Here is a 219,403-nt window from a genome sequence, read left to right as displayed (position 1 = left end):
CGAATCGATCCACTTGCTGTCGTGAATGATCTTCAGTGTGCGCGTCAGGGTGGTGCTGTCCATCACAAGCGCCTCGGCCATCTCGCCGGTCGTGAGGCCGGGAAAGCGCGAGAGCAGGCGCAGGATGCTGAACTGCGTGATCTTCACGCCGGACGGCTTGAGTGCCTTGTCATACATCTGCGTCACGACACGGGAGGCCTGACGGATGGAAGCGCAGTAACACGGAAGCTTGAGGGGTTTCACGGCATCTTGGTGAAATGGGGGAGGATTAAATATATATGCATATACATTTAGGTGTCAAATGCAGCGATATCGCTGGCATCAACATTGAACTTCCCGCGGATCATGTGCTTCCAACAACTCCACTCAATAGCAGGAGGAATAAAACATGGACTATGCGACCAGAGAAGAAATCCGATATGACACGAGGCAATCCGCAGTGCGCGCCCGCGCCAGGCCTCGCCGCAACACAACCCTGCTGGCTGTCGGCGCCGCCCTTGCCGCCGCTGCTTACGTCGTCCGCCAGCGCACGCGCGAAGTCGAGAGTGACAATCCGCCGGCCGGAAAGTTTGTGGAAGTCGATGGCATTCGCCTGCACTATGTCGAGCGCGGTTCGGGGCAACCCGTCGTGCTGCTGCATGGCGACGGCAGCATGATCCAGGATTTCGAGATCAGCGGCCTGATCGACCTGGCGGCGAAAAATTATCGTGTGATCGCCTTCGACCGGCCCGGCTATGGCTACAGTGACCGTCCGCGCACCACGATCTGGACGCCGCAGGCGCAGGCCACGCTCCTGCATCATGCGCTGGACCAGATCGGTGTATCGCAACCCATCGTCGTGGGACACTCCTGGGGAGCGCAGGTGGCAGTCGCACTGGGGCTGGATTATCCCGATGATGTGAAGAGCCTGGTCCTTCTATCGGGCTACTACTATCCGACGCCGCGGCTCGACGTGCCGCTGCTGTCGCCGCCGGCAATACCGGTGATCGGCGACCTGCTGCGTTACACCGTCTCGCCGCTGATCGGACGCATGATCTGGCCGATGATGAAGAAGCGTCTCTTCGCGCCTGCAGAGGTGCCGTACAAGTTCGACGCACGCTTCCCCGTATGGATGACACTGCGTCCTTCATCGCTGCGCGCTACAGCGGCAGAAACCGCGCTGTTGATTCCAGCCGCCTTCGCCCTGCGGCACCGCTACCACGAACTGACCATGCCGGTCGTGATCATGGCCGGCGACGGCGATACCCACCTGGACAGCCGGGTCCATTCCGAACAGCTGCATCGGGAGCTGCCCCATAGTACTTACCATGTCACGCACGGCGCAGGCCACATGCTGCATCACTTCGCGCCGGATGAAGTCATGAGCGCGATCGACCAGGCCGCCACCGCGCTCGGCGCAGAGCAGCGCGGCGAGCACAGGCATATCTTCCCGGCGCCGGCGCAGGCGATTTAATGGGAAATGATCTGGCGGTACTGGCGCGGAGAAACGCCGACAGCTGCGCGGAAGCGATGGCTGAAGTGACTGAGGTCGGCATAGCCGCAGGCATCGGCGACTTGCTGCAGCGGCAGTCCGGTTGACTTCAGCAGCTGCCGCGCGCGTTCAAGACGGCGTTCGGCGATCCAGGCATGCGGCGGCATGCCGAAGGAAATGCGGAACATGCGCGCGAAGTGGTATTCGGACAGTCCTGCCGTGTCGGCCAGCATCCCGAGCGTGATGTTGCGGCCGAGGTGGGCGTCGATGTATTCCGCCAGCCGCCGCCTCACTCCGGGAGCGACACCGCCTTTCATAGGCATGTTGTGCAGCGGCCTCGATTGCGAGCGGAGCAGGTGGCTGAGCGTTTCGTGCACCGTTTCGTTCGCGCGCAGCAGGTCGTCCGGTCCGTTCCACGGCATCTGTTCAAGCGTGGCGCACAGGTGCGCAATCTGTGCGTGCTCGAAGTAGGTGCGATCGGCGAGCGTCAGCTCGCGCGGTTCACGATCGAGTTCCTGTATCGCGCGCCGCGTGAAATGCTCAGGAAGGAAATACACATGCAGGAAGCGGAGGCGGTCGCGTACGACCCAGCGTGATTCATGGTCGTCGGGCAGCGTGCAGAGACGCCCGGGACTGCCGTACATGCCGGGCAATTCATTGCGTTCGGTCCGGTAGCCGCCGCCGAGGTAATACGAGAGGGTATGGTGACCGGGGCGGATGTAGGCCGTCTCTTCTTCATCCGTCTGGCGGTGCCAGATGGCGACCGCAAGATCGTCGCCCAGCCAGGCAAAACGCTCCAGCTCCGCGTTCGTTCCGCGCAGCGTGTTGAACACCGCGTGCGTGATGCGCGTGGGCGGCGTTTCAGGGGCGTAAAGTCGGGGGCGGTCGGGCATGACTGCGCAAGGGCTGGTTCCAGGATTGCACTTTATCACTTCCCGTCAAACGCTGCGGACAGCCGCTTGCCGCTGCCGGAAAATGCGCAAGATCAGACAAGTTCAGGGGGCGAACCGGGAGGATTCCGCAATTCCGGACAAGTCATCCCGGTCCGCAAGCGTGATGATGATGGCATCAAAACCGCAGGCCCCCCGCATGAACACTTTCCTTTACACCTTGACCGTCCTCATCTGGGGATCCACCTGGATTGCCATCAAATGGCAGCTCGGCGTCGTCCCGGCGCCGGTATCCATCGCTTACCGTTTCTGGATCGCGGCAGTCGTCCTGCTGTTCGTGCTGGCGGCCATGCGCAAGCCGGTCATGCCGCCGGCGCGCGCGTGGCGTTACCTGCTGGCGCAAGGCGTGGCACTGTTCTGCTGCAATTTCCTCTGTTTCTATTACGCCAGCCAGTGGGTGCCGAGCGGTCTTGTGGCTGTGGTGTTTTCGACAGCGCCCCTGTGGAATGCGATCAACGGACGGATATTCCTGGGCAGGCCCATGCAGCCGCAGGTGGTCGTCGGCGCCTTGCTCGGACTGGCAGGGATTGCAATGTTGTTCCTGCCGCAGATGCGCGGACACTGGGGGGATGGCGCGATGCTGCAGGGTCTCGGCCTTGCTCTCCTGGGGACGCTGTTCTTCTCCACCGGTAACCTGCTGTCCAGCCGCATGCAGGCGATCGGCCTGACGCCGTGGCTGACCAATACCTGGGCGATGTTCATCGGCGCCAGCGTGCTGACGCTCGTCGGGATCATGCTCGGCATGCCGTTCGATATTGAACCGACTGCACGCTACATCGGCTCGCTGCTCTACCTGGCGATTCCGGGATCGGTGATCGGCTTTACGGCCTACCTGCTGCTGGTCGGACGGATGGGACCGGACAAGGCGGCGTACTGCACGGTATTGTTTCCGGTGGTGGCGCTGACGATCTCGACCGTGTTCGAAGGCTACCAGTGGAACGCGCTGGCCTTCGCCGGGCTCGCCTGCGTCCTGGCGGGGAACCTGCTGGCATTCCTGCCGATGCGTCCCCGGCTGCGGGTGGCGGCCTAAGATACTGAACAGGCTCTAATAGCCTCGGCGGTAGCGATAGCCCTTGTAGTTGAGGACCATCCCCGACGGCGTCATTTTTTCCAGCACGAGGCCGGGGGCGGCTTCGTCGCCCTCGCGCAGCAGCCGGTTGTTGACCAGCACCGAGCGGTCCGCCTTGTTTCCTGAATAGATGTAGCCGCCCACGGCCAGGGCCGGGATTTCACGCTGGATCTGGGCGGGCAAGTCCTGCAGCGAGCCGACTGCAGGTTCAGGTGCAGGGGCCTTGGCCGCCTTGGGCTCCTCGGGCGGCGGGCTGCGTTTCTTTTCGGCGGCTTTTTTCGGTGCAGGCTTTTCTTTCGGCCTTTCCGGTTCGGCAACCGTCGTGTCGGGTATGACAGGCGGAGCCGCCAGGGCGACAGGCGCCGGCGGCACCGGTTGTACCGGTTCGTCGCGGCTCACCGAGAACCATGCGGTGCTCGCAAGCGTGACGGCCAGTGCCGCCAGCGCTGCCCAGGGCAGGGGGCGTCGCCAGGGGGGCGGGGTCTTTGACGCCGCAGCAAGCGGCGGAAGGAACGAAGCCGCCTTGTGGACGACGCCATTGCGTTCGGCTTCAGCTTTCTTCAGCGCTTCGAGGATATAGGACATGCGTCACTCCCCCGACGTGCGTTCAACCAGGCGCGGCTCGTCGACGCCGGCTGCACGGTTGATATGCATGGCCGTGACCGGACCGATGACGCCGTCCACGAACAGGCCGTGCGCTTGCTGGAAGTGCCTCACCTGCTTCAGCGTTTTCGGGGTGAAGGGCTGGTTCGGCCCGGGCGCGCTGCTTCCGCTGAGTTTCGCCAGTTCGGTGGCGAACCAGTCGACCGCCGGGCCGCGGTCGCCGGTCTCCACCGTATTCTCGAATCCGTCCGGTGCACGCCAGAACGTGATGAACTCGCCGCGAAAGAAGCGGGCAAGCGAAACCAGTCCCAGCTCCTGCCGCGCATCTCCCGCGCGCAGGCGAACGGCGTTGTCGGAGAGCGCGGTCAGCATCGCATAGAACGGGCGATTGGCCTGGTCATACAGTTTGAGGATCGCCGGCCGGTCGAGCTGGCGCAACTCGGCGATGCCGCCGTTGCTCCTGTGGCAAAGGACGTGGCGTGCACGCGCGGCGTCGCAGGGATTTTCTTCCGTCAGCGTCAAGCCCCAGAACCGGCCGAGCTGGCGGATTGCTTCCGCTTCGTCACGCAGTCCTGTCCGGGAAGCGCCGGTTTTTTCCACAAGCATGCCCTGGGCGGGTTCTTGTGCGGACTTGCCGGCGACGGGCTCCGGTGTCCGGTCTTCGCTCGCGCGGATTGCGGGCGCCGTGTCAATGGCAACAGGTTCGGCGGACGGAGATGCTGTGGCAGTCCATTTGGCATGACCCGACTTCAGCCAGCCGCCGTCATTCAGGAACCATGCGGTTGCGACGAGGGCCATGCCTGTGACGAGCGACAGGATCGAAGGCCATGTGCGGACTGCCTTGCGCTCCGCCTGCTGGTGGATGAACAGTTCGCCGGCCGCTTCCTCGACGGTCGTGCGATCGACCTCATGCGTTCCCTTCGCATAGGCGCCGAGCAGCGCGCGGTCGCAGAGCAGGTTGATCCTGCGCGGAATGCCAGCGCTCAAGCGGTGGATATGCTTCATCAGCGGCTGCTGGAAAGGCGAGGCCGTGGTCAGGCCGGCCGTGGCCATGCGGTGCTGGACGTAGCTCGCCGTTTCGTCTTCGGACAAGGCCGTCAGGTGGTAATGCGCGATGACCCGCTGTGCGAGCTGCTCCAGTTCGGGGCGTGCGAGCATGGCGCGCAATTCCGGCTGGCCGATCAGGATGATCTGCAGCAGCTTGCGTTCATTCGTTTCCAGGTTGGTCAGCAGGCGCAACTGCTCCAGCACATCGGCCGACAGGTTCTGCGCCTCGTCAATGACGAGGACACTGTTCCGGCCATCCGCATGCGCGGCGAGCAGGAAGCGGTTGAGCGCATCGATGTAATCCTTCACGCCCGCGGCAGGCTTGTCGAGCGGGATGTGGAATTCCTCGCACACCGATTGCAGCAGTTCGACGACGGTCAGCTTGGGGTTGAAGATGTAGGCGACATTGCAGTTGGCCGGCACCTGTTCGAGGAAGCAGCGGCAAATGGTGGTCTTGCCGGTGCCGATGTCTCCGGTCAGCAGCACGATGCCGCCGCCCGCATCCACGCCGTACAGCAGGTGCGCCAGCGCCTCGCGGTGACGCTCGCTCATGAACAGGTAACGCGGGTCGGGCGAGATCGAAAACGGGGCCTGTGCCAGCCGGAAGAATTTGGTGTACATGGCGACGCATTATGAATCGTGGCCCAAGGCTACCACAAGTGCCCGCACGGCAATCTGAGCGGCAACAAGCCCGCTTCCGGTCCCTGCTAGAATGGCTCGTCGCACTCCCTCAACCCGCATTGCACAGGAGACTCCATGCGCAAGACCGCCATTCCGCTGCTGCTGTTTTCGATGCTGTCCGCTTCCGCATTCGCCGCGAACCAGATGAAGCCCGGCCTGTGGGAAATGACGATGAAATCGGACGCGATGAAGAACATGCCGAAGATTCCTCCCGAGCAAATGGAGCAGATGCGCAAGATGGGCATGAACGTGCCGCAGATCCAGGACGGCGCCATGGTCCACAAGGTCTGCATCACGAAGCAGATGACGGACGGCAAGCTGCCGCCCGGTATGGAAAAGAACGAGATGGGCTGCCAGACGAAGAACATGCAGCAGAGCGGGAACAGCTACAGTGCCGATGTCGTGTGCAATAGCGCGCAGATGAAGGGCGAAGGCAAGGTCAAGGGCATGTTCTCCGGCGACACCGCGTTCAGCTCTACCTACGACTTCAAGGGCACGATGCACGGCCAGCTTGTGAACCAGCATCACGAGAACAGCGGCAAGTGGCTCGCCGCCGACTGCGGTAACGTCCCGCCGGCCGGCGGCATGATGCCGAAGAAGTGATTTCCCATGGCGCGCCGCTGGCACTACAGCGTCTATGTGGTCGAGCTGTCGAAGGACGTGTTGTACGAGGCGCGCTTCAGGAAGGCCAATCCGGATTACGTGACGGGCAAGCCGTGCGTGTATGTGGGCATGACGGGCGTTGACCCGGATGTGCGCTTCGACAAGCACAAGGCCGGCATCCAGTCCAACCGCTTCGTGAAGGAGTTCGGATTGCGCCTGCTGCCCGAACTCTATGCCATGTACAACCCCATGCCGTACGACGGCGCGCGCGACATGGAGGTGGAACTGGCGATCGGACTGCGGGAGGCCGGCTACGGCGTGTGGCAGGCGTAGGCTAGTAGGCGAGCCCGGCGGTATTGCCTGAACCGGAGGTCATGCCTGTCCCTGTCGTACCCGTACCCGTCAATCCGGAGCCGGTCGCCCCGGTCCCCGTCGTGCTGCCTGCCGGCGTACTTGTCGACGTGCCGGTCGCTCCCGTACGGCCCGCCGCACCGGTGATGAATTCAAGCGAAATGGTTTGCGGCAGGATCTGTCCGCGGATTTCCCCATTGGGGAATGTGGCGCTATGCACGTTGAAGTAAAGGTTCCCGGCCTGCAATGTGTTGAATTGCGCTTCGGTAAGGATGGCACTTGCGGTCCAGATACCGCTTCCTGTCCCCGATTCGGTGAGCGGAATCACGATGGGGCCATTGACTCCCGGTGGAGCTTCATGGATGTGGGCAGCCGTGCCCGCGATGCCGGAGGTGGTCACGCCTGCAGTCAACTGGCGGTTGACGGGGTTGACCAGGACAGTGCCGGAGCCTAGCGCGGCGCTCGCCGTCGGCGGCACTTCCTGCGATCCGCGCAGTGCCGTGAGGAAGGTCGCCGTCGAAGTGACGAAGGGATTCAGTCCAGCGCCCACACTGGTCGTACCCGTACTTGCATTGACGCTCGTTGCAGTCGCCGGCGTGGTGCCCGGCTGTTGGGACAGGATTTGTCCGCGGATTTCGCCTTCCGCAAAGTTGGTGCTGCGTACGTTGAAATAGAAATCGCCGGCACGGAAGGCGTTGTATTGCGCTTCGGTCAGCACGGCGCGCGTCGCCCAGATACCGCTTCCGCGCGTGGTTTCGGTCATTGGAAAAACGATCGGTCCATTCAGGCCCGCCGGTGCCTGCTGGATATGCGCGTCCGTGCCGGCAATTCCGGTTGTCGTCAGTGTGGCGGTCATCAGTCGCGTGGCGGGCTGGATGACCACCGCGCCGGAGGCGGTAGCACTGCTGGCGCGCTGCGGCACTTCCTGTGCTCCCGTCAGCGTTGCGGCGAAGGCGTCGGTCAGCTCCGACACGGCAGCTTGCGTCGACGCGGGCGTCAGGCTGTTGGCAGCGGATGTCGTGGCACCGCTGTCGCCGCCGCCTCCACCGCAGGATGCGAGGACAAGCCCGCCAAGAACGGCGAGCCACATGCGAACGTTCAATCCGGTGAGAATGGATTTCATGGCCGAATCTCCTGTCTGGTTGGGGGCGGCAGGACACGCTTGCGATGCGTTCGCGGGGAAAAACACGAGGCACCGGCCAGCAGGGATGCAGCGTTCATGCCAGCAGGGGCATGCCGCCGTCAGGGGAGAAAAGCCGCTGCGCGCGTAAGAACTGCGCAGGCGATGGAAAAAACTACCGTTTCTGCTTCTGCAGTTCGCCGCGCAGCGTGTCGAGCGCCACCGATTGATGCCCGGCACGCCAGACGAGGAAGGTCTTCGCCTTCGCGACACGTTCGGGCAGGGGATAGGCGGCGACTTCGTTTTCCGCATGCACGACGGCAAGCACGGAGCGCGGCACGATCGCAATGCCGGACCCGGCGGCGACGCAGGCCACGATGGCGTGGTAGGACCCCAGCTCCAGCACGCGGTCCGGCACGACCGAGGACATGCCCAGCCATTCCTCCAGGATGCGCCGGTAGGAGCAGCCGGTGGTGAAAGCGATCAGCGTGTGCTTGCGCAAGTCCTTCGGCGTCTTGACCGGTGGCGCATTGCGGGGCGTGATCAGCACCAGTTCTTCGCGGAAGGCCTCCTGCATTTCAAGGTCGGTCGCCGTAAAGGGTTCGGCGACGAAGGCGGCCTCGACCTCGAAGCGGTGCACCCGGGCGATCAGCGCGCCGGACGTGCCCGTCACCAGTTCGATCTGCACTTCGGGATAATGCTGGTGATAACGCGACAGCAGCGGCGGCAGGCGCGCGGCGGCGGTGCTCTCCATGGTGCCGATGCGCAAGGTGCCGCGCGGCGTTCCCTTGCGCAGGGAGGCTTCGGCCTCGGAAGCCAGGCGCAGCAGCCTGTCCGCGTACGACAGGAGCTGGGTTCCCTCCGGCGACAGCACCAGCTTGCCGCCCTGGCGCTGGAACAGCTTCACCCCGAGGCGGTCTTCCAGGTTCTTGACGCGCGTCGTGATGTTGGATTGGACGCGGTTCAGCTGGGTAGCGGCCTTGGTGATGCCGCCGTAGTCCACGACCGCCTTGAAGATGTGCAGGGAATCCAGGTCGATGTTTCTCATTTTGAGAACCTCCTTTCTCCATTATTCATTTTTCAGAATGGGTTGGTCAAGGTAGACTGCTTTCATGATCGAACAACCTTCCACCACCTCCGCTGCCGTCCGCGCTGAAGCCGGTCCCATTTCCAAGGCGCTCGCCGGACTGGCGACGCTGGCAGTGGCGATGGGCATCGGACGCTTCGCATTCACGCCTATCCTGCCCATGATGCTGCAGGATGCCGGCCTGTCGATTGCGTCCGGCGGCCTGCTCGCGTCGGCCAACTATGTCGGCTACCTGCTCGGGGCGCTGAGCGCGATGGTGGTGAAGATCCGGCCAGAGCACGCAATCCGCAGCGGCCTGCTTGCCATTGCCGTCGTGACATTGGCCATGGGCTGGCCGCTGCCCTTTGCAGCCTGGCTCGTATTGCGGCTGCTTGCCGGCATCGCCAGTGCCTGGGTACTGATCTCGGTGTCGGCCTGGTGCATGGAATCGCTGGTGCGTTACCGGCGGCCGTTCCTCAACAGCCTCGTGTTTGCCGGCGTCGGGACCGGCATCGCGATTGCCGGACTGATGTGCCTCACGCTGATCAGCGTCGATGCGCATTCACCGCAGGCCTGGGTGTCCATGGGCCTGCTGTCGCTGGCGGTCACGCTGGTCGTGTGGCGCTTCTTCCGGCCCACGTCCGCCATCGCTGCCGCGAAGGCGGGGCAAGGACACTACCGGTGGACCGCCGATGCCCTGCGCCTCGTGCTCTGTTACGGCGTGTTCGGCTTCGGCTACATCATTCCCGCGACCTTCCTGCCGGTCATGGCGAAGAATGCACTGCAAGGCTCTACTCTCTTCGGATGGTCCTGGCCGGTGTTCGGCATTGCTGCCGCGCTGTCCACGCTGTGGGTCGCATTCCTGGTGGCACGCATGGGCAACCGCCGCGTGTGGCAGGTCAGCCATTTCGTGATGGCTGCCGGCGTGGTGCTGCCGGTCATCCTTCCCGGCTTGCTGTCCGTCTTTGTGGCAGCCCTGTGCGTCGGCGGCACCTTCATGGTCATTACCCTGGCGGCGCTGCAGGAGGGCAAGCGCATTGCGGGCAGCAGCGCGACCGTGCTGATTGCCGCCATGACCTCGGCGTTTGCCGCAGGGCAGATCATCGGACCGCTCACGGTATCCGCGGGGACCGGCAACGGCAGCTTTTCCACCGCGCTCGTGACTGCCGCCGTGCTGCTGGCGGGCAGCGCCTTGCTGCTGGGGCGGGGACAACAGAAATGACTGGAAAGAAAGGAAGCGAAATGAGTGACGCAACGACAAAACTTGGTCCCACCAACTGCATGCCCGGTCCGGAGCGCATGCCCCCGCTTGCCATGGACGCCATGGACGACGCGCAGAAAGCCGCAGCGCAGGAACTCATCAACGGACCGCGCGGCGCGGTGTTCGGCCCCTTCATCCCGTTGATGCGCAGCCCCGAGCTGATGAACCGCCTGCAGAAGGTCGGCGAATACATCCGTTACCACAGCGCGCTGGAAACGCGGATCAATGAATGGGTGATGCTGATCGTGTCGCGCCAGTGGACGCAGCAGTTCGAGTGGTGCATGCATTATCCGCTGGCGCTCAAGGCCGGCATGAAGCAGGAGATTCTCGATGCGCTGGCGGAAGGCCGCCGCCCCAGGGGCATGGCGGACGACGAGGAAATCGCGTACGACCTGTGCGACGAACTGACGCGCACGCACGGCGTCTCGGACGACACTTACCGCCGCGCAGTGGAACGCTTCGGCGAGCGCGGCGTGGTGGACATGGTCGGCCTGGCCGGCTACTTCACCACCGTGTCGATGGTGATGAACGTGGCGCGCACGCCGCCGCAGAAGGAAACAACGGTCACGCCGCTGTCGCCGTTCCCGCGTTGACGCTGGCGCGCCTGCTCGCCCACCATGCGCCCGCGGTCAGGGCGAGATAGGCGGCGAGCAGTTGCAGCGCCACGGCGGACGGCTCCGCCGGCTGTTTCAAGAGGCTGTAGACCTGGAGACAGGTCATGGCGGCCGCCAGCACGAGGTAACGGCGGCGGTTTTCGCCCGCCACCCCGAGGCAGGCGAGCACGCTTGCCCACAGCAGGCCCAGCTCCAGCAGGAGCGCAAACGTCCGGTAATTCCACCATCCCAGGCCCACCTTCATGCTGTCGAACCACAGCGGCAGGTCCGGCACGTGCACCAGCAGGTCCAGCATCCAGTGCGCCGCCACGGTCACCCCGATGGCCAGCGCGCAGCGCGTTCTCTGTGCGATCCCGGGGGTGCATGCCCAGAACAGCAGCGCCGCGCTAACCGACCAGAGCACCGCCGAGGAAAGACTGTGTGTGTAAGGCATGAAATACAGGTCCAGTCCGTTGGAGCGGGTGAAATCCGGAATCACGCGCAGCTTCTCGATGCCGAGCAGCACCAGTCCGCCCCAGAACAGGTCGATCAGCTGGCAGGTCACGAAAAACACCGGTAGCGGTACGGCGGGGGCGACGCGTTTGGCGAGGAAGGCTGCGGAGTAATGGCCGACGAACATGGTTATTATCCTGAAATTGCTATTTCGCAATATTACGCAGGACCGGCTCCAGAGGCGAGGAAAAACCGGATGTGCGGGAAAATTGAGAAATGGAAACTGTTCAGCCGGGGAATATTTATGGCATATTGCAAGGCATAAAGCATGGCCCGGCAAGCACCGGGCCCACTGCAACAAGAGCGGAAGAGGGGTTTATGTTATTTCTCAAAAGTACGTCGGCACCGATCGCACCCGGTGTCTTTGCAGTCGATGTGGCGGCCAAGCCGCCGGGCAAGACCTTCATGGTGTATGTCGCCGTGGATGCTGTGGACACACCGGCCGGTTTCATCCAGGCAGTGGAAGGCATCGGCTTCAAGCAGGTGTTCACCAAGCCCTACACCCATCACGACGGCAAGAAGATCGTCGACATCCATTTCCAGAAGGCAGGCACCGACATCTTTGAAGGCTGGACCTCGGCCGAAAAGGAATCCAACCTGCAGCGGCTGGACGAAGTCCTCGCCGGCTTCAACATCAAGATCACCCCGCGCGTCATGTCGCTGGCGGAAGCCTTCCGCTGATACGTGTTGTCCGCAATACCGTCCCGGTATCCGCCGGATTATGCTAGTCTTACGCCTCCCTGCGGCAGGGCCTGAAATCCACGGCATCGCTGCAGGGTGACGTGTTTGCTCCTTCCCCCCTATCAGCGGGGGAAACAGGGAAGCGCCGCGCGCGTCGCCGCGGCATGAACCCGCCCACGGAACGCAACTGGCTTAAGCAGTCATGCGCGTGCCGCACACGACGGAGAGAACACCTGCACGAGAGACCCCTGTGCATCGTCCGGAAGCCGGACAGTTCTTCCCCGCCCGACGCCTGGAGGCGTTCGACCGATCACGACGAAACAGCCATTGCTGCGCCCGATGAACGGCGCTGCAGGCATTTGCCATAGAGTCCGCCCGACAACCAGAGTGCGCCTGACAAGCCGCGCCGGGCCGCTGCATTCCGCAGCCGGTTGTCGAACGGACTCTTCCGGATCAACCAAAAACAGAAAGCTTTACGACGATGACCACGCTGGAACAACAAGCACTCGAATACCATGCCGCCGGACAACGCGGCAAGATCGCCATCTCGGTGACCAAGCCGGTCGCGAGCCAGACCGACCTTTCGCTCGCGTACTCGCCGGGCGTCGCCGTGCCCTGCGTCGAAATCAACAAGGATCCCGCCAAGGCGTACGAATACACCGCCAAGGGCAACCTGGTGGGCGTCATCACCAACGGCACCGCGGTGCTTGGCCTCGGTGACATCGGCGCGCTGGCCGGCAAGCCGGTGATGGAAGGCAAGGCGGTGCTCTTCAAGAAATTCGCCGGCATCGATGCCTTCGACATCGAGATCGACGAGACCGACCCGGACAAGCTGGTCGAGATCATCGCGGCCCTGCACCCGACTTTCGGCGGCATCAACCTCGAGGACATCAAGGCGCCCGAGTGCTTCACCGTCGAACGCAGGCTGCGCGAGCGGCTGGCGATTCCGGTGTTCCACGACGACCAGCACGGCACCGCCATCGTCGTCGGCTCCGGCTTCCTCAATGCGCTCCACCTGACCGGGCGCGACATTTCCCTCGTCAAGGTGGTGTGTTCCGGCGCAGGCGCGGCGGCGCTGGCCTGCCTCGACATGCTGGTCGACCTTGGCGTGCGCCGCGAGAACGTCTACGTGTGCGACAGCCGCGGTGTGCTCACGACGCAGCGCGACCTGACCGAGGAAAAGCGCGCCTGGGCGCAGAATACGGATGCGAAGACCCTGTCTGACGTGATCGGCATGGCGGACGTCTTCCTCGGCCTGTCCGGTCCCGGCCTGCTCAAGCAGGAAGACGTGAAGAAGATGGCGGCCAAGCCGATCGTGTTCGCACTGGCCAATCCCGAGCCGGAGCTGCGTCCGGAACTGGTGCTCGAAGCGGCGCCGGATGCGATCGTCGCCACCGGCCGCTCCGACTATCCGAACCAGATCAACAATGCCCTGTGCTTCCCCTACCTGTTCCGCGCCGCCCTCGACAGCGCGGCGACGACCATCAACCAGGCGATGAAACGCGCCTGTGTCGTCGCCCTTGCGGCCATGGCGCGCACCGATGACCGCTTCAGCGCGAAGTACATCGTGCCGACGCTGCTCGACGAGCGCCTGCTGACGGGAGTGACGCCGAAGATTGCCGCTGCTGCCTACGAAAGCGGCGTGGCGCGCAAGGAACTCGATTCCGCGGCGTATACCGCGCAGCTCGAGGCGCTGGCGCGTACCCTGCTGTAACTCAACAGGCGACGGCCCGGCGCTCCATCCCGCGGGAGAGGCGCTGGACGTCGTCCTCGTATTTTTCAAACGCCTCGTTGATGATGGCGCAGAGTTCGTTGGCGTCCCAGGGCTTGTTGAGGAACTTGTAGACCGCGCCGATATTGATGGCGTTGGTGACCGCATCGACGTCGGCGTAGCCCGAGAGGATCATCCTTACCGTCGACGGATACATGTTGCGGATACGCCCGAAGAACTCGACGCCGGTCATCTCGGGCATCCGCTGGTCGCTCAGGATCACGCCGACCTCGTGCATGGCCATCATGTCGAAGGCTTCGAGCGCACTGTCGGCCGTCAGTATCCGGCAGCCTGTGCGGCGCAGGATGCGTTCCAGCGCGGACAGCACGTGCGGCTCGTCGTCGATGAGCAGGATGGTGCGATTGACCTGGCGCCGGCCCAGTTTTTCCATCGGCAGTACGCGGTTCTCCCGCAGCAGTGCCGTGCAATGATCCACCGGCAGCGGCGCGCTGAAGTAATAGCCCTGCATTTCGTCGCAGCCGTGGTCCGCCAGCAGCGCCAGCTGCGTCACGCTCTCCACGCCTTCCGCCGTCACCTTCAGGTGCAGGCTGTGCGCCATTGAAATCACCGCGTTGGAAATCGCCAGGTCTTCCGGATTGCGCACGATGTCCTGCACGAAGCTCTGGTCGAGCTTGATGGTATCGACAGGGAACTGCTTCATGTAGTGGAGGTTGGAGTAGCCGGTCCCGAAGTCGTCGATCGTCACCCGCACGCCCATGCTTCTCAATTCGCGCAGCACGCGAATGCTTGCTTCCGGATCCTGCATGGACAGGGATTCCGTGATTTCCAGTTCGAGGCGGGAGGCATCCAGCGGTGTCTCGAGCAGGACGCGGGTAAGCAGTTTCGTGAAATCCTTCTGCAGGAACTGGGGCGACGAAATGTTGACTGAGATCGGCAGGTCGGCCACGCCGGCTTTCTGCCATGCCGCCTGCTGCCGGCAACTTTCGCGCAGCACCCAATCGCCGATGCGATGAATCAGGCCGAGTTCCTCGGCCAGCGGCACGAAACGGCGCGGTTCGATCTGGCCGAGTTCCGGATGGTTCCAGCGGATCAGCGCCTCCAGCGCCGTCACCTTTCCGCTCGAGAGATCGACGCGAGGCTGGTAATGCAGCTCGAACTCGTCGTGTTCCAGTGCGCGGCGCAATCCCGTTTCCATCGCCAGCCGTTCGTTGATGCGGGAATGCAGCTCTTCCGTGTAGAACTGGAAGTTGTCGCGGCCGAGTTCCTTGGCGCGGTACATCGCGGTATCCGCATTCTTGATCAGCGTTTCCGCATCCTGCCCGTCCTGCGGATACACGGCGAATCCGATGCTGCAGGTAACGGTCATTTCGCGGCCTGCAATGACCATCGGTTCCGAAATGCTGCTCAGCACGCGCTGTGTTGCGTGGTAGGTGATATCTTCGTTGGCCTGGTCGTACAGCACGAGCACGAACTCGTCTCCGCCCAGTCGCGCCACGGTATCGGAATCGCGCACGCAGGCAGACAGGCGTTCCGCGACGATCTTCAGCAGCTGGTCGCCGGTGTCGTGGCCCAGGGTATCGTTGATGTGCTTGAACTTGTCGAGGTCGAGGAAGGCGACGGCGACCATGCGCTGATAGCGCTGCGCATAGCTGATCGCCTGGCGCAAGCGATCGGTCAGCAGGTTCCTGTTGGGCAGCCCGGTGAGCGCGTCGTGCGTCGCCTGGTGCTGCAACTGTTCCTGCTCCTGGCGGCGTACCGTCACGTCCACGATCTCGCCCACGAAATGCGTGACCCGGCCGCGGACATCGCGCACCGGAGAAATCGACAGCTCGTTCCAGAATGCCGTGCCGTCCTTGCGATAGTTGCGCAGCACGACGTGCACTTTGTGCTCTTCCTTCAACGCGGCGCGCAGCAGTTCCAGTTCCGGCTGGTCGTGTTCATCTCCTTGCAGGAAACGGCAGTTGAGGCCGATCGCCTCTTCGGCGGTATAGCCGGTCACGCGCACGAAGGCAGGGTTCACATAGCGGATCGCGTAGCCGTCCTGCGCGGTCCCGGTGACCATGATCGGATTCTCGTTCGATTCGATGGCGCGGCTTGCCAGATGCAGCGCCGCAAGCCGGGGCGCCACCGCATAAATTCCGCCCGATGCCTGCCATTCCGCCCATACATTGCGGAGTCCGGCAAGCCATTTGAAGGACGGGGGCATGGGAGCCTGTCAGGCTGATGGTCAGTAGAAGCGCGCGCCGGTGCGGTTTGGAGCCGATCCGGGCAGGCGGAAACGATCGAGTAATGCGCGCATGATTCCCGGCATGGCTGTCTCCTGGTAGTCCTGCCAGTGGCGCCGGTCTGCCGGTCAAGCGGCCATTGGCACTTGGTTGCGTGATTCAGCGGCAGCGATATTGATATGCATCAATTCACTTCATCATATATGCTGAAAGGCAATTCTGCGAGGGAAGAGTGACAACGTCAGCCGCAATCTTCGTTGCCTTTTTTTTAACGTATCAGTCGTCGCCGCTGACAACGCGATTGCGGCCGGCCTGCTTGGCGTGATACATGCGCTGGTCGGCGAGGTCGACCAGCTTCTTCCATTCCTCCGCGGTATCCGCATTCCGCTCTGCGATACCGATGCTTGCCGTGACCGGCGTGCCATCGGGACGGCGGCCCAGCCCCACATTGCGCAAGCGCTGGACAGCCGCTTCCGCCTGCTGCAGGTCGGTATTGGGCATGATGAGGATGAACTCTTCGCCGCCCCAGCGCGCAAGCGTATCGCCGCGGCGGAGATTGGCGCCGACGGTGGTAGTCATGTCCATCAGTACCTTGTCGCCGGCCTCATGGCCGAACTTGTCGTTGATTGCCTTGAAGTGGTCGATGTCGAAGAAGGCCACCGCCATCGGCGCTTCGTGGCGGGTCGCATTATTGAACTGGAGTTCCATCACTTCCTCGCCGCTGCGGCGCGAGAACACGCCGGTCAGCGGATCGCGGATCGCCTGTCGTACCAGCACCAGCATGAAGGCCAGCTGGCTCGTGCCAGCCAGCGTGGACACGCCGGTGATCAGGACCAGCAGCCAGAACGCACCGGCGAATGACGGCCAGTCCATGGCCGACCAGCGCAGGTAACCGGATATGCCCTGGGCCAGCAGGATCGGGCTGGAAATCATCAGGCTTTCCAGCAGCGTCAACGGGAAAATCGACAGGCCGGCCAGCAGCACGAAGGGCAGGAAGGCGTAGCCCGCGCCGATCGCGGCCGACATCCCCGTGAGCTGGTAGTTCGCCAGCATGGTGTGCGATGCGACATAGAAGACGGTCGGGATCAGGAACAGCAGCGCCATCGCCCGATAGGCGTCGAACAGGTTGCCTGTCGGCCGGTAATACAGCAGCAGGCTGGCGAAGGCGGCCGTGGCGGCAAAGCGCATCAGCGCCAGGTTCATCCACAGGGGAAAGGGGAAGACGACGAAGTCGACCGCGCTCCATAGCGGCGTGAGGACGGCGAACAGGAAAGCGAACAGGCGAACCCGGTTGACGATGACCGTGGCGCGGCGGCGCGTGACGAGGGGAAGGTGGCGGCGCGGCCAGACCAGCCACGCCATTTCTGATTCCTTCAGTTCTCCCGGCATGAGGCCGGTAAGGCGGCGCCAGATCGTGTGACTGAGACGGTTCATTGATGGGATCGTCGAGATGGGATGGCGCGCATTATCCCATGGCGCGACCCCTTCCCTAGTTCATAACACCCTCTCGCCGACTCAGCTTGTCTTGGCCAGGCCGAGGCTTTCGATCGTTTCCTTCTCTTCGCGGTAGGTGTCCTGCGCGAACTTGGTGTACGCCGCGCTATCCATCCAGATTACCGGCTGGTCGAACTTGTCCAGGGTGGCCTGCACCGCCGGGTCGTCGAGCGTCTTGCGCAATGCGTCCTGGATGCGCGTGACGAGCGCGGGCTCCATGCCTTTCGGGCCGCCGATGCCGAAGGGCGAATCGGACACGGTCTGGTAACCGAGCTCGAGCAGTGTCGGCACGTTGGGCCAGCGCTTGGTGCGCTTGCTGCCGTAGGTGGCCAGCAGGCGCGCGCGGCCGGCTTCAACAGCGGATGCCCAGCCGGTCGCGTCGCTGTGCGCCATCACATGGCCGCCCAGCAGTGCCTGCATGCCGTCCGCATTGCCCTTGAAGGGCACGTGCAGGAGCTTGATGCCGGCGCGCTTCGCGAACTGTTCCACCACGAGGTGGGGCGTAGTGCCGGTCCCGGTGGAACCGTAGGAGAAGCCTTCGGGATTCGCCTTGGCGTAGTCGACGAGGTCCTTGATGCTCTTGATCGGCGAATCGGATCGCACCACCATGCCGAACGTGTAACCGGTCAGGCAGGCAATGTAGGTCAGGTCCTTCATCGGGTCGAAGGCGACCTTCTGCATGTGCGGGATACGAAAGATGCCAAGCGGCAGTTGCGACAGGGTATAGCCGTCGGGCTGCGCGCGAGCCAGTTCGACCGCGCCCAATATGCCGCCTGCGCCGGGCTTGTTGTCGAGCACGATGGTGCCGCCGAGGTTCTTGGACAGGCTCTCCGCGAAGGCACGCATGACGATGTCCGTCGAGCCGCCGGCAGGCCAGGGGCAGACCAGGCGAATCGGGCGCGAGGGATAGGACTGTTGGGCGAAGGCGGGGAAGGCGATGGTGGCGGATGCGGCCGCAGTGGATTTCAGGAAATCACGGCGGGTAAAACGAGGATGTCTCATGGTAGGTCTCCTTTATCGTTATGTTGCCGGCTTGCCGAATCAATGGTGCGTACGGCTGCCTCTCCATATGCTACTGGAAAACGAACAGCCGTGCGGAAATTTCAGGCGGTGGAAGAGGGGATGATGACTCAGGTATTGCGGATTGTCACCAGCCGGGACAGGCCGAAGAGATTCACCTTTTTTACCGAAAGGATTTCCCAGTCGTATTTCAGGATCTGTTCGTCATAGCAGAAGTCGGAACGGAATCCGATGCGCTTGGACAGCGGGCGGACCGCGCTTTCCAGGAACCACCAGAAGCGGCTGCCGCTGAAGTGGTTGAGGACCAGGATCGTGCCGTTCTTTCGGCATACGCGGCGGATTTCGCTCACCAGGCGATCGGGGTTCGGCGTGACCGACAGCACGTACGGAATGGCGACGCAATCGAAACAGCCGTCGGGAAAATCCATGGTTTCGGCATTCATCGCTACCAGGTGGATGCTGCGCCCGGGCAGGTTCTCTGCGCGTTCCCGTGCGATCTCGAGCATCTCCTTGGAAATATCGATGCCCACGACGGAGGCGCTGTCCGGATATCTCTCCAGCGTCAACCCGGTGCCGACGCCGACTTCCAGTATCGAGGTGGGACGGATGGCGCAAACCGCATCTGTCAGCGCGCGCCGCCCCGGTTCGAGGACGGCGCCGAAGAGACGATCATAGAGCGGGGCATAGAAGCGGTATGTATCGACTACGTTATCAACGGAGATTGGGTTCATACATGCGGGGCGGAAAGTGGGGTTGTCAAATTCATATGTAAGACATTTGGGCCGCAGAAAGTTCATTGCGTGCCACGGTTCCGCTTCCTCGCAACAACCATTTACGGCAGCCCTGCGCCTCCGGATGCGACCTGCAGTGCAAGAATGCGGCCGTTGCGCTCGGCGAGCGCACGCGGCGCCTTCGCTACTTTTCCCGTGACCATGTACAGCGTGCGCCGTCCTGGTCCACCCAGCGCGCAGGCGATTGCCTGTCCGTCGACGGCGATCCGTTCCGACACGCGTCCGCCTTCATGGACCCGAAGGAATTCGGCGGTTGGCGGTGAAGCGACCCATACTGCGCCATCTTCGTCGAGGCAGATGCCGTCCGGCGACGCTTCGCCCAAGTCCGCCCATATCCGGCGTCCGCCGAGCGTTCCATCGGGCGCGATATCGAAGGCCGTCAGGCGCTTGCCGAATGTTTCCGCGACGATCAGCGTACTGCCATCGGGCGTGATTGCGCAGCCGTTGGGGAAGAGCAGGCCGTCCGCAACCGCACGCGCGCGTCCGTCCGGTTCCACCATGACGAGGACGGTCGGGCGCGGCGCTTCCCTGTTGAGCATGTCGAACCCGAAGTTGCCGACATACGCGCGGCCCCGCGCATCCACCACCATATCGTTGCAGAGGGCGGACGTGAAGGTGTCGAGCGCAGCGTGCGTCACGAGCCGGTCATCCTCCATCCGCAGCACGCGGCGGTCCTGCATCGAGACGACAAGCAGGCGCCCGTCAGGCAGCCAGCCCAGCCCGGATGGCTGGCCCGGCACCTCGGCGACCGTCTCCAGCGTGCCGTCATCGCCGATGCGATGCACCTTGTGCGTATAGAAATCGGAAAACCAGAGTGCGCCGTCATGCCAGCGCGGCGCTTCAGGGAATGCGAGTCCCTCTGCAATGATGACTGTACCGTTATCGTTTTTCATGAAAGCCTCCCGGGCCAATTGTAGACGGCAGCGCAATTGCCTGCTTGGGGGAATGCAGACTCCGCACCCGTGCTGGCGCAACATTTGTCCGCGTGTGGCACGACGATGAATCAGTTGCTTTCATCATGGAATGTTCATAGTGCATGGGCCTTTGCTTTGCAAGCCTCGTTCCCGCCTCATTGCGCAGGCTCAAGATATCTTCGCAGTAATGGGGCCATCCTCCTCTGGAGAACGTGCAGCGCACAGGGAGAACAGGTGATCAACTTTATCGTCACAGGCAATTGCAGGCGCGTGGTCTCGGCCGTGCTGCTTGCCATCCGCAGTTTTACCGATGCCAAGTGCATCGTCGTCGGAGGATCGTCAACACGCAGCTTGCGGTGGTCGGGCCTGTGCAAGCGGCAGGTGAGCGTCGATATCGATGGCGGCGGCGACTCGGCCTATGCCGACATCGTGAACCGCATCGCCGATGCCAATCCCCACGTCATCCTGATCCCCGCCGACTGCGATGCGATCCGCCTCGCCAATCGCGTGCGTGACAGGCTGAAGGTCAAGACCACGCCCATTCCGGCACTGCCGACGCTCGATATGTTCGACAACAAGTGGACCTTCCACCAGTTCTGTTCCGGGCTGGGACTGCCGGTACCGGAGACCATGTATTTTGCCGCGAAGGACACGATGGATTTTCATGCGATCGCATCCGTGATCGGATTGCCCTTCGTCGTCAAGCCGCTCGACCGCGCCGGTTCCACCGGTGTGTGCGTGGTGCGCAGCGTGGAAGACTTCGATGCGTCGATCCTGGACAATGCGGCGTACGATTACGGCCCTCTGATCGCGCAGCGTTTCATCCGCGGCGACGATGTCGATGTGAGCTTTCTCGCCCTGGGCGGAAGGATGTCCGCCCTCGCGGTGCAGCGCGCAAGCGGTTCGCGCATCGTGTTCCAGCACAATCCCTCGCTCGAGGCCATGGCATCGGCGCTCTCCGGCGCGAGCGGCTACCACGGCGTCATGCATGTGGATGCACGCGTGGAGGAAGGAACAGGCAAGGTGTGGCTGATCGAATCGAATCCCCGCTTCTGGGCGTCGCTGACGGCGTCGGTGTGGTGCGGCCTCAATTTTGTCGCCGAAAGTCTCGTACCTGCGCCGAAGGAGGCCGGCGTGCGCGCGCTGGTGGCGGGCAGTGCCAGCATCCGCCATCCCCTCATGCAGCCATCGGCATGGCAGGGGATGCTGGCCGACCGGGGCAGGCGCGGGCGGCTGCTGCGCGCCATGGCCTTCGATCCACCGGCGCTCGGCGACTTCGCACGCGAACTGCCGGCGACCGCCCTGCGTTTTGCCCGCGCCCGGACACCGTTGAAAGCATGGCCGGGCAAAGCATCCGGCGCGAAGCTGCCTGGATTTAGAGGAAATGCTCTATAAACGCCCGTATTCCTCATCTTTATGCGCCGATTGTTGTTCATCGTCTTCGAATCTGGATACACTGCCCCAAAAAAATGCGCCGGCCTTGCCGTCGCTACATAACCGGAGGGGCAGGGATGGAGCAGAGACGCATCACCATGTCGGACATCGTGGTAGGGAAACCCTTGCCATGGGATGTCTACGATTCCAACAACAAGCTGCTGCTGCGCAAGGGACATGTCGTCCAGCGCGAGCAGCAGGTCGAGACGCTCGTCGTGCGCGGATTGTTCGTGACGGCGAAGCGGGACGGCGCGGCATCCAACCAGGCGGCCTTTGCTGCCGCCCGGCATACCGAAAGGCCGTCCACGCTGCGGCTGATCAACCTTGCGACCAAGCGGCTGGAGCGGCTGCTGTTCAATCTCCATAGCGAATCCGAGCTGCATCCCAAGATCGTCGAAGTCGTCACGGCCATCAAGTTTGCCGTCGACATCAATACCGACGTTGCGCTCGCCTGCATCCTGCTGAACCAGGAATCGGGAAGCTACCCCGTACGGCACAGCGTCGACTGCGCCATCGTCTCCCTGGTGGTGGCGCGCGCCATGAACAAGCCGGCGCAGGAGGTGCAGGACATCATGGCCGCGGCGCTGATGATGAACGTCGGCATGCTGCGCGACCATGAGCAGCTCCATCATCGCGAGGAGCCGCTGTCGGATGAAGAGCAGGGCCTGATCCGGAACCATCCGGAAGAAAGCGTCAACCTGCTGCGCAGTGCGGGCGTCGTCGACGAGAATGTGCTGAACTATGTGCTGCTGCACCACGAGAACGAAGACGGCAGCGGCTATCCCTTCGGCAAAGGCAGCGCAGATATTCCCGAGAATGCGAAGATCATCGCGATGGCCGACCGCTATTGCGCACGCGTATCGTCGCGCCTCTATCGCAAATCCATGCTGCCGAATGCGGCGCTGCGCGACATCCTGCTGACGGAAAAGAAAAACATCCAGCCCATGCTCGCCGCCTGCTTCATCCGCGAGTTGGGCACCTATCCCACCGGCACCTTCGTGCGCCTGGTCAACGGCGAAGTAGGGGTGGTGACGGGACGAGGCAGCAGCACGACGACGCCGATCGTGCATGCGCTGATCGGACCGCGCGGGGCGCCGCTGTCCTTCCCTATCCGCCGCGAGACGCACAAGGAACTGCATGCCATCCGGGAAGTGCTGCACGAGTCACAGGCGGGCGTGCGTGTCAGCATGCAGCAGCTTTGGGGAGCGGAAGCAAGCCTGTAGGTTCTTGATCTCGCGCAATCGCCGGAGCGGTCGCTATCCTATGGTGAATGCCAAGGGAGCACTTGCGAACGCGAAGGAGCAGACCATGAACGAACAGGAAAACACACGGGTGGTGATGCAGGCTTACGACCGGTTCAAGACCGGCGACATCCCTGGATTGATGAACCTCTTTTCCGACGACATCGAATGGATACTGGATCGTTCGGAATACGTGCCGTTCAGCGGCGCGCGTCACGGCAAGACCGAGGTCGGCCAGTTTTTCTCCTCGCTTGACGAGTCCCAGCATCCGCTGCAATTCGAGCCGCAGGAATTCATTGCGCAGGGAGACAAGGTGGTGGCGCTGGGGCACTACGCCTGGACGGTGAAGCAGACCGACCGCGTGTTCGAGAGCGACTGGGCGGAAGTGTTTACCGTGCGCGACGGCAAGATCACGCGCTTCCGCGAGTATGCCGATACCGCTGCGGCCGACCGTGCCTACAAGTCTTGATGAGAGGAAGGGATTTTTCCACACAGCGGCATGTCTACTGTCCCCGTGGTTTTATTTGCAATAGCGAGGTAACAAATGGACAACGCCCCCCGGCCAAGCGCCTGGACAATACGGAAGCCGATGTGAGGTAGGTGGATGGCCGCTCGGGCCGGAGCAGCAAGAGCAGCCATGACGCGAAGAGCCACATCAAGGCAAGGCCGGTTCCAATACCGGCGCAGGCGGCGGCAAGAAGCAGGAAAGGCATCAAGGGCATTGAAGGATGGGCGGGGAAGACCCGCCCGCCTGTCCGCCCGCTACTTCTTCAGCTGGCGTATCAGCTCCTCCGTCACTTCCACGATCGACATCTCGCGCGTATCCGGTCGTATGACCTTGCGGCCCTCGACCTCCGGCATCGACACTTGCTTGCCTGTCAGCCTTTTCATCAGTCTCACGAACGCGACTTCCTCGTCCGGGAGTTTGCCCTCTAGTGCATCCATACCGCCTCCAAAGAGAGCTTAGTTTCGCACAATCAATATTGGTTCCCATAGGGAAATTCGATTTCGATTCCAGCGATCGAACTTGCATCATATGCCACATCGGTGCCGTACTTCTACGGTAGTGCGAATGTCCCGAAGTTGACAGAAAATACCTTGCCAGCCGCGTAAGATCGCGTGGGGAATCGATAATTTACCAACCAAGGAAAAGAGAGATGGCAAATACAAGAGACGTGGTCATCGTCGGTGCAGCGCGCACCGCAATCGGCACCTTCGGCGGCACGCTGAAGGATTTCACCGCCTGTGACCTGGGCGCGATCGCTGTCAAGGAAGCCTTTGCGCGCGCCAAGGTCGATCCGGCGCAAGCCGGCCAGATCGTCATGGGTAACGTCATCCACTGCGAACCGCGCGACATGTATGTGTCCCGCGTGGTCGGCCTCAATGCCGGCATGGCCAAGGAATCCGCCGCGCTCACGCTCAATCGTCTGTGCGGCTCCGGCCTGCAGGCCATCGTCACCGCGGCGAATGCGATTCAGCTGGGCGACACCGACATCGCCGTCGGCGGCGGCGTCGAAACCATGAGCCGCGCACCCTACACCGCGCAGGCGGCGCGCTGGGGCCAGCGCATGGGCGACTTCAAGATGATCGACATGATGGTCGGCGCACTGTCCGATCCGTTCGGCGCGGGCCACATGGGCATCACCGCCGAGAACGTCGCTGCCCAGTACGGCATCACCCGCGAGCAGCAGGACGAGTTCGCGCTGAACAGCCAGAAGAAGGCTGTGGCAGCAATCGCCGCCGGCTATTTCAAGTCGCAGATCGTGCCGGTCGAAATTCAGGGCCGCAAGGGCACGGTGGTGTTTGACACCGACGAGCATCCGAAGGCGGACACGACGCTGGAAACCCTTGCCAAGCTCAAGCCCGCGTTCAAGAAGGAAGCGGGCACTGTCACCGCCGGCAACGCCTCCGGCCTGAACGATGGCGCTGCTGCCTGCGTGCTGATGGAGGCCGGCGCCGCCGCGCGTGCCGGACTGCAGCCGATGGCGCGCCTGGTGTCCTATGCCGTGGCCGGCGTCGATCCGTCCATCATGGGCACGGGGCCGATCCCGGCCGTGCAGCTCGCGCTCAAGCGTGCCGGCCTGAGCCTGAATGACATGGACGTGATCGAATCGAACGAAGCCTTCGCCGCGCAGTCCCTGGGCGTATGCCGCGGCCTCGACCTCGACCCGGCGCGCACCAATCCGAACGGCGGCGCCATCGCCCTCGGCCACCCGCTCGGCGCAAGCGGTGCGATTATCACGATCAAGTGCCTGTACGAACTGATCCGCACCGGCAAGCGCTATGGCCTGATCACCATGTGCATCGGCGGCGGACAAGGTATCGCGGCAGTGATCGAGCGCGTGTAATTTCTTCGCTTGAGTAATACGAAAAGGCCTGCATGTTTGTGCAGGCCTTTTTTCATGTGCGTCCGGCCAGCGGCGCAGGTGTCGGCGAGACGCCTTGCGCTTCGGCTGCATGCGCCTGCGCTTGAAGGGCGTGCCGGAAGCCGTCGCGCTGCCTGAGCCTTTCCCAGTAGTCGCGCACCGCAGGAGGAAACTGCTCCTGCAGGCCGAGATATTCTCCCAGCATCAGCGCATAGCCGACGGAAATGTCGGCTGCGGTGAACCGTCCGGCACACAGGAATTCCACACCCGGCAATGCGGCATCAACCGCACGCAGGCGCGCAAGGAACCAGCGCTGGTAATCGTCGGCCGCCTGCGGCAGGCGGCGTTCTTCCGGCTCCATGTGGCGATAGCGAAGCACGAGGGTCTGCGGGAAGGTCAGCGTCGCTTCGCCGTAATGCATCCAGTTGAGCCATGCGCCGTAAGCCGCCTCGTCGGGCGTCACCTCCAGCGGGGATGGGCCGTATTTCGCCACCAGGTACTGGCAGATTGCGGCCGATTCCGTCATCTTCACGTCGCCGTCGAAGAAGGCCGGCACCGTGCCGAGCGGATTGACGGACAGGTACTCGCGCATGTGCACGCGGGGAGGGAAGGGCAGCATCTTCAGTTCGTAATGCGTGCCCTGGCGCATGCCCAGCTCCTCCATGGTCCAGAGGGGGCGGAAGGAGCGTGCGCTGACGCAGTGGAAAAGGGTGATCATCGGTAGTCAACTCGCTGCAAAAAAATAGCCACCGGGCGGTGGCTATTCGTGAATTCAATGCGCATCAGATGCCGAGCATTTTCTTGGCTTCCCCGAGCGCCTTCATCGACTCGGCATGCTTCCCTTCCTTGTGGAATTTTTCGCCGTCGGCGCGCAACGCCTTGATCTTCGCCATGTTCTCGGCGCTGATGCCGCTGGCGGAGCTCATCTTGGCGTCGATGGCCTTCATCTCGTTCGGGCAATTGTTCGCGCCTGCCATGGCGGATACGGACAACAACAGGACAGCCAGAATCGTCTTCATCGCAGTCTCCTTGTTGGGATGGGATTGATAAGTTAGCAGCATTTGCCGTCTTTTGCACTGCTGCTGCGCATCAACGGGAAGCGCGTCAATACGCCTGGCCGCAGCGCCGCTATACTCGATGGCCTTGATAGTGAAAGGGCAATCGATGGCACGCAATGGAAAGATGATCTCGATGACGATGGGCGACGGCGCGGCAATCGGCGTCTATCACGTCGAACCCTCCGGCCCGCGACGCGGCGGCCTCGTCCTCATCCAGGAAATTTTCGGCGTCACCGACCATATCCGCGACCAGTGCGACCGCTACGCCGCGGACGGCTATGAAGTGCTGGCGCCGGCACTCTTCGACCGCGAGGCCCCCGGCTTGCAGGCAAGCTACGCGCCGGAGGACGTGCAGGCGGCGCTGCGCGTGGCGCGCGAACAGCATCCTTTCGAGCAATCGATCACCGATGTGCAGACCTGCATCGACCGCCTGAAAGACAAGGGGCCGGTCTTCATCACCGGGTACTGCTATGGCGGTTCGGTCACCTGGGCTGCGGCATGCCGGTGTATGGGGCTGGCGGCGGCGTCCGGTTATTACGGCAGCCTGATTCCGAAAATGGCGGACGAAATGCCGCGCTGCCCGACCATCCTGCACTTCGGCAAACTGGACAAGGGCATTCCGCTGGAGGGTGTCGAGGCGGTCAGGACGAAACACCCTGGAGTCGAGGTCCACCTGTACGAGGCGGGCCATGGTTTCAATTCCGATCGCCGTGCCGATTTCGATGACGAATGTGCAACATTGGCGCGAGCCCGCACGCTTGCGCTGTTCCGTTCCAATGGAGGCTGACCCGCCTGCCGGAATGGTTGGCCCAAAAGTGCAGGAAAATTGAGGAATTCCTTGAATTCCTGCATTGTCGCGCCCGGAACGACCTGTTACCCTCGGGGAATTCTTGAAGACCAGCAGGGGCGACAATAATGGATGCAGTACAGAAGGATATCGACGAGCGCAGCAACCTCACCAGCTCCAACAAGTTCGAAATGCTGCTGTTCCGCCTGGGCGGCGACGCCAACGGCGAGCGCTCCGAACTGTTCGGCATCAACGTGTTCAAGATCCGCGAGATCGTCGCCATGCCGGAGATTACCGGCATCGCCGGATCGCGTCCGCACATGCTGGGCGTGGTCAACCTGCGCGGCCAGATCATTCCCGTTCTGGACCTGCCGGCCATCGTAGGCTGCGTTCCCAAGACCGGCCTCAACATCCTGCTGGTCACTGAATTTGCGCGCACCACCCAGGGCTTCGCTGTGGAAGCGGTGGAAGACATCGTGCGTCTCGACTGGAGCCAGGTGCTCTCCGCGGAGAACACGGCTGCCGGTCACACGGTGACCAGCATCGCGCGCCTCGACGGCAATGTCGAAGGCTCCCGCCTGGCGCAGGTGCTCGACGTGGAAACCATCCTGCGCGACATGGGCGCGCCCGGCGAACAGGACGTGGATCCGGAAGACGTCGGCGACAAGGTCGTCCTCAAGCCGGGCACGGTTGTACTCGCCGCCGACGACTCCGTCGTTGCGCGCTCGCTGATCGAGCAGGGGCTGGAAGCGATGGGCGTGCCCTTCATCATGACGAAGACCGGCAAGGAAGCCTGGGAGCGCCTGCAGGCGATCGCTGCCTCGGCGGAAGCGGAAGGCAAGACCGTGCAGGACAGGATCGCACTGGTACTGTCCGACCTGGAAATGCCCGAGATGGACGGTTTCACCCTGACCCGCAACATCAAGCAGAGCCAGAAGTTCGCGTCGATCCCGGTGGTCATCCATTCCTCGCTGTCCGGCACGACCAACGAAGAGCATGTGCGCAGTGTGGGCGCGAACGCCTATGTCGCCAAGTTCAATGCGGAAGACCTGGCGACCACGCTGCGCAAGGCATTGGCAAGCAAGTAATCACCTCTTCTCTCGGGCCAGCGCAAGAAACTCGCTGCGCAGCCCGAGATTGGTCCGCATTTCACCCAGCAAGGCGGACGTCACCGTTTCCTCTCCCGGTGTCTGTATGCCGCGGCTTTCCATGCACATGTGACGGCAGCGGACCACGACGCCGACCGACAGTGGCTGCACATGTTCCATCAGTGCTTCGGCGACCTGTATCGTCAGTCTCTCCTGCACCTGCAGCCGCTTGGCGAAACAATCGACCAGGCGCGTGAGTTTCGACAGGCCCACGATCTTTCCATTCGGCGTATAGCCGATCGTCGCCGTCCCGAAAAAGGGCGCGAGGTGGTGTTCGCAGTGGCTGTAGACAGGAATCCCGCGCACCAGGATCAATTCATTGACCTGCTCGGCGCCATCCTCGAAGACCTTGAGGATATCGGCAGGGTTGGATGCGTAGCCGGACGTCCAGTGTGCCCAGGCTTTTTCTACCCGTTGCGGCGTATCGAGCAGCCCCTGGCGGGACGGGTCTTCGCCGAGATGCTTCAGCAGGCGGCGCCAGTCGCTTTCCGTGAATTGGTCGTCTTCAATCTCGCGCAGCAAGTTGGTCCTGGCATGCATGATTATTTGTCTCCCTTTTGATTGTCCTGCGGCGGCACCTGTCCGCAGGATGCAATACGCTCCAGTGTACCGGCAACGATGCGATCGCATCTCGCACCATCGAATCCGAAGGCGCCTTCCAGCGCATGGTCGAATTCCCGCGACAAGGATTCACGCAGCATGCTGCGCGCGCGGAAGAAGCGGCTGCGCACGGTGGCTTCCGGAATGCCGAGACAGGCCGCTGTTTCCTCCACCGTCAGCTCCTCCACGCCGCGCAGCATGAACACGGTGCGGAAAGCCTCCGGCAGCTCGTCGATTTTCTGTTCCAGCAGTCGGCGGGCGTCGGCACGCATCGCTGCACTCTCGGGCTGTTCCGTACGGTGGGTGTCCATGTCTTGCTCCGGCGTTTCTGGAAAATCGTCATCGCCCACGAGCTGGATGACCTCTGCCCGGCGATTGCTCTTGCGCGATCGAGCAATCGCTTCGTTGACGACGATGCGCGTGAGCCAGGTGGACAGGCTCGACTCGCCGCGGTATTTGCCGATGTTCCGATAGGCGAGGAGATACGCATCCTGAAGCGCGTCCTCTGCCTCGGCGTCGTCCTTGAGGATGCTGCGGGCGGTGCGGTAGAGGGCGCGGTTGTGGCGGCGCATGAGCAGTTCGAAGGCATCGGCATCGCCGGTGGATACGAGACGGGCGAGCTCGATGTCGGTCAACGCGGCGGCGGGGGTGGGGGCTGGCTGGGGCATGGCATGCAATGTTGTCGGTTGGTCTTGCCAGATTAGATGAATCCCGAGTCTGCCACGTTCCGTGAGGAGACGTGGCCGCCAGGCAATGGAGGCGTGCCTGGTTGTCCTTGCCTGTTTTGCAATTACACTGTCTGATGCATCTGCCGTCCGTTCAGCGAAATGTCTTATGGGGCACACCATGAATCCGCACATCACCGTATTGACCCTCGGCGTCGACGACCTGGAGCGCGCGGTAGCGTTCTATCGCGACGGCCTCGGCTTTCCCACGAAAGGCATCATCGGCACGGAGTTCGAGAACGGCGCCGTGGCCTTCTTCGATCTTCAGCACGGACTCAAGCTCGCGCTATGGCCGCGCAAGAGCCTGTCTTCGGACAGCGGCGTTCCGCTGCAGCCGTGCAGTGCGACGGAAGTGTCGCTTGGCCACAATGTGTCCTCCCCCGAGGAGGTCGACGCCATCATGGCGCGTGCCGCACATGCGGGTGCGACGGTCGCGAAACCGGCGCAGAAGACGTTCTACGGCGGATATGCCGGTTATTTCCAGGACCCGGACGGCCACCTGTGGGAAATCGCGTTCAACCCGGGCCTGGCCTCCTTGTAAGCCCGATCCTTTTCTTTCTGGCAGAATCGTCAAGGTCAAAGAGACAACACACAAGGGAGAGTCAACAATGAAGAACCCCATGCGCGTCGCAGTAACACTTTGCGCAGCGGCCGTCGCCGCTGCCGCCCATTCCCAAACCCGCGGCCCGGCCGCCCAATACTGGGTCGACCTCTCGACCAGCAACTTCTCGATGCCCGGCATGCCGGAAGAGGGCGGTGCGGCCGGCCTCCTTGGCGGCCTCATGGGCGGCAACAGCTTTGGCGGTTCGATGGGCATGGGATCCCGGGGCAAGGTCATGGATACCGAGCTCTATGTGCGTGCGCATCCTTCCGGCATCGAAGGCACCCACACGATTCCTTCCGCAATGAACATGGGCCCGTCCCTGCTGCTGGTCCCGCACCGGCCGCAGCCAGCGGAGCGCGGCACGCCGACGCGCGACGAGACGCCTGAGCGCGCCGAAAAACCCAAGGGCCGCATCCTGCTCTACTGGGGCTGCGGCGACACCATTCGCCCGGGCCAGCCCAAGGTGCTGGATTTCGCCAAGCAGGACTACGCGGAATTTTCCCAGTTCTTCTCCAGCCACGGTGGCGCAAGCAAGGGCGTGCAGGGGCGACCGGGCCACTCGCTGTGGCCGAACGAACGCGACAGCAAGCGCGTGCCCGACAACGCTTCGCTGGAAGGGGAGCATGCGGTGAGCGGAAACGGCGTGCCGCCTACCCTCAAGTTCGCGGTCAGCCCCGCCTACGATTTCCTGCCGAAGGCGCAGCTGAAGACGCGCGGTGCGCCGAAGGATGGCGTGCAGGTCGAATGGAACGGGATGCAGAACGCCAGGGGATACTTCCTGCATGCACAGGGTGCGGCCGACGGACCGGGCGGTGCGAAGGACATGATTTTCTGGAGCTCGAGCGAAAAGCCCGACAATGGCTGGTCGCTGATGACCTACCAGTCGCCGGCACAGATCACGAAGCTGCTGCAGCAGAAGGTCATCCTGCCGCCGACGATCGTGAACTGCATCGTGCCGAAGGGCATCTTCGACAAGGCCGAGGGCGCGATGCTCAACATGATCGCCTACGGCAACGAGCTCAACGTCTCGCATCCGCCGCGTCCCGAAAAGGCGCCGGCGAACTGGCAGCCGGAGTGGACGGCGCGCGTGCGGATCAAGTCGACGGGGATGACGATGCTGGGGATGGAGGAGTCGCGCGAGGCGCAGCGGGGCGGACGCAATGCTCCCGCAAGCGAATCTGCCGACAATGCGGCTCCGGCGTCGATTCAGGACGTGGTGCCGAACCCGGTCAAGCTGCTGAAGGGCTTGTTCGGCAATTGAAGCGGGAAATGTAAAAAGGGCAGGGCCGCCAGGCACCTGCCCTTTGTTTCGTCATGCTCCCGGCCGCGGTTGACCCTGCTGCACATTCCTGCGCCATGCGCCGGTCGACTGCCCGCGCGATTCCAGGAATTCCTTGAACCGTTCCAGATTGCCTTTCACGCGATGCGAGAACACGCCGATGGCATCGCCCACGTTCTCGATTTTTCTACGGTGGGCATGTTTTCCTCTTGCAAATTTCTGTCACGAATTGATGAAAGGCCGTCAAGGCCGCATGTGACCAATTAGACATGCCGCAAACAGAAAATTCCGACGGTGATGGCAAGGCTTCCACGGAGCAATGAATATTCGCGATCACGCACCACACCCGCCGCTATAATCGCCGTGCAATCTTCTTTTACGCCTTACCCATGCTTCCTCACGAAAAAGACAACAACCTTGCGCTGCTGCTCGCGTCGCTCGGCATCTCCGATACGCTGCTCGCGCGCAAGGCCTTGCCCTTCCATCCCGATGCCCATGAGCTTGCATTGGCTGAAACCGCCCGCGACGGACGCCGGCATCGCATGATTCCTGCCGCCGCCGAGGCGTGGCAGGCAATGAAGGCGGAAGCGCACAAGGACGGTATCGTGCTCGAGATCGTGTCGGCCTTTCGGGATCTCGAAGAGCAGGCGCAGATCATCCGCGACAAGCAGGCGCGCGGCATGGCAATGGAAACCATCCTGACGCTGAGCGCGCCGCCCGGCTACAGCGAGCACCATACGGGACGCGCCGTGGACATCAACACGCCCGGCTGCGAGGAAAGGGAAGAGCCGTTCGAGCATACGGACGCCTTTCGCTGGCTGAATGCGCATGCATCCCGCTTCGGATTCGCGCTGTCCTACCCGCGCGGCAATGCGCTCGGGTTCATCTACGAACCGTGGCACTGGTTCTATCTCCCGGGAGCACAGGCATGAAGCTGAAGATGTCGGAAAATTCATTGTTCGCGATCCTGCTGCGCAAGCCGTGGTGGATCAGCATCCTGATCGCGTCCGTGGTGTCGCTGGCGACGAGCATGCTGTTTCCGCGCGAGTATGCCGTGTATGGCGCTTCCGCCGGTTTCCCATTCTTCGTCATCGGCATCATTGCCGCGGTGAAGCAGTGGCGGGCGCCCGGCGCCGCACTGGTTGCGCAAACGCTCGAGTCGGTGTCTTCCATGTCGTGGCGCGACTTCGCCGACGCGATCGAGGCGGCCTATCGCCGCGACGGTTACGAGGTGAAACGCCGCGAGGGTGGTGCCGACTTCGAGATCGCGAAGGATGGCCGCAAGGCGGTCGTCAGCGGCAAGCGCTGGAAGGCGGCGAACACGGGCGTGGAACCCCTGCGCGAACTGGCCGCTGCCGCCGAGTCCTGCGGCGCGCACGACAGGCTCTACATCACCGTCGGCCAACTGAGCGAGAATGCCCGCCGCTATGCGGACGAGCAGCGTATCCGCGTACTGCGCGAGACTGAGCTGGCGGCCATGCTCAGGGGCATGGTGCGGGCGAAGGGCTGAGGCTCGTCAGCGTCCGTTTCGCAAAGCGTCGCGTTCGGCAATCGATTTCTTCAGCACGTTTTCCGCCACCGCGACTTCCTCGGCCAGCCTTTTCTGGCGGGCGTGATAGTCATCGCTTAGGCGCGAGCCGCCCGAGGCCGTGCCGATGCGTTCTCCCGGCAAGGGTTCGGCGCCGGCTGCCATGCGCTTGCGCGCATCGTCCAGCAGCATTTCGGCGCGGATCACATCTGCCTGGGCGTCATCCGCCGTCCTCGGTTTGCCGGGCGGAGGAATGACGCTGACCCGGTCGACCGGCGTCGGGACTGTTCCCAAGGGCGGTTCGGGCGGCTTGCCGGACACCGTACCGGACGGATTTCCCTTGGGCGGCGGATCGACGTCGATCGTTTCGCTCACCTTCGCGCCTTTGACCGGCTTGTCGGAATAGATGACGCGCCCGTCGGGCGTCACCTGGCGGAGCACTTTGGTGGCGGGCTTGCCGATGGGTTCGGGGCGGGGGATCTCCTCGGCCGTGGCGGCTGCCGGGGCCAAGGCCAGGGCAAATGCGAGGATGCATGGGCGGGACAGGATCATGGCTTCGCTCCTTTCGCATACATTAGCAGGCAAGCGGGACCGGGCGCATGAGAATGAGCAAGGCGGCAACGTGCGGCGAAAGTGCTACAGATTCCTGTCCCAAGTCATTGTTTTCACGGGAAATACTTCATTTCCATCCGGAAATGCCGATAATGGGATTATCGAAGCGGGCATGCAAGCAAATGCTGCCCGAACCGCGAACCCACGGTGACTGAATCGCCATGCCGAGTACGCTATCCGCCGTCATCCTTGTCGTCGCATCGACTGCCGCTGCCCTTGCGGCGATGCCGTGCCGCGCGGTTGAGTCCGGCAGCGCGGCGAAGGCGGCTGCATTGAAGCGCGGCGACATGCGGGATGCCGGTAAAGCGCAGAGCAAGGCCCGCCGGAACGACAAGGAAGCACCGCGCCGGATCGTCACCTACAACCTGTTCCAGGATCCTGTTTTCAAGCTCAATGGCGCACTGGCGGACAAGCGCCAGCTTGGCGCGCCGCCCGTATTCGACCGGCACGGCCACAGTCATCCCGGCCTTTCCACCAAGGCGTCAGGAACACCGGCCAATGTCACCGCGCTCAAGCTGCCCGAGCCGGAAAGCGCGGGCATCGACTTCGGCTGCAACGACAAACCTTTCCGCAGCAGCGCAAAGACGCGTGAACTGACGGCGTGCTACAAGCACAACGTGGACAGGTCCTGGAAGACGCAGACCTACCTCTCGCGCGAGTACAGCGCCGAAGGCTCCCAGAAATGGGGCGGCGGATTGGCCGTGCGTTATGCCTACTAAGGCATCGCACATGTTATTCCTGCGCGACGCCTAAGTCTGCCGCGCCTCCTGCACGATCCACTCACTGAACACCTTCACTTCTTCCCGTGGCGACTCCGTTGCCTGCACCAGCCAATAGGCATGATCGTCGACGCCGACTTTCGCATTGCGCTGCGCGACGAGCCGTCCGTCGTTCAGCATCGGCTGCACCAGTGCCATCCTTCCCAACGCCACACCGTGGCCTTCGATGGCGGCCTGGATCACCTGGTCGTACTGGTTGAAGTGCAGGTAAGCCTTCGGCTTGGCATGGGCGAATCCCTTTGCGCTCAGCCAGTCGGACCAGTGCAGCCAGGGGACGTCGCCCTCTGACAATTCCAGCAGGACCTGCCGGAGCAGGGCGTCCGGGGTCTTGAATGCCTTTGCCGCCACCGCCTTGCTGGCCACCGGCACCACGGCTTCGCCGAACAGGCGGATCGCTCCTCTCGGCGCGCTGGACTCCTTGCAGTAGCGGATGGCGACGTCGATGTTTTCCTGCACCAGGTCCACCACGCGGTTGTTGGCGGCGACACGGACGTCGATGTGGGGATGCGCGGCCTGGAACCCGCCCAGCCGCGAAAGCAGCCATAGGGAGGTCACGCCGATGCTGGCCGTGATCGTGACCGGCCGCACGCGGCCATCTTCCTGCAGCGATGCGACGTATTCGGCAAGGCGGCCCAGCCAGGGGGACGCGAGATCGAACAGGCGCTTGCCGGCGTCGGTGAGGGCGATCGCGCGATGCCTGCGGACGAGGAGCGGGATGCCGAGATGTTCTTCCAGTGCCTGTACCTGCCGGCTCACCGCGGACTGGGTCAGGCAGAGGTCTTGCGCGGCGAGCGTGATGCTCATGCGCCGCGCCACGGCCACGAAACCGCGCAATGCATCAAGCGGAGGCAGGGACAATAGTTCGTTTTGCATGCGTTTTTCTCATGTTAATCATGCGGAAATAGCGCTTGAGGCGAAAATTCTTCTCTATAAACTGTGGATCATGAACCGCCGGTAAAAAGGATGCATGAGAAACAGTCATGGATCAAGTATGCGCCCCAACGGGCTTGCATGCAAAAGGCGGGGGCATCCGTTGAAACGCTACGAGGAGAAACGACATGGACATCGCCGCAAGGATTGGCTTCACTGGTTTGACGGCAGGCGTTCCTGCAAGGGAAGGGGGGTACGCCGATCACTGCGACGCGGTGCAGAAGACCGCCACGCCGGAGCGGGTGGTCATGAAGCTCGAACCCCACCGCGTCGCATCGCTGCACGCACGCGGTCCGGTGGCGGTCACCAGCCTGTCCGGGCAGCTATGGATCACGGTTCCGGGCGAGCTGGAAGACATCGTCCTCCAGGCAGGACAAAGCCGCGTGCTGCAGGCGCCCGTGCGGGATATCGTGCTTTCGACGGTCGGCGCCCGTTGCCCGGCGACGTTCGGCATCAGGTCAGTGGCGGGCACGCCGCCCCGTGGCCTGTTCGGCGGCAGGCCGGCATCGCCTTTCCAGGTGGAGTTTGCGTAGTCGACGGCGGGACAATACCGTGCTTAAATCACGGCATGTACGCGCTGAAGCGCGCTCGTCCACTCGCCCCCATCGTCATGCTCAACTGGTTGCTCCGTCTTTTCTCCACCGAACCGCAAGCCAAACCTGCCGCAGCGCCCGTGCCGGCAACTGCAACGCCGGCACCCGCACCTGCACCCAAGGTGCAGAACATCGCCACGCACATCGCCTTGTCCACGCAGCGCGACCAGGTGGACTTCGTGTTCTCCAGCTGGCTGTTCCAGTCGGAAGAGAATCCGGATGTCTTCACCAACAAGAACGAGGACGGCATCCTCGCCGCACTCGACGCGACGGTGAAGTCCGAGGAGTCGGGCGCGCACATGGTGCGCCGCATGCCGGGCGTCATCCCGCAACTGCTGCAAAGCCTGCGCAACAGCGACTTCTCCGGCGCGGAGCTGTCGCGCACGATCTCGCATGATGTGGTGCTGGTGGCGGAAGTCCTGCGCCTGGTGAACAGCGCCGCCTACAATCCCGGCGCGCCGATCACCAGCATCGATCACGCGATCCTGATCCTGGGACAGAACGGCCTGCGCCAGCTGATCACGGGCGTGGCGTTCAAGCCCATCATCAACCTCAATTCCGGCAGCTTCACCCGCATGGTGGCGCCACGCCTGTGGGCGCAGTCAGAGCGTTGCGCGGCGGCCTGCGCGCACCTGGCGCGCAACGAGCCGGTCGATCCGCTTGAAGCCTTCCTTGTCGGCCTGATCCATAACGTCGGGCTGACGGTGTCGCTGCGCGTGATCGACAAGATTTCCGATGGACGCCAGCCGGTCGGGTCGCCCACCTTCTGCAATGCGCTCGCCGCCTATGGACGCACGCTGACGGCGAACATTGCGCGGGAATGGCATTTCCCCGATGCGGTCGTCACCGCCATCGGCGAACAGGACGACAAGAATATCGGACGCAATCTCTCGCCACTGGGCCGCGTCCTCATGATGGCCGACCATCTTTCCAAGATCGACACGCTGTCGCGGCAAAAGCGTTTCGACGCCGCCGACCCACGCATGCTCGAAGACCTGACCGACAAGGAAATCGAGTGCCTGCAACGCCTCTCCGCCGATGAGGAGCGCGACTGGACGGCGATCACCATGTCACGCCAGTAAAATTTCATTCCACCATTGATCCACATCTAGCCGGCGTCGATGCGGCTGAACTGTCCTGCTGATTCGTGGACACACTTGGTCGTAATCAACTGACCAAGGAGGTCGCCAATGAATCAAGGCCAGGTGTGGAAGAAAATTTCCGATGTATACCTGCAATGGGACCAGGACAGGAGCGCGCTGATGGCGATTGACGACCTGTCCGAGCGTCTCCCGGACATCGACCACGATGTACTTGTCCGCACACTTGAGGATGCCGCAAGTGAGGGAAGAGTGGATACCTCGGATGAAGGGTCGTCGTTCCGACTGGTTCCCAATCACTGAGGCATGCCGGTCAGGGGCATGGGCGCCGGCTCGTAGGCAGCCAGCCGCCCCTGTTCTTCGGCGGTGAACAGCCTGTCTTTCAAGGCCTGCAGCGCGACGGGGTCTGCCGCACTTGCCTGCCGCTGGGCGAGATAGGCGGCGACGCGCTGTTGCCAGAGGGCTTCTTCCTGATCCAGGCGCGCCAGGGTGGCCGCGGCTTCCGCGCCCATCGCGGTTGCGCGCGCCCGGTATACCTCGTCCTCGCTTGCACCTTGCGCGCGCATCCTGCGCACGGCTTCTTCTGTCTGGAATGCGTTCCCCGCCTGCACGGCGGCAGGTTCCGCCGCCGCAACAGGCCGGACGGTTTCGTTCACCGGCTTGTCGCCGGAATCCGCGGGGAGCGCGCGTACGAAGGAGAACATGTCGGGCCCGGCCGCCCGCTCCACCGGCTCATCCTCCCTGTCGTGCAGGAAGACGGCAACGCCAAGGGCTGCCGTTACGCCAATCCAGAGCAAGGGCTGTCGAATCTGCATTGTCTCCCCTCCGTACGGTCAGTCACGTGCCGTCAAAGGCCGTAAATGATTCCCGACAGGTAGTTGAATACCGGATAGACCGTTGCCGCCGGCAGCAGCCATCCGATCACGTCGAAATGGTCCCACTGGTTATAGTACCCGAGATAGTTCCAGGTGCCGCGCACCGGCGCGCCGGTCGTGTGGTTGCGCACCGGTTGCCCTGCCGGGGAACGCATGCTCACGGTATTGACCACGCCGTCGTTCGGGAACCAGCGGCTGTCGATCAGCACGCGGCTCGGATCGGTCTGCGTGTACGAACCCATGCCGCGCACGAGGATGGAGGGCACGACCCATTCGCCCGCCGTCGGCTTGAGGAAGAAGATCATGTCGTCGCGCGCATACTGGTAGCTGCTGCTCTGGAAGGGCGCGATGATGCGGTCGGTGCCGTTGCAGCAGAAACTGCCGGTTTCCGTCGCCTTGCTGCCGACCGAGAAGTAGTACACGTTGGGCGAAGTCTTCACCCAGCCGTTGAGCTGCTTCGCGCCGTCCGGGCTGAGGTCCCATTGCGCGGAATCCTTGTTGGCGATCGACCAGAAGAGGGCGCCCTTGGTGCGCTCGATGAATTCGGAGAAGCGCTCCGACGGTCCCTGCGCCAGGCCGTATTGCTCCAGCTTGAAGTTGTAGACCGGATTGCTGCTGCCCCCGAGACCGGCGACCTCGACGATCTTGCCGGCCCATTCGGCGACGTTGGGCACGTAGTTGAGCACGACATTGCGCAGCGTGGTGCCGTCGTGCGGCGTGGCGATCGTCGTGGCGCTCTTCACCCAGCCGGTCTTGCCGCCGGTGTACAGTGCACCGCCGCCTTCATTGCCGTTCGGCGAACCGTTCTCCAGCAGCTGGATCAGGGTGCGCACCGTCTGCCCGCCCTGGCTGTGGGCAACGAAATGCACCGGATGCCCCGCGTCCCAGGCCGGGTACAGCGCCAGCGGATAGTTGTTCGGATTGTTGTTCGGATCGGCGGCCCAGCATTTTCCGGCCGGTTTCTGGATCTTGCCGAAGGCGGCGAACTGCGCGGTGCGCGCAGCGCCATAATCCACGCAGCCGCCCTTGATCTGGTAATACAGCTCCACCGCGCGATCCCAGTTGGAGCTGACCGGGCCCACCACGGCCGTCATTACCTTGTGCGTGCCGTTGTAGGTTTTCATGTGGGCTTCGATGTCGTTGAAGCCGCCCCAGTACTTGAACCCGGTTCCCTGCATTTCCTGCGGCCCGAAGCCGAGGAAGCCATGCACCAGGATGACCGGATCGTTGTTGGCGGCCAGTGCGTGGCCGCTTCCCGCCAGTGTCGAGAGCGCCACTGTCGCGCTCGCAAGCAGTCTTCCCAATCGTCGTACAGCCGTACCGAAAATTGCCATGATGTCTCCTATTTCTGCGTGAATTGGCTTGAGTCAGTCCGGACCCTTATGTCTGGGCCTTGTTCGGAAATGTGCAGGCAGGCGAGGGGATGCCTCGCCCTTTCTCCGGAAATGCGGTGTTGCGCCTAACGGCGCATGCGGAAGATGCGAGTGATGATGGTCATGGTGTCTCCTGCAGTGTCGTTTTATTTGCCGGCATATAGTGAAGCACGGCTGCCGGTGCATATAGTGTGTCGTACATGGACACGGCAGGGCGTAGAACGATCTGTCCATGCATTAACTTTGCAGGCCAAGCAGTTGACTTTGCAGGCCATGCATGACGAACGGCAATGCATGTGGCTGTACTTGCATTCACAGGGGGGGCTTCTACACTTCAGAAGCAGCAAAGGCGATGAAAAGAACCAAGGGGGATCGCCGCTTGCCTGCCACCAAGAAGAATGAAAGGAAGCATGATGCGCACCCCCTTCACAATGCTTGCCGTCGCGGCTTCCCTTGCCGCCTGCGGCACCCCGGAGCAAGTGGCCTACAATGCCGATCCCGTCCTGGCCATGTCGGAAGAATACGGTCCGTCCTGTGAAAAGATCGGCCATGCCAGAGGCAGCGAAGCATGGCGCGGCTGCATCGTGCAAACCAGCCGCCGGGACGACCTGACCCGGCAAAGCTTGTTCCACGACCGCTACATGCAGTGGTACTGGACCCGCTGAACCGGTTTCAACCGCGCCGGGAAGGCGAATGATGGTTCCTTGTCCTGATTGTCGTTTCGGTCATGTCTTGCGCCTGCGTTATTCATCAATCGAATAACTGGATATCGGCAACGGAAATTGGATTCCGTGAATTTGACCGGCAATAATCAAGCATCAAAGCTCGTGTCGCGTTGCACAAGAGCGCGACATATCTCTAAGGAAACATCATGTTGAATAAAGCAGAACAAGAGCTCTCCCTGCCCAATCGGCAGGTGCGTCACGCCTTGGCGGCCCGTATCGCGATGATATTGCTGGTCTTTTTCAGCGCCGCCTGGTGCCTGCTGCAATGGACGTTGTCCACCGAGATGCGTTTCACCGTCGAAGGCTTTACCCGCCAGTTCGTGATGATGGAATCATTTGCCTGCGCGGGCGCGGCTGTCATCGCCTTCGTGTTCATGATGGTGAACGCGATAGGATGGCTGGCAACCACCATCAGGCTTCGCCGTGAGCGAAGCGGTAAAGCCCGCACGCTCGCCGTCAAGCGCTCCGTGCAGCGTGTCGGCGCCTACGTTTGACGCCGCTTCAGCCGGATTGCGCCGCGCTTCCGCTCCGGAGTGACGGGCACGATCCGGAACAGATCGCTTCCCCGAAGAGCGCCATCAGCGCAGGCCCACCGTGGTCGAAGCTGAACAGGTAGCGCTGCTCCCACACCTGCTCACGCACACCCGCATCGACTCCCCATCCTTCCGTTTTGCCGCCAGGTCCGCCTGTCCCCAGTTTCCTCGCCAGCATCTGCATCGCCACGATCGGTACGCGATTGATTCCGCTCAATGGAATATCCACCGCGTTTCCGTGTCTATCTCTTGAAACGGGCATTGACCCTTGCCAACTGCGCAGACGAGAGGAATCCGAGTGAGCCAGCCATGGATTAGCGGAAACAGATTTTCCTTGCTCGAAAACGGAGAGCAGTTCTACCCGCACGTCTTCGACGCGATTGCGGGAGCGCAGCGAGAAGTGCTGCTGGAAACCTTCATCCTGTATGAAGACAAGGTAGGAAAGGCTTTGCACGCTGCGCTGCTGGAAGCCGCGCGCCGCGGCGCACAGATCGATGTCACGGTCGATGCCTTCGGTTCCCCGGACCTGTCGACGGAATTCATCTCGTCGTTGACCTCGGCCGGCGTACGCATGCATGTGTTCGACCCAGCGCCACGCATGTTTGCACGCGTCAATTATTTCCGCCGCATGCACCGCAAGCTGGTGGTCGTGGACGGCAAGCGCGCCTTCGTCGGCGGCATCAACTATTCCGCCGACCATCTTGCCGACTTCGGACCGGAAGCCAAGCAAGACTACGCGGTCGAGGCAGAGGGACCGATCGTGGCGCATATCCGCAGCTTCATGCTGTCGGCCATTGCGGAAGGCCGGACCGGAAGGCGGTGGTTCGCCTGGCGGCGCGCACATCCTTCGGTGGAAACGCTGCCGCCGGCGGGCACTGCGGATGCCCTGTTCGTGTGGCGCGACAACCGCGACCACACGAACGACATCGAACGCCAGTACCGTCTTGCCATCCGCCTCGCGCGCAAGCGTGTCGTGATCGCCAATGCGTACTTCTTCCCGGGCTATGCCTTTCTGCGCGAGCTGCGCAAGGCTGCGCGTCGCGGCGTGGAAGTCTCCCTCATCCTGCAGGGCAATCCCGACATGCCGATCGTGCAGACGGCGGCCGCCATGCTGTACCACCATCTGCTGAACGGCGGCGTGCAGATCCACGAATATTGCGAACGTCCGTTGCACGGGAAGGTTGCCGTGGTGGATGACGAATGGGCGACGGTGGGATCGAGCAACCTCGACCCGCTCAGCCTTTCGCTCAACCTGGAAGCCAACCTGATGATCCGCGACCCCGAGTTCGCGCGCACGGTCGGCGACAGCCTGCAGCGGCTCATGCGGCATAGCTGCACACAGGTGGAAGCGGCCGACCTCGACGAATCGACGACCTGGCGCAAACTGCGCAGCTTTTTCCTGTTCCATGTCCTGCGGCGCTATCCCTACTGGGCCGGGTGGTTGCCTGCACACGCTCCCCGGCTGGCACCCTTGCAGTCGGCGGAGACCGCTGCGACGGACACAATCGACAAGCAGGCCTTCCCATGAGTATCCGCCAGCATGCGGATGTCGCGGGACGGCGTACGGGAAAGGCGCAGGGGGCGACGCGTCGTGCCTGGTGGCCATGGGCCAAGCGCGTGCTGACGCTGCTGTTCTTCGCGGCGGTCGGCTACCTGCTTTATACGCAGGCACGCGAGGTCGAATGGGATGAAGTGTGGACGAGTATCCGGCGCAGGCCAGCGGACAGCATGCTGACCGCGCTGGCGTTTGCAGCAGCAAGCTATGCGACATACAGCTGCTTCGACCTCCTTGGGCGCCATGTCACCCGGCACGGACTTCCCGTACCGAAGGTCATGACCGTCAATTTCGTGAGCTACGCATTCAACCTCAACATGGGGGCACTGGTGGGAGGCGTCGCCTTCCGCTACCGGCTGTATTCCCGCCTGGGCCTCGACACGGCGACTACCACGCGCGTCGTCGCGATGAGCATGCTGACCAACTGGCTGGGCTACCTGCTCCTCGCGGGACTCGCATTCCTGTGGGCGCCGCCGGAGCCGCCTCCGGACTGGATGCTGGACGTGGGAGGACTGCGCCTGCTCGGTGCCGTGCTGCTCGCGGCAACGCTTGCCTACCTCTTCCTGTGTACATTCTCACGACGGCGGACGTGGACCATCCGCGGACATGAGATCGAACTGCCATCGTTGCGGCTCGCCTTGCTGCAACTCGGCATCTCAACCTTCAACTGGCTTTTGATTGCGGCGTCGGTCTACACGCTGCTCGAACACAAGATTGCGTTCCCGACGGTGCTGGCAGTCATGCTGGTGGCGGCGGTTGCGGGCGTGATCACGCACGTCCCGGCTGGGCTCGGGGTACTCGAGACGGTGTTCGTCGTGTTGCTTTCTCACCAGGTTCCACGCAGCGAACTGCTTGCCGCGCTGCTGGCCTATCGCGGCATCTACTACCTGCTGCCGCTGGCGCTGGCGACCGTCATTTATCTGGTGCTGGAAGTGCATGCCAGAAAGTTGAAATGAAGGCCATGCTCCTTGTGCCTCAGTATTTTCGAGGGATGGTTTCCGTACACCACTGAACTTTCGCGCCCTGAAAACATCGCAATTGAACGGCACGCCGGTGCCGCAGTGATTCATAGGAGAAACGTCATGTCGAACCTGAAGAGAAGTTCCGAAGAGGACGAAAAGAAAGCGCCGAAGGAACGTTCGTCGCATGGTATCAATTCCGGATCGCAGACCCCCAAGGATGTCGGTCCGCAGGATGCCTCATCGAAGGATGTCACGGACCGCAAGGTCCGCTCGGACGATCCGGAAGAAAAGGAGCAGGAATTGCTCGATGACGCTGTCGAGCTGACCTTCCCCGCGAGCGATCCGGTATCCGTTGCCGGCGGCGGCATTACGCGTGTCGAGGTGCCGAAACAGCCTTGATGCCGGTTTTGCGCGGCGGTGCGGCAACGTAAAATTGCACCGCCGCTTGTAACTCCGGGATGGCTGCATGGCCGATACATGCCCATTGCGGAAGCCGCGTCCCATCCCATTGGCCGCCCCTGACTCGGACTCAGCCGGCGCGCTTTTCCGGTGTGCTGCGCGCGGTGTTTTTCATGTGCCCTGCGGCTTCCTCTTCCGGTGACGACATGTGGCGGATGAACCAGCCGGCCGCAAGCGAGGCGACCTTGGCCAGCCTGCCCGGTTCTTCGAACAGGTGCCCGGCATCGGGCACAATTTCGATGCGCTTTTCGCAGTCCAGCGCGGCCAGCGCAACCTGGTTCAGGTCGATGACGGTCACATCCAGGCCGCCCACGATCAGCAGCGTCGGCGTGATCACTTTCTTCAATGCCGGTTCTCCCGCCATATCCGGCCTGCCGCCGCGCGACACGACGGCGGCGATGTCGTCAGGCCGTTTCGCCGCAAGCTGCAATGCGGCCGCCGCGCCGGTGCTCGCGCCGAACAACCCGAGCGGGAGCGCCCCCGCACTGCCGGCCTGCTGCAGCCAGTCCAGCGCCGCATCCAGCCGGCGGGTCAGAAGAGGGATATCGAAACGCAGGCGTTCGTCGTCCTCTTCCTGCTGCGTGAGAAGGTCCATGAGCAGGGTGCCTATGCGTGACTGCCGCAGCGCGGCGGCGACGTAATTATTGCGCGGGCTGAAGCGGCTGCTGCCGCTGCCGTGCGCGAACAGGGCGATGCCGATGGGATCGGGCGGCAGTTCGAGCATGCCTTCCACCTGGACCTGGCCGCACGGGATCCGCACGAGTTCCGTATGCATTGACGATGCCATGGCGCTCTCCTTTGCATTGCCGTGGTTGTCACGGGTCATTTCAGCAATAGCAGGGTTTCGCCCGGTTGGAATGCGTGTTTGATAACGGAACGCAGGGATGGAGCATCCTTTGACGGGCGTCAAAGGAAGGCTAAGACTTCAGGAAGGGCGTGCCTGGTTCAATACGGCCGGCCGCCACTCTTCGATCTCGTCGAACGGGCAGACGATGGGCGTGCCGGCGCTGGTGTAATAGAAGCACCAGCTGGCGATGCTCCATCGCATTTCGCGTTCTCCGAATTTCGTCGTCACGATGCAGAGCTCCCCGTCCTTGAGTAGGGACAGTGCGTTGCAAGTCCTCATGTCCTGTCCTTTGTCCTTGAATTCCCCGTTACCTGATTATACTGTATGAATGTACAGTATCAATGGGAATTGCCATGGACACGGACATCGCCAAACTCGATGCGGTGGAAGCGCGCCTGCGGGAGGTGATCAGGAACATCGTGCGGCGGCATGCATCTTCCGGCAGGGCGCTCAGCTGGTCGTTGATGTTCGACATCGAGGAAGAAGCACTGGCGCAACTGGGCGCCGATTCCGGACTGGATGTCCGCTTTGTCCGGATGATGGTCGCGCCGCCCGCGGCCTCAGCCCGCCGACCGGACGGGCCGGTGAACATGGCGCACGTCGATGCCATGCGCACCGCCCTGTGGATGATCCAGGAGGCGTACTACCATGGGTGTTGAGCTTCTTCGCTTCTTGCGTTTGCTCAAGCGGTGCGTTGGCATGAGGCCTATGGTGGTTCGTGACGGGGCACATCATGCGTCCCGTCCGTCCCAGCAAGGAGGCCGCCATGCCCAAGTACGTGATCGAACGAGAACTCCCTGACGCCGGAAAACTGTCCGAGGAGGAACTGCGCAGCATCGCCGCGAAATCCTGTGACGTCCTGCACAATATGGGGCCGTCCATCCAGTGGCAGGAGAGCTTTGTGACCGACAACAAGATCTACTGCGTGTATATCGCCGAGTCGGAAGACCTCGTGCGGGAACATGCGAAGCGGGGTGGCTTCCCGGTCAACAGCATCGCGGCAGTGCGTAACGTGATCGACCCGACGACGTCCGAGATGCCTGCTTAGGGTCGTTTGGCCGTCAGCGGCATGCTGTCGAACTTCACGCCGTCCCAGCCGTACTTCATGAAGTTGCGGATGTTCTGGTGGTCCGTGCCCAGCGGGTTCTTCAGCACGTCGTCGCGATAGTAGGCGCCGAAGCAGGCCAGCGTCTGCTCCTTGGACAGCTTGTTAAGCATCGCAAAGGCGAACAGCTTGCAGGAGCCGGAGTTCTGGCCGGCTTCGTTGCGCGTGTCGCCGTTGGTGAATGCCGCGGGCGTGAAATCGTATTCCTCGCCGATGACGGACATGGTGTCGTCGAAGGCGATCGATGCGGAACTGTCGTTCAGTTTCTTCAAAAATGCGTCCAGGTTCATTGGTGCGGTCAATGGAAGTTGATCGGGGGGCGTCAATGATAATGCATCGCGATTCCCGGCAGGCAGGTGCCCAAGGGAGTACACTGTTGACATTGATGTCACAGGGGAGATGCCATGGCGCAACTGATGAAGATCGACTTTGTCTCCGACGTGTCGTGCCCTTGGTGCGCGATCGGATTGCATGCGCTGGAAAAGGCGCTGGAGCGCGTCGGCGACGACGTGGTCGCCGGTCTCACTTTCCAACCCTTCGAACTCAATCCACAGATGGTGCCCGAAGGCCAGGACATCAACGAGCACCTGGCTGAAAAATACGGCGCCACGCCCGAGCAGTCGCAGCAGACGCGTGACATGATCCGCGCGCGCGGCGAAGACGTCGGCTTCACCTTCAACATGGACAAGCGAGGCCGCATCTACAACACCTTCGATGCGCACCGCCTGCTGCTGTGGGCGGCGGAAGAAGGGCGACAGCGCGAACTCAAGCATGCCCTGTTCAAGGCGTATTTCACCAATGGCGAGAATCCGGGATCGCACGATGTTCTGATCCGCCTCGCCGGCGAGGTCGGACTTGATGCGGCACGCGCGAAGCAAATCCTCGCCTCCGACGACTACGCAGCGGAAACCCGCGAACAGGAGAATTTTTTCCTCGAGCAGGGCATCCACTCGGTGCCGGCTGTCATCCTCAACGACCGCTATCTGATCTCGGGAGGTCAGCCCGTGGATGTGTTCGAGCAGGCGCTGAGGCAAGTCCTGGCTGAGGGCTGAACATGGACAAGGATGCGTTCATCGCTGCGCTGGCGCAGGAGGGGTTCAGCGAACTGGTGACCGTGGAGCGCGAAGCCAACGGCGGGCTGGACATGCATACGCATCCTTTCGAGGCGAAGGCACTGATCCTCGATGGCGAGATCAGCATCGTCACGGACGGCACCGAAAGTATTTACCGGCCCGGCGCGATTTTCCATCTGCAAGCAGGAGAACCACATACCGAACGCTATGGTCCGGACGGCGTACGGTATCTCGTTGGCCGCAGGCAAACCTGACGGCCGGCTTTTCCGGCGGCATCAAGAAGTCTCTTGCATTCCTGATTGATCAAACCATTCCGGGCCAGGATGGGCGATAATTCGCCCCCTGCCTCGTGCAATCGGGGCAAGAGTCTGTATCCCGGCAACTTTATTTGAAGGCAATACATTGGCAACCAGAAGCAAGCGCTGGAACGGCAACGTCGATTCCCTTTCAGTCGAATTCCTCAAGGACGTGATAGCAAAGATGGCCGACTATGGCGACCGCGTCCAGTTTTCACTCGTCACCGGCGGCCCCACGCCCGGTTACCAGGTCACGAATACACTTGGCAAGTCGATGGCGTTCGACGGCAACCACCATTTGCTCAAGCCGGAAGGCCATGAATTCGCCGGCGCCAATGCCACCTCGACCTACACCATCGAACAGGTCAAGGCCGCCGTTTCCGGCATCGGCCTCGGCGGGCGCAGTACTGCGTCGCGTTCGCCGCGCGTCGTACGCGCCGGCAGCGGCACAGGCACGCGCACCAGCGCCGCCAAGCTGGAAGAACAGTTCGCCGCGCAACGGTACGAGTATTACCGCAACAACCGTCAATCGCTGCCGGCCACCATTTCGCAGCACACCGAAGAAATCACCCAGCTCATGAAGCAGGGCAGGTCTGTCGAAGACGCCTTTGGCGAAGTCCTGAAGAAGTATTTCTGAAGCGGAAAGGCCTCCGCATGCGGAGGCCTTTGAAATTGGTGCTGGTACTACTTCCCTCCCGCCAGCTCCGGTGGATGCAACCTGTTCTTCTGAAAACCTGGGTCTCACTCCGAGGGTTGCATGGGACCGCATGATACATGGAAAATTCAGCCGTGGTGTGACATTGGGTAACAGCGTTGCTCAAATTTGCTCATGCATCACGTGCGTCATCGTCGCCCGCCTTTTTCAGGCCAAGCCGCACCTGTAGCGTTTCCTCATCAATGTTCATGAACGTCGCGATGGCATGGAAATCGTCCGGCAGCGCAGGGTCATCCCAGCCGTGCGCCGTGTGGCGGGCCAGGTCGACTGCCAGCTTCACATTCTTCACGCGCGGCTTTTCGCAGGTGTCGTCGTCCATCAGGGTCAGCAGCAGCTCCGGCAGTTCCCAGTTGCGGCAGACGAGCGTCTGCAGGTCACGCTGCGGGAAACCGAGCACGGCGGACTGGGCATTCGCGCTGCGCATGGCGGGATCCGCTTTCTGCAGCGCCTGTATCTTCAGCGCCTCGTCCGGCGCGTGGCACCACACCAGCATTTCGGCGAGGTCATGCAGCAGTGCCGCGATCGCCACTTCCTCGCAGTTCAGGTCGCAACGCCAGGTGGCCCAATCGAGCGCGTAGTGCGCGGCACGCTGGGCGCGCCGGATCACCTGCAACAGGCCGAGCAGCGCCTGTGGCTTCAGGTGGTCTTCTATGATATCGAACTGCGCGAAGTGGTGGAAGAATGGTTCGACGCCGAGCATCATCACTGCATGCTCGACAGTGGAGAGGTCCTGCAGCTGCCGGCGTCCGCGATGGGCGGCGGAAAAACGCAGCACACGCGCGGTCATCATCGGATCCTGGAGCACGATGCCGGCAATCTCGCGCACGTTGATGCGCTCGATGCGTTCGCGCGCGGCTGCGATTGCTTGCGCCGTGTGGCGAAGGACCGGCGGGTCCTTGTCGGACAGGAACGCCGTCCAGGAATCGATGCCCGATAACAGTGTCATGATGGCTGGACCCGAAAGTTGCCTGTTGTCAGCTTATTGCACATCCGGCATCGAAGCAAGCCGTTACTTCCTGTCGTCGCGCTCGAACTGTCCGCGCGCCGAGCCGACGATCAACGGGTCGGGAATGCCGACTGCTTCCACGTCCTTGTTCGTGTAGTTCAGGTTCTGCAGCACGCAGCGCATCGCGTTCAGGCGCGCGCGCTTCTTGCAGTTCGACTTGATCACCGTCCATGGCGCATCGGCGGTGTCGGTGTAGAAGAACATCGCTTCCTTCGCCTTGGTGTACTCGTCCCACTTGTCGAGCGAAGCCATGTCGATCGGGCTCAGCTTCCAGTGCTTGAGCGGGTCGGTCATGCGCTGCTCGAAACGCAGGCGCTGTTCCTTCTGCGTGACCGAGAACCACAGCTTGAACAGGTGGATGCCCGAACGCGCCAGCATGCGTTCGAACTCCGGCGTCTGGCGCATGAATTCCAGGTACTCGTTGTCGGAGCAGAATCCCATCACGCGCTCGACGCCTGCGCGGTTGTACCACGAACGGTCGAACAGCACGATCTCGCCGGCGGTGGGCAGATGCTGGTTATAGCGTTGGAAGTACCATTGGCCGCGCTCGGCCTCGGACGGTTTTTCCAGCGCGACGACGCGCGCGCCGCGCGGATTCAGGTGTTCCATGAAGCGTTTGATGGCGCCGCCCTTGCCGGCCGCGTCGCGGCCTTCGAACAGGATGACCACGCGCTGCCCGGTCTCCTTGACCCAGGCCTGGAGCTTCAGCAGCTCGACCTGCAGCGTGCGTTTCTGTGCCTCGTAGGCCTTGGTCGACAGGCGGTACTTGTACGGATACTGCTCGCGCTCGGGGCCGTCATTCAGTTCGACGTCGGTACGCGGTTCGCGCTTCTTGCGGCCGGTCTTCCCGGCATCCTCGGCCATCTTCTTCAGGTCGCGGATTTCCTTGAGGTCGGCCGTGCGCGCAATGGCCGGATTGGTCGGATGGAGCGGCTCGGCCTTGAGCTTCGCAGCAGTCTTCAGGGGCGCCTTGCGCGCCACGCTGATCTTTGCCGAGGGCAGGGCGACGACACTGGCGGAGACAGCCTGTGTGCGCTGGCGCACAGGCTTTTTTCCGGTAACCGTTTTTGCATTTGCTGTCGACCTTGTCATTGCGCCACCCTTGAAGAAATGATGAAAACTGCAGGAAAGGCCATTGTTCGCAGGCGCGTCGAAGGCGGGCAATGATCTGGATCAAACGTGGCCGATGTGCAAGTGCAGCATGAGGGGAGTGCGGCCGGATCGGCTATGATCCTGTTGCCCGATTTGCAACCGCCCCTGCCACATGCCCAGCTACGCCACCCTCGATGCCATCGCCGATGCCTATACACCGCTGCTGGCGTTGGCCTGTCTTGTTCTCTTGTTGCGTCCGTTGCATGGGCTGCAATGGAGGGTGCTTGGGCTGCGGGGAGCAAGCCTGGCCGCCGGTGCGTTCGTCGCGTATGGCCTCATGTTCCTGGACAATCGGCTGGCGATCTGGCCCATGGCGCAGCTGGATTACAGCACCCACACGGCGGTGGCCCTGGTGCTTGCGATCTTCCTTTCCATGTATTGGCCTGCGTCGCGCTTGTTGTGCTGGGTGTCGCTGTGTGCTTACGGGCTGTTGATGCTGTACCAGCGATATCACAGCCTCGCGGACATCCTCACTACTGCGGCGGTGGTTGCGGTGTTGTATCTGCGGGCCGATCTGCTGATCCGTCGCCTTGCGCGTAGCGCTTAGTCGGTGAGTTAATCCAGCCTACTGAGCTGCGCTCGCTGGATTTCATGAAGTCGCATCATCACCAGGCGCCTTGAAAAGATCCTCGAGCGCTTTCGATGCCCCCTTGGGCTGGGCCCTGCCCCGCCGGCCCGCAAACTCTTCCTCGATGTTGTCGCGGTAGTAGCTCCACGCCGACCCGGTGGTTGAAAACTTGCGCCAGACCTCGAGCCCGACACCCGAGTAATCAATTGCGGTTCCGTCGTCGAATTCGACCCTCAGGACGCGCTCGCGCTGGTCGTATCCGATCGCGCGCAATTTCCCGGCATTGATCTTTTTCATTTCCATGATTCACTCCATCATTACGCAATCAAGGAGAGATGCGCTTGAGCCGCTGTCCGTAGATTCCCCACATGGTCTCGACACCGTCGACGTTGCCGACCAATGCCCAGCCAGTGCCAATCTTGCGTGCCTCGACCGCGATCCCCAACTCGTTCCCGACCTGCTGCGCCCATTGATTTGCCGCGCCTTGTCCCTTGAACAGCTCCTTGTCTTCAAATATCACGGTGCCCTCGAACACCGGCTTGATGAATACACTCATGGTGTGCTCCTTCGTCAATCAATTTTCAGCCGGGCCGGCCGCGGCGAGCAGGAGCCGCAGCAATTCTCCCGGCGCACTGATCATCGGATCGTGGCCGGTGGGGATTTCGCGTACCTCCCAGCCGGGTTCCTTCCTCACGCGCTCGCGCATGACGGCAATGGTGGCGAGGGCCGGCGAGGTGCAATCGATGAAGGTGCGGGGCAGGGCGGCCACGCGCATCGCGTCGAATTGCAGCCGGTCGTCATAGACACCACCGGGTTGCGGCGTCTGCCGGCGCGCGACCCAATCCGCGTCCTCGCCGGACAGCCCGAACAAGGCCGGATCGGCCGGCGGGATGCTGCCCGTTGCCGCAATCGACTGGCGGCGCTGTTCCTGCGTCTGCGGCGGATGCCCGCTCGACCAGCTTTCGCCGGGAAGCGGCACCACGGCATCGAGGTAGACGAGGCGCGCGATGCGCTCCGGCATGCGGTCGGCCAGTCCGGTGATGACGATGCCACCGTAACTGTGGCCGACCACGATGGCTTGCTGCAATTCCTCCGCATCCATCACCGCGGCAACATCGTCGATATGCGTTTTCAGGGAAATGCCCGGTGACAGCTGGTGGGCGCGCTCACCCGTGCCGGTCAGCGTCACCGCAAATGCACGATGGTCTGCCCGCCAGAGGCCGGGCAAGATTGTTTTCCAGCACCAGGCACCGTGCCAGGCGCCATGTACAAGGACGAAATCCGCCATGGTTTTTCCTTCATTCAGTTCATGATCTGACCGGCGCACGCGCCCTGCGGTTCATCGCGCCAGGGCCTGTTCCACCTGCACAAGAAGGGTCTTGTAATCGATGGGCTTGGCGATGTAGCCGTCGCAACCGGCGGCGCGGATGTGCTCCTCGTCTCCCCGCATGGCCATGGCCGTCAGCGCGATCACCGGAATGTGGCTGGTGCCGGGATCCGATTTCAATAGTCCGGTGGCTTCCAGGCCGTCCATGCCCGGCAGTTGCACATCCATCAGAATCAGCTCGGGCCGCTGCTCGCGCGCCGCGCGCAAGCCGGTTTCCGCATCGACCGCCTGGATGGCCTCGTGACCGCCTTTCTGCAGGATGAAGACCACCAGCTTCATGTTGGCGGGATTGTCTTCCACAACTAGGATGCGCGCCACCTTACGCCTCCTTCACAGGCAGCGCCCGTCGTACTTCACCGATGAAACGGCCGTGGTTGAATTCGGCCTTCTGCATGATTTCTTCCACGCGGCCGTTGAGCCGCAGGCGGTCTTCGGGTGCGATCTGCTTTGCCGTCACGATCACGACCGGGATCGTGCGTGTGACGGGATCGTCCTTCAGCGCCTCCACCACATCGAAGCCGTTCACGTCCGGCATCATCAGGTCGAGCACGATAAGGTCGGGCCGGCGGCTGCGCGCGAGGTCGATGCCTTCCTGTCCGCCGTAAGCCGGCAGCACCTTGTAGCCGGCGGCATCCAGGTGCGTGCGGGTCAGTTCCACCGCCTTGCGGTCGTCGTCCACCACCAGCACGGTACGCTGCGGCTTGTTCGCCATCATGCGGAAGCCGAGGCCGTCGAGCGTCTGGATCAGGTCTGCGCGGCTTACTGGTTTTTGCAGGACGCGCGCGGCGCCCAGCGACAGGCCGCGGTTGCCGTCGGCGACCACGGAGAAGATGACAACCGGAACGGAGCACAGCAGCGGATCGCGCTTGAGCCGCTCCAGCATTTCCCAGCCATCCATGCCAGGCAGCAGGATGTCGAGGACGATGACATCAGGCCGTTCGCGCGCCGCCACTTCCAGCCCGACTTCCGCCGTGCTGGTGCGGGCGAAGCGGAATCCGCCGTCCTCCAGCTGCACGCGTAGCAGGTTGGCGGCCATCTCGTCATCTTCGATGACGAGCGCAAGAGGTGCGGCCCCGCGCTGCACAGGCTGTGTCGTACTGGTCGCAATCACCCTCTGCGGTGCGGGAGCACTGCCCCCGGTATTCCACGGCAGCCAGACGGTGAAGGTGGAACCCTTGCCCGGTTCGCTCTGGAGCGTTACGTCGCCGCCATGCAGTTCGGCCATCCGCTTCAGCAGCGCCAGCCCAAGGCCGGTTCCCTCATGGCGGCGCGAAAGCACGCTTTCGATCTGCGAGAAGGGCTGGAACAGGCGGGCCTGGTCCTCTGCGGATATCCCGATGCCGCTGTCGGCCACTGACAGTTCCAGGTAATGCGGGAAGCTGCTGTGCGGAAAACGCTCGCGCCCGACTTTGCGCGCCTTCACACGGATACTGCCGCCCTCGGGTGTGAACTTCACCGCGTTCGACAGCAGGTTGTAGAGAATTTGCCGTGTCTTGCGGCCGTCGATCCAGATCTGGTCCATGCCTTGCTCGATATCGGCCGTCATGTGCAGGCGTTGCGACAAGGAGCGTTCCCGCATCACATGCAGGCAATCGCGCACCAGCGCATCGATGGAGGCAGGTTCCAGCTCCAGTGTCATCTTGCCTGCCTCGACCTTCGACAGGTCGAGGATGTCATTGATCAGCGCGAGCAGGTGCCTGCCGCTGCCGTGGATGTCGGCGATGTATTCGGTCTGTTGCGGCTCCAGGGGGCCTGCCAGCCCGTCCTTCAGCACTTCGGAGAAACCGATGATGGCATTGAGCGGGGTGCGCAGCTCGTGCGACATGTTGGCGAGGAAATCGGACTTCATGCGGCTGGCTTCCTGCAGCTGGCGGTTCCTTTCTTCCAGCATGCTGTTCGCGGCCTCCAGGCTGGCGCCCATGCGCTCCAGTTCGGCGGCACGCATCCGCTCGCGCTCGCTCGATTCCACCAGGCGCGTGTACAGCACGCTGTTCTCCAGCAGCAGCATCACCAGCACGAAGGTGGATGCAAGCAATCCATAGATCCGGCCGGCATAGAAGCCCAGGTCGAAGCGGCCCTGGTTCAGCATCGCCGACAGCGCGATGTCGAACAGCCAGGCGCCCATCACGACCAGCAGCCAGAGATCGATCACCGAGCGCGTGCGCCGGCGCCACAGGAAGAACAGGGCGATCAGGCTGAACGCCCAGGTGCTGGATACCACGACGATCATCGACGGCGTATACCGGTTGCCTGCCATGATGGCCGGGAGCAGGGACTGCCCGGCGGTGACAAGCTGCACAGCGGCGACAACCAGCAGCAGGGCGACGATGACGCCGACGGCAATGATGTTGCGTGTCCGCGTATTTTCGGAGAGGGCGCTGTTGCCTGCCAGCGTGTAGGCAATCACGAACAGCGGGAAGCCGGCGTGCCAGACCATGTAGAGCCACGCAGTGCTCTGCGGCCCGGCGCCGAGCAGTCCCGCCGGCGCAAACAGGCCGGGGAAGGTTAGCGCATGGGCAGTCGCGATGAACGCGGTAAACAGGTAACCCGATGCGAGGATGGCAAGGCTCTTCGAGCGGAGGATGCGGAACTGTCCGTAGAGAAGGATTGCCGTGATCAGGTCGCTGACCACCAGTGCGGACTGGTAGACAGGGATGAAAGCGGAAACGGGCGCGAGCTGGACTTTTGCGAAAGGCGTCGCGGCAAGGAAGAAGGCAAGCGAGATCGCGAAGGCGGCAAGTGCGAGACGGCGCTGAAAGCGGTCTGGCTCCATCGTCGCGAGGAAGGCAGGTGTGTCCTGGAAATATGCTTGCATCGTGAATGAAAAAACGATTGTATGACGCGCTGGCACGGTATTGCAGTTTCATCATATATCGAATTCCCGGCCAGTTGATACTTGAACATGCAATGGCTGCTAAAGTAAAGCTGATCCCCCGTAAAGAGAACTCACATGCACGACCTGCTGCTGACGCCCATCGTCTTTCTCCTGACCGCCGTCCTGCTTGTGCCGCTGGCCCAGCGGCTCGGCCTCGGCTCTGTGCTCGGCTACCTGATCGGCGGCTGCATCATCGGCCCCTGGGGATTGGGGCTGGTGAAGAACATCGAGATCACCAGCCATGTGGCGGAAATCGGCGTCGTGCTCATGCTGTTCCTGATCGGACTCGAACTGCAGCCGAAGAAGCTGCTGGAAATGCGCACCATCGTCTTCGGCGGCGGGACGCTGCAGATGGCAGTGTGCGGCATCGTGCTGGCGGCGGGCATCCATTTCGCCGGGCTGCCGCTGGTCGCCGCGCTCGTCGCCGGCCTCGCGCTGTCGCTGTCGTCCACCGCCATTGCCGTGCAGAGCATGCAGGAAAGGCATCTCGACAACACGCCGGCCGGCAAGATTGCCTTCGCCATCCTGCTTTTCCAGGACATGGCCGCCATTCCCCTGCTGGTGATCGTGCCGCTGCTTGGAACGAAGAGTGGCGGGGAGGGATTCAACTGGATGGTGGCGATCGCAGCGGTGGCCGCGGTGTACCTGCTCAACCGCTACGCGATGCGCCCGATGCTGCGGCTGATCGCCCGCACCCGGCTGCGCGAGATATTCACTGCGTTCGCGCTGCTGCTGGTGCTTGGCATCGCGCAACTGATGACACTGGCAAACCTGTCCATGGGCTTGGGGGCCTTCCTCGCCGGCGTCCTCCTCGCGCGCTCCGAATACCGCAAGGCGCTCGAGACCGACCTCGAGCCGTTCAAGGGGCTGCTGCTCGGCCTGTTCTTCACCTCGGTCGGCATGTCGATGAATCTCGGCCTGCTGGCATCCGCGCCGCTCACCATCGCAGCCCTCACCGCCGGCTATGTTGTGCTGAAGATGGCCGCGCTCGGCCTGCTCGCGCGCCTGCTGCCGGTGGCGCCGGTGCAGCGCTGGCCGTTCGCCGCGCTGCTCGCGCAGGGCAGCGAATTCGCCTTCGTTGTCTTTGCCACCGCGCGCGACGCTCAGGTGCTGCCTGCGCCGTGGGACGACATGCTGCCGCTGGCCGTCGCGCTCTCGATGGCGCTGACCCCGCTTGCCCTTGCCGCCGGCAACTGGCTTGGCAAGACCTTGCATGGCGTTCCGCAGCGCGAGGCCGACGTCATCGAACCGGATGGTGCGCGCGTGATCATTGCCGGCTTCGGCCGTGTCGGCCAGATCGTCGGCCGCATGCTGAACGCGTCGGGCATCAAGATCACCGTGCTCGACAACGACCCCGACCTGCTGGAAACCGTGCGCCGTTTCGGCTTCAAGGTGTACTACGGGGATGCGACGCGGCTCGATCTGCTCAAGGCGGCGGAAGCAGACAAGGCCATCCTGCTGGTCAATGCCATCGACGACGTGGACAGCAACCTGAAGCTGACCGATCTCGTCCGCTCGCATTTCCCCCACCTGCGGATGCTGTGCCGGGCGCGCGACGTCACCCATGTGTTCGAGCTGAAGAGCAGGGGCGTCGACATGATCGAGCGGGAAACCTTCGAATCCGCCTTGCTGATCGCAGAAAAAGCCTTGCAGCAGATGGGCATGGACGCGCAGACGGCAAGCCTGGCGAAGGACAAGTTCCGCGAGCACAACTACGAAACGCTGGAGGCGTTATTCCCTCACTTCCGCGATGAAACGAAGCGGCTATCCATTGCGCAGGCCGCGCGTGAAGCGCTGGCGCAGTCATTCCAGCAGGACGGGATCAAGGTCAAGGATGACACGCCCTAGTCACCCAGCACGGTGACGACCACGCGCCGGTGCTGCGGTTCTGTGCGGTGCTCCCACAGGAAAATCCCCTGCCACGTACCGAGCAGCATGCGCCCGCCGCCGACCGGAACGCTCAAGGCGGTATCCGTCAGCACGCTGCGCGCATGCGCTGCCATGTCGTCCGGCCCTTCGAGGTCATGCCGGTAAGCGGGATCGCCGTCAGGTGCGAGCCGCCCGAGGATGGTCTCGAGGTCGCGCCGCACATCCGGGTCGGCATTCTCGGTGATGGTGAGCGAACAGCTAGTGTGCTGCACAAAGATTTGCGCGATGCCGGTCTTTACGCGGGAATCGGTGACGACGCGTGCGACGGCATCCGTAATGTTGCGGGTGCCGCGTCCCGTGGTGGAAAAATCGAGAATGGACTGGTGCGTCGTCATGCCGGTATCAAGCGAGGGGTTTGCGGCCCATCGCTTCACCCATGCGGATGGCGCGTTCGGCCAGCCACTGGGGATTGAATTCGATCTCGCCCTTGGGGAAGAGCATCACGACGGTCGAACCGAGCAGGAAACGTCCCATCTCGGCGCCTTTCTTCAGCACGATGTCCTTGTCGCGGTACTGCCATTCGCGCACCGTGCCGCTGCGCGGCGGATTGACCACGCCGTGCCACACGGTCGCCATGCTGCCTACGATGGTCGCGCCGACCAGCACCAGCACGAAGGGGCCGTGCGGTCCTTCGAACACGCACACCACGCGCTCGTTGCGGGCGAACAGGCCCGGCACGCCGCGTGCCGTCGTCGGGTTCACGGAGAACAGCGCGCCCGGCACATAGATCATGCGCAACAGCTTGCCGTCGCAGGGCATGTGGATGCGGTGGTAGTCGCGCGGGCTGAGGTAGAGCGTGGCGAAGCTGCCGTGGTCGAACTGCGCCGCCAGCGCGGCGTCGCCGCCCACCAGCGCGGTGGTCGAATAGCGGTGGCGCTTGGCCTGGAAGATCTGGTCGTGTTCGATGGCGCCGAACTGGCTGATCGCACCGTCGACCGGGCAGATGAAGTCGGCGTCCGCCAGCGGGCGCGCGCCTTCGCGCAGGGCCCGCGTGAAGAATTCATTGAAGCTCGGATAGCTCGCCAGGTCGGGGTTGAGCGCTTCTTCCATATTCACGCCATACTTTTTGGCGAACCACCGGATCACATGGGGCGTCAGTCCGCCGGACGAGGATGCAAAACGTCCGGCGAGCGCGGTGAGGACCTGCTTCGGCAGGAGATATTGGTGCAATACGGAAAAACGCATGGAAGCGGGCGGCCTTGTAGGAAAGAGTTGGCCCGATTATAGCTTCACCAGGGCGGTTTTCCGGCAGGAGGTGATATGCGGCATGCGGGGATCGGGTTCATTCTCTGGGCGTTCTGCCTGGTGGCTTCGGCGGACGAGTCAGTCTGGAAACAGTTGCAGGCAGGCGGCTACGTCCTGTTGATGCGCCATGCGCAAACCGAACCGGGCACCGGTGATCCGCCCGGTTTCACCCTCGGCGACTGCCGGACGCAGCGTAACCTGTCACCGGAAGGCAGGGCGCAGGCGCGGCGCACCGGCGAAGCCTTCCGCACGCGCGGCATTGCATTGAGCGAGGTGCGCACGAGCGCGTGGTGCCGCTGCGTCGACACGGCGGCACTTGCGTTCGACAACGCCACCGTCTGGCCCGCGCTCAATTCCTTCTTCGATGCGCCCGGCCGCAAGGACGCGCAGACAGGGCAGGTGAAGGAAATCGTGCGCACGGTGCAGCCGCCGCGCAACCTGATGCTGGTGACGCACCAGGTCAATATCACGGCGCTGACCGGCGAGCCGGTCGGGTCCGGCGAAATTATCGTCGTCCGGGCCGGCCCAGAAGGGAAATTGCAGGTCGCCGGCCGACTGACGGTTCCCTGAACGGCGACGGCGTCAAACAGGAAAGCCGCCTACCTGCGCAGGCTCAGTTCCTTCTGCATCGCCAATGCCTCCGGCGGCCACGAACTCTTGATGTAGGCGAGCACCGCGGCAATGTCGGCATCGGACAGCACCTGCGCGTAGGCTGGCATATCGCTCTGGTAGCCGTCCGGGGCAGTGCGTCCCGGCACGAGACTGTTTTTCACGATATCGACGAGCACTGCGTCGGGGTGATGCCAGGTGTGTCCCGATCCGTCGTGCGGCGGCGCGGGAAGGCGGCCGTTGGGAAGGCGCTTGCGCCATTCGGGCTGGCCTTCCAGGTGTGCGCCATGGCAGGCGGCGCAGTGGGTGGCATAGATGTTCTTGCCCTGCGCCACCAGTGCCGTGTCCGAGGGATCGATGAATCCAGCCTCCGGTTTGCCGAAGAAATACAGCGCGGCTGCGCCTGCCGCCGCAACGCATGCCGCCCCGATGGCAATATCTTTGCGGTTCATCTTGCGCTAGCGCGGCGAATACGGGCGCACATTGGCCGCGACGCCGTCGGTGTCGAACTGCCGGGTGATGTACAGCGCGCCGATCCCGATGCCCGCCAGCGCATCGCCCAGGTCGGCGACCGCGCCTTCCATCGTTTCGATGCGGCCGAGCGGCTTGTCGATGGCGCCGATTTCCGCATCGCCTTGCTTCGACTGCACACTGATGCGCACAATCGCGCCGTCATCCGCTTCGGTGGGACCGATGACGGCCCTCACGCTGTCCGGCGCGGCGCCGTGTTCGTCGAGGACATGTTGCACTTCCGAGAGCACCCGCAGCATTTCCAGTTCGGCCACCGCCGTCTCCTTTCCTCCGTGGAAGAGGTCCTGGTACAGGCAGTCGACCTGCACCTCGCGTCCATCCGTCACCAGGCAGCGTTGCAGCAAGGGCTGCACCTGTTTCGACCAGGTGCGGAAACGTTCGGCGCGCGTCTCGAAATATCGGTCGGCCGCCGCTTCCTTCGCCGGCACATGATAGAAGGCATCGTCCATCGGCTTCAGCGCAAAACCGAGCAGGAAACGCAGTTCCATCGCGCTGTCCTGCGGACCGAACTGCGACGGCGGCCAGCCGCGCATGCTGCGGCCGATGGCATCGGCGGCGGTGCCCTTCCTGCGCGTCATCGCCTCATAGGCTTCCTGCACCATCTCGTTGAGCTGGCAGTAGCCGATGTGCTCGATCTCGTCGAGGTGGTAGGCATGGCTGACCAGGACGACATGCGACTTGCGGCTTTCGAGGCCGCCTTCCTGGAAGCTGTCGCGCAAGGCCGCGAAGGCCTGTTCGTCCTGGAAATCCTGGTCGCTCTGCAATCCGCCGGTCGTATGCACGAAGAGCGGCACCACGAAGGCATTGATCTCCTGGTCCGGTCCGTTGTCGTGGCGGAACAGGATGGTGCCCGACAGTTCCTCGACTTCCGTGCGCAGCACGCGGTAGGCGTCGGCGTCCTCATCCCAGGTGCGCTCCAGCGCTTCGTCCAGCGCCTGCTCGCGCTGTTGCTGCAGGCACTTGCGGATCGTCCTGCGCAGCTCGGACTGGGCCTTCTGCAATGCATCGGGCAGCACCGCGTACACGTTCGACTCACGCAGGTCGAGCGCGAGCGTGACGAGGCGGTCGGAGAGGATTTCATCCCGCTCTTCGGCAGGGGCGGCTTTCGGGCCGGGAGTGTGTTTTGTCTTTTTCATGCTTGTATTGGAGCCTGGTGACGGCGTATCAGGACGTCTTGATGCATGTCAAATCATGCGTGGAGTGCGCTTCTATGCTGAACGAGCACCTGCGCCCCTGAAGGAGGTCGCATTGTGACATGCAGCAAGTGCTTTGCAAACCGGCGCGCACAATCTGTCGCCGCGCCCCCATTCCACGATTATCGAAGGAGCGACCATGTCTTTACGCATCAATGATATCGCGCCCGACTTCAGCGCCATGACCACCCAGGGAGCCATCAAGTTTCACGACTGGATCGGCGATGGATGGGCAATCCTGTTCTCCCATCCGAAGGATTTCACGCCGGTCTGCACGACGGAACTGGGCTACATGGCCAAGATCGAGCCGGAATTCACCAAACGCAACACGAAGCTGATCGGCCTGAGCGTCGACCCGGTCGACAGCCACCAGAAATGGCTCAAGGATATCGAGGAAACGCAGGGCGCGCTGCCTAAGTATCCGATCATCGCCGACAGCGACCTTGCCGTCTCCAAGACATACAACATGTTGCCGGCCGACGAGCCTGGCACTTCCGAAGGACGCACGCCCGCGACGAATGCGACCGTGCGCTCGGTCTTCATGATCGGTCCCGACAAGCGCATCAAGCTGATGCTGACCTACCCGATGAGCACCGGCCGCAACTTCGACGAGATCCTGCGCGTGCTCGATTCCATCCAGCTGACCGCCACGACCAAGGTGGCGACACCGGTCAACTGGAAGCCGGGCGAGGATGTGATCATTCCGCCGTCGGTCAGCGACGAGGAGGCGAAGTCGCTGTTCCCGGAGGGGTGGAACACGATCAAGCCCTACTTGCGCACCGTCAAGCAGCCGTCGCGCGTCGGAGGGCAGCAATAGCGGCATTCATTCCAGTGTCACGGACAGCGTGCCCAGCGGCGCGCTGAAGCGCGCTGTCCATGTCTCGCCGGGCTGGACGGCCCAGGCATCCGTCCACGTCCCGGTGGTCACCACATCGCCTGCCTGCAGGTCGGCGGCGCCGGGGCACTGCCGCAACTCGACGAGGAAATGAAGCAGCGCGCGCAGCGGACTGTCCAGCACGTTTGCGCCATTGCCTCGTTCGACCACGTTGTCCTCCTTGAGCAATTCCACTGTGGCTTGCGCCAGGATGCGGTCGAGTTCAGCTGCGTTTGAGGCAAGCTCGCGCACAGGCAGGCGCCTGCCGACAAGCAGTCGGGCATGCAGCGAATTGTCGGCTACGGCATCACCCGGCACGAATTTCCATCCGGGCAAGTGCGATTGCACGACTTCCAGACCCGGCGCCACCCATTCAATCGCATCGAACAGGTCGTCCAGGTCCGCGCCGGCTTTCGGCGTCGCCTTCATCCCGAAGACGGCTTCCGGCTCCACGCGCGGCTGGCAGGTATGCGCAATCGACAGCGTGCCGTGGCCCTCGCACAGGCGCAGCGTGGTGTCCCAGACCGTTCCCCAGATCGGCGCGTAGACGTTGTAGCGTTCCCATATCGTGCGGTTGGTGAAACCGACCTTGTAGCCCACGGGACGTTCGCCGCGCGCGATGCGCATGCGGCGCACTTCCAGCGCCTGTGCGTAGGCGTGCGCGAGGCCGGCGCTGCCGATTTCGCCCGGGGCATGAGGCCACAGGTGTCCATGGTCGATGTGATCGAGCAGCGATTCCGGCGTCATCTCGGTTCTCCCTTCCGAAAAAGGAATTGTAACTTTTTCAATTCGGTGTGAACGCGTAGTGGATGAGAATCGCGCGCGTACCGTAGATGACAGCAGTGGTCCGCTCGGTGCCTTCGCCGGAATGGACGATGCTCACCTCCAGGCAATCCGGCATGCCCGGCGGCAGGGCGACACAGGCCTTTACCTGGCCAAAGCGCGGGACGGCGGTCGGCATTACCCATTCGCGCACCGGCCCGGCGTCATCCTGCGCCGGAGAGAAGCGCGGCGCGCTGGGAAAAATGGACATGGGAGACCTCGAAAAATGCGCCCGCCTGCAATCCGAGCATTCCGCTTTGGCATCACCCGTCCACCTTCGTTCCGCTATTCCGGCGGGCAACAACGGTAAAATACTTCCCCTGCAGCAAGCACGACATCGTTGCGCGCCAGAATACAGGAACCGCCTTGGAAGCAGAGAACACGCCGCGCACACGCCTGTCGCGGATCATTTCCCGCATCGCCGGATATTTCACGTCTGTCATCGACACCTCGCTCGGCTGGCCCGCCCGGCTCAGGGCGCTGGCGAAGGCCGGCATGGCCGGCGCGGCCATCGGCTTCGTGCTGCTGGCCGCCTACACGATCATCCTGATCCCGTTCACCCCCAGCATCGCCGACCTGCGCAAGGCCAAGGCGGAAACGCCGAGCGTCCTCCTGTCCGCCGACGGCAAGGAACTTGCCGTCTTCAAGCGCATGAACCGCGAGTGGGTGGAACTGGACCGGATCTCCCCGCATGTCGTCAGTGCACTGATTGCGACCGAAGACCATCGTTTCTACCAGCACTTCGGCGTCGACCTCAAGCGTACCGCCGGCGCTTTCCTGCGTACACTGCAGGGCGACCCGGAAGGCGGCTCCACGCTCACGCAGCAGCTCGCGCGCAACCTCTACCCGGAAGAGATCGGCCGCAAGCGCAGCATCAACCGCAAGCTCAAGGAACTGGTCACCGCACTCAAGATCGAGGCCGTGTATTCGAAGAAGGAGATCCTGCTCACCTATCTCAACACGATGCCCTTCCTGTACAACGCGTTCGGCATCGAGATGGGCGCGCGCACCTACTTCGACAAGTCCGCCGCCGATCTCAACGTGCTGGAAAGCGCGACACTGGTCGGCATGCTCAAGGGCACCAGCTACTACAACCCGGTGCTGCGTCCGGAGCGCGCGCTGGAGCGGCGCAATGTCGTGCTCTCGCAGATGGCCAGGCGCGGCGTACTGGGCAAGGCCGAATTCGAACGCCTGAAAACGCGGCCGATCCGCCTCGACTTCGAACGCCAGCCGGAGCCGGTCGGCATGGCGCCGCACCTTGCGGTGCAGGTGCGCAAATGGCTGATCGACTGGGCCGACCGCAACGACTACAACCTGTACTCCGACGGCCTGAAGGTCGTCTCGACCATCGATTCGCGCATGCAGTCTTACGCGGAGCAGGCGGTGGAGCGGCAGTTGCGCAGGCTGCAGGGCGTGGCGGACGGCGAATGGGGCACGGGTGCGATGCGCCAGATGGCGGCGAGCGCCGCGGTGAACCCGGCCACGCGCCCCTTCGGCTATCTCTGGAAGACACGTACCGACCTGCTCGACGCCTTCGTGCGCGAATCCGCCCCTTACCGCAAGGCCATCGATGCAGGCACGCCGCCGGAGCAGGCGCTGAAGCAGATCAAGTCCAACGCCGCTTTCGTGGTGCCGCTGCTTGCGGACAAGACGCGCCTGGAAACCGGCTTCCTCGCCATCGATCCATCCAATGGCCATGTGAAGGCATGGGTCGGCAGCCGCGATTTCAGCATCGACCAGTACGACCACGTCGCGACTGCGCGCCGCCAGCCGGGGTCCACCTTCAAGCCCTTCGTCTACGGCGCGGCGCTGGAAAAGGGCATGTCGCCGGACAAGCGTTTCACCGACAACGAGGTGGAGATCAAGATGCCCGATGGCACGGTGTGGAAACCGACCGACATGTCAGGCCCGAGCGGACGCGAGATGAGCTTGCGCGAAGGCCTTGCGCAGTCGAAGAACACCATCACCGCGCAGGTCATGCAGGAAGTCGGTCCGCGCCGCGTCGCCGACTTCGCGCGCAGGATGGGCGTGAACCAGAGTCCGCTCGAGCAGGTCCCCGCGCTTGCGCTCGGCACCAGCCCGGTCACCCTGCTGGAAATGGTCTCGGCCTACGGCACATTCGCCACCGGCGGCGAGGCGCGCAAGCCCATCATGGTCAGCCGCATCCTCGACAAGGACGGCAAGGTGCTCGATACCTTCAGCAGCGACGGCAGGCGCGTGCTCGACGAGGAAACCGCCCACGATCTGACCGGCATGCTGCGCGCGGTGATCGACCAGGGCACCGGCCGCGCGATCCGCTGGCAGGTCGGCAGCCGCGCCGATGTCGCCGGCAAGACCGGCACCACGCAGAACAACACCGACGGCTGGTTCATCCTGATGCATCCCCGCCTGGTGGCCGGCGCATGGGTCGGCTTCAACGATGCGCGCGTGACGATGCGCAGCAGCTACTGGGGGCAGGGCGCGCATACGGCATTGCCGGTAGTCGGCGATTTCACGCGGCGCTCGATGCAGGCAAAACTCATCGATGCCAACGCGCGCTTCCCGAAGCCGCCGGAATCCTTCTTCGCGTCGCTGGTGAACAAGGTGACCGGCTTCTTCGGCTGGAACGAGGAAGAACCGCCGGCACGTCCTGCGCCGCGCAGGACGACGCCAGCGCCGCAACCGCGTGTGCCGGATGACGTTCCCGATATCAGGCCGGACGAGATGGAGCGCATCACGACCGAGGCGCTGGAAGCCGCGCAATCGATCATTCTCCAGGAGGAGATCGGCCAGGGAACGGCGGCACGGCCGCTGGCGCCGGTCGAGGAGCGCAGCTTCGGCGAAGGAAATGCCGGCGTGCAATCGAAGTGACACATCGCGGGAAAAAGCTGCTACAATCCGCCCCCTTGCGGCTGTAGCTCAGCTGGATAGAGTACTTGGCTACGAACCAAGGGGTCGTGGGTTCGATTCCTGCCAGCCGCACCATTATTTGTAGTAAGAAGAAGGGCCTTGAGAGCAATCTCCAGGCCCTTCTTCTTTTCATTGCTCGATTCCCTTTGCAAGCCGATGAAAATTGCGAGCACGTCGGCCTGCCCGAAGTACCGTCACCCTTCCAAGTTCCGCACGGATACTTGATCCGTGTCAGTCCGGATGCATGCTGACAATTTGTTACGAGATGGATAGAACCGCACTCTGCATCGCGGACTCCATTGAGCACATCCCGAGCGTGCACTTTCTCCCCAGGGAAAGAGTTGCCACGCCGGGCAGTGTGTTCAACAGAACAGGAGAAATTGCATGCGAAGAAATCACACCGGACTATCCATCCTCGCCGCCGCGCTCTTGGCGGCCGCTTCCATCACAGTCCACGCTCAATCCAGCACGACCCTCGGCACGGGCGGCAGCAGCGCGGGCAACGGCACCGCCAGTTCGACCCTGGGAACGGGAGGAAGCGCTGCGGGCACGGACAAGTCTTCCGGCAGCTCTAGCACGCTCGGTACAGGCGGCAGCTCCGCGGGCAGCGGTTCGACAGGATCGACGGTAGGGACCGGCGGCAGCGCGGCAGGAACGGGCGACTCATCGGGCAGCTCCAGCACCCTGGGTACGGGCGGTAGTGCCGCAGGCAGTGGCTCGACCGGATCGACGGTCGGCACGGGCGGCAGCTCCGCAGGTACGGGCGACTCCTCCGGCAGCTCCAGCACGCTCGGTACCGGCGGTAGTGCCGCAGGCAGCGGTTCCAGTGGATCGACCGTAGGCACCGGCGGCAGCTCGGCGGGCACGGGCGATTCCTCGGGCAGCTCCAGCACCTTGGGTACGGGTGGCAGCGCAGCGGGCAACGGCTCCAGCGGATCGACCACCGGCACCGGCGGCAGCGCGGCAGGAACGAGCGGCGTGTCCAGCGGTTCAGGTGCGGCAACTGGCGCAAGCGCGTCGGGCGCTTCCGATATGGACGGCTCTCCCGCCAAGAAACAGCGCAAGGATAAAAACAAGAACAAGGACTGCCCTCCGGGACTGGAGAAGCAGGGTCGCTGCTAAATCCTCCGGACACTTCCAGTCATGCAGGCCCAATGCCCTTCCCGATCGGGAAGGGCACGGCCGTCAGGAAAAAAGCGTACAAGGAGAACCGACCATGAAACACACACTCAGGATGAGCCTGATCGCCGGCATGGCGGCAGTCGCTGCAGCAATGAGTGCCCAGGCGCAGACCGCAGGCACGGATGGCACGAGCATCACCGAGAGCAGGGGCTTTGCCGCTGGCCGCCATGCCGACGGCGGCACCGGCGTGCGCAAGGCGGAGAGCAGCACCACCACAAGTACGAGCGGTAGCACATCCGGTTCCACTGGCAGCAGCGCCAGCAGCTCCAGCACCATTGGCAGCGGCGGCAGTGCGACCGCGGGTAGCGGGGTGGGTGCGTCCAGCGTGGGCACCGGCGGTACCTCGGCCGGCACGCAGGACAGCAGCGGCGGCACCGCCACCAGTTCCAGCGGCCCGGGCGCCAGTGCCAGCGCGAGCGGTCCGAGCGGCAGCAGCGCATCCGGTCCGTCGGGCAGCACGGCTGATCCGGCAAAGGGCGCCTCGGGCTATGCGCGAGACAATGCGGGAACCGGAACGAAGGCGCACGGCAAGACCGGTGCGCCGGGACAAAAGAAGAAGCAGGAAGAATAACAACGCAGCACGCAGCGGGAACGCCGGGGACTTCCCCGGCTTCCTGCCATCATCACCTCTCCGGCAACACCTCCGCCTTTCCTTTACGCTGCCGGCAACAATCCGCAGAATTCCTCCAGGCATTTCTCGTTTCCAATTCCGTATGCGTTGTTCTGCCGGCATGGTTTCGCGCGCGACGAAATACCATCCATATGGATGGGAACTGGATGGTGTTCGGCTGGTCTGACCATGCAGGAGGATAAAACATGGCACGCGAACCAGTCGTACAAGACAGCCGGATAAAAGTTGGCGATACGGAAAAGATCACCATCAACCTCGGCCCCGTCGACCTCGGGCAGATCGACCTGCTGGTGCAGGAAGGCTTCTATTCCAACCGCACCGACCTGATCCGCACTGCGATACGCAACCAGTTGCAGTTGCACGGCGATGTCATCCGGCAAACCGTGGCGCGAAAAAGCCTCGTGCTCGGCCTGCAGCATTATTCCCGCGCCGACCTGGAGGCGGTGCGCGATGCAGGGCAGACCTTGCAGATACAGGTGCTGGGATTGGCCAGCATTGCCCCGGACGTCACGCCCGACCTGGCGCTCGCTGCCATCGACTCCATCACCGTGCTGGGTGCCCTGCACGCCAGCCCTGCCGTCAAGGCCGCATTGGCCGGACGGATTCACTAATCATTCTGAAAGATTTCCATGAAAATCAATGAAGGCTTCCTCGCGCAGATGCGCGAAGCGACCCAACTGCTGCAGACCGAAGGCCCGATGGCCGCGACTGCCGCGATACAGCGCGCGCTGCACGGCGCATCGGCGGATCAGGCGCCGGCACAGCACACCGACTGGACTGCGTACCTGCCTCAGGCGCCGGAAATGCCCGACCTCAATCCGCGGCAGAGCGGTGCGGATGTGCTCGCGCGATTCGGCAAGCTCGCGCATGGCGCATGGGCTGGCGCCGCAGCGCGCCAGCAGGTCGAAGACGTCGAAGTCCATGACGTTCCGGCTTCCGGCGAAGAGCATTCGTCCAGGGGACGCTTCATTGCCGGCACTTGTACCAACAGCGCCGGGAAACGCGCCTACAAGCTCTACATCCCGAGCGGATACAAGGACGAGCCGCTGCCGCTGGTCGTCATGCTGCACGGCTGCACGCAAAACCCCGACGACTTCGCGGCGGGCACCGGCATGAACAACGCCGCCGAAGAGAACAATTGCTTCGTCGTCTATCCGGAACAGACGAAGAACGCCAACGGATCGCAATGCTGGAACTGGTTCCTGCCGGGCGACCAGCGGCGCGACCAGGGCGAGCCATCCATCCTCGCCGACATCACGCGTGAGATCGCCCGCAATTACAAGGTCGACACCGGCCGCGTCTATGTCGCCGGCCTGTCGGCAGGCGGCGCGATGGCAGTCGTGCTGGCTGCCACCTATCCGGACGTATTTACCGCTGTCGGCGTTCACTCCGGCCTGCCGTATGCGGTCGCGCACGATGTTCCTTCAGCCTTCGCCGTGATGAAGCGTCGCAAGCTGAAGTCAGGAGCGCGTCACGACCATCCGTCGCCGCTAGGGAAGATGGTGCCGGCCATCGTCTTCCACGGCGATCGCGACACGACCGTGGCGCCGCTCAACAGTGAACAGGCACTGGCGCAATGCGTCCCCGCCGCTAGCGACACGAAGGCGCGCGCCGATGTACAGCAAGGAACGGCGCCTGGAGGGCGGCGCTATACGAAAACGGTCATCCATGACGCACAAGGAAAAGCCGTCGCGGAAAAATGGATCGTGCATGGCGCGGGTCACGCATGGTCAGGAGGCAGCCGCAAGGGTTCATATACGGATTCGACAGGTCCGGACGCTTCGCGTGAAATGCTGCGCTTCTTCCTCGCGCAGCGGCGGGCCGATTAATTGAACAGGACCGTCGCCGCAAACGGCGGCGGTTTTTGTTGAACACTGACAGGCGACTTCGTGTACGCTAGGGCATGGACAACGATAACGTCATTCCGCTGAGCGGCCCGTTCCGCATCCATGACTCCATGGGGCGGACCTGGAAGGTGCAGGCCATCCGTATCTACGATGAAGGCTACGGCATCATCGATGTCTACGTCGACATGGAAGCATCCATGGAAGACGATCCTCTCCACGAAGACCCGCTTGTCATCCGGCAGATCCTGTCGCGGCTGCGCAAGCTCGGCTACGATGGCCCCGACTTCGGTCCCGGCGATCCCGGCCTGCAGGACGACAGGCTGATCGTCCTCGAAGCGCCTGAAGAATTCGCGCAGTTTGCCGCAAGCAAGGGATGGAAAAACCTTGCCGAAGAGTATGCGGACGCTGACCACCAAACCACTATCACCGCCGACGCCTTGAGCGATCCCCTTGCCCTGGCAACATTCGATGCATTGATGCGACGGCTCGCCGTCAAGTAAGGCAAGCAACGTTGTGCCACCGGACAGTTCCTGTCCGGCATTCGCACCGCCTCCCAAAAATTCCCTCTTGCTGGAGGCGGATCAAGCATGCGGCGGAAAAAGCTGTGCTCCTGCCGACGACTGTCTACTATCGAAGCGTTCCGGCAAATTCACAGGGAGCCAAATTTCAAGCAGTGGCCTTGCCAGGCGGCGACGCGCAAAGCCCACGCTTGTACAAGGAGACGCTATGAGCGAGCACACTGTCCAGCAACACAACCTGAGGCCGGCCGCGATCTGGAACAGCGGCGGCATGCAATATGAACGGATCAGCCAAACCATTGCCGATGCCATCGAGCACTGCGTGATACGGCTGAACCCGAAATCGGGCGAGCGCATCCTCGACCTGGCAACGGGTACCGGTTGGGCCGCCCGCAGGGTCGCGGCGCGCGGCGCGCAAGTGACCGGGGTCGACCTCGGCGCCGACCTCATCGAGGCAGCCAAGTCACGCGCCACCGTCGAACAGCTGGATATCGATTTCCATGTAGGCGATGCGGAAGCACTGCCCTTTGAAAACAAGACTTTCGATGGCGTGATCTCGACCTTCGGCGTCATGTTCGTCAGCAAGCCCGAAGCCGCCGCGGTCGAACTGTCGCGCATCTGCAAGCCCGGCGGGCGCATTGTCCTGGCTACGTGGCCGGCGGACGGGACTCTCGCGGGCCTGTTCAAGGTCATGAAAGCCTACATGCCCACGCCTGCGACGCCGGCGCCACCGTCCCCCTTCGAATGGGGAGGCCGGGAGCGCGTGCAGCAACTCCTGGGCCAGAGCTTCGACCTGCGCTTTGAAACAGGCACCACGGTCCTGCGGGAGTCGAGCGGCGAGGCGGTGTGGGATATCTTCGTCTCCGGCTACGGGCCCACCAAGGCTCTTGCCCAAGGACTAGACGCGCAACGCCTGGAAGGCTTGAAGCAGGACTTCATTGCCTACCATGAAGGATTCAAGTCGGAACTGGGCGTGGCGATGCCACGCGATTACCTCGTGACATTCGGCATTCGCAAATCATGACGCCGTGCCAATGACCAGGTTGATCAGGCGTAGGGCGCGAGGAGCGCGCCCTACGCCTTTTCATGCCTTCGTGACACGTCCTCTTCATTGCCCGCTCCCCTGGCCTCGCTCCAGGATCGGTCCCGACAGCGTGCCGAGGAAGGCCACCAGGTCTCGCGCCTCCTGGTCCGACAGATCGATGCGCTTCAGCTCGCTATGTCCGACCGTTGACGCAGGGGCCTTCCTGTAGTGTTCGACCACCTCGGCCAGCGTCTGCTTCTGCCCGGCATGCATGTACGGCGCACGCAGCGCGACGTTCCTCAGGCCCGGGGTCTTGAATGCTGCGTCGAGCGAATGGTCCTCCTGCGCGATGAAGCGCAGCTCGCCGCAGTCGTCCTTGCCTGCGTCGCTGAACGGCCCCATGCAATTGAATTCGTCCCTGGTGACCTTCGCGATCGCGGCGCGCCGTCCTGAATCCGGCTTCGCGGCATTGCGCTGGGGAATGCCCGTGTTATGGAAGTGCTGGTCGCTCAACAAGGGACCGGTGTGGCAGGTCACGCATTGGCCCTTTCCGATAAAGACGCGCAGGCCGTTTTTCTCCTGCTGGGTGAGGACGTCGTAAGCTGCCGAGTCGCGTACAGCCACGCCTTCCAGATACCGGTCCAGCCGCGATGCGCCATACTGCAGCGTCTTCTCGTACGCAGCGATTGCCTTGCCCATATTCGCGAACACGCGCGACACCGACTGGCGGGTCCGCTCGTCCAGTTCCTTCCACGCCGCGCGCTGCCTGTCATCGCCAAGGGGGCCGGCATCGCGGGGCAGGTGGGCAAGGCCGGGCATCGGCCCGAACACCGCTTCATAGTCCTTCTGGTAGTTGGCCTGCAGGACGCGGGCATAGGCGACGCGATTGCCGCCGTGCTCGGCAGGATCTTCGAGCGGGCCCAGTGCCTGCGACCACGCGCTGTCCTTCCTGCCATCCCAGAACAGGAACGGGCTGTACGCCAGTCCGACCACCGGCATCGTCCGCCGCGCGCCCGTCCCGACGCCACGCCCCAACTCTCGGCCATCCTGGAATTGCTGCTTCGGATCGTGGCAACTGGCGCAGGACACCTCACCATTGCTGCTGAAGCGCTGGTCGAAGAAAATACGCTTGCCCAGCTCTGCCGCTGCGGGCATGCCTTCGTAGCGGTTCGAGCGATCCTCGGGCGCGGGCCCAAGCTGGCTCAGGCGCAGCGAGGACAGGACAGAAATTTCCTGCCCGTTCCAGCCATCCGCGCCACCCCATGTGAATGCCGACGCCACGCCGGCAAGCGATGCGACGGCAACAATCGCCATCGTGAATGTGATCCTGATTTTCGAGTGCATGACGAATCTCCGCCTGACAGTATTGGATGAACCGGCAGCGGCCATTACCGCGCGATCACCGTGTTGAACGTGACGTCGTCGACGCCTGCGGAAGAGTCGATGTTCAGCTTGAGTTCCCACCAGCCCGGCATGCTGAATTTCATGCCTTCGATCAGGTAGCGTCCGCCGCCGAGTTCCTTCGTCACCCGCGGCTGGGTCGGATAACCGTGGCCATGCTGCGGCATGCCGCCGCCTACCGTGATGCGAGCGTCCGATACCGGCTCGCCGGCGGGCAGTTTCACCGTCGCTTCCCACGCATGCATCTTGTTGATGTCGATCGGATTGGCGAGCGATTGCACTTCCACAAGGTAGAGGTTGCGCTCGGATGGACGCTTCTGCGAAAGATCGAGGCCGGTAGGCGGCGACATGCAGGAGGCAAGGAAGACCGGCGCGATCAAGGCGGGCACGGCGAAAAACTGTCGACGGATCATGGTGGATTCCTTCAGGTGAGGTTGGTCATCGCGCGGCGCCCGGTCACCGGTCGGCCACGTTCGAGACGCCTACTCTCAACTATCCAGCCATGGCAAGGTCAAGCGGGTGTGAAGGAAAAATTAGTGGAGGCTTTCTAGAATTGGCACTTTGCCAAATGTGGCGGCGGTCCGGATGGAAGGTGTATTGCACGCCTTCCGGAGAGCAAATTTCAGGCCGCCAGCCGTTGCCTGAAGAAGGCAAGGATCTCGTCCCGAGCAGCAATCGTCGGCTGGCCGGCCTCATCGATCAGGTGGGCAGTGACCACGCTGTGCGGCGAGCCTACCACTTGCGCAAAGAACGGCGGTGTCTCGCGATTGGCCGCGCTGTCGGGAAGCTCGCGTGCGATGAAGCGGTCTCCCAATGCCTCCTGGTAGGCAGCAAAACGCTGCGCCGTGCAGAAACGGTCGCCCTTGAACCGGTAGGCCATCACGGTCAGGTTCTCGCGATCGAGGCGCTGCCGTACGGCCACGAGTTCCTCCGGCGTCATCTCGATGCCCGCCGGATTGTTGAGCGGCAGCGTGGGCTGCGCCAGCACCGGCGCGAGCATCGCCGGCTCCAGCATCATCGTGAGCGCAAAATTCCCCGTGAAGCACATGCCGATCGCGCCCACACCAGGCCCTCCGCATTCCTCATGCGCCAGCTTCGCCAGCGCCCGCAACCATACCGTCACCGGACTGGACTCGTTGGCGGCGAAGGCACGGAACTCCGCGCTCACGCAGGCACGCTTGAAGACGGCCACGCCTTCCCCCGCATCCGGCACGGCACCGTCGCGCCCGAACAGCGACGGCATGTACACCGTGAACCCGGCATCCCGCACCCATCGCGCGAAGCGGGCGACATGCGGGCTGATCCCCGGCATTTCGGTCATCACGATCACTGCCGGGCCGCAGCCGGCGACATGGACCTTCTTCGTCACATCGTTGAGCGTAATCTGGCGTCCAGCAAAGTCATCGAGGGGATCGTCCTCATGCATGTTCCGCTTCGTCATCAACCGGGCTCCTTGTATGAAATGGATCGAGCACAGTCTCGCTAAAGTGCAGGAATCGGGAAATGGCCGGTTTTGACATTTTTCATGTCAAAACGGACAAGATGCTTTCGGAGTGCGGATCGAGGGCGGTTGTCAGCGCCGCCATCCGCCAAAGCGGTGGGGACGGAAGCCGTGGCGATGCCACGGATGTCCTCCGCGGCCTTTCCAGAACTGGAGGCTGAAGCGGAAGCGGACCGGCGGCCACACGTAGGACGGCGCGCGATAGGCCGGCGCCGGCGTTACGTATGCTGGCGCCGTCGCATAGGGGGAGTCGTGGGCGGAAGCCAAGGGATAGCCGTCGTAAGGCCGTTCATACGGAGCAACAACGGCACATCCGGAGAGTGCCGCAGCGAGAACAAGCGGGACGAACAGGCGCTTCATGCTGGCCTCGATGCATGACATGCATTGGACAAGCCTGTTGCCCGGCCGTTCGATCCTATTCCGCTTCAGGCGCGCCGCTGATGGCATGCCCGCCATTGAACAATGCCGGCGGCCACCACCCGATCCCGGCCGTCACCTGCGCGTCGAACTGCAATCGCGCCTGCGACGGCGGATAGGTCTTGTTGTTGTAGGAGAATCCGGCGACTTCCAGCTTGCCGCCGTTCAAGGCCTCGCACTCTTTGTTGAACGTGAAGGTGGCTTCCACCGTGCCTTCATTGCCGACAGGCCGGCTTGACTGCCGGGCTTCGGCGAGCGGCATCGACGTTCCCTGCCGTGTGACGACGCGCGATTGGGCAAGCGCGTTATCCATGCCTTCCGGCATCCGGATGCGAAGGTAAGAAACCTTGCTGTGTGCAAATCCCACTGGAAAAACGGGCGGCAAGGGCACGACATACGAGGGCGACAGCGTGGCGACTTTCGACGGGCATTTGAATTCCATCGACACCGGAAGGTCGTTGTACGGCTTCAATACCACCTGCGCATGTTCGGCAGGCGTTTCTTCCTCGCCGGTAAAAAGAACGGCTTCCCTGGTGCCGGATGTGGTCATCGCGACACATCCTGTCAGCAAAAGAGATAAGACTGGAACGATACGTGTACGCATGGTTGCACCTCCTGCAGGAACCGGCACGACGCGCGCAGGCAATCCCGCGGACCGCATCCGCACCACCATGAAAAGCTTGCAGAAGTCATGCCAGCGCGGCTACGGTTTCTTTCCTGTCAGTGCAATCGCCACACCGCCAAGGACAGCGGTCGACGCCAGCACCAGCCGCATGTCGAGCGGTTCATCAAGGAGAATGATGCCCCCGGCGGCCGCGATTACCGGAACCGTCAGCTGCACCGTCGCCGCGCTCGTAACGGTCAAGCCGCGCAGGGCCTTGTACCAGATCACATAGCCCAAGCCCGAAGTGATGCCGCCCGACACCATGGCAAGCATGACGCCCCGCATGTCGATCGATGCCATGGAAAGCGCGGCCATGCTCAGGACTGCCGTAAAGGGAACAGTCCGCACAAAGCTCCCGGCGGTCACGAGGGTGGGGGATCCCGCGCCCTTGCCCCTGATCGAGAACAGGCCCCATGCCATGCCGGACACGATCATCAGGACGGCACCTGCCAGTGGCGGCGCAGACAGTCCTGGCAGCATCAACCCGATCAGTCCGCCAACTGCGCAGGCATACCCTGTGCCGCGTCGCCACGTCAGGCGTTCGCCGTGCCACAAGCCCATGCCGACCATCGTCACCTGCACTGCGCCGAAGAGCAGCAATGCTCCGGTTCCTGCGGACAGGCTCGTATACGCGAATGAAAACGAAGCGGCATAGGCAAACAACCAGAACCCTGTCCCCCAGTCGCCCTGCATTTCGCGCAGCTTGCCCTGCATGGAGATGACCAGCGCCAGCACCAGCGCGCCGGATACAAGGCGGATCGAGGTAAAGTTCGCGGCATCGATGTCCGTCTCCCTCAGCGCGACGCGGCACAGCAGCGAATTGCCGGCGAAGGCGAGCATGGCAAGCGTGGTCAGGAAGAAGGTCTGCACCCGGGACATCGGTCAGGACCCTGGCGCCGCCAGCAACAGGCGGCGACGCTTCAATCCGAATACGTTGTCCATCAAATCCCCCTTGCCGGTTGTCATCTAGAGCAAGGGTAGGTGAGAGATGGATAAATGGCAAATCAGGCCATGGCGAGCGACACCAGCTGGTAGCCTGCGAACCCCGCCAGCAGCACCGCCGACCCCCGGCGTATCCAGCGCAGGTGCGCCGCCTGCAACCGCTGCCGCAAGCGCCCGACCATCCCCACCAGTACGAACCACCACACCGCCGACCCGGCAAACACGCCGGCAATCATCCACGCCGGCGAAGCCGTCGCCATGCTGCCGGCCAGGGATGAAAACACCGCGACGAAGGACAGGATGGTCATGGGATTGGACATCGTCAGCAGGAAGGTGCCGCCGAAGGCATGCCAGCCCTTCACGCCACCCCCAGCCGCCGCGGCCTGCACCGGTTCCGCACCGTGCCAGGCGCTCCACGCCAGCCACAGCAGGAACACCGCGCCGCCCAGCGCAAGCACCGGACGCGCATCGGTCAGCAGCGTGATGAGCGCCGTCACGCCGAAGGCGCCGATGGCGCCGTACATCGCGTCCGCCACCGCGGCGCCCAGTCCGGTCGCCAGCCCGACGCGCGGACCGTGGTCCAGCGTGCGCTGGATGCACAGCAGGCCGATCGGCCCGACCGGCGCGGCGATCGACAGGCCGATCAGCGCCGACTTGAGAAAGAGGGGAATGAGCGAGGTATCCATGGCTGGAAGTCTATCCAGCCGGCTGCTGGCATGGAATGTTCTTTTTCAGGCAAAATGGCCGAATCGCCTGAAAAACGGAAGGAGATCCGGCAATGTACCCTGTGGACGAGAAATCCTGGCGCATCCTCGCCGCTCTGCAGGAAGACGCCCGCGCCTCGCTGAAAACGCTGGCCGAACTGGCCGGACTCTCGGTGCCTGCCACCGCCGAGCGCATCAAGAAAATGGAAGACGCCGGCATCATCCGCGGCTACCACGCCGACATCGCGCCGGAAGCGCTGGGCTATATCATCAAGGCGGTGGTTGCCATCACCACCCAGCATCCGTACAAGCAGAAATTCATCGAGGTGTTGCGGGACAAGCCGCAGGTGCTGGAATGCCTGCATGTGACGGGCGCGGATTCCTGCCTGTTCACCGTGGTGGCGAAGGACATGGCCGACCTGGAACAGTTCCTTGCCGGCATCAACCAGTATGGCGAGACGCGGACATCGATCGTGATGTCGTCGCAGATTCCGCGCAGGGGTGTGCAGCGGTTCTAGCCTTGACGATTTCGGAATGCAGTACTGCAATCAGATAGATTGAAGCATCCATTTCATCTCGCCCGGAGGTCGAATTGAAAGCAACGTTCAAACGGCATGAGATCGACCACCATGTCCTGAAGCTGATCGTCGGGGTCATTGCACTCTTCCTTGCCAGCCTGACAGAACTCCTGTCCGCAAACACCATCGATTCCATCAGCGCCTCCTACCACGAAGGTGGATTGGCGCGCGACTTCTTCGTTGGCCTCCTGTTCGCGATAAGCGCATTTTTCCTCGCCTACAACGGCGAGACCGCCACCGAAATGGTCCTGGCCAAGGTCGGCGGCGTTTCAGCAATCGTCGTCGCTATCGTTCCCTGCGGCTGTGGTATTGAAGAAGAGGCGCTCCCGTTTGTACATTATTCCTTCGCGGCGATCATGTTCGCCGTGCTTGCCTGCTACTGCGTGATCTTCTTCAGGCGGGCGCGGGAAAAAGGCAATCGGCAAGCGGCCTGGCGTGCCCGCATTTATGCACTCTGCGGATTCGCCATCGTTCTGTCCATGGCGGTTCTCGCACTCGACTTCGTCGCGGGCGGATTGATCAGTTCCAGGGTACAAAGACTGGTGTTCTATGGTGAGCGGACGGCACTGGTTGCCTTCGGCATTTCCTGGCTCGTCGCGAGCAGGGCGATTCCGTTCATCACTGCGGAGTACGAACGTGTGCGGGTATTGCCGGTGAAGAAGTCCTAGCGCGCGCCAGCATGCTTCCCCACGGCGTCATAGAATGACCGCAAGACTACCTGGAGCAGCACGATGAAAAAACTCGCCATCCTCGCCATGCTTGTCGCCGCGCCCGTCCTCGCCCATCACGGCTGGAGCGAATATGACGACAGCCGTCCCCTGAAGCTGGAAGGTACGATCCAAGAGTCAGGCTATGTCCATCCGCATGGTTTCGTCCACCTGAAAACCGCTGACCGCAACTGGACCGTCGTGCTCGCGCCGCCGACCCGCATGCAGAACCGCGGCCTGGAAAAAGAGATGCTTGCGCCGGGCAACCGCGTTGCAGTGTACGGCTACCCCAACCGAAACAAGCCCGAAGAAATGCGTGCCGAGCGCATTACTGTCGGCGACAAGACCACGGAACTCCGCTGATGAGCGGTGCCACCGGCTTCCTCGGCTGGCTGGAAGCGACGCCGCTGTCGCTCGCGATGCGCCACAGCCTGTGGATGTACCCGATCGTGGAAATCGTCCACATCGTCGGCTTCATCACGCTGGTCGGATCGGTCGCCATGTTCGACCTGCGGGTACTCGGCTTTTCCCGGTCATTGTCCGTGCAGGCGTTGGGACGGCACCTGTTGCGGTGGACGGTGGCCAGCCTGGTGCTGGTAGTGCCTGCGGGGGTGATGATGTTTTCCGCGCATCCGCAGGACTTCATCGAGAACAGCGTCTTCCAGGTCAAGCTCACGTTGATTGCCGCTGCCGGAGTGAATGCCATCCTGTTTCACACCGGCGTCTATCGTTCGGTCGACGCGTGGAACAAGGATGTCGACGCACCCGCGCTTGCCAAAGGCCAGGCCGTCCTCTCGCTCGCGATCTGGATAGGCGTGATTTCCTGCGGCCGGCTCCTGGCTTATACCTGAGAGCGCAGCAATCGCTTATGCCGATTTATTCTCCCGCGAATCGATATCCGCCAGCGACTCGCGACCGCGCTCGGTAATGTCGAATCCATCTCCCACCGTTCGCGGCGCGATCAACCCTTTCCTGCTCAGGAAGGTCGCGACATCCGCCTCGATGGCTCCCGGCGCTGCGTAGGCCACTGCGCGCAGCCCGTCGATGCAGCGCTGCAGAAACAAGGTCTGCTGTCCCTTCTCGGTGAGCACATGCACGCCGCCCCTGGAAGTAATGTATTTCAGCCCGACGAGACGCTTGGCGTTCCGCGCCACGCACGCGCTCTCGCGTTCGCCTTTTTTCAGCCGGCGGATCTGCGCGAGCGCCTCGTACTCATCTTTCGTCAATTTGTCGTCCATGGTCCTTGTCCGTTCTTCGAATGCATTCGCATGCCATGCAGGTGGCGCAGTGTATCAGGGGAGGGCAAGCTACTTCTTGCGCTTGCCCGGCTGACCGGGTTTGGACGGCGGCTGGGGGCGAGGCGGGCGGATCTGCGCGAACAAGGTCCTCGCATCCTGCACAGCGCGTTCCTGCGTGCGCATTGCCGGAATGTCGTCGTGCAGCGTGAAGAAATCCGCCGCCTGGGCGCGCATCACATGCTTGATCGCAGCCTCGTCGCTCATGTCGAACATTTCGGTCAGGAGCGTGGTGACTTCGTCCAGGTATCGTTCATAGGTCATTGGCATGGCGGGCAGGGCGGGACGCGCAGAGGTGGTGGGAGAGTGCGTAATATATCAGGCCCGCGCGGCGAAAAGGATCCGGCAGCCTTGAGGGCGAGCGGGAATCACGGTGCTTGCGGCTACTGGGTGTGATGAACCAGGGAAGGGACCAGCAGCCGCTCGAACTGCTCCGGCGGCACCGGGCGCGAAAACAGGAAGCCCTGTCCGAAGTCGCAACCCGCGTGCTTCAGCCAATCGCATTGTTCGGGCGTTTCGACACCTTCCGCAATGACCTTCAGGCCGAGCTTGTGCGCCATTACGATGATGGTCTCCGCAATGGTCCTGCTGGTGTTGTTGGGTGTCGTGCCGCGTATGAAGGACTGATCGATCTTGAGGTAGTCGACGTCGAACTTCTTCAGGTAGGCCATGGAGGAATAGCCTGTACCGAAATCGTCGATCGCCACCTGGATTCCCGCATCGCGCATGTTGAGCAATTGCTCCGCGGTCGCCGACGAGGTGTTGAACAGCAGGCCTTCCGTGATCTCCACCGAGATGCTGTTCCATGCCAGACCGAACTCGCTCAGGTGGCGGCCCCAGTTCAGCGCGCCCTTGCGCTGCATGAACTGGATCGGCGATGCGTTGACGCTGACCTGGAACAGCGATCCGGTCATCTCGGTCCACCGTTTCGACCAGGCGGTCGCCTGCATGAATACCCAGTTGCCGATTTCATTGATCAGGCCACTCTCCTCGGCCAGGCCGATGAATTCCGATGGCGGCAGCATGCCTTTATGCGGATGATTCCAGCGCAGCAGCGCTTCGCCCTTCGTGATCCGTCCGTCCGCCAGTTCCACGACCGGCTGGAAGTGCAGCTGCAGCTCGTTGCGCGGCAAGGCATTGCGCAACTCGCCCATCATCGTGATGCGGTGCCACGCCTGTTCCTGCATCGACCGTGTGAAGAAATGGAATTGGTTACGCCCGGCATTCTTCGAGACATACATCGCCTGATCGGCATTGCGCACCAGGCGTTCCGGGTCGTCGCCATCGTCGGGATACACAGTGATGCCGATGCTTCCCGAAATGTGGACACGTTCCTGGCCGAGGTCGAACGGCCGGGCCAGCACGTCCAGGATTTTCTGCGCAATGTCTTCGACGTGGGCCCGGCTTTCGAGATCGATCAGGATGACCGTGAATTCGTCCCCGCCCAGCCGTGCGACCGTATCCACGGCACGCACGCAGGAGCGGATGCGGTTGGCGCATTCGCGCAGCAGCTTGTCGCCGGCATCGTGGCCGAGCAGGTCGTTGACTTCCTTGAAGCGGTCGAGGTCGATGAACAGCAAGGCGACCGGCTTGCCGCTACGCTTGGCGCCCTGCACTTCCTTTTCCAGCCGGTCGCGGAACAGGTTGCGGTTGGGCAGGCTGGTCAGCGAATCGAAGTTGGCGCGCCGCAAGGTCTCCTGTTCGGTCGAGATGTCGATGGTCGTGCCCACCATCCGGGTGGCCCAGCCTTTCTCGTCGCGTTGGACCACGGCGCCTCGCGACAGCAGCCATTTCCAGCTGCCATTCTTGCAGCGCACCCGGTATTCCGCGGAAACAAACGGAATGCGTCCCTGCAGGCAGGCCATGGTGTTCGCCCTGATCCGCTCCTGGTCCTCCGGATGCGTGATCGCCAGCCAGTTGTCCAGGCGGGTGCCGATCTCGTTCTCGTCATAACCCAGCATGGCCCTGCCACGGGCGGAAAACACGAACCTGTTGCCCGGGATATCCCAGTCCCACACGCCGTCTCCGGCGGCTTCCAGCGCGAGGTGAAAGCGCTCCTCGCTGGCACGCAAGGCTTCGCGCGCTTGCACCTCCTTGGTGACGTTGTGGCCGAAGGCAAGAATGCCGGCAACGGAGCCGTCCGCTGCAAATATCGGTTGGTACATGAAATCGACATAAGCCTCCACCAACGGTGCGCCAGGGGAAGGCTGCAGTTTCAGCCTGTACGCTTGCCCCGCATAGGGCTGCCCGGTGGCGTAAACCTGGTCCAGCAGCTGGATCAGTTTGTGTCCGGCGGCATGGGGAAAGGCGTCCAGTACCGGCATGCCGATGATCCGGCGGTGGCACACCACCTTGTAAAAGGGCTTGTTAACGATTTCGAAGATATGCGTCGGCCCGCGCGTGACGCAGATGCCGCCCGGGGCGCGGTCGAACAATTCCTGGATCGGCATCAGCCTGGCCTGGCTGCTTTCGTCGCGCGCATCCTTTCCGGTGGCATTCGGAAAGACTTCGAAAACGGAACGTCCCGCAATATTGTCACGCAAGAGCGACCATGCGGCCAGGAATGCATCCGTTGCACCGACGATCGTCAAATCCTCTGCCAGCATCAGCAGCGATTTCGTGGATGCATTGAACGCCGATAAGTCGTCGCTGGCTCGTGTCATACGCCGCCCCTTCAAAGATGGCAGGGGGTGTCGTCATTGGGCGCTGCTTTGGTTCGTATAGTTCCATATCAAAACCGGCAGCTTGATTTCGGACATTTTTCATTCTGCGCGGTTACACCAACTTCTCATAAAACCCGGTAATCCTGTCCATCGTCTCCAGGATGCGTTCGCTGGTGGTCGCAACATTCGTCGCCAGTTGCCGCTTCATCGCTTCGGCATCCACGCGGGCACCCAGCGCGTTCTCGAAAAACACCCATTGCTGCCGGGCCAGCTCCAGCTCGCTCTTGATCTGCACCGTATTGTTCGGCACGCCGGAAAGCACATCCAGGGCATCGACAAACTCTTTGCGGGCGGTCGCCAGTTTGCCTCTCGCATCCGCAGGCGCGATGTTCCAGTTGATGGCCTGGTAGAACTTCGCCATCCTTTGCGACAGCATGCGCTGCCTTCCCGACAGGTTGACCAGGCGCCCGGCCGCAGTCGGCGATGCCTTCTCCAGTTGCACGGTCGCCGTATGCGCGAGTGTCAGCACGTCGTCGCTGGCCGCCATGACAAAGGCCGCGTCCTTCGGATTCGGCGCGCGCCCGACCAGCACTTCCTTGTAACGCAGCCAGACCTTTTCCAGCTCGCCCAGCGTCGCCTTGTTGTCCGGCGACGGCGCGAAGGCCTTCAGTTCGACCAGCTGCCGGTCGAACAAGGCCAGCGACGTATCCAGTATGTTCCGGGAGCGCTCGAGGTCGATCGACTGGCCGATCTGCAAATAGCTTTTTGCCAGCCGCTGGGACAGCATGCGCTGCCGTCCGGCCTTGTTGATGGCGTCATTCAGATTGACGATCTGTGCCGACGCATGCCGCATCGTCACACTCCCTGCACCGGCGAGCAAAGCGCCGACGACAAACTGCCTTCTGTTCATTTCTTCTCCATGCTGAATACTTGCGGCCGCAGCCGCGTTCTTGGTGGAAGAGCAATATTTATTCCATTGGCGACAGTGAGATCATGCTATCGCTTGCACCAAATTTATTACGCTCATTAAGCTACAGCTGCACCGGGCTGGGGCATTGCCGCTGCTCATGTCGTTACATTTGTTACGGTTGTGTAATTCTTTGTCATGCCGATAAACAATATACTTTCAATAACATTCCCCGCGTCGTCCCTCGCACCCACTTAACAGAAAGGAGTGGCCATGCTTAAAAAACTCAAACAAGTGTTTATCTCTTTCGTGATCATGTCGTTCACCTTCGTCGGCTTCACGCAATCTGTCCACGCCGCGATGATCAGCACCGAGCAAGCGGTCGCTGCCCACACTTCCCAGCAAAACAGGGAAAGACTCGCGGCGGCACTTGAACGTCCCGATGTCGCGGCCGAACTCGAACGGATGGGCGTCGACAAGAGCGAAGCGCAAGCGCGTGTCGCCGCCATGAGCGATGACGAAGTGGCCGCCATGGCAGGCCGCATCGACAGCCTGCCGGCAGGCGGCGACATCATTGGCGCGATTGTGTTTGTTTTCGTGCTGCTGCTGGTGACCGACATCCTGGGCCTGACCAAGGTCTATCCGTTCACCCGCTCGGTCCGTTAAGCGCAAGCTTCAATGCGACCCGGCAAGACAAGCTTCCGGCATCGATGGATGCCGGGAGTTTTCATTCTTCTGGCGGTCTTGTTGACCGGCTGCGCCACGCACACCCGCGCACTGCTGCAGGAAAGCGCCATCCGCTTGCCGCCGCGCGCCGAACTGGCGTCGACGCCGTTCTACCCGCAAGAGCGTTACCAGTGCGGCCCTGCCTCGCTGGCCATGTCGCTGGCCACCGCGGGCGTCGATGTCACGCCCGACGCATTGAAACCGCAGGTCTACGTGCCGCAACGCGAGGGCAGCCTGCAGCCCGAGATGCTGGCCGCCGCACGCCGCAACGGCGCTGTCGCCATGACCATCCCGCCCAGCCTGGATGCCTTGCTGACCGAACTGGCCGCAGGCCATCCTGTGCTCGTCCTGCAAAACCTCAGCCTCTCCTGGATGCCGCTCTGGCACTACGCGGTAGCGATCGGCTATGACCTTGAGCGGGAGGAAATCATCCTGCGCTCCGGCACGACCGAGCGCCTGGCCATGTCGATGTACACCTTCGACAAGACCTGGGAGCGCGGCAATCGCTGGGGCATGGTCACCTTGCCGCCGGGCCGGTTGCCGTCAACGTCCGGGGAAAGCACAGTGGCCGATGCGCTGGTTTCCTTCGAAAAGACAAGCGATCCAGGCCGTGCGCGCAAGGCATACGCATCGGCATTGCAACGCTGGCCGCATAACCTTTCCCTGCAAATGGGACTGGGCAATACGGCCTACGCCGCCGGCGATCGCAGTGCCGCTGCTGCGGCATTTCGCCAGGCCACGCAAACACATCCGGACAATGCACCGGCCTTCATCAACCTGGCGACGGTGCTCCTTGAGCTAGGGGAAGTGAAACAGGCGCGCCACGCAGCCGAAAATGCACTCGCCCTGGGCGGTCCCTGGCGCGAGGCGGCCGCTGCAACCTTGCAGGCCATCAAGAACAGGAAATAGGGGGCAGCCAGAACGTACAATGATGTTTTGAAAGCACATTGATAACAAAGGAAAAAATGCTCTCGGAAACATCGCCCCTCGCGCATAAATGGTCGACCCTGCAGAACAACTATGAGCAGTATGAAAAAAGCAGCCTGCTGATCAAGCTGGGCGCCACTGCCGTGTTTGTCGCCAGCCTGGCATTGGCACTGGACGCGGCGATCACCGTTGCGGTGATGCTGATATTGTGGGTGCAGGAAGGCATTCTCAGGACAGGCCAGTCGCGTCTCGGCGACAGGCTCCTGCGCATCGAGCAGTTGCTGCGACAGGCCACGCCGCAGGTCGCTTACGCCTGCCAGCTGCATACCGAATGGCAGGCGGCACGTCCGGGATTCGGCGGATTGCTGGCGGAGTATGCGAAAAGCATGCTGCGTCCCACCGTGGCATTTCCCTATGCGGTATTGACGCTGCTGGCGATCGCACGGGCCTGAAAACAAAAGGCCCGGCTGCACATGCGCCGGGCCTTTCCTGTATCTGGTTGCGGGGACAGGATTTGAACCTGTGACCTTCGGGTTATGAGCCCGACGAGCTGCCAGACTGCTCCACCCCGCGTCTGAGGGAGCGAAGTCTACCGACAATGATGTCGGAAAGCAAGCAGAAAAGCAGACGACTTTTATTTATCCGAGAGATTTCAGCGAAATGCCTTGCTCCGGCGTCCCCTCCAGGTAGTCATGGCCCGCATTCGTCAGCCGCCAGAAACCGCTTTCCGATTCGGCGACCCAGCCCTTGTCGGAAAGCAGGTGCAGATGATGGCGAACGACCGCCTGGTCCGTGTTCAACCGGTTGGCAATTCCTGTGGCATTGAGCAGCGGTTCCGGCGCCTCCAGCAGCTTTCCAAGAATCGCTTCCATCAGCATTTGATCTCGCTTCATGGCTTTGAAAATGGCAAAAAAGAGTGATCTTAACGGAATTGGCTGGGCATCTAGCCTTGGATACCGCTTTCGCCGCCGGCTTCAAGCAAGATCGCCCGTACTTGCCCGCACCAATATCCAACCGCGTGGAGATAACCCTCCCATACGCAACCATTGCAGCCGCGACCGCAACAGCTTGCCGGCTCTTCCGGCGGAGAGCGAAAGGAGATCTTCCTTTGCGCCAGTTGTGCGCCGAGGTCCGTGACCCATTGCCGGGCTTGTGCTGCGTTGGAGGGCAAGGGGCTGATGGAGTCGTCGCTCATAGGTTTGTGCAGCAGGCGCACGTGGCGCGCCGGCCCGAAGAAAGTCAATCGTGCAGCAGTATATCGGTCTTCGGGACACTCCCGAAATTGCCCCGGTCCAGGCGAAATTTGGCTATAGCCATAAGCAGTTATCATCCCGTAACCACCCCTCTCGTCCCAGCGATGCCAACAGAAATGCATACCCAAAGAAAGATTATCGTCATCACTGCCGCGATTGTCCTCACACTCGCAATCACCAGTATCCTGAGCCCCTGGTGGACGCTCCACCGCATGCGTTCCGCCATTGAAGCCCGCGACTACAACGCATTCTCCTCCCACGTCGATTACCCATCCCTCCACGCAAGTTTCAAGGGCCAGCTGCTCGCAAACGGCAGCACGAAGAAAGACAACGAAAGCATTCTCGGCGCATTAAGCGAAGGCATCATCGGAACGCTGACCGGTACTGCGCTCGACGTCGTGCTCGGTCCACCCGGCGTCATCGAAATGATCAACCGGGGTACGCCCACGATCACGCGCGCGGTGATCTCAAGCTCGATCACAAAGGTACCCTCGGCAGAAGAACCGCCCGCCGACCTGAAGGCGACCTATCGCGGATGGAGCAGGGTGGCCTTTCGCGGGGCAGAAGCACCCGAGGAAGACGGCAGCTTCATTCTCGTGCGCAGCGGCCTGTGGCGCTGGAAGCTGGCGGAGGTCGACCTTCCCGAAAAATGAGCCGGCCCTGCAGGGGGCGCGAATGAACAATAAAATATTCCCCTGCTCAAGCCGATAATCCTTGAACAGCCCCTTCCAACCCAGCAACGAATCCCATGCGCGCCATCACCTCGAAAACATCGTCCTCCGCGAACGAAGGAAGACGCACCCTGATCAAGACCATCCTCGTTTCCGTCGCGCTGTCCTGCAGCGCCGTCGCCGCGCAAGCGCAAACCTGGCCGGCGAATCCCATCAAGCTGATCATTCCGTTCCCGCCCGGCGGCGGCACCGACATCCTGTCCCGCATCGTCTCCAACAAGCTTGCAGAGGCCAACAAGTGGACCATCGTCGCGGACAACCGCGGCGGTGCGGGCGGCACCATCGGTCTCGCCGAAGCGGCCAAGGCCGCACCGAACGGCTATACCCTCGTGATGGGCCAGAAGGACAACATGGCCGTCGCGCCGTGGCTCTACAAGAGCCTGGCCTATGATCCCCTCAAGGATTTCACGCCTGTCGCGCATGTCGCGTACACGCCGGTTGTCATCGTCACTGCCGCCAACTCCAGGTTCAAGACGCTGGCCGATGTGGTGAATGCAGCGCGCAGCGCACCCGGTACGATCACCTATGGTTCACCGGGGAACGGCACGACGATCCACTTGGCCGGTGAAGAGCTCAACGTCGCCGCCAAAATCAAACTGGTGCACGTGCCTTACAAGGGAGCGAGCCCGGCGATGGTCGATGCGATCAGCGGCACGGTGGACCTGGCACTGTCTTCCGTTCCCTCCGCACTCGGCCAGATCAAGGCAGGCAAGCTGCGCGCGCTGGCGGTGACGTCGGCCAAGCGCAGTACGTCGCTGCCGGATGTTCCTACCGTGGCGGAATCGGGATACAAGGGCTTCGACGTCAGCACATGGTATGGTCTTTTCGTGCCGGCGGGGACGCCGAAAGACATCGTGGTGCGGATCAACAGCGATGTGAACAAGCTGCTGGAAACGGCTGAAATGAAGAACGCGATTCACGCGCAGGGGGCGGAACCGCAGGCAATGACGCCGGAGAAGTTCGCGACACTGCTGCAGGCGGATTACCAGAGCATGAAGGAAATCGTGAAGCAGGCGGGGGTGAAGATCGAATAAGCGTGTGCATCAACAAAAAGCCCGGTACCAGACCGAGCCGGTTGGTTAACGTGTTGTTGTGATCCCTAAAGAAAAACCCTCAGATTCGCGTCTGAGGGTCTTTTTTTGTTGCTATTAGGACTTCACTCCAAGTACACGCCACCAGTCCTGCGATGAGTGAAGCACACGCACGATCGATACACCGTCAAGGCCTGGAAGATAGAAAATCAGGAAGTGATGAAAGTCCTTCACACTCCACTTACGCATGCCTGCAAGGGCAGGATGCCGAAGATTCAACGGCGAGCCCATCATGGGTTGTTCGGCTAAGTCCTCAAAACTGCCTTTCGCGTTCACGAGGAAGCAATCAGCAGTTTCTTCGCTCGCCTTTTCAGCCAAATAGACGTAGTGCTCGATCAGATCACGTTTTGCAGTGTGCCTTGTCGTTGCTATAGGCATTAGCGTCGATTCTTTCGTTCTTGGACCTTGGCAAGAGCTTCCTTACGTATTGCCTTCCAATCATCTGCCGTCAGAGCCGTTTCTTCACTGTTCAGACCTTCCAGCAGCAAAGCTTCAAGTTGATCTTCGGCCTTGCGCTTTTCATCAGCTCGAATCAGTTCTCGAACATATTCACTGGCGCTGCTGTAGCGACCTTTTGCGATCTCGCCGTCAACAAAGTGCTTTAAGGGATCGGGAAGCGAAATGTTCATGCTTTGCATAATGGAAATCCTCCTTCACTTCCATAATACTCCTAATGGCAGGAAATGGCAAAGACTGCCATTTCGACGCAGGGCGCTCTGGATCAAATTTTTTCTCCACACGTAAAATTGAAGAAGCCCCGACATGCGGGGCCTCTATGAAATTCAAACACCTGAAAACAACACGTTAACCAACCGGCTCGGGTACCAGACCGGGCTTTTTTTCGCGCGATAGGGCTGGTCTCAGGCGCGGCGACGCAACCCAAAGACGCCCAGCAGCCCGATGCCCAGGAGCGCCATGCTTGCAGGCTCAGGAACTGCTGCTGCAGATGTGGTGATCTGGAAGCTTGCAGTGCCGCCGGAAAAGTAAAAGATGCTCGACGTGTCGTAGCCGATGGACAGGCTGTTCGACGTGAACGACAGCGTCGGCACGATGCCCTCGTCGGTAAGGTTATTGGACAACAACGAAAGCCCGGTAATCACCTCGCCGCCGCTGAAGAGGATATTGGCAACCTTCGCGGTGAAAGTTTGAAAGTCCCAGGTGTCCTGCGACAGCAGGGTCAGGATATTGGTAGTCGGATCGATGTCCACATAAACGACACCGCCGCCCCAGCCGGACGGGTTGGAGAGCGATGCGCTCCCGTTCAGTTCGATGCCACCGCCGACAGCCTGCCCCGACGATTCGAGGACCTTCGGGCCGGCAGCGGCGCAGCAATACGGCAAGTCCGATTCGTTTCTGAAATCGGCCGACAGGATCGTTGCATTTGCGACTGCGCTCAGCATGAGCATTGCCGCAATGAAGAGTTTTTTCATGGAATCTCCTTGATAAAAAGAAATGCCATTTTAGCAATATCCATGTTTGAAAGGGTTTTCTTCTATTTCAATTGTTGCAATTGATGCTTGTTGCCAAGGTCAGAAGCTCCTTTTGCAAATAAGTCGGCAAAAAATTCTAATGTCCCCTTTTTGTTTTCCTGCTAAAGTCATTAAAAATTAATGACTTATGTAGTAAAAATATTGGAAAATAAATCGGCAAAATGCACGACTCTCCTCAGCATTTTGAGCCTCTTCTGCCACTCGTACACCTGGACGAGCTCTACGACCAGGCGACTCGTATCGTGCAGGCTGGACTAAGTCTCACGTCGGCAGCGCACCCCACGGCACGGACCACTATTCGCGAACTTGTCCGGTCAATGAATTCGTATTACAGCAATAGAATCGAGGGGCAGGGCACGCATCCGCTAAACATCGAACGCGCATTACACCAGGACTTTTCGCAAAGGCCTGACGTTGCAAAATTGCAGCGCATTGCACTCGCGCATATCGAAGCCGAGAGAGAACTTGAGGAGCGCGTGAAAGCTGGCGAAACACCTCTTGCTTCGAATTTCCTTATCTCGGCACACACAGCGCTGTACGCTCGACTCTCGGAAGCCGACCGAACCCTTGACGATGGTTACATTGTCGTTCCGGGAAAACTGCGTCACGAGTCCGTAGAGGTTGGTCGACACGTTCCGCCAACTGCGGAGTCGATGCCCAGATTTCTTGCTCGGATGGACGAGGTATATGCGAAACCCAAGGGCTGGGACGCGCGACTGATAGCAATCGCATGTCTCCACCATCGCGCAGCCTGGGTACACCCATTCCGTGACGGCAACGGCCGCGCAACGCGCCTGCAAAGTCACTGCGCACTATGGGCTCTATCCGATGGCCTGTGGTCACCGAGCAGAGGGCTGGCACGCGCTCGCCAGGACTACTACGCCTACGTGCACAATGCCGACGCGCCCAGGCGCGGTGCATTGGATGGACGGGGCAACCTCACTGCAGCCGGTTTGACAGAATGGGTCAAATTTTTCCTTTCAATATGCGAGGACCAGGTCACTTACATGGCTCGCATGCTTGAGCTGGACGGGATGAAGCGGCGAATCGAAGCTCTCGTGAGATTCCGTGCCGCGCATGATAAAAGCATGCGAGTGGAGGCGATTCTTCCCCTCTACCACGTCTTTGCTGCCGGCCCCGTTACACGAGGAGAATTCGCCCAGATGACGGGACTGGGGGAGCGCACTGCACGCTCGCTGCTGTCCAGGCTGCTTGCGGCCAAACTGCTTGCAAGTGACACGCCGCTTGGGCCTGTGCGGTTTGGGTTGCCACTCGATGCGCTTCAGTTTCTCTTTCCTGAGCTGTATCCAGAGGTCGATGTTCGACTGGAGTAAGCAATCGGGTAGAGGGGCAGTCTCCGATTGCAAGGGAGAATGAGTGTGTGAATGCATAGCCAGATTCCATTCTCTCTAGCCATAGGGGAGGTGAATTGAAATACATTGGATTTGTCATGGTCGCGGTCGTTGTCCTTGTATCGTTCCTCCTTTACATGAGTCAGGACAAGCTGCTGCTCTTTCCCATGCCGGAAGATCCCCATCGCACCAACCTCGCCATCCCGGGTGCCGTTCCCTGGCACGAGCAGGGCAGCTACCGCGGCGTGGTGTTCGAGCCGCCAGGGACAGCACGCGGCACGGTGCTCTTCTTCCACGGCAATGCGGGTGCCGCGCAATACCGAGCCATCTACGCGCGCAGCATCACCGCACAAGGTTACCGCGTTGTACTCCATGAATATCCCGGCTATGGCGCTCGCCCCGGTAAGGCGACACTGCGCGCAGCCTTGACGGCGGCGCATGAAGATGCAGCACTGGCACGCGCGTGCTGGACGGGAAGGATGATCTTAATGGGCGAATCCCTCGGTGCCGGATTTGCGGCGCAGGTCGCGGCGGACAATCCGGGAAAGTTCGACGGCATCGCCTTGTTCACACCGTGGACGAGCCTGTCCTCCCTGGTGAACGAGAAATTCTTCGGCATTCCGCTATCCGTGCTCCTGCGGGAACGCCTCGACACCCGCGCGGCGCTTGCCACCTACAAAGGGAAGGTGGCGATCATCGGCGCCGAGAAGGACGATATCATCCCCGTGACGCATGCCCGTTCCCTCGCCGCGATGGACACTGCGCGGCATTACATTGAACTGAAGGGCGTCGGCCACAACGACTGGTTCGACGCGCTGGATGACGGGGACTGGGCGCGGCTGCTCGCCGCGCTGTTGGAGTGAGCGCGCCATCGAGCAGAAAGAGAAAGCGGAGGACTCAATCCTCCGCTTTGGGCTACCGGCTTCTCATTGAACTGCTGACTGAAACGCTGACGTTCAGGTTGTCCAGAACACGTTGTGCTGGCGTGCGTGATCCAGTTCGTGCATCCGGCATTCCAGGTCGGCGAGGTCGGTCGATTCAGCGAGATACGCCTCTTCGCGTTCGCGCTCGCTCTCAACGATGCTGTGGCTCAGCGAATCCCCGAGGTGTTCGAAAAAGTCGTGGGTAGCGTGACCTGCTGCGCGAACTGCATCTGCGATCACATGCGGCATATTGGATACGGCTGACATTTTATTTTCCTCTTGAAGTACTTTGGTTTGCACTCCCAGTGTAGGAAGCGATGCACCAAAATTGCACTTTCGATTGGGAATTTCAGGTATCTGTTTGGTGAATATGAGCCGAATTGGCACGTCGGGAGGCGCTTACCTAACAGGCGCCCCGTACCTGCGTACCGAGCCAGCTTTTACTTCATCCATGTCTTTTTCATAAGCCGGGAAATCCTCACCCCGCCATAGGACAGAAGGAAGCCAATGCCTATCGCCGTGAGGGATTCCAGGTCAGATGCAAGCCCTGGATTGGTCTGGCCGGTCAAATGGAAATAGAACGTCCACAACGCTTCGGAAAACGGAATGGAGATCAGGGCGTTTCCCCACCAATAGATGAAGGTAAAGGTGCCGGCAAGCAGGACAAGCCAAACGAGGATGCGGAGCTTCATAAATCAAGGACGCGACCCAAGTCGTGATGGAAGTACCGGTCAACGCAATGCAAGCAAAGCCGCCTGTTCCGGATTCGCTTTCGCTTCCAGCGCCGTGGCGCGGGTGATCATTTCCTGCCACAGCTTTTCCGGCGCCTTGCTGAATACCGTTTCCGGATCGACCTTGAGCACATGCCACGCGCCGCGACCGATTTCCGCTTTCAACTGACCGGCAGCCCAGCCGGCATAGCCTCTGAAAACACGCAAATCCTGTGTCGGCGCTTCGCGGCGAAGCAGCCCGGCAAGGATCTCGGGGCTCATGCTCATGTAGAGGTCGTCGACCACATGCAGCGCTTCATTCGCCTTCAACGGCGAACGGTAAATGAAGACCAGGGTATGACCGGAAACCGGACCGCCGAAATAGAGCCTGTCCGGCGCATTCTGCAAGCGGGGATTGCCGGGAAACAGAAGATCGAGCCCGGTCGGCATGGGGCGGTTGATAATGACGCCGATCGTGCCGCGACGGCCGTGGTCGGTCAACAGCAGAACCGTCTGCCGGAAGTTGGGATCGCGCATGCCCTTGCTTGCCACGAGCAGGATGCCTTTTTCTGCGGGTTCGGCTGCACGTGTGACCGTGACCGGCAAGAGCAGCGGTAACACGGACAGGAGGAGCAGGTAGCGGGACGTTTTCATTGGAATCGTCGGATGTGGCGGGTTGGCTTTGACGATGATAGCAGTATGGATGCGCGTTCGGCACCGGGTTGGAGAGATTCAGTCGTGCGGAAGAGTGGCGACGGTCGAGGGAGAAAAGGTGCGTGAGACGCACCCTGGGCTTGCTGCATTTCGCAGCACATGGGCCTTAGCGCATTCGTCGCCATTTTCGACAAAGAAGTACGACACATGCGAGGGGCAACATCAGCGTGGTTCCGCTAATCCCCAATCCGACGAATAAACGCCACCCTCCACGAACCTGTGAAAGGTTGAATACGGCCAGTCAGCCGTGCGAGCGACAAGCCCGTGCTTGACCGGATTCCAGTGAATGTAATCGACATGCCGCGCAAAATCGGTGTCGTCACGAATTTGATGTTCCCAGAATCGGCGTTGCCACAAGCCCGATTCATGACGCATGGTGCGTGAAGCAGAAATGTTCTCGACGCCAAACGAATCGCCGCATCGCTGGGAAACGTATCGCTTCATTTTCGACCATCGCATCGAGAAGTCGGCGTCACCTTGCGGCAACGTCCAGATGCAATGCAAATGATCGGGTAAGAGAACCCATGCATCGATGTCGAACGGCGCCGTCAGGCGAGTTTGCTGGATCGCTTCCCGTAATGCTTCCCGCACCGGCGCTTCCGTCAATACAGGAATTCGCTGCAAGGTATTGACGGTAAAGAAGTACGTACCACCAGCGAGATTCGCGCGTCGATAATTTGGCATGCGCCACAAGAAGTAGGGTGCGCCCTGCGCACCGGTTCGGAGAAAGTCATACGTGCGGAAGTATAACGACCTCCGAGGGGGAAATGGTGCGTGGGACGCACCCTACGCTTGCTGGGGGTCGCAGTCAACGAGCAGCACCCGCATCTCAAATTTCGTTGCAAGCAAAGATGCAAGGTTGCAGGTAAGGGTGGTTTTACCGACGCCACCTTTGTTATTGAACATGGATAAGGAAATCACTACAGGCTCCTAGTATTCGGGTTAAACAATTACTTCCCCCAACTATCCTTCAACGTAACCACCCGATTAAACACCGGCCTGGTCGCCGAGTGATCCACCCGATCCGCCACAAAGTACCCATGCCTCTCAAACTGAAACTTCTCATCCCCCACAGCATGCCGTAACCCCTGCTCCAGATAAGCCGTAATCACTTCCTTCGCATTCGGATTCAACGCCTGCTTGAAATCCTTCCCTCCCGCATCCGGATTCGGATCGGTAAACAGCCGGTCATACAAACGCACTTCCGCTTCCAGTGAATGCGTCACGCTGACCCAGTGAATGGTGCCCTTGACCTTGTAATTGTTGGCGCCTTCGGTACCGCTCTTGGAATCAGCAAAGTAGTTGCAATGCACCGCAACCACATTCCCGTTCTCATCCTTGTCGCACCCGGTGCACTCAACAACGTAGCCGTACTTCAGCCGCACCTTGTTCCCCGGGAAGAGGCGGAAGTAGCCCTTGCTCGGGACTTCCATGAAGTCTTCCGCTTCAATCCACACTTCCTTCGTAATCGGGAAGGTGCGATGTCCACGTTCCGGATGATGCGGATGAACCGGGGCGCTGCATTCGTCGGCGAGGTTTTCCGGGAAATTGTCGATGATGAGCTTCAGGGGCTTGAGCACGGCGATGGCGCGGGCGGCTTTGGGGTCGAGGTCGTCGCGCAGGGCGCCTTCCAGGGTGCCCATGTCGATCCAGCTGTCGGACTTGGCGACGCCGGCGCGCTCGCAGAACAACTGGATCGCTTCCGGTGTGTAGCCACGGCGGCGGATGCCGACGATGGTGGGCATGCGCGGGTCGTCCCAGCCGTCGACGATCTTTTCTTCGACCAGTTGCAGCAGCTTGCGCTTGCTGGTGATGGCGTACGTCAGGTTCAGGCGCGCGAATTCGGTTTGTTCCGGCAGCGGGCGCTTGAAGAAGCCGCCTTCGGCCAGGCGCTCCAGCACCCAGTTGTAGAAGGGGCGGTGGTCCTGGAATTCGAGCGTGCAGAAGGAGTGGGTGATGTATTCGATTGCGTCTTCAATGGGGTGCGCGAAGTCGTACATCGGGTACACGCACCACTTGTCGCCGGTGCGGTGGTGGTGCGCGTGGCGGATGCGGTAGATGGCCGGGTCGCGCATGTTCATGTTGGGCGAGGCCATGTCGATCCTGGCGCGGACGATGTGTTGGCCGTCCTTGAATTCGCCGAGCTTCATGCGGCGGAACAGGTCGAGCGATTCTGCCGCCGGGCGGTCGCGGTAGGGCGAGTTCTTGCCGGGCTCGGTGAAGTTGCCGCGGTTCTTGGCCATCTCTTCGGCGCTCTGGCTGTCGACGTAGGCGTGGCCGGCGCTGATGAGGTACTCGGCCATCATGACCATCTGGTCGAAGTAGTCGCTGGCGAAATAGAGGTGGTCGCCGCCGCTGTCCTTCCAGTCGAAGCCGAGCCATTTGACGGCGTCGAGGATGCTGTCGACGTATTCCTGTTCTTCCTTGGTCGGGTTGGTGTCGTCGAAGCGCATCGTGCAGCGGCCGCCGAAGTCGCGCGCCATGCCGAAGTTGAGGCAGATGGATTTGGCGTGGCCGATGTGCAGGTAGCCGTTGGGCTCGGGCGGGAAGCGGGTGACGACCGTGGGCAGCGGGTTGCCGTTGGGATCGGTGCGGTTGGCGTACTTGCCGGCGGCGAGGTCGGATTCGATCAGGCCGCGCAGGAAATTGGACGGCGCCGCGTTTTCGGTGGCTGCTGTTGCGTTTTTGGAATCGTTGCTCATGAAATCGGGGGGAATGCTCGGTAAATGGTGGTTTAACCGGCCATTTTACCGTAGCGGGGGAGGGGCGGGCCTTCTGTCGTTCGCCGCGCAACACCCGGATCGGGTGTTTGAGAAGCCTCAACAGCGTGCACCCACTTATCGCCAAACTGAGTCCCGAACCCGCCCCGACGCGGGGTGACGGCAGGCCTATAGAGTCCTGCCGCGTTTTCGCCTGAGCTGCCGGATGCCCGGTGCAGCACACGCAGGGAGCCCTTCCTTTTGGAGACAGCAAGAATGCCAAGAATTGGAATCGCAGTCGCGGCCATCGCCGCAGTGTTGTTGGCCGCGTGCGGCGGCGGAACACCGGACCTCGGGTTGACTTCCACATCGACCACGCAGTTGCGGCCGACGGTATGGACGTCGGAGGGCCGGGCGTTCAACAGTTGCAGCCTGAGCCCGGAGTGTTCGGGCAATCCTTATGCACCGTTCTTTGCCCGTTCGACCGTGGCGCCGCCGAGCGGTGCGACGCTGAGCGGTATCGTGCGGCTGGAGGTGCGCGGCAACGAGATGGCCAATGTCGAGTTGTTGCCGGGCACCGGGTATTTGCCGCGCTATGGCGTGTTCAATATCACAGGCGACAGGACCGTGGCCTGGATGGACCTGGACACGACGCGCCTGCCGAACGGGCCGATCACCATGCGGGTGAGCGCCTTTGACGTGGCGGCGGGGCAGCCGAACGCGCGCGAGATCGTGGCCATGCCGGCGCGCACCTGGAACATCAACAATGCGGCGCCGCTGCCGCCGGGATTCACGGCGGCAGTCACGTCCGCGCCCGCGGACGGGGCCGTCGTCAGCGGCATCGCGCGGCTGGAGATCCGGGGCAGCGGCATTGCCAATGCCGAACTCCTGCCGGCCACCGGTTATACGCCGCGCCTGGCGACCTTCAATGTGTCGCCGGACCGGACGATGGCCTGGCTGGACCTCGACACGCGGACCTTGCCGGACGGCGTGCGTGACGTGCGGATCAGCGCCTACAACGTGACGGAAGGGCAGGCCGGGGCGAGCGAGGCCATCGCGATGCCGGCGCGGCGGTGGACGGTGAGCAACGGCACGGGCGCGTATACCGCCACTGTGACGATGGCGCCGGCCCATGGCGAAATCATCAGCGGGACGGTGCGGCTCGAAGTGCGCGGCAGCGGGATGAAGAATGTGGAGCTGCTGCCGGCCAGCGGCTATCTGCCGAGGCTGGGCGTGTTTTCCATCCCGGATCCGGCCGGCACCTTTGCCTGGCTGGACGTGGATGCGGCTGCCCTGGCGAACGGGCCGGTGCGGATCAGCGTCTTCGATGTGGCGGCGGGACAGCCGAATGCGCGGGAGATCGTGGCGATGCCGGCGCGGCAGTGGCAGGTGCGATAGGGTAATCAGGAGGAGGGCGTGATCCGGGCGGCTGCGGCCGCCCGTTTTTTAGGCGACGATAATGTTCGGATTCATCGCATGAAAGGACTGTCATGACAGAAGAAAGAAAACCCGTTGCCATCGTCGCCGGAGAGGCGCCGCCGCGGATGAAACCGTCCAACTATCCCGAGCCGTTTGCCTCGATGATGTCGGGCAGGGTGAAGCGGCCGCTCGGCGACCTGTTCGGGCTGGGCAATTTCGGGGTCAACCTGACCACGCTGCATCCGGGCGGGGTGTCCGCCCTGCGTCATGCGCACAGCAGGCAGGACGAGTTCATTTTCATCCTCTCCGGCACGCCCATTCTCTGCACGGACGAGGGCCGTACCCCGTTGCGGCCGGGCATGTGCGCCGGATTCAAGGCGGGGACGGGCAATGCGCACAGGCTGGTCAACGAATCGGCGGAGGAGGTGGTGTACCTCGAGGTCGGCGACCGCACGCCGGGCGACGAAGCCAGCTATCCGGACGACGACATTGCCGCGCAGATGATCGACGGCGCCTGGAAGTTCGTGCACAAGGACGGTTCCGAATACGCGTAGCGCGCGAAGGCGGGAATCCATGCCGGGTTCACGACTTGACCTGCCTGTGGATTCCAGCCTTGGCAGGCAATGACGGGGAGCGGGAGACCGATGTCAGGGCGGGCGCTTCCCGCATTCACGCGGTAGGGCGTCAATGCTTGCGCAACACGACTTCCCACACCGTCTTCGGTTTCTCATACCGGTCGATCGTCATTTCCTCGGTGGACAAACGTGACCATCCCTCCGCGAACAAGGCATCGACATCACTCCCGTCAAAGAATCGCTTGGGATTCCCCTCGACATCGTAGTAATGATGCGCAATCTCCGCATGCCCGACCGCGCCGTGATGCACATCCCGCGTTGAATTCACCCTGCACAGCAATACGCCGTTCGGCACCAGGCACCGACGGATCTCGCGTACGATCTCCAGCGTCTTGTCCCACTCAAAGTAATGCAGGCACAGGCTGGCAATCACGACGTCGAAATGTCCCTCGGCAAACGGCAGCGGCTCGCGCAGGTCATGGCGCACAAGACCGGCCGACGGGACGCCACGCGCGCATTCCGCCAGTGCTTCGGACGACAGGTCCGTCGCCGTGATGCCGGCAAACTTCTCCCGCGCCATCCATCGCGTATCGAGGCCGCCGCCGCATCCCAGTTCAAGGATGGCGGGCGAGGGCGACTGCTGCGTCATCAGGCTTTTCCATCTGCCCAGCCAGTGCTCGTCTAGCATCGTGCTTCCTGTTTGGATTGAAACCGGAACGATATCGCATCTCGATATCGAACACGCATAGTTTTGGTGAGCAAATCATCCCTTACTCCAGCCAATTCCGTGCTTTCGTAAAACATCGATCAAGATCCCGCATTCATGGGATGGTTATAAATGAATGACGATGGGAAACTTTTTTGCAACTGCTGCATTCCGGTACGAGTTGGACGCGTCTAGTAGTAATTCCGAAGTTAAAACAACTAGGAGACACAGCTATGCGAACGAACCTGCCAGTCAGCAATACCGAGTACGAAATGCAGGACGGCCGACCGATCGTGTCGAAAACCGACCTGAAAGGCAAGATCACCTACGTCAATCCGTACTTCATCGAAGTGAGCGGATATTCCGAGGCGGAACTGCTGGGCTCGCCCCACAACATCGTCCGCCACCCCGACATGCCCGAAGCGGCGTTCAAGGATCTCTGGGACAGCCTCAAACAGGGGGAGATCTGGAGCGCGCCGGTCAAGAACCGGCGCAAGAGCGGTGACTTCTATTGGGTGATGGCCAATGTCACGCCGATTACCGAGAACGGTCAGGTTGTCGGCTACATGTCTGTCAGGACAAAGCCGACGCGCGAGCAGATAAAGATGGCCGAGGCCGCCTATGCCGAGATGCGCGATGAAAAGCATTCCCGCCTCGAGGTGGCGCGTGGCCGTATCCAGCGCAAGGGCTTGCCGTCCTTGTTTGCCCGGCTGACCGCGATGCCGCTGCAGTTTCGGTGCGCGTTGACTTCCTGCATCCAGATCGCACTGATGGCGGCGCTGGCCGCAGCGAGTCTCATGCTTGGTGAATCCTCGAAAATGCCGGGCTGGGCGCCGTTTGCATTCGGCTTCTCCGCGCTGCTCAGCCTGCAGCTCTGGATCTATCTCCAGCGCAGCGTTGCCGCGCCGATCTCCAGGGCAACGAAACTGGCGCAATCCCTTGCCGGCGGCGACCTGACCTGCAAGGCGTCGTTCGACGATCGCGGCGACATCGGACGGCTCTTGCAGGCCCTGCAGCAACTGAACGTCAATCTCATCGCGACCATCGGCGACATCCGCGCGAATGTCGAAATCATCGATACGGCAACCGGCGAAATCGTTGCCGGCAACATGGACCTGTCATCGCGCACCGAGGTGCAGGCGTCGAGCCTGGAAGAAACCGCATCGAGCATGGAAGAACTGGCGGCGACGGTATCGCAGAATGCAACGAGCGCGCAGGAGGCGAGCAAGCTGGCCGGATCGGCGTCATCGATTGCGACCGATGCAGGCAAGGCAGTCGCCGAAGTCGGCGCGACGATGGAAGAGATATCCCGCTCGGCGCGCATGGTTGCGGAGATCACCGGACTGATCGACGGCATTGCGTTCCAGACCAATATCCTGGCATTGAATGCCGCGGTGGAAGCAGCGCGCGCGGGCGAATCGGGACGAGGATTTGCCGTGGTGGCGGCGGAAGTCCGCCATCTTGCGCAACGCTCGGCCGAGGCCGCCAAGGACATCAAGAACCTGATCCATGATTCCGTCGAAAAAGTGGATGCCGGCAATGAAATGGTCGCCGGCGCCAAGCGCACCGTGGAGCAGGTGGTGGATGCGGTCGCGCGATTGAATTCCATCGTCGGCGAAATCGCGCTGGCCGGACAGGAGCAGTCGGATGGCATCCAGCAGGTCAACCAGGCGGTATCGCAGATGGACCACGTGACCCAGCAGAATTCCGCCCTGGTGGAAGAGGCGGCCGCAGCGACGGCGAGCCTGAATGAACAGGCAACACGGTTGAGCCATGCGGTGGCCGTATTCAATATGTCGGCCGGCGCAAAGGCGGCGAAGCGGCAGCAGCCGGTGCTGGCCAAGGCGCAGCCCGTATCGATGGCGGCGTCGCGCCAGGCGCGGCTTGCACGCGACAACGGCTACCGGCCGGCTGTCGTGCGAAGGTCGGCATGACGGTCTGACTCTGGGGGCAGCGCCACGGAAGTTGAGGCTTTGCTGAAGATTGCCTGAGAGGCGTCGATTATCGCGCGTCAACTATCGATACCTTCGATTTGACACGGTATAAATATCGTGTCATTCGACTGTAACCGCTTGATCTATCTCTACGACTTCTCGCCGCGAGCCGATTAAATACCGAGGAAGACGCCTGCCGGCGCAGCAGGGCCGGCCGCGTCTCCAGGCATTCCGAAAAACTGCCGTTTCCGCGTTTCGGCCTCTCATTCGGAAAGCTCGCGCGGACGTGCACTGCTGGGGTGCGCTGCACATCCTTTCAGCTCTAAGAAAAATAGCCGAAGGAGCACCGAATGACGATTAGACGCGACGACCTTGTTGCCGCAGCGGCCGCAGGTCTTCTGCAATACCGGCAGGTCGATCCTTTGCTGGTCTTTCTCCTGCAGCGGGATATCACTGCCAAGCGACAGGCGATGCTGATGCAGGCGCGTCCTCGCCAGTACCAGGGCCTCCATGCGGTGCTGTCTTTCTTGCTGGCGGTGCTTGCAGTAGTGACGGCCGTCATGTTCGGCGTGCTGTTTTCCAGCCGGGCCGTCCATGCGATGGGAAGCGGCGCCTGGGCCATCCTGGTCTTCCTGTACCTTGCCGGAGGAATGGCTATCGTGGCCTGGTTTCGCAAGCGCGGCTATGGCGGCCGCATCCGCCTGCTGTTTGCGGTAGTGATGGCGTCGGTGCCGCTGGCGGTGGTCGCGCTGCAACAGGTATCGGCCTGAACCTGCAAGTATCCGGGCCAACCGTGCAAGGTGTGTTGTTCCCCGGCACAAAGCGCCGGGGCGTATCGTGAGTCGGGTAGAATATTTCTTCGGTGAAATCCGAAGCGAGCCCGACCTTACGGTGCGAAAAAGACATGCGACTCCCGACTACCTTACTGGCTTGCGCTGCCATGCTTGCGCAGGCCGCCCTGGCAAAAGAACCTGAAAAGCTGCCCGGCAGCCGCGTGCTCGTCACCAAGGCCGAGCCGCAGAAAGAGCCGGGACGTCCGCTGACGGACGCGGAGGTCGCCGCCATGGTCAAGGTCCGCCTCGAGGCGATGCGCAAGGCGAAGGCGGCGCGTGCCGCCGCCGATGCCAAGGCCGCCGAAAGCAATCCCAAGGTGAAACGCTCCGACCAGTGGAGCTATGAAGGCGAAACCGGTCCGCTCAAGTGGGGCAAGATCAATCCGGCATGGGCCAGATGCGATACCGGCAACCGCCAGACGCCAATCGATATCCGCGATGGCATCAAGGTCGACCTGGAACCCATCGTGTTCGAGTATGGCGCTTCGGGTTTCAACGTGATCAACAACGGACATACGGTGCAGGTCAACCTTGCGCCGGGCAACCGCTTCACGCTGACCGGCCGCACGTATGAACTGCAACAATTCCATTTCCACCGTCCTTCCGAGGAAAAGGTCGACGGCCGCAGCTTTGACATGGTCGCGCACCTTGTACACAAGGATGAGGAGGGGCGGCTGGCCGTGATCGCGGTGCTGATCGAGGGCGGCACGCAGCATCCGGGCATCCAGGCAGTGTGGAACAACCTGCCGCTCGAAAAATACCAGCCGCTGGCGCCAGTCATCCAGTTCGATCCCGCGGCGATGCTGCCGCAGCGGCGCGAGTATTACACCTTCATGGGTTCGCTGACGACGCCGCCTTGCGACGAGGGCGTCCTGTGGATTGTGATGAAGGAACCGATCCAGGCGTCGAAGCAGCAGCTCGATATCTTCGCCCGGCTGTATCCGATGAATGCGCGCCCGGTGCAGGCGCTGTCGGGGCGGCTGATCAAGGAATCCAACTGATACCGGGAAAAGCGGCGGTCTGGTAGCAGCTCAAAAGACTGCCGGGCGGGTATTTCTTCGCGCTACCCGCCCGGCCATTCATCATCCGTTCAATTCACCGGTGCGCCTTTTCGCGTCCCGCCACCGCAAGCGAAACCACATTCGCACTGCGAACCGGCAGCGGCTGCGTTACCGGTATCGGGGCGGCAGCCGGCACCGCCGTCCGAACCGTCATTTCCTCGTTCCCGAGCCGGAAGACGCTGACCGTGTGCGCCAGGTTCTGTGCGAGTTCGCGCAGCGACTCGGCGGCGGCGGCCTCTTGTTCCACGAGCGACGCGTTCTGCTGCGTCACATTGTCCATCTGCATGATGGCCTCGTTCACCTGCTCGATGCCGGACGACTGTTCCTTGCTGGCAGCGGCGATCTCCGCGACGATGTCGGAGACGCGCTTGATGCTGCCCACGACCTCGTTCATCGTGTCCCCGGTCTGGTCGACCAGCTTCGTACCGACCTCGACCTTCTCGACGGAGTTGTTGATCAGTTCCTTGATCTCCTTCGCGGCAGCGGCAGACCGTTGCGCGAGGCTGCGCACCTCGGCGGCAACCACCGCAAAGCCGCGTCCCTGCTCGCCGGCGCGGGCCGCTTCCACCGCGGCGTTAAGCGCCAGGATGTTGGTCTGGAAAGCGATGCCGTCGATGACGCTGATGATGTCGACGATCTTGCGCGAGGACTCGTTGATCGAGTTCATCGTCTCCACCACATGCTGCACCATTTCGCCGCCCTTGCCCGCCACCTCGGAGGCCGACAGTGCAAGCTGGTTCGCCTGGCGCGCATTGTCGGCGTTCTGCCTGACCGTGCTGGTGAGCTCTTCCATCGTCGATGCAGTCTCTTCGAGAGAGCTGGCTTCATGTTCCGTACGGGAGGACAGGTCGAGGTTGCCGGTGGCGATCTCGCCGGTTGCGGTGACGATGGTTTCCGCGCCGTTGCGGACTTCGCTGACGATCTTCGACAGACCGCTGTTCATGTCCTTGAGCGCTTGCAGCAGCATGCCTGTTTCATTGCGGTACCTGACCTCGATGCGCGTGCTCAGGTCGCCCGCGGCGACGCGCTGTGCGATGTCGATCGCTTCATGCAGCGGGCCGCTGATGGAGCGGATGATCCTCATGCCGAGGAACCATCCGAGCAGGACGAGTGCCAGGGTGGCGCCGATGAGCGCGTAACTGGTTTTGGCAAGCTTGGTTTCGCGCGCGACGAGAATCTCTTCCAGCTGCTTCAGTGCGGCTTCCTGGAACTGGACTTGTTCGCTGATGACGGCCGTCACCTTGTTGAAGTAATCGGGAGCGTTGTAGGTGTGCTGTTCCGGCTTGACGATTTCCTCGCGGGCGAGGCGCAGCAGGTCTTCTCCCTTGGACAGCGTGGATTGCAGCGGTCCCGCGAGGCGCGCATTGAGCGCGGCGTTGGCGGCGACCGCCTTGTCCACCGCATTGCGGACTCCGGAGAAGCGGCCGTTGGCTTTTTCGATCAGCGCGACGATGGCGGCGCGGTCTTCAAGGCTGGCGTTCTTCGCGGTCAGGATGCCGGAACCGCGGGCACGCAGCCGGCCGAGCGTCTCGATCAGGTCCGGCGATTGCACCAGGGCGGCTTCGATGAGGTAGTAACTGTCCGCCTGCGGATCGAGGCTGAGTCCGAAATGGTCGATCATCAGCTCGCTGACCTTGAGCATCTGTTCTACCAGCGCGGTATGCGCGGCAAAACTTTCGGGCGCCGTCAGCTGGCGTTCGGCCACTTTCGCAGGAAGGGCCGCCCAGCGGTCCTTTGCCTCTTTCCATTTGGCGACGATCGTGGGGTTGTCGACCTGGGCAATGGCGGCCTCCGCGGAGGCGATCGACTTGTCGACTTCGCCCTGCTTGGCCGCACGCTGGGTCTGTGCTGCTTCGTTGCCGGACAGGGCCATTGCCGACATGCCCCGGTGCTGCTGCACCAGCAGTACGACACCCATCACCGATCGCACCGGCGTCAGGCCGTAGACCTCGGCCTCTGTCGCGACGATGGCCTTGCGCGCTTCGCTGATGTACATGGCGAGCGGGAGGGATACGAGGATGGCGGCGATCGTGCCAAGAAGGCCAAACTTCTGCCACAGGGCGAGTTTGTTGAGTTGCGTGAACATACACACTCCTATATGGGCGACAGGCAGTGCAGTAGTACGCTTCGGGAGAGCGCCTTCGTTGCACGCCTGTTCATGTTATAGGCGTGTGGTTGTGGACGGGCAATACCCGGATCATGGGATGTTGCGAAGTCCTTGATCCAGGTTAGATCCGGGGGAGAGGGAATGGAAAAAAGAACGGCCGCGGACGAGGAGCGTGTCCGGGCCGTTCATCGAGGGTTCGTCATGCGTGTTGCGAACGCTTTGCGGAAAGGCGGGGCGTGCGCGTCGTGATGCGGGTCATGGAGGCCGTCCGCGGGGGCGTCCTTGCCTCGGGCGCGGCCGGCGCCTGGGAGCCGTCCAGGCGGAAGACGCTCACGACCTGCGACAGGTTTTGCGCCTGTTCCTGCAGGGATTCGGCGGCTGCGGCAGCCTGTTCCACCAGCGAGGCATTCTGCTGCGTCACCTCGTCCATCTGCGTGATCGCTTCGTTCACCTGTTCGATGCCCACGCTCTGCTCGCTGCCGGCGGCGGTGATTTCCGCGATGATGTCGGACACGCGCTTGATGCTGGCTACGATCTCGTCCATCGTCGCGCCGGTTTCGTCCACCAGGCGCGCTCCGGCATCGACCTTTTCGACGGAATCGTTGATTAGCTCCTTGATCTCCTTGGCGGCGCCGGCGGAACGCTGTGCAAGATTGCGCACTTCCGAGGCCACGACCGCAAAGCCGCGCCCTTGCTCACCCGCACGGGCTGCTTCCACGGCGGCGTTGAGCGCGAGGATGTTGGTCTGGAAGGCAATGCTGTCGATGACGCTGATGATGTCGACGATCTTCTTCGACGACTCGTTGATCGAGCCCATCGTTTCGACCACATGCGACACCATGGATCCGCCTTTGCTGGCCACTTCCGATGCCGACTGGGCGAGCTGGTTCGCCTGGCGCGCGTTGTCGGCGTTCTGCTTCACCGTGCTGGTGATTTCTTCCATCGACGCTGCCGTTTCTTCCAGCGAACTGGCCTGCTCCTCGGTGCGCGAGGAGAGGTCGAGGTTGCCGGCCGCGATCTGGCTGGAGGCGCTGGCGATGGTTTCCGTGCCGCCGCGCACTTCGGTGACGATATTGACCAGGCTGCTGTTCATGTCCCTGAGCGCATGGAGCAGTTCGCCCGCCTCGCCGCCATGGCGCACTTCGATCTTCGCGGTCAGGTCGCCGGATGCGACGCGCTTGGCGAGCGTGAGCGCTTCCGAGAGCGGGACGGTGACGGAGCGGCTGATGGCGTATCCGATGACCGCAACGCCCAGCGAGAGCAGCAGGACGATGCCGATCAGCATGATCATGGTGGCGGTGAGTTCGGTGCGGCGATCATTCAGTTCCCGCTCCAGCTCGGCGACGGCGGCGTCGAAGAACTTCAGCTGGGCACCGATCGCGTCCGAGGCCTTTGCGAAATAGTCCGGGGCGGCGTGGCTGAGCTGCTCCGGCTTGACGATCTGTTCCTGCGTCAGTTGCAGTACCTGCTTGCCGATGGCGAGCGAGGCTTGCATGGCAGGGGCGAGCTTTTCCCTGAGCGCGGGGGCGGCGGCGACGGCCTTGTCCAGCGCGGCGCCGATGGCGTCGTAGCGGTCGTTCGCCTTGTCCAGCATCGCCATCATCAGCGCGCGCTCCTCGGTGCCGGCTTCTTTCGACGTCAACATGGCGGAACCGCGCGCCCGCATGCGGCCCAGGGTTTCCATCAGGACCGGCGAGTGGACTAGTGCGGCATCGGTCAGGTGGAAGCTGGCGGCTTCCGGGTCGAGGCGCAGGCCGAAGCGTTCGGCGATCATATCGTTCGTTTGCATGAGCTGGCCGATGAGCGCAGTGTGTTCGGCGAAGCTGTCCTTGCCCGCAATCGCCTTTTGCGCCACCTTGCCGGGCAGGGGCGACCAGCGATTCTTGATGTCCTGCCATTCGCGCGCGATACCCGCATGGCCGACCTGCTGCAATACCGGGTCGGCATCGCGTATCGCCTTTTCCACTTCGTCCTGCTTGCCGGCCCGCTGCGCTTGCGCGGACTCGTTGCCGGCCAAAACCATGCCGGACAGGCCGCGGTGCTGCTGCATCAGCATAACGACCTTCAGGACTGCGCGGGACGGCGTGATGCCGCTCACCTTGTCCTCGGCGGCATGGATGGTTCTGTTGGACTCCATCACATACATGACGAGCGGCGTGGCGACCAGCACAAGGCCAAACAGCGCGAGCAATGCAAATTTCTGAGACAGGAGCAGACGATTCAACAGCACGCGCATGGGCTTATCCTTTCTTGTGAGGACAGGTATAACAGTGGCTGGAAACGCAACGGGATGCGAACAACACCCACGGCGTCGTTGCAGCGCAGTGAGGATTTTCCGGGCAGGTCATGACATGCGCACTGCCGGTCATGGATGGGGACGGCAATGCAGGCGGAAGCGCACCGTGCGGCCTTGCGGGCGCGCGGCACGAGTTATTGTTATAGCACGGTCATTCCGGTTTGCAACTATTGCTTTTTGTCACTGTTGTAAGTTGCTTTTTGGTCTTACATCTGCTTGAACAGATGCGCGAAAACCCTGCTCACTGCAAGGCTTTCGCTGCGTCCGCGCAGCTTGAGCGACAGCTTGCCGCTTTCGTCGCGCACGGCGGAGTGGATGCAATTGACGTTGACTACCGTGCCGCGATGCACCTGCCAGAACGCGTTCTGGTCGAGCTGCGGCAGGAGTTCCTTGAGGCTGGTGCGGATCAGCGATTCGCTGTCGGCGGTAACGACGCTGACGTATTTGTCGGTGGCCTCGAAGTACACGACTTCGGACACCGGGATCATGCGCACCTGGTTGCCGACCGCGGCGCGGATGAGGGTGAGGTGCTCGCTTGCCGCGGGAACGTGCGGCACGAGGGAGCGCAGCTGGCCGACGATGCGTTCCAGCTCGGCATTGCGCTCCGTGTGCTGCGCGAGCCTTGTCTTGAGGCGTTCGACGGTCTTGGACAGGCGTGCATCGGTCACGGGCTTGAGCACGTAGTCGGCGGCCGCCTGCTCGAAAGCCTGCAGTGCGTATTCGTCGTACGCGGTGACGAACACCACGAGCGGGAAGGGCACATCCTCGGGCCAGTCTTCGGCGAGTTCCTGTGCGGCTTCGAGCCCGGTCTTGCCCGGCATCTTGATGTCGAGGAACAGCACGTCGGGACGCTGCGCCAGGGCTTCGGTCACGGCGGCGATGCCGTTCTCCACCACGCCGCCGACCTGCAGGTCGGGCCACAGGCGCTGCAGCGTCTGCAGCAGGGCATGGGCAAGGATCGGTTCATCTTCTGCGATGAGGGCGCGGGTCATGTTCATAGCGGAATGGTGAGTTGGGCGATGACGCCGTCGGGCGTGTTCGGGATCAGTGAAAAGCCGGCGCGCGTGCCGTACAGCGCATGCAGGCGTCCGCGGACATTATCCACGCCGATGCCGGTGCCGTCGCTCTGCGGTGCGCCATCGAGCCCGAGGCCGGTGTCGCACACGGTCAGCTTCAGCCTGCCATCCTCGCGCTCCGCGCGTACCGTGACCAGGCCGCCCTCGACCTTGGGTTCGAGGCCGTGCTTGATCGCATTTTCCACCAGCGGCTGCAGCAGCATCGGCGGGACGGACAGGCTGCGCAAGACATCCGGCAGTTCCAGCGTGTACGACAGGCGCTGGCCCATGCGCACCTTCATCAATCCGAGATAGGCGTCGAGCAGCGCGAATTCCTGTCCCAGCGTCGTTTTCTCCGAGCGCGAGGCCGAGAGCGTGGCGCGCAGGTACTGGATCAGCTGGTCGAGCATGTGCTGCGCGCGCGGCGGATCGACCGCGATCAGTCCTTGCAGGTTGGCCAGGGTGTTGAACAGCATGTGCGGCTCGATCTGCGCCTGCAGCATCTGCAGCTGCGCCTGCAATGCCTGCTTTTCGATGGAGGCGGCGCGCGCCTTTTCCGCCTCCGCCTCGGCGCGCAGGAACTCGATGTGCTCCCTGCTCCAGAAGAACCAGATGATGAACATGGAGCATACGGCGCCGCCAATCAGCATCGCCGTCGCATTGCCGGCGCGCATCGCGGAGAGCGCCTGCCGGGGAATGCCGAGCATGGAGGCGGCGAGCACTTTGCCGATGAACTGGGCTGCCGGAAGCGAGAAGAGGATCAGGAGGATGAACTTCCACTTCGGCGGCTTCTGTTCGCCCCACATGAGCAGGCGGCCGCCGTCGATGAAGGTGGTCGCCAGCGTGCCGATGCAAACCGAAAACACGAGGTTGACGAAAAAGCCGCCGTGGCCGCGCACAACATACGTGATGAGCACGGCGATGATCAGGTTGAAGACCTGGGTAATCGCAATGTCGATCGCAAACCGGCGCAGGCGGGAATAGCCGTGGACGTAGGGAGGGTGGTGAATCATGCTTCCTTCTTCTGCTGCTTCTTCATTTCGTTCTCGATCATGCGTTCCTTCCATGCCGCGCCCGGTGTGTGCAGGAAGACGGCAAGGCCGTGGAATAGTAACCCGATTCCCCAGCCCATCAGCGGCAAGAGGTATTGACCGCGAGGCACACGGCGAGATGGCGTTGAAAGCCGATCTTGCGCTCGACATGGCGGCGGGTGTCGCGGTAGGCAGCGGTGTGTTCCATGATTGCCTCCTGTCTTGCTTGATTCGTTGGAGGCATTATTCAGCGGGCGCCGCCGAAGGGATATCGGATTGCGACGAACTGCGCCAAACGGGAGTGAAGCGCGGATTTCCGGAAGCGAACGGGGTCAGAAACCCACAGCCTGCCCGTCGCGGCGGTGGTCGCTGGCGGCAATATAGCCGTCTTCCGTCTTCCAGATGAACTGCCCGGCGCCGAAATCCTGGGTGCTGTCGGTCTTCGTGTTGAGTTCGTGGCCGCGCGCCGCCAGCGCCTCCACCACGTCATGCGCCATGCTGCGCTCGATATCGACATGCAGGCCGGCATTGACCTTCCAGCGTGGCGCATCGCAGGCGGCCTGCGGCTGTTGACCATACGACAAGATGCGCACCAGCGCCTGCAGGTGCCCTTGCGGCTGCATGTGGGCGCCCATCACGCCAAAACTCATCTGCGGCACACCTTCCTTCGTGACAAATCCCGGAATGATGGTGTGGAAGGGGCGCTTGCCCGGCGCCACGCAGTTGGGATGCTTCGGATCGAGCGAGAAGCCGGTACCGCGGCTCTGCATGCTGATGCCGGTTTCCGGCACCACCACACCCGAGCCGAAGCCGAGGAAGTTGGACTGGATGAAACTGACCATCATCCCGTTTTCATCGGCCGCCGTCAGGTACACGGTGCCGCCGCGCGGCGGGGTGCCGTGCTTGTAGTCGCCGGCGTTGCGCAGGTCGATCCGCTTTGCCCGCTCCGCGAGGTACGCGTCGTCGAGCAGGTCTTCGGCGCTGACCTTCTTCATGTGATGGCTGTCGGCGACCCAGTGGTAGGTGTCGGCAAAGGCCAGTTTCATCGCTTCGATCTGCAGATGGATGCTGTCGGCGGAATCGACGGGGAAGCGCGTAATGTCCAGCCCGGACACGATACCCAGCGCCATCAGTGCGGCGATGCCCTGGCCGTTGGGGGGAATCTCATGCACGGTATAACCGGCGTAATCCTTCTGGATCGGCGTCACCCATTCCGGCACGAAGGCGGCGAGGTCGTCCAGCGTGAGCGCGCCGCCGCACTGCTTCGCATGATGCGCCATCGCCTCGGCGATTTCGCCGCGGTAAAAGGCTTCGCCATGCGTTTCCGCGATGCGGGTGAGGGTGTGTCCGGCCTCGGCAAAGACGAACTTCTCGCCGACAGCGGGCGCCCGGTCATCGGGCATGAAGGCGCGGGCGAAACCGGGTTGCCGCTTCAGGACGGGAACGGCGGCAGCCCATTTCTTCTGCACGATGGGCGGCACGAGATAGCCGCGCTCGGCCAGTTCGATGGCCGGATCGAACAGCTCGGCGAACGGAAGGTGGCCGAATTTTTCCGACAGCTCGACCCAGCCGGCCACCATGCCCGGCACCGTGACCGAATCCCAGCCGTGTCCCGGGATCTTTCCGCCGTGCTTCCTGTTGAAGTAATCCACATTCCAGCCTTGCGGCGCAGGCCCCGACGCATTCAGGCCGTGCAACTGCTGCCCGTCCCACAGGATCGCGAACGCATCGCCGCCGAGCCCGTTGGACACCGGTTCGACGATGGTGAGCGCAGCGGCGGCGGCGATGGCCGCGTCCACGGCATTGCCGCCCTTGAGCAGCATGCGCAGGCCGGCTTGGGCGGCGAGCGGGTGGGACGTGGAGACGATATTGCGGGCGAACAGCGGGGAGCGCGTGGAAGGGTAGGGATTGCTCCAGTTGAAGTCGGCCATGACGGTCTCTCAAGGGGATGACCAGATCGATTCTACTGACAACGCATGCACCTGTGCGGGGCGCGTCTTGATCATTTGCAAAGAAAAATATTGTGTCGCGTCATTTTCCGGTGCTGAAGTTTCCTTATGTCATTAATAAATGACGCAAGGAAATGAACGAACCCGGTCTGATAGAGTCTCTGTAATGTTGCTTCCTGATTGCATGAGATCCGCCTTGTCCGATTCCATCCGTTCCCTGTTCCGCAGCATGGCGCCTGCGGTCGACTTCTGTTCGCTGCGCCTCGTCGAGGAAAGCAGCGAGCAGCTGGCTGTGCGCCAGGATGTCCTGCAGCCGCTGTCCACCGGCATCGACCGCGGCGTCATGGTCACCGTCATCCACCGCGGCGGGTGCGGCTATGCCGCCACCAGCGACCTGAGTGCGTCCGGCCTGGCCAATGCGCTCGCCCGCGCGCGCCGCTGGGCGGAAGCCAGTGCCGGCCGTTCGGTCGTCGACTACTCCCGCATTCCCCTGCCACGCCCCGAAGGCCGCTATGCGACGCCGATGCCGCCTGCGCCGCTGCCATCGCGCAAGGAGCTGATCGACCTGCTGATGCGCGAATCCGAAGGCTGCCGCATCGACCCGCGCGTGGTCGACTGGCAGGCGTCGCTGTGGAGCGTGTCGACCTCGCAGCTCTACCTGACGGCGGACGGCGCCGACGTGGAGCAGCAATTCCGCTACCTGGTTCCCAACCTATCCGTCACGGCGAGCGACGGGAGCGATACTCAGACGCGCAGCCTCGGCGGCCAGTACAACGGCTACTGCCGCCAGGGCGGATTCGAGATCCTGGAACAGGCCGGATTCCTCGGCGCAGGCGGGCGCGTGGCGGAGCAGGCGCTGGAACTGCTCGCCGCGCCGAACTGCCCGAGCGGCGTCATGGACCTGCTGCTGATGCCGGAGCAGATGATGCTGCAGATCCACGAGTCCATCGGCCATCCGCTGGAGCTGGACCGCATCCTTGGCGACGAGCGCAATTTCGCAGGCACCAGCTTCGTGACGCTCGACATGTTCGGCAGCTATCGTTACGGCTCCGAGCTGCTCAACGTGACCTACGACCCCGAGCGCCCCGAGCAGTACGCCAGTTACGGCTGGGACGATGAAGGCAGCAAGGCCGAGCGCGCCTGGCTGATCCGCGACGGCATCCTCGAACGGCCGCTCGGCGGCACCGTGTCGCAGGCGCGCAGCGGCATGCAGGGCGTCGCCAATGCGCGCGCCTGCAACTGGAACAGGCCGCCGATCGATCGCATGGCCAATCTCAACATCGAGGCGGGCGACTCGACGCTCGACGCGATGATCGGCTCGGTCGAGCGCGGCGTGCTGATGGACACCAACCTGTCGTGGTCTATCGACGACTCGCGCAACAAGTTCCAGTTCGGCTGCGAGGTCGGCCGGCTGATCGAGAACGGCGAATTGAAAGGCATCGTGAAGAACCCGAACTACCGCGGCATTTCCGCCACCTTCTGGCGCTCGCTGAAGGCCGTGGGCGACCAGTCCACCTTCAGCGTGATGGGCACCCCGTTCTGCGGCAAGGGCGAACCCTCGCAGGTGATCCGCGTCGGCCATGCGTCGCCGGCCTGCCTGTTCGGCAATGTCGATGTGTTTGGAGGGGCATGATGCGCCTGTATTTCCGTGACCTCGCCGCCCGCCTCGATGCCCGCATGCGCGACGGCGAAGACTACCAGTGCTGGCTGGAGGCGGAATCGTCCGACTTCGTGCGCTTCAACCGCAGCGCGATCCGCCAGCCCGGCCATGTGCGCCAGATCTACCTTACGCTCACGCTGTTCGCAGGCCAGCGCCATGCAAGCATGACGATGGCGCTGGCCGGCACCATCGATGCGGACCGTTTTGTCCTCGACCGCATGGTCGCCGCGCTGCGCAGCCAGGTCCAGGACCTGCCCGAAGACCCGCACCTGCTGCGCGCGACCGAGGTGCGCTCCACCGAGCACATCGTCCCCTCGCGCGTGCCGGAAACCGCCGCCGTCGTCGACGAAGTGCTGGCTGCCGCACGCGGCCACGACCTGGTCGGCATCCTCGCCGCCGGCCCGGTCTATCGCGGCTATGCCAATTCTTTCGGCCAGCGCAACTGGCACGAGACGGCCAGCTTCAACCTCGACTGGAGCCTTTACCACCAGCGGGACAAGGCAGTGAAGGCCAGCTACGCCGGATTCGAGTGGGACGGCGCCGCCTTCGAGGCGAAGTTCAGCCATGCGGTGGAACAGCTGGCGTACCTGCAGCGCGACCCGGTCAGTATTTCACCCGGCGCCTACCGTGCCTATCTCACACCGTCGGCATTGAATGAAATCCTCGGCATGCTGAACTGGGGAGGCGTCTCGGAAAAATCCCTGCGCACCCGCCAGAGTCCCTTGTGCCGCATGCGCGACGACGGCGTGCAACTGAACAGCGCCGTGACCTTGTCCGAGCACACGGCGGGCGGTCTTGCACCGGCGTTCCAGGGCGACGGCTTCATCAAGCCGGGCAGGGTGGTCCTGTTCGACGAAGGGCGGCTGGCCGGCAGCCTGGTGTCGCCGCGCACGGCCAAGGAGTACGGCATCGCAACCAACGGCGCCGATGCAGGCGAGAGCATGTCTTCGCTGGAACTGGCAGCCGGTGGCTTGCCTCTGGAGCGCGTGCTGGCCGAACTCGATACCGGCATCTTTATCAGCAATCTCTGGTACCTCAACTTTTCGGACCGCATGAGCGGACGCCTGACCGGCATGACGCGGTTTGCGACCTTCTGGGTCGAGGACGGGGAGATCAGGGCGCCGCTGAATGTGATGCGCTTCGACGATTCGCTGTACCGGCTGCTGGGCGACAAGCTGCTCGGGCTGACGCGGGAACGGGAGATGCTGATCGATACGGATACGTATGGGGCGCGGAGCACCGGGAGTGCATTGCTGCCGGGGGCGCTGGTGAAGGACTTTACGTTCGTCTTGTAATCTCCCCTCTCCCGCAGGCGGAGCGGGGGAGCCCTTTCAAACGATTCCCTTCTCCTTCAACGCCGCAACCCGCTCCTGACTCTCCCCCAGCAATCCGCACAACACCTCCTCCGTATGCTGCCCCAGCAACGGCGGCGGCAAGTCATACTGCGGCGGCGTCGCCGACATTCGCATCGGACTGCCCACCAGCCTGACACTGCCGCCCGTCGGATGCGGCAGATCCATGCGCAGTCCGCGCGCCTGCACCTGCGGATTCTCGAACACTTCGTCGAGGTTGTTGATCGGACCGCAGGGGACGCCCGCCGCTTCCAGCGCATCGATCCACTGCTGCTTGGTCCTGGTCTTCACCATGTCCGCCAGCAGCGGCACCAGCGTGTCGCGATGGCGCACCCGCATTGGGTTGGTCGCAAACCGCTCGTCGGTCGCCAGCTCCGGCCGACCGCCCGCCTCCACGAAGCGCCTGTACTGGCCGTCATTGCCCACCGCGACGATGATGTGTCCGTCCAAGGTGGCAAAGGTCTGGTAAGGCACGATGTTCGGATGCGCATTGCCCCAGCGTTTGGGCGGATTGCCGCTGGCGAGGAAGTTGGTGTTCATGTTGGCCAGCATCGATACCTGCACGTCGAGCAGCGCCATGTCGATGTACTGGCCTTCGCCGGTGCGGTCGCGATGGGCGAGCGCCGCCATGACGGCAATGGTGGAATACATGCCGGTCATCAGGTCCGAAATCGCCACGCCCGCCTTCTGCGGTCCGCCTCCGGGCAGGTCGTCGCGCTCCCCGGTGATCGACATGAAGCCGCCCATGCCCTGGATGATGAAGTCGTAACCGGCGCGCTGCGCATAGGGCCCGGTCTGGCCGAAGCCGGTGATCGAGCAGTAGATGAGATCGGGCTTTTCCTTCTTCAGCGATTCGTAGTCGAGGCCATACTTCTTCAACTGGCCGACCTTGTAGTTTTCCAGTACCACATCGGATTGCCGCGCCAGCCGGCGCACGATCTCCTGGCCTTCGGGCGTGGCGATGTCGAGCGTGACGGATCGCTTGCCGCGGTTTGCGGCGAGGTAGTAGGCCGCTTCGCTGGTGTCCCGCCCGTCCGCATCCTTCAGGTAGGGCGGGCCCCAGTGGCGGGTATCGTCGCCGGCGCCGGGCCGTTCGATCTTGATCACGTCCGCGCCGAGGTCGGCGAAGTTCTGCGCGCACCACGGGCCGGCGAGGACGCGGGTGAGGTCGAGTACGCGAATATGTCCAAGCGCTTTCTTCAGTGTCGAATCACCCATGTTTCGAATTGTTCCGCAGTCAGTGGTTGTGTGAAGAAGTATCCCTGTGCAATGTCGCAGCCGTGATCGCGCAGGAATTCCATCTGCTGCGGTGTTTCCACGCCCTCGGCCACCACTTCCAGTCCCAGCGGCTTGGCCATCGAGATGATGGCTTCCGTGATGGCGCGGTCGTCCTGTTCTCCTGGCAGGCCGTCGACAAAGCTGCCGTCGATTTTAACCTTGCGCACGGGATAGCGCCGGAGGTAGGCCATGCTCGAGTATCCGGTGCCGAAATCGTCGATGCTCAAGCCGATGCGCATGTCGGTGATATGGTCCAGCATCGAGGACGCCATCGTGTGGTGCTGCATTACCGTGCTTTCCTTCACCTCCCATTCGAGCAGGTGCGAAGGAACGCCGGTGCGGTCCAGTGCGTCCTCCAGCTCCTGCACCAGCGACCTGTCCATCAGCTGGCTGACGGACAGGTTGATGGCCAGCGTGAAGTCGTGCAGTCCCTGCATGATCCATTCGTTCAATTGTTCGCACGCCTCGTTCATCACCCAGGCGCTGATGTCGCGGATGAGTCCGGTCTCCTCCGCCAGCGGCAGGAAGACGGCGGGCAGAAGAATGCCCTTGCGTGGGTGCCGCCATCGGAGCAGGGCTTCAACGCAGCGCACTTTCCCCGTGCGCAGGTCGATCTGCGGCTGGTAGTAGTGCACCAGTTCGTGCTCGTCGAGCGCGCGGCGCAGGTCCGCCTCCAGCGTGGAGCGTTGTGTTGCCGTGTCCTTGAGCTGCGGCGCAAACATCTGGTACTGGTCGCGCCCGGCGGATTTCGCGTGGTACATCGCGATGTCGGCTTTCTTCATCAACGTGTCGATGTCGGTGCCGTCGAATGGATAGATCGCGATGCCGACGCTGGCGGAGATCTGCAATTCGCGCCCCTGCAGGGAGAACGCGCCACGCATCGTCTCGACGATCTGCTGGGCGATATCGTCGGCGATACGCATGTTGCTCAGGTTGCGCGCCAGGAGCATGAATTCATCCCCGCCCAGCCGCACCAGGACGTCGTCCTTGCGCACGACATTTTTCAGGCGCAGCGCTGCCGCCTTGAGGAGTTCGTCCCCGACCGCATGGCCGAAGGCGTCATTCACGTTTTTGAACCCGTCGAGGTCGATGAAGAACGCAGCCAGTGTCTTTGCCCCGGCCGTCACCTTGGGAAAGAAATCGGCGGCCTGGTCGAACAGGAAGTGGCGGTTCGGCAACCCGGTCAGGCTGTCGTGGTGCGCGAGATGGCGCAGTTGCGCATCTTCCCGGACGCGCTCCGCCTGGCCGAACATGCCGCCGAGCAGCGCCGCCGCATTGTGTCCGAACTCGGCCTCATCCTTGCGCCAGCGGCGTGCCCGCGACAGGACGGTAAACAGGAGCAGGCCCGCAGGCTGGCTTCCGCGCTGCACGGGGAGCGCCATCAGTGCCTTGATTCCGCGCGCGTGGAAGTATTCGCAATACACCGCCACGCGCGGATCCTGGTCGAAGTCGTCGACAACAAACTGTTGCTCGCTGCGCACGATCTGGTGCAGGAGCGGGTGAAAGGACGTTGCGAAAAGCGTGTCGGGTTCCTCCACGGTCAAGCCTTGCCTCACGTCGTCATACATCGCCACGCAGCGGGAGGCGGATGGTTCCGGAGAGATTTCCCAGAACGCGCATCTGTCTGCGGCGATCGCCTTTGCTGCGGACTTCAGGATTACCTTCAGCGCGGAATCCAGGTTGACGTGCGCCTGCTGCGCGAGGCGCAACAGCCGGTTGAGGTAATGCAGTTGCCGCTTCCTTTCCGCGGCGACGTCCTGTTGCAGTTGCAATTCCTGCGTGACGTCGCGCGCATACACGAGAAGCGTATTGGGTTCGTCGGGAAGGTCAAGGCGGCAGGCCTCGCCGGCGAAGCGGCGCCACGCGCCGTCGTGATGGCGCAGCCGGAAAGACAGCGGAACAGACGCGCCAGTTTCCCCACCTGCTGCCTTGTCGAGGGTGGCAAGCAGCTTGCTGCGGTCTTCGCTGTGCACCAGGGTCGACAGCATGCCGCCGTTGCCGCCCGTCATTTCCTCGAACGACCGGTTGGCGAAGCGCAACGAGGTATCCGTGCCGCAGACCATGACGAGACCGGGCAGATGCCCGATGATCGCCTCGCCCAGTGCAACATCGGCGCGGCCTTCCTCGCTGCGCGATTCCGGACGCAGGATCCAGATGGTGGAGCGGGTGTCGTGCAGCGTGTCGATGCGATTGGCCACGAAATGGAAGCGCAGGACCTTGCCGGACTTGGTGCGAAGCCGGATTGTGGACGGGTCGTCTTCCGCCGAGGCACTGCCTTCGGGGAAAAGGAATTCCGCCGGCTGTCCGATCAGCTCGGCCTCGTCGAAACCGAGCCGGTCCACGAGATGCCGGTTCATATGGGTGATGACACCTTCCGTCAGGAAAATCAAACCGGTATCCGCGCCGCCCAGCAGATCGGAAAACGCGTGCCATTCCGCCGGGAAGAGGAAGGTGGAAGTATCGAATGGGGCAGGGAAGGGACTGTCGGCAGGCATGTCGGGCACGGCGGGGCAGGCCGAAGCCCCGTGGACTGGAGGCCTGACCCGCACCACCTTCTGATTAACGATTGGCATTAGACTGTGAATCCTTGAATATCATTCCAAGAGATCGCTCAAGCCATGTGGATTTATCCGAAAGTCCTTGCGCATCGCGGCGGCGGCACGCTTGCGCCGGAAAATACCCTGGCGGGCCTCCGTTGCGGCCTGGCGCATGGATTCCGCGCGGTGGAGTTCGATGTGATGTTGTCGAAGGACAGCATCCCGGTGCTCATGCACGACCCCGATTTCGGCAGGACGGTACGGGGCACGGGCAAGGTCTGTGAAACGACTGCGGCGGAACTGGTCCGCATGGACGCGGGAGCCTGGTTCGGCAATGCCTTTGCGGGCGAAACCGTAATGACGTATGAGCATGCCATTCATTTCTGCAAGGAAAACGGTATCTGGATGAATGTGGAGATCAAACCTTCGCCAGGCGCCGAGCGGGAAACCGGCAGGGTGGCCGCTGAAGTCACGCGCCGACTCTTCGATGGCGGCGATGCCATGCTGCCGCTGTTTTCCTCGTTTTCGTACGACGCGCTGGACGAGGCGAAGGCGGCGGCACCCGGCATCCCGCGCGGCTTGCTCGCCGACGTCATCCCGCCCGACTGGCGCGAACGGCTGCAGGCACTGGATGCAGTGGCTCTGCACACCAACCACAAGCACCTCCTTCCCGAGCGCGCACGCGCGGTCAAGCAGGCCGGCTACGGATTGTTTTGCTATACCGTCAACACCCCGGAGCGGGCGCGGGAGCTCCTTTGCTGGGGCGTGGACGCCTTCTGCACCGACCGTATCGACCTGATCGGCCCGGATTTCGCCTAAGGCTGATCCGGGCGGCCCGCCCGGTACGGAGACTGGCTCCGCAATCCCTTTCCGCTGCCTCATCGAAGGTATCCAATCACGTATAATCAACGGTTTGCAACGCATTTCCCTCACTTCGCCCAACATGAAATCGTCCGAAATCCGCGAAAAATTCCTGAAGTTCTTCGAATCGAAAGGCCACACCATCGTCGCGTCCAGCCCGGTGGTCCCCGGCGACGACCCGACATTGCTGTTCACCAATGCGGGCATGAACCAGTTCAAGGACGTGTTCCTCGGTTTCGACAAGCGGCCGTACACCCGCGCGACCACTGCGCAGAAGTGCATCCGCGCCGGCGGCAAGCACAACGACCTGGAAAACGTCGGCTACACCGCGCGTCACCACACCTTCTTCGAGATGCTGGGCAACTTCAGCTTCGGCGATTATTTCAAGCGCGACGCGATCACCTACGCATGGGAACTGCTGACCGACGTCTTCAAGCTGCCGAAGGAAAAGCTGTGGGTGACCGTCTACGCGGAAGACGACGAAGCCTATGAAATCTGGAACAAGACAGTAGGCGTGCCGGCCGAACGCATCGTGCGCATCGGCGACAACAAGGGCGCGCGTTATGCATCCGACAACTTCTGGATGATGGGCGACACCGGCCCCTGCGGTCCTTGTACGGAAATCTTCTACGACCACGGCCCGGAAATCGCCGGCGGCCCGCCTGGATCGCCCGACGAAGACGGCGACCGCTACATCGAGATCTGGAACAACGTCTTCATGCAGTTCAACCGCGACGAAGAAGGCGTGATGCACAAGCTGCCCAAGCCTAGTGTCGACACCGGCATGGGCCTGGAGCGCATCACCGCGGTGATGCAGCACGTGCACGGCAATTACGAGATCGACACCTTCGTCAACCTGCTTGCAGCCGCCAAGAAGGCGGTCGATGCCGCTGGCGCGGGCGATTGCGACAAGGATTCCCCGTCGCTGAAGGTCATTGCCGACCACATCCGCGCCTGCACCTTCACCGTCGTCGACGGCGTGATCCCGAGCAACGCCGGCCGCGGCTACGTGCTGCGCCGCATTGCCCGCCGAGCGATCCGCCATGGTTACAAACTGGGCGCGCGCAAACCCTTCTTCCACGCACTGGTCCCGGCGCTCGTCAACGAAATGGGCGACGCCTATCCGGAACTCCGCCAGAACGGCGAACGCGCGATGCAGGTGCTGAAACAGGAAGAAGAGTCCTTCTTCCGCACCATCGCCAACGGCATGGAAATCCTCGACCGCGCACTCGCCTCCGGCGCGACGCAGGTCGACGGCGACACCGCATTCAAGCTGCACGACACCTACGGCTTCCCGGTCGACCTGACCGCGGACGTCTGCCGCGAGCGCGGCGTCACGGTGGACGAGGCGCGCTTCAACGTGCTGCTCGACGAGCAGCGCCAGCGCGCGCGTGAAGCCGGCAAGTTCAAGATGGCGGCAGGCCTGGAGTATGCCGGCAGCCCGACCACCTTCCACGGCTACGAGAAACTGATCCACGACACCGCCAAAGTGACCGCGATCTATGTCGACGGCACCTCCGTCGAACAGGCGAATTCCGGCGACGACGCCGTGATCGTGCTCGACCACACGCCGTTCTACGCAGAGAGCGGCGGCCAGGTGGGCGACACCGGCGAACTGCGCAACGCCGCCGCACGCTTCCTGGTGGAAGACACGCTGAAGATCCAGGCCGACGTGTTCGGCCACCACGGCAGCATCGTGGAGGGCACGATCAAGATCGGCGACACGCTCAACGCCAAGGTCGACGCCGAAAAGCGCGCCAAAACCGTCCGCAACCACAGCGCGACCCACCTGATGCACAAGGCGCTGCGCGAAGTGCTCGGCTCCCATGTCCAGCAGAAAGGCTCGCTGGTCAATGCCGAACGCACCCGTTTCGACTTCGCCCACAACGGCCCGGTGACGCAGGAACAGATCCGCAAGGTCGAAGCGATCGTCAACGCAGAAATCCTCGCCAACCATGCCACGCAGGCACGCGTGATGCCGATCGACGAAGCGCAGAAGGTCGGCGCCATGATGCTGTTCGGCGAGAAGTACGGCGATGAAGTCCGCGTGCTCGACATCGGCTCCAGCCGCGAACTGTGCGGCGGCACACACGTCCAGCGCACCGGCGACATCGGCCTGTTCAAGATCGTCGCCGAAGGCGGCGTGGCCGCAGGCGTGCGCCGTATCGAAGCGGTGACCGGCGACAACGCGCTGGCCTACCTGCAATCGCTGGAATCCACCGTCAACCAGGTCGCAGGCACGCTCAAGGCAACGCCGGCGGAACTGTCCACGCGCGTCGGCAGCGTGCTTGAGCAGGTCCGTTCGCTGGAGAAGGAATTGGCCGCCGTCAAGGGCAAGCTGGCTTCCGCCCAGGGCGATGAACTGCTCGCCAAGGCAGTCGACGTCAACGGCATCAAGGTGCTCGCCGCCACGCTGAACGGTGCCGACGTCCCGGCGCTGCGCGAGACCATGGACAAGCTCAAGGACAAGCTCAAGACCGCGGCGATCGTGCTGGCCGCCGTCAATGAAGGAAAGGTCAGCCTGATCGCCGGCGTTACGTCCGATGCGACAGCCAAGGTCAAGGCGGGCGAGCTGGTCAACTTCGTCGCCCAGCAGGTCGGCGGCAAGGGGGGCGGCCGTCCCGACATGGCGCAAGCCGGCGGTACCGACCCGACGGGCCTGCCCAAGGCGCTCGAAGGCGTCACCGACTGGGTGCGCCAGCGTGCGTAAATGACGCCGCAATTCTGTCCCGTGTGCGCCGCGCCGCTCATCGAGCGCGCGGATGCCGGCGAAGCAGGCAAGGTACGCCTTGCCTGTCCCGACGGCCACTGGACGCACTGGAACAACCCCCTTCCGGTCCTCGCCGCCCTCGTTGAAGTCGAGGGCCGCATCCTCCTCGCGCGCAATGCCGCCTGGCCGGAAAAAATGTTCGCGCTCATCACCGGTTTCATGGAGCGCGGCGAAACGCCGGAGCAGGGCGTCGCCCGCGAACTCAAGGAAGAAACCAACCTCGATGCCAACCAAATCACCCTCATCGGCGTTTACGAATTCATCCGAAAGAACGAAGTCATCATCGCCTATCATGTGAAAGCATCGGGTCATATCCGGTTATCGGAAGAGCTGGTCGATTACCGCATGATTTCGCCCGAAAAGTTGCGCCCCTGGCGTGCGGGAACGGGTTATGCCATGGCAGACTGGATGCGCGCGCGCGGCCTGCCGGTTGAATTCATCGACCTGCCGACACAGTGACCGCTACCAGCGGAATTTCCACTACGTAGTTTTCGTTGCTTGTTGCGCCGCACAAAGACCTTTCATTTGGGGTAGAATTTCCCATCGATTTTTCGTTACAGAGTAATGAATATGGAATTTCATAAAGAGCTTGACGCTCGCGGTCTCAACTGTCCTTTGCCGATTCTGAAGGCAAAAAAAGCGTTGGCCGAAATGACCAGCGGCGAAATCCTCCGGGTGCTGGCGACCGATCCCGGCTCCGTTCGCGATTTCCAGGCATTTGCCCGCCAGACCGGTAACGAACTGGTCGGCCAGAGCGAAGACAACAAGGAATTCACCTTCTTCATGAAGCGTAAATAATCCCTGATCCCGCGCATGTCCCGCTTCCTTTCTTTCTCGTAGTCTTCCCCTTCAACGTCCCCGCAAGTCCAGTTGTTGCTTGGTTCCCGCACGATTCCGGCGGGCAAATCGCATCACGTTTCCTTGGATTTTTGATGCGATTTAGTGCATACTCTCTACCAATTAATAGAACGGTCGTGCTAAATTTCGTCGCACAGTCAACTGTCTCATATAATCACGGTTCGGTTTACGTTAACGTCAATTGTTTCTTTACAAAGGCAAAGCTATGAAAGTCTTGGTACCTGTCAAACGCGTGGTGGACTACAACGTCAAAGTCCGCGTCAAGTCCGACGGCAGCGGTGTCGACATCGCCAACGTCAAGATGTCGATGAACCCGTTCGATGAGATCGCGGTCGAGGAAGCCACCCGCCTGAAGGAAGGCGGCAAGGTCACCGAGATCGTGGCAGTGTCCTGCGGCGTGACCCAGTGCCAGGAAACCCTGCGCACCGCGATGGCCATTGGCGCCGACCGTGGCGTGCTGGTCGAGACCGATGCCGAACTGCAGCCGCTGGCTGTCGCCAAGCTGCTCAAGGCCGTGGTCGAGAAGGAACAGCCGCAACTGATCATCCTCGGCAAGCAAGCCATTGACGACGACTGCAACCAGACCGGCCAGATGGTCGCCGCCCTGCTGGGCTGGCCGCAAGCCACTTTCGCCTCCAAGGTCTCGATCGAAGGCGACAAGGCTGTCGTGACGCGCGAAGTGGACGGTGGTCTCGAAACCGTTTCCCTCACGCTGCCGGCCGTGGTCACCACCGACCTGCGCCTGAACGAGCCGCGCTACGTCACCCTGCCGAACATCATGAAGGCCAAGAAGAAGCAGCTCGACACCCTCAAGCCGGCCGACCTCGGCGTCGATGTCACTCCGCGCGTCAAGACCCTGAAGGTTTCCGAGCCGCCGAAGCGCTCCGCAGGCATCAAGGTGCCGGACGTCGCCACGCTGGTCTCCAAGCTCAAGAACGAAGCAAAAGTCATCTAAACCTATTCAGATCAGGAATCCATCATCATGACCGCACTCGTCATTGCTGAACACGACAATGCTTCGCTGAAGGGAAGCACGCTCAACACCATCACTGCCGCGGCGCAAGCCGGTGGCGACGTCCACGTCCTGGTTGCCGGCCACAATGCCGGTGGCGCAGCCGAAGCCGTCTCCAAGATCGCCGGCGTATCCAAGGTGCTGCTGGCCGATGCCGCGCACTTCGCCGACGGCCTCGCCGAAAACGTTGCAGAGCAAGTCCTGGCTATCGCCGGCAACTACTCGCACATCCTGGCTCCGGCCACTGCCTACGGCAAGAACATCCTGCCGCGCGTCGCTGCCAAGCTGGACGTCGGCCAGGTCTCCGAAATCACCAAGGTCGTCTCCGCCGACACCTTCGAGCGCCCGATCTACGCCGGTAACGCGATCGCCACCGTGCAGTCGACCGACAACGTCAAGGTCATCACCGTCCGCACCACCGGTTTTGACGCCGCTGCTGCCGGCGGCAATGCTGCCGTCGAAACCATCAGCGCCGCCGCCAGCCTGGGCAAGTCTGCTTTCGTCTCCCGCGAACTGGCCAAGTCCGACCGCCCGGAACTGACCGCCGCCAAGGTGATCGTCTCCGGCGGCCGCGGCATGGGCTCGGGCGACAACTTCAAGATCCTCGAACCGCTGGCCGACAAGCTGGGCGCCGCCATGGGCGCGTCCCGTGCCGCCGTCGACGCCGGTTTCGTGCCGAACGACTGGCAGGTCGGCCAGACCGGCAAGATCGTCGCGCCGCAGCTGTACATCGCCGTCGGTATTTCCGGCGCGATCCAGCACCTGGCCGGCATGAAGGACTCGAAGACCATCGTCGCCATCAACAAGGATCCGGAAGCCCCGATCTTCTCCGTGGCCGACTACGGCATCGTGGGCGACCTGTTCGAAGTGGTGCCGCAGCTGGTTTCCGAGCTCGGCTGATAGAAACACCGGGGCATCCGCCATGGCTGCCCCGCGCACAATAATTATTAAATACCGGGCAGGACCTGCCGGGTTTGTCGCGGAACTGACAGGATTTTTTTCCGGGTTTCGTAATAATTCCCGCAGTCCTGCCATTTTTCTTTGGAGTCTCAAATGAGCTATGTCGCCCCGTTGAACGACATGCTGTTCGTGATCAACGAACTTGCCGGCCTGTCCCAAGTAAATGCGTTGCCCGGCTGCGAAGACGCAACGCCGGAAACCGTCGAAGCGGTCCTGGACGAAAACGCAAAGTTCTGCGGCGAAGTCGTCGCACCCCTCAACGTCGCGGGCGACAAGGAACCGAGCTACTGGCACGACGGCAACAAGGTCACCACGACCAAGGGCTTCAAGGACGCGTTCAAGGCCTTCGGCGAAGCCGGCTGGCAGGGCGTGCAGCATCCGACGGAATTCGGCGGCCAGGGCCTGCCGAAGCTGGTGGCGACTCCCTGCATCGAAATGCTCAATTCCGCGAACCTGTCGTTCGCGTTGTGCCCGCTGCTGACCGACGGCGCCATCGAAGCGCTGCTGACGGCGGGCTCCGACGAGCTCAAGAATACCTACCTCGAGAACCTCATCTCCGGCAAGTGGACCGGCACGATGAACCTGACCGAGCCGCAGGCCGGTTCCGACCTCGCGCTCGTGCGTTCCCGCGCCGAGCCGCAGGGCGACGGTACCTTCAAGATCTTCGGCACCAAGATCTTCATCACCTACGGTGAGCACGACATGGCCGAGAACATCGTCCACCTCGTGCTGGCACGCACCCCGAGCGCGCCGGAGGGCGTGAAGGGCATCTCCCTGTTCGTTGTGCCCAAGTTCCTGGTCAACAAGGACGGCTCTCTCGGCGAGCGCAACGACGTGCACTGCGTCTCGATCGAACACAAGCTTGGCATCAAGGCCAGCCCGACGGCGGTGCTGCAGTTCGGCGACCACGGCGGTGCGATCGGCACGCTGGTTGGCGAAGAGAACCGTGGTCTCGAGTACATGTTCATCATGATGAACGCGGCCCGTTTCGCCGTCGGCATGCAGGGCGTCGGCGTTGCCGAGCGCGCGTACCAGAAGGCGGTGGCCTATGCCCGTGACCGCGTCCAGTCGCGCGACCTCGCCGGTTCCGCAGGCCCGGTGGCGATCATCCATCACCCGGATGTCCGCCGCATGCTGATGTCGATGCGCGCGCAAACCGAAGCCGCCCGCGCAATGGCCTACGTCACCGCGGCTGCCTACGACGCTGCGCACCACAGCGCGGATGACGCCGTGCGGAAGTCCAACCAGGCGTTCTACGAATACATGGTGCCGATCGTCAAAGGCTGGTCCACTGAGATGTCGATCGATGTCGCTTCCAACGGCGTGCAGGTGCACGGCGGCATGGGCTTCATCGAAGAGACCGGTGCGGCCCAGTACTACCGTGACGCGCGCATCCTCCCGATCTACGAAGGCACGACCGCGATCCAGGCAAATGATCTCGTCGGCCGCAAGACCGTGCGCGACGCGGGGGCGACGGCGAAAGCCATCCTGGCCCAGGTGCGCCGCACCGAAGAGGAACTGTCCGCTTCCACGTCGCCGGACCTCGCCGCGATTCGCTCGCAGCTGGCAATCGGTTCGAAGGCGCTTGAAGAAGTCGTCAACTTCGTGGTCAACAACATGAAGTCCGACATCAAGGCCGTCTTCTCCGGCAGCGTGCCGTACCTGAAACTGGCTGGCGTGGTGCTGGGCGGCTGGCAGATGGCGCGCGCGGCATTGGTTGCCGAGCGCAAGCTGAAGGCAGTCGAGGGCGACGCCAAGTTCTACCAGGCGAAGATCGGTACCGCGCGCTTCTTTGCAGACCACATCCTGTCGCAGGCTTCCAGCTATCGCACGTCGATCATCGACGGCAGCGCCGGCGTGATGGCGCTGGCGGAAGACCAGTTCTGACGCAACGACGTCGCGACAAGTCGAAAGGCAGTCCGGTGCAGGCCGGGCTGCCTTATTTTTTTGTCCAGCAGTGAACTCTCAGCACTTTTTTTTATCTGCCGTATACTGAATTGACAACCCTTGGTTTCTGGTCGGGAGGCGATCATGAAACGGTTACTGGCTATGGCAGGCCTGTTGTTCGGGCTTTGTGCACCGTGGTGGAGCAGCGCATGGGCGATCGACGATATCACGACGGCCGACGCCATCGCGATCCACGAAGTGGTGCAAACCCAGCTTGAGGCATTATCGAACGACGATGCCGTCAGCGCATTCGAGCTTGCCACCCCAGAAAAGCGCATGCTGATCGGCAGCCCGGACAACTTCCTGCGGCTGATCAAGGAAGAATACAACCCGATCTACCGCTACCAGCGCGTCATTTTCTCCAGGCCCGAAGTCATCAACGGCGATGCCATCCAGATAGTACGCGTCACGGACGGCAACAGCCGGGTCTGGCTCGCCATCTTCTGGATGCAGCAAGGTGACGACAGCGCATGGCGGATCGACGGTTGCCAACTCCTGGAAACCACCAGCGTCTCCATCTGACTTCGATCTGGATCAACATTCCGACACACACGCGCCTTGTGGACGCACATCCGCGCGCTATAACGACATAGTGCAGTGCATCGCTGCACGCTCGTCCATTCACTCCAGCGAGGAGAGCAGGATCATGACCCGCAAATACATCGACTGTCGCGAATTCCCGAGCGACATGAACTGCACGGTCGCCTTGTCGGCCGATTCAGACCAAGAACTCCTGGATGCGGCAGTTCAGCACGCTGTTGCCGTCCATCATCATGAAGATACGCCTGAACTGCGTCAGCAGATCAAGCAGATGTTCAAGGAAGGCACCCCGCCGATCGAGCGCCCGCTTGCCCATGCTTAACCGTATGCGCCGCCTGTAAACAGAAGGTCGAATGTGCGGGCGATTGCCGCGATGATGGCGATTGCCCCGCCTCCGAACGTCAGCACCAGCAGCGCCACAAGTAGCCAACCGGAATCCGATTTTCGGCTGGAGTCCTTGTTATGGGTTTTGTCCCATTTTTCATCCGGCGTAAGGCCGATGACCAGCGCTTCGATGAAAGCGGGAAAAATCGAGAGCGGGAACAGCAAGACATGCACCCAGGCCCAGACGTCCTTCTTGCCGTACAGATAGAACCTGTGGAAGCCTAGGCCGCCGAAAACGGCGGCGAGGAAGGTGGCGAGCGTCTTGTTCTTGTGCGATGTAGTCATTCCGTCTTGAGTGGTTTGTGATTTTGTTAAAATCCGGCTTCTTGCCAGCCTGAAGCCGGGTATTTTCGGGGCTGTAGTGTGCATGAGGCGCGCCTTCAGTGCAATTTGGCTGTGCTCTCTGTCGTTGTCCAATGACTAAACTTGCAGGAAACCTGAAAAACGGGCTATAATTCCCGGCTTTTTCCGCCTTCGAACAATTTTTGGAAGCACATTATGGTCGTTATTCGTCTTTCCCGCGCCGGCGCCAAGAAGCGCCCGTTCTACAACATCGTTGCCACCGACTCGCGTAACCGCCGTGACGGCCGTTTCATCGAGCGCCTGGGTTTCTACAATCCGGTAGCCGAAGGCAAGGATGAAGGTTTCCGTATCGCCGCAGACCGCCTGGCGCACTGGCAAGGCGTTGGCGCACAACTGTCCCCGACGGTTGCTCGCCTGGTCAAGGCAGCCGGCAAGACCGCTGCTTAATTCGGCTTCTATATAGTCGCTGGATTTGTCAATCAAGACGGTGTCAGGGGTTGCTGTCCCTGAAGATCTGGTGCTGGTCGGTTATGTGACCGGCGCCTATGGCATCAAGGGCTGGGTCAGGATCAAGCCCTATTCCTCGGATGCGGATGCCATGCTGCATGCAAAGACGTGGTGGCTGGACAAGCCTGTCCTGCACGACGTCGACATGATGCAGGCCAAGGTGCACGGCGAAGACGTTGTCGCTCAGTTGATGGGTGTGGCGGATCGCAATGGAGCCGAAGCGCTCAAGGGCGCAACCGTGCAGATCCGGCGAAGCCATTTCCCGCCGCTTGATGACAACGAGTTTTACTGGGTCGACCTGGTCGGCCTGGCAGTAGAAAACCTGGAGGGCGAAGCCCTCGGTGCAGTCGCCGACCTGATGGACAATGGCGCGCATCCCATCCTGAGAGTCGTGGCGCCGGTCGCGTCGCCGGATCAGAAGCCGAAAGAGTGGCTGATCCCCTTCGTCGACCAGTTCGTCAAGACGGTAGACCAGGCAGGTAAAAAAATTACGGTGGATTGGGGGCTGGATTATTAGCCCGGATTTTGGGATGAGTCGAGATGCAATTTGATGTCGTCACGCTCTTTCCCGACATGTTCACCGCGATCACGCAGTCGGGCATCACCCGGCGCGCGTTCGAACAAAGGAAATGTGCGCTGTCGCTCTGGAATCCACGCGATTTCACGACGGACAACTATCGCACCATCGATGATCGCCCCTATGGTGGCGGTCCCGGGATGGTGATGCTGGCCAAGCCTCTGGAGGCGGCCATCGGCGCAGCCAAGGCGCGCCAGATGGAACAGGGCTTGCCGCAGCCGCGCGTGGTGTATCTGTCGCCGCAAGGCAAACAGCTGACGCACGAACGTGTCATGCAGCTGACTGCCGAGACCGGACTGGTGTTGTTGTGCGGCCGTTACGAAGCGGTCGACCAGCGATTGCTGGACCGGTGCGTGGACGAAGAGATCAGCCTCGGCGATTTCGTGCTGTCGGGTGGCGAGTTGCCGGCGATGGCGCTGATGGATGCGGTGATCCGGCAGTTGCCGGGCGTATTGAACGACGATGTGTCGGCAATTGAAGACAGCTTCGTCAACGGATTGCTCGATTGTCCGCATTACACGCGGCCGGAATCCTACGACGGTGTGCCGGTGCCGCCGGTTCTGATGGGTGGGCACCATGCGGAAATCGAAAAGTGGCGGCGGGAACAGGCGCTGCTGGCGACTGCGAAGAAGCGGCCTGACCTGATCGAGAAGGCGCGCGAGGCAGGTTTGCTGTCGCGAGCCGACGAAAAATTTTTGAGCAGTTTGAAGTCGTAGTTTTGTTGTATCGCGCGGGGCAACCCGCATTTGTAAAACCCCATCCTCTACCGGGCAAACAATTTTCAACGCGCCGGCATGATGGCTTAAGGAGCTGAACATGGATCTGATCCAGAAACTCGAGCAAGAAGAAATCGCCCGCCTGGGCAAAAACATTCCTGACTTCGCGCCGGGTGACACCGTCGTCGTCAACGTCAACGTGGTTGAAGGCACCCGCAAGCGCGCCCAGGCTTACGAAGGCGTCGTGATTGCACGCCGCAATCGCGGTCTGAACTCCAACTTCATCGTCCGCAAGATCTCTTCCGGCGAAGGCGTTGAGCGTACTTTCCAGCTGTACTCCCCGCTGATCGCTTCGATCGAAGTCAAGCGTCGCGGCGACGTACGCCGTGCGAAGCTGTACTACCTCCGTGAGCGTTCCGGCAAGTCGGCACGTATCAAGGAAAAGCTGCCGAACCGTCGTGTGACGGCGCAAGCTGCAGAGTAATCGCCGATTACTGCAAGCGAAAAGGGCACCTGTGGTGCCCTTTTTCATTTCTGCGCTGCGTCGTGAGTCGAGACCGCAATCACGTTAGAATCGATACCGGATCATCCGCACCGCCGAGGAACATGTTTTGTCCAAACTGATTTTCGACCCCGAAGCTCTTCCTGTTGAATCCCTTGCGGGCGAGCCCGCGGTCGCACCGGAGCGGTTGAACGAATCCTGGCTGCGTGAACGTTTTGCCAATCCTCCCGCTTGGGAGCCGGAAGGTTTCGAGGAACGGCTGATGCGAAAGCAGACCGGCGAGCCGACGCCGGCATCGGTGCTGATGCCTATCGTCGTGCGCGATGACGGATTGACCTTGTTGCTTACCCAGCGCACCGCCCACCTGAACGACCATGCCGGCCAGATCAGTTTGCCCGGAGGCCGCGTCGATGAGGCCGACACCTCACCTGTCGAAACCGCCTTGCGCGAAACCGAGGAGGAAGTCGGACTTCACCGGCAGCACATCGATGTGCTCGGTACCTTGCCCGACTATTTCACCGGCACCGGATTTCGCGTGACGCCCGTCGTATCGCTCGTGCAACCACCTTTCGACCTGCGGGCCGATCCGTTCGAGGTGGCGGAGATTTTCGAGGTGCCGCTTGCCTTCCTGCTCGACGGCGCCAATCACCAGCGCCGCAGCATCGAACTCCCCGGCGTCGGCCGGCGGACCTTCTATGCGATGCCGTATGACCGCTTTTTCATCTGGGGGGCAACGGCCGGCATGCTGCGCAACCTGTTCCATTTCCTGCGTGCCTGAGCTGGCCGGTTTGATTCCCGCGTGGCACTGGGTTATCGTTACGGCTACCTGATACAACCGACAAGCTGATGACATTTCTCTCGATTCTCTTCGCGCTGCTGTTCGAGCAACTCAAGCCGCTGCGGGCCGATAACCCGATGTATGCGTCAATCAAGCAACTGGCGGCGCGGATGGAGGCGTCATTCAACGCAGGGCAGGAAAGCCACGGACGGCTGGCCTGGATCGTGACCATGCTCGCGCTGCTCGTGCCTGCGCTTCTGATTTATTGGCTGTGCGCGAAGATCAGTCCCTTTCTTGCACTGGCATGGAATATCCTCGTGGTCTACCTGACCCTCGGTTTCCGCCATTACAGCCACTACTTCACGTCCATCCAGCTCGCGCTCAACAGCGGCGACGAGGCGACCGCCCGCAGCCTGCTGGCCGAATGGACGAAACAGGATACGACCGGCATGAACGTGAGCGAGATCTCGCGCGTGGCGGTGGAAAATGCGCTGGTGACCACGCACCGCAATGTTTTCGGGGTGTTCTTCTGGTTCGCGCTGCCCCTGGGGCCGGCGGGCGCCATCCTGTACCGTGTATCCGAGTACCTCGCCCGCGCCTGGAATGAGCCGGAGCATCTTCGCAACGAGCCGTTCGGCCGATTCGCCACCAAGGCCTTCTACTGGATCGACTGGGTTCCCGCGCGCCTGACCGCGATTGCATTTGCCGTGGTCGGCAATTTTGAGGATGCCATTTACGCGTGGCGCAATTTTGCCCACCGCTGGCAGGATGAGGCGATCGGCATCATCCTGTGCGCTGGCGGCGGAGCGATGGGCCTGCGCCTGGGCAGCGCCAGGGAAAATGCCGCGGACCTGCGGTTTGTGGATGCGACCACGATCGATGCCGGCGGTATCGAGGCCGAAATGCCCCCCGGCGAAGAGGCAACCGTGCGTGCATTGCAGAGCACCGTCGGCCTGGTCTGGCGCGCCTTGCTGTTGTGGATGCTGCTCCTGCTCCTGCTTTCGTTCGCCGTCTGGCTGGGCTGACCCGGCCTCGTTTCCTTCCTGAAAATCGCGCGTTCCGGTAGCGAAACGCCGGGCGGCGACTATCCTTTGTCAATGGCCTTCCTCGTCCGCAGACGAGAATGTGGCCATTTTTGCAATATTGTCATTTTTCACATTGCGAGATGTTGTTTCACTTCAAGTCTTCTATAAGATATAATATGCAAGAATAATGAAAGCTTGCTCCTGCATAATAGGGGCAAGCTGAAAGAGCCGCTTCGCATGCACCGAAACGGACCCGAAAGCAGTAGCACCGCTTTTTGAAAGAAGCCGAACACATGGCCGATTCCACCACATCGAAGCCCGTCGCCCGCGAGTTCTTCATCCAGGGCCTCACCAGCAACGGCAGGCAATTCCGCCCGAGCGACTGGGCTGAACGCCTGTGTGGAGTAATGTCCTGCTTCCGTCCGGAAGGGATGCGCGGACCGGGTTCCCACCTTCGATATTCTCCGTACGTCAAACCCACTGTCCTCGGCGGCGTGAAGTCCGTGGTCGTCAATGAGGCGCTGCGTGAGATCGAGCCGATGGCCTACCACTTCGTGCTGAACTTTGCCAAGGACAACGACCTGCAGATCGTTGACGCCTGCCTCCTGCCGGAACCGGTGGAGAAGAAGGCCTGACCGGACGCCTTCGACGGCTGCCGGCCGGTCAGTACCCCGCCCATTTTTCCAGCAATCTCTTCAGTTCCCCGCTCTTGTCGAGCTGGGCAATGGCCTTGCGCATCCTTTCGACGGTTTCCGGCGCCAGTGTCTTTGACGCGACCATGTGGAATGGTACCGAACGTCTCTGGCGCAACCCTCTGATATGTATTGACCCGTCAAGGTCATTCAAAAAATCATCATTACAATTACAACGGACTCACAGCAGAGCAGGCGGCGATACGACGGTTGATCAGTCTGATATACGCGGGTTGGTTACCGCATGACAAAGATTCGTCGTGGAGCTGCCTCTCTCTAGTGGCGAGGATCATCCGGTGGTCTGGTGCCTCATAGAGGGTGCGAGGGTTCTCCGACCGTTGCTTGCCCTGCTGTGAGCCCGCTGATTATTCATCTGCGTGTCCTTCAAATTGTTTTTGCACTGCGTGGCGCAGGCAATGTCTGTCCGACTGCCCAGATGAACCCGGCCAACTCGCGTGCTACCGCCGTGCAGACTTGCACCTTGAGCTTGCCTTTTTCGTCGAGGAGCCGATACCGTCGGCACAGTCTCTTTTGTGCCGACCATGCGATTTCCTGAACCGCCTCGGGCGCGTGTTCGGCACGCCGCTGCAGGACCGCAGTCTTGCGTGCTGGATGCCGATAGGTCCACGCCGCCTCGATCAGTACCCGTCGCACGTGGCTGTTGCCGGTCTTTGTAATCGCACCACGGCGCACGCTGCCTCCACTGGAATACTCGCTGGGCACAAGGCCCAGGTACGCCATCAACTGCGGGGCATTGGCAAATCGCTTCAGATCCCCGATCTCGGCCACTATGGTGACTGCCGTGAGCAGATTTACTCCGCGCAGCGCCATGAGCGCCTGAATCACAGGCCATACCGACGCTGCCTGAACCACCTGCTCAATCTGCTTGTCCAGCCCTTGCACACGCTTGTGACATGACAGCACCGTATCGACATATTCCTGGAAAACGATTTGTTGCACCGGCTGCTCGAACTTCACCGTTTCCAGCCATCGGTAATGTGCCTGCGTCCACTTGCTCTTGCCGTCATAACGCTTGCCATGCCGTAGCAGAAAAGCCAGCAAGCGTTGCTTGGCTTGCCGCTGCAAATGCTTCATGTCCTCGCGTGCCCGGGTCAAATCCCGCAAGCCCTCATGCTCCTCATCCGGCACCCAGACCGCTGTCAGTTCGCCAGCACGATGCAGTCTTGCCAGGCTCAAGCTGTCACGTCGGTCCGTCTTGACACGGTCGCCAGCCTTCTTGGGAATCAGCGACGGTGCTACCACCAGACAAGCCTGCTTGAGCCCTTGCAGCTGTCGATACACCCCATAGCCGCACGGCCCAGCTTCATAACAAAACGACAGCTTCGTGCCGCCCTTGCCAAGCTGCCGTACCAGCTTGATCATCGCTTCCGGCGTGTTGGCAATCTCTCCGACATAGCGCACTTCGCCACCGTTGGCCTCCGCCACAGCGACCGCAATCGTCTCCTTGTGCACATCCAATCCAACGTATTTGCTAAACTCGTTCACGGCCTGCCCCCTCAATTACGGCTCTGAGCCTGGGTTGAAAAACCTCAAGCTTAATCCGCGTCGCTTGAGGTGCGGCAGGTCAATACATTATGTCTAGGGCAGGTCGCCGTAAAAAGCATCGACAAGATGCGCTTCAAGACGGCGGGCGAGCCCTTCACCGCCTTGCCGCATGACCGCGTGGTGGTTGCTGGCGAAGACCCCGCCGGCAAGCGGCGCAAGCGCATTCATCCAGGGCTTGGTCGTGCATACTTGCCAGTCATAGCGAACGGTTGTGATTCCGGCATCATGCATGAAGGTCCATCGTCCCGAGCCGTTGAGATCGCCATTGACCTCGGCAGCAAGGAGGTGGAACTTCTCGATCTCGGTCGCGCGCGCGACAAAGGACAGGCGGTATGGCAGCCGGCCTTTCCAGATGTAGCGCCGCAGGCTGCCGATGCCGCCGGCATCGCCCGGAGCGATCTGCTCGACGTGCTCTGCGCCAGGCCACCAGGCCGGCCATTGCAGGGAGTCGAATACGGCGTCGAACACTTGCTGGCGTGGCGCAGCAATCCGCCACAGTGTGAGAAACCGGTATTCCATGGGAGTCCCTCGCATCCTTCCTTCAATCCAATATAGACCTTGCGGGCGTTCCGCATGGAGGCGCATTGCGTGCGGATTGTTGACGCTCAACCACACTCACCGGTCGATGAGACGGGCAGAGCGATAGAAACGCTCGTTCACTCTTACCTTGTGGCAACAAACTGCGCTACCCTATCGTGAATTTGCTCAATTTTTTATGGCGAGGGATGACTTTTTGCCAAGCTGCTTTTCATTCAAAAAGTACCTCACCGGAACCGCCATGCCGCGATGTCGCTTGCCGTTCAACCTTTCTGCCGCCGCTGTCCTCGCGCTTGTCGTGGGGCTGATCGGGGCGACGGCGCTATTCGTGGGAATGCGCCGGCTCGAACATGACAAGGTCGACCTGGATTTCCAGCAGCGCGCCAGTCTTCGCACTGTTACGCTCCGGCAGCAATTGACCGAGACGGTGCAGGTCCTCAAGTTCCTCAACCAGCTGTTTGCTACGGTCGAGCCGGTCAGCCGCGAGCAGTTCGGCGTGTTTACAGACCCTTTGTTGCAGCGCCATCCGTATGTGCAGGCGTTCAACTTCCACCGCTTTGTCGCGGACAGCGAGCGGGAGGCCTACGAGGCGCGGATGCGGCGGCGGTTTCCGGGTTTTGCGATGACGCGCCTGAAGGACGGCAAGGTGGTGCCGGCCGAACCGCGCGAGCGTCACCTGGTGGTGGACTACATCGAGCCGATGCATGGGAACGAAGTGGCATTCGGCCTGGACGTGTCCCACAATGCGGAGCTCATCGCGGCACTGGAACGCGCGATCGATACCGGAACGGTGTCGTCGACGGGCCTGATCACCCTTGCCCAGGGCGGCGGCAAGCTGCGCGGCTTCCTCGTGCTCATGCCGGTCTACCGGCATGGCATGCCGCTCAACTCGGTGGCGGCGCGGCGCAGGGCGGCTATCGGCGATACCGCGGCGGTGTTCAACGCTCCCTATCTCGTCGAACAGATCCTCCGCACCAACAGCTTGATGGAAGATGCCGGAATCGGCATCAGTGTATATGCCGCGGCCAGCCTGGACGAAGAATTCCTCGTCTTCCGCAAGGGCGCGCGCCCGTTCCGGCAGGCGGCGGCATCGTGGCTGCCGCGCTGGATCTTCCACGACCAGCCCGAAGAGATCGTGCACAACTTCGATGTGGCAGGCAGGATCTGGCGGGTCGTTGTTTCGGCCGAACCCAAGCCATTCTTCCTGGAGCACGATGGCTCGCTGAATACGTTGATCGGCGGCATCCTGTTCAGCATGCTGCTGGCGGCATTCGTGCAGGTCCTGGCCTCGCGCTCGCGCCGCGTCCAGAAGCTGGTGGAACAGCGCACCGCGGAGCTGCGGCATGCGAACGAACGCTTGATCGAAGACATCGCGGCGCGCAAGCGTGCCGAGGACGGTCTGCAACTGCGGCAGCGCGCCATCGATGCAAGCGCCAATGCCGTCATCATCACCAGTGCAGTCCCGCCCAAGTACCCGATCGAGTATGTCAATCCGGCGTTCGAGCGGATTACCGGCTACAGCGCCGCCGAAGTGCTCGGACGCAGCTGCAGCTTGTTGTGGGCAGAAGACCGCGACCAGCCGGAGATTCAGGAAATCCTTGCCGCCGCCCGCGAAAAGCGCGAGACGCACGCAGTCCTGCGCAATTACGGGAAGGACGGGCGCATGTTCTGGAGCGACGCCTACCTCGCTCCCGTGCGTGACGAGTCGGACGAGGTCAACCATTTCGTCGTGGCGCTGTACGACATCACCGCGACCAAGCGCTACCAGGCCGAACTGGAGTTCCAGGCCAACCGCGATACGCTCACCGGCCTGGCCAACCGCAGCCTGCTGCACGACCGCCTGCGGCAGGCGAGTGCCTATGCGGTGCGGTATGGGCATCCGGTGTGGGTGCTGTTCCTCAATCTTGACCGTTTCAAATTCGTCAACGACACGCTTGGCCACCGTGCCGGCGACCAGCTGCTGAATATCGTGGCGCAACGGCTGCGCGAAGCCGTCCGGGCGTCCGATACCATCGCACGCTTGAGCGCCGACGAATTCGTGCTCATCCTGCCTGAGGGCGCCGAGGATAACCTGTCGCCGGTGGTCATTCAGCGCATCATGGCGTCGATTGCACAGCCGATCGTGATCGAGGGTTACGAGTTCGTGATGGGGTGCTGTATCGGCATCGCCGTCTGCCCGACCGACGGCACCGATGCCGACACGCTCATCAAGCATGCGGGCATCGCGATGTACCGCGCCAAGGAAACGGGATGCAACAGCTTCCAGTTCTATGCATCGTCGATGAACGAGCAGGCGATGGAACGGCTGCGGCTCGAGAGCGATTTGCGCAATGCGCTGGAGCGCGACGAGTTCGTCCTGCACTACCAGCCTCAGGTCGATCTCGCCACGGGAGGCATCCTTGGGGTGGAAGCGTTGATCCGCTGGCGGCACCCGATGCTTGGTGCTGTGCCACCGGCGCGGTTTATCGCCCTTGCAGAGGAAATGGGCCTGATCGTGCCGATCGGGAACTGGGTGCTGCGCACCGCTTGCCGGCAAAGCATGGCCTGGCTGCATGCCGGGTACGGGCAGGTGCGCGTCGCCGTGAACCTGTCTCCGCGCCAGTTCTACCAGCAGGACCTCGTGTCTTCCATCAAGGCAATCCTGGAAGAGACCGGTATCGCGCCGCATTTGCTGGAGCTGGAACTGACCGAAAGCATGATGATGAACGACGTCGAGCATGCAGTCGCCATCCTGCACAAGCTGAAGGCGATCGGCGTGCACCTGTCGATCGACGATTTCGGCACCGGCTATTCCAGCCTGTCCTATCTCAGGCGTTTCCCGATCGACCTGCTCAAGATCGACCAGTCCTTCGTGCGCGACATTACCGTCGATGCCGACGATGCCGCCATCGTGCTGTCCATCATTTCGCTGGCGCACAGCCTGCGCCTGAAGGTGATTGCCGAAGGGGTGGAGACCGAAGCGCAGCTCAGTTACCTGCAGCGCCACGGCTGCGATTTCATGCAAGGCTTTTACTTCAGCCGGGCATTGCCTGCCGAAGACTGCACGGCGCTATTGCGCAACCGGCGCCGCCTGCCGCCGGCGCTCACCGCTCCACGCCGGCAGACGCTGCTCATCGTGGATGACGAACCGGGTGTCGCTTCGGCACTCAAGCGCATGCTGCGCTCCGACGGGTACGACGTGCTGATCGCGATGACCCCGGAAGACGCATTCGAGCTGCTCGGCCGTTATCAGGTGCAGGTTGTGCTGTGCGACCTGCGGATGCCGGAGATGACGGGCAGCGAACTGCTCGGCAGGGTCAGGACGTTGTACCCGGAAACGGTGCGCGTGATGATTTCCGGGCACGCCGCCGTGAACAGCGTCGTCGATGCCGTCAACCTCGGCGGAATCTTCCGCTTCTATGCCAAGCCATGGGATGAAGGCGTGCTGCGCGACGGCATTCGCGACGCATTCCGCCATTACTGGACAATGCACGGGGAGTTGCTCGATGCGGCAGGAGACAGCGATGCGGAAGCGGTGGCCGGCGTCGGAACCTGAGGCGTTGCCGGCGGTTCGGGGTAAGATGCCGGAATTACTGCCACGAAGGGACCGCGATTGAACGCATTCCAGCTCGACACCGCCGCCGTTGCCATCAGCGTGACGCTGATCGTTTCCTATTACGTCTTCCTTGTCTCGCGCGTGCGGCGCGATCCGGATTACACCATCCAGGCGATCAACCACAAGGCACGTACCCTGTGGGTGGAGGCCGTCATGCGCGACCGCTCCAAGGACATCATGGGGGTGCAGGCGCTGCGCAACTTCGCCATGGCCGCCACTTTCAAGGCGTCGTCGGCGATCCTGCTCATCATCGGCACGCTGACGCTGTCTGGACAGGCGGAAAGCCTGGCGCGCACCTGGCATGTGCTCAACATCGGCGGCTCGATCGCACCGGAACTGTGGATCGTCAAGATACTTTGCCTGCTCACCGCACTGATCGTCGCTTTCTTTGCCTTTGCCATGACGATCCGGGTGCTCAACCATGTGGTATTCATGATCAGCCTGCCGGCCGATGCCGCACAGGGCGCGCTGTCGCCGGAATGGGTGGCGGCGCGGCTGAACCAGGCCGGCGCCTTCTATACCGTCGGCATGCGCGCCTATTTCGTCACCGTGCCGCTGGCGTTCTGGCTCTTCGGCCCGGTCCTGCTGGTGCTGTCGACCATGGGACTGGTGGTCATGCTGTATTACCTCGACCGCAGCCCGTTCTCGCAGGAAGGTTGATTTCGCCGGCGAAACTCGACGCTGGAACGCACAGGCGCATTGCCGATCAAACTTCACATCAAATGGGGGTGAAGATGGATCAGACCAGGACAGAGCGGGATACCTTCGGACCGATCGATGTTCCCGCAGAACGCTTGTGGGGCGCGCAGACGCAGCGTTCGCGCGAGTTCTTCAGTATCTCGACGGAAGCGATGCCGCGCGAACTCGTGCATGCCCTCGCCGTCGTCAAGCGCGCGTGTGCGGTCATCAACCGCGATCTCGGCCGGCTCGATGGATCGAAGGCCGATGCCATCATCCGCGCCGCGGATGAAGTGATCGAAGGGCGGCACCCGGACGAATTTCCACTATCCGTATGGCAAACCGGCTCCGGCACGCAGAGCAACATGAACATGAATGAAGTGCTCGCCAACCGCGCATCCGAGTTGCTCGGCGGATCGCGCGGTGAAGGACGGCTGGTGCATCCCAACGATGACGTCAACCTGGGCCAGTCGTCCAACGATATTTTCCCCACGGCGATGCATGTGGCCTCCGCCCTTACCGTGACGAACAGCCTGATGCCTGCGTTGCATGCGCTGCGTGCGTCACTGGGAAAGAAAGCAGCGGCATTTGCCGGCATCGTGAAGATCGGCCGCACCCATCTCCAGGATGCGACGCCCCTGACCCTGGGACAGGAATTCTCCGGTTACGTCGCCCAGCTTGACCATGCACGCTCCGTGATCGAAGCGATGCTGCCCGCCTTGTGCGAACTGGCCGCGGGCGGCACCGCTGTCGGCACCGGCCTGAACACGCATCCCGCGTTCGGCGAGCGCGTGGCAGCGGAACTGGAGAGCAGCAGGGGATTGCCGTTCCGGAGCGCCGCGAACAAGTTTGCCGCGCTGGCCTCGCACGATGCGATGGTGGCGATGCACGGCGGCCTCAAGACGCTTGCCGTGGCGTTGATGAAGATCGCCAACGATGTCCGATGGCTGGCTTCGGGGCCGCGATCCGGACTGGGCGAGATCACGATTCCGGAAAATGAGCCCGGCAGTTCCATCATGCCGGGCAAGGTCAATCCGACGCAGTGCGAAGCATTGACCATGCTCTGCTGCCAGGTGTTCGGCAACGACGTCGCCATCAATATCGGCGGTGCGTCGGGCAATTTCGAGCTGAATGTGTTCAAGCCGCTGGTGGCCCACAATTTCCTCCAGAGCGTGCGCCTGCTCGCTGACGGTATGCGCAGCTTCGATACCCATTGCGTGCAGGGGATCGAGGCGAACCATGAACGTATCGCCGAGCTGATGGAACGCTCGCTCATGCTGGTGACCGCACTTGCTCCGCACATCGGCTACGACCGCGCCGCCCAGATCGCCAAGCGAGCGCACCGCGAAGGCACGACGCTCAAGCAGGCAGCGCTTGCCTATGGCTATGTCAGCGAAGCGGATTTCGACCGCTGGGTTCGGCCCGAGGACATGACAAAACCGTCGGAATGACGTTAAAAAGTGAATTTTGGTTCATTGAGTATTTAATCTTTCAGTAAGCAAGCAGTAATCTTTCTGTTCCATCATCGCGCGCACCGGAAGTTTCCGGGGTACGCCTTTTGACATCCGCGCTCTCCATCAACCTTCCATATTGCCTGCCCTGGCCGACGTTTTGCGTCGCAGCACAATCGCGCCGGCGAAACATTTTGAGCAACGGCCGCGCTGCTGTGGTCTAGGATGAATAAAAAGAACCGGGAGGATTCAACATGCATACTCAACAACTTCGGTATTTGTTGCTGCTGGCCGCAGCCATGCTCGTGAGCGCGGTGCTGGCTTCGTTCGAATGGCTGGCCGGGATGGCAGTGAATCCCTTTGTCGCCGCCTTCATCGCCTGTGCCTCGGGCATCGCCTTGACGATGGTCTTCCACGCGCGAAGCAGCAACGGCACGGAAGCTTTCGCGCACAAGGTCGGCGAGGAAATCGACCACCTGATGATCGGCGCGGCGGAAACCTCCTACTTCGTCGACTCCATCAAGAAGAAGGTCGATGTCGACCTGCAGACCACCGAGGAAATCGTGGGCAGTACGCAGGAGACTGCGCACACCACTGAACAAATTGCCGTCAACGCCGAGCGTGCCGCCAAGGTGGCCGCCAATGTATGCGCCGAGAGCGTGGCGGGACGCGCCGAAGTGGACCAGGGCCTGCGCCAGATCAGCAATGCGCGTGAAGATGCGCAGGCGGCGTCAGGCATGATGGGCAAGCTGCAGGATAAGGCGCGCCGCATCCACGGCATCACCGAAGTGATCAACGAAATCGCCGCCCGCACCAACCTGCTCGCGCTGAATGCCGCGATCGAGGCCGCGCGTGCGGGCGAGCACGGACGCGGCTTTGCCGTCGTCGCCGGCGAAGTGCGCCAGCTGGCGCAACGCACCACTTCTGCAACCGATGATATCGGCAAGATGGTCCGCGAGATCAATGAAGAAGCCGAACGTGCGACCACGGGTATGGGCGCGCTGACCGACAAGGTGATGGAAGCAGCGCAGAATGTGGAGAAGGTGCACGGCTTCCTCAGCAACATCGAGCGCCTTGCAAGTGCGTCACAGGGCGAGATCGAGGAAATCGCCGCCGCTTCGCGCGAGCATGTGGAAACCACGCGCCGCATTGCCGACGCGATCTCGCGCATCCGCGACGGCATGCTGGCAACGGAAACGGAGCTGCCGCTGGCGTCGAAGTCGGCGATGATGCTGAACGACCGCGCCGAAGGCTTGTTCGATGCGGCAACGGCATGCCATGCCAAGACCTCGCACGACGAGATTCGCGCCGTGGCCGAGCAGGCGGCCCGCGACATCGGCAAGGTGTTCGAACAGGCGATCGCGACCGGGCAGATCACCGAAATGGCGCTCTTCGACCGCAGCTACAAGCCGATCCCGAACACCAATCCGCCCAAGCACAGGACGGCCTTCGATGCCTTCACCGACCGTGTGCTGCCGGCGATCCAGGAATCGATCCTGGAAAAGATGCCGCACATCGCGTATGCGGGCGCCGTCGACAACAACGGCTACTTCCCGACGCACAACCGCAAGTTTTCACAGCCGTTGACCGGCAATTACGATGTCGACCTGGTGAACAACCGCACCAAGCGCATCTTCAGCGACCGTACCGGCTCACGCTGCGGCTCCAGCACCAAGCCCTTCCTGCTGCAGACCTACAAGCGCGATACCGGCGAAGTGATGCACGACCTGTCCGTGCCGATTTACGTCAACGGCAAGCACTGGGGAGGCTTCCGCATGGGGTACCGCTCCAGCGGCCCGGCGCCGGCGAAGCCGGCTGTCCCGGCCCGCAAGCCTGCGCTGGCAGCGCCTCGGCTGCGGCAGGTTACGTAGTCCCGACGGACTGCATCACCTGCTCGCGGAACCAGCGGTTCGCGGGATCGTTGTCCACGTTCGAATGCCAGTAGAGGAACACGTCGAACGGCGGCACTTCGAGCGGGAAGGGCAGGATCTGGTTGCCGAACTGTTCGTTGGCGATGCGCGCATAGCGGCCCGGCATGGTGAGGAGCATATCGGTCTGGCTGACCACGCGGCAGGCGGCGAAGTAATGCTGGCAGCGCAGGCAGATGCGCCGCTCCATGCCGAATCGGCTCAGTTCGAAATCCTCGAGGCCCGGCCCGCGCCGGCGCGAACTGGCGAGGATATGGTCCTGCTTCAGGTAGGTGTCGATATCGACCGCGCCTTTGATGACCGGATGCTCCTTGCGCGCGACCACCACCGTCGAATCCTGGTAGATGCGGGTGTGCATGATGTCGCTCGCAAGCGGCAGCAGCACGTCGATGGCCACGTCCAGCGTCCCGTTCGCCATTTCGCTTTGCAGCTCGCGCCGTTCCACATGGCTGGCCGCCACGTCCACCAGCGGCGCGCTTTGCCGCACTTGCAGCATCAGGGGCGGCAGGAAGGTTGCCTCCAGCACATCCCGCAGCGCAATGTTGAAACGCTTTGCCGTCGTCGCCGGATCGAAGGCATGCACGCCGTTGAGCGTGACCTCCAGGCTGCGCAGCGAGCGGCGGATCGGATCGATGATGCTGCGCGCCAACGGCGTCGACACCATCGCATGGCCCTGGCGCACGAACAGCGGATCGTCGAACATCTGCCGCAGTCGTCCGAGCGCATGACTGATCGCCGGCTGGGTCAGGTTGAGCTTCTGGCTGGCGCGCGTGACGCTGCCCTCCGTGTAGATCGCCTCGAAGACGGTGAAGAGGTTCAGGTCGACGCGAGAAATATGCATGGAATTTATCGAATCAGATAATAACTATTCATTTGATCGATTCTAACCCCGGCGATATGCTTTCCACAACCCGCTATTCACGTACAGGGAAGGCAAGCAATGGGACAAATCTATCTGGTCCGGCATGGACAAGCATCGTTCGGAAGTTCGAACTACGACCAGTTGTCCGACCTCGGCCTGGAGCAGGCGCGCCTGCTCGGCGAATGGTTCGCCAATTCCCACCAGAAATTCAACCGCATCGTCACCGGCAGCCTGAAACGCCATCGCCAGACCGCCGACGCCTGCATCGCCATGCTGCCAAAGGCGCACCGCGTCGAGACCGACTGGGATACCGATCCCGGTTTCGATGAATACAACCATCATGAAGTGCTGGTGCGCCATCGTCCCGAGTTCGACGACCCGGAAGAGGTGAAGCGCTTCCTCGCCTCCAGCCCGAAGGCCAAATACGCCTTCCAGGACATTTTCCAGGCGTCGATGTCGCGCTGGATGAGCGGTCAGTACGACGGCGATTACGTCGAATCCTGGCCGGTATTCCAGAAGCGCTGCGTCGATGCGCTGCAACGGCTGGTGGACAGCGCGGACAAGTCGCAGAACATCATCGTCTTCACGTCGGGCGGAACGATTTCGACCATCTGCCAGCATATCCTCGGCCTGTCGGACCGCCAGACGGCCGAGATGAACTGGACGCTGGTGAACTGCGCGATGACCAAGCTTTTCTACCAGCCGGGGCGCGTGACACTCAGTTACCTCAACAATTACTCCCACCTCGAATGGCTGGGCAAACCTGAATCCATCACCTATCGCTAATATGACCAACGCAAACCTGTTCGACCTCTCCGGAAAAATCGCCCTCGTCACCGGTGCCAGCCGCGGCATCGGCGAATCCATCGCCAAAACCCTCGCCGCCTATGGCGCGCACGTCATCGTTTCCAGCCGCAAGGCAGAAAGCTGCGAAGCCGTGGTCGCCGCCATTCGCGAAGAGGGCGGTTCCGCCGAGGCGCTCGCCTGCCACATCGGCGAGATGGCACAGATCGAAGCACTGTTTTCCGCGATCGAAAATAAGCACGGTCGTCTGGATATCCTGGTCAATAATGCCGCGACCAACCCGTACTTCGGACACATCCTCGAAACCGACGTCTCGTCCTTCCAGAAGACGGTGGACGTCAATATCCGCGGCTATTTCTTCGCGTCCGTCAATGGCGCGAAACTGATGAAGAAGAACGGCGGCGGCAGCATCATCAACGTCGCTTCCGTCAACGGCGTCATCCCCGGCGACATGCAGGGTATCTACTCGATCACGAAGGCGGCCGTCATCTCCATGACCCATGCGTTCGCCAAGGAATGCGCGCAGGCCGGCGTACGCGTGAATGCGTTGCTGCCCGGCCCCACCGATACCAAGTTCGCCGCCGCGCTGGTACAGAACCCGGCGGTGCTCAACAAGATGATGCCGCACGTGCCGATGCGCCGCGTCGCGCAGCCGGACGAGATGGCTGGCGCCGTACTGTATCTCGCCTCCAATGCGGCGAGCTACACCACCGGCACCTGCATCAACGTCGACGGCGGGTATCTACTGGGCTGATTTTGGCAGTGAGCGTGGCAGGAGACAGCAGTACATAACAGAAACGGCGGCAGGACGGGCGATCCCCGTCCTGCCAAGCCGGCAACCCGAACGTGCCAGAACAGAACAAGCATCCAACCGCAAGCCACAACAACACCAACCCCGCACACTTTCTTGGAGCAACACATGGACTTCCAGTACAGCGACAAAGTCAAAGACCTGCAAAAGCGCCTCAACGCGTTCATGGATGAACACGTCTACCCGAACGAAGAAAACTTCCACAAGGAGATCGACGCCAACCGCGAAAAAGGCAATGCCTGGATCCCGACGAAGGTCATGGAGGAACTGAAGGGCAAGGCCAAGGCCGCCGGCCTGTGGAACCTGTTCCTGCCGGAGTCGAGCAAGGGCGCCGGCCTGACTAACCTCGAATACGCGCCGCTGTGCGAGATCATGGGCCGCGCCCCGTGGTCCGCCGAAGTCTTCAACTGCTCCGCGCCGGACACCGGCAACATGGAAACCCTGGAGCGCTATGCCAGCGAAGAGCTGAAGGAGCAATGGCTCAAGCCGCTGCTGGCCGGCGAAATCCGTTCCTGCTTCGCGATGACCGAACCGGCCGTCGCCTCCTCCGACGCCACCAACATCGAAGCGCGCATCGAGCGCGACGGCGACGAATACGTCATCAATGGCCGCAAGTGGTGGTCCTCGGGCGCCAACGATCCGCGCTGCAAGGTGTTCATCTTCATGGGCAAGACCGACCCGACCGCCGAGAAGCACAAGCAGCAGTCGATGATCGTCGTGCCGCGCGACACTCCCGGTGTCTCCATCGTGCGCCACCTCCCGGTATTCGGCTTCGACGATGCGCCGCACGGCCACGGCGAAACCCTGTTCGAAAACGTGCGCGTGCCGGCAAAGAACATCCTGCTGGGCGAAGGCCGCGGCTTCGAGATCGCGCAGGGCCGCCTCGGGCCTGGCCGCATCCACCACTGCATGCGCCTGATCGGCATGGCCGAGCGCGCGCTGGAAAAGATGTGCAAGCGCACCTTGAAGCGCGTCGCCTTCGGCAAGCCGGTGGCCGAGCAGACCGTCACGCTGGAACGCATCGCCCAGGCCCGCATCCTGATTGACCAGGCGCGCTTCCTGGTGCTTAATGCCGCCGACATGATGGACCGCGTCGGCAACAAGGCGGCGCTGAAGGAGATCGGCATGATCAAGGTGGCGGCCCCGAACATGGCCTGTCAGGTGATCGACTGGGCAATCCAGGCACATGGCGGTGCCGGCATGGCCGATCCGGTGCTGGCGCACAGCTATGCCAGCGCGCGTTCGCTGCGCATCGCCGACGGCCCGGATGAAGTCCACCGCAACCAGATCGGCAAGCTGGAACTGAAGAAGTACAAGTAATCGCGCAGCGCCGCAGGGCCAGGTGTCCTGCGGCGCACGCTTCAAAGGAAGAGATGGAATGAGCAATCTGGGATTTTCAGGCAAGTCGGTCCTGGTGACCGGGGCAGCGGGCGGTATCGGCCGTGCGGCGGCGCTCGCATTCGCGCGCGAAGGTGCGCGCGTCGCGGTCGTGGATGTGGATGCAAAGGGCGGCGAGGAAACCGTCGCGCTGATCGTGCAGGCAGGAGGTGAAGCGTTTTTCTTCAAGGCGGATGTCTCGCAGTCGCTCCAGGTCGAAGCGATGGTGGCTGCCGTGGCCGACCGCTACGGGAGACTCGACTGCGCCTTCAACAATGCCGGCATCGAGATCGAACACCTGCCGCTGGCCGAGTCGGACGAAGCCAACTTCGACCGCGTGATGAGCGTCAACGTCAAGGGCGTGTGGCTGTGCATGAAGCACGAGATCAGGCAGATGCTCAAGCAGGGCGGCGGCGCGATCGTCAACACCGCGTCGGTCGCGGGCCTGGTCGGCGCGCCGGGCATGCCCATCTACGCCGCCAGCAAGCATGCGGTGGTCGGCATGACCAAGACCGCGTCGGCCGAATATGGCAAGGCCGGCATCCGTGTCAATTCCGTGTGCCCGGGCATCATCCGCACGCCGATGCTTGAACGTGCGCTGGAACGCGAGCCGCGGCGCGAGAAGAACATCCTGAAGGCGCATCCGATCGGCCGGCTGGGCGAAGCCGAGGAGATCGCGAACGCAGCGGTATGGCTGTGTTCGGATGCCGCCTCTTTCGTCACCGGGCACCAGATGGCTGTCGACGGCGGACTGACATCGATTTGAACACAACAACAATTCCCCCCTGGCCGCCCCGGCGCCGGATGAAGCTTATTCATCCGGTGTCCGGGGCGGTGCCGTTTTCAACCTTGCATGAAGGAGAGTGGCAGGCATGAAGCGCAATACGCAGTTCCCGTGGATCAAATCCTACCCGCCGGGCATTCATTGGGATGCCGAACTGCCGACCATGCCGGTGCCGAAACTGCTCGACGATGCCGCGGCGAAATGGCCGGACCATGCGGCGATCGACTTCATGGGCAGGCGCATCACCTACCGCGAGCTGCAGGACCTCGTCAATCGTGCCGCGAAGGGTTTCCAGGCGCTCGGCGTCAAGCCGGGCGTGCACGTCGGCCTGTACCTGCCGAATACGCCGCATTACGTCATCGGATTTTTCGGTGTGCTGCGGGCCGGGGGGACGGTTGTGAACTACTCCCCACTCGATGCGGAGCGTGTGCTGGAACACAAGGTCGAAGACAGCGAGACCGACATCATCGTCACGCTCGACCTCGGGGTGCTGTATCCGCAGATGGACCGCCTGCTTTCCACCACACGCCTCAAGAAGCTGGTCGTCGGCAGCATCGGCGAAATGAGCGGCAACCCGGATGCGGTGCACACGCACATGCGCAATGCCGGGCAACTTGCCGAAGCGGAGGAGGACGCGCGCCATGTCCGCTTCGCCAGCCTGCTCGACAACGACGGCATTTATCAGGCTTACCCGCTGGCGGACCTCGACAATGCGCTGGCGGTGCTGCAATACACCGGCGGCACCACCGGCCTGCCCAAGGGCGCCATGCTCACGCATGCCAACCTGACGACCGCCGTGAGCCAGCTTTGCGCTATCACCGGCGGCGAAAACCGCGTGCTGGAAGAGGGGCAGGAACGCGTGCTCGCGGTGCTGCCGCTGTTCCACATTTACGCGCTGACGGTCAACATGCTTTTCGGCGTGCGTTTGGGAGCGGAACTGGTCCTGCACACCAAGTTCGAGATCGACACCGTGGTGCGCGACCTGGCCGCCAAGAAGATTACCGTCTTTCCCGGCGTGCCGACCATGTACACCGCCATCATCAACTATCCTGGCATCGAGAACCATGACCTCAGCGCGCTCAAGTTCTGCGGCTCCGGCGGCGCACCGCTTCCGGTCGAAGTGAACCAGCGCTTCCAGCACCTGACCGGCTGCTGCCTGGTGGAAGGATGGGGCATGACCGAGACTTCGCCCACCGGCACCTTCACGCCCGTGTACGGCATGCAGAAGGTCGGTTCCTGCGGCATGCCGACCGTGGGCGTCATCCTGAAATTCGTCGAGGTGGACAACCCTTCCGTCGAGGTGCCGCGCGGCGAACGCGGCGAGATGTGCATCAAGGGCCCCAATGTCATGAAGGGCTACTGGAAGAAGCCCGATGCCACGGCGGCATCGATGACGAAGGATGGATTCTTCCGCACCGGCGATGTGGCGTGGATGGACGATGACGGCTTCGTGACCATCGTCGACCGCACCAAGGACATGATCCTGTGCGGCGGCTACAACGTCTATCCCCGCATCATCGAGGAAGCGATCTACGAGCATCCGTCGGTGGCCGAAGTCACCGTCATCGGCGTGCACGATGCCTACCGCGGCGAGTCGCCGAAAGCCTTCATCGTGCTCAAGGCGGGCGCGGCGTCGTTCACGATCGAGGAGTTGAGGAATTTCCTTAAGCGCCGGCTCGGCAAGCATGAGATGGTGCAGGCGATGGAGATTCGCACGCAACTGCCGAGGACGCCCGTGGGCAAGCTGTCGAAGAAGGAACTGTACGACGAGGAAGAGAAGAAGCGAAACATTGCGTAACATGTTTCCCAGAACCTTTGCTGCTTGCATGCTATCGAACTGACAAGGACATTCTTTCGGGAATGTCCGTACCGTTTGTTGTGACAGCTCGAATGGAGCAGGCATGAAGACAAAAAAATGTCGCAGCGCGGTGGTTCTCGCTCTGGCTCTGTGTTTCGGCGCGCCGTCGTGGGCACAGGCTCCTTCGAAGAGCGATACCCAATCCACCGCAAGTTCAACGAAGAAACCGCAACTGGACCGCTCAGGCAAGCCGCGCAAGGGCAAGGCGTCCTACTACGGAAAAAAATTCCATGGCCGGAAAATGGCCGACGGCACGCCGATGGATCCCAACTCCAACATCGCCGCCAGCCGCACGCTTCCCCTCGGGACCAAGGCCATTGTGACCAACCTTGAAAACGGCAAGAGCGAAGTGGTCGAGATCCGCGACCGCGGGCCGTATGTGGATGGACGCATCGTGGACCTGACGCCGAAGACGGCGGAGAAGCTTGATATGAAGAAGGAAGGCCTCGCGACGGTTGAGGTCAGGCCGATCGAGTTGCCGCCGCAGGACGCCGGGATCAAGTCCGCATCCCGGGCGCGCAGCAGTGTCGAGGAGAGTTCCGGACAGTAGTCAGGCGCGGATCTTCCGGCCTGGAGATTTGAGTTTTGCCGCATCCCGGTGGAAAGCCTCAAGCTGCCGCCGCACCACCTCCTGCCCGTTCTCGATCACGAAATCCTGAAACGCCGCCGCCACCGTGGGAATGTGCTGGTCCACCAGGTGCATCACGTACCAGTCCGCCTCGACCGGGTTCTCCGCCATCGGCAGCATGCGCACGAGCCCGGCTTCGAACTCCAGCGTGCAGGCATGCACAGACAGGAAAGCCACGCCCAGTCCCGCCACCACCATCCGCTTGATCGCCTCGTTGCTCGACAGCTCGGAACCGATGCGCAGCGGGTAGCCGGCTTCCTTGAACAGCTTCTCGATCGAGGTGCGGGTACCCGAACCGCGTTCGCGCACCAGCAGGTTGGCTTCCATGATGTCGGCCAGCGTCACCTTTTTCTTCTGCATCAGCGGATGCTTCGGGCTGGCGACGAATGCCATTGGATGGCGTGCAAAGCGTGCCGCGTTGGTGCGCAGCTCGCGTGGCGGCGTGCCCATGATGGCGAGGTCGATCTCGTGCTTGCCCAGCATGTTCACGATCTCGTTGCGGTTGCCGACCTGGAGCTTGATGCGCACGTCGGGGCGCTCGGTGGTGAACTGCACCAGCATCGGCGGCAGCAGGTATTCCGCGGTCGTGATTGCGCCGATGCGCAGGGTGCCCGAGATGACACCCTTGAGCGCAGCCACCTCGTCCACCGCCTCGTCCCACAGACGGAGGATGCGGTCCGCAAACTCCGCCATCACCTCGCCCGCGGCAGTCAGCTGGATGCCGCGTCCTACCTTGCGGGTGAGCGATGTGCCCGCTGCCTCCTCGAGCATCCGCAATTGCAGCGATACCGCCGGTTGCGTCACGTGCAATGCGTCCGCAGCACGTGAAACGCTTTCGTGGTGCGCCACCATCACCAGGGCCTGCAATTGTTTGAAGCTGGCGAGATGCATAAGTGATTCCTTATCAAATAGACAGAAAAATTAATTTTTCTTTTGGATTTCTTGCGCTTATATTAACAGCGAACGAGACAGCAAATCGCGCCAATGCATGGTTCCGGCGCACATTTTTCAGGCGGAAAAGTATGGGAATCGAAGCGATCACACTCGCGCTCGACGGCGTGATTTTTGACACTGAAGACGCGCAATTGCGGGCATGCAATGCAGCCTTTGACGCCTGCGGGCTGGACCTGCAATGGTCATTGCCCCAGCTGCGCGCGTCGGCAAGGGTGTGGGGCGCGGCGAACGTGACGGACTCCGTCGCCGAGCGGATGGGGCTTGCATCGACGGATGAACGCGTCGTCAACCTGGCGCAGGAAAAGAACCGCCTGTTTCATGACCTTGTCCTGGCGAACCAGCCCCTGCGCAGCTCGGGTTGCGCGCAGCTGATGGCCGATGCGCTCGAGAGCGGATGCAAGATCGCGGTCGTCACCGACATGCCGGTGACGACGGCGACAGCCCTGCTGGACCAGTCATTCGGCAATGCGGTCACCAACATCTTTTCGGTGATCGTCAGCGGCGCCGATTTCTCGACGGCGGAAGGCAATGGACCGTACGAACTGGCGCTGCGCACGATGGGCGCCGACGCCGGCAGCTGTGTCGCCATCGATGCGGCCGTTCCCGGCCTGAACGCCGCACGGCAGGCAGGCATCTGGACCATGGCCGTGACGCCGTACGAAAAGGATATCGCGCGCATTTCCGCCGCGGACATCTGGTGTCCGCAGATGCAGGAACTGCGCGACATGATCGAACGCAGGAATGCGCCGAAGACGCGTCCGGAACGCTTCGTCACCTTCGATGCGCTGCGCGCGTTCAAGAAGAGCCGGACAGGCATGCCGGTATTGTCGAAAACCATGCCGGTACACGCGGCGGCCTGATCGATCATGTATTTCATCGGAATTTCAATCAGTTTGGAGGCGCGAAATGGAAACGATTGCTATCGTGGGAGGAGGTGCCGGCGGGCTTGAGCTCGCGACCCGTCTGGGCGACAGCCTGGGCAAGAACGGACGCGCCAGAATCGTTCTTGTCGACCGTTACCCGACACACTTCTGGAAGCCGCTGCTGCACACCGTTGCGGCGGGCAAGCTCGATCCGCAAGTGCACCAGGTCGAGTATGCCGCCCAGGCAGCCGACCATGGTTTCCAGTTCATCTGCGGCGAAGTGCTCCACGTGGACCGCGCCTCCCGCACGCTCGACATCGGTTCCTGGCGCACGGATGACGGCGCCGAACTCCTTCCTCCGCGTACCCTGCAATACGACAAGCTGGTGCTTGCCTGCGGCGCGGTGACCAACTTCTTCAATATCCCCGGTGCGGCCGGGCACTCGTTGACCCTCGACAGCGTTCAGGATGCGGAGTTGTTCCGCAAGCGCTTCCTCGGGGCATGCCTGCAGGCGAGCAGCCGGCGGGACGGCGCGCAGGATGGGGCTGCTGTAAACATCGTTATCGTTGGCGGGGGCGCGACCGGCATCGAACTGGCGGGCGAGCTTTGCCACACCGTTCGCACGCTGGCGCAGTACAACGTGCATTCGCTCGATCCTGCGCGCGATGTCCGCATCCGCATCATCGAGCGGGGCGACCGCCTGTTGCCGCAGCTGAACCCGCGCCTGTCCGCGCGGGCGGCGCGCACCCTGCGCCGTCTCGGCATCGAGGTGTGTACCGGCATGACCGTGGCGCGGGTGGAGGCGGACGCCGTCCATGACAGTGCCGGCGTGCGCCACCCTTCCGACATCACGGTATGGGCGGCCGGCGTGGAAGCGCCTGCCATCTGCACCACGCTGGGCTTGCCGCTGAACCGCATCAGGCAGGTCGTGGTGACGCCCGAGCTGCGCACGGAAGCCGATCCGGCCGTATTCGCCATCGGCGATTGCGCGAGCTATGTCTGCCCGGTGAATGGCGCCGCGGTTCCGCCCCGTGCTCAGGTGGCGCACCAGCAGGCGGTGTACCTGGCCGATGCGCTGATCCGGGCGGTCGGAAGCAGGGGGGATGGCTTCCGTTATCGCGACTACGGTTCCGTCGTGTCGCTCGGCCCCTTTGCCGCCATGGGCGTGCTCATCGGCGGCGCGAACAAGCGCGAGATGCTGGTGGGCGGGCTGGCCGCGCGTCTCCTGTACCGGCTGATGTACCAGAAGCACGTGATGTCGCTGCACGGTTTCGTGCGCATGGCCGCGCAGTCGGTCGCGCACTGGATACGCGGCAAGGTCACGCCGCCCGTAAAACTCCACTAGGGCGCACTGGAAATGGAAACAGGCGCGAATCCCGGACATCGGGAATTCGCGCCTGTTTCTTTTTGCCGGTTCAGGAAACCGGCTGGATGTTCGGTGCAGCTGTCTTTCTCTCCTTTCGCCGTCAGCGTGGCGTGCCGCGACGCAGGAGATTGACGATTGCCAGCAGGATCACCGCACCCAGGAAGGACACCAGCAGCGAAGAAATGCTGAAGTCGTTCTGGTTGATGGTTCCCGTCCCGAACAGCGGTGCGAGCAGCCAGCCGCCAAGCAGCGCGCCTACGATACCGACGACGATGTTGAGCAACAGGCCCTGGCTGGCGTCCGTGCGCATGACGAGACTGGCGAGCCAGCCGAGAATACCGCCTACAACAATCCAGATAATGAAGTTCATGGTTTACCTCCTGTGTTGACAAAGTGGCTACATCAATAGACTGGCTGCCTGGGGAATGGTTCATCACGGCCGAATGCCGGAAATCCGGGATGCGCCGTGAGCGTTTCAATCAGCCGCGCGGCCGGCGAATGCCGCCCTTGTCGTCAGTCGGGAGAGGCGAAAACCCTTCCTCATCCTCGACCAGGACAGTCGCGTCTTGCTTGGATTTCGTCAGTTGAGTGGCATACGCATAGGCATCCTCCTTATCGTCAAACGATGCAAGTGGTACGTCCTGCCCCTTTTCGGAAACATCCCATCGGCCGTTCAGGCCCGGCGACACGCAGATGACCAAGGTGCCTTGCTGATCGAATCCCATGTCGTTGACTCCTTGCTCGCCGGCCAGGCGATTCGTGCTCATGTGTGGAAACGGATAGCCGCGGACGAAAGGCCAGGCGGTGAGAGGGGATGGTGAAATGCAGCGCCGGGTAAAGGCAGCGCGACGGGCACGGCTTAGTGAAGCGTCCGCTCGAAGCCCTCGATCTGCCTTTCGGCTTCCTCGCGGCCGATGCCGTAAGCTTCCTGGATCTTCCCGACAAGCTGCTCGCGCTGTCCGGCGATCATGTCGAGCTCATCGTCAGTGAGCTTGCCCCACTGCTCCTTCACCTTGCCCTTGAACTGTGTCCAGTTCCCTGCGACGGTATCCCAATTCATGACAATCTCCTTTTGTTCAAAACGAGAAATGCTTCGTTGATGCACTTGAGGGTGTTATGAACCAGAAAAAGAGACGCGTTATCTGGTTCGCAACACACCCCTGGTCTGTGCAAATCCTGTGCCTATACTGGATCGAGAGAGGTGTGAGGCTTTTGGCAGTGCCTGGTTGTAAATGTTCCAGCGCATTTGAAAACAATACAGCGGGGGGACTGGAATCATGGCTCTGGACGTATTGCTGCAGCAAGATTGCCGTTGCGGAGGGGCAGGAAAGTGGCTGCTTACGTCCACTAGAACTCATTTCATCAATAGGCGCGGGCCTTCCTATTGATGAAATGAGTTCTAATAAATAATTGAATAATTTTTGTTGTTTTTGGAAACTTAATTGAAGTCAAGGTGTCATTTGTTACACCTAAGTACGATGAGTTGTTTTTTTATCAGGAGCCAATCATGACCGAACACGCGCTGTCGAGCCAGGAAAGCTACGATCCCAATCGACTACTGGACACGTTGCTCGAGCGGATGAATCTGAAGAACGACGCGGCACTCTCGCGCATGCTGGAGGTCGCGCCCCCGGTAATCAGCAAGATCCGCCACCGCCGCCTGCCGATCGGCGCCTCGCTGCTGATCCGCATGCATGAAACGACCGGCATGAGCATCCGCGAACTGCGCGATCTCATGGGTGACCGCCGTACCAAGTATCGCCTGAGCGATGCCCAGGGCAAGCCCAAGGCCCCGCCGGCAGAGCAGGCTCCGAGCGGCGGCCAGCCGAGCCACTTTCACTGACGACGGTCATGCCCATCGTCTGTCCTTCCGCACTTCGCCCTGAAGTGCCGGAAGGACAGGCATTCTGCCTGGCCCCACGCCCGGGACGCATTTCCTTGCGCGCCTGACAATATTCCGCCTGCGTTTTTCCTCTGCCGGATATCTGTCGCCGGATCAGAGTCCCTCTTGCCGCGCTATTGTGGACATCCGAAAAAATTGACTGGAATCAATGTTTTTCTTTGTCACTCTCCCTATTCTCTTTACAATTGTTGACTAAAATCAACTTTTTTCATCCGCCACGCACATTCCCGGATGAGTAAAGACGCCTGCGTACCGCGGGGACAGGACAACGACTACAACGACAACAAGCGACGCCGGGGACGTGCGGGTCCAGGCAGATCGCGGGCAAACAAAAGAGGCATGGGCATGCTCAGGAATCTCAGTATCAAATCGCGCTTGATCTTCGTGGTCGGCTTCCTTTCACTCATGTGCGTTTCGGGCGCCGTCGTCGGGCTGTCGAGCCTGTACATGGCCAATGAGACACTGCACATCACCTACGAGCACCGGCTCGTGCCCATGGGCGGCATCGACCAGATCATCCGGTTGGTCGACCGCAACCAGCTGGCCATCGCGCAGGCGCTGACGGACAGCCCGGAAGGCATCCAGCGCGAGATGGATGGCGTGGACAAGCGGATCGGCGAGATCAACCGGCAGTGGGACCAATTGATGGTGGACATGCGGGATGAGATCTCCGACGAGGAAAAAGCGCTCGCCGACAAGTTCGTCACCAGCCGCAAAAAATTCCTGGAAGAGGGGCTGAAGCCGGCGGTCACCGCATTGCGCGCCAACGACACTGCCAAGGCTGCCCAGCTCATGCGCGGCCCGATGAACGAATTGCTCGTGCCCGTCGTTGACGCCGCCGGCAAGCTGATGCAATACCAGCGGGAGACGGCGGAGAAGGATTACCACAAGAACGAGACGATGTACGTCTGGGTCCGCAATTCCTGCATCATCGGCATGCTGTTCGCGGTCCTCCTCGGCACCGTCATCTGCATCTGGCTGCTGCGCGCCATTGCGAAGCCGCTGGCCGATGCGGTCGGCGTCGCCAAGGCAGTCGCGGCCGGCGACCTGACCAAGGACATCAAGGTCACGACATCCGATGAAACCGGCGAACTGCTGCAGGCGCTCAAGGAGATGAACCAGAGTCTGGTGCGCATCGTCAGCGAAGTGCGCGGCGGGACGGAAACGATCGCCACGGCATCGCGCCAGATTGCCGCCGGCAACCTTGATCTGTCGGCGCGCACCGAAACCCAGGCCAGCTCGCTCGAGGAAACCGCCTCCTCGATGGAAGAGCTGACCTCGACCGTCAAGCAGAACGCGGACAGCGCCTACCAGGCGAACCAGCTCGCGGCATCGGCATCCGAAGTCGCGGTCAAGGGCGGCGCGGTGGTTTCCGAAGTGGTCCAGACCATGGGATCCATCAATGAGTCCGCGAAGAAGATCGTCGACATCATCAGTGTCATCGACAGCATCGCCTTCCAGACCAACATCCTCGCGCTCAATGCCGCCGTCGAGGCGGCGCGTGCCGGTGAGCAGGGCAAGGGCTTCGCGGTCGTGGCCACGGAAGTGCGCCAGCTTGCGCAACGGTCGGCGGCGGCGGCCAAGGAAATCAAGCTGCTGATCGACGACTCGGTCGAGAAGGTAGATACCGGCGCCCGCCTGGTCGACCAGGCCGGGGCGACGATGAAAGAGATCGTGGACAGCGTCAAGCGCGTGACGGACATCATGGGTGAGATCTCGGTGGCCAGCAAGGAACAGACGGACGGTATCCAGCAGGTCAACCAGGCGATCAACCAGATGGACGAAGTCACGCAGCAGAACGCGGCATTGGTCGAGGAAGCTGCCGCCGCGGCATCGTCGCTGCAGGAGCAGGCGTCGAGCCTGGCGCATGTGGTGAGCGTATTCAAGCTCGGCGGCATGGAGGCGCCGGCTCCCGTCGTGCAAGCGGCGGTCCAGGCGCGCGTGGTTCCGCTGCCGAAGCCGCGCGCCACCGCGGTTGTTCCTGTGGCAAGGCAGGTCGCCGTGGCACGTTCCGGCAATGACGGCGACTGGGAAGAGTTTTGATCCATTCCATGTGATTACCCGGAAAGGCCGCATCCGTTGCGGCCTTTTTTGTTTGCATCGACAGAATCGGGCAGGAGTGGGACAAGCTTGATTTAGGTCATTCGTTGCATCCGGAAAAATCCCTTACGCTGCATTCTGAGTCCCCGCACTGACATGCGAGGTTGCAAGGAGGACAACGTGAATGCCCCAAGCCACGCTGGCGCGGATGCCAGGGAAAGCATGGAAAAGGTTCTGCTCGCCGGACGCGAATCCGTGCTCGCCGACATCCGCGAGCATCTTCATTCCGCAGGCGAGCCCGGCAAGCTGGCATTGCTGAACCACCTCGAAGCCGTTGGCGACTGGGTCGAGGCCGACCTGCTCAACGATACCGACATCGCGCTCCTGAGCCATGAACTGGTGCGCCTGCGCGATATCGACGCGGCCCTGGCGCGCATCAAGTCCGGCAGCTACGGTATTTGCGTCGACTGCGGGGAGGAGATTCCCGCGGCACGCCTCAACGCGCTGCCGACCGCCATGAGTTGCGTGAAATGCCAGCAGGCCTATGAGAAGCAGCACGGGCTGGGCCACGGCGTTTCTCTCTAACTCGTATCAAGGAAAACTGTATGTCGTTCAATCATGTGGTCGTATGGATCGATTACGACCAGGCTTGCGTGAGCCGTTTCAACCGCGCGCTCGTGAAAACCGAAATCATCAAGACCTATGCGCCCGCGCCCGGGACCGTCCCTGCGGAGCGAAGCGTCCATGCGCCCGACACCGCACGCTACTTCGACGATATCGCGCAAGCCATCAGCGACGCCGACGGCATCCTGATCCTCGGGCCGGGTTTCGAGCGCCTGGAATTGCTGGTCCACCTGCGCCGGGGCTATCCGCAAGTGGCCGACAGGATCGTGGCGCTGGAAACGGTGGACCGCCCAAGCGACGAGGAAATGGTGCCCTGGGCCCGCAAGCACTTCAGTGATACCCCTCTCCCGGTTTGAGCTTGCCGCGGAACAGCCAGAACACGAACACGAAATACACCAGGATCAGCGGCATCAGGATCGATGCGCCGATCAGGAAAAAGACCTGCGACGAGGGATGGGCCGCCGCATCCCATAGCGTGACCGACGGCGGCACGAGGTAGGGCGCGTTCGAAATCACCAGCCCCGCGTAAGCCAGCAGGAACAGGCCGACGGCCGATGCGAACGGCGCGATGGCCTGGTTCTTCCGGATACCGCGCCAGCACAGCCATGCCAGCAGCAGCGTCGCCAGCGGCACCTGCGACAGCAGGTAGAAGTTCGGTACGCTGAACCAGCGCTGTGCGATGCGCTCGATCTGCAGCGGCGTCCAGATGCTGACCAGCAGGATGAATCCGAGCAGTCCGAACAGCAGCGGGATGCCCATGCGCCGCGCGCGCATTTCCACATCGCCTTCGGTTTTCATCATCAGCCAGGTCGCGCCCAGCAGCGCATAGCCCACGACCAGCGCAACACCGCACATGATGCCGAAGGGCGACAGCCAGTCCAGCGCACCGCCGGCGAAGCGCCCGTTCTCCACGCGGATTTCCTGCAGTAGCGCACCCAGCACCACGCCTTGCATGAATGCGGCGACGGTCGAGCCCGCCGCGAAGGCAATATCCCATGCCCGGTGGTGCGGTTTCGCGACCCAGCGGAATTCGAAGGCGACACCGCGGAAGATCAGCGCCAGCAGCATCACGATGACGGGCAGGTACACGGCCGGCAGCACGATGGCATAGGCCTTGGGAAAGGCGACCCAGAGGCCGACACCGCCCATGACCAGCCAGGTTTCGTTGCCGTCCCAGAAGGGGGCGACGGAGTTCATCACCAGGTCGCGCTGCTCCTCGCTCCGGAAGAAGGGGAAGAGGATGCCGATGCCGAGATCGAAACCGTCAAGGACCACGTAGAGCGCGACCGACAGGCCGATCAGCAGGGCCCAGATCACGGGCAGCGTGTATTCGAGATTGCTCATGCAATGTCCCCATCCGCGCGCTGGACCACCGATAGCGGCCGGTTCGGCAATGCACCGGGACCGTGCGGCAGGGCAACCGGCCCCTTGCCGAGCATGCGGTACACATACAGGATGCCGACCGAGAACACGACGCAATACACCATCACGAACAGGGCGAGCGAGAGCGCCACCGTTCCCGCCGCGACCGGCGATGTCGCGTCCGCCGTGCGCAGCACGCCGTAGGCAATCCACGGCTGGCGCCCGATCTCGGTCACCATCCAGCCGGCCAGGATCGCAATGAAGCCGAGCGGCCAGCAGGTCGACACGGCGGTGAGGTAGCGCCGGTGCACGAACAGGCGCTTGCGCCACCACAGCACGGCGCCGATCAGTCCGATGGCGATCATCAGCATGCCGATGGCCAGCATCAGGCGGAAGGAAAAGAACACCGGGACGACAGGAGGGCGTTCATCCTCCGGAAAATCGCGCAGTCCCGGAAAGAGTCCTTGCGGATCATGCTTGAGCACCAGGCTGCCGGCATAGGGAATCGAGATCTCGGCCACATTGCGCTCGGCCTTCTCGTCCGGCCAGGCGAAGATGACGAAGGGCGCCGGCTTCGACCCGTCCCAGTGCGCCTCGATGGCGGCGACCTTGACCGGCTGGTGCTCCAGCGTATTGAGGCCGTGCAGGTCGCCGACCAGCAGCTGGACAGGCGCCAGCACGGCCACCATGCCCAGTCCCATCCTCACCATGGTGCGCGCCTCGCGCTCGAAGCGTCCCTGCAGGATGTAGCGCGCCCCGGCCGCCAGCACCACGAGTGAAGTGGTCAGGTAGGTGGCGATCATCATGTGGGCAAAGCGGTACGGGAAACTCGGGTTGAAGATGATGTCGGACCAGTCGACCGGATACGCGATCCCGCCGCGCATCTCGAAGCCGTCGGGCGTGTGCATCCAGCTGTTGGCGGCCAGGATCCAGAATCCCGACATGGCGGTGCCGAGGGCGACGATGATGGACGACAGGGTGTGCAGCCACGGCGGCACGCGGTTCCATCCGAAGAGCATTACGCCAAGGAAGCTCGCTTCCAGGAAAAACGCGGTCAGCACTTCGTAGCCGAGGAGCGGGCCGATGGTATTGCCCACCACTTCCGAGAAGCGGCTCCAGTTGGTGCCGATCTGGTAGGACAGCACGATGCCGGAGACGACGCCCATCGCAAACGAGACCGCGAAAATCTTGGTCCAGAAGCGGGCCAGCGTGTGGTAGTGCTGCTCCCCGCTGCGCAGCCAGAGGATTTCCAGCGTCGCGATGAAGGCCGACAGGCCGATGGAGAAGGCGGGGAAGATGATGTGGAAGCTGATGGTGAAGGCGAACTGGATGCGCGCAAGCAGGGTGGCATCGATTCCGGCAATGGTGTCCATCCGGGTCTCCGGTTTTCTGTCACTTCGTAGTAGTACCAGCGCAAGGCTTGCACGTAATGATGGATCGCAAACCGAGCGGGCTGAATGGGGATCAGCAGGACATCAGGACAGGCACGGTCGCTGCGGCCAGCACCTTTTCCGTAACACGTCCCGGAATGATTTCCCGGAAGCGTGTATGGCCGTAGCCGCCCATGACCAGCAGGTCGGCGCCGAGTTCCTGCACGAGGGCAAGCAGCGCGTCGCCTACCTGTTCTTCGGTGCGCCGGCGCAAGACTTCCACCTTGATGTCATGCCTGGCGAGGTAAGCGGCGATGTCGGCACCCGGCCGTGTGCTTTGCAACTGCTGTTGCGCGCCTGCGTTGAACACTACCACATCGACGGTGTGGGCCCGCTGCAGCAACGGAATGGCATCGGTGACGGCACGGGTGGACTGCATGCTGGCATCCCACGCGACAAGCACGCGCCGGCCGATGTTGTCGAAGCGTCCGGCATGCGGCACAAGCAGGACCGGCCGTCCGCAGTGGAGCACCACGTATTGGGGAAAGTCCGGCATCACGACGGGTGAAGTTTCCTCCGGGTCATACTGGCCGATGACGACCAGGTCCGCATAGCGCGACTGCATGCAGATACCGCCGCCAGCCTCGTCGTCCACGAGATGCTTTTCGTACGACGACAGGCCGAGCATGTGCACCGCTGACTCGAAATCCGCCAGGCCGCGCTCTGCCCGGCCGCGCAGGAAGGCCAGATGCGCCTGCAGGCTGGGATCGAGTTCGGCCAGCATGCGCGATTGCAGCAGGTAGCGCGATGCACCGGTCACTGCGGTGCCGATCAGGTGGGCGCGTTCCACCATCGCAATTGCAGCGGCAATCTTGATGCGTTCGCTTGCGCGGCTGGATTCATCCACGTGCACCAGGATGGTCTTGTAGGGCATGGCGTGATCCTCGGCTTCGTGCAGTGGGTGTTATTAGACATACTCCGCCCCCGAAGATGCCTTCCCGGAAATTTGACAGGTATCAAAGCGAGGCAATGACGGACGTTGCCTTGATTTCATTCGTGCCCTACATAAAATGAAGGGATGCCGGACGAACCGGTGCGGGAGAATTGGATGCTCGCGAATCATGACGAGGTTTCCAGGGCAGCACGGGAACAGGTGTCATGGCAGCTCGCTGTCGGCACGATGCTCGGAGATACGGTGGTGCAGGGCATGCGCCAATACGCCGAGCTGAATATGGGGATGCTCCGCCTGACTCTGGAGCAAGGTAATTTTTCGACGCGGCAACTGGCTGCCGCACATGATGCAAGACAGTTTTTGTTCCTGGCAGCAGCACAGGTGCATCCGGGCGTCATGCGCGCGCTGGACTACGGCTATTACCTGGGAACGATCGTTGCCGAGATGCAGGGAGGGATGCTGCGCGCCTGCGCCGCCCTCCCGGACGCCGCTCGGGAATGGAACCGCCTTGCCCGGGTTGGCGAGCCCGATGGATGGCAGGTCATGTCTTCCTTCATGAAAGTGCTGACCGGAAGCGCCTTCCGCTTCCCCGTCGATGCCGCCCGCGCTGTCAGGCTGGCACTCAACCTGAATGCGCCCGCGTGGGAGTCCGGCAAGTTGCACATTGCCTACGCCGGCCCCGGACGCTAATTATTCTCGCGCGACCATCGTGGACATCGCGCATTTCCGCTTCTACGCCGAGTTGAACAACTTCCTTGCGCCCTTGCATCGCCAGCGCACATTCAGCCATCCCTGTTCACGGGATGCGACGGTCAAGCACATGATCGAGGCCCTGGGGGTTCCGCATACCGAGGTCGCGCTGATCTGCGTCGATGGCATGGCGGTGAATTTCTCGCACCGGCTGCAGGACGGCGAGCGCGTGAGCGTGTATCCCACCTTTTCCTCGATGGATATCGGGCTCGCGCTGCGCCTGCGGCCCGATCCGCCCGTGCCCGGCCGGTTCATCGCGGACGCGCACCTGGGCCAGCTCGCGAAGGATTTGCGCATGCTCGGATTCGATGTCCTCTACCGCAATGATTACAGCGATGCCGAAGTGGCGCGTATTGCCGCCGGCGAGGAACGCATCGTCCTCACCCGCGACCGCGACCTGCTGATCCGCAAGGAAATCGTTCTTGGATGCTACCTGCATGCGCTGGACACCGAGGGCCAGATGGCCGAAGTCATCGTCCGCTTCAGGCTGGCGCCGCATGTGCGCGCCTTCAGCCGCTGCCTCACCTGCAACGGCCAGTTGCGCGCCGTTGCCAAGCAGGACGTGGCACATCGTATTCCCCAGCACAGCCGGCAGTTCTACGAACACTTTTTCGAATGCGCCGAATGCGCCCATGTATATTGGGATGGCTCGCATGTGGCACGGATGCGGGTGCGTGTCGAGCAGATGTTGCGCAATGCCGGCATATTTTCCTGGAGTCCGCCATGACCAAGCCGTTTTCTGCCGCATGCGAACGCAATCGCGAACCTATCCTCACGGAGCTGCGCCGTGTCTTGCCGCCATCGGGGAGGGTGCTGGAAATCGGCAGCGGTACCGGCCAGCATGCGGTGTATTTCGGCGCCGCGCTGCCGGCACTTACCTGGCAGACAAGCGACCTGCCGTCCAATCATCCAGGCATCCATGCCTGGCTCGCCGAGGAGGCGCCGTCCAACGTCCTGCCGCCTCTCGAACTTGACGTCCGCTCCGGGCAGTGGCCCGCGGGGCCGTGGGATGCGGTGTTCACCGCCAATACCTGCCACATCATGGCGTGGGATGAAGTGGTGGCGATGCTGAATGGCGCCGCAAGGGCGTTGCGGACGGGCGGGACATTATGCGTCTACGGCCCGTTCAACTACGGCGGGCAATTCACCAGCGAAAGCAATGCGCTGTTCGACATGTCGCTCAAGGCGCAGGGAGAGCACATGGGCCTGCGCAATTTCGAAGATGTGAACAGGGTCGCGCAGGAAAACGGACTGACGCTGCAGGAAGATTGCGGCATGCCGGCCAACAACCGGCTGCTGGTCTGGAAGAAATCGTGAGCAGCCGGGGCGTGCGCCTTTTTGGTGCCGCTCCCGCATGACATCGCACTTTCGTGCGTCACATTGCGCAGCAACGATGCGCTGTCCACACCGTCGAACGCAAATCGAGTGGCATGGATCATGCTTTCCAATAGGCAATATAACTATCGGGAGAGTTCCATGCCTCCGCTTGACGCCCTTTCCATCCGGGATCGACCGGTATCTTCGCGGGCGGTCAAACTATCCGGCGAAACCTTTGCCATGCTGATCAACCTGTCGGGACGGCGCCGCTTCACATCGCAGCGGCTCGTCCTCTATGCCGTCCTCGGTACACGCTCCGCTCCGAATGCGGTCGGGACTGCGCGCGACGCGCTCAAACTCTTTGCCGAGGCGCATGACATCCTCGTGAACGGCAATGACCAGGTGCCGGGCGTATTCTGCGAGGAACTGGAAGCCGTCTACTTTGGCAACGAGCACGGGGATGCGCGTATCCGGGATTTCATCACCCTTGCGCAGCAGGCGTTGAATGCGGTGGAGAAGGGGGCGGCGAACGGTGTGGCGCTGGTGGATCAGCTTGTGGACATGGCGACCCCGCTTCTTGCCCTGCTCAACCGCATTACGCAGGTGTATGAAGAATTGTCCAAGCGGCATGCGCTGCGCGTGCGCAAGCAGCTCGTCGGCATCATGTCGGATATCGAGTCGATTGCACGCCAGGCGCGCATGGTTGCGTTCAATGCCCAAATCGTGGCGGCGCGGGCGGGGACGGCGGGGAAAGAGTTCTCGGTGGTGGCGGGAGTGCTGTCGGATATCACCGGCGAGATCGACACGTTGGTCAAGGAGGCGATGAACGATTCGAGCTGAATATTTTGCGGGGCGATGAGCGCAGCCACCAACTTATCTGAATGATCTGCCCGTTCAGTGCAGATGCAGGTTCGACTGCACCCTGATCAAATCCTCGAAATGCTCCGCCGGCATCGGCGCGCTGAAGTAGAAACCCTGCACGCTATCGCAGTTGTTCTCTCGCAGGAAATCGAACTGTTGCTGCGTCTCTGCGCCTTCGGCGATCACGCTGCATTCCAGGCTGTGGGCGAGGGTGATGATGGCCTTGGTGATGGCCGAGTCGTCGTGGTTGTACGGCAGGCCCTGCACGAAGGAATGGTCGATCTTCACCGCACGGATAGGGAAGCGCTTCAGGTAGGAAAGCGAGGAATTGCCGGTGCCGAAATTGTCGATGGCGATCGAAACGCCGCGGTCGCGCAGCTTGTTCAGCGCGCCGATGGTGCGCTCCGGATCTTCCATGACGGCGCTCTCGCTCACTTCGAGTTCCAGGTACTGCGCATCCAGTTCCGTATCGGCGAGAATGGCTTCGATGTTGTCGGCCAGCCGGTTGTCCGACAGTTGCTTTGCCGACAGGTTGACCGCCACACGCAGCCGGACCGGGCTGGATCGCTGCCACTGCCTGTTCTGCGCGCAGGCGGTGCGGATTGCCCAGTAGCCTATCGGCCGGATCAGCCCGCTTTCCTCCGCTACCGAAAGGAAGCGCGCAGGCGTTATCGACCCCATGACCGGGTGCTCCCAGCGCAGCAGCGCTTCCATGCCGGTGATGCGGTTGGTGAGAATGTCGATCTTCGGCTGGTAATGCAGCGAGAACTGGCCCAGCTCGATCGCGCGCCCCAGCGCGTTCTCGAGTGCCAGGCGCTCGGCCGCATGCTGGTTCATCTCGGGCGAGAAATAGCGGTAGGTGTTGCGCCCGGTTTCCTTGGCGCGGTACATCGCGATATCCGCGTTCTTCAGGAGCGTTTCCGAGTCGGTGCCGTCAGTGGGAAAGCTGCTGATGCCGATACTCGCGCTGAGCGTCAGCGGTTCGTTATCGCGCAGGAAGGGCGGGACGAAGGCCGCAAGTATCTTTTCCGCGATGATCCCTCCCCGATGCGATTCGCCGATGTTTTCCACCAGCACGACGAACTCGTCGCCGCCCAGCCGCGCCACCGTGTCCGATTCGCGCAGGATGCCTTGCAGGCGGGTGGCCGCTTCTTTCAGCACCAGGTCGCCGGTCGCATGTCCGAGCGTGTCGTTGATCTGCTTGAACCTGTCGAGATCGAGGAACAGGACTTCCAGGGAGTGCCCGGGCCGTTCGGCGATGTTGAGTGCGTGTTTCAGCCGCTGGTGGAACAGCGTGCGGTTCGGCAGCCCGGTCAGGGAATCGAAGTGTGCGAGATACGCCATCTGCTCCGTCGTCCTCTTGCGCTCGGTGATGTCGCGCATGATGAACAGTGACGCGAAATGCCCGCCGTGCAGGAAGGGCGAGGAGCTGACTTCAACGTCGACATCGCTGCCGTCCAGCCGGATGAATTTTTCCTCTGCCGCGCTCAGGGTATCGCCGCGCCGGAGGCAGGCAATGCGCTGCCGCGCCAGCGCATGGAAATCCGGATGCAGGAAATCGAACAAGGATTTGCCCACAATTTCCGACATGCGCGCGGCGCCGAGCAGGCGCAGGGCTGCAGGGTTTGCATAGACAAAGACACCGTCCTGCTGCACGAGGATGGCATCCGGCGAAAGCTCGACCACCTTGCGATAACGTTCCTCGGCCTCGCGCAGCGATGCCTCCGCCTTCTTGGCATCGGTGATGTCCTGCACGGTGCCGACCATGCGGGCGATGCGTCCGTCGTTGCCGCACTGGGGCTGGCCGCGTGCGGCAACGATACGGGTGGAACCATCCGGCAGCCTGATGCCGTATTCCACCTGGAACGGCTGCCCGCTTTCCTTGCTGCTGCGCACGCTTTCACGCAACTGCTCGTAGCCGTTCGGGAGAATCAGGTTACGGATGCTTTCCTGCGAGATGACGAAGCTGTCACGGTCGACGCCGAAAATCCTGTACAGCTCCTCGGACCACGTGATTTCATCCGTATCGAGGTTCCAGTTCCAGCTGCCTAGCTGCGCGAGACGCTGCGCCTCTGCCAGCTGGCGCTCGCGCGCGGCCAGTTTCTGCTCGATACGCTTGCGCTCTTCGATATCGCTGACCAGGGTGTGTGTCCGGTCGAGGACATGCCGTTCGCGGTCGTCGCGCTCTTCGCGCAGCAGCGACTCGGCACTGCTGCGCTGGTAGACCAGGTTGGCCATGACCAGTCCGACGCTGCCGGTGACGCTGATATACAGCATCAGGAGGAGCAGGGAAACCATCATGTCGCTGCTGGAAAAGGGGCCGTTGCCTTGCGCCGTATTCCATACGGCGACCGCGCAGATGACCGCGGTCGTCCAGGCGACGGCGGCGAGGTTGAAGCGGATGGCCGCCCACAGGAAGAATGGCATGACCATGTATGCAACCGGCCAGTTGCCGAAGACGCCGCCGAAGATCCCTTGGACGGTCACGGGCAGCAGGATGGCGAAGGCGGCGATTTCGACGACCTTTCCCGGGCGCCAGCGGACGCCGCGTCGAAGGTCCCAGGCCAGGATGAGAGGGACGCCGATGATCAGCCCCGCGGTATCCCCCAGCCACCAGGCGAGGAAGTGGATGGACAGGGGAGTGGTGCCGGTTTTGGCGCTGACGACAAGGCCGAGGGTGCCGGCCGCCGCACTGATCATGCTGCTGAACAGTGCGATGGCGATGAACCGGTAAGGGGGCGCAAGGTAGATGAAGTCCGTCCGCGAACGGTACAGGCGCTGTACAAGCAGAGTCGCAACGATCGTTCCCGCCATTCCTCCGGTTGCCGTCAGGATGGATGCGGCCAGCGGCACATCCCGGTTCGCGAGAGCGAACATGGTGCCGAACCATACGGCAGGGGCAACGCGCACGCCCCACGCCAGGCAGCCGCACAAGGCGATCGCGGAGGGCAGCCAGAGGGAGCTGACGAAGCCGGGAAGTACCGAAAATCTCATCGACAGCTGCGCGACCAGGGCATACGCCGCGGTCAGGAAGGCGAAGCGCAGCAGGAAGAGCGCGCCATCAGCCAGACGGGGCGCTTCGCGGTGCCCGTCCGGCTTTCCGAATAGATTGCTGATGAGCCCCATACCCGGCCTTTCGATGACGAGCAATGCGTGTTGGCCCACTATGCCAGCTTCCGCTCCCGCAACCGTTGAACGTCGTCAAAAGGACGGGTGCGCGTGATCGCCTCCCGATTTTCCGTTCCGGGCAGGTGCATCTTGTGCCTTCCCGCCGCATCAATTCCACGCATGGCCGCAATACAACAAATATCTTGCCGTCTGCGGGATTTGTGCTGACACAAAATAATTTCTTTGAGATTCATCAAGGCCCTACGCTATAGTTACTACTCGGCAAAGATGTAAAAAGTTGTAACGAACTCTTCATAAGAACGAAAGACTTCCACGGCAGAGTCCACAACATCATGAGATATCCCCTATCGCGTCTGATTGCCGGCACCGCATTCGCCATCCTTGCCGGCGCGGCCCTGGCCGCCGACGAGCAGGATCCGATCGGCCGTTTCGAGATCACCCGTTTTGCTGTTGAAGGAAACACCATCCTGCCGATGGCGGAAGTTGACAAATTGCTCACACCTTTTGCGGGCAAGGATCGCAATTTCGGGCATGTGCAGATGGCGCTCGAGGCCCTGGAAGCGGCCTATCATGCGCGCGGTTTCAACGTCGTGCAGGTTGCGCTCCCGGAGCAGGAACTGGACCAGGGCGTCGTGCGCCTGCAAGTGGTCGAGACCCGCATCGGCAAGCTGCGTGTGGAAGGCAATACCGTCTTCAGCGAGGACAACATCCGCAGGAGCCTGCCGGGCCTGGTAGAAGGACAGACGCCGAACCTCGGCGCGGTCTCGTCCAGCCTCAAGCTGGCCAATGAAAACCCGTCGAAGAAAACCACGCTGCAGCTCCAGAGCGGCGACAACGACGACGAGGTCAACGCGGTTCTCGCGGTGGTGGACGACAAGGCATGGAAGGTGGCTGCGAGCCTGGACAACAGCGGCAACAGCAGTACAGGAAAATCGCAGCTGACCATGCAGTTCCAGCACGCCAACATCATGGACCGCGACCATGTGATGAGCCTGCAGTACACGACCACGCTCGAGAAGCCGAGCCAGGTGAGCGTGTATGGCGTGGGTTATCACATTCCGCTTTATGCGCTGGGCGATTCCATCGACCTCTTTGCCAGCTACTCCGATGTGGATTCCGGATCGGTGCTGGCCGGTATTTTCAGCCTCCAGGTCAGCGGCCGCGGCACCGTGTTCGGCGGACGCTACAACCAGCTGCTGCAGCGCAGGGGCGACTACGAGTCGCGCCTTACCTACGGGCTGGACTACAAGGAATTCCAGAACAATGTGGCCCTGCAAGGCGTCCAGCTCGGCAATGACGTCACCGTGCATCCGCTGAGCGTCGCCTACACCGGCATCCTCGGCACGGCCAATGGCGAACTGAGTTTCACCGTCACGGGCATGCGCAACATCCCGGGCGGCGACAACGGAAAGAGCGCCGACTTCGCGCGCGTGCGCGCTGGCGCCCCGGCCGGATACAGCCTGCTCCGGTACAGCGCAGGCTACAGTCACGCACTGCCGGAAGACTGGCAGATGCGCCTCATCCTCGCCGGCCAGTTCACGTCCGACGCACTCGTGCCCGGCGAACAGTTCGGCGCCGGCGGTGCGTCCACGGTGCGGGGCTTCGACGAGCGCGATGTCTCGAACGACAAGGGACACCTTGCCAGCGTCGAGTTTTACACCCCGAATTTCTGCTCCACGCTCCAGACCGTTGCCGCGCAATGCCGCGGGCTCGCGTTTTACGACACGGCGAGTGTCCGGCGTAACGATGCGTTGCCGGGCGAGGTCGCCAAAGCCGCCATCGGCAGCGTCGGCCTGGGCCTGCGCGTCAGCGTCAGCAAGTACCTGACGATGCAGATGGATTACGGTCATGTCATCGATGGCGGCATCACGCAGCTCAAGGGCGACAAGAAATTGCATTTCAGGCTTGGCCTGACGTATTGAACTTCAAATGAACTCGATTGCGGCGTACAGCGATTATTCAAGCGATAACGGATGAATTAAGAATGAGACGCAACTGCACCAAATGGATCCATGCAAGACGATCCGCGCGGTCAATGTCCTTGACACCTTCTCGGTCGATGGACAATAGTTTCTTGGGGATAGCTGAGTTCGCCATGCGATGGGAAACATCCCGGCATGACGCGGGCCGAGGAAGCAGGGGGGAGACATGAGCACCAAACCCGTCGCGCGTACGCCGCGCACTGCAGGCAGGCAGGCGATCCTGCGCCGCCGGTTACTCCCGATCCTGGTGGGTAGCTGTTTCGGCACCGCGCTTGCGAATCCATTCGGCGCGCAGGTGGTCAATGGCCAGGCCAGCTTCCTCAATCAGGGCAATGTGCTGTCGGTGACCAACACGCCGGGCACGATCATCAACTGGCAAAGCTTCTCGATCAATCCGGGCGAACTCACGCGTTTCATCCAGCAGAACGCCAACAGCGCGGTGCTCAACCGCATCACCGGGCAGGATCCGTCGCAGATCCTGGGCGCGCTGCAGTCGAACGGAAGGGTGTTCCTGGTCAATCCCAACGGCATCCTGTTCGGACAGGGCGCGCAGGTCGACGTCAACGGCCTGGTGGCATCCACGCTCAACATCAGTAATGAAGATTTCCTGAACGGGAAGCTGCTCTTCAAGGCGGGCGACAAGGCGGGCAACCTGAAGAACGAAGGCGCGATCACGACGCCGACCGGCGGCCAGATCTTCCTGGTTGCGCCGAACGTGGAGAACAGCGGCATCATCACCTCGCCCAAGGGGGACGTGATGCTGGCAGCGGGCCACACGGTGCAGCTGGTGGATACACTCAATCCGGATTTGCGCGTGGTGCTGAGCGCGCCGGAGCATGAGGCGCTGAATCTGGGGCAGGTGATTGCATCGGGCGGCAGGACGGGCATCTACGGCGCGCTGGTGAAGCAGCGCGGAGTGGTCAGCGCCGACAGCGCGGTGGTGGGCGAGAACGGCAAGGTGGTACTCAAGGCCAGCCGCGATACGCTGCTGGAGGCGGGCAGCCGGACCAGCGCGAAGGGCGCGGGCAAGGGGGGCGAAATCCAGGTGCTGGGCGAGCGGGTTGGATTGTTCGGCGATGCCAAGATCGATGTCAGTGGCGATACGGCTGGTGGAATCGCACTGATTGGAGGCGACTACCAGGGCAAGAATGCCGAGATCGCCAATGCGAAACAAACGGTGGTCGGAAAGGACGTGGAAATCAGGGCGGATGCCGTGGCCAGCGGTGATGGAGGAAAAGTGATCGTCTGGTCGGACGAGACTACGCGCTTTCACGGTTCGATCAGCGCCCGGGGCGGTCAGCAGGCAGGTGACGGTGGTTTCGTCGAGACATCGGGAAAATTCCTGGACATGCAAGGACGGGTTGACACCCGTGCGCCGCGCGGCGCGACAGGAACGTTGCTGCTGGATCCGACGAACATCTACATCGCGAGCAGCCAGGCAAATGCAACGGCAGCGGGAATGAGCGGAACTGACCTCTCGATCAATACCTCCGGCCCCACCAGTTTCGTTGCCAGTGGTGCAGTCGCGGATTCACTGTTGACAACCAGTGTGCTTCAGACAGCGCTGGGTACGGCTGATGTGACGGTATCGACGACCAATGCTTCTGGGATTGGAGCAGGCAATATCTCAGTGGTGGATCCAATTACCTGGGGTAATGCCAATTCATTGACATTAAACGCTGCAGGTGCCATCGCTATCAATGGTGCTGTCACTGCGTCATCAGGTACCCTGAGGATGGATTCGGCGTCTGGAAACATTACTCAATCTGCCGCGATACAGGTTGACAAACTACTCGCTAATGCCAATGGCGGGGCAGTTCTTCTCACTAATGGCTCAAACAATGTGGGTACGCTTTCGGCTTATGGTAACGGAGGAGTATCGTTTTCCGATTCGAATGGGCTCACAGTCGGCGCGGTATTGGGCTCAAATGGCGTGCGTACGAACAATAACGGGATCAGCATCACTGTCGGAACTGGCGACCTTGACATCGCCAACTCGGTCTACGGCATCGACGCGGGTACAAGCACGGCAACGCTCGTTGCCACCACTGGCTCCGTTCTTGAGTCATCAAGCGGTAAGATCACGGCGGGAAATCTTAGTGTGACAGCTGGCACGTCGATTGCGCTCAACACTGCGACAAATGCCGTTGCTATCCTTAACATCACACAGACGGACTCTGCAGGTGGCGGCATTTCGTTTGTAAATAATGTCCCCTTGAGTGTGGCATCCGTCAGTCATCAATCACTCGCCACCTCTGCCGTTTCCATTGAAACTACGGGTGCCAACAACTTGACCTTGACAGGCCAGATTGCAGCTGGATCCAGCCTGGCATCGCTCTCGCTGAAGGCGGGCACAACCGGCTCTCTGCTGCAAAGCGGTTCGGGACTTGCGACTGCGAACACCATTACGCTACAGAGCAATAGCTCCGGATCGATTGGAACTTCCGGAAGCGCGATGTTCAAGACAAGTTCGATAGGAGGTTCGGGCAACGCATCAATAACTGTCGGCTCGACATCAGGACCGAGCAGCGTATATCTCATGCATACGGGAGACGCCACATTGAACTCGGTAACGCTAGGTGCAAATGCACCGGTTGACATGACAGCAACCGGAAACCTGACAGCTGCAACGATCAATACCGGCACTTCCGGTCTTAACCTGGGGGCGGGGGGCCTATTGACGGTTCCTGCCGCCAAGTCACTGAGCGGCACCGGAATAACACTGACCGCCGATCGCATGGCATTGAACGCGGCGGGCACAACCAACGCAGGAACCGGTACCTTGCACCTCCTGCCGAAGACCTCCGGTTGGAACATCGATCTCGGTGCATCTGCCACCGACGCGGCGGCAAATACTCTGGAGTTGTCCACGGGGGAATTGAATACGCTTGCCGGCACCGGAATTCTCAAGATCGGTGACCTTGCGGCAGGAAACGTTCATGTCAGTGCGGCAATTGCCCCTGCATTTGCCGGCGACCTGCTCATCGAATCGGGAGGGAATGTAACGCAAGTCGTCGCCGGTACGATCACCAAGGATGATCTTGCCATTGCGGCGATCGGAGACATCAAGCTGAATACCGCTCCCAATCTTGTCACCAACCTCGCGGGCCATTCCGGTGGAACGAACAAGAACTTCCTGTTCAAGAACGGAGCAGCACCTCTTAACGTAGGAAGCAGCATTGCAGGAAAGACGGGGATAGCCTTAACCATCAGCGGTTCATACAGCTCTGCCAGCCCGGATGGCGTAATCGCCTTGGAATCATCGGGTGCAATCACGCAATCTCCCGGTGCTACCTTGGGCGGGAAGGCTGTCTATACCAAGGGAACGAAGGTCACCCTTGATGAGGCCAATCCTACCGGCGTCATCGCAGGTCAAGCTACAGGTGCAGCCGATACGGATACTTTCAGCTATACCAGCAGTAACGGCATCTTTGTTGCAAGTATTCCGGCGTTCTCAGGGTTCGGCGGTGCGTCCGGTATCCAGCATGCGGGTGCGTTCAATGCGACGTCTCCCGGTATCGTTCTTTCCGCTGGTGGAAGCGGCACGTCGCAGGAAGCGCCGATCACCAGTTCAAACCTGGCAGGGCTCAAGCTCGTAACGACCGGTCCCATCAATCTCGGACAAACCACGAATAGTGTTGGACGCTTGACCGCGATGAACACCGGAAAGATCATGTTTACGAACGGGACCGATCTTGCGCTTGGTGTTGTCGGAGGGGATGCCCTTACAGGACTCACAACCACTGGCAACCAAGCAATTGAGATTGAGGTCAACGGTGCGCTTACGGTTGCCGACTCCGTGAATGCTGGCACGGGTTTCATCTCTCTGCAGGCGGATGCACTGTCACTTGACGCGCCGGTAACCGCCGGCTTGGCCTCTATCGTCACGTTTTCACCTAATCGTCCGATTACGGTAGGTTCAACGACGTGCGATGGTGGTGGCACCAGTTGCCTGAGAGTGACAAAGCTGTACAACGTCAATGCACAGGTGATTGGCATCGGAGAGGATTTGAACGCGTCAGATCCGGAAAACGTGCCGTCAGGTGCCATTTTTGTCGAGGGTATTTCGGTCGGTGGAAGCACAGATATTGACAGGCATGCATCGACGCATACTATTGGCTTGTTGAGTGGCGCTGGCATTACACAGAACGGCCCTGTCAATGTAACTAATCTCGGAATCAGCGCAGGCGGCACGGTTACATTGACCGGCAACAATGTCATTACGAATATTTCCGGAAAGACGACAGCTGGTGCATTCAGCTTCAAGAATACACAAGGCTTTAACGTAACAACCTTGAGTGGCGGTACACCGCCGGACGATTACAGTTTCACCGGCATAACAACAAACAATGGCAATGTTTCACTTACGCTTGCCGGAGCTTCAACCGACGAGTTGCATATTCCATCCCAGGTTGATGCCGGAACCGGCACTGTCACACTGACGTCGAGCGGTTCCATCTATGGCTCCGGCACCAGTCCCGACGTGAAGGGGGGCGTGCTGAACATTACGGCTAGCGGAACTTCTTCCCGCATCGGAGCCGGCGCGATCGATGGAGATGGGGGACTGCAAACCAGTTTCGCGCGTATTGCTTCGATCACTGCGCCAAACGGAAGCGTCGATATGCTGAATTTCACCAATGTGATCGTTGGTCCTGCAGTCGCGGATGCCGGTACCGTGGTTAATGTGGGCGGGGCGGCGATGATTTCGACTAGTTCTGGTTCGTTAACGGTGAATGGCGACATTGTCGCAACTGGGGATATCGCATTGACAGCCGGCTTTGCTGAATCTCCCTCGCCGTCCGACGTTCTGACGATTAACGGAAATGTCGCTTCCAGCTCTGGCTTGATCATCCTCTCTGCCCATAGCGTCGGCGGGACCAGTGTGCCGACGACATCCAATGTCACTCTGCACGTTTACGGGGGAGCATCGGAAGTACCGTCGACGCCTGCACTACCTACAGTTGATCAATGCATAGCGGATCCGACACTGTCTGGTTGCACCAGTGTCTTGCCTGCACTGGAAACCTGTACTGTGACTCCGACGTTGGCAGGATGTACCGCAGTTTTGCCGTCAATGAGCACTTGTATTACGGCTCCTGCTACGGCAGGATGCAGCGCGGTGTTGCCGACTGTTGACGCTTGCATGGCAAACCCAAGTCAAACTGGTTGCACGGCAGTACTTCCGTCGTTAAGTACCTGTGCCAGCGCACCGAGTACGCTAGGTTGCAGCGTCGTGTTGCCAACACTGGCAACGTGTACCACTTCACCGACAACGGCAGGGTGCAGTGCGGTGCTTCCGTCCATGGACATATGCGTGGCAGCCCCAGCGACAGCCGGCTGTACAGTCATACTGCCAGCCTTCGACACGTGTATTGCTGTCCCGACCACAACAGGTTGCACGGCGGTGTTGCCCACGGTGGCATCCTGCACGACCGATCCGACGCAGCCGGGCTGTAGCACCGTCCTTCCGACACTGACCAGTTGCACGGCGAATCCGGCCCAGTTGGGTTGCACGGTCGTGCTGCCCGCGTTGAGCACCTGCACCACAGCGCCGACGACAGCGGGTTGCAGCGCAGTACTGCCGACGGTCGATACCTGCACGACCAATCCGACTCAGACGGGCTGCAGCGTTGTCCTCCCGACGCTGAGTAGCTGCACGACCAATCCCAATCAAGCCGGCTGCACGGTTGTACTGCCCAGCATAAGCGCCTGCATGGGCGCGCCGACCCTGCCTGGCTGTACGGCGGTACTGCCCACGTTGACCGAATGCTCGGCTACCCCGAACAAGGAAGGCTGCTCGGTGGTGGTGCCGACGGCCAGCAAGTGCATCACCAATCCGTCCGCGCTGGAATGCCAGACTGTGCTGCCTGTGACTGAAACGGGGTCAAGCCCGACGCCCACGAACATCGTCACGCAAACCGTGATCCTGACGACCAACACGGTGGTGCTCACCACAGCGCGGGCATCGTCGAACCCGGTGCAGTCGGGTGGAGGCAGCTCCTCGGGCGGCACGGTCAATAGGCCTGCGGAGCAAACGTCGGAAAAGAGCGACGACAAGAAGGAAGAAAAGAAAACCACATCCTCGACAGACGACAGCGGAGCGAAGAAAAATGAACCAGCCAAGAAGATGTACTGCAATTAAGCCGCTGCTGTTCATTGCCGTGCTGCTGCTGTCGGTGCAGGCATGGGCGGCACAGGTCGTGGGGACGGTAGCCAACCTGAGCGGCCCCTTGCTGGCCAAGAAGGCGGACGGCACGTCCAAGGTGCTGGCGGTGAAATCGTCGGTGGAGCAGGGTGACACGCTCATCAGCGAGAAGGATACGTACGCACGGATCAAGTTCATCGACAACAGCGAGATCACGCTGCGGCCGAACTCGCAGCTGAAGATCGACAACTTCAGCTTCGAGGAAGACAAGCCGGAGAAGGACAGCGCGGCGTTCAACCTGGTCAAGGGCGGCTTGCGCGCGGTGACGGGGACGCTGGGCAAGCGCAACAAGGAAAAATTCGGGATGAACACGCCGACGGCGACGATCGGCATTCGCGGCACGATCTTCATTGCGGAGTACGTTGCGCCGAGCGATGAGGCGGTGGCTGCGTACGGGATGGCGAGCATGGCGGCGATGAGCGTGTCGGGCTATGCGGACGTGCGCAGCGACATGCCGGCGGCGGTGCCGTTGCAGGTGCTGCCGATGCGGCTGGCGCAAGCGCCGGGTCAGCCGCCGTCGCCGGGAGGCGGCAATCTTGCGCCCGGCCTGTACGTGCAGGTGCTGGACGGGATGATCAACCTGAGCAACAAGGGCGGCACGCAGAATTTCTCAGCGGGCCAGTTCGGTTATACCGCGAACTTCCAGCAGCCGCCGGTCATCCTGCCGAACAACCCGGGCCTCAAGTTCACGCCGCCGCCGTCGTTCAACTCGAGCAGCGGCCCGCAGGGCGGATCGGGCAATGCATCGGGATCGAATGCCGTCGACTGCGAAGTGCGATAGGAAAATGCATGCAATCCACACCGATATCTAACAGCTTTACATTGATGGGCGCCGGCGCGGCGTTCAAGGACGAGATCTGCGAAATGATCGCGGATTCAAGACTGTTCATGGATCTCGACTGGAAAGACATCGAGGCGCTGGCCAACTATGTCCAGTGCTATGAGGTGAATGCGGGAACGATCATCTTCAAGGAAGGCGATCCGGGCAGCTACATGTGCCTGCTGGTGAAGGGCGAGGTCGAAATCTTCAAGTACGACCAGGAAGGCAAGCCGCACCGCATCGTGCAGGTCCAGCGCGGCAAGACAGTAGGGGAGATGTCTATCGTTGACGGCGAACCGCGGTCGGCCACCTGCATCGCGTCGCAGCCCAGCGTGCTGTTGCTGCTGACGAAGGACAGCTATACGCGCATGATGCACGACCGCCCCGTGCTGGCGCTGCACATCCTGTCGAAGCTGGCCAAGCTGGTCAGCCAGCGCCTGCGGGGCGTGAGCGGGAAGCTCGTGGAATTCATGGGGCCGGAGCGGCGCAAGAACGCGCCGCTGGTTACTTGATACACACCGCGCGGACCTGCTTGATGTCCGTGATCCCGGACAGCACCTTCTCGATACCGTCCATCTTCAGGGTCAGCATGCCGTCTTCCAGCGCCGCCGCCAGCATCTGCGCCACGCGGCTGTGTTCCTGGATAAGCCGCTTCAGCCGGTCGGTGCCGATCATGAGTTCGTGCAGGCCGACGCGGCCCTTGTAGCCGTTGCTGCACTGGTCGCAACCGACAGCGCGATACAGCTTGAACTTGCCGTTTTCGGCATAGTTCTTCTTCCATGTACCGAGCACGCCTTCCTGGCCGGCCTTTTCATCCTTGAAGGCTTCGGTATTCTTCAATTCCTCGCAATACTCGGCCAGCAGCATGCGCAGCTCATCCTCGGACGGCTCGTAGGCTTGCTTGCACTTCGAGCAGAGGCGTTTGGCAAGCCGCTGTGCAAGCACGCCCAGCAGCGCATCCGCAAAGTTGAACGGGTCCATGCCCATGTCGAGCAGGCGGATGATGGATTCGGGCGCGCTGTTGGTATGCAGTGTGGCGAACACGAGGTGGCCGGTGAGGGATGCCTCGATACCCATCGACACGGTTTCCTTGTCGCGCATTTCGCCCACCATGATCACGTCCGGGTCCGCGCGCAGGAAGGCGCGCATCGCGGTGGCAAAGTCGAGGCCGCTCTTGCGGTTGACCTGTACCTGCCGCAAACCCTTCTGGGTGATTTCGACCGGGTCTTCCGCCGTCCAGATCTTGGTTTCCGGCGTATTGAGGAAGTTGAGCACCGAATGCAGCGTCGTCGTCTTGCCCGAGCCGGTCGGGCCGCACACGAAGAACAGGCCGTAGGGCTTGCTGACCGCGCCTCTCAGCCGTTCCAGGTTGTGCGGCAGCACGCCCAGCTTGTCGAGCGGAATCGGCTCGCCGGCGGCAAGGATACGCATCACGATATCCTCGACGCCACCTGCGGACGGGATTGTGGCGACGCGCAGTTCGATGTCGAGCGGCGCGTACTTCTTGAACTTGATCTTGCCGTCCTGCGGCTTGCGGCGCTCGGAGATGTCGAGGTCGCACATGATCTTGATGCGCGCCGCCAGCGCATTGCGGTAGCTCGCCGGTATCTCGATGTACGGCTCGAGCGATCCGTCCTTGCGGAAGCGGATCATGGTCTTTTCCTTGCCGGGGCGCGGTTCGATGTGGATGTCCGATGCACCCTGGCGATAGGCGTCGATGATGAGCTTGTTGACCAGCTTGACCAGTTCGTTTTCGGCCGCTGCCGAGAGATCGGCTTCCGACAGTTCCGAACCTTCCTCGTCGCCGCCATCCTCCATTCCCGACAGCAGGTCGCCGACCGAGGTCAGGTCGCCTTCCGCGCCGTAGAACTGGTCGAGTGTCTGGGCGAATTCGCGATTGGTCGTCACGCGATAGGCGAGCTTCGCCTTGGGGAAGATGTTGTTGATGACGCGCGCATTGCGGACGTGCTCGGGATCGATGGCGAGGATGACCATGCCTTCCGGTCCTTCCTCGATCGGCACCCACAGGTTCTGTTCGACGAAATCGCGCTTCAGGTTCTTGAGCAGGTCTACCGGCTTGACCCGATCCGCCTTGAACTGCTCATAGGGCACGCCGAAATGCTTGGACAGCGCCTGCCCGATCGAGGCCTGCTTGACCTGGAACTCGTTGATCAGGACTTCCTCGATGTCGTCGTTCTTGCGCCGCGCCGAGCGGGAGGCAAGCTCGAGTTCCGGCGCCGACAGCACCGACTCTTCCACCAGCATGCTGTACTTGGAGCGGATCAGCGGCATCGGCTTCAGGCGCTGGGTGAAGGCGATCGCCAGCGTCTTGCACAATTCCTTGATGCCTTCTTCGGCGATAGCGCTGAAGGACTCGCCCGAGCGGTTGTTGATCAACTGGATGGCGCCCAGCAGTTCGCCCCTGGTTTCATCGATGAGCGGCGCGACCAGCATCTGCTTGGTCCGGTAGCCGGTCGCCTGGTCCACGCCGCGCTGGAAATTCAGGTCGGGCGAATGCGATTTCAGTTCCTTGTCGTCGTAGACGTCGCGAAGGTTGAGGACGCGGCGGGACAGCGCGGCATAGCCGGCGATGCTTTGCGCCGAGATCGGCAGCTTGAAATCCTTGAACGAGTTCAGGCCGGTCTTGATCTTGGAGACGATGCTGTTCTTGTCTTCGCCCAGCACATACAAGGTCAGGCGGTCCGCATCGAACAGATCGCAGATATCCTGCGACAGGTCCATCATGATCTCGTCCAGGTTGCTGGTCGCGTGGATCTTGTTGGTGACGTCCTGCAGCTTCTTGAAGAACGCCAGGCGGAGATTGGCGTCGTCGGGATTGCTTCGTGGAGTTCCGAGAACCGCGCTCATGAATAGTCGTCCATCACGGGTGTTTCATTTTTATCAACATCATGCGTGCCGCTGTGCTGCGCTATTGCGGATGCATGTGGACATGGAATCGGTATCTGGTCATTGGCCGCATGCGGCCTGTTCTTCCATCATAATGGATCACGTTGCAAAAATGTATCATCGGGCTGCGCTTAATTTTCAGCATCTGGTTTGGGACGACGAAAAAGCCGCAATCCGTCAGATTCGGTCTACAATCATTCAAAAAAGCAAGAGGAGGAGCGTCATGCATTTGCTGGATGTGATGCGTTTGAAGCGGGCTTGTTGCCCGGCTCCCCTTGATGCGCCGCACACAACAACTGGCCCGGGCCGCCCGGGCGTCGCACAATGAAATTGCAGGTACTTGGATGCGCCGGAGGAATCGGTGGACGCGAGCGTTTAACCACCAGCCTGCTGGTAGATGATGACATTCTCCTGGATGCCGGCACCGGTGTAACCAGCCTGGAAGTCGATCAGTTGGTCCGCATCGAGCATGTGTTCATCACGCATTGCCATCTCGACCATGTGGCTGGCCTCGCCCTGCTGGTCGATTCGATCCAGGGCAAGCGTTCCTCTCCGATCACCGTGCACGGAACGGAAAAGGTCATCGCTTCGCTGAAGAAGCATCTGTTCAACTGGGTGCTGTGGCCCGACTTTGCCACGATCCCCAGCAACGAGCGTCCGTCGATGCGCTGGGAAATCGTCGAGCCGGGACAAACGGTCGATCTCGGCAACCGCCATCTCACCCCGCATATCGTCAACCACACAGTCGGCTCGGTCGCCTATATGGTCAAGAACGCGCGGTCGGGATTCCTGTTCTCCGGCGACATGTCTTCCACACCGGACCTCTGGACGGTATTGCAAAACGAAAAAGGTCTTTCGAAGGTCATTGTCGACTGCTCATTCACCAACGCCGACATGGAACTGGCCGCCAAGTCCATGCATTTCTGCCCGCGGTCGCTGATCGAGGACATCCGTGGAATGACGCATGCCATCGAATTCCTGATCTACCACCTGAAGCCCGGCCAGGAAGACCAGATCATGCGCGAGCTGGCGGAGGAAGGTGAAGGGCGCCCCTTCCGCGCGCTGAAATGCGGGGATGAATTCGTTTTCTGAACAAGTGTTTGTCGAAAGACCGCGCAGCGACTGAAGTGTGACCGATGGGGCTGCGCCGGTGGATAGACAGCGCGCTTGCGCTCTGGCGGCACAACGGCGTCCAACAAATACAATGAGTGACTCGACTTACACAGACATTGCGCAAAGACTGGAGCGCCTGACCGAGCTGAGCGTCGAGCTGAGCACGAACCACGACACGCCTCTGCTCCTTGAGAGGATACTGACGGCAGCCAAGAGCATGACGCATGCGGACGGCGGCACCCTCTACATCACGCGCGAGGACAAGCAGGCGCTGTGCTTCAACATCTCGATGAACGACACGCTGGGCATGCATCAGGGCGGCACCAGCGGACACGAGATCGAGATTCCCGACATTCCCCTGTATACCTCTACCGGCGCAAAGAACCTGAGCGCGGTGGCGGCCTACGCGGCCAACACCGGCACCTCGGTCAACATCCAGGACGTCTACAAGGTCGACGTCTTCAACTTCTCGGGGATGCGGAAGTTCGACGAGACCTTCCATTATCATTCGCAGTCCTTCCTGACCGTGCCGATGATGGACCACGAAGGCGAGGTCATCGGCGTGCTGCAGCTGATCAACGCGAAGGATACGGCAACCGGCGAGACGCGCGCCTTCTCGGACACCGACCAGCGATTCATCGAGGCGCTGGCGTCCCAGGCGGCGATCGCGCTGACCAACCAGCAACTGATCAAATTGCTGGAGAACCTGTTCGAATCCTTCGTCAAGTTGATCAACATCGGCATCGACGAAAAATCGCCGCACACCGGCCGTCACTGCGAGCATGTGCCGGAACTGACGATGATGCTGGCGGATGCGGTCCATGAGATCGACACCGGACCGCTCGCAGATTTCACGATGACCCCGCGCGACCGCAAGCAGTTGTGGATCGCCGGCCTGCTGCACGACTGCGGCAAGATCACCACGCCGGTGCACGTGGTCGAAAAGGCCACCAAGCTGGAAACCCTGTTCGACCGCATCCACGTGGTCGATACGCGATTCGAGGTACTCAAGCGCGATGCGGAGATCCGCTCGTTGAAAGAGAAGCTGGCCGCTGGCAATGACACGAAGCGCCACGAAGAAATCAACCGGCGCCTGAGCGAGGAGCTGGCGCGTCTCGACGCCGACCGCGATTTCCTGCGCTTTGCCAACATTGGCTCGGAAGCGATGTCGCCCGAGGCGCAGCAGCGCGTGAGCGACATCGCCCGCTACCGCTGGACCGGGCCGGATGGTTTCGAGCGCGACCTGCTCAGCGAGGACGAGATCACCAACCTCACGATCCGCGCCGGCACTCTCAATGCGCAGGAACGCGAAATCATCAACAACCACATCTCGGTCACGATCCGCATGCTGGAATCGCTGCCATGGCCGAAGCACATGCAGCAAGTGCCGGAATATGCCGGCGGCCACCACGAAAAGATGGATGGCAAGGGCTATCCGCGCGGGCTGCGCGGCGACCAGATGTCGGTGCAGGCGCGCATGATGGCGATCGCCGATATTTTCGAGGCGCTCACCGCGAAGGACCGCCCCTACAAGAAGGGCAAGACCCTCAGCGAGTCGCTGGAAATCCTCGGCGGTTTCGTGCTGCGCAACCACATCGATCCGGATCTCTTCGACGTCTTCATCCGCAAGAAGGTCTATCTCACGTACGCGAAACGCTTCATGGATCCCGCGCAGATCGATGAGGTGGATGTCACCAGGATACCGGGCTACAAGCCCTGACCGGCATTCGACGGGGGAGGGGCATGCTGCGATTGATTTCCAAGCTGGGTTCGCGCTGGGCGGTGGCACTGGGCATGACGCTGCTCGCCGCGCTCCAGATCGCCTATCTCCCTTCCGTCTCCTTCATCGAACGTCTCGACGTCCTCGCCTACGACATGCGCATGCGCGTGCAGAAGGGCGAGCTGGACCCGCGCGTCGTCATCGTCGACATCGACGAGAAAAGCATCGCCGAAGTGGGCCGCTGGCCGTGGAGCCGGAACGTCGTGGCGAAACTGGTCGAGACGCTCGACCAGAAATACTTCGTCAAGTCGGTCAGCTTCGACGTGATCTTTTCCGAAGCCGATACCAGCTCCGGCTACGGCACGCTGGAAGGACTCGCGCGCAAGGAGTTCAGGGACATTTCGGGTTTCGCGGAACGCGTCCGCTCGCTCAAGCCAAGGTTCGACTATGACCATCACCTGGCTGCGGCGCTTGAAGGGCGTCCTACTGTCCTCGGTTATTTCCTCTCCAACGAACCCGACGCCATTACCAAAGGCTTGCTGCCGGCGCCGGCCTTTTCAGTGTCGGAACTTGGCGGCATGGAGGTCGACTCTGCCGTCTACAAGTCCTACGCCAGCAATTTGGAGGCACTCCAGACAGCGGCCAGGGCCGGCGGCTTCATGAATCCGACGCAGGATCCGGACGGCACGATCCGCCGCCTGAGCCTGCTGGCCCGCGTGGGCGACAACTATTACGAATCGCTGGCGCTGGCCACTGCGCGGGTCGGCCTGGGGGCGAGCAGGATCAAGCCCGTTTTTTATACCGAAGATGAAACCCAGCTCAGCGGCGAAGAGCACAGGACCTATGGCGCGTTGAAGGAGCTGCGCCTCAACACCAAGCCGAAGACGACCGTCATTCCCCTCGAACGGCACATGACCGCGCTGATCAACTATCGGGGCCCCGGCGGACCGAGGGGAGGGCAGTATCGCTATGTGTCGGCAGTCGATGTGCTCCAGGAAAAAGTCCCGATGGAGCACCTCGCCGACACCATCGTGCTGGTCGGGACGACATCGGCCGGCCTCAAGGATCTGCGTCCGTCGCCGGTCAACACCGACTATCCCGGCGTGGAGATGCACGCCAACATCATCTCTTCCATCATGGATGGCGACTTCAAGCAGGAGCCGGACTTCATCATCGGCCTCCAGCTGGCGCAGGTGCTGGTGATTGGCATCGTGCTCGGACTCCTGCTGCCGGTGCTGTCGCCCATGCTGTCCATCCTGGCGTCGCTTGCCGCCATTGCTGCGGTGATCGGTGCCAACTTTGCGATGTACCAGCACCTCAACTGGGTCGTGCCTATCGCCATCTCCCTGCTGCTGGTGGTGGCGCTATTCATCTTCAATATCGCCTGGGGCTACCTGTTCGAATACCGCAAGGGCCGGGCGATGGTCAACCTGTTCGGCGAATATGTCGCGCCGGAACTCGTGGCCGAGATGGCGGCCAATCCCGAGAGCTACAGCATGGAAGGCGAAAGCCGCGAGCTGACCGTCTTGTTCTGCGACGTGCGCGGGTTCACCACCATTTCGGAAGGACTCGACCCGAATGCGCTGCGCGAATACATCAACATCTACCTGACAGCGATGTCGGAAGACATCCGCGGCAATCGCGGGACGCTCGACAAGTACATCGGCGACGCGGTGATGGCCTTTTGGGGCGCTCCGGTCGGATTGCCCGACCATGCATCGCGCGCGGTTGCCACCGCCTTGAAGATGCAGGCCACGGCCAAGGCACTGAACAAGGATTTCATCGCACGCAACTGGCCGCCCCTGAAGATCGGTATCGGCCTCAACACGGGCGAGATGCGCGTGGGCGACATGGGTTCCAAAATCCGGCGCGCGTACACCGTGATGGGCGATGCGGTGAACCTGTCGTCGCGCCTCGAAGGCATTACCAAGGTCTACGGCGTCGGCGTTGCCGTGGGCGAGGCAACGAAACTGGCTGCGCCGCAGTTTGCCTACCGCGAGCTCGACCGGGTGCGCGTCAAAGGCAAGAACGAGCCGGTGCCGATTTTCGAGCCGCTGGGACTGGATGCGGAAATCGACGAGGCTGTCCGCGCGACAGCCGGAAAATGGCACGAGGCGCTCGGCCTTGTCCGTGCCCAGGAATGGGACAAGGCCGAAGCATTGCTCAATGCGCTTCTTGCCGGCCATCCGGACGATGTCCTGTACAAGCTCTACCTGCAGCGGATCGCGCATTACCGCGAGCATCCGCCCGGCGCGGACTGGGACGGCGTTACCACCTTTGAAACAAAGTAAGCGAACCGAACAGGGGCGCGGCTTGTCTATCCCGTGTAGATTCCACATGGGAGAGACATGGAAAACCTGCCGCGCATCGCCGACTATTTCGACCGCAACAAACTCCGCCTCGTCACCGCCGAATCCTGCACCGCCGGACTGGTCGTCGCCACCCTTGGCGACATGCCGGGCTGCGGCAGCTGGCTCGAATGCAGTTTCGTTACCTACGCCCCCGAGACAAAATGCCGGCTTCTCGGCGTCAATCCGGCAACCATCGAGAAATACAACCTGACCAGCGAAGCCGTCGCGCGCGAAATGGTGCAGGGCGCATTGCGCAACAGCCATGCGACCGCTGCCGTGGCCAATACAGGGATCGCCGGGCCTGAGCCGGCTGACGGCATTCCACCCGGCACCATCTGCTTTGCCTGGGGATTCGAGCATGAGGGAACGACCCTTGTGTTCTCCGAAACCTGCCGTTTCGAAGGCGACCGCAATGCGGTGCGCAAGGCGGGCGCCGAATATGCCATCGAGCGCATCGTCCACTATCATGCCCAGCTTGCCAATGGTACGGGGCCGCGGTCCAGCTGAGTGCTAGGTCGCTTCGCGGCTGCTCATGCTGCCGAACCATAGGGCATACTGCCGCGTCAGTTCCGCGCCGAGAAAGAATATCTGCGCGGAATAATAGACCCACATCAGCAGCGCGATGATGGAACTGGCGGCGCCGAAACTGGTGACGAACTCGCTGTTGCCCAGATAGGCGCCGATCAGCTTCTTGCCGACCAGGAACAGGCCGGCCGTGACAAACGCCCCTACCCACACATCGCGCCAGGGCAGCCGCACCTGCGGCAGCAACTTGTAGATGGCCGCAAAGAGCGCAGCGATCACCGCGAATGAAATCACCGACGACAGTGCGAGCAGGACATACGTGGCATCGCCCCAGAATCCCCCGAGGTATTTTTCCAGCACGGCCAGTGCCGCGTTCACCGATAGCGACACCAGCAGGAGGAAGGAGAGGACCAGTATCAGACTGAACGAGAGCAGCCGCGAGCGGATGAAAAGGATGATGCCCGGCTGGTAGGCCTGCGGCACTTCCCAGATTTCGTCGAGGCTGTCCTTCAGTTCGCCGAAGACGGTGGTTGCGCCGACGACGAGCAGGCCGAGGGCGATCAGGGTGGCCAGTGCGCCGGCCTTCGGGTTGCGTGCGTTTGCCAGCAATAACTGGATCGCCTCGGCGCCTGCCGGTCCGACAAGGCCATTCAGCTCCCGGAAGATCGCGCCGCGTGCCGCCTCCTCCCCGAAGATGGCGCCGGCAATCGCCAGCACCATGACGAGTACCGGTGCCAGCGAAAAGAGCGTATAGAAGGCGAGCGCCGCCCCCTTGCTCGAGGCGCGGTCATTGATCCATTCCTCGACGGCGCCGACGAGGAGCTTGCGCAGGCGCTGGGCGAAGGTATGCGGCCTGTCAGGGGCAGGTGCCATGGAGGTCATCGGATAGAGAGGTATGCCTGTGCAGGATGATCTGGTTGGCGAGCGCAGGCTTTCATGAGGACAGACAACCGGCGGCAATGGCGGTTCGGCCGATACATCTTGTTGCAATCCTTACTGATCGACACTGGAAGAGACTTGCCCTTTGGCGTTAAATGACCTCACAACCAGTGAGGTCTGCCATGATCAATCCCAAACTTTCTCTCTCCGCCGTCGTTGCCGCCATCATCCTTTCCGGCTGCGCCAGCCAGGGGCAACAATACCCCGTCGTGGGCCCGTCCTATCCGGCGCCCGTACAGACCTATCCGGCCGCCGGGCCAGCCTATGGCAGTTCCTACGGCACGGTCGAGTCGATCCAACTCGTCCAGGGAGGCGGCGGCAACGGCATCGGCACGGGGGCGGTGGTCGGCGGCGTCGTGGGCGGCCTGCTCGGCAACCAGGTCGGCGGCGGCAGCGGGAAAAAGGCTGCCACCGTGGCCGGCGTGATCGGCGGCGCCATGGTCGGTCACCAGATCGAGCGAAGCAGCCAGGCCCGCAATGCCTACCAGGTAGGCATCCGCATGGACAACGGCAGCTACCGGACGGTGACGCAGGACAGCGCAGCAGACCTCCAGGTCGGTGCCCGGGTCAGGGTTGAAAACGACCGGGCGTATCGTTACTGATACAAAACGCCGGTTTGTTTTATCCTATACCTCCCGCCAGACGGGCATTTGAACGAAAATTGAACATCCCCGGCCGCTGCGGCGGCTGTGGAAAAATACCTACAGACTACGTCAAGACCTGATGCTAGAATCTGTGCCTTTTCTCAGGAGGAACATTTAATGAACAAGACTGAACTGGTTGATGCAATTGCAGCGGACTGCGATCTGTCCAAGGTTGCCGCACAACGTGCACTCGACTCCGTGATCAACAACATCGTCAAGTCCGTTGCAGAAGGCAAGACCGTGCAGCTCGTCGGTTTCGGCAGCTTTGCATGCGGCAAGCGCGCAGAACGTACCGGCCGCAACCCGCGCACCGGCGAAGAGATCAAGATCGCTGCCGCCAAGACCGTCAAGTTCTCGGCAGGCAAGGCATTCAAGGACGCCGTCAACGGCTGATCCTGTTTCGGCACACAGGTGCCGGACAACCGCATCCGGAAGGGTGACGCAGCGGAAACGCGCGTCACCCTTTTTTCATTCAGCGTGTCATGAGCCGGCGCAGCGAAAAGCTGGCCGCGTCCACGACCGCTACCAGCAGCAGCATCGCGATGATGACCGTCGCCGCCTGTTGCATCTGGAACAGCGACAGGTGGTACTTCAGCATTTGCCCCAGTCCGCCCGCGCCGACCACGCCGAGGATGGCGGCCGCACGGATATTGTTTTCCCAGCGGTACAGCGTGTAGGACACCATCTGCGGGATCGCCTGCGGGAGCGTCGCATAAAGGAAGGCGGCCGCAGGCTGCGTGCCGTTGATGTGCAGGGACGACTCAGGCAGCGGCGAAGTGTTTTCGAGCGCATCGGCGAACAGGCGGCCCAGCACGCCCGAGGTATGCGCAGCCAGCGCGAGCGTGCCGGCGAAGGGGCCGAGGCCGGCGGCAATGAGCAGGATGGATGCCCAGACCAGTTCCGGAATCGAGCGCGACACATTCAGCAGCATGCGCGTGACAGCGCGTGCCGTTTGTCCGAAACGGCCGCTGGCAGGCAGCGCCAGGGCGAGTCCGAGCAGGGCAGCGATGCCTGTACCCAGGGCGGACATGGAAAGCGTCTCGGCGGTCGCGACGGCAGTCTTCCCCAGGAATCCGGAAGACAGTTCCGGCGGCGCGAATCCGAGCAGGAATTCGCCGGTCGTCCGCGCCGCATCCAGCGTGAAAAACGCCTTCCACTGCAGGGACAAGGTGGCAAAACTCGCGACCACGAGCAGCGCCATCGCGGCAAGCAAGGCCAGCGTCGACAGCCGCACGCGCGGAGCGGGAGGCAAGGCCGACCGGTTCATGCGAGCCTCCGCCTGCACAGTTTGCTGACGCCGTCCGCACAGGCCACCAGCAGCACGAAAACCAGCAACATGGTCGATACTTCGCCGCCCGCCAGCATCTTCATCGATTCATCCATGCGCTGGCCGAGTCCGCCGGCACCGACAAAACCCATCACCACCGAACCGCGGATTGCACATTCCCAGCGGTACACCGTATAGGAAACCAGTTCCGAGGCCGAATCGGGCAGTGCGCCATAGAGCAGCGCGGACAGGCGGCCGCTCCCGTTCTGCAGCAGGGTGTCGCTGGCATGGGCGTCGGAGGATTCCAGGATTTCGGCATAGACCTTGCCGAGCATGCCGCAGTAGGTCAGGGCGATCGCGAGCACTCCCGCAGTCGGACCCAGGCCGACGATGCGCACGAACAGCAGTGCCCAGACCAGTTCCGGCACGCTGCGCAGCATCACGAGGAACCAGCGCACCGCCTGCCGCAGCGCGCGGCCGAACAGGCCGATGCGACCGGTACCGATGCGCGACAAGGACAGGCGTTCGGTGACGATCAGCGTCATCGGCACTGCACCCAGCAGGGCGAGCGCCATTCCCGCAGTCGCCATCGCAATCGTCTCCCAGGTCGCTTGCGCTGCAAGCTGCAGGAATTCGGGCGAATGGGCCGGCGGCACGAAGGCGGCCAGGAAGCGCGCGGTTGCATTGAGGCTTTGCTCGTCCAGCAGCAGCCACGGCTTGAATTCGCTCCAGGACAGCATCGGCCACAGCACGGCAAGCGCCAGGATGACAGCGGCAATGCGGCCATGCCAGGCCGGGTCCGGATGCGTCGGGTGCGAGGAAAACAGAGACATGGGCGAATCAGAAGCAGCGCGTCGGCAGCGGCACCGCTGCCGGCGCATCCAGCGGTTCATCCATCACAGGCACGCGATCCGCATGGCGATACAGCGCATCGATCATGTCATCCGTTACCGCTTCGCGTGCCGCGTCGAAGACAATGCGTCCGGCGCGAACGCCGATGATGCGCGGGAAATGCGCGCGCGCCAGTTCCACCTGGTGCAGGCTGCAAACAAGCGCCGCTTTTCGCGAAGCTGCTTCCTCCTGCAATACCGCGAGCGTCTGGACCGCGAGGGCGGGATCGAGCGCGGACAGCGGTTCGTCCACCAGGAAGGCTTCGGCTTTGGAAACGATCAGGCGGGCCATGCTGCACCGCTGCCTTTCGCCCCCGGAAAGGCGATCCACGCGCGCGTACAGCTTGTCCTGCAGGTTGAATCGCGCAAGCGCCTCATAAGCAGCCTCCGGATCGGCCGGCTTGAACAGCGAGGCAAGCGCCTGCCACAAACTCCATTGCGGAAGCCGGCCGGCGAGGACGGCGGTGACGACGCGCTGGCGCGGTGGCAAGGGCGGTGTCTGCGGCGCCAGGAACAGGCGCACGCGCAGCGCATGGCGCTGCCTGTCGCTTGCTGCCCAGGGGGCGATGCCGAACAGCGTCATGTTCCCGCTGTCCGGGCGATGCGCACAGGCGAGGGTATGCAGCAAGGTCGTCTTGCCCGCTCCCGATGGCCCGATCATCGCCACCTGTTCGCCCTGTCCGATGGACAGCGTCACCTCCTGCAATGCCGCAGGGCCGGAGCCGGTAAAGGTATGGCGTACGGAGACGCCATGCAGCGCAAACGTCATTGTTACTTCAGCAGGCCTGCGTTGCGTGCAGCCTTTTCGATCTGTTCGTAGTTGTCGACCTTGGTAGGGATGAAGCGCGTCGCGCGCTGCAATTCGAGGATTTCCTTGCCTTGCGGATCGTTGGCGTTCAGGGCGAGGAAGGCATCCGTGAGCTTCTTGCGCAGCGCCGGGTCCATGTCGGCGCGCACCGTCCAGTTATAGTCGAAGTAGCCGGGCGTCGTGTAGAACACGCGCACCGTCTTGCCGTCCACCTTGCCTTGCCCGACGAGTTTCTCCCACACCGAAATGTTCAGTGCGCCGGCATCCACCTTGCCGCCCGAAACCGCGGCGGCGGTCGCGTCATGCGCGCCCGAGAACGCGACGCGCTTCATGTCGGTGTCCGGATTGATGTTCGCGGCGAGCAGGAACGAGCGCGGCATCAGGTGGCCGGACGTCGACGATTCGGAGCCGAAGGTGAAGGTCTTGCCTTTCAGGTCTTCCAGCTTGTTGATCGCCGGGTTGGTCGTGATGAAGACCGAACGGAACTTCTCGTCTTCTTCGCGCTGCACGATCGGGATCACCTTGCCGTTGCTGCGGATCTTTGCCTGCACGAAAGTGAAGCCGCCGAACCACACCATGTCGAGCTTGTTGTTGACCAGGCCCTCCACCGAAGCAGCGTAATCGGTGACCGGCACGAATTCCACCTTCATGCCCAGCTTCTGCTCGAGGTAGCTTCCGAGCGGCTTGAACTTGCGCTGCAGCTCGGTGGGGGCTTCGTCAGGGATGGCGGAGACACGCAGCACCTGCTGGGCGTGCGCGATGCCGGCGAGGGCAACTGCGGTCGCGGCGATCGTTACGCGCATCACGTGCTTGAAGGAAGCGGAAAGGCTGGGTCGTTTCATGGTTGTTGGATGGGAGGAGGGGTTTCGGAAAGGCGCGGACAGCCGCGCGTAAAAGCTTGTATTTTAATTAAAGCCCCGGTGCGCGTCACACCGATTTCACGATGAGGTGCCGGGTGGAACGGCAATCATTGTCAATCCATCAAGCAAAAAGGGCTCGCGATGTCAGGCTGTGTAAAAAGTCCTTGTAGCCGGTAAACCAAAGCAATCAATCCCCGTCCAATGTGAATTGGACGGGGATTTTGTTTTTGGGAGTCAGGCATGGGACATCGTGGCGGAGAGAGCCGGGATCAGGCAGTGTTGTTTCCAGTGAAGTTGGACGAGCTGATCGAGGAGGACGCGATGGCTCGGGTCATTGACGCCTGGGTGAACGCGCTCGATCTGCGAACACTGGGTTTTGGCAAAGCCCATGCGGGCATACTGGGGCGGCCGCCGTATGACCCGGGCGATTTGCTCAAGCTGTATCTGTGCGGCTATCTGAATGGCATCCGGTCATCGCGCGCGCTCGAGCGGGAATGCCGGCGCAATGTCGAATGCATGTGGCTGCTGGGACGACTGGTGCCGGACCACAAGACGATTGCCGATTTCCGGCGACACAACAGCGAGGCGTTGGTGGCAAGCTGCGCTGCGTTTGTGCAGTTTGTGAGGCGCGCCGGGCTGGTGGGCGGCACAGTGGTGGCCATTGACGGCAGCAAGGTTCAAGCCGTCGCCTCGCGCAAGGCGGTTGGCAAGGCGGCCGATCTGGAGCGCCAACAGCAGCGACTGGCGAGCGAAGTAGCGCACTATCTGGAGCAGCTGGAAGCCGCAGACCGGCAAGAGGAGCAAGGCAGCCCCGGCGCCGGCGCGTTCAGGCGGGCGCTCAAGCGCTTACGCGAGCGTCAGGATGAAGTGGGCGCAGAAGTGGCCCGGCTAGCCAAAGGCAAGGCCACATCGAGCGTGCTGACGGAGCCGCAGGCGCGCGCGATGAAATCGCTGCATGGGGCACCGGGCTACAACCTGCAAACAGCAGTCGACACCGACAGCCATCTGATCGTGCATCATGAAGTGTGCAATGACACGTCGGATGTGGGGCAACTGATGCCGATGGCGCAAGGCGTCGCCCAGGTGCTCCAGACCCAGCCTGAAGTAGTCGCCGACGCTGGTTACGCCAATGGCGAGCATTTGCAGGCGCTGCAGGACATGGGGATGACCGGCTATGTGGCGCCATCCCACACGCCGAACAATCAAGGTGATGGCACGCTGTACGACAAGGCGATGTTTCGCTACGACGCCAGTAGGGACTGTTTTACTTGCCCGGCCAACAAGATCCTCAGGCGCAAACAGGTGTGCCGCCAGGACAAGTCGGTGATCTATGCGGCCTCCCCGGATGACTGCGCCAATTGTCCGCACAAGGGGAAATGCACCGTCAGCAGCCGGCGCCTGGTCAGCCGTCACTGGCACGAAGAGGCTGTACAGGCCAATGCGGTACGCGTGGCAGCGGCGCCGCACATGATGGCCCTGCGACGCCAGACCGTCGAACACCCATTTGGGACCATCAAGCAGCAAATTCTGCGCAATGCCCGGTTGTTACTGCGCGGGTTAAAGGGAGCTCGCGCCGAATTGAGCCTGGCTGTAATGGCTTATAACCTCAAGCGCGTGGTGCACATGATCGGAAGTCAAACACTCACGAAGACACTGCGGGCCTGAGCCCGATTTCTACTTCAAAAAACAAATTGCCCCGCCAAAGCGGGGCAATTTGTTGAGTGCCAACGTCAGACTTTTTACACAGCCTGGATGTGCGAGCCCTTTGCATGAATAGCCGGATGCTCAGTCGGCGAGTTCGACCAGCAAGTCCTTTGCAGCGACCACCGCGCCCGGTTTGACGTGTGTGTGTTTCACCACCGCATCCCGTTCGGCACGGATCATGGTTTCCATCTTCATTGCCTCGATGGAGACCAGCGGGTCGCCCTTGGCCACCTTCTGGCCCGGCTTCACCGCCAGCGTCACGATCATGCCCGGCATCGGTGCACCGACATGGTTCGCATTGCCGTCCTGCGCGCGCGGATGCGTGACCAGCTTCAGCGCGCCGGCCTTGTCGATGCGCACCATGCGCGCCTGGCCGTTGAGTTCGAAGAACAGCTTGCTCTGGCCTTCTTCCTCCAGCTCGGTGCGGCCCTGCAGGCGCACCACCAATGTCTTGCCCTGGTCGATGTCCACCGAGATTTCCTGGCCCTGCTGGAGGCCATAGAAGAAGACCGGTGTTGGCAGCACCGAGACGTCGCCGAAATTGCGGCGATGCTCGGCGTAGTCGCGGAAGACCTTCGGATACATCAGGTAGGAGGCGAGCTCCTGCTCGGTAATGGAGCGGCCGACTGCCTTCTCCGCCTCTTCCTTGGCCTTCGCCAAGTCGACCGGAGGCAGGTTCGCGCCCGGTCGTCCAACCATCGGCTTGTCGCCCTTCAATACCTTCTGTTCCAGCGCCTTCGGGAAGCCGTCCGGCGGGAAGCCGAGTTCACCCTTGAACAGCGAAATCACCGATTCGGGGAAGGCGACCTCCTTGTCCGGGTTCTTCACGTCCTCCGGCGTCAGGTCGTTGGCGACCATGAACAGCGCCATGTCGCCCACCACCTTCGAGGTCGGCGTCACCTTCACGATGTCGCCGAACAACTGGTTGACGTCGGCATACGCCTGCGCCACTTCCGTCCAGCGGTGATCGATGCCCATCGCGCGCGCCTGTTCGCGCAGGTTGGTGTACTGGCCGCCCGGCATTTCATGACGGTACACATCCGAGGTGCCGGAACGCATGTCTGCTTCGAAGGGTTCGTACTGGCGGCGCACGCCTTCCCAGTACTGCGAAATCTCGAACATCGCCTGCTTGTCCAATTTCGGATCGCGCGCGGTCCCCTGCAGTGCAGAAGCAATGGAGCCGAGGTTGGGCTGCGAGGTCAGGCCGCTCATCGCATCCATCGCGCCGTCGACGGCGTCGCATCCCGCTTCCACGGCAGCCAGCACCGAGGCGGCGGCAATGCCGCTGGTGTCGTGCGTATGGAAATGGATCGGCAGGCCGACTTCTTCCTTCAGTGCCTTGACCAGTTCGCGTGCCGCGTGCGGCTTGCACACGCCGGCCATGTCCTTGATGCCGAGAATGTTGACGCCGGCCTTTTCCAGTTGCTTGGCCATGTCGACGTAATACTTCAGGCTGTACTTCGGGCGCGACGGATCGAAGGGATCGCCCGTGTAGCAGATCGCGCCTTCGCACAGCGCGCCGGACTCGCGCACGGCATCGATCGCCACGCGCATGTTCTCCACCCAGTTCAGCGAATCGAACACGCGGAACAGGTCGACGCCGCCCTTGGCCGCCTGGTCGACGAAATGCTTCACAACATTGTCCGCGTAGTTGGTGTAGCCCACCGCGTTGGAGGCGCGCAGCAGCATCTGGAACAGGATGTTGGGCACTTCCTCGCGCAGTTGCGAGAGGCGCTCCCACGGGTCTTCCTTCAGGAAGCGCATCGCCACGTCAAAGGTCGCGCCGCCCCAGCATTCCATCGAGAACAGGTTGGGCAGCATGCGCGCATAGTAAGGCGCAATGGCGCGCATGTCGGCGGTACGCATGCGGGTGGCGAACAGCGACTGGTGCGCATCGCGCATCGTGGTGTCGGTCAGCAGCACCTGCGGCTGGTCTTTCATCCACTGCGCGAATTTCTCCGCGCCGAGCTCCTTGAACTTGTCGCGCGAGCCGGGCAGGATCGGTTCCGAACGATGGACCTTCGGCAGCAGCGGCGTGGGGATCACGCCGTCGATGCCCTTGCGGCCCTTCATCTCCGGATTGCCGTTGACGACGACATCGCCAATAAAACGCAACATGCGCGTTGCGCGGTCGCGGCGCTTGGCGAACTGGAACAGTTCCGGTGTCGTATCGATGAAGCGTGTGATGCATTCGCCCGACTTGAACTGATCGTGGTTGATGACGTTCTCAAGGAAGGGCAGGTTGGTCGACACGCCGCGGATACGGAACTCGCGCAGCGCGCGGTCCATGCGGGCGATCGCCTCGTCCGAGGTCGGCGCCCAGGCAGTCACCTTGACCAGCAGCGAATCGTAGTAGGGTGTGATCACCGCGCCCGAGTAGGCGGTGCCGCCATCGAGGCGGACACCGAAGCCTGCCGCGCTGCGGTAGGCAACGAGGCGGCCGTAGTCTGGGGTGAAATTGTTTTCCGGGTCTTCCGTCGTCACCCGGCATTGCAGTGCGTGGCCGTTCAGGCGGATGTCTGCCTGCGCGGGAATGCCTGCGCCATGTTCATCCTTCTCTCCGATGGCCATGCCCTCGGAAACACGGATTTGCGCCTTGACGATATCGATGCCGGTCACTTGCTCGGTGACGGTGTGCTCGACCTGGATGCGCGGGTTGACCTCGATGAAGTAGAACTTGTTGGTATCCGCATCCATCAGGAATTCGACGGTGCCGGCGTGGGTATAGTTGACTGCGCGGCCGAGGCGTAAAGCTGCATCGCAAAGTTCGGTTCGGGTCTGGTCGTCGAGGTAGGGAGCAGGTGCGCGTTCCACCACCTTCTGGTTGCGCCGCTGCACCGAGCAATCGCGCTCGAACAGGTGTACCAGGTTGCCGTGCTTGTCGCCCATCAGCTGTACCTCGACATGGCGCGCGCGACGCACCAGCTTTTCGAGGTACATCTCGTCATTGCCGAATGCAGCCAGCGCTTCGCGGCGCGCCACTTCCAGCTGGCCCGGCAGCTCGGCTTCCGATTCGATCACGCGCATGCCGCGTCCGCCGCCGCCCCAGCTTGCCTTGAGCATCAGCGGGTAGCCGATCTCGGCGGCCATCTTCTTCGCCTGCTCGATCTCATGCGGCAGTGCCTTGGTTGCCGGGACGACAGGTACGCCTGCTGCGACGGCGGCATTGCGTGCCGCTACCTTGTTGCCCAGCGTGCGCATGACTTCCGGCTGCGGGCCGATGAAGGTGATGCCGTTCTTCGCGCAGGCTTCTGCAAAGTCGGGATTTTCCGAGAGAAAACCGTAGCCAGGATGGATCGCGTCGACATGCGCTTCCTTCGCGATCCGAATGATGTCGTCGATATCGAGGTAGGCGGCAATCGGCTTCTTGCCTTCGCCGACGAGATAGGACTCGTCCGCCTTGAAGCGATGCAGGGCGAACTTGTCCTCATTGGCATAGATAGCCACGGTACGGATGCCGAGTTCGGCAGCGGCGCGCATGACGCGGATGGCGATTTCGGAGCGGTTGGCGACGAGGATCTTGCGGATGGGATGACGATGCTGAGGCGTCTTCATGTTGGTTGGCATGCAAAGTTAGGAATTCGTTTGGCGCAAGCATAAGACATCGGGCCTGCGCTGGCGTGAAAGTTTTTCAACAGGTACGTAACCCTACTTGCGCAGGCTGACGGCATGCTTGCATCATCCCATCAAGGCAATAAAAAACCCCGCACAAGGCGGGGTTCGTCGGAGCCGGACTGCGATTACGCGAAATTCTTCGCGACGAAATCCCAGTTCACCAGGTTCCAGAATGCTTCCAGGAACTTCGGACGCGCGTTGCGATAGTCGATGTAGTAGGCGTGCTCCCACACGTCGCAGGTCAGTAGCGGCTTGTCGGCAGTGGTCAGCGGCGTAGCGGCGTTGGAGGTGTTGACGATGTCAACGGAGCCGTCGGCCTTCTTGACCAGCCAGGTCCAGCCGGAACCGAAGTTGGTGGTGGCGGACTTCGTGAATTCTTCCTTGAACTTGTCGAAGGAGCCCCACTTGGCATTGATGGCGTCGGCCACGGCACCGGCCGGAGCGCCGCCGCCGTTCGGCTTCAGGCAGTTCCAGAAGAAGGTGTGGTTCCATACCTGTGCGGAGTTGTTGAACAGGCCGCCGGAGGACTTCTTGATGATGTCTTCCAGGGAGGCGTTTTCGAACTCGGTGCCCTTGATCAGGTTGTTCAGGTTGGTCACATAGGTCTGATGGTGCTTGCCGTAGTGGTATTCCAGTGTTTCCTTGGACATGTGCGGTTGCAGTGCGTCCATTGCGTAGGGCAGCTGGGGCAGGGTGTGTTCCATGGCAGTTCCTTTCTCTTGTTACGGTCGATATTGTTTTTGAAAGGTGTTAATTGTAAGACGGATGCCGACAAGTTGCATGAATGATCTCATTGATCCACGGCGAACTGGAGACGGAAAGGCTTCCCGGGTGGTCATTCCAGGGTCGGCTGGACACTGGCGATGCCGACTTCAGCCGATCCTTCCGCCAATCGCACCGTGACAGTTTCCCGGGGACGCAGATCCTTTGGCGCGCGGACAATTCTTCCTTTGCCGTCCAACACCATTGCATAACCGCGTTCCAATGTCCGCTGCGGATTCAACAGTTCCAGCTGTGCCTCGAGTGATGCGAGCGCCTGCCTGCGTTGCGCCAGCAGAGTGTACATGCGTGTACTGATGCGACGCGCGTCATCCTGCAGTCGCAGACGGGCTGGAGCGGTTTTCGGTAGTTGTGCGGCAAGCCGCGTCTGGAGATGCGAGAGCGAGAAACGCGCCTGCTTGAGCGGCGATCGCGTCGCATGCGCCAGCCGGGTTTGCAGGCCCTGGAGCTTGAGCCGCTCGTGCGAAATATAGGCGGAAGGACTCACCAGCCGCCGTGAGAACCAATCCAGTGTTTGCGTCTTCTCGGCCAGCAGGCGCTTGAACGCCCGGGTCAGGTCGTCGGCATGGGCGCCGAGGGTTGCCACCCAGTCCGCACGTGGCGCGGCCGCCATTTCGGCAGCCGCAGTCGGTGTCGGAGCGCGCAGGTCGGCGGCGAAATCGGCGATGGTCACGTCGGTTTCATGCCCGACACCGGAAATCACCGGCATGGAGCACACGGCAATTGCGCGTGCAACCACTTCCTCGTTGAACGACCACAGATCTTCGATGCTTCCCCCGCCGCGGCACACGAGCAGGACATCGCACTCGGCACGCGCGGAAGCAGTCTGAATCGCGTGTGCGATTTTTTGCGCGGCCCCTTCGCCTTGCACCGGGGCAGGATAGAGGATGACCCGGACGTGGGGCGCACGACGGCGCAGGGTGGTCAGGATGTCGCGCAGCGCCGCAGCCTGCGGGCTGGTGACGATACCGATCGTCCTCGCAAAGAGCGCAAGCGGACGTTTGCGCGCCGGATCGAACAGGCCTTCTGCATTCAGCTTTTCCTTCAGGCGCAGGAAGGCTTCATAGAGATTGCCGACACCCGCGCGGCGGATTGCCTCGACATTGAGCTGGTAGTCGCCGCGCGGCGCGTACAGGGTAACGAGGGCGCGCACCTCCACCTTGTCGCCCTCGCGCGGCGTAAAGCCGGCGTACTGCGCGCGTCCGCGGAACATCACGGCCCGTACCTGCGCCGCATCGTCCTTGAGCGTGAAGTACCAGTGGCCCGACGCCGCCTTGGTGAAATTGGAAATTTCGCCGGATACCCATGCAAGCGGAAAACTGCGTTCAAGCATCCGCGATACGGCCTGGTTCAGGGCCGAGACCGTCAGTACAGGCGGCGTCGCGCCTGGGTTTTCGGAAACGTTTCCAGTATTCATGCGGTCTTCCAAGGCAAAACCTGTCCACAGGCGCGCCAAATCGTCATCTGACTGTCATACTTGGTTACAAACAACATGGGGGTGAGATAAGTAATTGATTTCATTCGAAAAACCAATTTGCATTGCAGCATGCTTGCCGTCTGAAAATCCTTTGGAATCAAGTACTTTTACGAAATCCACCGACTTGCCCACAAAGTTATCCACAGGCGCTGTGCAGAAGTTTTTGCGTGGTATCCGCGTTGCGCGTGCTTGCCCGCGACGGCCCAACAGGATACATTCTGCATCCGACTGAATTCTCACCCAAGGAGCCTGTTTTGCTCGCCATTATTCAAGCGGCCGGCTGGCCGATCTGGCCGCTGCTGATTGCTTCCGTTATCGGATTGGCACTCGTCATCGAGCGCGTATTGTACCTGCGCCGTCGCCGCATCCTCCCGCCCAGCCTGCTGGAAGAGGTCATCCGCGTCTACCACAATGGCAAGATCAGTCCCGAAGTTCTGCGCAACCTCGAACTCAATTCGCCGCTGGGCCGCGTGCTCGCCGCCGGCCTGCGCAACGTCAACGCGCCGCGCGATGTGATGAAGGAATCCATCGAGGAGGCCGGCCGCGGAACGGCGCACGACCTCGAACGCTTCCTCACCACCCTCGGTACGATCGCCACGCTCGCGCCGCTGATGGGCCTGTTCGGCACCGTTGTCGGCATGATCGAAATCTTCGGCTCGCAGAATGCGACGGGCGCCAATCCGGCGCAGCTGGCGCACGGCATCTCCGTGGCCCTCTACAACACGGGATTCGGCCTGGCGATCGCGATGCCCGCCCTCGTGTTCTACCGTCACTTCCGTGCGCTGGTGGACAGCTTCATCGTCGACATGGAACAGCAGGCGGTAAAGTTCGTCGACATCGTGCACGGCAACCGCAAGTAAGGCAGCCTCATGGACTTCCGCAAAGGCACGCGCCGCGACGATCCGGAAATCAACCTGATTCCCTTTATCGACGTCCTGCTGGTGATCCTGATCTTCCTCATGGTCACCACCACCTACAGCAAGTTCACCGCGCTGCAGATTTCCCTGCCGACGGCCGATGCCGAGAAGGCAATTGAACAGCCTTTCGAGATCAACGTCGGCGTCAATGCACAGGGGCTGTATGCCATCGACAACCAGCAGATTTCGGCGCGCGACGCGGCCAGCCTTGCTGACGAACTGAAGGCTGCCGCCAATGCCAAGGGCGCATCGAAAAAGGATCCGGTGATTATCATCAACGCCGATGCGACGGCTGCCCACCAGTCGGTCATCAATGTGCTCGAAGCCGCGCGCCTCGCCGGATTCGAGAAAGTCACCTTTGCCGCGCAAACCAGCGGCAGGAAATGACGCAACTTCCCGAGGCCTGGCTTCGACGCGGCTTGCTCGCGTGCTCGCTCTGGCCGGTTTCGCTTGTCTTCCATGCGCTGACGGCCGCGCGGCGCGGCGCCTACCGGTCGGGACTGCTGCAGTCCGTGCGCCTTCCGGTGCCAGTCGTCGTCGTCGGCAATATCTTCGTCGGCGGTACGGGCAAGACACCGCTGACCATCTGGCTGGTCGAAGAACTGCGGCGCGCCGGTCTTGTCCCGGGCGTGATTTCGCGCGGCTATGGCGCAAAGAACGATACTCCGCTCGAAGTCTTTCCCGCGTCTGCGCCCGCCGAAGTCGGTGACGAACCAGCCCTGATCGCGCGGCGCGCAAAATGTCCCGTCGTGATCGGCCGCCGGCGTGTGGATACCGCACGTGCATTGCTCGCAGCACACCCGGAGGTGAGCGTCATCATCTCGGACGACGGATTGCAGCACTATCCCTTGCAGCGCGATGTCGAAATCGTGCTCTGCGACGAACGGGGCAATGGCAACGGCTGGCTGCTGCCCGCAGGTCCGCTGCGCGAGCCTCCGTCCAGGTCGCGCGATTTCACCGTGTTCAATGCGGCGCGCATGCCTGAAGGCATTCCGGCGCAAGCGATGCGGATGGAACTCGCCGGCGAGACGGCGGAGCCGCTTTCCGGCAATGCGAAGCCGGTCGCACTTCCCGAACTGGCAGGGCAGGGGCGTCGCATTGTTGCAGCCGCCGGCATCGGCAATCCCTCGCGCTTTTTTGCCATGCTTCGTTCGGCCGGCCTGCAGATCGAAGAGCTTCCGCTGCCGGACCATCACGATTTCTCCGACAACCCTTTCGCGAATATCACGGCCGATATCATTCTGGTCACCGAGAAGGATGCAGTAAAATGTACGCGAATTGATACGATCAACAACGACCCGCGCATCTGGGTCGTGCCGGTGACGGCGCGCATCGACCGCGCGCTGGCCGAACGAATAGTGGAGAAATGTCGTGGACGCCCGACTGCTTGATATCCTGGTCTGCCCCATCTGCAAGGGCCCCCTCGAGTACGACAAGAACGCGCAGGAACTCATCTGCAATCCCGACAAGCTTGCCTATCCCATCCGCGATGGCATCCCCATCATGTGGGCCGACCAGGCACGCGACCTGAACGCGCCGCCCGCCGCAGCCAATCCCTGAATCTTCCCGCACCGCGAGTGCAGCCAGAGTTCATGACCTTTACCGTCATCATTCCCGCGCGGCTGGCATCGACCAGGTTACCCAACAAGCCCCTTGCCGACATCGGTGGCAAGCCGATGGTCGTGCGCGTGGCGGAACGCGCATTGCAATCCGGCGCAACGCAGGTGGTCGTCGCAACCGACCATGCGGACATTCTCGCAGCCTGCCGTGATCATGGCGTCATCGCGCACATGACCCGGGCCGATCACCCTTCCGGCACTGACCGCATTGCCGAAGTGGCGGCCGCGATGTCGCTGCCCGGCGATGCCGTTGTCGTCAATGTGCAGGGTGACGAACCGCTGATTTCGCCAACGCTGATTGCCGCGACAGCAGGGCTGATCGGTTCCGGCGTTCCGATGGCGACTGCAGCCCATCCGATCGCAGACATCGGGGAGATTTTTAATCCGAACGTGGTGAAAGTCGTATTGGACAAGACGGGGAAGGCGCTTTACTTCTCGCGCGCGACCATCCCGTGGCATCGGGATGCTTTTGCGCAATCGAAAGAGGTCGTGCCGCCCGGATACGCCCCGCTGCGCCACATCGGCCTGTACGCTTACAGCAATGCTTTCCTGCAGGACTACCCGCGCCTTGCCCTGTCGCCGCTGGAGCAGATCGAAGCGCTGGAGCAGCTTCGCGTGCTGTGGCATGGCTATCCGATTGCCATCCATGTCACGCCGGATGCGCCCGCGACAGGTGTGGATACGCCCGAAGATCTCGCGCGGGTCAGGCAAGTTTTCGGTCAAGAAAGATAGAAGAAATTGGTGCGGGTTTCCGGTTAGGTGCCATTCTGTGGTAAGTTTCATGAAAACTTAGTGTGATAAAAGCATGTCTTTGAGGGAAATTCGCCCGCCCTGGCGGAAATCCTCGTCACCGATTACAAATTTAAAACCAGTCTAGGACACACCATGCGCCTCATCCTTTTAGGACCGCCAGGTGCCGGCAAAGGCACGCAAGCGAATTTCATCAAGGAAAAATTCAACATCCCGCAAATCTCCACCGGCGACATGCTGCGTGCTGCCGTCAAGGCAGGCACGCCGCTCGGCATCGAAGCCAAGAAGGTGATGGATGCAGGCGGGCTGGTTTCCGACGACATCATCATCGGCCTCGTCAAGGACCGCCTGAAGCAGCCGGACTGCGCGAACGGTTACCTGTTCGATGGCTTCCCGCGCACCATTCCCCAGGCTGACGCCATGAAGGACGCTGGTGTGGCGATCGACTACGTGCTCGAGATCGATGTGCCCGACGAGTCCATCGTCGAGCGCATGAGCGGCCGCCGCGTGCACCAGCCCTCCGGCCGTACCTACCACGTCAAGTTCAATCCACCGAAGGCGGAAGGCAAGGACGACGTTACCGGCGAAGAGCTGATCCAGCGTGACGACGACAAGGAAGAAACCGTCAAGAAACGCCTCGCCGTCTATCACGACCAGACCGAAGTGCTGGTCGGCTACTACAACAAATGGGCGGAGTCCGGCCAGTCCGGCGCGCCGAAATACCGCAAGATTTCGGGTGTCGGACCAGTCGAGACGATCCGCGACAAAGCCTTTGCGGCCTTGTCGGAGTAAAAAAGAAAGCGGACCTCGTGTCCGCTTTTTTCTTTCCTGGCCCCGGCCTGTTCCAGATCAACGAATCAGCAGGGGGAACCTGAGGCAAGTATCCAGATAATATCCCGTATGCAACAATACGGACCAACCGAATCTCTTCAGCAATCAGTAGCACAAGAAGTTTGCAGTGCGCAGTAGTCGCGGGACGACGACAGCAGATACCTTCTTGCAGCATCCGGGCGTATGCCGTCGCCGTCCTCCTGACCGTCGTTGTTTTAACTTTGTCGTGAAACAATTGGAGGAGTCGATATGGCAACAGGTTTGTGGTTGGCCGTAGCGTGCGGCATTATTGCCGTCATCTACGGATTGGTGTCCCGGAGTTGGATCTTGAGCCAGGATGCGGGCAACGCCCGCATGCAGGAAATCGCATCAGCCATTCAGCAGGGCGCCGGAGCCTACCTCGCGCGCCAGTACAAGACGATCGGCCTTGTCGGCGTCGTCCTCGCCATCCTGATCGGCATCTTCCTCGATGCCACCACCGCCATCGGTTTCATCGTCGGCGCCATCCTCTCCGGCGCCTGCGGCTTCATCGGCATGAACGTGTCGGTGCGCGCCAATGTACGCACCGCGCAGGCTGCCACCAAGGGTATCGGCCCGGCGCTGGATGTCGCCTTCCGCGGCGGCGCGATCACCGGCATGCTGGTGGTCGGTCTCGGGCTTCTTGGCGTCACTCTCTTCTTCTGGTTCATCACCAATGGCAAGGCCGTCGATGCGACCACCCTCAAACCCCTGCTTGGCCTCGCCTTCGGCTCTTCGCTGATCTCGATCTTCGCGCGTCTCGGTGGCGGCATCTTCACCAAGGGGGCGGACGTTGGCGCCGACCTCGTGGGTAAAGTTGAAGCCGGCATCCCCGAAGACGACCCCCGCAACCCGGCGGTGATCGCCGATAACGTCGGCGACAACGTGGGCGACTGCGCGGGCATGGCGGCCGACCTGTTCGAGACCTATGCGGTGACCCTGATCGCGACCATGACCCTCGGCGCGCTGATGGTCACCGGCGCACCGCTGAATGCCGTGATCTATCCGCTTGTGCTCGGCGGCGTTTCGATCATCGCTTCCATTATCGGCTGCAGCTTCGTGAAGGCTTCTCCCGGCATGAAGAACGTGATGCCCGCGCTGTACAAGGGCCTGATCATCGCCGGCGTGATTTCACTCGTTGCCTTCTACTTCGTGACTACATGGATGTTCCCGGAGGCAGTAGCGGTCGCCGGTGGCAAGACCGTCGGCGCGATGGCCCTGTTTGGTGCTTGCGTCGTCGGCCTGGTGCTCACAGCACTGATGGTGTGGATCACCGAGTACTACACCGGTACCGACTACAAGCCGGTGCAGCACGTCGCACAGGCATCGACCACGGGACACGGCACCAACATCATCGCCGGTCTTGGCGTGTCGATGAAGTCCACCGCATGGCCGGTGATCTTCGTCTGTATCGCCATCTGGGTGTCGTTCGCGCTCGGCGGTCTGTATGGCATCGCCGTGGCAGCGACCTCCATGCTGAGCATGGCGGGTATTGTCGTCGCGCTCGATGCATACGGCCCGATCACCGATAACGCCGGCGGCATCGCCGAGATGTCGGACCTGCCGGACAGCGTACGCGACATCACCGACCCGCTGGACGCCGTGGGCAATACCACCAAGGCCGTCACCAAGGGCTACGCGATCGGCTCGGCCGGCCTCGCTGCACTCGTGCTGTTCGCCGACTACACTCACGCACTCGAGGCGCGCGGCATGCACCTGCGCTTCGACCTGTCCGACCACATGGTGATTATCGGCCTGTTTATCGGCGGCCTGATCCCCTACCTCTTCGGCGCCATGGCGATGGAAGCGGTGGGCCGTGCTGCAGGCAGTGTGGTGGAAGAAGTGCGCCGCCAGTTCCGCGACATCAAGGGCATCATGGAAGGCACCGGCAAGCCGGAATACGGCAAGGCGGTCGACATGCTGACCACCGCGGCGATCAAGGAAATGATCGTCCCGTCCCTGCTGCCGGTCGTGGTGCCGATCCTGGTCGGACTCATCCTCGGCCCGGCGGCGCTCGGCGGCCTGCTGATGGGCACCATCGTGACCGGCCTGTTCGTGGCGATCTCGATGTGTACCGGCGGCGGCGCATGGGATAACGCGAAGAAGTACATCGAAGACGGCCACCACGGCGGCAAGGGTTCCGACGCCCACAAGGCAGCGGTCACCGGCGATACCGTGGGCGACCCGTACAAGGACACTGCCGGCCCGGCAGTCAATCCGTTGATCAAGATCATTAACATCGTGGCGCTGCTGCTGGTACCGTTGCTTCCGGCAGTCGGGACCACGGCTGCTGCAGGACATATGGCCACGCCGACTGCGGTGAGTGCTCCGGCGGCGACGCCGGCCGCTCCGGCTCCGGCTCAGGCGGAATCCAAGTAACGCCGGGTTCCCGAAACGGGCAAAGGCGGCTCCGGCCGCCTTTTTTGCTTTTGCCGTTCAAAATTGGCTACAATTGATCTTCCTTACGTTTACGTAAACGTCATTAACCTTTCCGTTCATCACAAAGAGGAAGAAATGCAGATCCAGAACAGCGTATTCATCATCACCGGCGGCGCGTCCGGCCTCGGCGCGGCAACTGCGCGCATGATCGTGGAAAACGGCGGCAAGGTTGTCCTGGCCGACGTGCAGGTGGAAGCGGGCGAGAAGCTGGCCGCCGAACTGAAAGGCAAGTTCGTCAAGTGCGACGTGACCTCCGAGACGGACGGCAAGGCTGTCGTCGCAGCCGCGACCGAAATGGGCACGCTGCGCGGCCTGGTCAACTGCGCGGGCGTGGCGCCGGCAGTCAAGACCGTGGGCAAGGACGGTCCGCATCCCCTCGACGTGTTCCAGCGCGTGGTGAATATCAACCTCGTCGGCACGTTCAACATGGCGCGCCTGGCAGCGGATGCCATGGCCAAGACCGAAGCCAACGAGGGCGGCGAGCGCGGCGTTATCATCAACACCGCGTCCGTTGCTGCCTATGACGGCCAGATCGGCCAGGCCGCTTACGGCGCATCGAAGGCCGCGGTGGTTGGCCTGACGCTGCCGATGGCGCGCGACCTGTCCCGCAGCGGCATCCGCGTGATGACGATCGCTCCCGGCATCTTCGAAACCCCGATGCTGCTCGGCATGCCGCAGGAAGTGCAGGACGCGCTGGGCAAGATGGTTCCGTTCCCCCCGCGTCTCGGCAAGCCGGCCGAATACGCGAACCTGGCAAAGACCATCATCGAAAACTCCATGCTCAACGGCGAATCGATCCGCCTCGATGGCGCAATTCGCATGCAGCCGAAATAATGTGACCGCAGTGTCCCGGGTGAGCAAACGCAAGCCCGGGCCACATTCACTGCATGGCAGCATGACAACGGCATCCGTGCCACACTAGACTAAGACAAGCCGATGGCTTGTCTTTTTCTTTCTGGAGCGCCCATGTTGAAAGCTGGAATACCTTCGACCTTGCTTGCAATCCTGTTGACAGCCGGATGTGCCGCCGTCCCCGGCCAGCAGGCAACCGTCCCCGTTCCCGGTATGCAGGCGCCGGAACGTGCGAGCGGCTATGCCGAGAAGCCTGGCTGGACAGCGAAGAAGTACATGGTCGCAGCCGCCAATCCGCTTGCCACGGAGGCCGGATACCAGGTGCTGCGTGCAGGCGGAACCGCGGTCGATGCAGCCATCGCCGTACAGATGGTATTGACGCTGGTCGAGCCCCAGTCTTCTGGCATCGGCGGCGGCGCCTTCCTCATGCATTTCGATGGCAGGGCGGTAAAGGCATTCGATGGGCGTGAAACGGCGCCGTCGGCAGCCAGCGAGAAGATGTTCCATACGCCGGAAGGCAAGGCGATGAGCTTCTATGACGGCGTGGTCGGCGGACGTTCCGTCGGTGCGCCGGGCGTGCTGCGCATGCTGGAACTGGCACACAGGCAGCACGGCAAGCTGCCCTGGGCCTCGCTGTTTGCGCCGGCGATCAAACTGGCGGAAGAGGGCTTTGCCGTCAGCCCGCGCCTGAACGCCATGCTCAAATCCGAGCAGCACCTGAAGAAGGACCCGGTTGCCGCCGCTTATTTCTACGACAAGGATGGCCATCCCTGGCCAACCGGCCATGTGCTCAGGAATGGCGAACTGGCCGGCGTGCTGCGCGAAATCGCGCTGGGCGGCGCGGACGCGTTTTACAAGGGGCAGATCGCACGCGACATCGAAACCAAGGTCAAGGGGCATCCCACCAATCCCGGCTTGCTGACTGCGGCGGATATTGCCCGTTACCAGCCGAGGCTGCGAGAGCCGATCTGCACCGACTACAAATCATGGACGGTCTGCGGCATGCCGCCGCCTTCCTCCGGCGGTATCGCGATTGCCCAGATGCTGGGCATGCTCGAAACCCGCGACATGCGCTCGCTGGCCCCGACGGATGGTGTACCGGATGCCGATGCCATCCACCTGTTCTCCGAAGCAGGCCGCCTCGCCTATGCTGATCGCGGCCGCTACGTCGCGGATACGGATTTCGTTCCACTTCCGGGCGGCAGTCCCAAGGCGCTGCTCGACCGGAAATACCTTGCCGACCGCGCCGCCCTGATCACCGACAAGTCGATGGGCACGGCCAAATTCGGCGTGCCGCCGGCAACGGCACTGGCAGGAGGGATCGACAATTCGCCCGAACTCCCGTCGACCTCGCACATCTCCATTGTCGATGCGTCCGGCAATGCGATTTCGATGACGACAACAATCGAGGATGCGTTCGGCTCGCGCCAGATGGTGCGTGGCTTCCTGCTCAACAACCAGCTCACCGATTTCTCCTTCGAGCCCGTCGATGCGAATGGGCCGGTCGCCAACCGCGTTCAGCCGGGCAAGCGGCCGCGCAGCTCGATGGCGCCCACGCTGGTATTCGAAAAGGGATCGAACAAGCTGGTGCTGTCCACAGGATCGCCCGGCGGCTCCGCCATCATCAACTACGTTGCCAAGGTACTTATCGGGACCATGGACTGGGGGCTCAACGTGCAGCAGGCGATCAGCCTGCCCAACTTTGGCAGCCGTAACGGGCCGACGGAGCTTGAGCAGGGGCGCGTGCCGGAGAGCGTCGTCGAACGCTTGAAGGCGAAGGGCCATAACGTGCGCCTCATGGAACAAACGTCCGGTCTGCAGGGAATCATGCGCATGCCGATCCACGGCGAGGAGATGTGGTTCGGCGGCGCAGACCCGCGTCGTGAAGGGATCGTCAGGGGCGAGTAGACGCACCCGCGCGCACCGTCGTTTTTTCATCTTTCCTCTACGGCTTCCTCCCCAAACCCCGGATCGCCTGCTAATCTCTTTACTATGGGAAAGCAGAAGAAAACGGGGCTGGTCCTGACGGGAGGCGGGGCGCGCGCGGCATACCAGATGGGTGTGCTGGACGGCGTGTCCACGATCCTGCGCGAGGCGGGCTGGCTTCCCGAGCACAATCCCTACGACATCATCTGCGGCACCTCTGCGGGCGCCATCAATGCCACGGCACTCGCCTGCCATGCCGACAACTTCGACGAGGGCCTGCAAATGGTCCTGCGGGTGTGGGAACACATCACCGTCGAGCAGGTGTACCGTGCCGACTCGCTCGGCGTGCTGCGATCCGGGGCGCGCTGGCTGTCGCTGCTTTCCTTCGGCTGGCTGCTGAGGAAATGGAAGGCGAACCCGCCAAACGCCCTTCTCGACAACACCCCGCTGGTCACCCTCCTGAACCGCATGCTCAACTTTCCCCGGCTGGACGAGGCGCTGCTGAACGGGACATTGCATGCATTGGCGGTCACGGCGTCATCCTATACGGCCGGCCGCCACATCACTTTCTTCCAGACCGAAGCCGAGGTCGAGCCCTGGGTGCGTTCGCAGCGCATCGCATTGCGCAGCCAGATCGGTGTCGAGCACCTGCTGGCCTCTTCGGCGATCCCGCTGATCTTTCCCGCCACGCCGATCTACTGCGACGGCAAGCGCGAATTCTTCGGCGATGGATCGATGCGCCAGCTGGCGCCGATTTCTCCGGCGATCCACCTCGGCGCCGACAAGGTCATGGTGATCGGCGCCGGACGCCTGACCGAGCAACAGCGGGAATCCTCCGAGTTTGCGCAATACCCCAGCCTCGCGCAGATCGCCGGCCATGCCATGTCGAGCATCTTCCTCGACAGCCTGGCAGTCGACATCGAGCGCATGACCCGCATCAACCTGACCTTGTCCGTGCTGACGGAGGAGCAGCGGCGCCATACGCCCCTGCGGCCGGTGGATCTCCTGATTATCGCACCGTCCGAACGCCTGGATGAAATCGCAAGCCGGCACGTGCAAAGCCTGCCGGGCCCGATCCGCATGCTGCTTGGCGCCATCGGCGCAACCGAAGCGCGCGGCGGCGCACTGGCGTCCTACCTGCTGTTCGAATCCAGCTTTACCGGGGAATTGATCGGCCTGGGCCGAAAGGATGCGCTGGCGCGCAAGGCGGATGTGCTGGCTTTCTTTGGCATGCCGGAGGCGGGCGCGTTGTCCCTGCCGGCACTGGCCAGGACTGCTTAAGGAAGTCGGCACGACGGCGAGGCCGACCGTGCCGTGTTTCCGTCAGTAGTCGTAACGGTGGTTGTGGTGATGCTTCCAGTGGCGATGCTTGTGTTTCCGGTGCCGGCCTTCCTCGACGTAGTAAGTCGGACCGTATTGCACGACGGCAGCCGGTTGAACGTAGACCGGGCGCGGACGGACATACACGGGTTGCGGTTGGACGTATACCGGTTGCGGCTGGACGTAGACAACGGGCGGCGGCGCGTAGACCTGAGGCGCCGGATAGAGGGAGCCCACGCTGACCGACCAGTTCACATCGCTTGCGCCAGCCAGCGGCGCGGCAAGCGCAATTGCGGCACCAGCAATCCACTTGACCGGGGACGATTGGAAGAATTGCTTCATGACGTTCTCCTTGAGGTTTTCCTGACCTATTAAACGTCAAACTCCCCGTTTCGGACTACGAACAATTATTCTTGGGCAAGTAACTATTGCAACAAATTGTGAGCGGAAACTATCTTGCTCAAGAAGATTGCTTTTCCGGAAATGTTTCTACCGCTAAGTCCTTGAAAATAGACTCGAAATTGACGGCAGACGCTTGCTTCGTTTCTGACAACACGTTACCCTACGTAATCCCGAAAAAACGCAACTGTTGATAAAAATGCAACAATGCGGACGAGCGACGATGATTGCTAAGTTCCTGAAAACTTGGACGTTTCTCGTCCTTGGATTATTACTTTCTGTTAATGTCCTTGCAAAAGGACCGGCGCCGGTCGGTGCCGTTGCAGTGCGCGACCTGCCGAAGGACGCGCAGCAAACCCTGGGCTTGATCAAGCAGGGCGGCCCCTTTCCCTACCCCAAGGACGGCAGCGTTTTCAGGAATTATGAAGGGGTTTTGCCGAAACAGAAGCGCGGGTATTATCACGAATTCACGGTGAAGACTCCCGGCGCGCGCAATCGCGGTGCGCGGCGCATTGTCTCGGGAGGAGATCCCGCGATATCCGGCGAATACTATTACACCGACGACCATTATGCGACCTTCAGGCGCATCAAAGAGTAACGAAATGCGTATCGAGTCACTGCACAATCCCGTCCAGCTAATTGCACGAGCCGAGGATGACATGAACTTGTTTAAAACGGTGCCGCCCAATGTGGTTCAGTCCATCCGTGCGTTCCGTGTGAACGAGCTGCAGGAAGAGGCCGCCCGACTCGGCCAGCATTTCCTGTATGCATGGTGTGCCGACGCGACGACCAAGCAGCAGGTGCTGACGCGCATTGCGACGGCATTCCATTTCCCGCGCCATTTCGGCAAGAATTTCGACGCGCTCGGCGATTGCCTGACCGACCTGGCCTACAAGGCTGGTCCGCAGCCGGGCTTCCTGGTGGTCATCGAGCAATTGCCCAATACCCCGAAGTTCGACAAGGAAGCGCGCGAAACCCTGCTGGATGTCTTCCGTGACGCCGCCGACTTCTGGGCGGAGCGCAAAGTGGCGTTTCGCGTCTTCTACTCCTTCCAGTAGGATTCACCCCTCCCGAAAAGCCGACCCTCTCCGGTCGGCTTTTTTGTTGGGGCGGCGGAACCCCCGTACGGTAAAATGCGCGCCATGAAAAACATTGTCATCCTGATTTCCGGACGCGGCAGCAACATGCAGGCCATCGTCCGTGCCGCCCAGTCCGAGAAATGGCCGTGCAGGATTGCCGCCGTCGTCAGCAACCGAGCCGATGCGGAAGGGCTGGTTTTCGCCGCCGAACACGGCATCCCGACTGCCGTCGTACCGAGCAAGGGCTATCCCAGCCGGGACGATTTTGACGCTGTGTTGCGTGCGGAAATCGACAAGTTCGCGCCAGATCTTGTTGTTCTTGCCGGTTTCATGCGCATCCTGACCCCGGCGTTCGTCGAGCATTACGCCGGGCGCATGCTGAACATCCATCCCTCCCTGCTGCCAAGCTTCCCCGGTCTCGCCACCCATCGCCAGGCACTGGTGGCGGGTGTGAAGTACCATGGTGCGACCGTACATTTCGTCACGGCCGAACTCGACCATGGACCGATCGTCGAACAGGCGGTTGTTCCCGTCCTGCCCGACGATACCGAGCACGCTCTCGGCGACCGGGTCCTCGCACAGGAGCACGTCATCTATCCGCGCTCGGTGCGCTGGTTCATCGAAGGCCGTCTGAGCATTGATAACGGCCTCGTCCGGGTCGCTCCGGACACCGGCAAGCCTGCCATTACCTGAAAGAATTCCATGAGATTGCACCCCGCAGTCGTGGGCCATACCGAAGACGCATTGAGAGAAATCCTGCGTTTTGCCGGTCCGGCCGACGTCATCCTGTCCCGCTACTTCCGCGAACATCCGAAGCTCGGCCCGCGCGAGCGCAGCGCCGTCGCCGAGGGCGTCTACGCCGTCCTCCGCAACAAGCTCAGTTATGCGAGTTTCTCCGAATCCGGACACGGTCCCGCCATGCGCCGGCTTGCCCTCCTCGGACTGGCCGACGTCGTCGGCGCCGATGCGCTTGGCGGGCTGGAAACGGCAGAGGCGGACTGGCTCCAGCGAATCGCCCAGATCGACCGTAATGCGCTTCCGGTCGCCCTTCGCGCCAACTTCCCGCAATGGCTGTACGACAAGCTGGTGGCGCAGGACGGCGAAGCCGCGGCCTTGCAGCTTGCCGAAGCACTCAACCGTCCCGCGCCGCTAGACCTGCGCGTCAACGCACTCAAGGCCAAGCGGGATGACGTCATCGCCGAACTGGCCAAGGCGCCAATTGTCTGCGAGCCCACGCCTTACGCGCCGTTCGGCCTTCGGCTGCACAAGAAGCCGGCGCTGCAGAACCTGCCACTGTTCAAGGATGGCTCGATCGAGGTGCAGGACGAGGGCAGCCAGCTCCTGGCGCAGATCGTCGGCGCCAAGCGCGGCGAAATGGTCGCGGACTTCTGCGCCGGTGCCGGCGGCAAGACGCTTGCACTTGGCGCCATGATGCGCAATACAGGTCGCCTGTACGCCTTCGACGTCTCGGAAAAACGGCTGGCAAAACTGAAGCCGCGCCTGGCGCGCAGCGGCCTGTCGAACGTGCATCCGGTCGTCATCGCCCATGAAAACGATGCCAAGATCAAACGCCTGGCGGCCAAGATCGACCGCGTCCTCGTCGATGCCCCTTGCAGCGGCCTCGGCACCCTGCGCCGCAATCCGGACATGAAATGGCGGCAGACGCCGGAATCGGTCCTGGAACTCAATGCCAAGCAGGCCGCCATCCTGTCCAGCGCCGCGCGCCTCGTGAAACCCGGTGGCCGGCTCGTCTATGCAACCTGCAGCCTGCTCGACGAGGAAAACGATGCGATCGCCGCGCAATTCCTGGCGGAGCACGCCGACTTCGCGCTCGTCCCGATGAAGGATGTGCTCGCCGAGCAGAAGGTGGCGCTGGAGATGGGCGACTACCTCAAACTGTATCCGCACATTCACCAGACCGACGGCTTCTTCGCCGCCGTCTTCGAGCGCAGGAAATGATCCGGCGGGCGCTCGTTGCCTCGGTAATCTGCATGCTGGCCGCGCTGTCCGGCGCGGCCCATGCCACGGGAGTCTCGCATCCTGCGCAGGGCTCCCTGCAACCGCTGTTTGCTCCCTGGGACGATGTCGAGTCAGCCGTGATCGACGTCGTCGCCGGCGCCCGCAGGCAGGTCCTTGTCCAGGCTTACCTGTTGACCAGCAAAAAGATCGCGACTAGCCTTGTGGCGGCTCACAGGCGGGGCATCGACGTGCGCGTGCTCGTCGATGCCGGCCAGCTGGAAAAGGTGCCGTCGTCGATGGCGTCGGAACTATCCTCCGCCGGTGTGCCGGTATGGATTGAAACCCGCTACCAGAACGCCCACAACAAACTCATCGTCGTGGACGCGGGCGGGCCGGCGGCTACGGTGATTACCGGCAGCTTCAATTTCACCTGGACGGCGCAGCACAAGAACGCCGAAAACATTCTTATTGCACGCAACAATCCGGCGCTTGCCTCCCGCTACGCGGAGAACTGGGAGCGGCACCGGCAAGAGGCGACACCCTTCAAGAAATGAAACAGAACCTGCTCTCGAACCTGCTGACAGACTTGTGGACCGACCTGCGCGACCCCGGACTGCTCTGGCAGCTTACCGCGCTGGTCGCCTGCCTTGCACTCGGCTGGGCACTTGGACGCATATTGCGCAACCGCCTGGCCGCGCAGGACATGCAGCTGCGTGTGATGCGGCTCGGCGTCGAGAGCTTTGCCAGCGTACTCGCACCGCTTGTGGCGCTGTCGCTGATCGCCGTCGCCAAGCTCATGCTCGAACAATGGCAGAACGTGAACCTGCTGCGCGTCGCCATTCCGCTCGTAGGCTCGTTTGCCCTGATCCGTCTGGCCTTCTACGTGCTGCGCCGTATTTTCGCGCGTGGCGGGAAGGCGGGTAGGGTCCTGCTGACATTCGAAAAGGTGTTCGCCACCATCGTCTGGGGTGGCGTGGCACTCTACATTACCGGGCTGTGGCCCGAACTGGTCGGCTTCCTGGATCAGACACAGGTTCCGGTCGGACGTCACAAGACCTCGCTGCTCGTTATCGTCCAGGCGGCTGCGTCGGTGATCGTCACCCTGATCCTGGCCCTCTGGGCCGGCGCCGTGCTCGAGGAGCGGCTGATGCGGATGGATGCGGTCCATTCCTCGCTGCGTGCGGTCACCGCCCGCCTTGGACGCGCGGTGTTGATCCTTCTCGCCGTGCTGATCAGCCTGTCGCTGGTCGGGATCGACCTGACGGTCCTGTCCGTGTTCGGCGGCGCGCTGGGCGTGGGCCTCGGCCTCGGCTTGCAAAAGATCGTCAGCAGCTATGTTTCCGGCTTCGTGATCCTGATCGAACGCAGCCTCGCCATCGGCGACCTCGTCAACGTGGACAAGTATTACGGGCAGGTCACGCAGATCAATACCCGCTATACCGTTGTACGCAGTATGGACGGCATTGAAACCGTTGTTCCAAATGAAATGTTGCTGTCCGGCCCCGTCCAGAATTATTCATTGAGCGACCGTATGCTCAGGATGTCCACCAAGCTGTCGGTTTCTTATCAAAGCGATATCGATTCCGTGCTGAAACTGCTGGAAGAAACGGCGGCCGGCGTGGACCGGGTAGTCAAGGATCCGGCGCCGCAGGCCTTCCTCCTGCGCTTCGATGCCGACGGTTTTGAGGTCGAAGTCGGGTGGTGGATTGCGGATCCGGAAAACGGAAGGTCCGGCGTGCTGTCCGACGTGAACCGCGCCATCTGGAAACAATTGCAACAACATGGCATCCAGATTCCTTATCCGCAGCGCGAAATCCGGCTGCTCGACCAGTCCGCGGGTGCCGAAACCTCAACGTTGCCAGCCGTACGCGCCACCGGAGCGTCGTAAAAAGCGTACAATCGGGGCCGATATGCATGCAGGAGGTCGGTTTTTGGCTGACAGAACGCTTCCAGCGCTATTTCCGGATGCATTCCAACTGAAACTCAAAGACTGGACACACAATGCTCGATGCAGTACTCAACTTTTTATCCCATGGACTGACCGGCGCTTCCGGCTGGGAAGTCCTTGTCTTCACGCTTGTGGTGACGCACATTACGATCGCCAGCGTGACCATCTTTCTGCACCGTTGCCAGGCGCACCGCGCACTTGAACTGCATGCCATTCCCAGCCACTTCTTCCGCTTCTGGCTCTGGATGACGACCGGCATGGTCACGAAAGAATGGGCGGCGATCCACCGCAAGCATCACGCCAAGTGCGAAACCGAAGAAGACCCGCACAGCCCGCAGACACGCGGCATCAAAAAGGTACTGCTGGAAGGCGCGGAACTGTACCGCGCCGAGTCGAAGAACCGTGAAACCATGGAGAAGTACGGCCACGGCACGCCGGACGACTGGATCGAGCACAACCTTTACACCAAGTACAGCTGGCAGGGCGTGGGCCTGATGCTGATCATCGACGTCATGCTGTTTGGCGCAATCGGTCTGACGGTCTGGGCAGTGCAGATGCTCTGGATCCCCATTACCGCCGCCGGCATCATCAACGGCATCGGCCATTACTGGGGCTACCGCAATTACGATTGCATCGATGCATCGACCAACATCTTCCCGCTCGGGATCATCATCGGTGGTGAGGAACTTCACAACAATCATCACACCTACGGCACTTCTGCCAAGCTCTCGTCCAAGTGGTACGAGTTCGATATCGGCTGGCTGTATATCCGCATCCTCGAGACGCTGGGCCTGGCCAAGGTGAAGAAGGTCGCCCCCGAGCCCAAGTTCGACCGCCAGAAACTCGTGGCCGATTTCGAAACCTTGCAATCCGTGATCGCCAACCGCTACGACGTGATGGCGACATACGCCAAGTCCGTCAAGAGCGCATGGCGTGATGAAATCGCCGATCTGAAGGACAAGGCCAATCTGGAGGCCAAGTTTCTGAAGAATGCCAAGAAGCTGCTGCAGCGCGAGCCTGCAAAGCTGGAGGCACCGCAGAAGCAGCAGTTGACCGAACTGTTCGTCCACAGCAAGGCACTGAAGACCATGCACGAGATGCGTGTCGAACTCGGCGCGATCTGGGAACGTTCGAATTCCAGCCGCGAGCAGTTGCTGCAGCAGTTGCAGGACTGGTGTGTGCGTGCCGAAGCGTCCGGTATCAAGTCGCTGCAGGAGTTCTCGTCGCGTCTGCGCAGTTACGCCTGATACCGCGCTGCTTTAATGCAAAACGCGGCCGAGGAATTTTCTGGCCGCGTTTTTATGCACCAAACAAAATCTATGGTCACCCTCCTATTTGCAACTGGGAGTTCAGACGATATGAAGTGGCTTGCATAAATCTATCCGGCGTCATTTGGAGCAGTGCTCCGCGCCACGATGAGAATCGCGCCTGACAGTCCTAAAAAAACCCGCGGCTTCAAAGAGCCCATTTATTTGACAGGTTGTCCGTCAGGCCGGTGTGCCGTTCATGTCATCCAATTTCTTCAGTCGCAAAACCAGTTGGGTGTGTCAAATCTACTGCAGGATGGACCGGGAATTATGCTACGGCACCCTCGGTCCGGTATTGGGTATGCTTGGCTGCCATCGACCACGCCATGCGCGCCAGCTTGTTGGCCAGTGCGCAGGCAACTACATTGGAATGGCGCCGCAACAGCAGCTCGCGTACCCACTCTGCGAGGCGACCGGTTTGTCGGTCAAGGCGCTGCATATAGGCACGGGCGCATTGCACTAACAACTGCCGAAGGTGCTTGTCGCCACGCTTGCTGATGCCGAGCAGGTTGGCCTTGCCACCAGTACTATACTGTCGCGGTACCAGCCCAATTGATGCGGCAAAGTCGCGGCTGCAGCGATACTGCTTGCCGTCCCCAACCTCCGCCGACAGGAGGCTCGCCGTAATCGGGCCCAGCCCTGGAACCACCAGCAGACGTTGGCCCAGGTCATCGTCGGCCAATTGCCGAACCAGTTCCTTCTCCACTTCGATAATCTGTTCCACCAGGTATTTGTAATGAGCATGCAGTCGTTCCAGCAGGGATACCAGCCGTGCTGGCAGTCGGTGTTCTGCCAGCACGGAACATAGACGGGTGATAACGGCTTGACCAATGGGGAGGCTGATGCCGAATTCCAGCAGGAAGCCGTGGATCTGGTTGGTCGTCTTGACCTTGTCGCGCACCAAGGATTCTCGCACTCGGTGCAACGCGCCCAGCACCTGCTGGGCTTCCGTCTTCGGTGTAACGAAACGCATGTTGGGGCGCGACGCCGCTTCACAGATCGCTTCGGCGTCGATGAAATCGTTCTTGTTGCCCTTAACGAAGGGGCGGACGAATTGGGGATTGATAAGCTTCACATCGTGTCCAAATGAAGCCAGGTGCCGGGCCATATGGTGAGCGCCGGCGCACGCTTCCATTACGATAGTGCAGGGTTGGAACGTTGCAAGGAACTCAAGCAGTTGCTTGCGGGAGAACTTCTTGCGAAAGACGGCTTTGCCGCGGCGATCCTGGCCGTGCAGGTGGAAAGAATGCTTCCCAAGGTCAATACCAATCAGCGTTACGTCTTCCATGATGATCTCCGCTCCAAGTAAAAACACCCTACTAGCGTAGTCGCTGATAGGGTGGAGGGTGACCATCTCATTAAACCCCGCATTGCGGGGTTTTTGTTTTGATGCGAAACCGGATCGATTACTTGATCTTGGTCTCTTTGTATTCCACGTGCTTGCGTGCCTTCGGGTCGAACTTCATGATCGACATTTTTTCCGGCATGGTGCGCTTGTTCTTCGTGGTGGTGTAGAAGTGACCGGTACCTGCGGTCGATTCCAGCTTGATTTTGTCGCGGTTAGATTTTGCCATGATGATTTCCTGTTAGGTTCCGCTTAGACTTTCTCGCCGCGAGCACGCATGTCGGCGAGGACTGCGTCGATACCGATCTTGTCGATCACGCGCAGGCCGGCGTTGGAGATGCGCAGGGAAACCCAGCGGTTTTCGGATTCAACGAAGATGCGGCGGTTCTGCAGGTTCGGCAGGAAGCGACGCTTGGTCTTGTTGTTCGCATGGGAAACGTTGTTGCCGACCATCGGCCCCTTCCCGGTGACTTGGCAAACACGTGCCATGGTTTACTCCTTAAAAAGATTCCAGAATTTGGAAAAAACGAGAGTATAGCCAAAAAAATGTGAGTTTTCAATGACTTGCGAAAAACAATTGTGTCTTGAAAATATCGTTAAATTTAACATTTAAGTGCTTATGGTAATTCATGCTTCTCCATGCTCTGCAAATGAATAAACATGCCGTCCTGCGACGACGAAATGATCGAGCAGCCGGATATCCACGAGCGCCAGTGCCTGCTTGAGTGCGAGTGTCAGCGTACGATCTGCCGCGCTCGGTTCCGGCGTGCCGGAAGGGTGGTTGTGTGCAATGATGACCGCCGCGGCGTTGTGGGCCAGGGCAGCCTTCACGACTTCGCGTGGATAAACGCTCGTATGCGTCAGCGTTCCGCGAAAGAGCTCTTCTGACGCGATGAGGCGGTTTTTCACGTCCAGGAACAGGACGGCGAAGGATTCATACGAGTGTCGTGCTAGAAGCAGTTGCAGGTATTGCTTCACTGCCTGTGGTGAACCGAGCGTTTCGCCGGCGCGCAATTCTTCGGTGATCGAACGGCGGGCAAGTTCCATCACGGCCTGCAATTGGGCGTACTTCGCGGGACCGAGTCCATGCAGTTTCGAGAATTCCGGCAGGTTCGCCGAGAACAGGCCGTTCAGGGAGCCGAAATGCGCAATCATGTCCCGTCCCAGGTCCACGGCGCTCTTGCCGCTTACGCCCACCCGCAGGAACACGGCAAGCAGTTCGGCATCCGATAGGGTTTGCGGGCCGTGTTTGACGAGTCGTTCGCGCGGGCGCTGGTCTTCGGGCCAATCAGTAATTGCCATGAGATGGGAAGGTGCAAGTCGAGGGAAGACAATTATAAGGAAATAATTGCAATAAATATAACTTTCTGGGATGCCATGTTTTCTTGGGTAAGCGCAGACAATTGCCGAAAAGCGGCGACCTGCTGCCATCGTGGCATACAATATCGGGTTCCCATTTGAACCTGAATTCCCATGTCCAATCCTTCCGTCCCCGTCGTCACTCCTACGTCCTACCTGACCCTGCATTACCGCCTGGCGTCGGCCGACGGTAATAACATTGTTAGTACGTTCGAAGAGAAGCCTGCCACGCTTCAGCTTGGTACCGGCCAGCTCGCCCCGTTCCTGGAGGATTGCCTCCTCGGCATGCAGGAAGGTGCGCATACCGTGTTCGAACTGCCGCCGGAGAAGGCATTCGGCCCGCGTAATCCAGACCTGATCCAGCGTCTTTCGCGTGCTATGCTCGACGAGAACTCGGGTGGCGGCGATGAATACGTTGTGGGCGACCTCGTGGAGTTCAATGCGCCCAGCGGCGGGCAATTTGCCGGCGTGTTGCGCGCCATCGACGCCGACAGCGCCTTGTTTGACTTCAATCATCCGCTCGCCGGGCAGACCTTGAAGTTCGAAGTCCGGATTATCGGCATACTGTAACGATTGCTTTTGTAATTCCTGAAGGTTGTTCAGAAATGGATAAGGAAATCCTGCTTGCACAGCCGCGCGGCTTTTGCGCCGGCGTCGACCGTGCGATCGAAATCGTCGAGCGCGCCATTGCGGAATTCGGCGCGCCGATCTATGTGCGTCACGAGATCGTGCATAACGCCTATGTGGTCAACGACCTGCGTACCAAGGGAGCGATCTTCATCGAAGAGCTCGATGAAGTGCCTGCCGGGAATACGGTGATCTTTTCCGCGCACGGCGTTTCGAAAGCCGTCCAGCAAGAGGCGGAAGCGCGCGGACTGCGCGTCTTCGATGCTACGTGCCCGCTGGTGACCAAGGTGCATGTCGAGGTCGCCAAGATGCGCAGAGAAGGGCGCGAAATCATCATGATCGGCCACGACGGGCATCCTGAGGTGGAAGGCACGATGGGACAGGCGGAGGAGGGCATGTATCTGGTCGAAAATGTCGCAGATGTCGAGACGCTGCAGGTCTCCAATCCGGACATGCTCGCCTACGTCTCCCAGACCACGCTGTCCGTGGACGACACGGCTGACATCATTGCCGCGCTCAAGCGCCGTTTTCCCAGTATTTCCGAGCCGAAGAAGGGGGATATCTGCTACGCCACGACCAACCGCCAGGAAGCCGTCAAGTTCATGGCGCCGCAAGTGGAAGTGGTCGTGGTTGTCGGCAGCCCGAACAGCTCCAACTCCAACCGCTTGCGCGAGGTCGCTGAAAAGAAGGGCGCCGCCGCCTACATGGTCGATAACGCCGACCAGATCAATCCTGCCTGGATTGCAAATGCCGCCCGCATCGGTGTGACTGCCGGCGCCTCCGCCCCGGAGGTGCTGGTCCAGGCGGTCATCGACCGTCTCAAGGAACTCGGCGCAAAGAGTGTGCGCCCCCTGCCAGGCGTAGAAGAAAATGTGACTTTCCCCATGCCAAAAGGTTTGACGGCAGCACGCGCAGACTGAGCAATTGCCTGCTTCGGTGCGCGCAACACCCCGGAATTTAATTCAGACGGGTTCCCATATTTCCATCAATTGTTTTTTGCTTTCATCGTTATGATGCAGCCTGCAATGACAATGTCATTGCAGGTGCAAGCAGCACTGCCGCAGACATGGCCTCGAGAGCATATGCAAAGCGGCGGCGCATGCAGGGCGCAGCCAATGAAGCGTACTGACGAATCGCTCCGCAAATATTCAGGAAGTTTTTTGCATTTTTGAATATAAAGTAGATAACACGCGTCGCCATGTCAGAACGGCGCGAAGTGTTTGCAGAGTGGGCGGTGAGGGCGGCAGGGAACGCCAATCGTTGCAAGGGTTCCAACAGTTCGGTGGAATTGTTGTTGCTTTCGCAGCGATTTGCGTAAAGATGTCGCAATGAATGTTTCATATGAGAACAGGTTCGGTATAATGCCGCCCGGTTCAGGTGCGCTCAAAAGGCAACGCTTAACTAAAAAAGTTTTTTACCGAAGACGGCAAAGGAGACACGATCATGCGCATCCAGACCACCCCCGCTATTCGCATTTTCGCTGCGATTCTTTACAGATAAACAATGAATTTTCCATGCGGCACCTCGAGGCATTCCCCCGGGTGCCGTTTTTGTTATCTGAATCGAATTGCTGCGATTGCACATTGCTTCCCGCAATGAAGTTGCAGACCGATTTGAACGATCTTTATAGAGAGTAGGCAAACCATGGATACATTTATCCAACAAATCATCAACGGACTGGTGCTAGGCAGTATGTATGCGCTGGTCGCGCTCGGGTACACGATGGTGTACGGCGTTCTGAATCTGATCAACTTCGCGCATGGCGATGTGTTGATGATTGGCGCCATGATGGGCGTCACCATCCTCAAGATCCTGCAAACGGTCGCCCCCGACCTGCCCGGCATCGTCAAGCTGGGCATCGCGATTGTCGGCGCCATTCCGGTCTGCATCGTCGTCAATATCATCATCGAACGTGTCGCGTATCGCCGCCTGCGCAATGCGCCGCGCCTGGCCCCGCTGATCACGGCGATCGGCGTGTCGATCCTGCTGCAGACCTTCGCCATGATGATCTGGGGCCGCAGCCCGATCCCCTTCCCGCAGGTCATGCCGTCCGATCCATTCACCATTGGCGGCGCGCTGATTTCGCCGACGCAGGTCATGCTGCTCGTCCTCGCCACCGCCGCGATGATCGGACTGGTTCTCCTCGTCGAACGTACCCGCATGGGACGCGCGATGCGCGCCACCGCAGAGAATCCGCGCGTTGCCGGGCTCATGGGCGTCGACGCCAACAAGGTCATCGTGATGACCTTCGCGATCGGTGCGGCACTGGCTGCCGTCGCCGGCGTGATGTGGGGCGCCAACTATTCTTCCGCACAGTTCGCGATGGGCTTCGTTCCCGGCCTGAAGGCATTCTCCGCAGCGGTGCTTGGCGGTATCGGCAACATCTACGGTGCGATGGTCGGCGGCATCCTGCTCGGCCTGATCGAAAGCCTCGGCGCCGGCTACATCGGCGACCTGACCGGCGGCTTCCTCGGCAGCCACTACCAGGACATCTTTGCATTCGTCGTGCTTATCATCGTACTCACATTGCGTCCGTCCGGCATCATGGGTGAACGTGTTGCGGACCGTGCGTAAAGGAGACCTTCATGTCAACACTATTCGACGTTAAACAGAATCCGCGCAAGGCCTACACGAGCTTTGCCATCCTGGGCATCGTATTGATGGCCTTCCCCTTTATTGCCATGAACTTCGGCAATTCCTGGGTGCGCATCATGGACCTGGCGCTGCTGTATATCATGCTGGCGCTCGGCCTGAACATCGTGGTCGGCATGGCCGGCCTGCTGGATCTCGGTTACATCGCGTTCTACGCGCTGGGTGCCTACATGACCGGCCTGCTGGCATCGCCGCAGTTCGCAACGGTGCTCGAATCCTTCGTCAACCAGTACCCGATGATCGGTGAAGCGCTGACCTGGATGGTGGGAGAAGAAGCCGCGAAGAACGGCATCCATCTCTCGGTCTGGATGATCGTGCCGCTGGGCGCAGCCCTGGCAGCCTTCTTCGGCGCGCTGCTCGGTGCGCCAACCCTGAAGCTGCGCGGTGATTACCTCGCCATCGTGACCCTCGGTTTCGGCGAAATCATCCGTATCTTCATGAACAACCTGAATGCGCCGGTCAACATCACGAACGGTCCGCAGGGGATCAACCTGATCGACCCGATCCGCATCTTCGGCGTATCGCTCGCCGGCGAACCGGGATCGAATGCCACGGTGAAGTTCCTCGGCCTCTCCATGCCGTCCGTGAACGCGTACTACTTCCTGTTCCTGGCACTGTGCGGCGCGATCATCTTCATCTCCATTCGCCTGACGCATTCCCGTCTGGGCCGTGCATTCGTCGCGATCCGCG

General features: G+C 61.8%; 227 protein-coding genes and 2 tRNA genes (2 of these 229 running past the window's edge). 130 read left to right on the top strand and 99 right to left on the bottom strand.

From position 1 onward, the window contains the following. Positions 1-243, bottom strand: partial view of a MarR family winged helix-turn-helix transcriptional regulator gene (locus AC3WOY_RS07770; RefSeq protein ID WP_492422410.1) — the 5' portion only. It extends 192 nt beyond the left edge of the window; 243 of the gene's 435 nt are visible here — the first part of the coding sequence; its start codon is at positions 241-243; its stop codon lies off the left edge, out of view. 145 nt (positions 244-388) lie between these two features. On the opposite strand from AC3WOY_RS07770, the gene AC3WOY_RS07765 reads away from it, so the two are divergent. Beyond that, positions 389-1,453, top strand: a complete 1,065-nt coding sequence (locus AC3WOY_RS07765; protein ID WP_492422408.1) for an alpha/beta fold hydrolase — start codon at positions 389-391, stop codon at positions 1,451-1,453. On the opposite strand, the gene AC3WOY_RS07760 is transcribed toward AC3WOY_RS07765, so the two are convergent. Further along, positions 1,450-2,364: a helix-turn-helix domain-containing protein gene (locus AC3WOY_RS07760; RefSeq protein WP_492422406.1), complete on the bottom strand. Its 915-nt coding sequence runs from the start codon at positions 2,362-2,364 to the stop codon at positions 1,450-1,452. The genes AC3WOY_RS07765 and AC3WOY_RS07760 overlap by 4 nt on opposite strands. A 196-nt stretch (positions 2,365-2,560) precedes the next feature. Here AC3WOY_RS07760 and AC3WOY_RS07755 point away from each other — a divergent pair, with 196 nt between their 5' ends. After that, on the top strand, positions 2,561-3,451 hold the full coding sequence (locus tag AC3WOY_RS07755) for a DMT family transporter (protein ID WP_492422404.1): 891 nt from the start codon (positions 2,561-2,563) through the stop codon (positions 3,449-3,451). Between the two features lie 15 nt (positions 3,452-3,466). Here AC3WOY_RS07755 and AC3WOY_RS07750 read toward each other — a convergent pair whose 3' ends face one another. Next, positions 3,467-4,075: a general secretion pathway protein GspB gene (locus AC3WOY_RS07750; protein WP_492422402.1), complete on the bottom strand. Its 609-nt coding sequence runs from the start codon at positions 4,073-4,075 to the stop codon at positions 3,467-3,469. 3 nt (positions 4,076-4,078) lie between these two features. Continuing rightward, positions 4,079-5,761 carry an AAA family ATPase gene (locus tag AC3WOY_RS07745; RefSeq protein ID WP_492422400.1) on the bottom strand — a complete coding sequence of 561 codons (1,683 nt, stop codon included), beginning with the start codon at positions 5,759-5,761 and terminating at the stop codon, positions 4,079-4,081. A 135-nt stretch (positions 5,762-5,896) separates the two neighbouring features. Here AC3WOY_RS07745 and AC3WOY_RS07740 point away from each other — a divergent pair, with 135 nt between their 5' ends. After that, entirely contained in the window at positions 5,897-6,424 is a 528-nt protein-coding gene (locus tag AC3WOY_RS07740) for a DUF3617 domain-containing protein (RefSeq protein WP_492422398.1), read from the top strand. A gap of 6 nt (positions 6,425-6,430) precedes the next feature. Next, positions 6,431-6,757 carry a hypothetical protein gene (locus tag AC3WOY_RS07735; RefSeq protein WP_492422396.1) on the top strand — a complete coding sequence of 109 codons (327 nt, stop codon included), beginning with the start codon at positions 6,431-6,433 and terminating at the stop codon, positions 6,755-6,757. Between the two features lies 1 nt (position 6,758). Here AC3WOY_RS07735 and AC3WOY_RS07730 read toward each other — a convergent pair whose 3' ends face one another. Continuing rightward, on the bottom strand, positions 6,759-7,898 hold the full coding sequence (locus tag AC3WOY_RS07730; RefSeq protein WP_492422394.1) for a CHRD domain-containing protein: 1,140 nt from the start codon (positions 7,896-7,898) through the stop codon (positions 6,759-6,761). Between the two features lie 172 nt (positions 7,899-8,070). Then, complete coding sequence (locus AC3WOY_RS07725) at positions 8,071-8,943, bottom strand: LysR family transcriptional regulator (protein WP_492422392.1); 873 nt, start codon at positions 8,941-8,943, stop codon at positions 8,071-8,073. A gap of 64 nt (positions 8,944-9,007) precedes the next feature. Between AC3WOY_RS07725 and AC3WOY_RS07720 the strand changes: the two genes are divergently transcribed. After that, entirely contained in the window at positions 9,008-10,183 is a 1,176-nt protein-coding gene (locus tag AC3WOY_RS07720) for a YbfB/YjiJ family MFS transporter (RefSeq protein WP_492422390.1), read from the top strand. Between the two features lie 20 nt (positions 10,184-10,203). Further along, the gene (locus AC3WOY_RS07715; protein ID WP_492422388.1) at positions 10,204-10,815 is read left to right on the top strand and encodes a carboxymuconolactone decarboxylase family protein; all 612 of its coding nucleotides are present in this window, start codon (positions 10,204-10,206) and stop codon (positions 10,813-10,815) included. On the opposite strand, the gene AC3WOY_RS07710 is transcribed toward AC3WOY_RS07715, so the two are convergent. Beyond that, positions 10,787-11,455, bottom strand: a complete 669-nt coding sequence (locus tag AC3WOY_RS07710; protein WP_492422386.1) for a hypothetical protein — start codon at positions 11,453-11,455, stop codon at positions 10,787-10,789. The genes AC3WOY_RS07715 and AC3WOY_RS07710 overlap by 29 nt on opposite strands. A gap of 191 nt (positions 11,456-11,646) precedes the next feature. Here AC3WOY_RS07710 and AC3WOY_RS07705 point away from each other — a divergent pair, with 191 nt between their 5' ends. Then, positions 11,647-12,009: a hypothetical protein gene (locus AC3WOY_RS07705; RefSeq protein WP_492422384.1), complete on the top strand. Its 363-nt coding sequence runs from the start codon at positions 11,647-11,649 to the stop codon at positions 12,007-12,009. 481 nt (positions 12,010-12,490) lie between these two features. Beyond that, positions 12,491-13,723, top strand: coding sequence for a malic enzyme-like NAD(P)-binding protein (locus AC3WOY_RS07700; protein WP_492422382.1), 1,233 nt, complete (start codon positions 12,491-12,493; stop codon positions 13,721-13,723). Position 13,724: 1 nt separating this feature from the next. Here AC3WOY_RS07700 and AC3WOY_RS07695 read toward each other — a convergent pair whose 3' ends face one another. The 5 genes from AC3WOY_RS07695 to AC3WOY_RS07675 form a co-directional block, all read right to left on the bottom strand. Next, the gene (locus AC3WOY_RS07695; RefSeq protein ID WP_492422380.1) at positions 13,725-15,947 is read right to left on the bottom strand and encodes an EAL domain-containing protein; all 2,223 of its coding nucleotides are present in this window, start codon (positions 15,945-15,947) and stop codon (positions 13,725-13,727) included. A gap of 295 nt (positions 15,948-16,242) precedes the next feature. Then, positions 16,243-17,400 (bottom strand): GGDEF domain-containing protein, encoded by a 1,158-nt coding sequence (locus AC3WOY_RS07690; protein WP_492422378.1) that lies wholly within the window; start codon positions 17,398-17,400, stop codon positions 16,243-16,245. A gap of 81 nt (positions 17,401-17,481) precedes the next feature. Further along, positions 17,482-18,462, bottom strand: coding sequence for a tripartite tricarboxylate transporter substrate binding protein (locus AC3WOY_RS07685; protein ID WP_492422376.1), 981 nt, complete (start codon positions 18,460-18,462; stop codon positions 17,482-17,484). A gap of 128 nt (positions 18,463-18,590) precedes the next feature. Next, positions 18,591-19,211: a class I SAM-dependent methyltransferase gene (locus AC3WOY_RS07680; protein ID WP_492422374.1), complete on the bottom strand. Its 621-nt coding sequence runs from the start codon at positions 19,209-19,211 to the stop codon at positions 18,591-18,593. Positions 19,212-19,312: 101 nt separating this feature from the next. Next, on the bottom strand, positions 19,313-20,164 hold the full coding sequence (locus tag AC3WOY_RS07675; protein ID WP_492422372.1) for an SMP-30/gluconolactonase/LRE family protein: 852 nt from the start codon (positions 20,162-20,164) through the stop codon (positions 19,313-19,315). 255 nt (positions 20,165-20,419) lie between these two features. Between AC3WOY_RS07675 and AC3WOY_RS07670 the strand changes: the two genes are divergently transcribed. The 3 genes from AC3WOY_RS07670 (at position 20,420) to AC3WOY_RS07660 (ending at position 23,329) form a co-directional block, all read left to right on the top strand. Further along, the gene (locus AC3WOY_RS07670; protein ID WP_492422370.1) at positions 20,420-21,580 is read left to right on the top strand and encodes an ATP-grasp domain-containing protein; all 1,161 of its coding nucleotides are present in this window, start codon (positions 20,420-20,422) and stop codon (positions 21,578-21,580) included. 116 nt (positions 21,581-21,696) lie between these two features. Next, a complete protein-coding gene (locus AC3WOY_RS07665; RefSeq protein WP_492422368.1) occupies positions 21,697-22,842 on the top strand; it encodes an HD-GYP domain-containing protein in 1,146 nt (381 codons plus the stop codon). Positions 22,843-22,927: 85 nt separating this feature from the next. Further along, entirely contained in the window at positions 22,928-23,329 is a 402-nt protein-coding gene (locus AC3WOY_RS07660) for a nuclear transport factor 2 family protein (protein WP_492422366.1), read from the top strand. 293 nt (positions 23,330-23,622) lie between these two features. On the opposite strand, the gene AC3WOY_RS07655 is transcribed toward AC3WOY_RS07660, so the two are convergent. Continuing rightward, on the bottom strand, positions 23,623-23,805 hold the full coding sequence (locus AC3WOY_RS07655; RefSeq protein ID WP_492422364.1) for a hypothetical protein: 183 nt from the start codon (positions 23,803-23,805) through the stop codon (positions 23,623-23,625). Between the two features lie 212 nt (positions 23,806-24,017). Between AC3WOY_RS07655 and AC3WOY_RS07650 the strand changes: the two genes are divergently transcribed. Continuing rightward, on the top strand, positions 24,018-25,208 hold the full coding sequence (locus AC3WOY_RS07650; RefSeq protein WP_492422362.1) for an acetyl-CoA C-acyltransferase family protein: 1,191 nt from the start codon (positions 24,018-24,020) through the stop codon (positions 25,206-25,208). Positions 25,209-25,260: 52 nt separating this feature from the next. Here the strand turns inward: AC3WOY_RS07650 and AC3WOY_RS07645 are convergent, their stop codons facing one another. Then, positions 25,261-25,944 (bottom strand): glutathione S-transferase family protein, encoded by a 684-nt coding sequence (locus tag AC3WOY_RS07645; RefSeq protein ID WP_492422360.1) that lies wholly within the window; start codon positions 25,942-25,944, stop codon positions 25,261-25,263. Between the two features lie 64 nt (positions 25,945-26,008). After that, positions 26,009-26,245: a PA2433 domain-containing protein gene (locus tag AC3WOY_RS07640; protein WP_492422358.1), complete on the bottom strand. Its 237-nt coding sequence runs from the start codon at positions 26,243-26,245 to the stop codon at positions 26,009-26,011. 145 nt (positions 26,246-26,390) lie between these two features. Here AC3WOY_RS07640 and AC3WOY_RS07635 point away from each other — a divergent pair, with 145 nt between their 5' ends. Further along, the gene (locus tag AC3WOY_RS07635; protein WP_492422356.1) at positions 26,391-27,071 is read left to right on the top strand and encodes a dienelactone hydrolase family protein; all 681 of its coding nucleotides are present in this window, start codon (positions 26,391-26,393) and stop codon (positions 27,069-27,071) included. 128 nt (positions 27,072-27,199) lie between these two features. Further along, positions 27,200-28,159 carry a chemotaxis protein gene (locus AC3WOY_RS07630; RefSeq protein ID WP_492422354.1) on the top strand — a complete coding sequence of 320 codons (960 nt, stop codon included), beginning with the start codon at positions 27,200-27,202 and terminating at the stop codon, positions 28,157-28,159. Here AC3WOY_RS07630 and folE read toward each other — a convergent pair whose 3' ends face one another. Both folE and AC3WOY_RS07620 read right to left on the bottom strand, forming a co-directional pair. Further along, positions 28,160-28,759: a GTP cyclohydrolase I FolE gene (gene folE, locus AC3WOY_RS07625; RefSeq protein ID WP_492422352.1), complete on the bottom strand. Its 600-nt coding sequence runs from the start codon at positions 28,757-28,759 to the stop codon at positions 28,160-28,162. A gap of 2 nt (positions 28,760-28,761) precedes the next feature. Next, positions 28,762-29,487 (bottom strand): RNA polymerase sigma factor, encoded by a 726-nt coding sequence (locus tag AC3WOY_RS07620; protein ID WP_492422350.1) that lies wholly within the window; start codon positions 29,485-29,487, stop codon positions 28,762-28,764. Between the two features lie 178 nt (positions 29,488-29,665). Between AC3WOY_RS07620 and AC3WOY_RS07615 the strand changes: the two genes are divergently transcribed. Both AC3WOY_RS07615 and AC3WOY_RS07610 read left to right on the top strand, forming a co-directional pair. After that, complete coding sequence (locus tag AC3WOY_RS07615) at positions 29,666-30,085, top strand: VOC family protein (protein ID WP_492422348.1); 420 nt, start codon at positions 29,666-29,668, stop codon at positions 30,083-30,085. A gap of 67 nt (positions 30,086-30,152) precedes the next feature. Next, positions 30,153-31,409 (top strand): hypothetical protein, encoded by a 1,257-nt coding sequence (locus AC3WOY_RS07610; RefSeq protein WP_492422346.1) that lies wholly within the window; start codon positions 30,153-30,155, stop codon positions 31,407-31,409. 51 nt (positions 31,410-31,460) lie between these two features. On the opposite strand, the gene AC3WOY_RS07605 is transcribed toward AC3WOY_RS07610, so the two are convergent. Further along, positions 31,461-31,601, bottom strand: a complete 141-nt coding sequence (locus tag AC3WOY_RS07605; RefSeq protein WP_492422344.1) for a hypothetical protein — start codon at positions 31,599-31,601, stop codon at positions 31,461-31,463. Positions 31,602-31,816: 215 nt separating this feature from the next. Between AC3WOY_RS07605 and AC3WOY_RS07600 the strand changes: the two genes are divergently transcribed. Both AC3WOY_RS07600 and AC3WOY_RS07595 read left to right on the top strand, forming a co-directional pair. Then, complete coding sequence (locus AC3WOY_RS07600; RefSeq protein WP_492422342.1) at positions 31,817-32,359, top strand: M15 family metallopeptidase; 543 nt, start codon at positions 31,817-31,819, stop codon at positions 32,357-32,359. Beyond that, the gene (locus AC3WOY_RS07595) at positions 32,356-32,937 is read left to right on the top strand and encodes a restriction endonuclease (protein WP_492422340.1); all 582 of its coding nucleotides are present in this window, start codon (positions 32,356-32,358) and stop codon (positions 32,935-32,937) included. The genes AC3WOY_RS07600 and AC3WOY_RS07595 overlap by 4 nt, the downstream gene beginning before the upstream one ends. A 6-nt stretch (positions 32,938-32,943) precedes the next feature. On the opposite strand, the gene AC3WOY_RS07590 is transcribed toward AC3WOY_RS07595, so the two are convergent. Further along, positions 32,944-33,507, bottom strand: coding sequence for a hypothetical protein (locus AC3WOY_RS07590; protein WP_492422338.1), 564 nt, complete (start codon positions 33,505-33,507; stop codon positions 32,944-32,946). Between the two features lie 221 nt (positions 33,508-33,728). On the opposite strand from AC3WOY_RS07590, the gene AC3WOY_RS07585 reads away from it, so the two are divergent. Continuing rightward, entirely contained in the window at positions 33,729-34,286 is a 558-nt protein-coding gene (locus AC3WOY_RS07585; RefSeq protein ID WP_492422336.1) for a hypothetical protein, read from the top strand. A 30-nt stretch (positions 34,287-34,316) separates the two neighbouring features. On the opposite strand, the gene AC3WOY_RS07580 is transcribed toward AC3WOY_RS07585, so the two are convergent. After that, the gene (locus AC3WOY_RS07580) at positions 34,317-35,219 is read right to left on the bottom strand and encodes a LysR substrate-binding domain-containing protein (RefSeq protein ID WP_492422334.1); all 903 of its coding nucleotides are present in this window, start codon (positions 35,217-35,219) and stop codon (positions 34,317-34,319) included. Positions 35,220-35,524: 305 nt separating this feature from the next. Here AC3WOY_RS07580 and AC3WOY_RS07575 point away from each other — a divergent pair, with 305 nt between their 5' ends. The 3 genes from AC3WOY_RS07575 to AC3WOY_RS07565 all read left to right on the top strand — a co-directional run bounded on the left by AC3WOY_RS07575 (position 35,525) and on the right by AC3WOY_RS07565 (position 37,272). Then, positions 35,525-35,809 (top strand): DUF2917 domain-containing protein, encoded by a 285-nt coding sequence (locus AC3WOY_RS07575; protein WP_492422332.1) that lies wholly within the window; start codon positions 35,525-35,527, stop codon positions 35,807-35,809. A 35-nt stretch (positions 35,810-35,844) separates the two neighbouring features. Then, on the top strand, positions 35,845-36,951 hold the full coding sequence (locus AC3WOY_RS07570) for an HDOD domain-containing protein (RefSeq protein WP_492422330.1): 1,107 nt from the start codon (positions 35,845-35,847) through the stop codon (positions 36,949-36,951). A gap of 108 nt (positions 36,952-37,059) precedes the next feature. Then, positions 37,060-37,272 (top strand): hypothetical protein, encoded by a 213-nt coding sequence (locus AC3WOY_RS07565; protein WP_492422328.1) that lies wholly within the window; start codon positions 37,060-37,062, stop codon positions 37,270-37,272. Here the strand turns inward: AC3WOY_RS07565 and AC3WOY_RS07560 are convergent. After that, positions 37,266-37,784 carry a lipase secretion chaperone gene (locus tag AC3WOY_RS07560; protein ID WP_492422326.1) on the bottom strand — a complete coding sequence of 173 codons (519 nt, stop codon included), beginning with the start codon at positions 37,782-37,784 and terminating at the stop codon, positions 37,266-37,268. The genes AC3WOY_RS07565 and AC3WOY_RS07560 overlap by 7 nt on opposite strands. A 32-nt stretch (positions 37,785-37,816) precedes the next feature. Then, entirely contained in the window at positions 37,817-39,178 is a 1,362-nt protein-coding gene (locus AC3WOY_RS07555; RefSeq protein WP_492422324.1) for an esterase/lipase family protein, read from the bottom strand. A 449-nt stretch (positions 39,179-39,627) separates the two neighbouring features. Between AC3WOY_RS07555 and AC3WOY_RS07550 the strand changes: the two genes are divergently transcribed. Next, positions 39,628-39,882 carry a hypothetical protein gene (locus AC3WOY_RS07550; RefSeq protein ID WP_492422322.1) on the top strand — a complete coding sequence of 85 codons (255 nt, stop codon included), beginning with the start codon at positions 39,628-39,630 and terminating at the stop codon, positions 39,880-39,882. Between the two features lie 206 nt (positions 39,883-40,088). Next, entirely contained in the window at positions 40,089-40,436 is a 348-nt protein-coding gene (locus AC3WOY_RS07545; RefSeq protein ID WP_492422320.1) for a hypothetical protein, read from the top strand. Positions 40,437-40,443: 7 nt separating this feature from the next. Here AC3WOY_RS07545 and AC3WOY_RS07540 read toward each other — a convergent pair whose 3' ends face one another. Continuing rightward, positions 40,444-40,704 (bottom strand): hypothetical protein, encoded by a 261-nt coding sequence (locus AC3WOY_RS07540; RefSeq protein WP_492422318.1) that lies wholly within the window; start codon positions 40,702-40,704, stop codon positions 40,444-40,446. A gap of 69 nt (positions 40,705-40,773) precedes the next feature. Between AC3WOY_RS07540 and clsB the strand changes: the two genes are divergently transcribed. The 3 genes from clsB (at position 40,774) to AC3WOY_RS07525 (ending at position 43,391) form a co-directional block, all read left to right on the top strand. After that, positions 40,774-42,003 carry a cardiolipin synthase ClsB gene (gene clsB / locus AC3WOY_RS07535; protein ID WP_492422316.1) on the top strand — a complete coding sequence of 410 codons (1,230 nt, stop codon included), beginning with the start codon at positions 40,774-40,776 and terminating at the stop codon, positions 42,001-42,003. After that, positions 42,000-42,986, top strand: coding sequence for a lysylphosphatidylglycerol synthase domain-containing protein (locus AC3WOY_RS07530; RefSeq protein WP_492422314.1), 987 nt, complete (start codon positions 42,000-42,002; stop codon positions 42,984-42,986). The genes clsB and AC3WOY_RS07530 overlap by 4 nt, the downstream gene beginning before the upstream one ends. A 126-nt stretch (positions 42,987-43,112) precedes the next feature. After that, on the top strand, positions 43,113-43,391 hold the full coding sequence (locus tag AC3WOY_RS07525; RefSeq protein ID WP_492422312.1) for a hypothetical protein: 279 nt from the start codon (positions 43,113-43,115) through the stop codon (positions 43,389-43,391). Positions 43,392-43,521: 130 nt separating this feature from the next. On the opposite strand, the gene AC3WOY_RS07520 is transcribed toward AC3WOY_RS07525, so the two are convergent. Beyond that, entirely contained in the window at positions 43,522-44,238 is a 717-nt protein-coding gene (locus AC3WOY_RS07520) for a dienelactone hydrolase family protein (protein WP_492422310.1), read from the bottom strand. 138 nt (positions 44,239-44,376) lie between these two features. Continuing rightward, a complete protein-coding gene (locus AC3WOY_RS07515; protein ID WP_492422308.1) occupies positions 44,377-44,577 on the bottom strand; it encodes a hypothetical protein in 201 nt (66 codons plus the stop codon). A 74-nt stretch (positions 44,578-44,651) separates the two neighbouring features. On the opposite strand from AC3WOY_RS07515, the gene AC3WOY_RS07510 reads away from it, so the two are divergent. Continuing rightward, positions 44,652-44,957, top strand: coding sequence for a DUF2471 family protein (locus AC3WOY_RS07510; protein WP_492422306.1), 306 nt, complete (start codon positions 44,652-44,654; stop codon positions 44,955-44,957). Positions 44,958-45,064: 107 nt separating this feature from the next. Then, complete coding sequence (locus AC3WOY_RS07505; RefSeq protein WP_492422304.1) at positions 45,065-45,346, top strand: DUF4242 domain-containing protein; 282 nt, start codon at positions 45,065-45,067, stop codon at positions 45,344-45,346. Here AC3WOY_RS07505 and AC3WOY_RS07500 read toward each other — a convergent pair. Further along, positions 45,343-45,675 carry a HopJ type III effector protein gene (locus AC3WOY_RS07500; RefSeq protein ID WP_492422302.1) on the bottom strand — a complete coding sequence of 111 codons (333 nt, stop codon included), beginning with the start codon at positions 45,673-45,675 and terminating at the stop codon, positions 45,343-45,345. The two genes, AC3WOY_RS07505 and AC3WOY_RS07500, sit on opposite strands and share 4 nt — an antisense overlap. 132 nt (positions 45,676-45,807) lie before the next feature. Here AC3WOY_RS07500 and AC3WOY_RS07495 point away from each other — a divergent pair, with 132 nt between their 5' ends. From AC3WOY_RS07495 to AC3WOY_RS07485, 3 genes are all read left to right on the top strand, one after another. Next, positions 45,808-46,455, top strand: coding sequence for a DsbA family oxidoreductase (locus AC3WOY_RS07495; RefSeq protein WP_492422300.1), 648 nt, complete (start codon positions 45,808-45,810; stop codon positions 46,453-46,455). 2 nt (positions 46,456-46,457) lie between these two features. Continuing rightward, positions 46,458-46,730, top strand: a complete 273-nt coding sequence (locus tag AC3WOY_RS07490) for a cupin domain-containing protein (protein WP_492422298.1) — start codon at positions 46,458-46,460, stop codon at positions 46,728-46,730. Between the two features lie 148 nt (positions 46,731-46,878). After that, entirely contained in the window at positions 46,879-47,409 is a 531-nt protein-coding gene (locus tag AC3WOY_RS07485) for a hypothetical protein (RefSeq protein WP_492422296.1), read from the top strand. A 190-nt stretch (positions 47,410-47,599) separates the two neighbouring features. On the opposite strand, the gene AC3WOY_RS07480 is transcribed toward AC3WOY_RS07485, so the two are convergent. Further along, complete coding sequence (locus tag AC3WOY_RS07480; RefSeq protein ID WP_492422294.1) at positions 47,600-48,433, bottom strand: HDOD domain-containing protein; 834 nt, start codon at positions 48,431-48,433, stop codon at positions 47,600-47,602. A gap of 63 nt (positions 48,434-48,496) precedes the next feature. Further along, positions 48,497-49,585, bottom strand: coding sequence for a polyphosphate kinase 2 (ppk2, locus tag AC3WOY_RS07475; protein WP_492422292.1), 1,089 nt, complete (start codon positions 49,583-49,585; stop codon positions 48,497-48,499). Positions 49,586-49,757: 172 nt separating this feature from the next. Between ppk2 and AC3WOY_RS07470 the strand changes: the two genes are divergently transcribed. Further along, positions 49,758-50,192 (top strand): hypothetical protein, encoded by a 435-nt coding sequence (locus AC3WOY_RS07470; RefSeq protein WP_492422290.1) that lies wholly within the window; start codon positions 49,758-49,760, stop codon positions 50,190-50,192. A 42-nt stretch (positions 50,193-50,234) separates the two neighbouring features. Here the strand turns inward: AC3WOY_RS07470 and AC3WOY_RS07465 are convergent, their stop codons facing one another. From AC3WOY_RS07465 to AC3WOY_RS07445, 5 genes are read right to left on the bottom strand one after another with little or no spacing between them, the layout of a single operon-like run. After that, on the bottom strand, positions 50,235-50,516 hold the full coding sequence (locus AC3WOY_RS07465) for a KTSC domain-containing protein (RefSeq protein WP_492422288.1): 282 nt from the start codon (positions 50,514-50,516) through the stop codon (positions 50,235-50,237). Between the two features lie 22 nt (positions 50,517-50,538). Then, positions 50,539-50,769 carry a hypothetical protein gene (locus AC3WOY_RS07460; protein ID WP_492422286.1) on the bottom strand — a complete coding sequence of 77 codons (231 nt, stop codon included), beginning with the start codon at positions 50,767-50,769 and terminating at the stop codon, positions 50,539-50,541. Between the two features lie 18 nt (positions 50,770-50,787). Further along, complete coding sequence (locus AC3WOY_RS07455; protein ID WP_492422284.1) at positions 50,788-51,501, bottom strand: alpha/beta fold hydrolase; 714 nt, start codon at positions 51,499-51,501, stop codon at positions 50,788-50,790. A gap of 51 nt (positions 51,502-51,552) precedes the next feature. Then, the gene (locus AC3WOY_RS07450; protein ID WP_492422282.1) at positions 51,553-51,918 is read right to left on the bottom strand and encodes a response regulator; all 366 of its coding nucleotides are present in this window, start codon (positions 51,916-51,918) and stop codon (positions 51,553-51,555) included. A 1-nt stretch (position 51,919) separates the two neighbouring features. Further along, positions 51,920-54,415, bottom strand: a complete 2,496-nt coding sequence (locus AC3WOY_RS07445; protein WP_492422280.1) for a response regulator — start codon at positions 54,413-54,415, stop codon at positions 51,920-51,922. A gap of 135 nt (positions 54,416-54,550) precedes the next feature. Here AC3WOY_RS07445 and kefC point away from each other — a divergent pair, with 135 nt between their 5' ends. After that, complete coding sequence (gene kefC, locus AC3WOY_RS07440) at positions 54,551-56,323, top strand: glutathione-regulated potassium-efflux system protein KefC (protein WP_492422278.1); 1,773 nt, start codon at positions 54,551-54,553, stop codon at positions 56,321-56,323. On the opposite strand, the gene AC3WOY_RS07435 is transcribed toward kefC, so the two are convergent. Together AC3WOY_RS07435 and asd are read right to left on the bottom strand one after the other, a co-directional pair. Further along, a complete protein-coding gene (locus AC3WOY_RS07435) occupies positions 56,320-56,739 on the bottom strand; it encodes a secondary thiamine-phosphate synthase enzyme YjbQ (RefSeq protein ID WP_492422276.1) in 420 nt (139 codons plus the stop codon). The two genes, kefC and AC3WOY_RS07435, sit on opposite strands and share 4 nt — an antisense overlap. Before the next feature lie 7 nt (positions 56,740-56,746). Then, a complete protein-coding gene (gene asd, locus AC3WOY_RS07430; protein ID WP_492422274.1) occupies positions 56,747-57,589 on the bottom strand; it encodes an archaetidylserine decarboxylase in 843 nt (280 codons plus the stop codon). Between the two features lie 75 nt (positions 57,590-57,664). On the opposite strand from asd, the gene AC3WOY_RS07425 reads away from it, so the two are divergent. After that, on the top strand, positions 57,665-58,219 hold the full coding sequence (locus tag AC3WOY_RS07425) for a histidine phosphatase family protein (protein WP_492422272.1): 555 nt from the start codon (positions 57,665-57,667) through the stop codon (positions 58,217-58,219). 29 nt (positions 58,220-58,248) lie between these two features. Here AC3WOY_RS07425 and AC3WOY_RS07420 read toward each other — a convergent pair whose 3' ends face one another. Then, the gene (locus tag AC3WOY_RS07420; protein ID WP_492422270.1) at positions 58,249-58,710 is read right to left on the bottom strand and encodes a c-type cytochrome; all 462 of its coding nucleotides are present in this window, start codon (positions 58,708-58,710) and stop codon (positions 58,249-58,251) included. A gap of 6 nt (positions 58,711-58,716) precedes the next feature. Beyond that, positions 58,717-59,925, bottom strand: a complete 1,209-nt coding sequence (locus AC3WOY_RS07415; protein ID WP_492422268.1) for a DUF2863 family protein — start codon at positions 59,923-59,925, stop codon at positions 58,717-58,719. A gap of 196 nt (positions 59,926-60,121) precedes the next feature. Between AC3WOY_RS07415 and AC3WOY_RS07410 the strand changes: the two genes are divergently transcribed. Beyond that, entirely contained in the window at positions 60,122-60,799 is a 678-nt protein-coding gene (locus AC3WOY_RS07410; protein WP_492422266.1) for a peroxiredoxin, read from the top strand. Between the two features lie 6 nt (positions 60,800-60,805). Here the strand turns inward: AC3WOY_RS07410 and AC3WOY_RS07405 are convergent, their stop codons facing one another. After that, complete coding sequence (locus tag AC3WOY_RS07405; protein ID WP_492422264.1) at positions 60,806-61,603, bottom strand: 2-keto-4-pentenoate hydratase; 798 nt, start codon at positions 61,601-61,603, stop codon at positions 60,806-60,808. 37 nt (positions 61,604-61,640) lie between these two features. Next, complete coding sequence (locus tag AC3WOY_RS07400; protein WP_492422262.1) at positions 61,641-61,889, bottom strand: hypothetical protein; 249 nt, start codon at positions 61,887-61,889, stop codon at positions 61,641-61,643. Positions 61,890-62,173: 284 nt separating this feature from the next. On the opposite strand from AC3WOY_RS07400, the gene AC3WOY_RS07395 reads away from it, so the two are divergent. Together AC3WOY_RS07395 and AC3WOY_RS07390 are read left to right on the top strand one after the other, a co-directional pair. Continuing rightward, entirely contained in the window at positions 62,174-64,528 is a 2,355-nt protein-coding gene (locus tag AC3WOY_RS07395; protein WP_492429227.1) for a penicillin-binding protein 1A, read from the top strand. Between the two features lie 37 nt (positions 64,529-64,565). Next, a tRNA-Arg gene (locus AC3WOY_RS07390) sits at positions 64,566-64,642 on the top strand. Positions 64,643-65,025: 383 nt separating this feature from the next. Here the strand turns inward: AC3WOY_RS07390 and AC3WOY_RS07385 are convergent. Continuing rightward, the gene (locus tag AC3WOY_RS07385; RefSeq protein WP_492422260.1) at positions 65,026-65,649 is read right to left on the bottom strand and encodes a hypothetical protein; all 624 of its coding nucleotides are present in this window, start codon (positions 65,647-65,649) and stop codon (positions 65,026-65,028) included. 134 nt (positions 65,650-65,783) lie between these two features. Here AC3WOY_RS07385 and AC3WOY_RS07380 point away from each other — a divergent pair, with 134 nt between their 5' ends. The 5 genes from AC3WOY_RS07380 (at position 65,784) to AC3WOY_RS07360 (ending at position 69,769) form a co-directional block, all read left to right on the top strand. After that, complete coding sequence (locus tag AC3WOY_RS07380; protein ID WP_492422258.1) at positions 65,784-66,320, top strand: hypothetical protein; 537 nt, start codon at positions 65,784-65,786, stop codon at positions 66,318-66,320. Positions 66,321-66,565: 245 nt separating this feature from the next. Continuing rightward, positions 66,566-66,991, top strand: coding sequence for a CopG family transcriptional regulator (locus AC3WOY_RS07375; RefSeq protein ID WP_492422256.1), 426 nt, complete (start codon positions 66,566-66,568; stop codon positions 66,989-66,991). An 18-nt stretch (positions 66,992-67,009) separates the two neighbouring features. Then, entirely contained in the window at positions 67,010-68,209 is a 1,200-nt protein-coding gene (locus tag AC3WOY_RS07370; protein WP_492422254.1) for an extracellular catalytic domain type 1 short-chain-length polyhydroxyalkanoate depolymerase, read from the top strand. Between the two features lie 74 nt (positions 68,210-68,283). Further along, the gene (locus tag AC3WOY_RS07365; protein ID WP_492422252.1) at positions 68,284-68,727 is read left to right on the top strand and encodes a hypothetical protein; all 444 of its coding nucleotides are present in this window, start codon (positions 68,284-68,286) and stop codon (positions 68,725-68,727) included. A 226-nt stretch (positions 68,728-68,953) separates the two neighbouring features. Next, a complete protein-coding gene (locus tag AC3WOY_RS07360) occupies positions 68,954-69,769 on the top strand; it encodes a class I SAM-dependent methyltransferase (RefSeq protein WP_492422250.1) in 816 nt (271 codons plus the stop codon). An 84-nt stretch (positions 69,770-69,853) separates the two neighbouring features. On the opposite strand, the gene AC3WOY_RS07355 is transcribed toward AC3WOY_RS07360, so the two are convergent. The 7 genes from AC3WOY_RS07355 to AC3WOY_RS07325 form a co-directional block, all read right to left on the bottom strand. Beyond that, complete coding sequence (locus tag AC3WOY_RS07355) at positions 69,854-71,113, bottom strand: cytochrome-c peroxidase (RefSeq protein ID WP_492422248.1); 1,260 nt, start codon at positions 71,111-71,113, stop codon at positions 69,854-69,856. Positions 71,114-71,157: 44 nt separating this feature from the next. Beyond that, the gene (locus AC3WOY_RS07350) at positions 71,158-71,583 is read right to left on the bottom strand and encodes a FixH family protein (protein WP_492422246.1); all 426 of its coding nucleotides are present in this window, start codon (positions 71,581-71,583) and stop codon (positions 71,158-71,160) included. Between the two features lie 209 nt (positions 71,584-71,792). Next, positions 71,793-72,611 (bottom strand): dienelactone hydrolase family protein, encoded by an 819-nt coding sequence (locus AC3WOY_RS07345; RefSeq protein WP_492422244.1) that lies wholly within the window; start codon positions 72,609-72,611, stop codon positions 71,793-71,795. A gap of 132 nt (positions 72,612-72,743) precedes the next feature. Further along, positions 72,744-73,031: a membrane lipoprotein lipid attachment site-containing protein gene (locus tag AC3WOY_RS07340; RefSeq protein WP_492422242.1), complete on the bottom strand. Its 288-nt coding sequence runs from the start codon at positions 73,029-73,031 to the stop codon at positions 72,744-72,746. A gap of 55 nt (positions 73,032-73,086) precedes the next feature. Then, a complete protein-coding gene (locus AC3WOY_RS07335) occupies positions 73,087-73,638 on the bottom strand; it encodes a hypothetical protein (protein WP_492422240.1) in 552 nt (183 codons plus the stop codon). A 153-nt stretch (positions 73,639-73,791) separates the two neighbouring features. Then, complete coding sequence (locus tag AC3WOY_RS07330) at positions 73,792-74,631, bottom strand: DMT family transporter (RefSeq protein ID WP_492422238.1); 840 nt, start codon at positions 74,629-74,631, stop codon at positions 73,792-73,794. A 125-nt stretch (positions 74,632-74,756) separates the two neighbouring features. Beyond that, positions 74,757-75,380 (bottom strand): LysE family translocator, encoded by a 624-nt coding sequence (locus AC3WOY_RS07325; RefSeq protein ID WP_492422236.1) that lies wholly within the window; start codon positions 75,378-75,380, stop codon positions 74,757-74,759. 92 nt (positions 75,381-75,472) lie between these two features. Between AC3WOY_RS07325 and AC3WOY_RS07320 the strand changes: the two genes are divergently transcribed. The 4 genes from AC3WOY_RS07320 (at position 75,473) to AC3WOY_RS07305 (ending at position 77,534) form a co-directional block, all read left to right on the top strand. After that, complete coding sequence (locus AC3WOY_RS07320) at positions 75,473-75,916, top strand: Lrp/AsnC family transcriptional regulator (protein ID WP_492422234.1); 444 nt, start codon at positions 75,473-75,475, stop codon at positions 75,914-75,916. A 74-nt stretch (positions 75,917-75,990) separates the two neighbouring features. Next, positions 75,991-76,644, top strand: coding sequence for a hypothetical protein (locus AC3WOY_RS07315; RefSeq protein ID WP_492422232.1), 654 nt, complete (start codon positions 75,991-75,993; stop codon positions 76,642-76,644). Between the two features lie 63 nt (positions 76,645-76,707). Beyond that, positions 76,708-77,046 carry a DUF6152 family protein gene (locus AC3WOY_RS07310; RefSeq protein WP_492422230.1) on the top strand — a complete coding sequence of 113 codons (339 nt, stop codon included), beginning with the start codon at positions 76,708-76,710 and terminating at the stop codon, positions 77,044-77,046. Beyond that, the gene (locus AC3WOY_RS07305; RefSeq protein WP_492422228.1) at positions 77,046-77,534 is read left to right on the top strand and encodes a DUF6644 family protein; all 489 of its coding nucleotides are present in this window, start codon (positions 77,046-77,048) and stop codon (positions 77,532-77,534) included. Before AC3WOY_RS07310 ends, AC3WOY_RS07305 begins: the two co-directional genes overlap by 1 nt. A gap of 15 nt (positions 77,535-77,549) precedes the next feature. Here AC3WOY_RS07305 and AC3WOY_RS07300 read toward each other — a convergent pair whose 3' ends face one another. From AC3WOY_RS07300 to AC3WOY_RS07285, 4 genes are all read right to left on the bottom strand, one after another. Continuing rightward, complete coding sequence (locus AC3WOY_RS07300) at positions 77,550-77,921, bottom strand: hypothetical protein (RefSeq protein WP_492422226.1); 372 nt, start codon at positions 77,919-77,921, stop codon at positions 77,550-77,552. 69 nt (positions 77,922-77,990) lie between these two features. Then, positions 77,991-78,242, bottom strand: coding sequence for a hypothetical protein (locus tag AC3WOY_RS07295; protein ID WP_492422224.1), 252 nt, complete (start codon positions 78,240-78,242; stop codon positions 77,991-77,993). Positions 78,243-78,361: 119 nt separating this feature from the next. After that, positions 78,362-80,641, bottom strand: a complete 2,280-nt coding sequence (locus AC3WOY_RS07290) for a putative bifunctional diguanylate cyclase/phosphodiesterase (RefSeq protein WP_492422222.1) — start codon at positions 80,639-80,641, stop codon at positions 78,362-78,364. Between the two features lie 112 nt (positions 80,642-80,753). Next, the gene (locus tag AC3WOY_RS07285; RefSeq protein WP_492422220.1) at positions 80,754-81,551 is read right to left on the bottom strand and encodes a type IV pili methyl-accepting chemotaxis transducer N-terminal domain-containing protein; all 798 of its coding nucleotides are present in this window, start codon (positions 81,549-81,551) and stop codon (positions 80,754-80,756) included. A 270-nt stretch (positions 81,552-81,821) separates the two neighbouring features. Between AC3WOY_RS07285 and AC3WOY_RS07280 the strand changes: the two genes are divergently transcribed. The 3 genes from AC3WOY_RS07280 to AC3WOY_RS07270 are packed head-to-tail and all read left to right on the top strand — an operon-like array spanning position 81,822 to position 83,653. Beyond that, positions 81,822-82,214: a PA2779 family protein gene (locus AC3WOY_RS07280; protein ID WP_492422218.1), complete on the top strand. Its 393-nt coding sequence runs from the start codon at positions 81,822-81,824 to the stop codon at positions 82,212-82,214. 48 nt (positions 82,215-82,262) lie between these two features. Beyond that, positions 82,263-83,183, top strand: coding sequence for a PA2778 family cysteine peptidase (locus AC3WOY_RS07275; protein ID WP_492422216.1), 921 nt, complete (start codon positions 82,263-82,265; stop codon positions 83,181-83,183). Between the two features lie 56 nt (positions 83,184-83,239). Then, positions 83,240-83,653 (top strand): hypothetical protein, encoded by a 414-nt coding sequence (locus AC3WOY_RS07270; RefSeq protein WP_492422214.1) that lies wholly within the window; start codon positions 83,240-83,242, stop codon positions 83,651-83,653. Between the two features lie 44 nt (positions 83,654-83,697). Here AC3WOY_RS07270 and AC3WOY_RS07265 read toward each other — a convergent pair. The 3 genes from AC3WOY_RS07265 to AC3WOY_RS07255 form a co-directional block, all read right to left on the bottom strand. Continuing rightward, positions 83,698-83,774 (bottom strand) — tRNA-Met (locus tag AC3WOY_RS07265). A 65-nt stretch (positions 83,775-83,839) separates the two neighbouring features. Then, positions 83,840-84,094 (bottom strand): hypothetical protein, encoded by a 255-nt coding sequence (locus AC3WOY_RS07260; protein ID WP_492422212.1) that lies wholly within the window; start codon positions 84,092-84,094, stop codon positions 83,840-83,842. Positions 84,095-84,144: 50 nt separating this feature from the next. Further along, positions 84,145-84,396 carry an oxidoreductase-like domain-containing protein gene (locus tag AC3WOY_RS07255; RefSeq protein ID WP_492422210.1) on the bottom strand — a complete coding sequence of 84 codons (252 nt, stop codon included), beginning with the start codon at positions 84,394-84,396 and terminating at the stop codon, positions 84,145-84,147. Positions 84,397-84,570: 174 nt separating this feature from the next. Between AC3WOY_RS07255 and AC3WOY_RS07250 the strand changes: the two genes are divergently transcribed. Beyond that, positions 84,571-85,107 carry a DUF2939 domain-containing protein gene (locus AC3WOY_RS07250; RefSeq protein ID WP_492422208.1) on the top strand — a complete coding sequence of 179 codons (537 nt, stop codon included), beginning with the start codon at positions 84,571-84,573 and terminating at the stop codon, positions 85,105-85,107. A 95-nt stretch (positions 85,108-85,202) separates the two neighbouring features. Continuing rightward, positions 85,203-86,219, top strand: coding sequence for a Bug family tripartite tricarboxylate transporter substrate binding protein (locus tag AC3WOY_RS07245; RefSeq protein WP_492422206.1), 1,017 nt, complete (start codon positions 85,203-85,205; stop codon positions 86,217-86,219). Between the two features lie 114 nt (positions 86,220-86,333). Here AC3WOY_RS07245 and AC3WOY_RS07240 read toward each other — a convergent pair whose 3' ends face one another. The 3 genes from AC3WOY_RS07240 to AC3WOY_RS07230 form a co-directional block, all read right to left on the bottom strand. Next, positions 86,334-86,654: a type II toxin-antitoxin system RelE/ParE family toxin gene (locus AC3WOY_RS07240; protein WP_492422204.1), complete on the bottom strand. Its 321-nt coding sequence runs from the start codon at positions 86,652-86,654 to the stop codon at positions 86,334-86,336. Next, positions 86,654-86,914 carry a type II toxin-antitoxin system ParD family antitoxin gene (locus AC3WOY_RS07235; RefSeq protein WP_492422202.1) on the bottom strand — a complete coding sequence of 87 codons (261 nt, stop codon included), beginning with the start codon at positions 86,912-86,914 and terminating at the stop codon, positions 86,654-86,656. The genes AC3WOY_RS07240 and AC3WOY_RS07235 overlap by 1 nt, the downstream gene beginning before the upstream one ends. 222 nt (positions 86,915-87,136) lie before the next feature. Then, positions 87,137-87,706 (bottom strand): PEP-CTERM sorting domain-containing protein, encoded by a 570-nt coding sequence (locus AC3WOY_RS07230; RefSeq protein WP_492422200.1) that lies wholly within the window; start codon positions 87,704-87,706, stop codon positions 87,137-87,139. A 377-nt stretch (positions 87,707-88,083) separates the two neighbouring features. On the opposite strand from AC3WOY_RS07230, the gene AC3WOY_RS07225 reads away from it, so the two are divergent. Further along, positions 88,084-89,100, top strand: a complete 1,017-nt coding sequence (locus AC3WOY_RS07225) for a Fic family protein (RefSeq protein ID WP_492422198.1) — start codon at positions 88,084-88,086, stop codon at positions 89,098-89,100. 95 nt (positions 89,101-89,195) lie between these two features. Next, a complete protein-coding gene (locus tag AC3WOY_RS07220; RefSeq protein WP_492422196.1) occupies positions 89,196-89,981 on the top strand; it encodes an alpha/beta hydrolase in 786 nt (261 codons plus the stop codon). A 93-nt stretch (positions 89,982-90,074) separates the two neighbouring features. Here AC3WOY_RS07220 and AC3WOY_RS07215 read toward each other — a convergent pair whose 3' ends face one another. From AC3WOY_RS07215 to AC3WOY_RS07190, 6 genes are all read right to left on the bottom strand, one after another. Next, positions 90,075-90,308, bottom strand: a complete 234-nt coding sequence (locus AC3WOY_RS07215) for a DUF3563 family protein (RefSeq protein WP_492422194.1) — start codon at positions 90,306-90,308, stop codon at positions 90,075-90,077. Positions 90,309-90,481: 173 nt separating this feature from the next. Further along, complete coding sequence (locus AC3WOY_RS07210; protein WP_492422192.1) at positions 90,482-90,733, bottom strand: hypothetical protein; 252 nt, start codon at positions 90,731-90,733, stop codon at positions 90,482-90,484. A 39-nt stretch (positions 90,734-90,772) separates the two neighbouring features. Then, entirely contained in the window at positions 90,773-91,405 is a 633-nt protein-coding gene (locus AC3WOY_RS07205; RefSeq protein ID WP_492422190.1) for a YqgE/AlgH family protein, read from the bottom strand. 222 nt (positions 91,406-91,627) lie between these two features. Beyond that, positions 91,628-92,149 carry an REP-associated tyrosine transposase gene (locus AC3WOY_RS07200; protein ID WP_492422188.1) on the bottom strand — a complete coding sequence of 174 codons (522 nt, stop codon included), beginning with the start codon at positions 92,147-92,149 and terminating at the stop codon, positions 91,628-91,630. Between the two features lie 102 nt (positions 92,150-92,251). Beyond that, positions 92,252-92,371, bottom strand: a complete 120-nt coding sequence (locus AC3WOY_RS07195; RefSeq protein WP_492429225.1) for a ParA family protein — start codon at positions 92,369-92,371, stop codon at positions 92,252-92,254. Between the two features lie 44 nt (positions 92,372-92,415). After that, positions 92,416-94,167, bottom strand: a complete 1,752-nt coding sequence (locus AC3WOY_RS07190; RefSeq protein WP_492422186.1) for a glutamine--tRNA ligase/YqeY domain fusion protein — start codon at positions 94,165-94,167, stop codon at positions 92,416-92,418. Between the two features lie 273 nt (positions 94,168-94,440). Between AC3WOY_RS07190 and AC3WOY_RS07185 the strand changes: the two genes are divergently transcribed. Continuing rightward, the gene (locus AC3WOY_RS07185; protein WP_492422183.1) at positions 94,441-95,562 is read left to right on the top strand and encodes a hypothetical protein; all 1,122 of its coding nucleotides are present in this window, start codon (positions 94,441-94,443) and stop codon (positions 95,560-95,562) included. A gap of 92 nt (positions 95,563-95,654) precedes the next feature. Further along, positions 95,655-96,137, top strand: a complete 483-nt coding sequence (locus AC3WOY_RS07180) for a cupin domain-containing protein (RefSeq protein WP_492422181.1) — start codon at positions 95,655-95,657, stop codon at positions 96,135-96,137. A gap of 130 nt (positions 96,138-96,267) precedes the next feature. On the opposite strand, the gene AC3WOY_RS07175 is transcribed toward AC3WOY_RS07180, so the two are convergent. Then, positions 96,268-96,846 carry a class I SAM-dependent methyltransferase gene (locus tag AC3WOY_RS07175; protein ID WP_492422179.1) on the bottom strand — a complete coding sequence of 193 codons (579 nt, stop codon included), beginning with the start codon at positions 96,844-96,846 and terminating at the stop codon, positions 96,268-96,270. 251 nt (positions 96,847-97,097) lie between these two features. On the opposite strand from AC3WOY_RS07175, the gene AC3WOY_RS07170 reads away from it, so the two are divergent. From AC3WOY_RS07170 to AC3WOY_RS07160, 3 genes are all read left to right on the top strand, one after another. After that, on the top strand, positions 97,098-98,798 hold the full coding sequence (locus AC3WOY_RS07170) for a methyl-accepting chemotaxis protein (RefSeq protein ID WP_492422177.1): 1,701 nt from the start codon (positions 97,098-97,100) through the stop codon (positions 98,796-98,798). Between the two features lie 350 nt (positions 98,799-99,148). Then, entirely contained in the window at positions 99,149-99,568 is a 420-nt protein-coding gene (locus AC3WOY_RS07165; RefSeq protein WP_492422175.1) for a hypothetical protein, read from the top strand. 134 nt (positions 99,569-99,702) lie between these two features. Further along, positions 99,703-100,632 carry a carbonic anhydrase gene (locus tag AC3WOY_RS07160; RefSeq protein ID WP_492422173.1) on the top strand — a complete coding sequence of 310 codons (930 nt, stop codon included), beginning with the start codon at positions 99,703-99,705 and terminating at the stop codon, positions 100,630-100,632. Between the two features lie 94 nt (positions 100,633-100,726). Here the strand turns inward: AC3WOY_RS07160 and AC3WOY_RS07155 are convergent, their stop codons facing one another. The 6 genes from AC3WOY_RS07155 to AC3WOY_RS07130 form a co-directional block, all read right to left on the bottom strand. Further along, entirely contained in the window at positions 100,727-102,778 is a 2,052-nt protein-coding gene (locus AC3WOY_RS07155) for a methyl-accepting chemotaxis protein (protein WP_492422171.1), read from the bottom strand. Positions 102,779-102,998: 220 nt separating this feature from the next. Further along, positions 102,999-105,035, bottom strand: a complete 2,037-nt coding sequence (locus tag AC3WOY_RS07150; protein WP_492422169.1) for a methyl-accepting chemotaxis protein — start codon at positions 105,033-105,035, stop codon at positions 102,999-103,001. A 266-nt stretch (positions 105,036-105,301) separates the two neighbouring features. Next, positions 105,302-106,093 carry a LytR/AlgR family response regulator transcription factor gene (locus AC3WOY_RS07145; protein ID WP_492422167.1) on the bottom strand — a complete coding sequence of 264 codons (792 nt, stop codon included), beginning with the start codon at positions 106,091-106,093 and terminating at the stop codon, positions 105,302-105,304. After that, positions 106,090-107,163 (bottom strand): sensor histidine kinase, encoded by a 1,074-nt coding sequence (locus AC3WOY_RS07140; RefSeq protein WP_492422165.1) that lies wholly within the window; start codon positions 107,161-107,163, stop codon positions 106,090-106,092. Before AC3WOY_RS07140 ends, AC3WOY_RS07145 begins: the two co-directional genes overlap by 4 nt. Further along, positions 107,160-107,282, bottom strand: coding sequence for a 2TM domain-containing protein (locus AC3WOY_RS07135; RefSeq protein WP_492422163.1), 123 nt, complete (start codon positions 107,280-107,282; stop codon positions 107,160-107,162). The genes AC3WOY_RS07140 and AC3WOY_RS07135 overlap by 4 nt, the downstream gene beginning before the upstream one ends. Positions 107,283-107,513: 231 nt before the next feature. Beyond that, positions 107,514-109,112, bottom strand: coding sequence for a gamma-glutamyltransferase family protein (locus AC3WOY_RS07130; protein ID WP_492422161.1), 1,599 nt, complete (start codon positions 109,110-109,112; stop codon positions 107,514-107,516). 247 nt (positions 109,113-109,359) lie between these two features. Here AC3WOY_RS07130 and AC3WOY_RS07125 point away from each other — a divergent pair, with 247 nt between their 5' ends. Together AC3WOY_RS07125 and AC3WOY_RS07120 are read left to right on the top strand one after the other, a co-directional pair. Beyond that, on the top strand, positions 109,360-110,763 hold the full coding sequence (locus tag AC3WOY_RS07125; RefSeq protein ID WP_492429222.1) for a TldD/PmbA family protein: 1,404 nt from the start codon (positions 109,360-109,362) through the stop codon (positions 110,761-110,763). Further along, positions 110,760-112,085, top strand: a complete 1,326-nt coding sequence (locus AC3WOY_RS07120) for a TldD/PmbA family protein (protein WP_492422159.1) — start codon at positions 110,760-110,762, stop codon at positions 112,083-112,085. The genes AC3WOY_RS07125 and AC3WOY_RS07120 overlap by 4 nt, the downstream gene beginning before the upstream one ends. A gap of 36 nt (positions 112,086-112,121) precedes the next feature. On the opposite strand, the gene AC3WOY_RS07115 is transcribed toward AC3WOY_RS07120, so the two are convergent. Together AC3WOY_RS07115 and AC3WOY_RS07110 are read right to left on the bottom strand one after the other, a co-directional pair. Further along, a complete protein-coding gene (locus AC3WOY_RS07115) occupies positions 112,122-113,360 on the bottom strand; it encodes a CaiB/BaiF CoA transferase family protein (protein ID WP_492422157.1) in 1,239 nt (412 codons plus the stop codon). Further along, complete coding sequence (locus AC3WOY_RS07110; RefSeq protein WP_492422155.1) at positions 113,342-115,993, bottom strand: sensor domain-containing protein; 2,652 nt, start codon at positions 115,991-115,993, stop codon at positions 113,342-113,344. Before AC3WOY_RS07110 ends, AC3WOY_RS07115 begins: the two co-directional genes overlap by 19 nt. A gap of 45 nt (positions 115,994-116,038) precedes the next feature. Here AC3WOY_RS07110 and ugpQ point away from each other — a divergent pair, with 45 nt between their 5' ends. The 9 genes from ugpQ to AC3WOY_RS07065 all read left to right on the top strand — a co-directional run bounded on the left by ugpQ (position 116,039) and on the right by AC3WOY_RS07065 (position 125,227). Further along, positions 116,039-116,776, top strand: coding sequence for a glycerophosphodiester phosphodiesterase (gene ugpQ / locus AC3WOY_RS07105; protein WP_492422153.1), 738 nt, complete (start codon positions 116,039-116,041; stop codon positions 116,774-116,776). Positions 116,777-116,900: 124 nt separating this feature from the next. After that, positions 116,901-119,528, top strand: a complete 2,628-nt coding sequence (alaS, locus tag AC3WOY_RS07100; protein ID WP_492422151.1) for an alanine--tRNA ligase — start codon at positions 116,901-116,903, stop codon at positions 119,526-119,528. Next, a complete protein-coding gene (locus AC3WOY_RS07095) occupies positions 119,529-120,047 on the top strand; it encodes an NUDIX domain-containing protein (RefSeq protein WP_492422149.1) in 519 nt (172 codons plus the stop codon). Positions 120,048-120,158: 111 nt separating this feature from the next. Next, positions 120,159-120,386 (top strand): sulfurtransferase TusA family protein, encoded by a 228-nt coding sequence (locus AC3WOY_RS07090; RefSeq protein ID WP_492429220.1) that lies wholly within the window; start codon positions 120,159-120,161, stop codon positions 120,384-120,386. A 265-nt stretch (positions 120,387-120,651) separates the two neighbouring features. Beyond that, positions 120,652-121,401 carry an electron transfer flavoprotein subunit beta/FixA family protein gene (locus AC3WOY_RS07085; protein WP_492422147.1) on the top strand — a complete coding sequence of 250 codons (750 nt, stop codon included), beginning with the start codon at positions 120,652-120,654 and terminating at the stop codon, positions 121,399-121,401. 27 nt (positions 121,402-121,428) lie between these two features. Then, positions 121,429-122,358, top strand: a complete 930-nt coding sequence (locus AC3WOY_RS07080; RefSeq protein ID WP_492422145.1) for an electron transfer flavoprotein subunit alpha/FixB family protein — start codon at positions 121,429-121,431, stop codon at positions 122,356-122,358. 153 nt (positions 122,359-122,511) lie between these two features. Next, positions 122,512-124,305, top strand: coding sequence for an acyl-CoA dehydrogenase (locus AC3WOY_RS07075; protein WP_492422143.1), 1,794 nt, complete (start codon positions 122,512-122,514; stop codon positions 124,303-124,305). Positions 124,306-124,449: 144 nt separating this feature from the next. Beyond that, positions 124,450-124,887 (top strand): DUF4864 domain-containing protein, encoded by a 438-nt coding sequence (locus AC3WOY_RS07070; protein ID WP_492422141.1) that lies wholly within the window; start codon positions 124,450-124,452, stop codon positions 124,885-124,887. Positions 124,888-125,011: 124 nt separating this feature from the next. After that, the gene (locus tag AC3WOY_RS07065) at positions 125,012-125,227 is read left to right on the top strand and encodes a DUF1059 domain-containing protein (protein ID WP_420476551.1); all 216 of its coding nucleotides are present in this window, start codon (positions 125,012-125,014) and stop codon (positions 125,225-125,227) included. Here the strand turns inward: AC3WOY_RS07065 and AC3WOY_RS07060 are convergent. Continuing rightward, positions 125,224-125,574: an NINE protein gene (locus AC3WOY_RS07060; protein WP_492429218.1), complete on the bottom strand. Its 351-nt coding sequence runs from the start codon at positions 125,572-125,574 to the stop codon at positions 125,224-125,226. The two genes, AC3WOY_RS07065 and AC3WOY_RS07060, sit on opposite strands and share 4 nt — an antisense overlap. 213 nt (positions 125,575-125,787) lie before the next feature. Here AC3WOY_RS07060 and rpsP point away from each other — a divergent pair, with 213 nt between their 5' ends. The 7 genes from rpsP (at position 125,788) to AC3WOY_RS07025 (ending at position 130,332) form a co-directional block, all read left to right on the top strand. Next, on the top strand, positions 125,788-126,039 hold the full coding sequence (gene rpsP / locus AC3WOY_RS07055) for a 30S ribosomal protein S16 (RefSeq protein WP_420476553.1): 252 nt from the start codon (positions 125,788-125,790) through the stop codon (positions 126,037-126,039). Between the two features lie 25 nt (positions 126,040-126,064). Continuing rightward, a complete protein-coding gene (gene rimM / locus AC3WOY_RS07050) occupies positions 126,065-126,616 on the top strand; it encodes a ribosome maturation factor RimM (RefSeq protein WP_492422138.1) in 552 nt (183 codons plus the stop codon). Positions 126,617-126,639: 23 nt separating this feature from the next. Then, positions 126,640-127,392 carry a tRNA (guanosine(37)-N1)-methyltransferase TrmD gene (gene trmD / locus AC3WOY_RS07045; protein ID WP_492422136.1) on the top strand — a complete coding sequence of 251 codons (753 nt, stop codon included), beginning with the start codon at positions 126,640-126,642 and terminating at the stop codon, positions 127,390-127,392. Positions 127,393-127,492: 100 nt separating this feature from the next. Then, entirely contained in the window at positions 127,493-127,876 is a 384-nt protein-coding gene (gene rplS, locus AC3WOY_RS07040) for a 50S ribosomal protein L19 (protein ID WP_492422134.1), read from the top strand. Between the two features lie 127 nt (positions 127,877-128,003). Then, positions 128,004-128,672 carry a CoA pyrophosphatase gene (locus tag AC3WOY_RS07035; protein ID WP_492422132.1) on the top strand — a complete coding sequence of 223 codons (669 nt, stop codon included), beginning with the start codon at positions 128,004-128,006 and terminating at the stop codon, positions 128,670-128,672. A gap of 68 nt (positions 128,673-128,740) precedes the next feature. Further along, complete coding sequence (locus AC3WOY_RS07030) at positions 128,741-129,697, top strand: CobD/CbiB family protein (protein WP_492422130.1); 957 nt, start codon at positions 128,741-128,743, stop codon at positions 129,695-129,697. Between the two features lie 293 nt (positions 129,698-129,990). Further along, positions 129,991-130,332, top strand: coding sequence for a DUF3579 domain-containing protein (locus tag AC3WOY_RS07025; protein WP_492422128.1), 342 nt, complete (start codon positions 129,991-129,993; stop codon positions 130,330-130,332). A 441-nt stretch (positions 130,333-130,773) separates the two neighbouring features. Here the strand turns inward: AC3WOY_RS07025 and AC3WOY_RS07020 are convergent, their stop codons facing one another. Beyond that, complete coding sequence (locus AC3WOY_RS07020; protein ID WP_492422126.1) at positions 130,774-131,895, bottom strand: IS110 family RNA-guided transposase; 1,122 nt, start codon at positions 131,893-131,895, stop codon at positions 130,774-130,776. A 93-nt stretch (positions 131,896-131,988) separates the two neighbouring features. Continuing rightward, complete coding sequence (locus AC3WOY_RS07015) at positions 131,989-132,474, bottom strand: SRPBCC family protein (protein ID WP_492422124.1); 486 nt, start codon at positions 132,472-132,474, stop codon at positions 131,989-131,991. A gap of 259 nt (positions 132,475-132,733) precedes the next feature. Between AC3WOY_RS07015 and AC3WOY_RS07010 the strand changes: the two genes are divergently transcribed. From AC3WOY_RS07010 to AC3WOY_RS06995, 4 genes are all read left to right on the top strand, one after another. Further along, positions 132,734-136,027 (top strand): EAL domain-containing protein, encoded by a 3,294-nt coding sequence (locus tag AC3WOY_RS07010; RefSeq protein ID WP_492422122.1) that lies wholly within the window; start codon positions 132,734-132,736, stop codon positions 136,025-136,027. 57 nt (positions 136,028-136,084) lie between these two features. Then, complete coding sequence (locus AC3WOY_RS07005; protein ID WP_492422120.1) at positions 136,085-136,747, top strand: DUF599 domain-containing protein; 663 nt, start codon at positions 136,085-136,087, stop codon at positions 136,745-136,747. A 74-nt stretch (positions 136,748-136,821) separates the two neighbouring features. Then, positions 136,822-138,216, top strand: coding sequence for a class II fumarate hydratase (gene fumC, locus AC3WOY_RS07000; protein ID WP_492422118.1), 1,395 nt, complete (start codon positions 136,822-136,824; stop codon positions 138,214-138,216). A gap of 254 nt (positions 138,217-138,470) precedes the next feature. Beyond that, positions 138,471-140,087: a methyl-accepting chemotaxis protein gene (locus tag AC3WOY_RS06995; protein WP_492422116.1), complete on the top strand. Its 1,617-nt coding sequence runs from the start codon at positions 138,471-138,473 to the stop codon at positions 140,085-140,087. Here AC3WOY_RS06995 and AC3WOY_RS06990 read toward each other — a convergent pair. Continuing rightward, positions 140,080-140,985 carry a LysR family transcriptional regulator gene (locus AC3WOY_RS06990; RefSeq protein ID WP_492422114.1) on the bottom strand — a complete coding sequence of 302 codons (906 nt, stop codon included), beginning with the start codon at positions 140,983-140,985 and terminating at the stop codon, positions 140,080-140,082. The two genes, AC3WOY_RS06995 and AC3WOY_RS06990, sit on opposite strands and share 8 nt — an antisense overlap. A gap of 99 nt (positions 140,986-141,084) precedes the next feature. Between AC3WOY_RS06990 and AC3WOY_RS06985 the strand changes: the two genes are divergently transcribed. The 6 genes from AC3WOY_RS06985 to AC3WOY_RS06960 all read left to right on the top strand — a co-directional run bounded on the left by AC3WOY_RS06985 (position 141,085) and on the right by AC3WOY_RS06960 (position 147,190). Next, positions 141,085-141,792 carry a histidine phosphatase family protein gene (locus AC3WOY_RS06985; protein WP_492422112.1) on the top strand — a complete coding sequence of 236 codons (708 nt, stop codon included), beginning with the start codon at positions 141,085-141,087 and terminating at the stop codon, positions 141,790-141,792. A gap of 1 nt (position 141,793) precedes the next feature. Further along, the gene (locus tag AC3WOY_RS06980) at positions 141,794-142,564 is read left to right on the top strand and encodes an SDR family oxidoreductase (RefSeq protein ID WP_492422110.1); all 771 of its coding nucleotides are present in this window, start codon (positions 141,794-141,796) and stop codon (positions 142,562-142,564) included. A 165-nt stretch (positions 142,565-142,729) separates the two neighbouring features. Next, on the top strand, positions 142,730-143,941 hold the full coding sequence (locus tag AC3WOY_RS06975; protein ID WP_492422108.1) for an acyl-CoA dehydrogenase family protein: 1,212 nt from the start codon (positions 142,730-142,732) through the stop codon (positions 143,939-143,941). Positions 143,942-143,999: 58 nt separating this feature from the next. After that, complete coding sequence (locus AC3WOY_RS06970) at positions 144,000-144,764, top strand: SDR family oxidoreductase (RefSeq protein WP_492422106.1); 765 nt, start codon at positions 144,000-144,002, stop codon at positions 144,762-144,764. 106 nt (positions 144,765-144,870) lie between these two features. Further along, on the top strand, positions 144,871-146,580 hold the full coding sequence (locus AC3WOY_RS06965; protein WP_492422104.1) for a long-chain-fatty-acid--CoA ligase: 1,710 nt from the start codon (positions 144,871-144,873) through the stop codon (positions 146,578-146,580). A 103-nt stretch (positions 146,581-146,683) separates the two neighbouring features. Beyond that, complete coding sequence (locus tag AC3WOY_RS06960) at positions 146,684-147,190, top strand: septal ring lytic transglycosylase RlpA family protein (RefSeq protein ID WP_492422102.1); 507 nt, start codon at positions 146,684-146,686, stop codon at positions 147,188-147,190. Here the strand turns inward: AC3WOY_RS06960 and AC3WOY_RS06955 are convergent, their stop codons facing one another. Beyond that, positions 147,191-148,159: a LysR family transcriptional regulator gene (locus AC3WOY_RS06955; protein WP_492422100.1), complete on the bottom strand. Its 969-nt coding sequence runs from the start codon at positions 148,157-148,159 to the stop codon at positions 147,191-147,193. A gap of 131 nt (positions 148,160-148,290) precedes the next feature. On the opposite strand from AC3WOY_RS06955, the gene AC3WOY_RS06950 reads away from it, so the two are divergent. Continuing rightward, a complete protein-coding gene (locus AC3WOY_RS06950) occupies positions 148,291-149,082 on the top strand; it encodes an HAD family hydrolase (RefSeq protein WP_492422098.1) in 792 nt (263 codons plus the stop codon). A 46-nt stretch (positions 149,083-149,128) separates the two neighbouring features. Further along, positions 149,129-150,430 (top strand): NAD(P)/FAD-dependent oxidoreductase, encoded by a 1,302-nt coding sequence (locus tag AC3WOY_RS06945; RefSeq protein WP_492422096.1) that lies wholly within the window; start codon positions 149,129-149,131, stop codon positions 150,428-150,430. A gap of 121 nt (positions 150,431-150,551) precedes the next feature. Here AC3WOY_RS06945 and AC3WOY_RS06940 read toward each other — a convergent pair whose 3' ends face one another. The 3 genes from AC3WOY_RS06940 to AC3WOY_RS06930 form a co-directional block, all read right to left on the bottom strand. After that, the gene (locus AC3WOY_RS06940) at positions 150,552-150,821 is read right to left on the bottom strand and encodes a GlsB/YeaQ/YmgE family stress response membrane protein (protein ID WP_492422094.1); all 270 of its coding nucleotides are present in this window, start codon (positions 150,819-150,821) and stop codon (positions 150,552-150,554) included. A 109-nt stretch (positions 150,822-150,930) separates the two neighbouring features. Further along, positions 150,931-151,218, bottom strand: coding sequence for a DUF2188 domain-containing protein (locus AC3WOY_RS06935; protein ID WP_492422092.1), 288 nt, complete (start codon positions 151,216-151,218; stop codon positions 150,931-150,933). Positions 151,219-151,310: 92 nt separating this feature from the next. Further along, on the bottom strand, positions 151,311-151,511 hold the full coding sequence (locus AC3WOY_RS06930) for a CsbD family protein (RefSeq protein WP_492422090.1): 201 nt from the start codon (positions 151,509-151,511) through the stop codon (positions 151,311-151,313). A 447-nt stretch (positions 151,512-151,958) separates the two neighbouring features. Here AC3WOY_RS06930 and AC3WOY_RS06925 point away from each other — a divergent pair, with 447 nt between their 5' ends. From AC3WOY_RS06925 to AC3WOY_RS06910, 4 genes are all read left to right on the top strand, one after another. After that, positions 151,959-152,294: a hypothetical protein gene (locus AC3WOY_RS06925; protein WP_492422088.1), complete on the top strand. Its 336-nt coding sequence runs from the start codon at positions 151,959-151,961 to the stop codon at positions 152,292-152,294. A 405-nt stretch (positions 152,295-152,699) separates the two neighbouring features. Continuing rightward, positions 152,700-154,397 carry a methyl-accepting chemotaxis protein gene (locus AC3WOY_RS06920; protein WP_492422086.1) on the top strand — a complete coding sequence of 566 codons (1,698 nt, stop codon included), beginning with the start codon at positions 152,700-152,702 and terminating at the stop codon, positions 154,395-154,397. Between the two features lie 177 nt (positions 154,398-154,574). Continuing rightward, positions 154,575-154,979, top strand: coding sequence for a TraR/DksA family transcriptional regulator (locus tag AC3WOY_RS06915; protein WP_492422084.1), 405 nt, complete (start codon positions 154,575-154,577; stop codon positions 154,977-154,979). A gap of 20 nt (positions 154,980-154,999) precedes the next feature. After that, the gene (locus AC3WOY_RS06910) at positions 155,000-155,374 is read left to right on the top strand and encodes a translational machinery protein (RefSeq protein WP_492422082.1); all 375 of its coding nucleotides are present in this window, start codon (positions 155,000-155,002) and stop codon (positions 155,372-155,374) included. Here the strand turns inward: AC3WOY_RS06910 and cydB are convergent. The 3 genes from cydB to AC3WOY_RS06895 all read right to left on the bottom strand — a co-directional run bounded on the left by cydB (position 155,349) and on the right by AC3WOY_RS06895 (position 158,684). Next, positions 155,349-156,362: a cytochrome d ubiquinol oxidase subunit II gene (gene cydB / locus AC3WOY_RS06905; protein ID WP_492422080.1), complete on the bottom strand. Its 1,014-nt coding sequence runs from the start codon at positions 156,360-156,362 to the stop codon at positions 155,349-155,351. The genes AC3WOY_RS06910 and cydB overlap by 26 nt on opposite strands. After that, on the bottom strand, positions 156,359-157,753 hold the full coding sequence (locus tag AC3WOY_RS06900) for a cytochrome ubiquinol oxidase subunit I (protein WP_492422078.1): 1,395 nt from the start codon (positions 157,751-157,753) through the stop codon (positions 156,359-156,361). The genes cydB and AC3WOY_RS06900 overlap by 4 nt, the downstream gene beginning before the upstream one ends. Before the next feature lie 91 nt (positions 157,754-157,844). Continuing rightward, positions 157,845-158,684, bottom strand: a complete 840-nt coding sequence (locus AC3WOY_RS06895; RefSeq protein ID WP_492422076.1) for a universal stress protein — start codon at positions 158,682-158,684, stop codon at positions 157,845-157,847. A 174-nt stretch (positions 158,685-158,858) separates the two neighbouring features. On the opposite strand from AC3WOY_RS06895, the gene AC3WOY_RS06890 reads away from it, so the two are divergent. From AC3WOY_RS06890 to AC3WOY_RS06875, 4 genes are all read left to right on the top strand, one after another. Further along, complete coding sequence (locus tag AC3WOY_RS06890; protein WP_492422074.1) at positions 158,859-159,392, top strand: phasin family protein; 534 nt, start codon at positions 158,859-158,861, stop codon at positions 159,390-159,392. Positions 159,393-159,411: 19 nt separating this feature from the next. Next, entirely contained in the window at positions 159,412-160,179 is a 768-nt protein-coding gene (locus AC3WOY_RS06885) for a Mut7-C RNAse domain-containing protein (RefSeq protein WP_492422072.1), read from the top strand. After that, positions 160,176-160,769, top strand: coding sequence for a DUF938 domain-containing protein (locus tag AC3WOY_RS06880; protein WP_492422070.1), 594 nt, complete (start codon positions 160,176-160,178; stop codon positions 160,767-160,769). The genes AC3WOY_RS06885 and AC3WOY_RS06880 overlap by 4 nt, the downstream gene beginning before the upstream one ends. A gap of 159 nt (positions 160,770-160,928) precedes the next feature. Beyond that, positions 160,929-161,609 (top strand): methyl-accepting chemotaxis protein, encoded by a 681-nt coding sequence (locus tag AC3WOY_RS06875; RefSeq protein ID WP_492422068.1) that lies wholly within the window; start codon positions 160,929-160,931, stop codon positions 161,607-161,609. A gap of 54 nt (positions 161,610-161,663) precedes the next feature. Here AC3WOY_RS06875 and AC3WOY_RS06870 read toward each other — a convergent pair whose 3' ends face one another. Beyond that, positions 161,664-164,756 carry a bifunctional diguanylate cyclase/phosphodiesterase gene (locus tag AC3WOY_RS06870; RefSeq protein ID WP_492422066.1) on the bottom strand — a complete coding sequence of 1,031 codons (3,093 nt, stop codon included), beginning with the start codon at positions 164,754-164,756 and terminating at the stop codon, positions 161,664-161,666. A 335-nt stretch (positions 164,757-165,091) separates the two neighbouring features. Between AC3WOY_RS06870 and AC3WOY_RS06865 the strand changes: the two genes are divergently transcribed. The 4 genes from AC3WOY_RS06865 (at position 165,092) to AC3WOY_RS06850 (ending at position 174,278) form a co-directional block, all read left to right on the top strand. Continuing rightward, positions 165,092-166,681: a ShlB/FhaC/HecB family hemolysin secretion/activation protein gene (locus AC3WOY_RS06865; protein ID WP_492422063.1), complete on the top strand. Its 1,590-nt coding sequence runs from the start codon at positions 165,092-165,094 to the stop codon at positions 166,679-166,681. 226 nt (positions 166,682-166,907) lie between these two features. Next, entirely contained in the window at positions 166,908-172,883 is a 5,976-nt protein-coding gene (locus AC3WOY_RS06860; protein WP_492422061.1) for a two-partner secretion domain-containing protein, read from the top strand. Continuing rightward, positions 172,852-173,727: a FecR family protein gene (locus AC3WOY_RS06855; RefSeq protein WP_492422059.1), complete on the top strand. Its 876-nt coding sequence runs from the start codon at positions 172,852-172,854 to the stop codon at positions 173,725-173,727. Before AC3WOY_RS06860 ends, AC3WOY_RS06855 begins: the two co-directional genes overlap by 32 nt. 8 nt (positions 173,728-173,735) lie before the next feature. Beyond that, a complete protein-coding gene (locus AC3WOY_RS06850) occupies positions 173,736-174,278 on the top strand; it encodes a Crp/Fnr family transcriptional regulator (RefSeq protein ID WP_492422057.1) in 543 nt (180 codons plus the stop codon). On the opposite strand, the gene AC3WOY_RS06845 is transcribed toward AC3WOY_RS06850, so the two are convergent. Beyond that, entirely contained in the window at positions 174,271-176,634 is a 2,364-nt protein-coding gene (locus AC3WOY_RS06845; RefSeq protein WP_492422055.1) for an ATPase, T2SS/T4P/T4SS family, read from the bottom strand. The genes AC3WOY_RS06850 and AC3WOY_RS06845 overlap by 8 nt on opposite strands. Before the next feature lie 82 nt (positions 176,635-176,716). Here AC3WOY_RS06845 and AC3WOY_RS06840 point away from each other — a divergent pair, with 82 nt between their 5' ends. The 5 genes from AC3WOY_RS06840 (at position 176,717) to AC3WOY_RS06820 (ending at position 182,364) form a co-directional block, all read left to right on the top strand. After that, entirely contained in the window at positions 176,717-177,001 is a 285-nt protein-coding gene (locus tag AC3WOY_RS06840) for a hypothetical protein (RefSeq protein WP_492422053.1), read from the top strand. Next, positions 176,998-177,765, top strand: coding sequence for an MBL fold metallo-hydrolase (locus AC3WOY_RS06835; protein WP_492422051.1), 768 nt, complete (start codon positions 176,998-177,000; stop codon positions 177,763-177,765). The genes AC3WOY_RS06840 and AC3WOY_RS06835 overlap by 4 nt, the downstream gene beginning before the upstream one ends. Before the next feature lie 112 nt (positions 177,766-177,877). Continuing rightward, positions 177,878-179,506, top strand: a complete 1,629-nt coding sequence (locus tag AC3WOY_RS06830; protein WP_492422049.1) for an HD domain-containing phosphohydrolase — start codon at positions 177,878-177,880, stop codon at positions 179,504-179,506. A gap of 23 nt (positions 179,507-179,529) precedes the next feature. Next, the gene (locus tag AC3WOY_RS06825; protein WP_492422047.1) at positions 179,530-181,797 is read left to right on the top strand and encodes a CHASE2 domain-containing protein; all 2,268 of its coding nucleotides are present in this window, start codon (positions 179,530-179,532) and stop codon (positions 181,795-181,797) included. A 57-nt stretch (positions 181,798-181,854) separates the two neighbouring features. Beyond that, a complete protein-coding gene (locus AC3WOY_RS06820) occupies positions 181,855-182,364 on the top strand; it encodes a CinA family protein (RefSeq protein WP_492422045.1) in 510 nt (169 codons plus the stop codon). Positions 182,365-182,367: 3 nt separating this feature from the next. Here AC3WOY_RS06820 and AC3WOY_RS06815 read toward each other — a convergent pair whose 3' ends face one another. Further along, positions 182,368-183,255, bottom strand: a complete 888-nt coding sequence (locus AC3WOY_RS06815; RefSeq protein WP_492422043.1) for a YihY/virulence factor BrkB family protein — start codon at positions 183,253-183,255, stop codon at positions 182,368-182,370. A gap of 188 nt (positions 183,256-183,443) precedes the next feature. Here AC3WOY_RS06815 and AC3WOY_RS06810 point away from each other — a divergent pair, with 188 nt between their 5' ends. Together AC3WOY_RS06810 and AC3WOY_RS06805 are read left to right on the top strand one after the other, a co-directional pair. After that, on the top strand, positions 183,444-183,923 hold the full coding sequence (locus AC3WOY_RS06810) for an outer membrane lipoprotein (RefSeq protein ID WP_492422041.1): 480 nt from the start codon (positions 183,444-183,446) through the stop codon (positions 183,921-183,923). Positions 183,924-184,052: 129 nt separating this feature from the next. Continuing rightward, on the top strand, positions 184,053-184,358 hold the full coding sequence (locus AC3WOY_RS06805) for an HU family DNA-binding protein (RefSeq protein ID WP_272938364.1): 306 nt from the start codon (positions 184,053-184,055) through the stop codon (positions 184,356-184,358). Positions 184,359-184,437: 79 nt separating this feature from the next. Here the strand turns inward: AC3WOY_RS06805 and phnE are convergent, their stop codons facing one another. The 4 genes from phnE to AC3WOY_RS06785 are packed head-to-tail and all read right to left on the bottom strand — an operon-like array spanning position 184,438 to position 187,733. Then, positions 184,438-185,232 (bottom strand): phosphonate ABC transporter, permease protein PhnE, encoded by a 795-nt coding sequence (gene phnE, locus AC3WOY_RS06800; RefSeq protein WP_492422039.1) that lies wholly within the window; start codon positions 185,230-185,232, stop codon positions 184,438-184,440. Continuing rightward, entirely contained in the window at positions 185,229-186,065 is an 837-nt protein-coding gene (locus AC3WOY_RS06795; RefSeq protein WP_492422037.1) for a PhnE/PtxC family ABC transporter permease, read from the bottom strand. The genes phnE and AC3WOY_RS06795 overlap by 4 nt, the downstream gene beginning before the upstream one ends. A 7-nt stretch (positions 186,066-186,072) precedes the next feature. Then, the gene (locus tag AC3WOY_RS06790; RefSeq protein ID WP_492422035.1) at positions 186,073-186,891 is read right to left on the bottom strand and encodes a phosphonate ABC transporter ATP-binding protein; all 819 of its coding nucleotides are present in this window, start codon (positions 186,889-186,891) and stop codon (positions 186,073-186,075) included. A gap of 2 nt (positions 186,892-186,893) precedes the next feature. Next, a complete protein-coding gene (locus AC3WOY_RS06785) occupies positions 186,894-187,733 on the bottom strand; it encodes a putative selenate ABC transporter substrate-binding protein (RefSeq protein ID WP_492429215.1) in 840 nt (279 codons plus the stop codon). A gap of 297 nt (positions 187,734-188,030) precedes the next feature. On the opposite strand from AC3WOY_RS06785, the gene AC3WOY_RS06780 reads away from it, so the two are divergent. Further along, complete coding sequence (locus tag AC3WOY_RS06780) at positions 188,031-189,455, top strand: IS1182 family transposase (protein WP_492421647.1); 1,425 nt, start codon at positions 188,031-188,033, stop codon at positions 189,453-189,455. 120 nt (positions 189,456-189,575) lie between these two features. Here AC3WOY_RS06780 and AC3WOY_RS06775 read toward each other — a convergent pair whose 3' ends face one another. The 3 genes from AC3WOY_RS06775 to xseA form a co-directional block, all read right to left on the bottom strand. Then, complete coding sequence (locus tag AC3WOY_RS06775) at positions 189,576-193,049, bottom strand: pyruvate carboxylase (protein ID WP_492422033.1); 3,474 nt, start codon at positions 193,047-193,049, stop codon at positions 189,576-189,578. Between the two features lie 185 nt (positions 193,050-193,234). Beyond that, positions 193,235-193,813, bottom strand: coding sequence for a superoxide dismutase [Fe] (gene sodB, locus AC3WOY_RS06770; RefSeq protein ID WP_492422031.1), 579 nt, complete (start codon positions 193,811-193,813; stop codon positions 193,235-193,237). Positions 193,814-193,944: 131 nt separating this feature from the next. Further along, complete coding sequence (gene xseA, locus AC3WOY_RS06765) at positions 193,945-195,306, bottom strand: exodeoxyribonuclease VII large subunit (protein ID WP_492422029.1); 1,362 nt, start codon at positions 195,304-195,306, stop codon at positions 193,945-193,947. 314 nt (positions 195,307-195,620) lie between these two features. Between xseA and AC3WOY_RS06760 the strand changes: the two genes are divergently transcribed. The 10 genes from AC3WOY_RS06760 to AC3WOY_RS06715 all read left to right on the top strand — a co-directional run bounded on the left by AC3WOY_RS06760 (position 195,621) and on the right by AC3WOY_RS06715 (position 205,999). Next, positions 195,621-196,226, top strand: a complete 606-nt coding sequence (locus AC3WOY_RS06760) for a MotA/TolQ/ExbB proton channel family protein (RefSeq protein ID WP_492422027.1) — start codon at positions 195,621-195,623, stop codon at positions 196,224-196,226. A gap of 9 nt (positions 196,227-196,235) precedes the next feature. Next, a complete protein-coding gene (locus AC3WOY_RS06755; protein WP_492422025.1) occupies positions 196,236-196,670 on the top strand; it encodes an ExbD/TolR family protein in 435 nt (144 codons plus the stop codon). Continuing rightward, positions 196,667-197,674 (top strand): tetraacyldisaccharide 4'-kinase, encoded by a 1,008-nt coding sequence (gene lpxK / locus AC3WOY_RS06750; RefSeq protein WP_492422023.1) that lies wholly within the window; start codon positions 196,667-196,669, stop codon positions 197,672-197,674. The genes AC3WOY_RS06755 and lpxK overlap by 4 nt, the downstream gene beginning before the upstream one ends. Then, positions 197,655-197,843 (top strand): Trm112 family protein, encoded by a 189-nt coding sequence (locus tag AC3WOY_RS06745; protein WP_492422021.1) that lies wholly within the window; start codon positions 197,655-197,657, stop codon positions 197,841-197,843. Before lpxK ends, AC3WOY_RS06745 begins: the two co-directional genes overlap by 20 nt. A 32-nt stretch (positions 197,844-197,875) precedes the next feature. Continuing rightward, the gene (gene kdsB, locus AC3WOY_RS06740; protein ID WP_492422019.1) at positions 197,876-198,634 is read left to right on the top strand and encodes a 3-deoxy-manno-octulosonate cytidylyltransferase; all 759 of its coding nucleotides are present in this window, start codon (positions 197,876-197,878) and stop codon (positions 198,632-198,634) included. Between the two features lie 153 nt (positions 198,635-198,787). Further along, the gene (gene adk / locus AC3WOY_RS06735) at positions 198,788-199,444 is read left to right on the top strand and encodes an adenylate kinase (RefSeq protein WP_492422017.1); all 657 of its coding nucleotides are present in this window, start codon (positions 198,788-198,790) and stop codon (positions 199,442-199,444) included. Positions 199,445-199,732: 288 nt separating this feature from the next. Then, complete coding sequence (locus AC3WOY_RS06730) at positions 199,733-201,880, top strand: sodium-translocating pyrophosphatase (RefSeq protein ID WP_492422015.1); 2,148 nt, start codon at positions 199,733-199,735, stop codon at positions 201,878-201,880. Positions 201,881-202,015: 135 nt separating this feature from the next. Continuing rightward, a complete protein-coding gene (locus AC3WOY_RS06725) occupies positions 202,016-202,774 on the top strand; it encodes a 3-hydroxyacyl-CoA dehydrogenase (RefSeq protein WP_492422013.1) in 759 nt (252 codons plus the stop codon). Between the two features lie 132 nt (positions 202,775-202,906). After that, on the top strand, positions 202,907-204,700 hold the full coding sequence (ggt, locus tag AC3WOY_RS06720) for a gamma-glutamyltransferase (protein WP_492422011.1): 1,794 nt from the start codon (positions 202,907-202,909) through the stop codon (positions 204,698-204,700). 84 nt (positions 204,701-204,784) lie between these two features. After that, on the top strand, positions 204,785-205,999 hold the full coding sequence (locus tag AC3WOY_RS06715) for a patatin-like phospholipase family protein (RefSeq protein ID WP_492422009.1): 1,215 nt from the start codon (positions 204,785-204,787) through the stop codon (positions 205,997-205,999). Positions 206,000-206,041: 42 nt separating this feature from the next. Here the strand turns inward: AC3WOY_RS06715 and AC3WOY_RS06710 are convergent, their stop codons facing one another. After that, positions 206,042-206,380 (bottom strand): hypothetical protein, encoded by a 339-nt coding sequence (locus AC3WOY_RS06710; RefSeq protein ID WP_492422007.1) that lies wholly within the window; start codon positions 206,378-206,380, stop codon positions 206,042-206,044. A 280-nt stretch (positions 206,381-206,660) separates the two neighbouring features. On the opposite strand from AC3WOY_RS06710, the gene AC3WOY_RS06705 reads away from it, so the two are divergent. The 7 genes from AC3WOY_RS06705 to AC3WOY_RS06675 all read left to right on the top strand — a co-directional run bounded on the left by AC3WOY_RS06705 (position 206,661) and on the right by AC3WOY_RS06675 (position 212,670). Further along, positions 206,661-207,035 (top strand): guanyl-specific ribonuclease, encoded by a 375-nt coding sequence (locus AC3WOY_RS06705; RefSeq protein WP_492422005.1) that lies wholly within the window; start codon positions 206,661-206,663, stop codon positions 207,033-207,035. 61 nt (positions 207,036-207,096) lie between these two features. Further along, complete coding sequence (locus AC3WOY_RS06700) at positions 207,097-207,495, top strand: barstar family protein (RefSeq protein ID WP_492422003.1); 399 nt, start codon at positions 207,097-207,099, stop codon at positions 207,493-207,495. 84 nt (positions 207,496-207,579) lie between these two features. Then, on the top strand, positions 207,580-208,209 hold the full coding sequence (purN, locus tag AC3WOY_RS06695) for a phosphoribosylglycinamide formyltransferase (protein WP_492422001.1): 630 nt from the start codon (positions 207,580-207,582) through the stop codon (positions 208,207-208,209). 9 nt (positions 208,210-208,218) lie between these two features. After that, positions 208,219-209,475 (top strand): RsmB/NOP family class I SAM-dependent RNA methyltransferase, encoded by a 1,257-nt coding sequence (locus AC3WOY_RS06690; protein ID WP_492421999.1) that lies wholly within the window; start codon positions 208,219-208,221, stop codon positions 209,473-209,475. Further along, positions 209,472-210,029 carry a phospholipase D family nuclease gene (locus AC3WOY_RS06685; RefSeq protein WP_492421997.1) on the top strand — a complete coding sequence of 186 codons (558 nt, stop codon included), beginning with the start codon at positions 209,472-209,474 and terminating at the stop codon, positions 210,027-210,029. Before AC3WOY_RS06690 ends, AC3WOY_RS06685 begins: the two co-directional genes overlap by 4 nt. Continuing rightward, positions 210,026-211,363: a mechanosensitive ion channel family protein gene (locus AC3WOY_RS06680; protein ID WP_492421995.1), complete on the top strand. Its 1,338-nt coding sequence runs from the start codon at positions 210,026-210,028 to the stop codon at positions 211,361-211,363. Before AC3WOY_RS06685 ends, AC3WOY_RS06680 begins: the two co-directional genes overlap by 4 nt. 113 nt (positions 211,364-211,476) lie before the next feature. Beyond that, positions 211,477-212,670, top strand: coding sequence for a DesA family fatty acid desaturase (locus tag AC3WOY_RS06675; RefSeq protein WP_492421993.1), 1,194 nt, complete (start codon positions 211,477-211,479; stop codon positions 212,668-212,670). A gap of 328 nt (positions 212,671-212,998) precedes the next feature. On the opposite strand, the gene AC3WOY_RS06670 is transcribed toward AC3WOY_RS06675, so the two are convergent. From AC3WOY_RS06670 to radC, 4 genes are all read right to left on the bottom strand, one after another. After that, positions 212,999-214,018: an IS110 family RNA-guided transposase gene (locus AC3WOY_RS06670; protein WP_492421991.1), complete on the bottom strand. Its 1,020-nt coding sequence runs from the start codon at positions 214,016-214,018 to the stop codon at positions 212,999-213,001. A 118-nt stretch (positions 214,019-214,136) separates the two neighbouring features. Beyond that, positions 214,137-214,304 (bottom strand): 50S ribosomal protein L33, encoded by a 168-nt coding sequence (rpmG, locus tag AC3WOY_RS06665; RefSeq protein ID WP_088708878.1) that lies wholly within the window; start codon positions 214,302-214,304, stop codon positions 214,137-214,139. Positions 214,305-214,327: 23 nt separating this feature from the next. Beyond that, on the bottom strand, positions 214,328-214,564 hold the full coding sequence (gene rpmB / locus AC3WOY_RS06660; RefSeq protein ID WP_088708877.1) for a 50S ribosomal protein L28: 237 nt from the start codon (positions 214,562-214,564) through the stop codon (positions 214,328-214,330). 138 nt (positions 214,565-214,702) lie between these two features. Beyond that, on the bottom strand, positions 214,703-215,377 hold the full coding sequence (radC, locus tag AC3WOY_RS06655) for a RadC family protein (protein WP_492421988.1): 675 nt from the start codon (positions 215,375-215,377) through the stop codon (positions 214,703-214,705). A 171-nt stretch (positions 215,378-215,548) separates the two neighbouring features. Between radC and AC3WOY_RS06650 the strand changes: the two genes are divergently transcribed. Both AC3WOY_RS06650 and ispH read left to right on the top strand, forming a co-directional pair. After that, complete coding sequence (locus tag AC3WOY_RS06650; protein WP_492421983.1) at positions 215,549-216,004, top strand: FKBP-type peptidyl-prolyl cis-trans isomerase; 456 nt, start codon at positions 215,549-215,551, stop codon at positions 216,002-216,004. A gap of 35 nt (positions 216,005-216,039) precedes the next feature. Then, complete coding sequence (gene ispH / locus AC3WOY_RS06645) at positions 216,040-216,981, top strand: 4-hydroxy-3-methylbut-2-enyl diphosphate reductase (protein ID WP_492421981.1); 942 nt, start codon at positions 216,040-216,042, stop codon at positions 216,979-216,981. A gap of 88 nt (positions 216,982-217,069) precedes the next feature. On the opposite strand, the gene AC3WOY_RS06640 is transcribed toward ispH, so the two are convergent. After that, complete coding sequence (locus AC3WOY_RS06640) at positions 217,070-217,402, bottom strand: hypothetical protein (RefSeq protein ID WP_492421979.1); 333 nt, start codon at positions 217,400-217,402, stop codon at positions 217,070-217,072. A gap of 303 nt (positions 217,403-217,705) precedes the next feature. Between AC3WOY_RS06640 and AC3WOY_RS06635 the strand changes: the two genes are divergently transcribed. Together AC3WOY_RS06635 and AC3WOY_RS06630 are read left to right on the top strand one after the other, a co-directional pair. Next, positions 217,706-218,635, top strand: a complete 930-nt coding sequence (locus AC3WOY_RS06635) for a branched-chain amino acid ABC transporter permease (protein WP_492421977.1) — start codon at positions 217,706-217,708, stop codon at positions 218,633-218,635. Positions 218,636-218,646: 11 nt separating this feature from the next. Further along, positions 218,647-219,403: the 5' portion of an ABC transporter permease subunit gene (locus tag AC3WOY_RS06630; protein WP_492421974.1), read on the top strand. 464 nt of this gene lie beyond the right edge of the window; the window shows 757 of its 1,221 coding nt (coding positions 1-757); its start codon is at positions 218,647-218,649; its stop codon lies off the right edge, out of view.

This window comes from Noviherbaspirillum sp. FW303-A3 (assembly GCF_058788695.1).
The sequence above is the reverse complement of the archived record's forward strand: the minus strand, read 5'-3'. Positions and strand labels throughout refer to the sequence as shown.

Excerpts from the sequence above, each read along its gene's own strand:
- AC3WOY_RS07145 (WP_492422167.1), bottom strand. The coding sequence starts at position 106,093 with ATGAACATGACCCGCGCCCTCATCGCAGAAGATGAACCGATCCTTGCC.
- AC3WOY_RS06795 (WP_492422037.1), bottom strand. The coding sequence starts at position 186,065 with ATGTCTCTGTTTTCCTCGCACCCGACGCATCCGGACCCGGCCTGGCAT.
- ggt (WP_492422011.1), top strand. The coding sequence starts at position 202,907 with ATGTTGAAAGCTGGAATACCTTCGACCTTGCTTGCAATCCTGTTGACA.
- AC3WOY_RS07635 (WP_492422356.1), top strand. The coding sequence starts at position 26,391 with ATGGCACGCAATGGAAAGATGATCTCGATGACGATGGGCGACGGCGCG.
- AC3WOY_RS07360 (WP_492422250.1), top strand. The coding sequence starts at position 68,954 with ATGAGCGAGCACACTGTCCAGCAACACAACCTGAGGCCGGCCGCGATC.
- AC3WOY_RS07515 (WP_492422308.1), bottom strand. The coding sequence starts at position 44,577 with ATGAGGACTTGCAACGCACTGTCCCTACTCAAGGACGGGGAGCTCTGC.
- AC3WOY_RS06975 (WP_492422108.1), top strand. The coding sequence starts at position 142,730 with ATGGACTTCCAGTACAGCGACAAAGTCAAAGACCTGCAAAAGCGCCTC.
- AC3WOY_RS07600 (WP_492422342.1), top strand. The coding sequence starts at position 31,817 with ATGCTTCCTCACGAAAAAGACAACAACCTTGCGCTGCTGCTCGCGTCG.
- AC3WOY_RS07290 (WP_492422222.1), bottom strand. The coding sequence starts at position 80,641 with ATGACACGAGCCAGCGACGACTTATCGGCGTTCAATGCATCCACGAAA.
- AC3WOY_RS07155 (WP_492422171.1), bottom strand. The coding sequence starts at position 102,778 with ATGTTCACGCAACTCAACAAACTCGCCCTGTGGCAGAAGTTTGGCCTT.
- AC3WOY_RS07130 (WP_492422161.1), bottom strand. The coding sequence starts at position 109,112 with ATGGCCGACTTCAACTGGAGCAATCCCTACCCTTCCACGCGCTCCCCG.
- AC3WOY_RS07150 (WP_492422169.1), bottom strand. The coding sequence starts at position 105,035 with ATGCGCGTGCTGTTGAATCGTCTGCTCCTGTCTCAGAAATTTGCATTG.
- AC3WOY_RS07165 (WP_492422175.1), top strand. The coding sequence starts at position 99,149 with ATGACGATTAGACGCGACGACCTTGTTGCCGCAGCGGCCGCAGGTCTT.
- AC3WOY_RS06950 (WP_492422098.1), top strand. The coding sequence starts at position 148,291 with ATGGGAATCGAAGCGATCACACTCGCGCTCGACGGCGTGATTTTTGAC.
- AC3WOY_RS07065 (WP_420476551.1), top strand. The coding sequence starts at position 125,012 with ATGACCCGCAAATACATCGACTGTCGCGAATTCCCGAGCGACATGAAC.
- AC3WOY_RS06880 (WP_492422070.1), top strand. The coding sequence starts at position 160,176 with ATGACCAAGCCGTTTTCTGCCGCATGCGAACGCAATCGCGAACCTATC.
- AC3WOY_RS07370 (WP_492422254.1), top strand. The coding sequence starts at position 67,010 with ATGAAAATCAATGAAGGCTTCCTCGCGCAGATGCGCGAAGCGACCCAA.
- AC3WOY_RS07375 (WP_492422256.1), top strand. The coding sequence starts at position 66,566 with ATGGCACGCGAACCAGTCGTACAAGACAGCCGGATAAAAGTTGGCGAT.
- AC3WOY_RS06680 (WP_492421995.1), top strand. The coding sequence starts at position 210,026 with ATGAAACAGAACCTGCTCTCGAACCTGCTGACAGACTTGTGGACCGAC.
- AC3WOY_RS07205 (WP_492422190.1), bottom strand. The coding sequence starts at position 91,405 with ATGAAAACGTCCCGCTACCTGCTCCTCCTGTCCGTGTTACCGCTGCTC.
- ppk2 (WP_492422292.1), bottom strand. The coding sequence starts at position 49,585 with ATGACAAGGTCGACAGCAAATGCAAAAACGGTTACCGGAAAAAAGCCT.
- AC3WOY_RS07345 (WP_492422244.1), bottom strand. The coding sequence starts at position 72,611 with ATGACGAAGCGGAACATGCATGAGGACGATCCCCTCGATGACTTTGCT.
- AC3WOY_RS07415 (WP_492422268.1), bottom strand. The coding sequence starts at position 59,925 with ATGAAAAAGACAAAACACACTCCCGGCCCGAAAGCCGCCCCTGCCGAA.
- AC3WOY_RS07355 (WP_492422248.1), bottom strand. The coding sequence starts at position 71,113 with ATGCACTCGAAAATCAGGATCACATTCACGATGGCGATTGTTGCCGTC.
- AC3WOY_RS07465 (WP_492422288.1), bottom strand. The coding sequence starts at position 50,516 with ATGGAAATGAAAAAGATCAATGCCGGGAAATTGCGCGCGATCGGATAC.
- AC3WOY_RS06830 (WP_492422049.1), top strand. The coding sequence starts at position 177,878 with ATGAGTGACTCGACTTACACAGACATTGCGCAAAGACTGGAGCGCCTG.
- AC3WOY_RS07305 (WP_492422228.1), top strand. The coding sequence starts at position 77,046 with ATGAGCGGTGCCACCGGCTTCCTCGGCTGGCTGGAAGCGACGCCGCTG.
- AC3WOY_RS06925 (WP_492422088.1), top strand. The coding sequence starts at position 151,959 with ATGACCGAACACGCGCTGTCGAGCCAGGAAAGCTACGATCCCAATCGA.
- AC3WOY_RS07325 (WP_492422236.1), bottom strand. The coding sequence starts at position 75,380 with ATGGATACCTCGCTCATTCCCCTCTTTCTCAAGTCGGCGCTGATCGGC.
- AC3WOY_RS06930 (WP_492422090.1), bottom strand. The coding sequence starts at position 151,511 with ATGAATTGGGATACCGTCGCAGGGAACTGGACACAGTTCAAGGGCAAG.
- AC3WOY_RS07745 (WP_492422400.1), bottom strand. The coding sequence starts at position 5,761 with ATGTACACCAAATTCTTCCGGCTGGCACAGGCCCCGTTTTCGATCTCG.
- AC3WOY_RS07685 (WP_492422376.1), bottom strand. The coding sequence starts at position 18,462 with ATGAGACATCCTCGTTTTACCCGCCGTGATTTCCTGAAATCCACTGCG.
- AC3WOY_RS07665 (WP_492422368.1), top strand. The coding sequence starts at position 21,697 with ATGGAGCAGAGACGCATCACCATGTCGGACATCGTGGTAGGGAAACCC.
- AC3WOY_RS06840 (WP_492422053.1), top strand. The coding sequence starts at position 176,717 with ATGGAATCGGTATCTGGTCATTGGCCGCATGCGGCCTGTTCTTCCATC.
- AC3WOY_RS07715 (WP_492422388.1), top strand. The coding sequence starts at position 10,204 with ATGAGTGACGCAACGACAAAACTTGGTCCCACCAACTGCATGCCCGGT.
- phnE (WP_492422039.1), bottom strand. The coding sequence starts at position 185,232 with ATGAACCGGTCGGCCTTGCCTCCCGCTCCGCGCGTGCGGCTGTCGACG.
- AC3WOY_RS07025 (WP_492422128.1), top strand. The coding sequence starts at position 129,991 with ATGGCCGATTCCACCACATCGAAGCCCGTCGCCCGCGAGTTCTTCATC.
- AC3WOY_RS07480 (WP_492422294.1), bottom strand. The coding sequence starts at position 48,433 with ATGACACTGTTATCGGGCATCGATTCCTGGACGGCGTTCCTGTCCGAC.
- purN (WP_492422001.1), top strand. The coding sequence starts at position 207,580 with ATGAAAAACATTGTCATCCTGATTTCCGGACGCGGCAGCAACATGCAG.
- AC3WOY_RS06700 (WP_492422003.1), top strand. The coding sequence starts at position 207,097 with ATGAACTTGTTTAAAACGGTGCCGCCCAATGTGGTTCAGTCCATCCGT.
- AC3WOY_RS07140 (WP_492422165.1), bottom strand. The coding sequence starts at position 107,163 with ATGATTCACCACCCTCCCTACGTCCACGGCTATTCCCGCCTGCGCCGG.
- AC3WOY_RS07350 (WP_492422246.1), bottom strand. The coding sequence starts at position 71,583 with ATGATCCGTCGACAGTTTTTCGCCGTGCCCGCCTTGATCGCGCCGGTC.
- AC3WOY_RS07655 (WP_492422364.1), bottom strand. The coding sequence starts at position 23,805 with ATGGATGCACTAGAGGGCAAACTCCCGGACGAGGAAGTCGCGTTCGTG.
- AC3WOY_RS07565 (WP_492422328.1), top strand. The coding sequence starts at position 37,060 with ATGAATCAAGGCCAGGTGTGGAAGAAAATTTCCGATGTATACCTGCAA.
- AC3WOY_RS06990 (WP_492422114.1), bottom strand. The coding sequence starts at position 140,985 with ATGCATATTTCTCGCGTCGACCTGAACCTCTTCACCGTCTTCGAGGCG.
- AC3WOY_RS07270 (WP_492422214.1), top strand. The coding sequence starts at position 83,240 with ATGCTCTCGGAAACATCGCCCCTCGCGCATAAATGGTCGACCCTGCAG.
- AC3WOY_RS06985 (WP_492422112.1), top strand. The coding sequence starts at position 141,085 with ATGGGACAAATCTATCTGGTCCGGCATGGACAAGCATCGTTCGGAAGT.
- AC3WOY_RS06910 (WP_492422082.1), top strand. The coding sequence starts at position 155,000 with ATGTCGTTCAATCATGTGGTCGTATGGATCGATTACGACCAGGCTTGC.
- AC3WOY_RS07455 (WP_492422284.1), bottom strand. The coding sequence starts at position 51,501 with ATGGCGGATTTCGTCCTTGTACATGGCGCCTGGCACGGTGCCTGGTGC.
- AC3WOY_RS06675 (WP_492421993.1), top strand. The coding sequence starts at position 211,477 with ATGCTCGATGCAGTACTCAACTTTTTATCCCATGGACTGACCGGCGCT.
- AC3WOY_RS07170 (WP_492422177.1), top strand. The coding sequence starts at position 97,098 with ATGCGAACGAACCTGCCAGTCAGCAATACCGAGTACGAAATGCAGGAC.
- AC3WOY_RS06940 (WP_492422094.1), bottom strand. The coding sequence starts at position 150,821 with ATGAACTTCATTATCTGGATTGTTGTAGGCGGTATTCTCGGCTGGCTC.
- AC3WOY_RS07725 (WP_492422392.1), bottom strand. The coding sequence starts at position 8,943 with ATGAGAAACATCGACCTGGATTCCCTGCACATCTTCAAGGCGGTCGTG.
- AC3WOY_RS06935 (WP_492422092.1), bottom strand. The coding sequence starts at position 151,218 with ATGAGCACGAATCGCCTGGCCGGCGAGCAAGGAGTCAACGACATGGGA.
- AC3WOY_RS07505 (WP_492422304.1), top strand. The coding sequence starts at position 45,065 with ATGCCCAAGTACGTGATCGAACGAGAACTCCCTGACGCCGGAAAACTG.
- AC3WOY_RS07470 (WP_492422290.1), top strand. The coding sequence starts at position 49,758 with ATGCCCAGCTACGCCACCCTCGATGCCATCGCCGATGCCTATACACCG.
- cydB (WP_492422080.1), bottom strand. The coding sequence starts at position 156,362 with ATGAGCAATCTCGAATACACGCTGCCCGTGATCTGGGCCCTGCTGATC.
- AC3WOY_RS07705 (WP_492422384.1), top strand. The coding sequence starts at position 11,647 with ATGTTATTTCTCAAAAGTACGTCGGCACCGATCGCACCCGGTGTCTTT.
- folE (WP_492422352.1), bottom strand. The coding sequence starts at position 28,759 with ATGCATGCCAGGACCAACTTGCTGCGCGAGATTGAAGACGACCAATTC.
- ispH (WP_492421981.1), top strand. The coding sequence starts at position 216,040 with ATGGATAAGGAAATCCTGCTTGCACAGCCGCGCGGCTTTTGCGCCGGC.
- AC3WOY_RS07235 (WP_492422202.1), bottom strand. The coding sequence starts at position 86,914 with ATGCAAAGCATGAACATTTCGCTTCCCGATCCCTTAAAGCACTTTGTT.
- kdsB (WP_492422019.1), top strand. The coding sequence starts at position 197,876 with ATGACCTTTACCGTCATCATTCCCGCGCGGCTGGCATCGACCAGGTTA.
- AC3WOY_RS06995 (WP_492422116.1), top strand. The coding sequence starts at position 138,471 with ATGCATACTCAACAACTTCGGTATTTGTTGCTGCTGGCCGCAGCCATG.
- AC3WOY_RS07120 (WP_492422159.1), top strand. The coding sequence starts at position 110,760 with ATGATGCGCCTGTATTTCCGTGACCTCGCCGCCCGCCTCGATGCCCGC.
- AC3WOY_RS07740 (WP_492422398.1), top strand. The coding sequence starts at position 5,897 with ATGCGCAAGACCGCCATTCCGCTGCTGCTGTTTTCGATGCTGTCCGCT.
- AC3WOY_RS07090 (WP_492429220.1), top strand. The coding sequence starts at position 120,159 with ATGGAATTTCATAAAGAGCTTGACGCTCGCGGTCTCAACTGTCCTTTG.
- AC3WOY_RS06825 (WP_492422047.1), top strand. The coding sequence starts at position 179,530 with ATGCTGCGATTGATTTCCAAGCTGGGTTCGCGCTGGGCGGTGGCACTG.
- AC3WOY_RS07690 (WP_492422378.1), bottom strand. The coding sequence starts at position 17,400 with ATGAACCGTCTCAGTCACACGATCTGGCGCCGCCTTACCGGCCTCATG.
- AC3WOY_RS07340 (WP_492422242.1), bottom strand. The coding sequence starts at position 73,031 with ATGAAGCGCCTGTTCGTCCCGCTTGTTCTCGCTGCGGCACTCTCCGGA.
- AC3WOY_RS07320 (WP_492422234.1), top strand. The coding sequence starts at position 75,473 with ATGTACCCTGTGGACGAGAAATCCTGGCGCATCCTCGCCGCTCTGCAG.
- AC3WOY_RS07330 (WP_492422238.1), bottom strand. The coding sequence starts at position 74,631 with ATGTCCCGGGTGCAGACCTTCTTCCTGACCACGCTTGCCATGCTCGCC.
- AC3WOY_RS06895 (WP_492422076.1), bottom strand. The coding sequence starts at position 158,684 with ATGCCCTACAAGACCATCCTGGTGCACGTGGATGAATCCAGCCGCGCA.
- AC3WOY_RS07445 (WP_492422280.1), bottom strand. The coding sequence starts at position 54,415 with ATGCAAGCATATTTCCAGGACACACCTGCCTTCCTCGCGACGATGGAG.
- AC3WOY_RS07630 (WP_492422354.1), top strand. The coding sequence starts at position 27,200 with ATGGATGCAGTACAGAAGGATATCGACGAGCGCAGCAACCTCACCAGC.
- AC3WOY_RS06775 (WP_492422033.1), bottom strand. The coding sequence starts at position 193,049 with ATGAAGACGCCTCAGCATCGTCATCCCATCCGCAAGATCCTCGTCGCC.
- AC3WOY_RS06960 (WP_492422102.1), top strand. The coding sequence starts at position 146,684 with ATGAAGACAAAAAAATGTCGCAGCGCGGTGGTTCTCGCTCTGGCTCTG.
- AC3WOY_RS07255 (WP_492422210.1), bottom strand. The coding sequence starts at position 84,396 with ATGAGCGACGACTCCATCAGCCCCTTGCCCTCCAACGCAGCACAAGCC.
- AC3WOY_RS06920 (WP_492422086.1), top strand. The coding sequence starts at position 152,700 with ATGCTCAGGAATCTCAGTATCAAATCGCGCTTGATCTTCGTGGTCGGC.
- AC3WOY_RS07240 (WP_492422204.1), bottom strand. The coding sequence starts at position 86,654 with ATGCCTATAGCAACGACAAGGCACACTGCAAAACGTGATCTGATCGAG.
- AC3WOY_RS06835 (WP_492422051.1), top strand. The coding sequence starts at position 176,998 with ATGAAATTGCAGGTACTTGGATGCGCCGGAGGAATCGGTGGACGCGAG.
- AC3WOY_RS06815 (WP_492422043.1), bottom strand. The coding sequence starts at position 183,255 with ATGGCACCTGCCCCTGACAGGCCGCATACCTTCGCCCAGCGCCTGCGC.
- AC3WOY_RS07230 (WP_492422200.1), bottom strand. The coding sequence starts at position 87,706 with ATGAAAAAACTCTTCATTGCGGCAATGCTCATGCTGAGCGCAGTCGCA.
- AC3WOY_RS06710 (WP_492422007.1), bottom strand. The coding sequence starts at position 206,380 with ATGAAGCAATTCTTCCAATCGTCCCCGGTCAAGTGGATTGCTGGTGCC.
- lpxK (WP_492422023.1), top strand. The coding sequence starts at position 196,667 with ATGACGCAACTTCCCGAGGCCTGGCTTCGACGCGGCTTGCTCGCGTGC.
- AC3WOY_RS07620 (WP_492422350.1), bottom strand. The coding sequence starts at position 29,487 with ATGCCCCAGCCAGCCCCCACCCCCGCCGCCGCGTTGACCGACATCGAG.
- rpsP (WP_420476553.1), top strand. The coding sequence starts at position 125,788 with ATGGTCGTTATTCGTCTTTCCCGCGCCGGCGCCAAGAAGCGCCCGTTC.
- fumC (WP_492422118.1), top strand. The coding sequence starts at position 136,822 with ATGGATCAGACCAGGACAGAGCGGGATACCTTCGGACCGATCGATGTT.
- AC3WOY_RS07750 (WP_492422402.1), bottom strand. The coding sequence starts at position 4,075 with ATGTCCTATATCCTCGAAGCGCTGAAGAAAGCTGAAGCCGAACGCAAT.
- sodB (WP_492422031.1), bottom strand. The coding sequence starts at position 193,813 with ATGGAACACACCCTGCCCCAGCTGCCCTACGCAATGGACGCACTGCAA.
- AC3WOY_RS07110 (WP_492422155.1), bottom strand. The coding sequence starts at position 115,993 with ATGCCAATCGTTAATCAGAAGGTGGTGCGGGTCAGGCCTCCAGTCCAC.
- AC3WOY_RS07010 (WP_492422122.1), top strand. The coding sequence starts at position 132,734 with ATGCCGCGATGTCGCTTGCCGTTCAACCTTTCTGCCGCCGCTGTCCTC.
- AC3WOY_RS06945 (WP_492422096.1), top strand. The coding sequence starts at position 149,129 with ATGGAAACGATTGCTATCGTGGGAGGAGGTGCCGGCGGGCTTGAGCTC.
- AC3WOY_RS06780 (WP_492421647.1), top strand. The coding sequence starts at position 188,031 with ATGGGACATCGTGGCGGAGAGAGCCGGGATCAGGCAGTGTTGTTTCCA.
- AC3WOY_RS07070 (WP_492422141.1), top strand. The coding sequence starts at position 124,450 with ATGAAACGGTTACTGGCTATGGCAGGCCTGTTGTTCGGGCTTTGTGCA.
- AC3WOY_RS07755 (WP_492422404.1), top strand. The coding sequence starts at position 2,561 with ATGAACACTTTCCTTTACACCTTGACCGTCCTCATCTGGGGATCCACC.
- AC3WOY_RS06650 (WP_492421983.1), top strand. The coding sequence starts at position 215,549 with ATGTCCAATCCTTCCGTCCCCGTCGTCACTCCTACGTCCTACCTGACC.
- AC3WOY_RS07185 (WP_492422183.1), top strand. The coding sequence starts at position 94,441 with ATGCCAAGAATTGGAATCGCAGTCGCGGCCATCGCCGCAGTGTTGTTG.
- AC3WOY_RS06715 (WP_492422009.1), top strand. The coding sequence starts at position 204,785 with ATGGGAAAGCAGAAGAAAACGGGGCTGGTCCTGACGGGAGGCGGGGCG.
- AC3WOY_RS07195 (WP_492429225.1), bottom strand. The coding sequence starts at position 92,371 with ATGTTCAATAACAAAGGTGGCGTCGGTAAAACCACCCTTACCTGCAAC.
- AC3WOY_RS07640 (WP_492422358.1), bottom strand. The coding sequence starts at position 26,245 with ATGAAGACGATTCTGGCTGTCCTGTTGTTGTCCGTATCCGCCATGGCA.
- AC3WOY_RS07425 (WP_492422272.1), top strand. The coding sequence starts at position 57,665 with ATGCGGCATGCGGGGATCGGGTTCATTCTCTGGGCGTTCTGCCTGGTG.
- AC3WOY_RS07160 (WP_492422173.1), top strand. The coding sequence starts at position 99,703 with ATGCGACTCCCGACTACCTTACTGGCTTGCGCTGCCATGCTTGCGCAG.
- AC3WOY_RS06785 (WP_492429215.1), bottom strand. The coding sequence starts at position 187,733 with ATGCGCGTAACGATCGCCGCGACCGCAGTTGCCCTCGCCGGCATCGCG.
- AC3WOY_RS07015 (WP_492422124.1), bottom strand. The coding sequence starts at position 132,474 with ATGGAATACCGGTTTCTCACACTGTGGCGGATTGCTGCGCCACGCCAG.
- AC3WOY_RS06685 (WP_492421997.1), top strand. The coding sequence starts at position 209,472 with ATGATCCGGCGGGCGCTCGTTGCCTCGGTAATCTGCATGCTGGCCGCG.
- AC3WOY_RS07610 (WP_492422346.1), top strand. The coding sequence starts at position 30,153 with ATGAAGAACCCCATGCGCGTCGCAGTAACACTTTGCGCAGCGGCCGTC.
- AC3WOY_RS07275 (WP_492422216.1), top strand. The coding sequence starts at position 82,263 with ATGCCGGGAGTTTTCATTCTTCTGGCGGTCTTGTTGACCGGCTGCGCC.
- AC3WOY_RS06875 (WP_492422068.1), top strand. The coding sequence starts at position 160,929 with ATGCCTCCGCTTGACGCCCTTTCCATCCGGGATCGACCGGTATCTTCG.
- AC3WOY_RS07510 (WP_492422306.1), top strand. The coding sequence starts at position 44,652 with ATGGACACGGACATCGCCAAACTCGATGCGGTGGAAGCGCGCCTGCGG.
- AC3WOY_RS07405 (WP_492422264.1), bottom strand. The coding sequence starts at position 61,603 with ATGACGCCGGAATCGCTGCTCGATCACATCGACCATGGACACCTGTGG.
- AC3WOY_RS07645 (WP_492422360.1), bottom strand. The coding sequence starts at position 25,944 with ATGATCACCCTTTTCCACTGCGTCAGCGCACGCTCCTTCCGCCCCCTC.
- AC3WOY_RS07225 (WP_492422198.1), top strand. The coding sequence starts at position 88,084 with ATGAATTCGTATTACAGCAATAGAATCGAGGGGCAGGGCACGCATCCG.
- AC3WOY_RS06670 (WP_492421991.1), bottom strand. The coding sequence starts at position 214,018 with ATGGAAGACGTAACGCTGATTGGTATTGACCTTGGGAAGCATTCTTTC.
- AC3WOY_RS07720 (WP_492422390.1), top strand. The coding sequence starts at position 9,008 with ATGATCGAACAACCTTCCACCACCTCCGCTGCCGTCCGCGCTGAAGCC.
- AC3WOY_RS07395 (WP_492429227.1), top strand. The coding sequence starts at position 62,174 with ATGGCCGGCGCGGCCATCGGCTTCGTGCTGCTGGCCGCCTACACGATC.
- AC3WOY_RS07210 (WP_492422192.1), bottom strand. The coding sequence starts at position 90,733 with ATGAAGCTCCGCATCCTCGTTTGGCTTGTCCTGCTTGCCGGCACCTTT.
- AC3WOY_RS06755 (WP_492422025.1), top strand. The coding sequence starts at position 196,236 with ATGGACTTCCGCAAAGGCACGCGCCGCGACGATCCGGAAATCAACCTG.
- asd (WP_492422274.1), bottom strand. The coding sequence starts at position 57,589 with ATGCGTTTTTCCGTATTGCACCAATATCTCCTGCCGAAGCAGGTCCTC.
- AC3WOY_RS07175 (WP_492422179.1), bottom strand. The coding sequence starts at position 96,846 with ATGCTAGACGAGCACTGGCTGGGCAGATGGAAAAGCCTGATGACGCAG.
- AC3WOY_RS07650 (WP_492422362.1), top strand. The coding sequence starts at position 24,018 with ATGGCAAATACAAGAGACGTGGTCATCGTCGGTGCAGCGCGCACCGCA.
- rplS (WP_492422134.1), top strand. The coding sequence starts at position 127,493 with ATGGATCTGATCCAGAAACTCGAGCAAGAAGAAATCGCCCGCCTGGGC.
- AC3WOY_RS07260 (WP_492422212.1), bottom strand. The coding sequence starts at position 84,094 with ATGAAGCGAGATCAAATGCTGATGGAAGCGATTCTTGGAAAGCTGCTG.
- AC3WOY_RS07460 (WP_492422286.1), bottom strand. The coding sequence starts at position 50,769 with ATGAGTGTATTCATCAAGCCGGTGTTCGAGGGCACCGTGATATTTGAA.
- radC (WP_492421988.1), bottom strand. The coding sequence starts at position 215,377 with ATGGCAATTACTGATTGGCCCGAAGACCAGCGCCCGCGCGAACGACTC.
- AC3WOY_RS07410 (WP_492422266.1), top strand. The coding sequence starts at position 60,122 with ATGTCTTTACGCATCAATGATATCGCGCCCGACTTCAGCGCCATGACC.
- trmD (WP_492422136.1), top strand. The coding sequence starts at position 126,640 with ATGCAATTTGATGTCGTCACGCTCTTTCCCGACATGTTCACCGCGATC.
- AC3WOY_RS07250 (WP_492422208.1), top strand. The coding sequence starts at position 84,571 with ATGCATACCCAAAGAAAGATTATCGTCATCACTGCCGCGATTGTCCTC.
- AC3WOY_RS06820 (WP_492422045.1), top strand. The coding sequence starts at position 181,855 with ATGGAAAACCTGCCGCGCATCGCCGACTATTTCGACCGCAACAAACTC.
- AC3WOY_RS06725 (WP_492422013.1), top strand. The coding sequence starts at position 202,016 with ATGCAGATCCAGAACAGCGTATTCATCATCACCGGCGGCGCGTCCGGC.
- AC3WOY_RS07760 (WP_492422406.1), bottom strand. The coding sequence starts at position 2,364 with ATGCCCGACCGCCCCCGACTTTACGCCCCTGAAACGCCGCCCACGCGC.
- AC3WOY_RS07695 (WP_492422380.1), bottom strand. The coding sequence starts at position 15,947 with ATGCCCCCGTCCTTCAAATGGCTTGCCGGACTCCGCAATGTATGGGCG.
- AC3WOY_RS06810 (WP_492422041.1), top strand. The coding sequence starts at position 183,444 with ATGATCAATCCCAAACTTTCTCTCTCCGCCGTCGTTGCCGCCATCATC.
- AC3WOY_RS07525 (WP_492422312.1), top strand. The coding sequence starts at position 43,113 with ATGTCGAACCTGAAGAGAAGTTCCGAAGAGGACGAAAAGAAAGCGCCG.
- AC3WOY_RS07420 (WP_492422270.1), bottom strand. The coding sequence starts at position 58,710 with ATGAACCGCAAAGATATTGCCATCGGGGCGGCATGCGTTGCGGCGGCA.
- AC3WOY_RS06845 (WP_492422055.1), bottom strand. The coding sequence starts at position 176,634 with ATGAGCGCGGTTCTCGGAACTCCACGAAGCAATCCCGACGACGCCAAT.
- AC3WOY_RS07575 (WP_492422332.1), top strand. The coding sequence starts at position 35,525 with ATGAAGCTCGAACCCCACCGCGTCGCATCGCTGCACGCACGCGGTCCG.
- AC3WOY_RS06980 (WP_492422110.1), top strand. The coding sequence starts at position 141,794 with ATGACCAACGCAAACCTGTTCGACCTCTCCGGAAAAATCGCCCTCGTC.
- AC3WOY_RS07135 (WP_492422163.1), bottom strand. The coding sequence starts at position 107,282 with ATGGGCTGGGGAATCGGGTTACTATTCCACGGCCTTGCCGTCTTCCTG.
- AC3WOY_RS07215 (WP_492422194.1), bottom strand. The coding sequence starts at position 90,308 with ATGTCAGCCGTATCCAATATGCCGCATGTGATCGCAGATGCAGTTCGC.
- AC3WOY_RS07595 (WP_492422340.1), top strand. The coding sequence starts at position 32,356 with ATGAAGCTGAAGATGTCGGAAAATTCATTGTTCGCGATCCTGCTGCGC.
- AC3WOY_RS06705 (WP_492422005.1), top strand. The coding sequence starts at position 206,661 with ATGATTGCTAAGTTCCTGAAAACTTGGACGTTTCTCGTCCTTGGATTA.
- AC3WOY_RS06635 (WP_492421977.1), top strand. The coding sequence starts at position 217,706 with ATGGATACATTTATCCAACAAATCATCAACGGACTGGTGCTAGGCAGT.
- AC3WOY_RS07075 (WP_492422143.1), top strand. The coding sequence starts at position 122,512 with ATGAGCTATGTCGCCCCGTTGAACGACATGCTGTTCGTGATCAACGAA.
- AC3WOY_RS07285 (WP_492422220.1), bottom strand. The coding sequence starts at position 81,551 with ATGAACAGAAGGCAGTTTGTCGTCGGCGCTTTGCTCGCCGGTGCAGGG.
- AC3WOY_RS07435 (WP_492422276.1), bottom strand. The coding sequence starts at position 56,739 with ATGACGACGCACCAGTCCATTCTCGATTTTTCCACCACGGGACGCGGC.
- AC3WOY_RS07520 (WP_492422310.1), bottom strand. The coding sequence starts at position 44,238 with ATGGCATCGTCAATGCATACGGAACTCGTGCGGATCCCGTGCGGCCAG.
- kefC (WP_492422278.1), top strand. The coding sequence starts at position 54,551 with ATGCACGACCTGCTGCTGACGCCCATCGTCTTTCTCCTGACCGCCGTC.
- AC3WOY_RS07585 (WP_492422336.1), top strand. The coding sequence starts at position 33,729 with ATGCCGAGTACGCTATCCGCCGTCATCCTTGTCGTCGCATCGACTGCC.
- AC3WOY_RS07200 (WP_492422188.1), bottom strand. The coding sequence starts at position 92,149 with ATGCCAAATTATCGACGCGCGAATCTCGCTGGTGGTACGTACTTCTTT.
- AC3WOY_RS07560 (WP_492422326.1), bottom strand. The coding sequence starts at position 37,784 with ATGCAGATTCGACAGCCCTTGCTCTGGATTGGCGTAACGGCAGCCCTT.
- AC3WOY_RS06640 (WP_492421979.1), bottom strand. The coding sequence starts at position 217,402 with ATGAAACATTCATTGCGACATCTTTACGCAAATCGCTGCGAAAGCAAC.
- AC3WOY_RS07545 (WP_492422320.1), top strand. The coding sequence starts at position 40,089 with ATGTTGAATAAAGCAGAACAAGAGCTCTCCCTGCCCAATCGGCAGGTG.
- AC3WOY_RS06890 (WP_492422074.1), top strand. The coding sequence starts at position 158,859 with ATGCTCGCGAATCATGACGAGGTTTCCAGGGCAGCACGGGAACAGGTG.
- AC3WOY_RS07115 (WP_492422157.1), bottom strand. The coding sequence starts at position 113,360 with ATGGGTGATTCGACACTGAAGAAAGCGCTTGGACATATTCGCGTACTC.
- AC3WOY_RS06955 (WP_492422100.1), bottom strand. The coding sequence starts at position 148,159 with ATGCATCTCGCCAGCTTCAAACAATTGCAGGCCCTGGTGATGGTGGCG.
- AC3WOY_RS07080 (WP_492422145.1), top strand. The coding sequence starts at position 121,429 with ATGACCGCACTCGTCATTGCTGAACACGACAATGCTTCGCTGAAGGGA.
- AC3WOY_RS07580 (WP_492422334.1), bottom strand. The coding sequence starts at position 35,219 with ATGCAAAACGAACTATTGTCCCTGCCTCCGCTTGATGCATTGCGCGGT.
- AC3WOY_RS06870 (WP_492422066.1), bottom strand. The coding sequence starts at position 164,756 with ATGGGGCTCATCAGCAATCTATTCGGAAAGCCGGACGGGCACCGCGAA.
- AC3WOY_RS06860 (WP_492422061.1), top strand. The coding sequence starts at position 166,908 with ATGAGCACCAAACCCGTCGCGCGTACGCCGCGCACTGCAGGCAGGCAG.
- AC3WOY_RS07335 (WP_492422240.1), bottom strand. The coding sequence starts at position 73,638 with ATGACCACATCCGGCACCAGGGAAGCCGTTCTTTTTACCGGCGAGGAA.
- AC3WOY_RS06965 (WP_492422104.1), top strand. The coding sequence starts at position 144,871 with ATGAAGCGCAATACGCAGTTCCCGTGGATCAAATCCTACCCGCCGGGC.
- AC3WOY_RS07280 (WP_492422218.1), top strand. The coding sequence starts at position 81,822 with ATGCTTAAAAAACTCAAACAAGTGTTTATCTCTTTCGTGATCATGTCG.
- AC3WOY_RS07095 (WP_492422149.1), top strand. The coding sequence starts at position 119,529 with ATGACGCCGCAATTCTGTCCCGTGTGCGCCGCGCCGCTCATCGAGCGC.
- AC3WOY_RS07680 (WP_492422374.1), bottom strand. The coding sequence starts at position 19,211 with ATGAACCCAATCTCCGTTGATAACGTAGTCGATACATACCGCTTCTAT.
- AC3WOY_RS07615 (WP_492422348.1), top strand. The coding sequence starts at position 29,666 with ATGAATCCGCACATCACCGTATTGACCCTCGGCGTCGACGACCTGGAG.
- ugpQ (WP_492422153.1), top strand. The coding sequence starts at position 116,039 with ATGTGGATTTATCCGAAAGTCCTTGCGCATCGCGGCGGCGGCACGCTT.
- AC3WOY_RS06850 (WP_492422057.1), top strand. The coding sequence starts at position 173,736 with ATGCAATCCACACCGATATCTAACAGCTTTACATTGATGGGCGCCGGC.
- AC3WOY_RS07700 (WP_492422382.1), top strand. The coding sequence starts at position 12,491 with ATGACCACGCTGGAACAACAAGCACTCGAATACCATGCCGCCGGACAA.
- AC3WOY_RS07085 (WP_492422147.1), top strand. The coding sequence starts at position 120,652 with ATGAAAGTCTTGGTACCTGTCAAACGCGTGGTGGACTACAACGTCAAA.
- AC3WOY_RS07555 (WP_492422324.1), bottom strand. The coding sequence starts at position 39,178 with ATGGCAATTTTCGGTACGGCTGTACGACGATTGGGAAGACTGCTTGCG.
- AC3WOY_RS07765 (WP_492422408.1), top strand. The coding sequence starts at position 389 with ATGGACTATGCGACCAGAGAAGAAATCCGATATGACACGAGGCAATCC.
- AC3WOY_RS07400 (WP_492422262.1), bottom strand. The coding sequence starts at position 61,889 with ATGTCCATTTTTCCCAGCGCGCCGCGCTTCTCTCCGGCGCAGGATGAC.
- AC3WOY_RS07660 (WP_492422366.1), top strand. The coding sequence starts at position 22,928 with ATGAACGAACAGGAAAACACACGGGTGGTGATGCAGGCTTACGACCGG.
- AC3WOY_RS07190 (WP_492422186.1), bottom strand. The coding sequence starts at position 94,167 with ATGAGCAACGATTCCAAAAACGCAACAGCAGCCACCGAAAACGCGGCG.
- AC3WOY_RS07300 (WP_492422226.1), bottom strand. The coding sequence starts at position 77,921 with ATGGACGACAAATTGACGAAAGATGAGTACGAGGCGCTCGCGCAGATC.
- AC3WOY_RS07570 (WP_492422330.1), top strand. The coding sequence starts at position 35,845 with ATGTACGCGCTGAAGCGCGCTCGTCCACTCGCCCCCATCGTCATGCTC.
- AC3WOY_RS07730 (WP_492422394.1), bottom strand. The coding sequence starts at position 7,898 with ATGAAATCCATTCTCACCGGATTGAACGTTCGCATGTGGCTCGCCGTT.
- AC3WOY_RS06730 (WP_492422015.1), top strand. The coding sequence starts at position 199,733 with ATGGCAACAGGTTTGTGGTTGGCCGTAGCGTGCGGCATTATTGCCGTC.
- rpmG (WP_088708878.1), bottom strand. The coding sequence starts at position 214,304 with ATGGCAAAATCTAACCGCGACAAAATCAAGCTGGAATCGACCGCAGGT.
- AC3WOY_RS07530 (WP_492422314.1), top strand. The coding sequence starts at position 42,000 with ATGAGTATCCGCCAGCATGCGGATGTCGCGGGACGGCGTACGGGAAAG.
- AC3WOY_RS07180 (WP_492422181.1), top strand. The coding sequence starts at position 95,655 with ATGACAGAAGAAAGAAAACCCGTTGCCATCGTCGCCGGAGAGGCGCCG.
- AC3WOY_RS07495 (WP_492422300.1), top strand. The coding sequence starts at position 45,808 with ATGGCGCAACTGATGAAGATCGACTTTGTCTCCGACGTGTCGTGCCCT.
- adk (WP_492422017.1), top strand. The coding sequence starts at position 198,788 with ATGCGCCTCATCCTTTTAGGACCGCCAGGTGCCGGCAAAGGCACGCAA.
- AC3WOY_RS07550 (WP_492422322.1), top strand. The coding sequence starts at position 39,628 with ATGATGCGCACCCCCTTCACAATGCTTGCCGTCGCGGCTTCCCTTGCC.
- AC3WOY_RS07590 (WP_492422338.1), bottom strand. The coding sequence starts at position 33,507 with ATGATCCTGTCCCGCCCATGCATCCTCGCATTTGCCCTGGCCTTGGCC.
- AC3WOY_RS07490 (WP_492422298.1), top strand. The coding sequence starts at position 46,458 with ATGGACAAGGATGCGTTCATCGCTGCGCTGGCGCAGGAGGGGTTCAGC.
- AC3WOY_RS06690 (WP_492421999.1), top strand. The coding sequence starts at position 208,219 with ATGAGATTGCACCCCGCAGTCGTGGGCCATACCGAAGACGCATTGAGA.
- AC3WOY_RS07125 (WP_492429222.1), top strand. The coding sequence starts at position 109,360 with ATGGCGCCTGCGGTCGACTTCTGTTCGCTGCGCCTCGTCGAGGAAAGC.
- AC3WOY_RS07310 (WP_492422230.1), top strand. The coding sequence starts at position 76,708 with ATGAAAAAACTCGCCATCCTCGCCATGCTTGTCGCCGCGCCCGTCCTC.
- AC3WOY_RS06900 (WP_492422078.1), bottom strand. The coding sequence starts at position 157,753 with ATGGACACCATTGCCGGAATCGATGCCACCCTGCTTGCGCGCATCCAG.
- AC3WOY_RS07060 (WP_492429218.1), bottom strand. The coding sequence starts at position 125,574 with ATGACTACATCGCACAAGAACAAGACGCTCGCCACCTTCCTCGCCGCC.
- AC3WOY_RS07245 (WP_492422206.1), top strand. The coding sequence starts at position 85,203 with ATGCGCGCCATCACCTCGAAAACATCGTCCTCCGCGAACGAAGGAAGA.
- rpmB (WP_088708877.1), bottom strand. The coding sequence starts at position 214,564 with ATGGCACGTGTTTGCCAAGTCACCGGGAAGGGGCCGATGGTCGGCAAC.
- AC3WOY_RS07295 (WP_492422224.1), bottom strand. The coding sequence starts at position 78,242 with ATGACCTATGAACGATACCTGGACGAAGTCACCACGCTCCTGACCGAA.
- AC3WOY_RS07380 (WP_492422258.1), top strand. The coding sequence starts at position 65,784 with ATGAAACACACACTCAGGATGAGCCTGATCGCCGGCATGGCGGCAGTC.
- alaS (WP_492422151.1), top strand. The coding sequence starts at position 116,901 with ATGAAATCGTCCGAAATCCGCGAAAAATTCCTGAAGTTCTTCGAATCG.
- xseA (WP_492422029.1), bottom strand. The coding sequence starts at position 195,306 with ATGAATACTGGAAACGTTTCCGAAAACCCAGGCGCGACGCCGCCTGTA.
- AC3WOY_RS07365 (WP_492422252.1), top strand. The coding sequence starts at position 68,284 with ATGGACAACGATAACGTCATTCCGCTGAGCGGCCCGTTCCGCATCCAT.
- AC3WOY_RS07710 (WP_492422386.1), bottom strand. The coding sequence starts at position 11,455 with ATGTTCGTCGGCCATTACTCCGCAGCCTTCCTCGCCAAACGCGTCGCC.
- AC3WOY_RS07735 (WP_492422396.1), top strand. The coding sequence starts at position 6,431 with ATGGCGCGCCGCTGGCACTACAGCGTCTATGTGGTCGAGCTGTCGAAG.
- AC3WOY_RS06790 (WP_492422035.1), bottom strand. The coding sequence starts at position 186,891 with ATGACGTTTGCGCTGCATGGCGTCTCCGTACGCCATACCTTTACCGGC.
- AC3WOY_RS07675 (WP_492422372.1), bottom strand. The coding sequence starts at position 20,164 with ATGAAAAACGATAACGGTACAGTCATCATTGCAGAGGGACTCGCATTC.
- AC3WOY_RS06855 (WP_492422059.1), top strand. The coding sequence starts at position 172,852 with ATGAACCAGCCAAGAAGATGTACTGCAATTAAGCCGCTGCTGTTCATT.
- AC3WOY_RS07030 (WP_492422130.1), top strand. The coding sequence starts at position 128,741 with ATGACATTTCTCTCGATTCTCTTCGCGCTGCTGTTCGAGCAACTCAAG.
- AC3WOY_RS06970 (WP_492422106.1), top strand. The coding sequence starts at position 144,000 with ATGAGCAATCTGGGATTTTCAGGCAAGTCGGTCCTGGTGACCGGGGCA.
- AC3WOY_RS06865 (WP_492422063.1), top strand. The coding sequence starts at position 165,092 with ATGAGATATCCCCTATCGCGTCTGATTGCCGGCACCGCATTCGCCATC.